The 180,723-nt window shown below is 71.6% G+C and carries 177 protein-coding genes, 2 pseudogenes and 1 riboswitch; of the genes and pseudogenes, 96 read left to right on the top strand and 83 right to left on the bottom strand.

The features are described 5' to 3' along the window. Positions 1–162: 162 nt before the first annotated feature. The 5 genes from ACGF3C_RS32220 to ACGF3C_RS32200 form a co-directional block, all read right to left on the bottom strand. Entirely contained in the window at positions 163–825 is a 663-nt protein-coding gene (locus tag ACGF3C_RS32220; protein WP_393227489.1) for a hypothetical protein, read from the bottom strand. Continuing rightward, positions 822–3,497, bottom strand: coding sequence for an FtsK/SpoIIIE domain-containing protein (locus tag ACGF3C_RS32215; RefSeq protein WP_393227487.1), 2,676 nt, complete (start codon positions 3,495–3,497; stop codon positions 822–824). Before ACGF3C_RS32215 ends, ACGF3C_RS32220 begins: the two co-directional genes overlap by 4 nt. Continuing rightward, positions 3,490–4,587 (bottom strand): hypothetical protein, encoded by a 1,098-nt coding sequence (locus ACGF3C_RS32210; RefSeq protein WP_393227486.1) that lies wholly within the window; start codon positions 4,585–4,587, stop codon positions 3,490–3,492. Before ACGF3C_RS32210 ends, ACGF3C_RS32215 begins: the two co-directional genes overlap by 8 nt. 6 nt (positions 4,588–4,593) lie before the next feature. Next, positions 4,594–4,854 (bottom strand): hypothetical protein, encoded by a 261-nt coding sequence (locus ACGF3C_RS32205; RefSeq protein WP_030332749.1) that lies wholly within the window; start codon positions 4,852–4,854, stop codon positions 4,594–4,596. Positions 4,855–5,006: 152 nt separating this feature from the next. Next, positions 5,007–5,399 carry a hypothetical protein gene (locus tag ACGF3C_RS32200; RefSeq protein WP_355007896.1) on the bottom strand — a complete coding sequence of 131 codons (393 nt, stop codon included), beginning with the start codon at positions 5,397–5,399 and terminating at the stop codon, positions 5,007–5,009. A 140-nt stretch (positions 5,400–5,539) separates the two neighbouring features. Here ACGF3C_RS32200 and ACGF3C_RS32195 point away from each other — a divergent pair, with 140 nt between their 5' ends. Together ACGF3C_RS32195 and ACGF3C_RS32190 are read left to right on the top strand one after the other, a co-directional pair. Then, on the top strand, positions 5,540–8,098 hold the full coding sequence (locus ACGF3C_RS32195) for an ATP-dependent Clp protease ATP-binding subunit (RefSeq protein ID WP_355007897.1): 2,559 nt from the start codon (positions 5,540–5,542) through the stop codon (positions 8,096–8,098). A gap of 209 nt (positions 8,099–8,307) precedes the next feature. Then, a complete protein-coding gene (locus ACGF3C_RS32190; RefSeq protein WP_141909299.1) occupies positions 8,308–8,658 on the top strand; it encodes a DUF3140 domain-containing protein in 351 nt (116 codons plus the stop codon). 57 nt (positions 8,659–8,715) lie between these two features. Here the strand turns inward: ACGF3C_RS32190 and ACGF3C_RS32185 are convergent, their stop codons facing one another. The 3 genes from ACGF3C_RS32185 to ACGF3C_RS32175 form a co-directional block, all read right to left on the bottom strand. Next, positions 8,716–8,961, bottom strand: a complete 246-nt coding sequence (locus ACGF3C_RS32185) for a hypothetical protein (RefSeq protein ID WP_393227483.1) — start codon at positions 8,959–8,961, stop codon at positions 8,716–8,718. 60 nt (positions 8,962–9,021) lie between these two features. Continuing rightward, a complete protein-coding gene (locus tag ACGF3C_RS32180) occupies positions 9,022–10,002 on the bottom strand; it encodes a LysR family transcriptional regulator (protein ID WP_357208156.1) in 981 nt (326 codons plus the stop codon). Between the two features lie 83 nt (positions 10,003–10,085). Beyond that, on the bottom strand, positions 10,086–10,697 hold the full coding sequence (locus tag ACGF3C_RS32175) for a hemerythrin domain-containing protein (protein ID WP_393227481.1): 612 nt from the start codon (positions 10,695–10,697) through the stop codon (positions 10,086–10,088). A 148-nt stretch (positions 10,698–10,845) separates the two neighbouring features. Here ACGF3C_RS32175 and ACGF3C_RS32170 point away from each other — a divergent pair, with 148 nt between their 5' ends. Then, positions 10,846–12,174, top strand: coding sequence for a M20/M25/M40 family metallo-hydrolase (locus ACGF3C_RS32170; protein ID WP_393227479.1), 1,329 nt, complete (start codon positions 10,846–10,848; stop codon positions 12,172–12,174). 58 nt (positions 12,175–12,232) lie between these two features. Continuing rightward, positions 12,233–12,895 carry a hypothetical protein gene (locus tag ACGF3C_RS32165; protein ID WP_091408864.1) on the top strand — a complete coding sequence of 221 codons (663 nt, stop codon included), beginning with the start codon at positions 12,233–12,235 and terminating at the stop codon, positions 12,893–12,895. A 52-nt stretch (positions 12,896–12,947) separates the two neighbouring features. Here the strand turns inward: ACGF3C_RS32165 and ACGF3C_RS32160 are convergent, their stop codons facing one another. Then, positions 12,948–13,139 carry a DUF5703 family protein gene (locus ACGF3C_RS32160; protein ID WP_013734349.1) on the bottom strand — a complete coding sequence of 64 codons (192 nt, stop codon included), beginning with the start codon at positions 13,137–13,139 and terminating at the stop codon, positions 12,948–12,950. Positions 13,140–13,486: 347 nt separating this feature from the next. Here ACGF3C_RS32160 and ACGF3C_RS32155 point away from each other — a divergent pair, with 347 nt between their 5' ends. Beyond that, entirely contained in the window at positions 13,487–14,395 is a 909-nt protein-coding gene (locus tag ACGF3C_RS32155; protein ID WP_393227477.1) for a hypothetical protein, read from the top strand. 43 nt (positions 14,396–14,438) lie between these two features. Here the strand turns inward: ACGF3C_RS32155 and ACGF3C_RS32150 are convergent, their stop codons facing one another. Next, positions 14,439–15,347, bottom strand: coding sequence for an oxidoreductase (locus ACGF3C_RS32150; protein ID WP_393227475.1), 909 nt, complete (start codon positions 15,345–15,347; stop codon positions 14,439–14,441). A gap of 81 nt (positions 15,348–15,428) precedes the next feature. Between ACGF3C_RS32150 and ACGF3C_RS32145 the strand changes: the two genes are divergently transcribed. Further along, the gene (locus ACGF3C_RS32145; RefSeq protein WP_393227473.1) at positions 15,429–15,929 is read left to right on the top strand and encodes a TetR/AcrR family transcriptional regulator; all 501 of its coding nucleotides are present in this window, start codon (positions 15,429–15,431) and stop codon (positions 15,927–15,929) included. Between the two features lie 129 nt (positions 15,930–16,058). On the opposite strand, the gene ACGF3C_RS32140 is transcribed toward ACGF3C_RS32145, so the two are convergent. Next, complete coding sequence (locus tag ACGF3C_RS32140; RefSeq protein ID WP_112587412.1) at positions 16,059–17,030, bottom strand: aldo/keto reductase; 972 nt, start codon at positions 17,028–17,030, stop codon at positions 16,059–16,061. Positions 17,031–17,217: 187 nt separating this feature from the next. On the opposite strand from ACGF3C_RS32140, the gene ACGF3C_RS32135 reads away from it, so the two are divergent. From ACGF3C_RS32135 to mshC, 6 genes are all read left to right on the top strand, one after another. Continuing rightward, positions 17,218–18,270, top strand: coding sequence for an LLM class F420-dependent oxidoreductase (locus tag ACGF3C_RS32135; RefSeq protein ID WP_030332780.1), 1,053 nt, complete (start codon positions 17,218–17,220; stop codon positions 18,268–18,270). Beyond that, positions 18,267–19,103: an undecaprenyl-diphosphate phosphatase gene (locus tag ACGF3C_RS32130; protein ID WP_387353539.1), complete on the top strand. Its 837-nt coding sequence runs from the start codon at positions 18,267–18,269 to the stop codon at positions 19,101–19,103. Before ACGF3C_RS32135 ends, ACGF3C_RS32130 begins: the two co-directional genes overlap by 4 nt. A gap of 110 nt (positions 19,104–19,213) precedes the next feature. Next, positions 19,214–19,918, top strand: a complete 705-nt coding sequence (locus ACGF3C_RS32125; protein ID WP_357232894.1) for an MSMEG_4193 family putative phosphomutase — start codon at positions 19,214–19,216, stop codon at positions 19,916–19,918. A 157-nt stretch (positions 19,919–20,075) separates the two neighbouring features. Further along, positions 20,076–20,657, top strand: coding sequence for a DUF3090 domain-containing protein (locus ACGF3C_RS32120; protein ID WP_357232892.1), 582 nt, complete (start codon positions 20,076–20,078; stop codon positions 20,655–20,657). Then, positions 20,654–21,472 (top strand): SCO1664 family protein, encoded by an 819-nt coding sequence (locus ACGF3C_RS32115; protein WP_393227471.1) that lies wholly within the window; start codon positions 20,654–20,656, stop codon positions 21,470–21,472. Before ACGF3C_RS32120 ends, ACGF3C_RS32115 begins: the two co-directional genes overlap by 4 nt. 66 nt (positions 21,473–21,538) lie before the next feature. After that, positions 21,539–22,777: a cysteine--1-D-myo-inosityl 2-amino-2-deoxy-alpha-D-glucopyranoside ligase gene (gene mshC, locus ACGF3C_RS32110; protein WP_357234611.1), complete on the top strand. Its 1,239-nt coding sequence runs from the start codon at positions 21,539–21,541 to the stop codon at positions 22,775–22,777. A gap of 171 nt (positions 22,778–22,948) precedes the next feature. Here the strand turns inward: mshC and ACGF3C_RS32105 are convergent, their stop codons facing one another. The 3 genes from ACGF3C_RS32105 to ACGF3C_RS32095 form a co-directional block, all read right to left on the bottom strand. Then, positions 22,949–24,154: an alpha/beta hydrolase family protein gene (locus ACGF3C_RS32105; protein WP_393227469.1), complete on the bottom strand. Its 1,206-nt coding sequence runs from the start codon at positions 24,152–24,154 to the stop codon at positions 22,949–22,951. Between the two features lie 317 nt (positions 24,155–24,471). After that, positions 24,472–25,263 (bottom strand): GntR family transcriptional regulator, encoded by a 792-nt coding sequence (locus ACGF3C_RS32100; RefSeq protein WP_238685847.1) that lies wholly within the window; start codon positions 25,261–25,263, stop codon positions 24,472–24,474. 124 nt (positions 25,264–25,387) lie between these two features. Continuing rightward, the gene (locus ACGF3C_RS32095; protein WP_030332815.1) at positions 25,388–26,257 is read right to left on the bottom strand and encodes a PAC2 family protein; all 870 of its coding nucleotides are present in this window, start codon (positions 26,255–26,257) and stop codon (positions 25,388–25,390) included. Positions 26,258–26,533: 276 nt separating this feature from the next. Here ACGF3C_RS32095 and metH point away from each other — a divergent pair, with 276 nt between their 5' ends. Further along, entirely contained in the window at positions 26,534–30,034 is a 3,501-nt protein-coding gene (metH, locus tag ACGF3C_RS32090; protein ID WP_393227501.1) for a methionine synthase, read from the top strand. A gap of 119 nt (positions 30,035–30,153) precedes the next feature. Here the strand turns inward: metH and ACGF3C_RS32085 are convergent, their stop codons facing one another. The 3 genes from ACGF3C_RS32085 to ACGF3C_RS32075 form a co-directional block, all read right to left on the bottom strand. Next, positions 30,154–30,546: a VOC family protein gene (locus tag ACGF3C_RS32085; RefSeq protein WP_393227467.1), complete on the bottom strand. Its 393-nt coding sequence runs from the start codon at positions 30,544–30,546 to the stop codon at positions 30,154–30,156. A 255-nt stretch (positions 30,547–30,801) separates the two neighbouring features. After that, positions 30,802–31,317, bottom strand: a complete 516-nt coding sequence (locus tag ACGF3C_RS32080) for a hypothetical protein (RefSeq protein WP_393227465.1) — start codon at positions 31,315–31,317, stop codon at positions 30,802–30,804. Between the two features lie 73 nt (positions 31,318–31,390). Then, entirely contained in the window at positions 31,391–31,780 is a 390-nt protein-coding gene (locus ACGF3C_RS32075) for a hypothetical protein (protein ID WP_393227464.1), read from the bottom strand. Positions 31,781–32,092: 312 nt separating this feature from the next. On the opposite strand from ACGF3C_RS32075, the gene ACGF3C_RS32070 reads away from it, so the two are divergent. Next, positions 32,093–32,227: a hypothetical protein gene (locus ACGF3C_RS32070; RefSeq protein WP_393227462.1), complete on the top strand. Its 135-nt coding sequence runs from the start codon at positions 32,093–32,095 to the stop codon at positions 32,225–32,227. A 158-nt stretch (positions 32,228–32,385) separates the two neighbouring features. Then, positions 32,386–33,138 (top strand): MBL fold metallo-hydrolase, encoded by a 753-nt coding sequence (locus ACGF3C_RS32065; protein ID WP_393227461.1) that lies wholly within the window; start codon positions 32,386–32,388, stop codon positions 33,136–33,138. Between the two features lie 5 nt (positions 33,139–33,143). Here the strand turns inward: ACGF3C_RS32065 and ACGF3C_RS32060 are convergent, their stop codons facing one another. Continuing rightward, positions 33,144–34,040: an aminoglycoside phosphotransferase family protein gene (locus ACGF3C_RS32060; RefSeq protein WP_393227459.1), complete on the bottom strand. Its 897-nt coding sequence runs from the start codon at positions 34,038–34,040 to the stop codon at positions 33,144–33,146. Between the two features lie 130 nt (positions 34,041–34,170). Here ACGF3C_RS32060 and ACGF3C_RS32055 point away from each other — a divergent pair, with 130 nt between their 5' ends. Next, on the top strand, positions 34,171–34,611 hold the full coding sequence (locus tag ACGF3C_RS32055) for a VOC family protein (RefSeq protein ID WP_393227457.1): 441 nt from the start codon (positions 34,171–34,173) through the stop codon (positions 34,609–34,611). A 14-nt stretch (positions 34,612–34,625) separates the two neighbouring features. Here the strand turns inward: ACGF3C_RS32055 and ACGF3C_RS32050 are convergent, their stop codons facing one another. Beyond that, on the bottom strand, positions 34,626–35,345 hold the full coding sequence (locus ACGF3C_RS32050) for an SDR family oxidoreductase (RefSeq protein ID WP_357228626.1): 720 nt from the start codon (positions 35,343–35,345) through the stop codon (positions 34,626–34,628). Between the two features lie 168 nt (positions 35,346–35,513). On the opposite strand from ACGF3C_RS32050, the gene ACGF3C_RS32045 reads away from it, so the two are divergent. Next, positions 35,514–36,428, top strand: coding sequence for a LysR family transcriptional regulator (locus tag ACGF3C_RS32045; protein WP_393227455.1), 915 nt, complete (start codon positions 35,514–35,516; stop codon positions 36,426–36,428). On the opposite strand, the gene ACGF3C_RS32040 is transcribed toward ACGF3C_RS32045, so the two are convergent. After that, the gene (locus ACGF3C_RS32040) at positions 36,396–36,719 is read right to left on the bottom strand and encodes a hypothetical protein (RefSeq protein WP_393227453.1); all 324 of its coding nucleotides are present in this window, start codon (positions 36,717–36,719) and stop codon (positions 36,396–36,398) included. The two genes, ACGF3C_RS32045 and ACGF3C_RS32040, sit on opposite strands and share 33 nt — an antisense overlap. A 228-nt stretch (positions 36,720–36,947) precedes the next feature. Then, positions 36,948–37,313 carry an NAD-dependent epimerase/dehydratase family protein gene (locus ACGF3C_RS32035; protein ID WP_393227451.1) on the bottom strand — a complete coding sequence of 122 codons (366 nt, stop codon included), beginning with the start codon at positions 37,311–37,313 and terminating at the stop codon, positions 36,948–36,950. A gap of 233 nt (positions 37,314–37,546) precedes the next feature. On the opposite strand from ACGF3C_RS32035, the gene ACGF3C_RS32030 reads away from it, so the two are divergent. Both ACGF3C_RS32030 and ACGF3C_RS32025 read left to right on the top strand, forming a co-directional pair. Then, positions 37,547–38,131 carry a hypothetical protein gene (locus ACGF3C_RS32030; RefSeq protein ID WP_357200438.1) on the top strand — a complete coding sequence of 195 codons (585 nt, stop codon included), beginning with the start codon at positions 37,547–37,549 and terminating at the stop codon, positions 38,129–38,131. 29 nt (positions 38,132–38,160) lie between these two features. After that, positions 38,161–39,105: an acyltransferase domain-containing protein gene (locus ACGF3C_RS32025; RefSeq protein ID WP_393227449.1), complete on the top strand. Its 945-nt coding sequence runs from the start codon at positions 38,161–38,163 to the stop codon at positions 39,103–39,105. On the opposite strand, the gene ACGF3C_RS32020 is transcribed toward ACGF3C_RS32025, so the two are convergent. Next, on the bottom strand, positions 39,102–39,488 hold the full coding sequence (locus ACGF3C_RS32020) for a nuclear transport factor 2 family protein (RefSeq protein ID WP_357232496.1): 387 nt from the start codon (positions 39,486–39,488) through the stop codon (positions 39,102–39,104). The two genes, ACGF3C_RS32025 and ACGF3C_RS32020, sit on opposite strands and share 4 nt — an antisense overlap. An 80-nt stretch (positions 39,489–39,568) precedes the next feature. Between ACGF3C_RS32020 and ACGF3C_RS32015 the strand changes: the two genes are divergently transcribed. Continuing rightward, the gene (locus ACGF3C_RS32015; RefSeq protein WP_393227447.1) at positions 39,569–40,336 is read left to right on the top strand and encodes a helix-turn-helix domain-containing protein; all 768 of its coding nucleotides are present in this window, start codon (positions 39,569–39,571) and stop codon (positions 40,334–40,336) included. Positions 40,337–40,383: 47 nt separating this feature from the next. Here the strand turns inward: ACGF3C_RS32015 and ACGF3C_RS32010 are convergent, their stop codons facing one another. Continuing rightward, a complete protein-coding gene (locus tag ACGF3C_RS32010) occupies positions 40,384–43,218 on the bottom strand; it encodes a PQQ-dependent sugar dehydrogenase (RefSeq protein WP_393227445.1) in 2,835 nt (944 codons plus the stop codon). Between the two features lie 89 nt (positions 43,219–43,307). Then, entirely contained in the window at positions 43,308–44,447 is a 1,140-nt protein-coding gene (locus tag ACGF3C_RS32005) for a ThuA domain-containing protein (RefSeq protein WP_393227499.1), read from the bottom strand. A gap of 364 nt (positions 44,448–44,811) precedes the next feature. Here ACGF3C_RS32005 and ACGF3C_RS32000 point away from each other — a divergent pair, with 364 nt between their 5' ends. After that, the gene (locus ACGF3C_RS32000; protein WP_393227443.1) at positions 44,812–45,159 is read left to right on the top strand and encodes a hypothetical protein; all 348 of its coding nucleotides are present in this window, start codon (positions 44,812–44,814) and stop codon (positions 45,157–45,159) included. A gap of 47 nt (positions 45,160–45,206) precedes the next feature. On the opposite strand, the gene ACGF3C_RS31995 is transcribed toward ACGF3C_RS32000, so the two are convergent. The 3 genes from ACGF3C_RS31995 to ACGF3C_RS31985 all read right to left on the bottom strand — a co-directional run bounded on the left by ACGF3C_RS31995 (position 45,207) and on the right by ACGF3C_RS31985 (position 47,626). Then, positions 45,207–45,920, bottom strand: coding sequence for an alpha/beta fold hydrolase (locus ACGF3C_RS31995; RefSeq protein WP_393227442.1), 714 nt, complete (start codon positions 45,918–45,920; stop codon positions 45,207–45,209). A gap of 106 nt (positions 45,921–46,026) precedes the next feature. Beyond that, the gene (locus tag ACGF3C_RS31990) at positions 46,027–46,845 is read right to left on the bottom strand and encodes a CPBP family intramembrane glutamic endopeptidase (RefSeq protein ID WP_393227440.1); all 819 of its coding nucleotides are present in this window, start codon (positions 46,843–46,845) and stop codon (positions 46,027–46,029) included. A gap of 37 nt (positions 46,846–46,882) precedes the next feature. Further along, entirely contained in the window at positions 46,883–47,626 is a 744-nt protein-coding gene (locus ACGF3C_RS31985) for a methyltransferase domain-containing protein (RefSeq protein ID WP_357223839.1), read from the bottom strand. 62 nt (positions 47,627–47,688) lie between these two features. On the opposite strand from ACGF3C_RS31985, the gene mug reads away from it, so the two are divergent. Next, on the top strand, positions 47,689–48,258 hold the full coding sequence (mug, locus tag ACGF3C_RS31980; RefSeq protein WP_357223835.1) for a G/U mismatch-specific DNA glycosylase: 570 nt from the start codon (positions 47,689–47,691) through the stop codon (positions 48,256–48,258). Here mug and ACGF3C_RS31975 read toward each other — a convergent pair. Further along, complete coding sequence (locus ACGF3C_RS31975) at positions 48,255–48,758, bottom strand: SRPBCC family protein (RefSeq protein ID WP_393227438.1); 504 nt, start codon at positions 48,756–48,758, stop codon at positions 48,255–48,257. The genes mug and ACGF3C_RS31975 overlap by 4 nt on opposite strands. Then, positions 48,755–49,117, bottom strand: coding sequence for a metalloregulator ArsR/SmtB family transcription factor (locus ACGF3C_RS31970; protein ID WP_357223829.1), 363 nt, complete (start codon positions 49,115–49,117; stop codon positions 48,755–48,757). Before ACGF3C_RS31970 ends, ACGF3C_RS31975 begins: the two co-directional genes overlap by 4 nt. Positions 49,118–49,229: 112 nt before the next feature. Here ACGF3C_RS31970 and ACGF3C_RS31965 point away from each other — a divergent pair, with 112 nt between their 5' ends. Then, entirely contained in the window at positions 49,230–50,330 is a 1,101-nt protein-coding gene (locus ACGF3C_RS31965; protein WP_145782033.1) for a calcium:proton antiporter, read from the top strand. Between the two features lie 106 nt (positions 50,331–50,436). Here ACGF3C_RS31965 and ACGF3C_RS31960 read toward each other — a convergent pair whose 3' ends face one another. From ACGF3C_RS31960 to ACGF3C_RS31950, 3 genes are all read right to left on the bottom strand, one after another. After that, positions 50,437–51,693, bottom strand: a complete 1,257-nt coding sequence (locus ACGF3C_RS31960) for an RNA polymerase sigma factor (protein ID WP_393227498.1) — start codon at positions 51,691–51,693, stop codon at positions 50,437–50,439. 4 nt (positions 51,694–51,697) lie between these two features. Continuing rightward, a complete protein-coding gene (locus tag ACGF3C_RS31955) occupies positions 51,698–52,090 on the bottom strand; it encodes a YciI family protein (RefSeq protein WP_357223856.1) in 393 nt (130 codons plus the stop codon). A 413-nt stretch (positions 52,091–52,503) separates the two neighbouring features. Continuing rightward, a complete protein-coding gene (locus ACGF3C_RS31950) occupies positions 52,504–52,869 on the bottom strand; it encodes a hypothetical protein (RefSeq protein WP_357223819.1) in 366 nt (121 codons plus the stop codon). Positions 52,870–53,115: 246 nt separating this feature from the next. Between ACGF3C_RS31950 and ACGF3C_RS31945 the strand changes: the two genes are divergently transcribed. Continuing rightward, the gene (locus tag ACGF3C_RS31945) at positions 53,116–53,859 is read left to right on the top strand and encodes a neutral zinc metallopeptidase (protein WP_355007936.1); all 744 of its coding nucleotides are present in this window, start codon (positions 53,116–53,118) and stop codon (positions 53,857–53,859) included. Positions 53,860–53,980: 121 nt separating this feature from the next. Further along, positions 53,981–54,631: an HAD family phosphatase gene (locus ACGF3C_RS31940; protein WP_357223853.1), complete on the top strand. Its 651-nt coding sequence runs from the start codon at positions 53,981–53,983 to the stop codon at positions 54,629–54,631. 60 nt (positions 54,632–54,691) lie between these two features. Here ACGF3C_RS31940 and ACGF3C_RS31935 read toward each other — a convergent pair whose 3' ends face one another. From ACGF3C_RS31935 to ACGF3C_RS31920, 4 genes are all read right to left on the bottom strand, one after another. Then, on the bottom strand, positions 54,692–57,247 hold the full coding sequence (locus ACGF3C_RS31935; RefSeq protein WP_393227435.1) for an ABC transporter permease: 2,556 nt from the start codon (positions 57,245–57,247) through the stop codon (positions 54,692–54,694). After that, positions 57,247–58,014 carry an ABC transporter ATP-binding protein gene (locus tag ACGF3C_RS31930; RefSeq protein ID WP_357223813.1) on the bottom strand — a complete coding sequence of 256 codons (768 nt, stop codon included), beginning with the start codon at positions 58,012–58,014 and terminating at the stop codon, positions 57,247–57,249. The genes ACGF3C_RS31935 and ACGF3C_RS31930 overlap by 1 nt, the downstream gene beginning before the upstream one ends. 351 nt (positions 58,015–58,365) lie before the next feature. Then, positions 58,366–59,052: a response regulator transcription factor gene (locus ACGF3C_RS31925; RefSeq protein WP_355007938.1), complete on the bottom strand. Its 687-nt coding sequence runs from the start codon at positions 59,050–59,052 to the stop codon at positions 58,366–58,368. Between the two features lie 202 nt (positions 59,053–59,254). Further along, the gene (locus ACGF3C_RS31920; protein ID WP_357223810.1) at positions 59,255–60,172 is read right to left on the bottom strand and encodes a PD-(D/E)XK nuclease family protein; all 918 of its coding nucleotides are present in this window, start codon (positions 60,170–60,172) and stop codon (positions 59,255–59,257) included. 140 nt (positions 60,173–60,312) lie between these two features. Here ACGF3C_RS31920 and ACGF3C_RS31915 point away from each other — a divergent pair, with 140 nt between their 5' ends. From ACGF3C_RS31915 to ACGF3C_RS31905, 3 genes are read left to right on the top strand one after another with little or no spacing between them, the layout of a single operon-like run. Continuing rightward, complete coding sequence (locus tag ACGF3C_RS31915; protein WP_393227496.1) at positions 60,313–61,404, top strand: site-2 protease family protein; 1,092 nt, start codon at positions 60,313–60,315, stop codon at positions 61,402–61,404. Then, positions 61,401–62,402, top strand: a complete 1,002-nt coding sequence (locus ACGF3C_RS31910; protein ID WP_393227433.1) for a tRNA (adenine-N1)-methyltransferase — start codon at positions 61,401–61,403, stop codon at positions 62,400–62,402. The genes ACGF3C_RS31915 and ACGF3C_RS31910 overlap by 4 nt, the downstream gene beginning before the upstream one ends. Positions 62,403–62,448: 46 nt before the next feature. Then, positions 62,449–63,021, top strand: a complete 573-nt coding sequence (locus tag ACGF3C_RS31905; RefSeq protein WP_357223804.1) for a hypothetical protein — start codon at positions 62,449–62,451, stop codon at positions 63,019–63,021. Positions 63,022–63,068: 47 nt separating this feature from the next. Here the strand turns inward: ACGF3C_RS31905 and ACGF3C_RS31900 are convergent, their stop codons facing one another. Beyond that, positions 63,069–63,362: a ferredoxin gene (locus tag ACGF3C_RS31900; protein ID WP_266242041.1), complete on the bottom strand. Its 294-nt coding sequence runs from the start codon at positions 63,360–63,362 to the stop codon at positions 63,069–63,071. A 178-nt stretch (positions 63,363–63,540) separates the two neighbouring features. Here ACGF3C_RS31900 and arc point away from each other — a divergent pair, with 178 nt between their 5' ends. Then, positions 63,541–65,325, top strand: coding sequence for a proteasome ATPase (gene arc / locus ACGF3C_RS31895; RefSeq protein ID WP_030332887.1), 1,785 nt, complete (start codon positions 63,541–63,543; stop codon positions 65,323–65,325). Positions 65,326–65,389: 64 nt separating this feature from the next. On the opposite strand, the gene ACGF3C_RS31890 is transcribed toward arc, so the two are convergent. Continuing rightward, positions 65,390–65,743, bottom strand: coding sequence for a GtrA family protein (locus tag ACGF3C_RS31890; RefSeq protein WP_266305161.1), 354 nt, complete (start codon positions 65,741–65,743; stop codon positions 65,390–65,392). A 153-nt stretch (positions 65,744–65,896) separates the two neighbouring features. On the opposite strand from ACGF3C_RS31890, the gene ACGF3C_RS31885 reads away from it, so the two are divergent. From ACGF3C_RS31885 to prcA, 7 genes are all read left to right on the top strand, one after another. Continuing rightward, positions 65,897–67,522 carry a DUF2142 domain-containing protein gene (locus tag ACGF3C_RS31885; RefSeq protein ID WP_393227430.1) on the top strand — a complete coding sequence of 542 codons (1,626 nt, stop codon included), beginning with the start codon at positions 65,897–65,899 and terminating at the stop codon, positions 67,520–67,522. A 37-nt stretch (positions 67,523–67,559) separates the two neighbouring features. Beyond that, positions 67,560–69,077, top strand: coding sequence for a depupylase/deamidase Dop (gene dop, locus ACGF3C_RS31880; protein ID WP_393227428.1), 1,518 nt, complete (start codon positions 67,560–67,562; stop codon positions 69,075–69,077). Positions 69,078–69,190: 113 nt separating this feature from the next. After that, positions 69,191–70,417, top strand: coding sequence for an acyltransferase family protein (locus ACGF3C_RS31875; RefSeq protein ID WP_393227427.1), 1,227 nt, complete (start codon positions 69,191–69,193; stop codon positions 70,415–70,417). Positions 70,418–70,525: 108 nt separating this feature from the next. Beyond that, on the top strand, positions 70,526–70,741 hold the full coding sequence (locus ACGF3C_RS31870; protein WP_088948111.1) for a ubiquitin-like protein Pup: 216 nt from the start codon (positions 70,526–70,528) through the stop codon (positions 70,739–70,741). 22 nt (positions 70,742–70,763) lie between these two features. Then, entirely contained in the window at positions 70,764–71,450 is a 687-nt protein-coding gene (locus ACGF3C_RS31865; protein WP_393227425.1) for an endonuclease VII domain-containing protein, read from the top strand. Next, positions 71,369–72,208, top strand: coding sequence for a proteasome subunit beta (prcB, locus tag ACGF3C_RS31860; RefSeq protein ID WP_181518379.1), 840 nt, complete (start codon positions 71,369–71,371; stop codon positions 72,206–72,208). The genes ACGF3C_RS31865 and prcB overlap by 82 nt, the downstream gene beginning before the upstream one ends. Before the next feature lie 58 nt (positions 72,209–72,266). Then, positions 72,267–73,106, top strand: a complete 840-nt coding sequence (gene prcA, locus ACGF3C_RS31855; RefSeq protein WP_112587322.1) for a proteasome subunit alpha — start codon at positions 72,267–72,269, stop codon at positions 73,104–73,106. Positions 73,107–73,154: 48 nt separating this feature from the next. Here prcA and ACGF3C_RS31850 read toward each other — a convergent pair whose 3' ends face one another. From ACGF3C_RS31850 to rfbB, 6 genes are read right to left on the bottom strand one after another with little or no spacing between them, the layout of a single operon-like run. After that, positions 73,155–74,183, bottom strand: a complete 1,029-nt coding sequence (locus tag ACGF3C_RS31850; RefSeq protein WP_393227423.1) for a glycosyltransferase family 2 protein — start codon at positions 74,181–74,183, stop codon at positions 73,155–73,157. Then, complete coding sequence (locus ACGF3C_RS31845; protein ID WP_393227421.1) at positions 74,180–75,490, bottom strand: lipopolysaccharide biosynthesis protein; 1,311 nt, start codon at positions 75,488–75,490, stop codon at positions 74,180–74,182. The genes ACGF3C_RS31850 and ACGF3C_RS31845 overlap by 4 nt, the downstream gene beginning before the upstream one ends. Next, positions 75,487–76,188 (bottom strand): glycosyltransferase family 2 protein, encoded by a 702-nt coding sequence (locus ACGF3C_RS31840; protein WP_357230864.1) that lies wholly within the window; start codon positions 76,186–76,188, stop codon positions 75,487–75,489. Before ACGF3C_RS31840 ends, ACGF3C_RS31845 begins: the two co-directional genes overlap by 4 nt. Continuing rightward, complete coding sequence (locus ACGF3C_RS31835; protein ID WP_112587313.1) at positions 76,181–76,552, bottom strand: DUF2304 domain-containing protein; 372 nt, start codon at positions 76,550–76,552, stop codon at positions 76,181–76,183. Before ACGF3C_RS31835 ends, ACGF3C_RS31840 begins: the two co-directional genes overlap by 8 nt. After that, positions 76,549–77,436 (bottom strand): dTDP-4-dehydrorhamnose reductase, encoded by an 888-nt coding sequence (rfbD, locus tag ACGF3C_RS31830; protein ID WP_393227418.1) that lies wholly within the window; start codon positions 77,434–77,436, stop codon positions 76,549–76,551. The genes ACGF3C_RS31835 and rfbD overlap by 4 nt, the downstream gene beginning before the upstream one ends. Further along, positions 77,433–78,434, bottom strand: a complete 1,002-nt coding sequence (gene rfbB / locus ACGF3C_RS31825) for a dTDP-glucose 4,6-dehydratase (protein WP_357230858.1) — start codon at positions 78,432–78,434, stop codon at positions 77,433–77,435. The genes rfbD and rfbB overlap by 4 nt, the downstream gene beginning before the upstream one ends. An 85-nt stretch (positions 78,435–78,519) precedes the next feature. Between rfbB and rfbA the strand changes: the two genes are divergently transcribed. From rfbA to ACGF3C_RS31805, 4 genes are all read left to right on the top strand, one after another. Further along, positions 78,520–79,410 carry a glucose-1-phosphate thymidylyltransferase RfbA gene (gene rfbA, locus ACGF3C_RS31820; RefSeq protein WP_355007955.1) on the top strand — a complete coding sequence of 297 codons (891 nt, stop codon included), beginning with the start codon at positions 78,520–78,522 and terminating at the stop codon, positions 79,408–79,410. Then, complete coding sequence (gene rfbC / locus ACGF3C_RS31815) at positions 79,407–80,030, top strand: dTDP-4-dehydrorhamnose 3,5-epimerase (protein ID WP_357230855.1); 624 nt, start codon at positions 79,407–79,409, stop codon at positions 80,028–80,030. The genes rfbA and rfbC overlap by 4 nt, the downstream gene beginning before the upstream one ends. Before the next feature lie 68 nt (positions 80,031–80,098). After that, positions 80,099–81,457 carry a Pup--protein ligase gene (gene pafA / locus ACGF3C_RS31810; protein ID WP_393227415.1) on the top strand — a complete coding sequence of 453 codons (1,359 nt, stop codon included), beginning with the start codon at positions 80,099–80,101 and terminating at the stop codon, positions 81,455–81,457. A 79-nt stretch (positions 81,458–81,536) separates the two neighbouring features. Next, a complete protein-coding gene (locus ACGF3C_RS31805) occupies positions 81,537–81,731 on the top strand; it encodes a hypothetical protein (RefSeq protein ID WP_357235662.1) in 195 nt (64 codons plus the stop codon). 89 nt (positions 81,732–81,820) lie between these two features. Here the strand turns inward: ACGF3C_RS31805 and ACGF3C_RS31800 are convergent, their stop codons facing one another. Next, positions 81,821–82,906 carry a DUF3866 family protein gene (locus ACGF3C_RS31800; protein ID WP_357235665.1) on the bottom strand — a complete coding sequence of 362 codons (1,086 nt, stop codon included), beginning with the start codon at positions 82,904–82,906 and terminating at the stop codon, positions 81,821–81,823. 49 nt (positions 82,907–82,955) lie between these two features. Beyond that, complete coding sequence (locus tag ACGF3C_RS31795; protein ID WP_357235459.1) at positions 82,956–83,960, bottom strand: cation diffusion facilitator family transporter; 1,005 nt, start codon at positions 83,958–83,960, stop codon at positions 82,956–82,958. Positions 83,961–84,077: 117 nt separating this feature from the next. On the opposite strand from ACGF3C_RS31795, the gene ACGF3C_RS31790 reads away from it, so the two are divergent. The 6 genes from ACGF3C_RS31790 (at position 84,078) to ACGF3C_RS31765 (ending at position 88,927) form a co-directional block, all read left to right on the top strand. Then, positions 84,078–85,076, top strand: a complete 999-nt coding sequence (locus ACGF3C_RS31790) for a helix-turn-helix transcriptional regulator (protein WP_393227412.1) — start codon at positions 84,078–84,080, stop codon at positions 85,074–85,076. Next, entirely contained in the window at positions 85,073–86,122 is a 1,050-nt protein-coding gene (locus ACGF3C_RS31785; RefSeq protein ID WP_393227411.1) for a helix-turn-helix transcriptional regulator, read from the top strand. Before ACGF3C_RS31790 ends, ACGF3C_RS31785 begins: the two co-directional genes overlap by 4 nt. 10 nt (positions 86,123–86,132) lie before the next feature. Then, on the top strand, positions 86,133–86,378 hold the full coding sequence (locus ACGF3C_RS31780) for a hypothetical protein (RefSeq protein WP_357223225.1): 246 nt from the start codon (positions 86,133–86,135) through the stop codon (positions 86,376–86,378). A 159-nt stretch (positions 86,379–86,537) separates the two neighbouring features. Then, the gene (tatA, locus tag ACGF3C_RS31775) at positions 86,538–86,852 is read left to right on the top strand and encodes a Sec-independent protein translocase subunit TatA (protein WP_124855346.1); all 315 of its coding nucleotides are present in this window, start codon (positions 86,538–86,540) and stop codon (positions 86,850–86,852) included. A gap of 18 nt (positions 86,853–86,870) precedes the next feature. Then, positions 86,871–87,821: a twin-arginine translocase subunit TatC gene (gene tatC, locus ACGF3C_RS31770; RefSeq protein ID WP_357223228.1), complete on the top strand. Its 951-nt coding sequence runs from the start codon at positions 86,871–86,873 to the stop codon at positions 87,819–87,821. A 233-nt stretch (positions 87,822–88,054) separates the two neighbouring features. Further along, complete coding sequence (locus tag ACGF3C_RS31765; protein ID WP_357223266.1) at positions 88,055–88,927, top strand: diacylglycerol kinase family protein; 873 nt, start codon at positions 88,055–88,057, stop codon at positions 88,925–88,927. On the opposite strand, the gene ACGF3C_RS31760 is transcribed toward ACGF3C_RS31765, so the two are convergent. Beyond that, positions 88,890–89,807, bottom strand: a complete 918-nt coding sequence (locus tag ACGF3C_RS31760; RefSeq protein WP_393227409.1) for a DMT family transporter — start codon at positions 89,805–89,807, stop codon at positions 88,890–88,892. The genes ACGF3C_RS31765 and ACGF3C_RS31760 overlap by 38 nt on opposite strands. A 134-nt stretch (positions 89,808–89,941) precedes the next feature. Between ACGF3C_RS31760 and ACGF3C_RS31755 the strand changes: the two genes are divergently transcribed. Continuing rightward, positions 89,942–90,238, top strand: a complete 297-nt coding sequence (locus tag ACGF3C_RS31755; protein ID WP_393227407.1) for a hypothetical protein — start codon at positions 89,942–89,944, stop codon at positions 90,236–90,238. Positions 90,239–90,333: 95 nt separating this feature from the next. On the opposite strand, the gene ACGF3C_RS31750 is transcribed toward ACGF3C_RS31755, so the two are convergent. After that, positions 90,334–91,092 carry an HAD family hydrolase gene (locus ACGF3C_RS31750; RefSeq protein WP_393227405.1) on the bottom strand — a complete coding sequence of 253 codons (759 nt, stop codon included), beginning with the start codon at positions 91,090–91,092 and terminating at the stop codon, positions 90,334–90,336. An 86-nt stretch (positions 91,093–91,178) separates the two neighbouring features. Between ACGF3C_RS31750 and ACGF3C_RS31745 the strand changes: the two genes are divergently transcribed. Next, complete coding sequence (locus ACGF3C_RS31745) at positions 91,179–93,980, top strand: DEAD/DEAH box helicase (RefSeq protein WP_393227404.1); 2,802 nt, start codon at positions 91,179–91,181, stop codon at positions 93,978–93,980. A gap of 100 nt (positions 93,981–94,080) precedes the next feature. Here ACGF3C_RS31745 and ACGF3C_RS31740 read toward each other — a convergent pair whose 3' ends face one another. From ACGF3C_RS31740 to ACGF3C_RS31730, 3 genes are read right to left on the bottom strand one after another with little or no spacing between them, the layout of a single operon-like run. Continuing rightward, entirely contained in the window at positions 94,081–94,740 is a 660-nt protein-coding gene (locus ACGF3C_RS31740; protein ID WP_357223244.1) for a response regulator transcription factor, read from the bottom strand. Further along, positions 94,737–95,891 carry a sensor histidine kinase gene (locus ACGF3C_RS31735; RefSeq protein ID WP_393227402.1) on the bottom strand — a complete coding sequence of 385 codons (1,155 nt, stop codon included), beginning with the start codon at positions 95,889–95,891 and terminating at the stop codon, positions 94,737–94,739. The genes ACGF3C_RS31740 and ACGF3C_RS31735 overlap by 4 nt, the downstream gene beginning before the upstream one ends. Next, positions 95,888–96,724 (bottom strand): CPBP family intramembrane glutamic endopeptidase, encoded by an 837-nt coding sequence (locus ACGF3C_RS31730; protein WP_393227400.1) that lies wholly within the window; start codon positions 96,722–96,724, stop codon positions 95,888–95,890. Before ACGF3C_RS31730 ends, ACGF3C_RS31735 begins: the two co-directional genes overlap by 4 nt. A gap of 184 nt (positions 96,725–96,908) precedes the next feature. Between ACGF3C_RS31730 and ACGF3C_RS31725 the strand changes: the two are divergent. Then, positions 96,909–97,109 (top strand): annotated as a pseudogene (locus ACGF3C_RS31725) (hypothetical protein); the annotation flags it as partial. Between the two features lie 135 nt (positions 97,110–97,244). Continuing rightward, entirely contained in the window at positions 97,245–98,129 is an 885-nt protein-coding gene (locus ACGF3C_RS31720) for an MHYT domain-containing protein (protein WP_355007968.1), read from the top strand. A 76-nt stretch (positions 98,130–98,205) separates the two neighbouring features. Here the strand turns inward: ACGF3C_RS31720 and ACGF3C_RS31715 are convergent, their stop codons facing one another. The 3 genes from ACGF3C_RS31715 to ACGF3C_RS31705 all read right to left on the bottom strand — a co-directional run bounded on the left by ACGF3C_RS31715 (position 98,206) and on the right by ACGF3C_RS31705 (position 102,661). Then, complete coding sequence (locus ACGF3C_RS31715; protein WP_393227398.1) at positions 98,206–99,093, bottom strand: endonuclease/exonuclease/phosphatase family protein; 888 nt, start codon at positions 99,091–99,093, stop codon at positions 98,206–98,208. Positions 99,094–99,228: 135 nt separating this feature from the next. Next, complete coding sequence (locus ACGF3C_RS31710; RefSeq protein WP_393227397.1) at positions 99,229–100,167, bottom strand: superoxide dismutase; 939 nt, start codon at positions 100,165–100,167, stop codon at positions 99,229–99,231. A gap of 160 nt (positions 100,168–100,327) precedes the next feature. Next, positions 100,328–102,661, bottom strand: coding sequence for a beta-L-arabinofuranosidase domain-containing protein (locus ACGF3C_RS31705; RefSeq protein WP_357223260.1), 2,334 nt, complete (start codon positions 102,659–102,661; stop codon positions 100,328–100,330). A 688-nt stretch (positions 102,662–103,349) separates the two neighbouring features. Between ACGF3C_RS31705 and ACGF3C_RS31700 the strand changes: the two genes are divergently transcribed. Together ACGF3C_RS31700 and ACGF3C_RS31695 are read left to right on the top strand one after the other, a co-directional pair. Continuing rightward, on the top strand, positions 103,350–105,125 hold the full coding sequence (locus ACGF3C_RS31700; RefSeq protein WP_357223272.1) for a family 43 glycosylhydrolase: 1,776 nt from the start codon (positions 103,350–103,352) through the stop codon (positions 105,123–105,125). A gap of 339 nt (positions 105,126–105,464) precedes the next feature. After that, positions 105,465–106,850 carry an endo-1,4-beta-xylanase gene (locus ACGF3C_RS31695; RefSeq protein ID WP_393227395.1) on the top strand — a complete coding sequence of 462 codons (1,386 nt, stop codon included), beginning with the start codon at positions 105,465–105,467 and terminating at the stop codon, positions 106,848–106,850. A 91-nt stretch (positions 106,851–106,941) separates the two neighbouring features. Here the strand turns inward: ACGF3C_RS31695 and ACGF3C_RS31690 are convergent, their stop codons facing one another. The 3 genes from ACGF3C_RS31690 to ACGF3C_RS31680 form a co-directional block, all read right to left on the bottom strand. Continuing rightward, on the bottom strand, positions 106,942–109,824 hold the full coding sequence (locus ACGF3C_RS31690; RefSeq protein ID WP_357233516.1) for a glycosyl hydrolase: 2,883 nt from the start codon (positions 109,822–109,824) through the stop codon (positions 106,942–106,944). A 157-nt stretch (positions 109,825–109,981) separates the two neighbouring features. Beyond that, positions 109,982–110,356: an MmcQ/YjbR family DNA-binding protein gene (locus ACGF3C_RS31685; RefSeq protein ID WP_357206128.1), complete on the bottom strand. Its 375-nt coding sequence runs from the start codon at positions 110,354–110,356 to the stop codon at positions 109,982–109,984. A 40-nt stretch (positions 110,357–110,396) separates the two neighbouring features. After that, a complete protein-coding gene (locus ACGF3C_RS31680) occupies positions 110,397–111,092 on the bottom strand; it encodes a DUF1223 domain-containing protein (RefSeq protein ID WP_355007975.1) in 696 nt (231 codons plus the stop codon). A 157-nt stretch (positions 111,093–111,249) separates the two neighbouring features. Here ACGF3C_RS31680 and ACGF3C_RS31675 point away from each other — a divergent pair, with 157 nt between their 5' ends. After that, entirely contained in the window at positions 111,250–111,552 is a 303-nt protein-coding gene (locus ACGF3C_RS31675; RefSeq protein WP_357233519.1) for a GNAT family N-acetyltransferase, read from the top strand. 9 nt (positions 111,553–111,561) lie between these two features. On the opposite strand, the gene ACGF3C_RS31670 is transcribed toward ACGF3C_RS31675, so the two are convergent. Further along, a complete protein-coding gene (locus ACGF3C_RS31670) occupies positions 111,562–112,152 on the bottom strand; it encodes a TetR/AcrR family transcriptional regulator (RefSeq protein WP_393227392.1) in 591 nt (196 codons plus the stop codon). 122 nt (positions 112,153–112,274) lie between these two features. Between ACGF3C_RS31670 and ACGF3C_RS31665 the strand changes: the two genes are divergently transcribed. Then, positions 112,275–112,991: an isocitrate lyase/phosphoenolpyruvate mutase family protein gene (locus tag ACGF3C_RS31665; RefSeq protein ID WP_357235704.1), complete on the top strand. Its 717-nt coding sequence runs from the start codon at positions 112,275–112,277 to the stop codon at positions 112,989–112,991. A 136-nt stretch (positions 112,992–113,127) separates the two neighbouring features. Here ACGF3C_RS31665 and ACGF3C_RS31660 read toward each other — a convergent pair whose 3' ends face one another. The 5 genes from ACGF3C_RS31660 to ACGF3C_RS31640 form a co-directional block, all read right to left on the bottom strand. Beyond that, complete coding sequence (locus ACGF3C_RS31660) at positions 113,128–113,907, bottom strand: SDR family oxidoreductase (protein WP_393227390.1); 780 nt, start codon at positions 113,905–113,907, stop codon at positions 113,128–113,130. A gap of 189 nt (positions 113,908–114,096) precedes the next feature. Then, on the bottom strand, positions 114,097–115,125 hold the full coding sequence (locus ACGF3C_RS31655; RefSeq protein WP_393227389.1) for a hypothetical protein: 1,029 nt from the start codon (positions 115,123–115,125) through the stop codon (positions 114,097–114,099). 295 nt (positions 115,126–115,420) lie between these two features. After that, complete coding sequence (locus ACGF3C_RS31650; RefSeq protein ID WP_393227387.1) at positions 115,421–116,770, bottom strand: FAD-dependent oxidoreductase; 1,350 nt, start codon at positions 116,768–116,770, stop codon at positions 115,421–115,423. 1 nt (position 116,771) lies between these two features. Then, positions 116,772–117,182 (bottom strand): TcmI family type II polyketide cyclase, encoded by a 411-nt coding sequence (locus tag ACGF3C_RS31645; RefSeq protein WP_393227385.1) that lies wholly within the window; start codon positions 117,180–117,182, stop codon positions 116,772–116,774. A gap of 130 nt (positions 117,183–117,312) precedes the next feature. Then, positions 117,313–118,110 carry a BTAD domain-containing putative transcriptional regulator gene (locus ACGF3C_RS31640; protein WP_393227383.1) on the bottom strand — a complete coding sequence of 266 codons (798 nt, stop codon included), beginning with the start codon at positions 118,108–118,110 and terminating at the stop codon, positions 117,313–117,315. A gap of 425 nt (positions 118,111–118,535) precedes the next feature. Between ACGF3C_RS31640 and ACGF3C_RS31635 the strand changes: the two genes are divergently transcribed. From ACGF3C_RS31635 to ACGF3C_RS31585, 11 genes are all read left to right on the top strand, one after another. After that, entirely contained in the window at positions 118,536–118,874 is a 339-nt protein-coding gene (locus tag ACGF3C_RS31635; RefSeq protein WP_393227381.1) for a TcmI family type II polyketide cyclase, read from the top strand. Next, positions 118,871–120,619 carry an acetyl-CoA carboxylase carboxyltransferase subunit alpha gene (locus ACGF3C_RS31630; RefSeq protein ID WP_393227379.1) on the top strand — a complete coding sequence of 583 codons (1,749 nt, stop codon included), beginning with the start codon at positions 118,871–118,873 and terminating at the stop codon, positions 120,617–120,619. Before ACGF3C_RS31635 ends, ACGF3C_RS31630 begins: the two co-directional genes overlap by 4 nt. Continuing rightward, positions 120,616–121,146 carry an acetyl-CoA carboxylase biotin carboxyl carrier protein gene (locus ACGF3C_RS31625; RefSeq protein WP_393227377.1) on the top strand — a complete coding sequence of 177 codons (531 nt, stop codon included), beginning with the start codon at positions 120,616–120,618 and terminating at the stop codon, positions 121,144–121,146. Before ACGF3C_RS31630 ends, ACGF3C_RS31625 begins: the two co-directional genes overlap by 4 nt. Before the next feature lie 19 nt (positions 121,147–121,165). Beyond that, on the top strand, positions 121,166–122,596 hold the full coding sequence (locus ACGF3C_RS31620) for an acetyl/propionyl/methylcrotonyl-CoA carboxylase subunit alpha (RefSeq protein ID WP_393227376.1): 1,431 nt from the start codon (positions 121,166–121,168) through the stop codon (positions 122,594–122,596). Then, on the top strand, positions 122,593–123,348 hold the full coding sequence (locus ACGF3C_RS31615) for an SRPBCC family protein (protein ID WP_393227374.1): 756 nt from the start codon (positions 122,593–122,595) through the stop codon (positions 123,346–123,348). Before ACGF3C_RS31620 ends, ACGF3C_RS31615 begins: the two co-directional genes overlap by 4 nt. Continuing rightward, positions 123,341–123,736, top strand: coding sequence for a cupin domain-containing protein (locus tag ACGF3C_RS31610; RefSeq protein WP_355007988.1), 396 nt, complete (start codon positions 123,341–123,343; stop codon positions 123,734–123,736). Before ACGF3C_RS31615 ends, ACGF3C_RS31610 begins: the two co-directional genes overlap by 8 nt. Further along, entirely contained in the window at positions 123,733–125,007 is a 1,275-nt protein-coding gene (locus ACGF3C_RS31605; RefSeq protein ID WP_357197538.1) for a beta-ketoacyl-[acyl-carrier-protein] synthase family protein, read from the top strand. The genes ACGF3C_RS31610 and ACGF3C_RS31605 overlap by 4 nt, the downstream gene beginning before the upstream one ends. A gap of 76 nt (positions 125,008–125,083) precedes the next feature. Next, a complete protein-coding gene (locus ACGF3C_RS31600) occupies positions 125,084–126,358 on the top strand; it encodes a beta-ketoacyl synthase N-terminal-like domain-containing protein (RefSeq protein WP_357230277.1) in 1,275 nt (424 codons plus the stop codon). Further along, positions 126,355–126,672 carry an antibiotic biosynthesis monooxygenase family protein gene (locus ACGF3C_RS31595; RefSeq protein WP_357197532.1) on the top strand — a complete coding sequence of 106 codons (318 nt, stop codon included), beginning with the start codon at positions 126,355–126,357 and terminating at the stop codon, positions 126,670–126,672. The genes ACGF3C_RS31600 and ACGF3C_RS31595 overlap by 4 nt, the downstream gene beginning before the upstream one ends. A 141-nt stretch (positions 126,673–126,813) precedes the next feature. Continuing rightward, entirely contained in the window at positions 126,814–127,641 is an 828-nt protein-coding gene (locus ACGF3C_RS31590; RefSeq protein ID WP_393227371.1) for a M55 family metallopeptidase, read from the top strand. Between the two features lie 402 nt (positions 127,642–128,043). After that, positions 128,044–129,393: a class I adenylate-forming enzyme family protein gene (locus tag ACGF3C_RS31585; protein WP_393227369.1), complete on the top strand. Its 1,350-nt coding sequence runs from the start codon at positions 128,044–128,046 to the stop codon at positions 129,391–129,393. Here the strand turns inward: ACGF3C_RS31585 and ACGF3C_RS31580 are convergent. After that, positions 129,321–130,007 (bottom strand): 4'-phosphopantetheinyl transferase family protein, encoded by a 687-nt coding sequence (locus ACGF3C_RS31580; RefSeq protein WP_393227367.1) that lies wholly within the window; start codon positions 130,005–130,007, stop codon positions 129,321–129,323. The genes ACGF3C_RS31585 and ACGF3C_RS31580 overlap by 73 nt on opposite strands. 15 nt (positions 130,008–130,022) lie before the next feature. On the opposite strand from ACGF3C_RS31580, the gene ACGF3C_RS31575 reads away from it, so the two are divergent. From ACGF3C_RS31575 to ACGF3C_RS31520, 12 genes are all read left to right on the top strand, one after another. Next, positions 130,023–130,289, top strand: coding sequence for an acyl carrier protein (locus tag ACGF3C_RS31575; RefSeq protein WP_355007995.1), 267 nt, complete (start codon positions 130,023–130,025; stop codon positions 130,287–130,289). Beyond that, positions 130,289–130,534: an acyl carrier protein gene (locus tag ACGF3C_RS31570; protein WP_357230269.1), complete on the top strand. Its 246-nt coding sequence runs from the start codon at positions 130,289–130,291 to the stop codon at positions 130,532–130,534. The genes ACGF3C_RS31575 and ACGF3C_RS31570 overlap by 1 nt, the downstream gene beginning before the upstream one ends. Continuing rightward, positions 130,527–131,630, top strand: a complete 1,104-nt coding sequence (locus tag ACGF3C_RS31565) for a beta-ketoacyl synthase N-terminal-like domain-containing protein (RefSeq protein WP_393227365.1) — start codon at positions 130,527–130,529, stop codon at positions 131,628–131,630. The genes ACGF3C_RS31570 and ACGF3C_RS31565 overlap by 8 nt, the downstream gene beginning before the upstream one ends. Positions 131,631–131,767: 137 nt before the next feature. Further along, a complete protein-coding gene (locus ACGF3C_RS31560; RefSeq protein ID WP_357230265.1) occupies positions 131,768–132,214 on the top strand; it encodes a beta-ketoacyl synthase chain length factor in 447 nt (148 codons plus the stop codon). Beyond that, a complete protein-coding gene (locus ACGF3C_RS31555) occupies positions 132,211–133,827 on the top strand; it encodes a class I adenylate-forming enzyme family protein (RefSeq protein ID WP_393227364.1) in 1,617 nt (538 codons plus the stop codon). Before ACGF3C_RS31560 ends, ACGF3C_RS31555 begins: the two co-directional genes overlap by 4 nt. Continuing rightward, positions 133,824–135,062, top strand: coding sequence for a beta-ketoacyl-[acyl-carrier-protein] synthase family protein (locus tag ACGF3C_RS31550; protein ID WP_393227362.1), 1,239 nt, complete (start codon positions 133,824–133,826; stop codon positions 135,060–135,062). The genes ACGF3C_RS31555 and ACGF3C_RS31550 overlap by 4 nt, the downstream gene beginning before the upstream one ends. 75 nt (positions 135,063–135,137) lie before the next feature. Continuing rightward, entirely contained in the window at positions 135,138–136,229 is a 1,092-nt protein-coding gene (hppD, locus tag ACGF3C_RS31545; protein ID WP_393227360.1) for a 4-hydroxyphenylpyruvate dioxygenase, read from the top strand. Next, complete coding sequence (locus ACGF3C_RS31540; RefSeq protein WP_357235173.1) at positions 136,226–137,155, top strand: phytanoyl-CoA dioxygenase family protein; 930 nt, start codon at positions 136,226–136,228, stop codon at positions 137,153–137,155. Before hppD ends, ACGF3C_RS31540 begins: the two co-directional genes overlap by 4 nt. Position 137,156: 1 nt before the next feature. After that, positions 137,157–137,948: a DUF3050 domain-containing protein gene (locus tag ACGF3C_RS31535; protein WP_355008003.1), complete on the top strand. Its 792-nt coding sequence runs from the start codon at positions 137,157–137,159 to the stop codon at positions 137,946–137,948. Continuing rightward, positions 137,945–138,916, top strand: coding sequence for a thiamine pyrophosphate-dependent dehydrogenase E1 component subunit alpha (locus ACGF3C_RS31530; protein ID WP_357197497.1), 972 nt, complete (start codon positions 137,945–137,947; stop codon positions 138,914–138,916). The genes ACGF3C_RS31535 and ACGF3C_RS31530 overlap by 4 nt, the downstream gene beginning before the upstream one ends. A 1-nt stretch (position 138,917) precedes the next feature. Next, a complete protein-coding gene (locus ACGF3C_RS31525; protein ID WP_357197494.1) occupies positions 138,918–139,886 on the top strand; it encodes a transketolase C-terminal domain-containing protein in 969 nt (322 codons plus the stop codon). Further along, on the top strand, positions 139,883–141,241 hold the full coding sequence (locus tag ACGF3C_RS31520) for a hypothetical protein (protein WP_357233211.1): 1,359 nt from the start codon (positions 139,883–139,885) through the stop codon (positions 141,239–141,241). Before ACGF3C_RS31525 ends, ACGF3C_RS31520 begins: the two co-directional genes overlap by 4 nt. A gap of 77 nt (positions 141,242–141,318) precedes the next feature. Here ACGF3C_RS31520 and ACGF3C_RS31515 read toward each other — a convergent pair whose 3' ends face one another. After that, a complete protein-coding gene (locus tag ACGF3C_RS31515) occupies positions 141,319–141,999 on the bottom strand; it encodes an SGNH/GDSL hydrolase family protein (RefSeq protein WP_393227357.1) in 681 nt (226 codons plus the stop codon). A gap of 39 nt (positions 142,000–142,038) precedes the next feature. After that, positions 142,039–142,977 (bottom strand): sialidase family protein, encoded by a 939-nt coding sequence (locus tag ACGF3C_RS31510; RefSeq protein WP_357233207.1) that lies wholly within the window; start codon positions 142,975–142,977, stop codon positions 142,039–142,041. A 309-nt stretch (positions 142,978–143,286) separates the two neighbouring features. Here ACGF3C_RS31510 and ACGF3C_RS31505 point away from each other — a divergent pair, with 309 nt between their 5' ends. Then, positions 143,287–143,862 carry a hypothetical protein gene (locus ACGF3C_RS31505; protein ID WP_357233205.1) on the top strand — a complete coding sequence of 192 codons (576 nt, stop codon included), beginning with the start codon at positions 143,287–143,289 and terminating at the stop codon, positions 143,860–143,862. A 66-nt stretch (positions 143,863–143,928) separates the two neighbouring features. On the opposite strand, the gene ACGF3C_RS31500 is transcribed toward ACGF3C_RS31505, so the two are convergent. Next, positions 143,929–145,152 (bottom strand): MFS transporter, encoded by a 1,224-nt coding sequence (locus ACGF3C_RS31500; RefSeq protein WP_393227355.1) that lies wholly within the window; start codon positions 145,150–145,152, stop codon positions 143,929–143,931. Continuing rightward, on the bottom strand, positions 145,149–146,714 hold the full coding sequence (locus ACGF3C_RS31495) for an AMP-binding protein (RefSeq protein ID WP_393227353.1): 1,566 nt from the start codon (positions 146,712–146,714) through the stop codon (positions 145,149–145,151). The genes ACGF3C_RS31500 and ACGF3C_RS31495 overlap by 4 nt, the downstream gene beginning before the upstream one ends. A 314-nt stretch (positions 146,715–147,028) precedes the next feature. Here ACGF3C_RS31495 and ACGF3C_RS31490 point away from each other — a divergent pair, with 314 nt between their 5' ends. From ACGF3C_RS31490 to ACGF3C_RS31465, 6 genes and pseudogenes are all read left to right on the top strand, one after another. Further along, positions 147,029–148,309 carry an SGNH/GDSL hydrolase family protein gene (locus ACGF3C_RS31490; protein ID WP_393227493.1) on the top strand — a complete coding sequence of 427 codons (1,281 nt, stop codon included), beginning with the start codon at positions 147,029–147,031 and terminating at the stop codon, positions 148,307–148,309. A gap of 68 nt (positions 148,310–148,377) precedes the next feature. Next, positions 148,378–149,589, top strand: coding sequence for a cytochrome P450 (locus tag ACGF3C_RS31485; RefSeq protein WP_393227352.1), 1,212 nt, complete (start codon positions 148,378–148,380; stop codon positions 149,587–149,589). Between the two features lie 7 nt (positions 149,590–149,596). Further along, positions 149,597–150,526 (top strand): annotated as a pseudogene (locus ACGF3C_RS31480) (alpha/beta hydrolase); the annotation flags it as partial. Positions 150,527–150,602: 76 nt separating this feature from the next. After that, positions 150,603–151,706: an alpha-hydroxy acid oxidase gene (locus ACGF3C_RS31475; RefSeq protein WP_393227350.1), complete on the top strand. Its 1,104-nt coding sequence runs from the start codon at positions 150,603–150,605 to the stop codon at positions 151,704–151,706. Positions 151,707–151,709: 3 nt separating this feature from the next. Next, complete coding sequence (locus ACGF3C_RS31470) at positions 151,710–153,044, top strand: PLP-dependent aminotransferase family protein (RefSeq protein WP_393227348.1); 1,335 nt, start codon at positions 151,710–151,712, stop codon at positions 153,042–153,044. Between the two features lie 67 nt (positions 153,045–153,111). Further along, complete coding sequence (locus ACGF3C_RS31465; RefSeq protein WP_357205073.1) at positions 153,112–153,372, top strand: hypothetical protein; 261 nt, start codon at positions 153,112–153,114, stop codon at positions 153,370–153,372. A gap of 113 nt (positions 153,373–153,485) precedes the next feature. Here the strand turns inward: ACGF3C_RS31465 and ACGF3C_RS31460 are convergent, their stop codons facing one another. The 4 genes from ACGF3C_RS31460 to ACGF3C_RS31445 all read right to left on the bottom strand — a co-directional run bounded on the left by ACGF3C_RS31460 (position 153,486) and on the right by ACGF3C_RS31445 (position 157,694). Next, on the bottom strand, positions 153,486–154,922 hold the full coding sequence (locus ACGF3C_RS31460; RefSeq protein ID WP_357205050.1) for a glycine hydroxymethyltransferase: 1,437 nt from the start codon (positions 154,920–154,922) through the stop codon (positions 153,486–153,488). A gap of 19 nt (positions 154,923–154,941) precedes the next feature. After that, positions 154,942–155,031, bottom strand: a riboswitch (ZMP/ZTP riboswitch). A 498-nt stretch (positions 155,032–155,529) separates the two neighbouring features. Beyond that, positions 155,530–156,030, bottom strand: coding sequence for a hemerythrin domain-containing protein (locus ACGF3C_RS31455; RefSeq protein WP_357235274.1), 501 nt, complete (start codon positions 156,028–156,030; stop codon positions 155,530–155,532). Positions 156,031–156,109: 79 nt separating this feature from the next. Next, the gene (locus ACGF3C_RS31450; RefSeq protein ID WP_357235271.1) at positions 156,110–156,979 is read right to left on the bottom strand and encodes an NAD(P)H-hydrate dehydratase; all 870 of its coding nucleotides are present in this window, start codon (positions 156,977–156,979) and stop codon (positions 156,110–156,112) included. Next, positions 156,963–157,694, bottom strand: a complete 732-nt coding sequence (locus ACGF3C_RS31445; RefSeq protein ID WP_393227346.1) for a histidine phosphatase family protein — start codon at positions 157,692–157,694, stop codon at positions 156,963–156,965. The genes ACGF3C_RS31450 and ACGF3C_RS31445 overlap by 17 nt, the downstream gene beginning before the upstream one ends. 124 nt (positions 157,695–157,818) lie before the next feature. Between ACGF3C_RS31445 and ACGF3C_RS31440 the strand changes: the two genes are divergently transcribed. Further along, on the top strand, positions 157,819–158,145 hold the full coding sequence (locus ACGF3C_RS31440; RefSeq protein WP_357233783.1) for a hypothetical protein: 327 nt from the start codon (positions 157,819–157,821) through the stop codon (positions 158,143–158,145). A 101-nt stretch (positions 158,146–158,246) separates the two neighbouring features. Further along, on the top strand, positions 158,247–159,218 hold the full coding sequence (locus ACGF3C_RS31435; protein ID WP_357233781.1) for a DNA primase small subunit domain-containing protein: 972 nt from the start codon (positions 158,247–158,249) through the stop codon (positions 159,216–159,218). A gap of 9 nt (positions 159,219–159,227) precedes the next feature. On the opposite strand, the gene ACGF3C_RS31430 is transcribed toward ACGF3C_RS31435, so the two are convergent. Next, entirely contained in the window at positions 159,228–159,734 is a 507-nt protein-coding gene (locus ACGF3C_RS31430) for an Lrp/AsnC family transcriptional regulator (protein ID WP_387354722.1), read from the bottom strand. A 105-nt stretch (positions 159,735–159,839) separates the two neighbouring features. On the opposite strand from ACGF3C_RS31430, the gene pdhA reads away from it, so the two are divergent. The 4 genes from pdhA (at position 159,840) to ACGF3C_RS31410 (ending at position 165,215) form a co-directional block, all read left to right on the top strand. Then, complete coding sequence (gene pdhA, locus ACGF3C_RS31425; protein ID WP_393227343.1) at positions 159,840–161,006, top strand: pyruvate dehydrogenase (acetyl-transferring) E1 component subunit alpha; 1,167 nt, start codon at positions 159,840–159,842, stop codon at positions 161,004–161,006. Further along, the gene (locus ACGF3C_RS31420) at positions 161,003–162,007 is read left to right on the top strand and encodes an alpha-ketoacid dehydrogenase subunit beta (protein ID WP_393227491.1); all 1,005 of its coding nucleotides are present in this window, start codon (positions 161,003–161,005) and stop codon (positions 162,005–162,007) included. Before pdhA ends, ACGF3C_RS31420 begins: the two co-directional genes overlap by 4 nt. Continuing rightward, positions 162,004–163,356: a dihydrolipoamide acetyltransferase family protein gene (locus ACGF3C_RS31415; RefSeq protein WP_393227341.1), complete on the top strand. Its 1,353-nt coding sequence runs from the start codon at positions 162,004–162,006 to the stop codon at positions 163,354–163,356. Before ACGF3C_RS31420 ends, ACGF3C_RS31415 begins: the two co-directional genes overlap by 4 nt. Before the next feature lie 179 nt (positions 163,357–163,535). Continuing rightward, positions 163,536–165,215, top strand: coding sequence for a right-handed parallel beta-helix repeat-containing protein (locus tag ACGF3C_RS31410; protein WP_357235461.1), 1,680 nt, complete (start codon positions 163,536–163,538; stop codon positions 165,213–165,215). A gap of 117 nt (positions 165,216–165,332) precedes the next feature. Here ACGF3C_RS31410 and ACGF3C_RS31405 read toward each other — a convergent pair whose 3' ends face one another. After that, the gene (locus ACGF3C_RS31405; RefSeq protein ID WP_357233307.1) at positions 165,333–167,432 is read right to left on the bottom strand and encodes a PQQ-dependent sugar dehydrogenase; all 2,100 of its coding nucleotides are present in this window, start codon (positions 167,430–167,432) and stop codon (positions 165,333–165,335) included. A 23-nt stretch (positions 167,433–167,455) separates the two neighbouring features. Next, the gene (locus ACGF3C_RS31400) at positions 167,456–168,421 is read right to left on the bottom strand and encodes a sugar phosphate isomerase/epimerase family protein (protein ID WP_393227339.1); all 966 of its coding nucleotides are present in this window, start codon (positions 168,419–168,421) and stop codon (positions 167,456–167,458) included. A 710-nt stretch (positions 168,422–169,131) separates the two neighbouring features. Between ACGF3C_RS31400 and ACGF3C_RS31395 the strand changes: the two genes are divergently transcribed. Continuing rightward, on the top strand, positions 169,132–170,397 hold the full coding sequence (locus tag ACGF3C_RS31395; protein WP_393227337.1) for an Ig-like domain-containing protein: 1,266 nt from the start codon (positions 169,132–169,134) through the stop codon (positions 170,395–170,397). A 203-nt stretch (positions 170,398–170,600) separates the two neighbouring features. Here the strand turns inward: ACGF3C_RS31395 and ACGF3C_RS31390 are convergent, their stop codons facing one another. After that, positions 170,601–171,617 carry an SMP-30/gluconolactonase/LRE family protein gene (locus ACGF3C_RS31390; protein WP_357232635.1) on the bottom strand — a complete coding sequence of 339 codons (1,017 nt, stop codon included), beginning with the start codon at positions 171,615–171,617 and terminating at the stop codon, positions 170,601–170,603. Between the two features lie 183 nt (positions 171,618–171,800). Between ACGF3C_RS31390 and ACGF3C_RS31385 the strand changes: the two genes are divergently transcribed. Next, the gene (locus ACGF3C_RS31385; protein WP_357206061.1) at positions 171,801–172,187 is read left to right on the top strand and encodes an STAS domain-containing protein; all 387 of its coding nucleotides are present in this window, start codon (positions 171,801–171,803) and stop codon (positions 172,185–172,187) included. 79 nt (positions 172,188–172,266) lie between these two features. On the opposite strand, the gene ACGF3C_RS31380 is transcribed toward ACGF3C_RS31385, so the two are convergent. Both ACGF3C_RS31380 and ACGF3C_RS31375 read right to left on the bottom strand, forming a co-directional pair. After that, entirely contained in the window at positions 172,267–172,659 is a 393-nt protein-coding gene (locus ACGF3C_RS31380) for an FKBP-type peptidyl-prolyl cis-trans isomerase (RefSeq protein ID WP_238685740.1), read from the bottom strand. 217 nt (positions 172,660–172,876) lie between these two features. Further along, the gene (locus tag ACGF3C_RS31375) at positions 172,877–173,434 is read right to left on the bottom strand and encodes a hypothetical protein (RefSeq protein ID WP_393227334.1); all 558 of its coding nucleotides are present in this window, start codon (positions 173,432–173,434) and stop codon (positions 172,877–172,879) included. A 189-nt stretch (positions 173,435–173,623) separates the two neighbouring features. Here ACGF3C_RS31375 and ACGF3C_RS31370 point away from each other — a divergent pair, with 189 nt between their 5' ends. Then, the gene (locus ACGF3C_RS31370) at positions 173,624–174,313 is read left to right on the top strand and encodes a CBS domain-containing protein (protein ID WP_393227332.1); all 690 of its coding nucleotides are present in this window, start codon (positions 173,624–173,626) and stop codon (positions 174,311–174,313) included. Positions 174,314–174,484: 171 nt separating this feature from the next. Further along, entirely contained in the window at positions 174,485–175,426 is a 942-nt protein-coding gene (locus tag ACGF3C_RS31365; RefSeq protein ID WP_393227330.1) for a TerC/Alx family metal homeostasis membrane protein, read from the top strand. 121 nt (positions 175,427–175,547) lie between these two features. Here ACGF3C_RS31365 and ACGF3C_RS31360 read toward each other — a convergent pair whose 3' ends face one another. Genes ACGF3C_RS31360 through ACGF3C_RS31340 form a run of 5 tightly spaced genes read right to left on the bottom strand, consistent with a single transcriptional unit; the run spans position 175,548 to position 177,977 of the window. Beyond that, the gene (locus ACGF3C_RS31360; protein ID WP_393227328.1) at positions 175,548–176,273 is read right to left on the bottom strand and encodes a helical backbone metal receptor; all 726 of its coding nucleotides are present in this window, start codon (positions 176,271–176,273) and stop codon (positions 175,548–175,550) included. A 55-nt stretch (positions 176,274–176,328) separates the two neighbouring features. Next, a complete protein-coding gene (locus ACGF3C_RS31355) occupies positions 176,329–176,889 on the bottom strand; it encodes a hypothetical protein (RefSeq protein WP_355009824.1) in 561 nt (186 codons plus the stop codon). Then, the gene (locus ACGF3C_RS31350) at positions 176,886–177,407 is read right to left on the bottom strand and encodes a DUF6286 domain-containing protein (protein WP_393227326.1); all 522 of its coding nucleotides are present in this window, start codon (positions 177,405–177,407) and stop codon (positions 176,886–176,888) included. The genes ACGF3C_RS31355 and ACGF3C_RS31350 overlap by 4 nt, the downstream gene beginning before the upstream one ends. Before the next feature lies 1 nt (position 177,408). Beyond that, on the bottom strand, positions 177,409–177,789 hold the full coding sequence (locus ACGF3C_RS31345) for an Asp23/Gls24 family envelope stress response protein (RefSeq protein ID WP_357233805.1): 381 nt from the start codon (positions 177,787–177,789) through the stop codon (positions 177,409–177,411). Next, a complete protein-coding gene (locus ACGF3C_RS31340) occupies positions 177,786–177,977 on the bottom strand; it encodes a hypothetical protein (protein WP_357233807.1) in 192 nt (63 codons plus the stop codon). Before ACGF3C_RS31340 ends, ACGF3C_RS31345 begins: the two co-directional genes overlap by 4 nt. A 164-nt stretch (positions 177,978–178,141) precedes the next feature. On the opposite strand from ACGF3C_RS31340, the gene ACGF3C_RS31335 reads away from it, so the two are divergent. Together ACGF3C_RS31335 and ACGF3C_RS31330 are read left to right on the top strand one after the other, a co-directional pair. Then, entirely contained in the window at positions 178,142–179,017 is an 876-nt protein-coding gene (locus tag ACGF3C_RS31335) for a hypothetical protein (RefSeq protein ID WP_393227324.1), read from the top strand. Between the two features lie 295 nt (positions 179,018–179,312). Next, positions 179,313–180,587: a hypothetical protein gene (locus ACGF3C_RS31330; RefSeq protein ID WP_357233811.1), complete on the top strand. Its 1,275-nt coding sequence runs from the start codon at positions 179,313–179,315 to the stop codon at positions 180,585–180,587. Positions 180,588–180,723: the final 136 nt, after the last annotated feature.

The following is a 180,723-nucleotide window of genomic DNA, read 5'->3' as shown; positions in this document are numbered from 1 at the left end:
TCCACTCCGGGCGCGCTGCGGTGATCACCTGCACCCGGGCATCCTCGATGATCATCCTCAGCAGACAGACACCGGGGTTACGAGACGTCCCTTAGTGTTGTCTCGCGCCCCGAGTGCCACGTCCGGTCGTTGACCGCGGTCACCCGGGGGCCGTTCGTCGGATCAGCGGCCGAGGGCCAGCAGCAGCCCGGTGGCGACCACCCCCGCACCGAGGACCACTGTGATCGGTCGGGGGCCGAGCACCGCGTGCCGGCGGTCGGCCAGCACCCGCGCCGGCACCAGACCGACCAGCGGCCCGAGCAGGGTCACCACCAGCGCCAGCACCGGCAACCCGACCGCCAGGTCTCCGCCGTACCCGATGCCGAGTGCGCGGGCGCCGGCCCCCAGCGCGTACGCCAGCACGGCACCGGCCACCCCGCAGAGCGCCAGCAGCGGGTTGACCGAGCCCGGCAGCTCGCCCGGCTGACCGGCCCGGTCGAGCAGGTCACGGGCCTTGGCGAGCAGCACCACCGGGTCGGTGGCCCCGACGCCGTTCGCCGGGGCGGGCGGGCCACCGAGACGGCGGGCACCGAGGCGCGAACGGACCTGCTGCCACAGGTGGGCCGCCTCGGCGTCGACCCGTTCCTGCTGCTCACGGGCAGCGACCAGTTCCTCCTCGGCGCTCTGGAGCTGGTCGGCAGCCTCGGCGACGGCCCGCTCGGCGGCAACGCACTGCCGCTCGTGCCAGGTGTGCGCCTCGGCGCGCTGCTCGCGTACCCGCGCGCTGAGCTCGGCCAGCCGCCGTAGCTGCGCCGCGTACGTCTCGCTGGTCACCGGTTCGTTCATCGCGTCGGTCCATACGGGATGATCACCTGTCCGGTGCGGTGCACCGCCCGGTCGAAGAAGAGCCCCCGCCAGGGGCGGGGATACCAGTCCGGGCCGCCGGTGCCCGGATAGAGCGACGAGCCCAGCTCGCCGCCGTGCGCGTCCAGGGCCACCCAGGCACCGATCTGGTCGGTACGGGAGGCCGGCCCACCGAGATCGGCGCGCATCCGGGCCACACCCCGCCACCAGGCCAGCACGTGCGTGCGTCGTTCCGGCCCGTCGTGCATGATCCGGCGCAGCTGCTCCAGGCCGGTCCGCCGACCCGCGCGAGCGGCCAACGCGCCCGCTGCCGCGTCGACGGCGAACAGCAGCAGGTAGTGCGGACTTCCCGGGCCGCTGAGCCCGTCGGCCGTCTCGGCCATCAGCTCCCCGACGGTCTCCTCGTCGTACCAGGCGGCGTCGTCGGCCAGGTCGTCGTAGAGGGCGCGGGCGATCGGGTCGGCGTCCGGGTCGAGGCAGGCGATGGAGAACCGGGCGGTGCCCGGCGGGTGCTGACGGGCCAGCGACCGGGCCGCCGCGTCGAGCACCGCGCACGCCTCGTCGACGCGGGTGCCGAGCACCGCGAGGTTGCGGCCCGGGGCGCGCGGCAGCCGCAGCGACGCCGAGCGGGACTGCACGTCGATGATCTCGCCGAGCAGAGCCACCGGGTTGCGCGGCGCGGTTCCGTCCGGCGGAACGGCGAGCGCCCGGAAGTCCGGGGCGTCCGCCAGCCGGGGGATCGCGTCGCCGTCGAAGAGCCGGGCCGGCGCCGCGTCGGGGGCGCGCATCCGCCACAGCCGGTGTTGCAACCCGCTCCAGGTCTCCCAGTCGCTGGCCGCCGGGATGCGGGCCACCTCGTTGCCCTCCACCATGCCCGACTCGGCGTTGACCACCGCGTGCCAGCGCGGCAGCGACTGGGCCGCGTCGTTGCGCTCGGCGAGGATGCGCAGCGCCTTGGGCAACGCGATGCGCAGGGCGAACTGCGCGACCAGCGCGGGGCGGCCCCACAGCGCCTCGATGCCCCGCACGTCCTGCGAGGCCAGGACCAGGTGGATGCCCTGGGACCGGCCGCGGCGGGCCAGGTCCTCCAACAGGTCGGCCGCCTCCCGGGCGACCACGTCCCGGCCGGCCAGCAACATCTGGAACTCGTCCACCACGGCGACGATGCGTGGCCAGTGCCCGGTCGGGTCGACCGCCCGCAGCTCCGCCAGCTTCGTCACCTCGTGTTTCTTGGCCGCGTCCGCGCGTCGGCGCAATTCCTCGGCGAGGAAGCGCAGCAGCGCCAGCCCGAACTCCCGGTCGGTGTTGACGTTGATACCGACCAGCCGCATGTGCGGCAGCCAACTCGGGTCACGCCGGCCCTGCGCGAACCGTGCGAAGGAGACCCCCTCCTTGAAGTCCAGCAGGTAGAACTCCAGCTCGGCGGGGGAGTAGCGGGCCGCCAACGCGCCGATCCACGCGAAGATCAGGTTGGTCTTGCCGGTGCCGGACGGCCCGCCGATCAGCGCGTGCGGTGGGTAGTCGCCGAGCGTCAGCCGCACCGGCCGACCCTGTGGGCCCTCACCGATCGGCGCGGTCAGCCCGTCGGCGGAGTCCTCCCGCCACATCAGCTCGGCCGGGGGCAGCAGGTCGGTGAAAGGAGTCGGCGGCGGGCCCGCGTTCACCCGGGCGGCGACGTCCCGGCAGGTCTCGGTGACCAGCGCCGCCGGCGGCGGTGGGTCCAGCCGGACCGGCAGCCCGGCCGAGCCGCCGATCCGCGCGCCGGACACGCCGGCCACCACCCGGGTCACCGTCGGATCCTCCGGCAACGGCACACCGTGCACCACCAGGTGTACGCCGCAGGCGGCGCCGGCCCGCACCACCCGGTCCAGTTGCCCGCGCTCGTGCCGGTTCAGCTCCTCCCCGCCGAGCAGCACCGCCACCCGCCACGGCTCGGGCCGTCGGCCGGTCGCCGCCGCCAGTTCGCGCAGCGACGCGTACTCACCGGCGAGGACCGTCTCGTTGATTCGGCGGATCTGCTCCACCAGGTCGTCGAGCAGCGGGCCCAGCCCGCCCGGGCCGACGAAGGTGAGCAGCCCCGCCGTGCCCAACGGGGCGAACCCGGCCAGGCCGCCGCCGAGCTGGTCCGGGTCGTACCCGACCAGTCGTACCACCCCGGGGTCGGCACGGCCGACGGCCCGCAGCAGCAACGCGGACACCACCGCGTCGCAGCCGGCGCGGTCGTCCCCGGAGAGGTGCACGTGCCCGGCGTCGAGCAACGGCACCAGCGCGGGCACCGGGTCGACGCCGTCGATCCGGACCGTGCCGACCCGCAACGCGCCGGGCGGCTCGGCCCGGCGGGCGGGCGTCGGCGTCCACCCGGCCCAGTCGGCCCCCGCGCAGCCCGGCGCCTCCTGCCGGGCCGCGTCGGCGGCCCGCCGGGCCAGCTCCGCGATCCGGGTGGAGTAGCGGGCGTCGATCTCGGCGATGCGGCGGTCCCGTTGGGCGCCCACCCGCTCCGGTACGGCAGCCGCGGCCCGCTCGACCCGGGCCAGTCGTTCCCGCCCGGCGGTCAGGTCGGCCTGGGCGGCGGACAGTCGGGTGCGGGTGGCGCCCAACGCCTCGGCGAGGGTGTCCCGGACCCGGCCGGCCAGCTGACCGCGCCGGTCAGCCATCGGAGCCCCGACGCGTCGGCGCGTCCCGCCAGGGGCTGCCCGAGCGTGGGGGCGGCCCACCGGGGCGTGGCGGCGGCGCATCCGAGCGCTGCGGCAGACCACCGGAGCGCTGCCTCGCACCGCCGACGCGGGGAACTCCGCCCGCCGACCGCCCGGTCCCGCCCGGCTGCTGCGTACCCGCCGGCTGCTCCGAGCGCGCCGGCTGCCCGACGTCGTCTCGCTGCCCCGCACCCGCCGGTTCTTTCGCGCCGCCGGCCGGCAGGTCCCGGCCCAGGCGGGCGAGCAGCAGCCCGGTCGCCACCCCGGCGGTCACCGCGGAGTCGGCGGCGTGCGGTGGTTCCCCCGAGGCGCGCGGCGGCGGCATCCGGCACACCCGGGTCAGCAACGTCTCCAGCACCGGCGGCGGCAACCCGGGCAGCAGGTCGCGCACGCGTCCGTCCAACTCGCCGCGCAGCCGCCCGAGATCGGTGGCGCGAGGCGGGTGCCCGAGCAACTCGCCGGCCAGCTCACGCAGCAGCGGCGGCGCCAGCGCCGCCATGCCCAGCCCCACGTCGGCCGGGGCTCGGCGCAGCTCCTTGCGGAGCCGGTCCCGGTCGCCGGAGCGGACACCACCCACCACTCGGCGCAGCAGCTCCTGGGAGTCGACCACCCGCTCGTCGGGCTCGTCGTCGGTGCCCTCGCGCCCGCCGGTCAGCTCGGCCACCCGCACCGACCACCAGCGGCGCATTCGCACCTGCTCGGCCGGCTCCGGCGCGACCGCGGCGGGCCCGGACACCGGTGGCGTGTCGTGTCGGGGAGCGCGTTGCTGCTCAGGGCGGGGCGCCGGGGTGCCGTCGGCGCCGAGCCCGATCGCCGTCAGGTACGCCGACAGCTGTTCCTGGGCCACCCGCAGCGCGTAGCCGGCGCTCTCGGCGTGCTCGGTGGCGGCGGAGAGCTCGGGCACCCCCATCGGGTTGGCCGACTCCTGTCGTACCCAGCGCAGCCGCTCCGCGGCCAGGCCGAACTTCTCCAGGGCCTGCCCGAGCAGCGCGACTGGGAACTCCTCGGTGGCGGCACGGACCTGCCCGCCGACATCCTCGATGATGGACATGACGGCCTACAGGGTGGAGACGTAGAGCTGCGCCTGCTCCACCGCGACAAGTGTCGCGGCGAGACACTCCTCCAGCTCCTGGCTGGCCTGGGTCAGCGACGCCTGGGCCGCCTCCACCGTCTCGTGCCCGCTGCCCTCCAGCGCCCCGGCCAGGGTCTGCTGTGCCTCGGAGAGTTTCTCGCCGGCCGCCTGCACGGCTGTCTGCCCGTCTCCGATCTGTTGGAGGGCGACATCGATGGCAGCCTTCAGCTCGGCGACGCTCGCCACGGCGGAACCTCCTGGGGGCGGGGAGATCTCCATTAGAGCCTATCGCCGGTTCCGAAAGAACATCCGCCCTGTCGGTGTTCCTGCCCGCCTGTCCGGAAGGCCCTCGGAAGCGCCGGGAGTCCGATCTGTGGGAGTCCCAGTGCGAGAATTTCTCAGTTGCTGGTCGGGTTCTCGCGGAGCCAACGCGGGCCGTACACCTCCGCGCCCAGCGCCGTCACCCGGCCGCGCAACTCCCGGTCGGCGGTGACCACCAGCCGCCGACGCCGCGGCGCGCCCTCCACCAGCTCGACCACCGTGTCGTCGCCGGAACCGGCGGCGGAGACCACCCGCACACCCTCGGTGCCCGGCACGCCCCGCGCGGCCCCCTCGACCACCAGAACCACCTCCACCGGAGCGGTCAGCCGGGCCGGCAACCCGATGGTCGCCACCGGGGCGAGCGAGTCGCGCAACCGGGCAGCGGCCCCGGCACGGTCACGCCACCACCCGTTCGGGCGCGAGCCCACCACGTTGGCGCCATCCACGATCAGCAGCGGGGTCTCATCCATCCGGTCAGCCTGCCACCACCGCCCGGCCCTGGCCCGACGCCACTCCCGGAATGCCGGTCCTTCGCCACCTGCGGCGTTTGTCGGGGCGCGCGCCGGGTAGCCCCTGCCGACCGTGCCGAGCCCTACTGCGGAGGACAGACATGATGGGACCCGGTGACATCGGCTCCGACCCGTGGGACGAATTCCTGGCCAGGTACTTCGGCCGGGGCGAGGGAGGGCGCCGACCGCCGCACCGGGTCGACATCACCCGACTGATGACGGCCGACGCCCGGGAGATGCTGGCCGACGCGGCCCGACGGGCCGCGCAACGCCAGAGCAGCGACCTGGACACCGACCACCTGCTCTGGGCGGCGCTGCAACGCGAACCGCTGCGTGACCTGGTACGCCGGGCCGGCGCCGACCCGGACACCCTGCTCAACGCCCTCGGCGGAAAGGGCGACGGCGCGCCACGCGGGGAGGTGCCACCCAACCTCTCGTTGACCCCCGCCGCCAAGCGGGCGCTGCTCGACGCCCATCAGCTGTCCCGCGCGATGGGCGCCAACTACATCGGCCCCGAGCACATCCTGATGGCGCTGCCGCTCAACCCGGAGTCGCCGGCCGGGCGGATGCTGGCCGCCGGCCGGATCCAACCCGAGTCGTTGCAGGCCGCCAACGCCGAGCGCGGGCCGATGACCGGGCCGAAGCCGGACCGTGGCACCCCCACCCTGGACCAGTACGGGCAGGACCTCACCGACCTGGCCCGCAACGACCAGATCGACCCGGTGATCGGGCGGGCCGACGAGATCGAGCAGGCCGTGGAGATCCTGTCCCGGCGGACCAAGAACAACCCGGTGCTGATCGGCGAGGCGGGCGTCGGCAAGACCGCCATCGTCGAAGGGCTGGCCGAACGGATCTGCGACGGCGACGTACCGCAGACCCTGCTCGGCAAGCGGGTCGTCCAGCTCGACCTGGCCGGTCTGGTCGCCGGCACCCGTTACCGGGGCGACTTCGAGGAACGGCTGAAGAAGGTGATCGACGAGATCCGGGCGCACCGGGACGAGCTGATCATCTTCATGGACGAGATCCACACCCTGGTCGGGGCCGGTGGCGCCGGCAGCGAGGGCGGAATGGACGCGTCGAACATGCTCAAACCCGCCCTCGCCCGCGGCGAGCTGCGGGTGATCGGCGCGACGACGCTGGACGAGTACCGCAAGAGCATCGAGAAGGACGCCGCCCTGGCCCGGCGCTTCCAGCCGGTGCTGGTGCCCGAGCCCAGCGTCGACGACACCATCGCCATCCTGCGCGGGCTGCGCGACCGGTACGAGGCCCACCACCAGGTGCGCTTCACCGACGAGGCGTTGGTCTCGGCCGCCGAGCTGTCCGACCGGTACGTCACCGACCGGTTCCTGCCGGACAAGGCGATCGACCTCATCGACCAGGCCGGCGCCCGGGTGCGGCTGCGGACCCGCACCCCCGCGTCCGACGTGCGCGAGTTGGAGCAGGAACTCGACGAGGTACGCCGGGACAAGGAACAGGCCGTCACCGACGAGCAGTACGAGCGGGCCTCCGCGCTGCGCGACCGGATCTCCGAGCTGGAGGAGGACATCCGACGCGCCAACGGCGAGGACGGCTCGTCCGGATCCCAGGTGCCCGAGGTGGGCCCCAAGGAGATCGCCGAGGTGGTCTCCCGGGCCACCGGCATCCCGGTCAGCCAGCTCACCGAGGAGGAACGCGACCGGCTGCTGCGCCTGGAGGGTCACCTGCACCAGAAGGTGGTCGGTCAGGACGACGCGGTCACCGCGGTCGCCGAGGCGGTGCGCCGCTCCCGGGCCGGGCTGGCCGACCCGGAGCGACCGATGGGCAGCTTCCTGTTCCTCGGCCCGACCGGTGTCGGCAAGACCGAGTTGGCGCGGGCCCTGGCCGAGGCGTTGTTCGGCGAGGCGGACCGGATGGTCCGGGTGGACATGAGCGAGTTCCAGGAGCGGCACACGGTCAGTCGGCTGGTCGGCGCGCCGCCCGGATACGTCGGCTACGAGGAGGCCGGCCAGCTCACCGAGGCGGTGCGTCGCCGCCCGTACGCGGTGGTGCTGCTCGACGAGATCGAGAAGGCCCACCCGGACGTCTTCAACATCCTGCTCCAGGTGCTCGACGACGGGCGGCTCACCGACAGTCAGGGTCGCACGGTGAACTTCAAGAACACCGTCCTGATCATGACGAGCAACCTCGGCTCCGAACTGATCACCGGCGCCCAGCGCTCGGTCGGCTTCGGCACCGGGGACGTGGGCAGCGAGCAGGAGAGCAACGAGCTGCGTGAGCGCCTCATGCGCCGCCTTCAGGAGAACTTCCGCCCGGAGTTCCTCAACCGCATCGACGAGGTCATCATCTTCCGCCGGCTCGAGGCCGAGCAGCTGCGCGACATCACCGCGCTGCTGTTGGAGGAGACCCGCCGCCGGATGCACGCCCAGGACCTCCAGGTGGAGTTCACCACCGCCGGCATCGACTGGCTCGCCGAGCACGGCTACCAGCCGGAGTTCGGCGCCCGCCCGCTGCGCCGGGTGATCCAGCGGGAGGTGGACAACCACCTGTCCCGGATGCTGCTGGAGTCGGCGATCTCGCCGGGGCAGAAGGTCACTGTGGACGTCCGCGACGGGGCGCTCACCTTCGACGTAACAGCGGGCGAGCGGGGGTACACCGCCGCCACGACCACACACCCGCGATGAGCGGGCCGGCGCGAAGGGACGAACAGGAGGACCCGCACCAGCCCGCGGAGTCCGCGAAACCCCGGGACGAGGACGACCATCCCGACCCGATCCTGGCGTCGCCCACCGCGAACCCCCGCCGCACGCGGGTGCCCGCGGAGGGCCTGCATCCGAAGACCGACCAGGACGACCCGGAGACGTCCGGGCCGCCGCCGGCGAGAGGAGACCTGATGGTACGCGAAGCGCGGCTCGACCCCGAGGTGGAAGTGCTCTGGGAGGACTTCCACGCCGAGGTCAACGTCCCGTCGGAGCAGCTGCGGACCTGGCTGCTGACCCGGGGTTCGGGGGAGGAGTCGTTCAGCCCGAACCCGAACCTCGACCTGCCCCAGCCCGGCCGGGAGATCCTCAAGGTGCTCAACAAGCGCAAGGTGGACCTCACCCCGGAGGACATCGAGGTGATGCGGGAGGCGGTCGAGCGGATCCGCGAGCTGATGGACGCCAAACCGTCGCGCGGCAACGCCGACGACAACTGGCGGCACTCCCTGCTGGACCTGGGTCACGACCCGCTCGTCGAACGCTGAGCGAGGTTCACCCGCGACGGTGCCGTCCCGAACCCGGGACGGCACCGTCGCGGCGCGCTACTGGCCCTGGTCGGGCTCCAGACTGGCGATGGTCAGACCCGCCGCGTCGGCGGCGGCGTCCCGGTCGCCCCGGGTCTGGTCCTCCCGGGTGAGCAGATTCGCGTACTCGGTCACGTCGGCCGGGTCGGGCACCGCCGGCAGGCGGCGCAGGAACGCCTCCACCGCACGGGTGGCGGCGGTGTGCGCGGCAGCCGCCTGGCGCAGCAGTTCGCGGTCGTCGGCGGGCGGGTAGAGGTCGGTCATGTCCGCCAGATACCCGGCCCACGGCGGTTCGCACCGCCAGCGGCCCGGAATACCGGCAGCTCAGCCCGGCCGTACCCCGGTGGGGTGCCGGACGCCGAACCCCGGGTTGCGGGGCAGCCAGGCCAGGTACGCCGGGTGCGGCGCCAACGAGTCGACGTACGCCGCCTTCGCCGTTTCCAGCACGAGCTCCGCGCCCTGGGCGGCGGGGGAGTCCGGATGCCAGCCGAGCAGCAGCCGCCAGCGCAGCGGCGTCCCGGCGAGTTGACGGGTGACCAGACCACTCACCGGACGGAACGTCGCCTGGCACAGGGCCACCGCCACGCCGGCTTCCACCAGGTCGACGCAGCCGCGGATGTCGGTCTCGTACACCTTGCGGGGGGTGAAGCCGGCGCGGGCGCAGGCGGCGGCGAAGCAGTCGGCGAAGCAGCCGTCACCCGGCGCGGCGACCCACTGTTCGTGGCGCAGGTCGGCCAGGCGGACCTCCTCCTGCGCCGCGAGGGGATGGGTCTCCGGCAGCAGCACCAGCACCGGGTCGACGGCCACCTCCTGCCAGCTCAACCCGAACCCGGCCGACGGACTGGCGTCGCCGCACACGCCGGCCAATGCGAAGTCCAGCCGACCGCCGGCCACCAACTGCGCCAACTCGTCCACCGACCAGGACGCGTACGTGGTGATCTGGGCGGGCGGCTGCTCGGCCGCCAAGCGGTGCACCAGCCGACCCAGGATCGGGCTGTTGACCCCGCCGAACCGGTAGCACGGCGGCGTGTCGCCTGCCCCGGCCAGCCGAGCGGCCTCGTCCTGCAACCCCTTCATCGCCGGCAGCAGCACCCGGGCGCGGGCCAGCACCAGCTCACCGAGCGCGGTGGGTCGAGCCCCGCGCCGATCCCGGTCGAACAGCGGGCCGCCCAGCGTCCGTTCGATGCGTTGAAGCTGGGCGGTGAGCGCCGGCTGGGCCAGGCCGAGCGCCGAGGCCGCCTTCGTCACACTTCCCGTCTCCGCGATCGCGCAGACCACCCGCAGGTGACGCAGCTCCAGGTTCATAGGGTGACGGTAGGACCAGGCGTCTGCTGGCGGAATAGCCTGAGCGGATCGGTGATAATGAATGCACTGTCGGTGGTCGTCGGTCAGCGGTCGCGCGGCGGCTCCGGCAGGTCCGCCAGGTACGTCGGCCGCCGGGTCACCGCGTCGAGGACCTTGTCCACGACCCCGACCGCCGGCTCCACGATCCGGTTCCACGGAGGGGTGGCCGGCGTGCCCGGGTGCGGTCGGGTCGGCGCGGCCTCTTCGGCGATCTCCAACCGGTTGCCCAGCCGGATCAGCTCCTCCTCGGTCGCGACGGCGCGCAGCTCGGTGACCAGCGCGCCCACGCCCTCGACATGCCGGCGGACCCGCTCGGCGACCTCGGTCAGCGCCTCGTCCGTCAGCCCTTTCAGGGCGCTCAGCAGGGCCGCGTCGGCGCTGATCTCCGCATCGACCCGCTCGGTGGCCGCCGGCAGCGCCGCGCGGACCGCCGGCAGCAGGTACTGCTCCTCGGCGGACACGTGCCGCGACAGCGCGGCGGTGAGCACCGCCAACCCCTCCTGCGGCGTGGTGTCCGGGCCGGAGAGCTGGTCCAGCAGCGCCAGCAGTTGCCGGTGCTCCCGGTCGACGATGTCGGCGATGCTACGACCGGCGGGTCGGTAGCCCTCCTCGGGTGCGGGCGCGGGCGGCAGCGGCGGCAGGGGAACAGCGGACATGGTGCCCTCCTCGACTGGCGGGCGGAAGCTCCGGCAGGGACGTTCGGTCGTGGGCGGCGGTACCCGAACGCGGCCGACGCGAAACCGACCCGTCGATGCCTCCACCCGCGCCGGCCTGTCGAGCGGCCCGGGCTGGTATGAAGAGGCGATGACGAGCGACGCCGCCTCCGCCCTGCCCGACCCCACCGCAGAGGTCGTGGACCTCTGCCGCGACCTGCTGCGCATCGACACCACGAACACCGGTGACAACGACACCAGCGCCGGTGAGCGCCGCGCGGCCGAGTACGTGGCGGAGAAGCTCGCCGAGGTGGGTGTGGAGTCCGTCCTGCACGAGTCCGTGCCGGGCCGGGCGAACGTGGTGGCCCGCATCCCGGGCACCGACCCGAGCCGGGGCGCGCTGCTGGTGCACGGCCACCTGGACGTGGTGCCCGCCGACGCCGACGAGTGGTCGGTGGGCCCGTTCTCCGGTGAGCTGCGCGACGGCTACCTCTGGGGCCGGGGCGCGATCGACATGAAGGACTTCGACGCGATGGTGCTCGCCGTGGTGCGGCACTGGCAGCGCACCGGCGTACGCCCGCCGCGCGACATCGTGCTGGCCTACACCGCCGACGAGGAGGCCGGCGGCGAGTACGGCGCGCACTTCCTGGTGGACAACCACCGGGGCCTCTTCGACGGCTGCACCGAGGCGATCGGCGAGGTCGGCGGCTTCTCCTACTCGGTCAACGACAGCCAGCGGCTCTACCTCATCGAGACCGCCGAGAAGGGCATCGACTGGCTGCGGCTGCACGCCAAGGGCCGCCCCGGGCACGGCTCGATGATGCACGACGACAACGCGGTCACCGCGCTCGCCGAGGCGGTCGCCCGGATCGGCCGGCACCGCTTCCCGGTGGTCGTCACCGACACCGTGCGAGCCTTCCTCACCGAGGTCTCCGACCTGCTCGGCATCGAGCTGGACCCGGACGACCCGGAGACGGCCATCGCGAAGCTCGGCCCCATCGCCAACATCATCGGCGCGACCATCCGCAACACCGCCAACCCGACCCGGTTGAGCGCCGGATACAAGGACAACGTCATCCCCGGCCGGGCCACCGCCACCATCGACTGCCGCAGTCTGCCCGGCCAGTCCGAGCTGCTGGAGCGGCAACTGCGCGAGCTGGTCGGCCCGGACATCGCGATCGAGTACATCCAGCGGCAGCCGGCGCTGGAGACCACCTTCGACGGTGACCTGGTCGAGGCCATGTCGGCGGCCCTGCGCGCGGAGGACCCGGGGGCGCGGCCCGTCCCGTACATGCTCTCCGGGGGCACCGACGCCAAGGCGTTCTCGCAGCTCGGCATCCGCTGCTTCGGGTTCGCGCCGCTCCAACTGCCCGCCGACCTGAACTTCTCCGCGTTGTTCCACGGCATCGACGAGCGCGTTCCGGTCGACGGACTACAGTTCGGCGTGCGGGTTCTCGACCGGTTCCTCCGCACCTGCTAGTCGTGTCCGGCGGTGTCTGCCGGCGCGCAACCTCCCCATCGTGAAGGGACTGCCCCACATGACCGACCAGCATGGTGAGCTGGACGCCGCTCTCGAGCGGGTGATCGAAGCGGCCCGCCACCACCTGGCCGCCGTACGCGCCGCCCAGGGCCGCGTCGACGACGACGACGTCTGGCAGGCGTACGTGGCGTTGAACAACGCCTCCTTCGCGTACGACGAGCGGCTGCTCGACGCCTTCGGCGAGGTGACGCCGTGGGATGTCGACTCGATCGACCCGGACGAGGCGGACGAGCGTTTCGGCGGCGGCGAGGGTGCCGAGGCCAGCGACCCGCACCCTCGGGTGATCTCGGTGCGTCAGCGTCGCGACTACCGGGTGCCGAGCGTCGCCGCGCTGCTGCGGGTGGCCGAGGCGGCCCGCCGCGAGGGCACCCCGGAGGACGACGAGCCGGCGCCGGTGGAGGGCGTCGGCGAGGCCGTGCTGGAGCTGCTGCAGAGTGGTGACGGCTCGCTCGGCGCGTTGGACGTCCCCGAGTTGGAGCCACTCGACGGGGTGGTCATGGTCAGCGAGGTGGGCACCCCGGTCGACCTGGAGTCGTTCGACGACGACGACGCGGTCGGCCCGTTCCAGCCGGCTGCCGACGACCGGCTGGTCGGTCGGCTCGACGAGCACCCGTTCCTGGAGCTCGACGACGACCACGACCACGCCGGGCACCAGCACTAGGCCGGGTGCCGCCCGGGGCCGGACTCCGGCCTCGGGCGGCACCGCCCGGTCGTCAGTACGACAGACCCGGCTGCGGCTGGTTGACCCGCCGCCGACGTAGCACCACCTGCCGCGTGCCGTCCCGGTACAGCCGCACCCGGGCCAACTCCCATCCGGAGAACTCCGCCTGGATCGCCAACTGCGCCGCTGCGGTCAACCGGTCGACGTTCGGCGGCAGCCGCAGTGGCGCGTATTCGTAGTCCATGCCCTCCATGCTGCCCAGCCCAGCGACCGTTTGCCACCCCCTCCAGGGTGACCAACAACGCCGCCCCCACCGGTTCGCGCCGCGCCGCGCCCGCCCGACCCCCTCGCCGCGCCGATCTTGCACTTCCTGTCGCGACAAAACAGTCACGTCGCACCATAACGGCAACAGGAACTGCAAGATCGACGCGCTGGACCGGTTTCGCTCGGGGACGGTCGCGGGGGGCCAGGTCGACCAGACGGGGCGGGGCGGGGTGGGGCGGGGTGGGGCGGGGTGGGGCGGGGTGGGGCGACCAGAATGTCTTCGGGCAGCCGCCGGCGGGTCAGCCGGCGGGCCGCTAGGAGGAACGCGTGACGTCAGGGGAGCGTGGCCGGCTCGGTCGGTTCACCGATGCGGTGCTCGGCGGCGCGCGGGCCGCCCGGGACAAGGCCCGTGAGCTGCGCGACGAGTTCCGCACCAGCGACGAACCCGAACGCGCTCTCGTCGCGCCACTGCTGCCCGGGCAGGAGCTGCGCTATGTGGGGCTCGGCCCGGTTCGCGCCCCGCAGACCCACAGGGCCGGTCGGCAGCTCGCCGATGTGATGGCCGATGAGTTCGTCGACTCGCTCGATCCGAAGGTGCTGTTCGGGCTACTCAACATCGTCAACCCGGTGGTCTGGGTGGACGCGGTGCTGACGCCGGTCCGGCTGGCCGCGGGCGTGCTGCTGCTGCCGGGCAGGGCCGGCGCCATCGCCGCCGGTGTGCCGGAGGCAGCCGAACCGGAGCCGGCCCCTCCACAGCAGCGGGTGCAGCGGGATCCCATCGCGCTCACCGAGGAGCAGGAGGCGTTCCGGGCGTTGTTCCGGCTGAGCCAGTACCGGCCGCTGGCCGAGCAGCTCGCCGAGATCGCCCATCGCCGCCGGTACGTCTTCAGCGGCGACCTCGCCACCCTCGCCGGCAGCCTGCTGCTGTTCCTGGAGCGCTACAGCGGCACCCCGCTGGCGGTGACCGACACCCACCTGCACCTGCTGCGGATGGGCCCCCGCCCGGACGCCGACCGGCCCGACCGACGGCAACCGCGGGTGCTGTGGAGTATGCGACGCGACCGGGTGGCGCGGGTCGACTCGGAGCGCGGCGCGACCGGGCTCGTGCAGCTGACGTCCACGATCCTCTTCGACGACGGCTCCTGGATCCGGCTCACCCAGCCCGCGCTCCGCGACGACCAGTCGCGCTTCCTGACCGCGATCCACGATCTCCCCGGGCAGCGCCCTCAGCCGTGACCCGGCCGGCGTGACCAGCAGTACGCTGGGTCGCAGGAATAGATCAGTGCGCAGCTTCGGCAGGCAAGGGGTAGGCGACGCCTGTCGCCACTTCGGACATCGCCCACAATCGGCGTCGTGTGGCCGGGTCGCAGGCACGGTCCGGGGCCCGGTGCGGTTTCGGGTTGCCCTTGAACTGCCCCGGACCGCCCGGTCCGTAGTACTCGCCGCCGACGGCTCGTGGATCGGTGGCCGCCCGGAGTACGGACAGTGCACCGGCCCGAGCAGGCTGGGTAAACAGCCACCCAAGCGTCGCGTTGGCCACGCGGAAGCCTGAGGATGCGTCACGAAAGAGGCTGGTGCGCGCTCCGCCCGGATGAGCCGCGAGGCTGATCGTCGATGAGTCGGCCGCGGCGAGTCGATGCTGCAGTTCGAACGCGAACAGCAAGTTCGCGAGTTTCGAGGCGTTGTAGGCCGTGGTTGGCCGGTACCCGTCGAGGCTCCTGGGGTCGAGGGCCGTGACGGAGCCTGTGGCGGCCGCCTTGCTGCTGACCGTGACTATCCGTCCGGCCGGTGATCGCTCAAGCATGTCGAGGAGCAGGCCGGTCAGCGCGAAGTGGCCGAGGTGGTTGACTCCCATCTGAGACTCGAAGCCGTCCTTCGTACGCTGTGCCGGCTGCCACCACAGACCGGCGTTGTTGATCAGAATGTCGAGCCGCTCGAAGCGCTTGTGGAGGTCGCTTGCCGCTTGCCGCACGGCGTGGAGGCTGGCGAGTTCGAGTGCGAGGACGCTGCCTCTGCCGGGCAATGCACGCACGGCCTCCGCACCGCGTGCCGCATCGCGAGCGCCGATCACCACGTGAGCTCCTTGTGCGCTCAGAGCTCTTGCCATTTCCAGGCCGATGCCGGCGGTGGCTCCGGTCACCAGCGCGGTGGTGCCGTCGAGCCGGGGTATGTCACGCGCACTCCACATGGCGTCTCCTACAATCGGAACGGTCGCCCCGTTTAACTATACGGAACGATCGCCCCGTTTGTCGACAGGCCGGAGAACCCCATGCGTGCCGATGCTCGCCGCAATCGCCAGAGCGTGTTGAATGCCGCCTACGAGATCCTGGCCACCGAGGGCCTGGGCGTGCCGATCGACGAGATCGCCCGCCGCGCAGGCGTCGGCGCCGGCACCGTGTATCGGCACTTCCCGACCAAGGAATCGCTCATCCAGGCCGTGGTGCTCGACCGCCTCCACGCCCTGACCGAGAAGGCCCGTTCTGGCATCGACTTCGCCGAGTTCTTCACCGTCATGGTGGACGCCGGCCTCACCAATCGCGCCATCGCGGATGCTCTGGCCGGCGGCGGCTACCACATACCCGCCGACGCTGACGCCGCCCTCACCGCAGCCTTCGCCGAACTCCTGCACGAGGCGCAGCAACGCGGAACCATCCGTCCGGACGTCACGGCCGACGACATCAACGCTCTCGTGACCGGCTGCGTCGCGACCGCGCGTCACCGCGGCTCCACAATTCTCGTTCAGATCGTCATCGCCGGCCTACGCGCCTGACGCACGAAGTCTCCGTCCCCAGAGTGCCAAGATCGAGAGCGGCACCTGATGATGTGGTCGAGGCAGGTGGCGCGACGACCGCTGAGAGCTGACCCGGCGCGCGGGGCCAGCCCTGGCGCGGCCGCCCGGTCAGCCGTCGCGTTCGGGGTAGCCGACCGGCACCGCGGAGACGTCGTCCAGCGCGGTGGTGATCTCCTCGGGCAGGGTGATCCGCTCCACCGCGAGCGCGCCGAGCAACTGCCCGACAGTGCGCGCGCCGAGGATCGGCGCGGTCACGCCCGGCCGGTCCCGGATCCAGGCCAACGCCACCTCCAGCGGCGACACCCCCAGCCCACCGGCCGCGGTCGCCACCGCCTCCACGATGCTGGAGCAGCGCGGCTCCAGGTAGGTCGAGACGAACCGCTCGAAGTGCGGCGACGCGGCCCGGGAGTCGGCCGGACGGCCGTGCCGGTACTTGCCCGTGAGCACGCCCCGGCCCAGCGGCGACCAGGGCAGCACGCCGAGGCCGAGCGCGTCGCACGCGGGCAGCACCTCCCGCTCCACGCCCCGCTCCAGCAGCGAATACTCCACCTGGGACGCGACCACCGGCGCCCGCCCCGGCCAGGCGGTCTGCCAGGCGGCGGCCCGCGCGGTCTGCCAGCCGGAGAAGTTCGACACCCCGACGTAGCGGACCTTGCCGCTGGCCACCGCGTGATCCAGGGCGGCCAGGGTCTCTTCGAGGGGGGTGTCCGGGTCGTACCCGTGCACCTGGAACAGGTCGACGTGGTCGGTGCCGAGCCGGCGCAGCGACGCGTCCAACGTGCGCAGCAGGTGCCCCCGGGAGCCGTCCCGGCGTCGGCCACTGCCGGGGCGCAACCCGGCCTTGGTGGCGATCAGCAGCTCCTCGCGGGGGACGAGGGAGCCCAGCAGCGAGCCGATCACCGACTCGGCGTCGCCGTCGCCGTACACGTCGGCGGTGTCGATCAGGTTGCCGCCCGCGTCGAGGTAACTCTTCAGCTGAGCGGCCGCATCGTCGGCGTCGGTGTCCCGGCCCCAGGTCATGGTGCCGAGCGCGAGCCGCGAAACCGCCAGCCCGCTTCGGCCGAGCGGTCGCTGTTGCATGGGTGAACCTTATTTCGAACCTGCCGCCACCGATATCCTCGCTCCCGTATCTCTGCCGGTTCTGCCGGTTCCGCCGCCCCGGGCTGCCCCGATGGAGGGGGGATCATAAGGTGTCGAGCCGGTGATCGAGTCCGTTATCGGCATTGCGTAACCTGGGGCGACCTGTGCCACGGATGGGGGAGGACCAGTGCGACTCGGGCTCAGTCTCGGATACCAGACGGCGTGGAGCACACCGGCCGACCACCTGGCGCTGGCCCAGGAGGCGGACCGGCTGGGCTACTCGGTGGTGTGGGCGGCGGAGGCGTACGGCTCCGACTCGCCCAGCATGCTCGCCTGGATGGCCGGCCAGACCGAACGGATCGACGTCGGCGCAGCGGTGATGCAGATCCCCGCCCGTACGCCGGCGGCCACCGCCATGACCGCCGCCACCATCGACGCGCTCTCCGGCGGCCGGTTCCGCCTCGGCCTGGGCGTCTCCGGCCCGCAGGTCTCCGAGGGGTGGCACGGTGTGCGCTTCGCCAAGCCGCTTGCCCGGACCCGCGAGTTCGTCGACATCGTCAAGCTGGCCATCGCCCGCAAGGAGGTGGCGTACGACGGCGAGCACTACACGCTGCCGCTGCCGGACGGCCCGGGCAAGGCGCTGCGACTGGGCTTCCACCCACCGCGCGAGCACATACCGATCTACCTGGCCGCCGTCGGCCCGAAGAACCTGGAGCTGGCCGGTGAGATCGCCGACGGCTGGCTGGCGGTGTTCTACGCTCCGGAGTTCGCCGAGGAGCAGCTCGCCTCGGTGCGCGCTGGGCGGGCCAAGGTCGGCAAGGAGCTGGCCGGGTTCGACGTGGTGCCGTCGGTGCCCGTGGTGATCGGCGACGACGTGGCCTCCTGCGCCGAACTCGTCCGCTGGTACGCCGCGCTCTACGTGGGCGGTATGGGCAGCCGGCAGCAGAACTTCTACAACCAGCTCGCCACCCGGATGGGCTACGGCGACGCCGCCCGCGAGGTGCAGGACCTGTACCTGGCCAAGCGGCAGCGTGACGCCGCCGCCGCAGTGCCCATGGAGTTCATCGACCGCACCTCGCTGCTCGGTCCGAAGGAGCGCATCGCCGAACGGATGCGGGAGTACGCGGCAGCCGGGGTCACCACGCTGTCGGTGACCCTCTTCGTGGCCGACCGGGACAGCGGTGTGCAGACTCTGCGTACCGTCGCCGAGGCTCTCGACCTCTCGGGAGTCGGCGAGTGACCTGGGTCGAGGCCATCGTCCTGGGCATCGTCCAGGGACTGACCGAGTTCCTTCCGGTCAGCTCGTCGGGGCATCTGCGGATCACCTCGGCGATCTTCTTCGACCGTGACGCCGGCGCGTCGTTCACCGCGGTCACCCAGCTCGGCACCGAAGCGGCAGTGCTGATCTACTTCGCCAAGGACATCTGGCGGATCACCCGGACCTGGCTGGTGGGCATCCGGGACAAGTCGGTCCGCTCCAGCCTCGACTACCGGATGGGCTGGTACGTCATCGTCGGCTCGATCCCGATCGGGCTGTTCGGTTTCCTGTTCAAGGACCAGATCAAGACCGCCGGGCGCAACCTGTGGGTGGTGGCGACCACGCTGATCGTTTTCGCGTTCGTGCTGGCGTTCGCCGAGTACTGGGGGCGGCAGACCCGCACCCTGGAAAACTTCCGGATGAAGGACGGCATCGTGATGGGCTTCGCCCAGGCGATGGCGCTGGTCCCCGGTGTGTCCCGCTCCGGCGGCACGCTCACCGCCGGCCTCCTGCTCAACCTGACCCGGGAGGCGGCGGCACGGTACTCGTTCCTGCTGGCCATCCCGGCGGTGGTGATGTCCGGGGTGTTCAGCCTCGGGGACGTCTTCGAACCGTCCGCCCCGGGCACGTCAGTGCCGACCGTGGCCCAGACGATCGTGGCCACCCTGATCGCGTTCGGCATCGGCTACGCGGCCATCGCCTGGCTGCTGCGCTACGTCGCCCACCACACCCTGTACGTCTTCGTGCTGTACCGGGTCGCGCTGGGCACCCTGGTCCTGGCCCTGCTGCTGACCGGCACGATCGACGCCACCTGACCGATCTGCCGACGGCCCTCGTCTCCGCCCGCGGGTGGAGACGAGGGCCGCAGTCGTCAGGTCGCCGCCCGCGACGGCCCGCCCCGGAGGCCAGGTCATAGGGTGGTCCCGTGGCGACCCTTCTGCTTCTGCGACACGGCCGTACCACGGCGAACGCCGATGGCGGCCTCGCCGGTCGGCAACCGGTCGAGTTGGACGACACCGGGCGCGCGCAGGCCACCGCGGTCGGCGAGCGCTTGCGGGCGGTGCCGTTGGCCGCCGTGGTGACCAGCCCGCTCATCCGCTGCCGGCAGACCCTGGAGTTGGCGCTCCCGCAGGCCGCCCCGGTCGTCGAGGACGGGCTGATCGAGTGCGACTACGGCAGTTGGGAGGGGCAGCCGCTGAAGAAACTCGCCAAGGAGCCGCTCTGGCCGGTGGTCCAGCAGCACCCCAGCGCGGCGGTCTTCCCGGGTGGCGAGGCGATGGCGGCGATGGCGGCCCGTGCCGTGTCTGCGGTGCGTTCCTGGGACGCGCGGGTCAACGCCGAGCACGGGCCCGAGGCGGTCTGGTTGGCGTGCAGCCACGGCGATGTGATCAAGGCCATCGTGGCGGACGCGCTCGGCGTACACCTGGATGCCTTCCAGCGGATCGTGGCCGACCCGGCGTCGGTGACGGCGATCCGGTTCACGCCGCTGCGTCCGTTTCTGGTGCGACTCAACGACACCGGTGGCGACCTGGCGGCGCTGGTGCCGCCGCCGGCCAAGCGGCGACGGCGCGCGAGCCGCGTGGCCGACTCGGACGCGGCCGTCGGCGGCGGAGCGGGTGCGTCGCGGTGAGGCCCGTCACGACACCGCCCTCGGCCGGGGCGTCCGCGCAGGCCGAGAAGGCCGCCACGCCCGGGTGTAACCCCTGCTACACCGGGCGCGCCGTCGCTGTGGCGATTCGCGTCGGTGGGGTGCGCGACGCCAGGGCGGGCCGGATAGGGTCGTGGGTATGACCCACCAGGTGCACGCCTTCGAACCGCCGGAGCGGTTCGTCGCCGGGACTGTCGGGCCGCCGGGGGAGCGCACGTTCTTCCTGCAGGCCCGCGGCGGCGGCAGGCTGGTCAGCGTCGCGCTGGAGAAGGTCCAGGTGTCCCTGCTCGCCGAGAAGCTTGAGGAGTTGCTCACCGAGGCGCAGCGTCGCTTCGGGGTGGACCTGCCCGAGCTGGCGCCGGTGATCGGCGACAACGAGCCGCTGGACACTCCGGTCGACGAGGAGTTCCGGGTCGGGACGCTCGGGCTGGCCTTCGACGTGGACACCGCGACCGTGGTGATCGAGGCGATCGCGGCGGGCGAGGTGGAGCCCGAGGTCGAACTCGGCGACGAGGACGACGACGAGGACGACGACGAGGACGAAGAGCCGGACGAGGACCTGGATCGGCTCCGGGTCCGGCTCACTCCCCAGGCGACCCGCCAGTTCATCGAGCGGGCCCGGCGAGTGGTCAACGCGGGCCGGCCACCGTGCCCGCTCTGCGGCCAACCGTTGGACCCCGCCGGGCACCTCTGCCCGCGGCACAACGGTTATCACCGGTGACCTCGTCCGGCCTCCAGCCTCGCCAGGACGGCGACGCCGCGCTGCGGCTGCTGCGTGACGGCGTCCTCGACCTGGAAGGTCGGCTGGTCGACGCGTCGAACACCACGCTGCGCGGCATCCTGACCCTGGACGCGTTGACCGCCCGGTGCGTCTACAAGCCGGTCCGTGGCGAGCGCCCCCTCTGGGACTTCCCCGACGGCACCCTGGCCGGCCGGGAGGTCTCGGCGTACCTGGTCTCCCGAGCCACCGGATGGGACCTGGTGCCGCCCACGGTGCTGCGGGACGGCCCGTTCGGCCCCGGCTCCTGCCAGCTGTGGATCGACGAGCCGGAGGACGCCGAACCACTTGTCGGTTTCCTGCCCGCCGGGGAGTTGCCGCCACGCTGGATCCCGATCGCCGCGGCCCGGGACGACGACGGCGCCGCGTATGCCCTCGCCCACGCCGACGACCCACGGCTGGCCCGGCTCGCGGTGCTCGACGCGGTGCTCAACAACGCCGACCGTAAGGGCGGCCACGTGCTCGTCGGTGCCGACGACCGGATCTACGGCGTGGACCACGGGGTGAGCTTCCACGTGGAGGACAAGCTGCGCACGGTGCTCTGGGGTTGGGCCGGTAAGCGTCTGCCCGCGGACGCCGTGGAGATGCTCGACGCGCTGGCCGGTCAGGTCGCCGGTGCGCTCGGCGCGGAGTTGGCCGACCATCTGACGATCAGCGAGGTGGCCGAGGTGGCCGCCCGGGTCGACCGGCTGCGCGAGACCGGCTGCTTCCCGCAGCCTCCGGAGGACTGGCCGGCGATGCCCTGGCCGCCCATGTGACCCGCTGTCATCTTGATCACCCGTGGGGCGCTCCGGCGTTGCCGGCGGGCTGGCTAGGCTGATCCCATGGAGTCTTGGGCGGGACACGAGGTGCCACGGCTGCCGGGCAGGGGCGAGCCACTGGCGTTGTACGACTCGGCGCGGCAGGGTGTCCACCCGAGTGAGCCGGCCGATGCGGGCAGCATGTACGTCTGCGGCATCACCCCGTACGACGCCACCCACCTCGGCCACGCCGCCACCATGATCACGTTTGACCTGGTGCAGCGGATGTGGCGTGACGCCGGCCGCCCGGTGCGCTACGTGCAGAACGTCACCGACATCGACGACCCGCTGCTGGAGCGGGCCGCCCGCGACGGCGAGGACTGGGTGGTCCTGGCGATGCGCGAGACGGCGCTGTTCCGGGAGGACATGGAGGCGCTGCGGATCATCCCGCCGGCGCACTACGTGGGTGCCGTCGAGTCGATCCCGGACATTGCCGACAAGGTCGAGGTGCTGCTCAAGGACGGTGCCGCGTACCGGCTCGACGACGGCACCGGCGACGTCTACTTCGACATCTCCGCCACGCCCCGCTTCGGCTACGAGTCGAACCTGACCCGCGAGCAGATGCTGGAGATCTTCCCCGAGCGCGGTGGCGACCCCGACCGGGCCGGCAAGCGGGACCCACTGGACCCGCTGCTGTGGCGCGGCGCCCGCGAGGGCGAGCCGTCCTGGCCGGGCGGGGAGCTGGGCCCGGGCCGCCCCGGCTGGCACATCGAGTGCGCGGTCATCGCGCTCAACCTGCTCGGTGACCGGATCGACGTGCAGGGCGGCGGCAACGACCTGCTGTTCCCACACCACGAGGCCTCCGCCGCGCACGCCGAGCGGCTCACCGGCCAGGCGCCGTTCGCCGAGCACTACGTCCACGCCGGCATGATCGGCCTGGACGGCGAGAAGATGTCCAAGTCCCGCGGCAACCTGGTCTTCGTGTCCCGGCTGCGCGCCGACAAGGTCGACCCGATGGCGATCCGGCTGGCGTTGATCTCCGGTCACTACCGCAGCGACCGCACCTGGACCGACGACCTGCTCACCGCCGCGCACGAGCGCCTGGACCGTTGGCGGCGGGCCGCCGCCGCGCCCGCCGGGCCGTCCGGGGCCGAGCTGCTGGCCGAGGTACGCGCACGCCTGGCCGACGACCTGGACACCCCCGGAGCCCTCGCCGCAGCCGACCGCTGGGCCGAGGCGACCCTCGCCGGTGCCACCGACGACCCTGAGGCGCCCGCTCTCTTCGCGACCACTGTCGACGCCCTCCTGGGCATCCGCCTCTAGCCCATGCGCGTCGTGTCGCGCGCCCGTTGATCGACTCGGTTTCCGGGAAGTGGCGGTGTCCAGGGCGGTGCGACGCCCCGACTTCCAGGAAGCCGAGTCGATCAAACGGCTCAGCTCAGGACCAGGTCGGGGTCGGATTCGGGGCACGCCCGCACGGCGTGGACGATCGGGTCACGGAATGAACGCCACCTCGGGGAAGGACCGGCTGGGGCCGTTCAGGAGGTGGCCGCCCCGGTGCCGCAGGTGCAGGTCGAAGAACGCCAGCGGGTAAGCCTGCCCGATGCGGACCGCGCGGGCGGGGTCGAGCGTGCCGACCCAACTCACGAGTTCCTCGTCGCTCATGCCGATGAGCTTCGCCAGTTGCGGCACGAGCCACTGGTTGTCGCCGTAGGACGAGTGGACCGCTTCGGCGGCCTGGACGTTGAGTCGCCATCCCCGTAGGTGCGTGAAGAACTCGGCGACGGCGGGCTCCGCGGCCCGGGTGTTCTGCGCAGTCATCAGCATGAACGGCCGGTACAGGTCGGTGGTGGGCATCGGCTGCGACACCATCGGGGCGTCCAGGCTCAGCCCCGCCCGGACCCGTCGGTCGGTGCCCATGGTCAGGGCCGTCGCGGTGCCGCCCTTCGACCAGCCGAACATGCCGATCCGACTCAGGTCGAGGGCGGCACCCAGCCCGGTCGGCAGTGGCGCGTCGTCGACGTCGGGGTTGCCCCCGGCGGCGAGGTCGCAGATCTGATCGAGGACGAATCGGACGTCCCTGGTGTAGGTCCACGCGGTGGAATCGAAGTCTTCCTCCTGGACGGTGACTCGGCCGTCGGGGAATTCGCTGAATCCGTCGTAGGTGTGGTCCACAGTGACGACCACGTGCCCGTGGCTGGCGAGTTCCTGCACCACGATGGTGGTGTCCGAACGGTGGCTGCCGGCGCCGTGCGAGTACAGCACCACCGGCAACCGCCGGCCCGGGTGCCGCACCGGGGCGCCCTTGTGCCCGGCCGTCAGCGGCGCCAGCGCGGCGTGGGGGTCGAAGCCCGCGGATTCCAGCAGCACGCGCATCGAGGCGGCAGTCATCCACGGGGAACGCGGGTAGCGCCGCTCGTTCCGGGCGGGGTACCAGACACTGACCATCAGTTCCCGATACCGCCCCGGCCCCGCCAGCGGTTCCGGCCGCGACCGGTCGACCAGATGCAGCGGCACCACACCCACGCGGTACGGCCCGGTCGGCCGGGGGAGAGTGAGCCGGGCCGGGCCCGCATCGGCGGTTGCCGCCGTGGCGCGGCCAGCGATGCCCAACGGTACGCCGGCCCCGACCGCCAGCGTGGCTCCGACAAGGCCACGGCGCGTGATCCCCCGTGCACCAACAGGTTTCACGGTTGGCATTGATCCTCCCCTGGTTGCTCGACGCCGGAACCAGGCCGCCGGCCATCGATATACCCGCAGTATATATACCGAGTGTATAGATGCAACGACGGCGACGAGTTTCGACAACGGGTGAGCTCTCAGAGGCCGCTCTGGCGCGCGCCGATCGCCCCGATCTTGCAGTTTCTGTCCCAGCGAAAGGTGTAGAACAGGCAAAAGTGCGACCGTAAGCGCAAGATCGCTGGGCCGGGCCGGGCCGGGCTGGGCCGGGCCGGGCTCGGGCAGGGCCGGGCTCGGGCAGGGCGGGGCTCGGGCAGGGCGGGGCGGGGCGGTGCTGGCTAGCCCAGGACCAGGCCGGGGTCGGGTTCCGGGTCGGGGGTCGGGCCGGGGATCTTGTACTCCTCGGTGAGGGTGGTCATCGGGCCGGGCCAGGTCGCCTGGGAGACCTCGATCGGCTTGCGGTGCGCGTCGTACGCGACGTGCAGCAGGTGCAGCACCGGGGTGTCCGGCCGGATCTGGAGGGTTTCGGCCTCCTCCCGGCTCGGCTGCCGGGCGCTGATCGTGTCGGTTGCCGAGACGTACCGTCGTCCGGTGGCTTCCTCGGCCTCCTGGTAGAGCGGCCGGCCGAACGCCTCGGTGCGCTCGAGTGAGGTGCCGGCGGCGTCGCGGGGCAGGAACCAGGAGGCGCCCACCTCGACGGGGGAGTCGTCGGTGCGGACGAGGTGCCGACGGCAGAGCAGGTTGGTGCCGTCGGAAACGCCGAACGCGTCTGCCACCTCGGCGGGGGCGGGGGCGTGCCCCACGGAGACGAGCTGTTGACGGTATCGGGCGGCCAGGTCGGTGTGGTAGCCGCGGAAGCCGCCGTACCGGCCTCGGGAGAGGCGGTTGAGGCGGCGTCGGGTGCCCCGGACGTACGTACCGGAGCCGGGTTTGGTGATCAGGATGCCCTCGACCCGCAGTTGGTCGACGGCGCGTTGCACGGTCTGCTTGGCGACGCCGAACATCTCGGCGATGGCCGGGATGGACGGCAGCCGCTCGCCCGGCCCCCAGTCCCCGCGCCGGACCTGGGCCTTGAGCTGCGCGGCGATCTGTCGGTGCGGGAACTCGGCGGCCCCGGGATTGATCTGCACACCCGCCTCCTTGATCACATCTAGGTTCCTAGGATGCCCTAGGGGGTGTAACGGCGCTACCCCGGACACGCGAAAACGGGCCTTCGGACCACAAAAGGTCCGAAGGCCCGCAGCGAAAACAGTGCTACCAGGAGCCGGCGGTGGGGCCGGCCGAACCGCCCCGGCGGCGCAGGTACTTCTCGAACTCCTGGGCGATCTCGTCACCGGTCAACGGGGTGATCCCCTCGTCGCCGACCCGCTCTTCCAGCTCGCGGACGTACTCGCCCAGCTCGGCGTCCTGCTCGGCGGCGCTGCGTACCCGCTGCTCCCACTCGGCGGACTCCTCGGCCAGGTCGGCCATCGGCACCGGCAGGTCGACGACCTCCTCGACCCGGTGCAGCAGGGCGAGGGTGGCCTTCGGGCAGGGCGGGTTGTTGGCGTAGTGCGGCACGTGCACCCAGAACGAGACGGCGTCCACCTCGGCGCGGGTGCAGGCGTCGTGCAGCACGCCGACGATGCCGGTCGGCCCGTCGTACCGGGTGGGGGTGAGCTGGTAACGCTCGGCGGCCTGCGCGTCGGAGGCGCTGCCACTGATCGGCAGCGGCCGGGTGTACGGCACGTCGGCCAGCAACGCGCCGAGCAGCACCACCCGTTCCACCTCCAGGCTGTGGCAGATCTCCAGCACCTGCTCGCAGAACGTCCGCCAGCGCATGCTCGGCTCGATGCCGCGGATCAGCACCACGTCACGGTCGGTGCCCTCCGGGCTGGCCACCATGAACCGGGTCGTCGGCCACTCCACCCGCCGGGTCTCCCCGTCGGCCATGGTGATGGTGGGCCGGCTGACCTGGAAGTCGTAGAAGTCCTCCGGATCCAGCTCGGCGATCTGCCGGGCGTTCCAGACCTGCTCCAGGTGCTCGACCGCGGCGGTGGACGCGTCGGCGGCGTCATTCCAGCCCTCGAACGCGGCGATCGCCACCGGGGACCGCAGCACCGGCAGTCCGTCGAACTCGGTCACGCCGTCACCTCACCCTGCTCGTCGCGGCTGGCGCCGGGACCGCGCCCGGTCGTCGAACCGTGTGGCACGGTGGCGTCCCTGTTGTCCTTCACGTCCGCCAGCCTACGTGCAGGGCGAGGGTGCGGCCCGTCGGCCGCGCCGGTCAGCCGCTCCGGCAGCAGGTCATACCCGAACGAACCAGACAGCGTGATCCCGGTGACACAATAGGGGATCGCACGATGATGGTCGTGGAGTCCGGCCGAATCGCACTAACCTGAACGGGTGCGGACTTCATTGATGGATGTGTTGGCTGATCGCGTTCTCATCGCCGACGGCGCGATGGGCACGATGCTTCAGGCCGCGGACCTCACGCTCGACGACTTCGACGGGCTCGAGGGGTGCAACGAGATCCTCAACGTCACACGCCCGGACGTGGTGCGCGGGGTGCACGACGCCTACCTGGCCGTCGGCGCCGACTGCGTGGAGACCAACACCTTCGGGGCCAACCTCGCCAACCTCGCCGAGTACGACATCCCGCACCGCATCCGCGAGCTGTCCGAGGCGGGCGCCCGGATCGCCCGGGAGGCCGCCGACGCGGCCAGCACCCCGGAGCGGCCCCGTTTCGTGCTCGGCTCGATCGGGCCGGGCACCAAGCTGCCCACCCTCGGGCACGCGGCCTACTCGACCCTGCGCGACGCCTACCAGGAGAACGCCGCGGGTCTGATCGTCGGCGGCGCCGACGCATTGATCATCGAGACCTGTCAGGACCTGCTCCAGGTCAAGGCGGCGGTGGTCGGGTCGAAGCGGGCGATGGCCGAGCTGGGCCAGACGGTGCCGATCATCTGTCACGTGGCGGTGGAGACCACCGGCACCATGCTGGTAGGCAGCGAGATCGGGGCGGCCCTCGCCGCGATCGAGCCGCTCGGCGTGGACCTGATCGGGCTCAACTGCTCGACCGGCCCGGCCGAGATGAGCGAGCACCTGCGCTACCTGTCACAGCACTCCCGCATCCCGCTGTCGGTGATGCCGAACGCCGGCCTGCCGGTGCTGACCGCCGACGGGGCGTACTTCCCGCTGACTCCCGTGGAGCTGGCCGAGGCCCTGGAGCGGTTCATCACCGAGTACGGCGTGGGGCTGGTCGGTGGCTGCTGCGGCACCACCCCGGAGCACATCCGGGTGCTGGCCGAGCGGCTGCACGGCGTCACCGCCCCGGCCCGTGAGCCGCGGCACGAGGCGGGCATCTCCTCGGTCTACCACCCGGTGCCGTTCGCCCAGGACGCGTCGGTGCTGATGGTGGGGGAGCGGACCAACGCCAACGGCTCGAAGGCGTTCCGGGAGGCGATGCTCGCCGGCGACTGGCGGGCCTGTGTGGAGATCGCCCGCAGTCAGGCGCGGGACGGCTCGCACCTGCTCGACCTGTGTGTGGACTACGTCGGCCGCGACGGCACGCAGGACATGCGGGAGCTGGCCGGTCGGTTCGCCACCGCGTCCACCCTGCCGATCATGTTGGACTCCACCGAGCCGAACGTGGTGGAGGCCGGCTTGGAGATGCTCGGCGGCCGCTGCGTGGTCAACTCGGTGAACTTCGAGGACGGCGACGGCCCCGAGTCCCGGTACGCGCGGGTGATGCCGATCGTCCGGGAGCACGGCGCTTCGGTGGTGGCGCTGCTCATCGACGAGGAGGGTCAGGCCCGTACCCGGGAGTGGAAGGTCCGGGTCGCGGCGCGGTTGATCGACGACCTGACCGACCGGTGGGGCATGGACCGCGCCGACATCCTGATCGACGCGTTGACCTTCCCGATCGCCACCGGGCAGGAGGAGACTCGCCGCGACGGCATCGAGACGATCGAGGCGATCCGGGAGATCTCCCGCCGCTACCCCGGTGTCAACTTCACCCTCGGCATCTCGAACATCTCGTTCGGGCTCAACCCGGCGGCCCGGCAGGTGCTCAACTCGGTGTTCCTGCACGAGTGCGTGCAGGCCGGCCTGACCTCCGCGATCGTGCACGCCAGCAAGATCCTGCCGATGTCGAAGATCCCCGACGAGCAGCGCGAGGTCGCCCTGGACCTGGTGTACGACCGGCGACGCGAGGGATACGACCCGGTGCAGCGTTTCCTCGAACTCTTCGAGGGCGTCGACGTGATTAGTGCCCGGGCCAGCCGGGCCCAGGAGTTGGCGGCGCTGCCGTTGGACGAGCGGCTCAAGCGGCGGATCATCGACGGTGAGCGCAACGGCCTGGAGGCCGACCTGGACCAGGCGATGGCCGGCGGCCGGTCCCCGTTGTCGATCATCAACGACATCCTGCTGGACGGCATGAAGGTGGTCGGCGAGCTGTTCGGCTCCGGCCAGATGCAGCTGCCGTTCGTGCTCCAGTCCGCCGAGGTGATGAAGACCGCGGTGGCCTACCTGGAACCGCACATGGAGACCATCGAGGACGGCGGCAAGGGCCGTATCGTGCTCGCGACAGTGCGCGGCGACGTGCACGACATCGGCAAGAACCTGGTCGACATCATCCTGTCCAACAACGGCTACGAGGTGGTGAACATCGGCATCAAGCAGCCGATCAGCGCCATCCTGGACGCCGCCGAGCAGCACCGCGCCGACGCGATCGGCATGTCCGGGCTGCTGGTCAAGAGCACTGTCATCATGAAGGAGAACCTGGCCGAGATGGCCACGCGCGGGGTCGCGGAACGCTGGCCGGTCCTGCTGGGTGGGGCGGCGCTGACCCGCGCGTACGTCGAGGACGACCTGCGGTCGACGTTCCCCGGGCAGGTGCACTACGCGCGGGACGCGTTCGAGGGTCTGTCCCTGATGGACCGGGTGATGACGGCCAAGCGCGGCGGTGCCCCGGTGATCGACCCGGAGCGGGAGGCGGCTCTCGCGGCCCGACGGGCGCGCCGGGAACGGCAGCGCTCGATGGTCACCACGTCGCTGCCGGAGCTGCACGACTCCTCGGTCCGCTCCGACGTGGCCGCCGACGTGTCGGTGCCCACCCCGCCGTTCTTCGGCACCCGCGTCGTCAAGGGCGTGCCGATGGCCGACTACGCGGCGCTGCTCGACGAGCGGGCCACCTTCTCCGGGCAGTGGGGGCTGCGCGGCGCCCGGGGTGGCAGCGGACCTTCCTACGAGGAGCTGGTCGAGACCGAGGGCCGGCCGCGGCTGCGGTACTGGCTGGACCGGCTGATCGCCGACCAGGTCCTTGAGGCAGCCGTGGTGTACGGCTACTTCCCCGCGTACTCCGAAGGCAATGACCTGGTGGTGCTCGACGAGAACGGGCACGCGGAGCGCGCCCGGTTCTCCTTCCCGCGGCAGCGGCAGGAACGGCGGCTCTGCCTGGCGGACTTCTTCAGGCCCCAGGGCGACCAGCTCGATGTGGTCGCGTTGCAACTGGTCACCGTCGGCCAGCCGGTCAGCGAGTACGCGGCGAAGCTGTTCGCCCGCAACGAGTACCGCGACTACCTGGAGGTGCACGGCCTCTCCGTGCAGCTCACCGAGGCCCTCGCCGAATACTGGCACCAGCGCATCCGCGCCGAGATGACCCTGCCCGACGGCCGTCCGCTGGGGCACGACGACCCGGCGGACCTGGCCGGCATCCTGCACAACGACTACCGGGGCTGCCGGTACGCGTTCGGCTACCCGGCCTGCCCCGACCTGGAAGACCGGGCGAAGATCATGGATCTGCTGGGCGCGGACCGGATCGGGGTCGAGCTGTCCGAGGAGTTCCAGCTCATGCCGGAGCAGGCCACCGACGCGATCGTGGTCCACCACCCGGAGGCCAACTACTTCAACGCCAAGTAACGCGAGCAGGGGTCGCTGACCTGCACCTGGCATCGTCCGGAAAGCCGCTGAACCATGACCATGCCAGTCAGCGGCGTCCGGGCCGTCCTCGGTGGCCAGGGCCTCACCGAGCCGGTCGGTCAGCCGAGCTGAGTCGGTGTAGCCGTGGCCTCCCAGGTGGTCAGGCAGAACGGGTGGCCCGCCGGGTCGGCGTAGACGTAACACTGTTCGCTGTTGGGCTGGAACTCGTACTTTGTTGCTCCGGCAGCGACCACGCGGGCCTCGGCGGCGTCTCGGTCCACGACCATGAAGTCGAGATGCATCATGATCGACGAGGTGGGGTCGGGCCAGGTGGGTGGCGTGTATCCGGGCACAGTCTGGAAGTTGATCCGCCCGGCCGGGCTCAGCACGCATGCCCAGCCGTCCCCGGCGTGTGTCAGGGTTCCGCCGGTGATGCTGGCGTAGAACCCCGCCAAGGCGACGGCGTCCGGGCAGTCCAGGGTGACCGCGCTGAGCCTGATCTCGTCGGACATGTCTCCTCCTGTGGCCTGTGCCGGCCGTTGCTAGGCGCGCCCGCACCGATAGGACGACCAGCACGACGGCGCGCTCGACAAACTGAACGACGTAACCTAACGCACACGGTGGTCGAGCACGCTGATCTAGCCGCGACCCGGGCTCTCGGCTGTCGCAGATCACCTGGGTGACATTTCCGGCTAGGCGATCGTCGGTCTCGACGATAGTTCGTCGGCGTTCGCCGTAGGTGCGGCTCTACCGCGCGGTGGGGTTGGTCATTGGTCGATGCGGTAACGCAGGTAGTGCTGTCCTGGTTTCTGGTGTTCGAACCCGTTCTCGTCCAGGGCGTTGAAGACGGTTAGCCATGCTGGATCGAGGTCGAAGCCGACCGCAAGACTGCCGTCTGCCAGGTCCCGGTCGCCTCCGATCCATTCCAGCAGTTCAACGTGGCGCAGCGTGTGGCCAGGCAGGTTGACGAGTTCCGGCGTCGGGTCCGGGCGCCAGGCGAGGTGGAAGTAGGGATCCTCGATTGCCCGGGACGGGTTGATGGTGTTCCAGGTGATGGAGAGATCGTCAAACTTCTGATGATCGATCTCGACCTGCTCGGCACCGAAGTCGAGCAGGACGGGCGCGTCGGTGAACCACTCGTCATCATCGAGGTCCCATACCAACCAGACATGCTGCAGGGTGAGGCCGACCAGTCCGGCGAGGCGTCGGGCGTGTGCGGCTGCGATGGTGTTACGGCCGTCAAGCCATTGCGGCTGGTAGTCCTGGATGCCGTAGCGGATCATGGGCAGAGGCTGCCTCTCGTGTCTGGGTGGCGGCTCCGGCCTGCTTGTTGCATCGGATTCAAGGACTGCGGGCTCAGCGAAAAAGCTCGAGGCCCGCCAGCGCGTCAATTGCTATCACCAGGTCGGCCATGCTGAACGCCCCAATCCCAAGCAGCCACAGTCGAAATGACGAAAGCCGAACCCACCAGGGTTGGTTGTCTCCGAGACGTGCGCGTGCAGCCGAGTGAGGCGGCAGTCCAAGAATCTGATCCACGCCCAACTGTTGCTCGATCCGCTCCAACAGCCGGTTGTCGGACAGCTCCAGGCGCCGGTACTTGACCATGAGTTGGGCAGACAGGCCGGTCAAGGCAGCAGCCAGGGTCGCCGCCACCGCTTGGGCCGGACGTGACGTCTCCGGACCAAGCGCGAGCGTCAGAAGGAACGCCTGAGCTGCGGTGGCCAGGGCGGGCACCTGCCAGGTCATTGTGTCGAAGGATGTCCGGCGAGCTGCGACTACCGCATAGGTTGCCGTGAGCACCTGTTCGGAGATCTGGGTCTCATCCGGCCTGGCGTCTGGGCTTGGCACCATGACGTCATCGTGTCAGCGCGTTGCAACGCGGACGAGAGGCACGACAGGCCCAGGCTGCGAGCAGCCACCGAAGCCGACCTGCCTTGTGCCATCCTCCGTACCAAGGGCAGGATCGAATACGTGGGAGCGGTCGGTAGCCCGTGGTGGCAGACAGCCAAGACGCCCAGGCAGGGGTTCATCCTTGGGGGCGTCTGGTCTTTCCTTGCTGTGGCGTACTGGGTGTTCGCCATCGGGGAGCCGATCAGTTGGTCCGTGATCATCGCCGTGCTGGCAGCACTGCTTGGCGTTGGCTACCTGGTGACAGCCGTGCTGCTGCGCCGGCGTCAGCGCTCAGATCACTAGTTTCCAAGAGCTACGCCGTAGCGGGCCGACAGCAGGTCACGGCGATGCCGGTCCGGGGCCAGAGTCGCCGTTCAGCCGGTGCGCCTTCCGGAAGCTCAAGGCGGACGGCATCCCACCAGCGGTGTCCATCACACCTCAGGCGATGACAAGCTGTGCGGATGCGACAGGTCACAGTGCTCGGCAGTTCCGGTGCCTTTCCCGAGCCAGGCCGTGCCTGTAGCGGCTTCGCTGTGGACTGGGACGGCTACCGCGTGGTGCTCGACCTGGGCTACGCCACACTGCCGCGGTTGCTCAGGCACTGGCCCGATGGTGCGGTGGACGCCGTCGTCATCACCCACGAGCACCCGGATCACTGCGTCGACCTGCACGGTCTGTTCAGGATGCGGTTCTACGGTCAGCCCAGCGGCCCACGGCTGCCGTTGTACTGCCCGCCCGGAGTGCTTGACCGGCTCAGCGGCCTGGAGCCCGAAGTCGACCTGCGCACGGTGTTCGACCTGCACCCACTACCCGGCAGCTACCGGGTCGGGCCGTTCGACCTGACCGGTCTGTCTCTGCCGCACTTCGTGCCCAACGCTGGCATCCGGCTTGTGGCCGACGGAATCGTGGTGGCCTACTCCGGGGATACGGGGCCGACTCCCGCGCTTGCCGAACTGGGCCTCGACGCCGACCTGTTCATTGTCGAGGCGACGGACCACGACGGCGAGAGCGGTCGTTCCCGCCGGAACCTCATGACCTCCACCGAGGCCGGAGCGTGGGCACGCCGGGCGGGCGCCCGTCGCCTGATGCTCACCCACTTCTGGCCAGGCAATGACCGGGCAGCCGCAGTGGCGGCGGCGCGGGCGGAGTTCGAGGGCGCCGTACTGGCGGCTCAGGAAGGGCTCACAGTGATGCTTGGGACCCCAGCCAACTGACCGCCTCAGACCTTTGTGTTCGCCACGACCCGGTCAAGGACGAGGCGGCCCATCTGGTACATGACGGGGTTGGTCTCGACGTAGTACCAGATGGCCCCGAGAGCCTGTTCGAAGCTCCATGCCTTGCTGCGCTCCCACTCCAGGTCGTCGCAACCCAGCTTGTCACGGAACACCGCTCGGGACGCATCGTCGAAGAAGTACCAGCCACACATGGCATCAAGGGCGGGATCGGCCGGCGCGAAGTCGCCGGTGTCGAGCACACCCACCAGCCGGCCGTCGGCCACCAGGACGTTCAGCGGCTGCAGGTCGCCATGGGACATGACGTCGGCCGACGTGCGCGGCAGTTCCCGGAAGTGACTCCACAGACGCCGAAGCGTCGGGACGTCGAGCAGACCCTCGCTCTTTCCGAAACATTCCTCGACCCACTCGTCGTGGTCGGGTAGGTCGCCACCGCGGTTGTCGCCCTGGAACCGGCGGCCCTGCGTGTCGGTGGCCCGAAGCGCGCTGATGAGGTAGGCCAGGTCACGGGCGAGTTCCACGGACCCGTCGATGTCGACGGGGGCGATGCTTCCCGGTACCCACGACTGCACCGACCACGGCAGGGGGTAGTCCTTTCCGGCGTTGCCGATCGCGATGGGCCGGGGAGCCGGGAATGGGCTGTGTTCGGCGAAGCGTCGGGAGGCCTCGGCCTCCCGCTGGAGGAGCTCGGCGGCCACGGCGACGTCGCGTGGCCGCAGCAGGAACCGGGCCGCCACGTCGTCGCCGATGCGGAAGATGGCGTTCACGGTGCCGTTCGACGCGACGCGCCGGACCGGTGCCGTCTCCCACTGAGGGAACTGATCGGCTATCAGCTCGCGGACGACGTCATCGGTGAGGGCTAACTCATCGTGATGCATGGCCATGCAAAAGATCTCCGGTTCTGGTCGGCGGTACGGCACACAGTTGGTCAGCCCGGATGTCGAGGACGCTGACGTGGCTCCGTCTCAGGGAGGATGCGGCAACGGCGACCGCACCAGACCAGGGAGATTCAGCATGGCGATCCAGCGGATGGACAACGTCCTCATCGTTGTCGAGGACCTTGACGCCGTCATCGGGTTTTTCGTCGAGCTCGGCATGGAGATGGAGGGTCGGGGGCCGGTCGAGGGGCGCTGGGTGGAGCGTGTGATCGGGATCGACGACGTCCGGCAGGAGGTGGCGATGCTGCGGACCCCGGACGGCCACGGCAAGGTCGAGCTGGCGATGTTCCACCGACCGGCGGCGATCAGCGCGGAACCGAGGAACGCGCCGGCGAACACGCTCGGCATTCGACGCATCATGTTCGCCGTCGACGACATCGACGACGTGATCGCCCGGCTGCGGGGCCACGGCGCGGAACTCGTCGGGGAGGTGGAGCGGTACGAGGACATCTTCCGGCTCTGCTACGTCCGGGGCCCCGAAGGCATCATCGTCGGTCTGGCCGAACAGCTCCGCTGACGGGTGCGGCGGGCTCAGGCGATGAGGGTGCCGCCGTCCACGGTGACCACCGTGCCGGTGGCGTAGGTCGCCCGCAGGAGGTAGACGAATGCCTCGGCGACCTCCTCGGGTTCGCCCACCCGGCCGAGCGGAAGCGATTCGCTGAGCTGCGCGTACATCTGCTCCCGGGTTTCGGTGGGCAGGGAGTCCCAGAGCGGTGAGCGGATCACGCCGGCGGAGACGGCGTTGACCCGGATCGGGGCGAGTTCGACGGCGAGCGCGCGGACCAACGCGTCGATCGCCCCGGTGATGCTGGCCGCGACGGACCAGCCGGCGCTGGGCCGGTGGTTGGCGGTGCCGGTGGTGAGGGTGATCGACCCGCCGGGGCGCAGGTACGGCAGTGCCGCGTTGACTGCCGACAGGGAGCCGAAGTAGCGCAGGTCGAAGGCGGCCCGGGCGGCGGTGAGGTCGAGGGCGTCGACTGACATCAGCGCGAGGGGTTCGCCGGCGGTGTAGACGAGGTGGTCGAACGAGCCGAGATCGTGGAACAGCCGGGACACGGCGTCCGGGTCGGTGAGGTTGGCGACGTACCCCTGGGTGGTGGTCGGCAGGGTTGTCAGGGCGCGGTCCACGCTGCGCTGGTTGCTGGAGGCGACCACGACCTGGGCGCCCTCGCGGGCGGCACTGGCGGCGGTGGCGAGGCCGATTCCCGAGGTTCCGCCAAGTACGACGACGCGCTGGTCGATGAGGGTCATGATCGTGTCCTTCCGGATCGTGTGGTGGAGACGGTTACCACCGTGCGCCGCCGGGCACGCTCGCGTCCAAGACCTCTTTCACCTCCTGTAATGCCCGTTGGGTATGACTCCATTCATACCCGGCGGGTATCATGGAGCCGCCCGTAGCGGCGACCGGACGGGGGCAGGATGGACGTCGATCTGCGCAAGCTCCGCTACTTCGTGGCGGTCGCTGAGGAGCTGCACTTCGGTCGGGCCGCCGAACGGCTGCACATCGCTCAGCCGGTCCTGTCGCGTCAGATCCGGGCCTTCGAGCACGAACTGCGCGCCACGCTCTTCGTTCGGGACCGCCGCTCCACGGTGCTGACCGAGGCCGGCCGCCAGTTGCTGACCGACGCCCGTCCGCTGCTCGCCTCGGCCGACGCCCTGCGGCGGCGGGTGCAGCGGGCCGCGCACGGCCGGCCGACGTTCACCATCGCGTTCATGCCCGGCCTCCTCGTCACCGCCGAGGCCCGCGCGATCGGCCAGCGGCACCCCGACCTGGCCGTCAACGTCGTCCGTACGTCCTGGGACGACCAGGCCGACATCGTCCGTGAGGGGCGCGCGGACGTCAGTTACGTTCGGCTTCCGGTCGACCGGAGCGGGCTGTGCCTGCGGCCACTGTTCACCGAACCCCGGGTCGTCGTCCTACCCACCGATCACCGGCTGGCCGGCAAGGAGTCGGTCGACCTCGCCGAGCTGATCGAGGAACGGCTGTTGCAGGACCCGGACGCGGTGCCGGAGTGGCGGGACCTGCCGAACCGTCCCACCGACCCCGATCCCCGACCTCGGCCCGAGCTGAACTCCGTCGAGGAGAAGCTGGAACATGTCGCCGCGTACGCCGGGATGGTGATCCTGCCGCTGTCGACGGCGACGTTCTACACGAGACCGGACGTCAGCCACGTGCCCGTCGCCGACCTCGGCCCCAACCAGGTGTGTCTGGCCTGGGCCGAGGACAACCGGTCACCGCTGGTGCAGGAGTTCGTCGAGATTGCGGCCCAGCAGGCCGGTCACTGTCGACCCCGAGAGGGGTCAGGTGGCGCGGACCGGGAAGGTCTCACGTAGGGCCGGATCGAGCGGCCGGCCGGTGGTCGGTTCGATGAACAGGTCGGCGAGCAGCAGGTCGGGGAGGTGGCTGGGGTTGATGCCCGACTCCCTGCGGCCGAGGGCCTGCGCCGCGCCGCCGAGTCGCAGCGCGGCCCGCGCCGCGCCGGCCGGCAGGCGACCGACCCGGCGGGGCCGGCCCACCGCCGCGGCGATGCGGGCGATCATGTCGTGCCAGGTGAGGTTCTCGTCGGCGACCGGGAGGTCCGCGCCGCTGGCCTGCTCCAGGGCGTCGACCGCGACGTCGGCCACGCTGCGCGCGGAGGCCGCGGCGCTGCCGCCGGTCGGGGCGACCAGCGGGGTACGCGAGCGGGCCCACCGGTCCAGCGGACCGGCCCAGTTGGGCAGTCGGTCGCCGGCCCGACCGAAGACGAAGGGCAGTTCGAGTACGGCGACCGGCAGGCCCTCGCCGGCCGCCGCCCGCCCCTCCCGGGCCTGCTCCAGGCGGCAGCGGATGTACGTGTGCCGTTCGGCGAGGCGTCACTGGGGGTGCAGCCGGTCGAAGTAGGTGTAGTAGGAGCCCATCACGACGCCCCGGGTGAGACCTTCGAGGCGGGCGGCGGTGAACAGGCGTACCACCGGGTCGACGTTGTCTCGACGGAACTCGGGATAGATCGGCTTGGGTAGCGGCCGTTGCTCGTCGGTGCGGGTGGCGTAGACGACGCCGTCGTGACCGGCGAGCAACTGCCGCACTTCGTCGACCTGGGCGGACCCGACGTCGAGCAGGTGGTCGATGCCCGGCTGGGCGGTACGCGCCACTGTGGTAGCGGCGTGCCCACGCTCCCGCAGGACGTCCACGACGTGCGCGCCGATCAGGCCGCTGCCACCCACCACAAGAATTCGCACGGTGCATCGTCCACTCTGGAACCGGTGTCTTGTCAACCCACGAACCCGAGCGTGCTTCGCACAGAACCTCCTGGGGTGGGTGGTGGGGCCGATGCGTTCCGGCGTCCTGGAACAGGCGCTAGGCTCGGATGGAGGGTCCACAGTAGGGCATGTCGCATACGGTCAGTGACGGTTGCCTGACTGCGGGATGCGCAACCGTGTGTCCGAGCACTTCTCACAAACGGGGGTTGGGGATGCCGGATCCGCGCGCCTTCTGGCTGGACGAGCAGTTCGACCGTGAGCACGGCACCGACGGGCGTGGCCGGTACGAGGCCGAGGTGTTCCGCCGGATCGACGAGTTCGCCGACACCTGGGGTGACTTCGCGCCCGTGGCGTTCGCGGTGACCGCCTGGCGGCTGGCCACCGAGCTGTCGCCGGGTTTCGTGCGCTGGCACCGCCGGATCATCTCGGCGACCTGCGCGCGTAGCCCGTGGGACGGCAGCCTGGTGTGCGCGGTGACGGTGGCCTCCCGCTGGCCCGCCGAGCTGACCTGGACCAAGCAGTGGCAGCGCGACCGTGGTTGGCAGGACTGGCCCCGGCTGTTCGGCCAGTTCACCACACCCACCGAGCAGGACCAGACACGCCGCCCGCATCTGCGCGCGCTGCTCCAGGTGGAGGCGCCGGTCCCGCTCGACGACCTGCCGCCGACGCCCGACGGCCCGGACGACGAGGTTGCCGCGGCGGCGCGCCGGGCCGTGGCGGTGCTGGCCCGGGAACTCAACGACCTCCTCGCACCGATGATCGGGCAGCTCGACGCCGGAGTTCCGGCGGACTCCTGAAACGCTCGCCCGCCGGTAGGGTCGTCGGCGTGAATTCCGACGACATCGCCGGCCGGCTCGGAGTGCCCGTCGAGGACGTCGACCGCGTGCACCGGCTCGCCGGTGACGGTCCGTCAGCTCCGTTGCCGGCCAAGGCCGACGCACCCGCGATCCTCGACCGGCTCACCGTGCCGCCGGACGACGCCGCCGAGATCCTGGCGGGCTGGCCCGACCCCGGCTCCGCCCTGTGGACTCCGGAACTGCGCTGGCTGCTCGACCGCTCGATCGCCCTGGTCCGCGCCGACCTCGCGGGCTACGACTGGCTTCCGCCCGGTCCGGAGCTGCCCCGGGAGCGCGGGCCTGCCTGGCGGCACCTCTACGTGTACGCGTACCTGGCCCTTGTCGACGTGGTGCGCGGGTACCACAGCGACCACGGCATCCCCGACGCCGTGACCTGGGTTACCCTGGCTGACCTGGGCCGCAACCTCGCCATCGACCGACGGATGCGTGGCGAGGGCTGGCCGATCATGCAGAGCTGGCTGACGCTGCACTCGCGCGGCAGCGTCTACGAGCTGGGCCGGCTACAGCACCAGCGCGGTGACGGGGCGATCGGGCTGCACGTCCCCGATTCGGGGCCGTTGACCCCGGAGGCGGTGGCGTCGTCCCTCGACGAGGCCCGAGCGTTCTTTCCCCGGCACTTTCCCGACGAGCGCTACACCGCGTTCTCCTGCGCGTCGTGGCTGCTCGACCCACAGCTGCGGGAGTACCTCCCCGAGGACTCCAACATCGTGCGGTTCCAGCGCCGGTTCGAGTTGGAGCCCTACGACGAGTCCGCGGGGCCGGACGCCGACATCGAGGTCCTGCGGTTCGGGTTCCGGACCCTGACCACGCCGCTCGACGAGCTGCCGCGCCGCACTGCGCTCCAACGCGCGATCATCGACCACCTGCGGGCCGGCGGCCACTGGCACTGGCGTCACGGCCGCTTTCCGATCTAGGCATCCGCGTTCCACCACGCGTCGTTGGCGGCGGCCTGGGCCGCCGGTTCGATGACCTCCCACACCTGCGCGATCAATCCGTCGGCGATCCGCAGGACGTCGACCACCACGATCTCCGGCCCTGCGTCGGGGAGTCGGCGTCGCGAGTGCACCACGACGTGGTCACCGTCGGCCAGCAGGTGCAGGATGTCGACCCGCATGCCGGTGGTCGGGCCGAGCGCTGCGCGGACCGCAGCGAGCCACTGCGCCCTGGTCGAGGTCGTCGAATCCGACCGGTGATGGGTGAAGTCCTCGCTCAGGTACGAGGCGAGCGTGTCGACGTCGCCGGTGTCGACAAGCCCCGCCAACGCACGTCCGACGATGCTCTTGTTCTCGGTGGTCATGGGCGCAAGTGTTTCCCCGGCCCGGATGGTTGTCGATGACATCGCACTTCATGGCGTCCCGAGCGAGGATGAGTAGGGTCATGATCGTGTATGCGGTCGGGGAACTGCTGCGGCAGTGGCGCAAGCGCCGAGGGCTCAGCCAACTCGACCTGGCGATCGCCGCCGACGTCTCGGCTCGGCACGTCAGCCTGGTCGAGACCGGCAAGTCCACGCCGAGCGCCGACATGATCCTCCGGCTGGCCGAGCAGCTCCACGTGCCGCTGCGTGACCGCAACCACCTGTTGCTCGCCGCCGGCTTCGCGCCCCGGTACACGCAGCGCCCGCTCGACGACGCCGCCCTGTCGGGTGCCCTCAGCGCGGTCCGCAGGGTGCTCCGGGCTCACGAACCGTATCCGGCGCTCGTCTTCGACCGTCGGTGGAACATCCTGCTGACCAACCGCGCGGTCGACCCGTTCTTCGCGTACGTGGCCCCCGACCTGTTGCGGCCACCGGTGAACCTGGTCCGGCTCGGCCTGGACCCGCGCGGGCTCGCCTCGCTGGTCGTCAACCTGGCGGACGTGCGGGCGGTGTTCCGCAGCCGGATCTCACGTCAGCTCGCCGCAGCTCCGGACGCGGCGCTCGCCGCGCTCTACGAGGAACTGCTCAGCCCCCAGCCCGAGGAGCCGACGAACGACCGTCTCGACGCCGACGTGGTGCTCCCGATGATCCTCCGCGTCGGTGACCGAGAGCTGCGGCTCTTCTCGACCATCACCACGTTCGGCACCCCGACGGACATCACGATCGAGGAGATCGCCGTCGAGTCCTACTACCCCGCGGACGCGGAGAGCGCCGCCTACTTCACACGGTAGGGCCCGGCCTGGTCGGTTACCAGGCCGGGCCCCGTGCACATTCCCGGTCAGCCGGTGGTCAGGATGAACCTTTCCCAGGCCCCAACGGACGTGCGGTTGGCGATCAGGGATCCGGCCCCGGCGTTCTCGGCGCACACGATCTGGTTGTTGACCGTGGCGCGCAGGCTCACCGTCCCATCCGAGTTGCTGATGAGCTGGAACGTCTCCCACGACCCGATCGCCGTGGCGCTGGCGACCAACGGGTTGGCACCCGCGTTCGCGGCCGAGACGTAGAGCCCGTTGGCGCGCGACCGCAGCGCGATGTTGCCGTTGCCGGCGTCCACCCGGTCGAACTGTTCGGTCGTGCCACCGACGCTGGCCTTGTTGGCGATCAACGCGGTGGTGCCGACCGCCGACACGTACTGGTTGTTGACCTGCGCCCGCAGCGTGCTCACCGGCGTGGTGCTACCGGTGCCGGTCGTGAAGGTGAACGCGTCGACGTCGAACAGGTAGCCGGACCCACCCTTGAACACCAGGTACAGCGTCGTCGACGCGGTGGGCGGGTTGCTGATCGTGGCGGACGCGTCGACGAACGTCTCCCAGTTGCCGGTCACCGGCACCGTGACGGTGCCCAGCAGGGAGCCGGTGGCCGACCCGGCCCGGACCTCGATGGTGCCGCCCGCGCCGGCCGACGACGCCCGCACGGTGATGCGGTTGGCGTTGGCCAGGTTGTACGGCTGGTACGAGATCCAGTCGTTGTTCTCGATGAACCCGGCGGTGCGGCCACCCTCGGCGCTGGTGTGGTCCGTGGCCTGGACGCCGGACTGAGCGCCGAAGTGCTCACCCTGGCGGTGCTTGGGTTGCAGCGTCTTGATGCTGTGCGTGGTCAGCCCGCCGTTGTCGGTGTAGGCGGCGTCGAAGACCCCGTAGATGTTCGCCGCCGAGTCGTGCTCGCCGTCGGTCGGCACTGTGATCGAGCCACTGCACCCGTTCTTCGAGGTGATCTGGTGGGCGTGGCTGTCGTGGCCCAGCGCGTACGTCAGGCTCACCTTGGAACAGTCGATCGTGCCGTCCTGCGGGTCGCTCACCGAGATCTGGTACGACACCGTGTCACCGAAGTTGAACAGCTGCCCGTCGGCGGGCGAGGTGAGCGTCACCGTCGGGGCCGTGTTGCCCACGGTGATGACCAGGCTCGCCGTGCCGGTCAAGCCATTCGGGTCGGTGACCCTCAACGTGGGGGAGTACGTGCCGTTCGTGGTGTACGTCTTGGTCGGGTTCGCCGCCGTCGACGTGGTGCCGTCACCGAACGTCCACAGGTAGCTCAGCGCCCCACCCTCGGGGTCCGAGCTGCCGGCCGACGAGAAGTTGACCGTCAACGGGTTGGCCCCGGACGTCGGGTTCGCCGAGGCGACCGCGATCGGATTGCGGTTGCCGCCGCCGATGTACTCGATCCGGAACAGCGCCTGGTTGTTCGACCCGGTGCCGTAGTCCAGCACGTACAACGCGCCGTCCGGGCCGAAGGCCATGTCCATGACCTGCGTGCCGGACCACGGGAAGTTGGAGATCTCCCCACGGGAGCCGTCGGAGTTGACAGCGATGGCCTTGATCCAACGGCGACCGTACTCGCCGGCGAAGAACTGACCGTTGAGCGACTGCGGGAACTTGATGCTGGAGTTCAGCGACGCGTCGTACCGGTAGACCGGCCCGCCCATCGGCGACTCCGAGCCGCTGCCGAACTCCGACGGTGAACCGGAGTCGCCCGCGTACTTGATCCACGCTGCCCTCGCCGCGGGCAGCGTGCCGAGCCCGGTGTTGCGGAACGAGTTGTTGGTCGGCCCGCCGGAGCAGTTGTACTTGGACTGCGACGGCCCGGACGGGAAGGTGTATTCGTTGTACGTTTCCGAGCTCGTGTTGGCGCCGGTGCAGTACGGCCAACCGTAGTTGCCGGCCGACGCGATGCGGTTGAACTCGACCTGACCCTGCGGGCCCCGGCTGGAGTTCGTGCTGCCCGCGTCCGGGCCGTAGTCGCCGAGGTAGACGACGCCGGTGGCCTTGTCGACGCTCATCCGGAACGGGTTGCGCAGACCCATCGCGTAGATCTCCGGCCGGGTGTTGGCCGTGCCGGGGGCGAACAGGTTGCCCGACGGGATGGTGTACGTGCCGTCGGACTGCGGCTTGATCCGCAGCAGCTTGCCCCGCAGGTCGTTGGTGTTGCCCGCCGTGCGCTGGGCGTCGAACTGCGGGTTGCGGTTGGTCCGCTCGTCAAGCGGTGCGTAGCCGGACGACTCGAACGGGTTGGTGTCGTCGCCGGTGGTCAGGTACAGGTTGCCGGCGGCGTCGAAGTCCAGGTCGCCGCCGACGTGGCAGCACTGCCCACGGTCGTTGGCGACCTGGAGCACGATCTTCTCGCTGCCCAGGTTGAGCGTGTCGTCGCTGTTGAGGGTGAACCGGGACAGCCGCAGGTGCCCCTTCCACCGGTCCCAGTCCGACTGGGAGCCGGTGGTCGGCGCGTCCCCGGACGGGGTGCTCAGCGTGGGGGAGTAGTACAGGTAGATCCACCGGTTGGTGGCGAAGCCGGGGTCGACGGCGACGCCCTGCAACCCCTCCTCGTCGTGGGTGTAGACCGACAGGGTGCCGGAGGTCTTGGTGTTGCCGGCCACGTCGGTCACCCGCAGCACGCCGTTGCGGGCGGTGTGCAGCACCGAGCGGTTGGGCAGGACGGCCAGGGACATGGCCTCACCCAGCTCGGCCGAGCCGGTGGCGAGTTTGACCTGTTGATAGTCGGAGGCGGGGATCACCGCGGCCTGCGCGGTGGACGGTGCAGCCACAGCGAGGGCCGCGCTTGTGACGGTGAGAACCGCCGCGAAGAGCGCCCGGGGCCAGCGCCGGGGATACGAGAGCATGATCGTCCTTTCTCGACGACCGGGGGTGCGGGTGCGCGGGGGCGCACCACGACCAGGTGGGGGTGGTGAAGAGCGGGCGGGGGAGCAGGTCAGCTGGTGGTGACCAGGTCGAACTTCTCCCACTGGCCGATCGAAGTCCGGTTGGCGATCAACGGGGAGGCGCCCGCGTTGTCGGCGGAGACGTACCGGCTGTTCACAGTGGCCCGCAGGCTCACCGTGCCGTCGGAGTTGCGGACCAGCTGGAACGTCTCCCAGGCGCCGGCGCTACCCCGGTTGGCGATCAGCGCTGCGGCCCCGGCGTTCTCGGCCGCGACGTACTGCCCGTTGCTCTTGGCCCGCAGCGCCACGTTGCCGTTGGCGAGGTTGACCAGGTCGAACCGCTCGCTCGTGTTCACCGAGGTCTTGTTGGCGATCAGAGCGGTGGTCGAGTTGGGCGCGCTGACGTACTGGTTGTTGGCGCGGGCCCGCAGGGTGGAACCGCTGACGGTGGGCGGCGGGGTGGTCGTGCGCGGCGAGCAGTCGGCGGTCACGGAGCCCGCGGCGACCTGGAGGCCACCGAGAAGCATCCGGGTGAAGTTCGGGTCGGTGTACGACGCCTCGGTGTGCCCGAGGCCGGTGTACCAGGCCCGTCCGCCGCCGTACGCCTTGCACCAGGTGATCGGGTGGTCGCCGCTCATGTTGCCGCCGCTGTAGGACGACTCGTCGAGGTTGGCGAGGACCCGAGCGGTGGACCGGGGGTTGGTGCGGTAGTTGTACCACTCGTCGGAGCGGACCCAGGTGGCCCCGAGGTGCGCCGTCGACGGGTTGGTGTTGTCCTCGATCCGCACCGTCGCGTTCTGGATCGCCGGGTGCGAGTCGAAGTACGCGCCGACCAGTTGGCCGTACCACGGCCAGCTGTACTCGGTGTCGGCCGCGGCGTGCACGCCGACGTAGCCGCCACCAGCGGCGATGTACGACTCGAAGGCCGTCTGCTGGCTGGCGTTGAGGACGTCGCCGGTCGTCGACATGAACACCACCGCCTGGTACTGGGCCAGGTTGGAGGTGGTGAACTGGGCAGCGTCCTCGGTCGACGTCACGGTGAAGCCGTTGGCCGAGCCGAGCTGCTGGATCGCGGCGATGCCGTTGGGGATCGACGAGTGCCGGAAGCCGGCGGTCTTGCTGAACACCAGGACCTTGGTCAGTGGTGCCGCCGAGGCGGGTGTCGGCAGGGCGACCAGACTGGCCAGCATGACTGCCAGGCCGGTGACGAGTGCCAACAGGCGGGGACGGGAACGCATGGTGTTGCTCCTCTGCTGAGCGTCGACCTCAGGCCGGTGCGCATGGGCAGGCCAGGGGCCATGGTGGCGGTGGTGCGGAAGCCGGGCCGCCGATGCTCGGCTGAGGTGCTGCGGGGTGGTGGGGTGATGGAGGAGTGGTGGGGTGGAAACAGTCGATGACCTCGCCGAAACACAGTGGACGGTCAGAATTCATCGATTGGTATCGCTGACGCAGTAAACCTCCGATGTATGCGCCCCGTCAACCCCACCGGTTGCGGCCCGGGTGCGCCCGCGCACGGCCCACGTCACGGTGGAGGTGGGACGTATGGTCGGTGGCATGAGCACCGAGGAAGATCGAGAACGCCTCGCAGGGCAACTCATGGCGCTGCCGGTCCGCGAGCTCGTCGACGTCCTCCGCCGTGCCCTACCGCACTTCACCGAGGAGGCGTACGGCATGCGAACGGCGCTGAACCTGGCCAGCGTCACCTACTTCGCCGACGACGTCGAGCCGGGCCTCAACGTCGAACTGGTCGCCTGGCCTGATCGCGACCACTACGACGGAGGGCTCGGGATCGACCAGGGCCTGTGGGAGAACGGCCGCTGCCTGACGTGCGACATCGAGGTCACCTCGAACGCCAAGCGCGCGTTCTGCCCGTACTGCGGATCCGCGTGCGCCCTGACCTGACCTGACCTGCCCAGACGACCGGGCGTGGCACGGCTGGTCCCGGTCACCTATGCGGGCCCGCGGGTGCCAGCGGTCGCCATGAGGATGAGGTCGGCGATCGCCTCCGGGTGGGTGACCATGGCGAGATGCGACGACTCGACCTCGATGGTCGTGGCGTTCATCCGGTCGGCCAGAAACCTCTCCAGCTCCGGCGCGGTCGTGCGGTCCTGCGTGGAGATCGAGTAGTAGCAGGGCCTGTCCCGCCAGGCGGCCGTCGTCGTGCGGCCCGTGAAGAGGTCGTCGGCGATCGGCCCCTGCACCGCGTACAGAGCGCGGGCGCGGGCCTCGTCGACACCGCCGGCGAAGTCGCTCAGGAAGGCGTTCTCGCTCAACTGTGCGTACCCGTCGTGGTGCACGAGGCCGGCGTTCGCCGGCGGCGTGGGGAACTTCGCGGCGAGCGCGGCATAGTCCTCCCCGGCGTCCGGCGCGCGGGCCGCGACGTACACCAGAGCGGTAACCGTCGGATGATTGCCGGCCTCGCTGATGATCGTGCCGGCCCAGGAATGGCCCGCCAGCACGGTTGGCCCGTCCTGCCGGTTGAGGGCGCGGTTGGTGGCCGCGACGTCGTCGGCCAGCGAGGTCAGCGGGTTCTGCACGGCGGTGACCGTGAGCCCGGCCCGCTGCAGGATCGGGATGACGTCGGACCAGGAGGAGCCGTCGGCGTACGCGCCGTGGACCAGGACGACGTTGCGGGCCCTCTTGACCGAAGACGTGTCGCTCATCCGAAAACCTCCGCACGACGCCGTGCCGTCGCTCGCTCGCTCGTCGACAGCTCTCGTCCGCCACTCTTCCGCACGCCGGTCGGACCGGTGGCCGAATGCCCAGGCTTCAGCCGCTCTGACGCGCCGGCTCCGGTGCGAGGGCGTTCCAGTTCAGGTGGTCGCGGTAGCGGTGTCGCAGAACGATCCAGCTGACCGAGAACGGAACGGCCCCCATGGCCACCACGCCCAGGACGTTCGCGCCGACCACGTCGAAGACCGCCCCGACGTCGCCGAACAGCTGAGCGACCGTCTGGAACGCGACGTGCAGGCCGATGCCGGCCCAGATGTCGCCGGTGGCGGCACGGAAGGCGCCCAGCAGCAACGCGAAGACGAAGAACAGCGCCAGCCGGTCGACGGATCTGGCCGCCCCGGTGAGGAACCCGAAGACTGTGAACAGCACCGCCTGCCCGATGACCGCCTGCCAGGCGGGCAACCGGGTGGCGAGGTGGTGTTGCAGGTACCCACGGAAGACCAGCTCCTCCGGCAGCGCCTCCTTGAGCAAGACCAGCACGACCAGCAGCGCCGCCACCCGCAGCGCGTCTGCGACGGACGTCCGGACACCGATCTCGACCCAGCCGAGACCGAGGCAGAGCGCGAACCCCGCCGCGGCGGGGACGAGCCAGCAGGCCATCCCGAACAGCAGACGCCGCCAGCCGGCGCGCAGCGACGGCAGCCCGAGGCCGGCCCAGGGCCGACGGTCCAGGACACGACGGGCGACGAGCACCAGGGGTACGACGACAGCGGTGGTGAGGACCGCCCCGATCGCATGGCTCAGTCGGTCGTAGTCCGGGCCGAGCAGAGCGCCCAGGACCAGCCACACCAGCACGGCGGCGCCGGCCACGACGAGGATCCGCCACGGCAGGGCGGGGCGAGATCCGGCGCTCACCACGCGCAGCGTAGCCAGCGGCGTCAACTGTTGACGGTCAGCGGCCGAGGACGAGGTAGCCGAGGCCGAGGACACCCCGGTAACCGCCGACGTACTCGCGCAACCGGTCGTCGAGCTCCGCGCGGACCTCGGCCGCACGGGGATCCTCCGGGTACGCCAGCAGCCACTCCTGCCGCCCGGCGAGCCAGGTGGACTCGAAGTCGTCCCACTCCCGCTGATCGGCGGTGCTCAGGTGCAGCAACCGCCAGCCCCGCTGGTGGGCAGCCTCGACCAGCCCGGGCAGGGTCGGAACCTCCGGGCCGAAGACCTCGGCGATCTCCGCCGTGGGGGACCGCTCCCAGTACGCGTCGCCGAACAGCAGCCGCCCGCCGGGCCGGACCACGGCGGTGAGGGCGTCGAGGGCGGCCTCGGTGCCGCCGAAGGCGTGTGCCGAGCCGATGCAGAGGACCCGGTCGGCCGGCTCCTGCCAGGTCGCCGCTTCCCCCATCACGAAGGCGACGTGCCGGTTCAGCGACCGCCCGGCGGCCAGCCGCCGCCCTCGGTCGAGCGCGGCCTCATCGGTGTCGACGCCGACGCCGCGCGTCGGAACCGGGCCGGAGACACCACCGGCGGCGACCGCCCGCAGCAGCAGCTCACCCCAGCCGCAGCCGAGGTCGAGCACACGCGCGCCGGGCCGGACGTCGAGCCGTTCCAGCAGCAACGCGGCGTGCTCCGGCGAGAGTGGAGTGTTCCAGCGCATCCGCGCGTAACGGCTGGCGGCGAGGTGGTCGGTTGACTGCATCCGTTGAGGGTGTCAAAGCGTGCGTCGGGTCCGGCACCGGGGCGTACGGCAGGATCGGTGGGGTGGACGCGCAGAGACCGGGGCCGGCGCGGCGGCCGACCCCGCAGGAGGTGGTGGCGGCGGCCGGCCGGGGTCTGCCGGACATCATCGGCCCCGGGCTGCGCGTGCTGTTCTGCGGCTTCAACCCGGGCCTCTACTCGGCCGCCGTGGGGGAGCCGTTCGCCCGCCGGGGCAGCCGATTCTGGCCGGCTCTGCACGGGGCGGGCTTCACCGACCGCCAGCTGCACTCGTGGGAACGCGACGAGCTGCTGCAGCAGGGTCTGGGCATCACCAGCCTGAGCAACCGGGCCACCGCCCGCGCCGCCGAGCTGACCTCGGAGGAGCTGGTGGCCGGGGTGACCGGGCTGGCGGTGAAGGCCGAACGCTACCGGCCGCGCTGGGTGGCGATCCTCGGGGTGAGCGCGTACCGCATCGCCTTCGCCCGACCGAAGGCCGGGCTGGGCCCGCGACCGGACCGGCTGGGGCCGGCCCAGGTCTGGGTGCTGCCGAACCCCAGCGGCCTGAACGCGCACTTCCCGCTGCCGGCGTTGACCGCCGAGTTCGCCAGGCTGCGGCGGGCCCTCGACCCCTAGCCAGCCGCAGCGACCAGCCCCTGGTAGTACTGCTGCACCGCCGGGTGGTAGTCGTCGAACTCGGGGCGGGGCGAACCGTCCCGGGAGGCGACCAGCATGTCGAGGTAGTACTCCCAACCGGCGCCCACCTCGGCGATCCCCTCCACGCTGCTGAGGTGCTGCACGAAACGCAGCTCGGTGGTGCCGTCGGTCTCGGTCAGTGACAGCTCCAGCAGCCAGCTGCCGTGGTCGTCGACCATCGACACGGCGACGCGCTGCCGCGGTTCGCACGCGTCGATGCGCATCTCGCACCACGGCTGCTGCTCCTCGTACGCCATCTGGACCCGGATGGTCCGGCCGGGGCCGGCGTCGCCCTCCCACGGGCCGAACCAGCGGGCCGTACGCTCGGGCTCGGTCAGGCTGGCCCAGACGTCCGCTGCCGGAGCGCGGAAGGTTCGGGTGAGGACGAGATCGTGGCCGGTGTCGGTGTGAAACAGGCGTCCGGCGGGTGTGCGGGTCATGCCGTGTGCTCCCTTCGGTGCTCCGCCGGGCCGCGGCGGCGGCGCTCTCGGCGGGTGCGATAGACCTCGGTCTCCAGCGCGTCGAGGTGCCGCTCCCACCGGTCGGTGGCCGCGAGCGCGGCGAGCCAGTCGACCAGCGGGGCGAGCGGGCGCGGATCGAGGCGGTAGATCCTCTGTCGGCCGACCATCTCGTCGTGCACCAGACCGCTCTCACGCAGCAACCGCAGGTGGCGGCTGATCGCGGGTCGGCTGATCACGAATCGCTGGGCGATGTCACCAGCGGACAACGGCTCGTCGCGCAGCAGGGTCAGGATGTGCCGTCGTACCGGGTCCGCGATCGCGGTGGCCACCTCGTCCACCCGGAAAGCGTAACCTATGGGTTACGGGTTGGCGTGGTGAAGGCCACTGGCCGCCGCATGGCGCCGCGTCGATGGTGGGCACATGATCACTTGACCTGGCACTCTTTATGGCATGGCCGCCCTCCTTCGCTCCCGCCTGACCGACTGGACGTTCGTCGTACCTGTGCTCGCCGTCCTGATATTGATGGTCACCTGGGGGCGGAGCCTGCCTGGGCCCGTCATCGTGGTTGTCGCGGTGCTGCTGGGCGGCGCGGTGCTCGCGGCGGTGCACCACGCCGAGGTGGTCGCCCACCGGGTGGGAGAGCCGTACGGGTCCCTCGTGCTCGCCGTCGCGGTCACCGTGATCGAGGTGGCCCTGATCGTCACGCTCATGATCAGCGGGCCGGAGAAGACCCAGTCACTCGCCCGGGACACCGTCTTCGCCGCCGTCATGATCACGTGTAACGGAATACTGGGTCTGTCCCTGCTGCTCGGGGCGCTGCGCCGCCGCGTCGCGGTGTTCAACCCGGAGGGCACCGGCGGAGCCCTGGCCACCGTGATCACCCTGGCCACCCTGAGCCTGGTCATCCCCAGCTTCACCACGGCCCGCCCCGGCCCGGAGTTCAGCCCGGCTCAACTCGTCTTCGCCGCCGTCGCGTCGCTGGCCCTGTACGGGCTGTTCGTGCTCGTGCAGACCGGCCGGCACCGCGACTACTTCCTGCCGGTCGACAGCCGGGGCAAGGTCATCGAGACGGAGGAGCACGCCAAGCCGCCCACGACCCGCGCGGCGATGGTCAGCCTGGTCCTGCTGCTGGTGGCGCTTGTCGCGGTGGTCGGCGACGCCAAAACGGTCTCGCCGACCATCGAGGCCGGGGTCGCGGCGGCGAACCTGCCACACGCGTTCGTCGGCGTGATCATCGCCCTGCTGGTGCTGCTGCCGGAGACCCTGGCCGCCGCCCGCGCCGCCCGCCGAGACCGGGTCCAGACCAGCCTGAACCTCGCGCTCGGCTCCGCGATGGCCAGCATCGGCCTGACCATCCCGGCCATAGCGATCGCCTCGATCTGGCTGGACGGCCCGCTGCTGCTCGGCCTCGGCGGCACCCAGCTCACGCTGCTCGCGCTCACCGCCGTGACCGCCGTCCTCACTGTGGTGCCCGGCCGGGCCAACGTGTTGCAGGGCGGCGTACACCTGGTGCTGATGGCCGCCTTCGTCTTCCTGGCCGCCAGCCCGTGACCCGCACGGCCGGCCGGCTCAGCCCGTGACCCGCATGGCCCGCCGGCTCAGCCCGTGACCCGCATGGCCCGCCGGCTCGTTTCGTGGCCCGCACGGCCCGTGCGGGTCAGCCGGCGGGCGGCGGGTCGCCCGCGAGGCGCTCCGCGCGGGCGTTCAGGTAGCGCTGCTGCGCCAGGTTCGTCGAGCGCGCCGCCGCCATCCGGTACGCCTCCCGCGCGGCGACCCGCTCACCCTCCAGCTCCCACAGGTGGGCGCGAGCGGCCGGCAGTCGAGGGTCGTCGGCGAGGCGCGGGTCGTCGGCCAGGTCGGCGAGCAGCGCCAACCCGGCCGGCGCGCCCCGGCTCATGGCCACCGCCACCGCGTGGTTGAGCGCCACCACCGGGTTGTCGGACATCCCGAGAAGCACCTCGTACAGCGCGGTGATCTGTGCCCAGTCGGTGGCCGCCGCGCTGGGCGCCTCGTCGTGCACGGCCGCGATGGCCGCCTGGAGCTGGTACGCCCCGACCACCCCGCGCGGCAACGCCCCGGTGATCAGCTCGACGCCTTCGGCGATCTGGTCGGCCCGCCACCGGGAGCGGTCCTGCTCGGCCATCGGCACCAGCTCACCGTGCGGGCCGATCCGCGCCGGCGCGCGGGCATCGGTGAGCAGCATCAACGCGAGCAGCCCGGTGACCTCGGGGTCCTCGGGCACCAGCCGGCGCACCAGTCGGGTCAGCCGGATCGCCTCGGCGGTCAGGTCGGCGCGCAGCAGACCGGGCCCGGCGGTGCGGGCGTACCCCTCCGTGAAGATCAGGTAGAGCACGTGCAACACGGCGGCGAGCCGGTCGGCACGCTCCGGGCCGGTGGGCGGCGCGAACCGCAGCCCACTGTCACGGATCCGCTGCTTACCCCGACTGATCCGCCGGGTCATCGTCGCCTCCGGAACCAGGAACGCGCGCGCCACCTCGGCGGTGCTGAGCCCGCCCACCGCCCGCAGGGTGAGCGCGATCTGCGACGCCGCCGACAGCGCCGGGTGGCAGCACAGGAACAACAGGATGAGCGTGTCGTCGGCGTCCGCCTGCGGACGGTCGGCGGCGGGGGCGCGCCACTGCTCCGGCAGCACCCACCGGGCCACCGTGTCCTCCCGTCGCATCCGGGCCTGTTCGCGCCGCAGCAGGTCGGTCAGCCGACGGGACGCCACGGTGATCAGCCAGCCACGCGGATTCTCCGGTACGCCGTCGCGCGGCCAACCGTGCGCGGCGGCGATCAGCGCCTCCTGCACCGCGTCCTCGGCCGTGTCGAAGTGCCCGTAGCGGCGGACCAGCGCGCCGAGGACCTGCGGCGCCAGTTCGCGCAGCAGGCCCTCGGCGGGAGTCTCCGGCACCGGGTCAGCCGGCCAGGTCCTCGACACCGTCGAGCACCGGGCGCACGTCCACGTACCCACCGGGGGCGTCCGGGTCGACCAGGCCGGCGGCGATCTCGGTGGCCCGGTCGAAGCTGGCGCACTCCACGATGGTGTAACCGGCGAGGACCTCCTGCGTCTCCGGGTACGGGCCGTCGGTGACCACTGGCGCCCCGTCGCGCACCTGCACCCGGCGGGCGTGCACCGGCTCGCTCAGGCCTCGGGCGTCGACCAACTCCCCGGACTCGGCGAGCGCCTGGTGGAAGGTCTCCATGTGCTGGTGCATCGCCGCGATCTGCTCGGCCGACATCGCCGGCCGGTCCGAAGCCCGCCCCGACAGCACGTCGTAGTCCTGCTGCGACCCGTAGAGCAAAATCATGTACTTCACAATGTCTCCCCCTCCTCCGCGAGGCACCACTGCGGCACCCACCGAAACGTCGAACCCAACCCCCGCCCTCCGGACACACCACCCCAACCCGAATCGGTGATCATGAAGTTAGCGTCACGACACGCCGAGCGGGATGACGCTAACTTCATGATCACCGGGGCGAGCGGGTGGTGGGTGGGGCTTAGGTTGGCGGCATGACTGTGGTGTGGGTGGTGGTGGGGGGTTTCGTCGTCGCGGCGGGGGTGGCGTACGGCGTTGTGGCTCGGCGAGGGCGAGCGGACGTCGGGAACGATCCGGCGGCTGGGCGGGAGGCTCGGAGTCGCCAGCACAGGTACGAGGCCGAGCGGCACGGTGACCAGGGTGACACCTGGCATCGCGGTCGGGAATCGAGCGGTTGAGCGACGCTACTGGCCGTACGAGCGGCGGAGCCGGTCGTTGATCAGGTAGTTGAGGCGGTGGCGTAGGTGCCCGAGGGTGCTCTCGCTTGGTAGGTCGCCGTCGGTGGTGAGCGTCCAGCGCAGCGCGCAGTCCCCGCCGGGCTGCCCGGCCGTCAGGTCGAAGCGGATCCGGTCCAACGGTCGGTGCGGCCACAGCGACGACCACACGAGCAGCACGGGCGCGTAGCCGGCCACCACCCGGGGCGGCACCTCGTCGTCGCGCAACTCCAGCCAGGGCCGGCTGCCGGCCTCGTACGGGTCGCGCAGCGACCTCCACAGGACGTGCGCCGGCGCCGGTTGACGTCGGCTGCGACTGCCCAACTCGTGCACCACGACCGGCCCCTCCCTCCCCGGACGGAGACAACCCACAGCTGGCATTCTGCCGGCCGGCATCGCCCCCTGAGGAGGACCCCGCGGCCCCTGCGCCGAGCAAACCCGCCGCCCCCGGCGCCGCCATAACAGCACCGAGCTGATCGGCGTGAACCGTCCGTCCCCACCCTGCGTAGAACCGGTGATGGGCGTGGCGGTCGTATCGTCGGGGTACATCGCAGCGCGAGCACCGATGTCTGGGGAGGCACAGTGGGGGCACGGTTCGGACGCGACGCGCGGGGCCCGGTGGCGGGTCTGCTGATCGCCGCACTGGTCTCCCTCGCCTGCGCAGGCGGTGGGCTGGCCGAGCCGGAGGCCGAGCGCCCCGGGGCGAACCCGCCGGCAGCGTCACCGGGACCGGGCACCACCCGGGCCGACAGCACCACCAGCGTCGCCGAGTTCGAGCAGGACGTCGCCGACGCGCAGGCGATCGCCGAGCGGTACTGGGCGGCCCAGTTCAAGGAGTCCGGGCAGCGGTTCCGACCGATCCGGCGGATCATCCCGTACCAGCGTGACGGCGAGGTGTCCTGCGGCGGACAGGCGTTGCCCCGCAACAACGCCGTCTACTGCTCGCAGGGCGACTTCATCGCCTACGACGTCGCCTGGTCGGTGGCGGCGTTCCGCGAGGTCGGCGACGCGTTCGTGTTCTACCTGCTCGGGCACGAGTACGCGCACGCCATCCAGGTGCGGCTGGGCATCAACTACAGCTTCACCATCCAGCAGGAGTTGCAGGCCGACTGCATGGCCGGGGCGTACCTCGGCGACTCGGTGCGCTCGGGGACCCTGACCCTCGCCGAGGGCGACCTGGACGAGTTCCGGGAGGGGGTGGCGGCGGTCGGCGACGACCCGGACCAGCCGTGGTTCGCGGAAGGGGCGCACGGCACCGCCGAGCAGCGCACCGACAGGTTCTTCCGGGGTTACGAGGGTTCCCTGAAGGAGTGCGACCTGGGCTGAACAGGGTTGCCCGGATCACCCTGACGCCCGTTGCCGCCACCGGCCCCCGCGGCTGCTGGCAGGATCGCCGGTGTCGGTCACGACCCTGGAGGTTCCGCTGAGCAGCCATCACCCCGCCGCTGTGCTCTTCGACATGGACGGCACGTTGGTCGACAGCGAGAAGCTGTGGGACGTCGCGTTGCAGGAACTCGCGAAGGAGTACGGCGGGGAACTCTCCGTCGACGCCCGCCAGTCGATCATCGGCACCGCCATGGCCGAGTCGATGCGCATCCTGCACGACGACCTGGGGCAGCCCGAACGGGATCCGGAGATCAGCGCGGCGTGGATCAACGCCCGGATCCTGGAGCTGTTCCGCACCGGTCTGCGCTGGCAGCCGGGCGCGTTCGACCTGTTGGGAGCGGTCCGCGCGGCGGGCATCCCCACCGCGCTGGTCACCTCCAGCCCCCGGGCGCTCGTCGAGATCGCCCTGGACACTCTCGGTCGGGACAACTTCGACACGGTGGTCGCCGGCGACGAGGTGGTGGCGGCCAAGCCGCACCCCGAGCCGTACCTGACCGCCGCCCGGCTGCTGGGTGTGCCGATCGAGCGGTGCGTGGCGATCGAGGACTCACCGACCGGGGTGGCCAGCGCGGTCGCCTCGGGCGCGGCGGTCCTGGCCGTACCGGCGGAGGTGGCGTTGCCGAGCACTGTCGGCGTACACCAGGTGGAGAGCCTGACCGGCGTGGACCTGGCGCTGCTCGCGGCGCTGCTGACCGATCGGGCCGCTGCCTGAAGCAATGAGGGAGGCCCTGCTGACGCGAGCGCGTCAGCAGGGCCTCCCTCTTTTGTCCGATCAGTCGTGGGCGATGGCGCCCAGGACGTTGATCCGGGCCGCCCGGACGGCCGGGAGCACCGCGGCCACCACGCCGATGATGGCGGCCAGACCGAGGAAGACACCCATCTGCCCCCAGGGCAGGATCAGGTCGGTGATGCCCTCGTCCTTGAGGGCCTCGACCACGGCGGCGCCGAGGCCGGTGCCCACCACCACGCCGAGCAGCGCGCCGAACACCGAGATCACCACCGCCTCCACGGTGATCATGCCCATGGTCTGGGACCGGCGGAGGCCGATCGCCCGCAGCAGACCCAGCTCGCGGGTCCGCTCCAGCACCGACAGGGCCAAGGTGTTGATGATGCCCAGCACGGCGATCACGATGGCCAGCGCGAGCAGGATCTGGATCATCGTGAGCAGCCCGTCGAGCGAGCTGGTCTGCTGCTTGATGAACGCGTCCCGGTCGGCCACCGACACCTCGGGGCTGTCCGCGAGCAACGCCTCCACCTGCGGCTGGACGTCGGACACCCGGGTGCCCGGGTCCAGTTGGATGAAGCCCTGGATGGGCTGCGGGATGGCGAAGTCCTTCGCCGCGGTCGCCGGCAGCGTCACCGGGTTGGTCAGCTGCGACGACTCGTAGATGCCGCTGATCGTGTAGGTGCGTGCCTCGCCCCGGGTCAGTTGCACGTTGACCGTCGAGCCGACCGACCAGCCACGGGACGTGGCCGTGTCCGAGCTGGCGAGCATCTGGGTCGGCCCGAGCCGGTCGATGTCACCGGCGGTCGGCTTCGCGCCGAAGATCTGCCGCAGCGACGCGATGTCGCTGCTCGCCGCGACCCAGGTGCTCTCGCCGTCGATCCGCCCCATGTCGCCGTACTCGCCGTCGACCAACCGCACACCGGGCAGGGCCTTGGCCTGGTCCAGCACACCCGGGTCGAAGGTCGGCGGACGCGGGCCGCCCTGCTGACCGGCGATCACCAGCTCGGCCTTGATGGTGTCCTGGGCGAGCGCGCTGATGCTGCCCTTGGCCGAGTCGAGGATCACCGTGACGCCGGTGACCAGCGCGATGCCGACCATCAGCGCGGCGGCGGTGATCGCCGTACGACGTGGGTTGCGCCCGGAGTTGAGCCGGCCCAGCTTGCCCGGCACCGACCAGGAGAAGATCACACCCAGCAGGCTCACCACCGGCCGGCTGATCAACGGGGTCAGCAGGGCCACCCCGATGAAGGCGAACAGCACGCCACCGAGGATGGTCGACAGCGTCTGACCGCCGGCGTTGCCGCTGAGCCCGAGGAACAGCAGCACCGCGCCGACGCCGGTGACCAGCGACCCGGCCACCGTGACCTTGGTCAACGGCCGGTCCGGAGTGGCCACGTCCTGCATCGCCGCGATCGGCGGGATCCGGGACGCCCGCAGCGCCGGCAGCAACGCCGCCACCACGGTGATCACCAGACCGACGGCGAACGAACCGATCACCGCGGCCGCCGGCACGCCGATCCCGGCCAGGGTGAGCCCACCGGCGAGCTTGCCGAACAGGAACGCCAGCAGCGCGCCCACCCCGATGCCGGCGGCGAGGCCGAGCACCGACGCGATCAACCCCACCGCGACGGCCTCCAGCACCACCGAACCGATGATCTGCCGGCCGCTGGCCCCGATGGCGCGCATGAGCGCCAACTCCCGGGTCCGCTGCGCCACGATGATCGAGAAAGTGTTGAGGATCAGGAAGGTGCCCACCAGCAGCGCCACCGCGGCGAAGCCGAGCAGGATCTTGTTGAAGAAGGACAGCCCCTCCTTCAGACTGGCCGAGGCGTCCGCTGCCACCTGCTCGCCGGTCTTCACCTCGAAGTCCGCGCCCAGGGTGCGGGCCACGTCGTCGCGAAGCTTCTCGTCAGAGACCCCAGCGGCGGCCTGCACGGTGATGCTGCTGAACACGTCCGGCTCGCCCAGCATCAGCCGCTGCGCCACCGGCGTGGTGAAGAAGACCTCGTTGACGCCGCCGATCGAGTCCCGGTCACCGCTGTAACCGAAGACGCCGACCAGGGTGAAATCCCGCTTCTTCGACTCGAACGCGGTCAGCACACCGACCCTCTGGCCGACCTGCACCTTCGCTGCCGTGGCCAACGCCTTGTTGATGACGATCTCGTCCTCGGCCTGCGGCGCACGCCCCTCACGCAGCTTCAGCAGATCGCTCTCGCCGGTCCAGTTCTCGCCCAACTGCGGCGGGCCGAACGAGGTGACGACCTTGCCGTTGCTGCCGATCACCCGGGCGCCGTCGGCGTTGACCACACCGGTCGCGGACGCCGCCCCCGGCACCTGCTTCACCCGGTCCACCAGGGCGGCCGGCAGCGGGGCGGCGGTCTGCTCGCCCTCCAGCTCGTTGACCTGCACCTTCGGCTTCGCCGCGACGTTCACGTCGATCTCGGAGAAACCGTCGGCGAAGACCGAGTCGAAGGAGCGACCCAGCGTGTCGGTGAGCACGAACGCGCCGGAGACGAACATCACCCCGAGCACCACCGCCAGGCCGGACAGGATCAGCCGGACCTTACGGGCCAGCAGACTCTTCAGCGTCGCGCGGAACATCAGTTGCCCACCTCGGCCGGAGTGTCCAGCTTCTTCATGGTGTCCAGCACCGTCTCGGCGGTCGGCTCGATCAGCTCCGAGACGATCTCACCGTCGGCGAGGAAGACCACCCGGTCGGCGTACGCGGCGGCCGTCGGGTCGTGGGTGACCATCACGATGGTCTGGCCGTGCTCCCGGACCGAGTTCCGCAGGAAGTTGAGCACCTCCGCGCCGGAGCGGGAGTCCAGGTTGCCGGTCGGCTCGTCCGCGAAGATCACCTCGGGGCGGGAGACCAGCGCCCGCGCGCACGCAACCCGCTGCTGCTGTCCACCGGAGAGCTGCGCCGGGCGGTGGTCCAGCCGGTCCTTCAGCCCCACCGTCTCAATCACCGTGTCGTACCAGGCCGGGTCCGGCTTGCGTCCGGCGATCGACAGCGGCAGCAGGATGTTCTCCTTGGCGGTCAGCGTCGGCAGCAGGTTGAACTGCTGGAAGATGAAGCCCACCTTGTCGCGCCGCAGCTTCGTCAGCCCCGCGTCGCCCAGCCCGGTGACGGTCGTCTCACCGATCGACACCGTCCCCCGGGTCACCGAGTCCAGACCGGCCAGGCAGTGCATCAGCGTCGACTTACCGGAACCCGACGGGCCCATGATCGCGGTGAAGCGGCTACGTTCGAACTCCGCGCTGACCCCCCGTAGCGCGATGACCTGAGCCTCGCCGCTGCCGTACACCTTCCACACGTCGTTCGCCCGGGCCGCGGCCTGCGCCTGCTGGCCTACCGTCGCGGTCACGTCATCTACCTCTTCCGTCTGTCCGAAAATGCACGCCGCCCCCCGATGGTCCGGCGCGACTGTTCAATCATCGGTGCCGAATACGCCCGCCCCGTCCGACCCTGGGGGGACCCGGAGCGGATTTCCCGCTGCGGGTGCACCCCCATATCGCATCAGGGTTGCCCCTGAGTCGACGGCCGGTCGACCGTTTTTCCACACAGCGGCGGCAGCACCGACACTTGCACCTGACGCCACAGGAGGGTCAACCGAACCGAGCCGTCTCCGGTCACGGTAGGTGACGACCGCAACGCTGGCCGTCCCCCTACGGAGGGATCTTCGAGTACGCCGGGTGAGGTACCTCAGCCGGCGCAACTACGCCCGGGGGCGGACCAGCCCCGACTCGTACGCCAGCACCACAGCCTGCACCCGGTCGCGCAGCCGCAGCTTGGTCAGCACATGCCCGACGTGCGTCTTGATGGTGGTCTCGCTCACCGACAGGACCGTCGCGATCTCGGCGTTGGACAACCCTCGGGCGACCTGCACGAGCACCTCGCGCTCCCGGTCGGTGAGCGCGTTGAGCGCCGCCGCCGGCGTCGCCGCCGGGTCGGGCAGCAGTTCGGCGAAGCGGTCCAGCAGGCGCCGCAGGATCCGAGGTGACACCACCGCGTCCCCGCCGGCGACAGTGCGGATCGCCGCGATCAGATCCTCGGCCGGCACGTCCTTGGCCAGGAACCCGCTGGCACCGGCCCGCAACGCGCCCACCACGTACTCGTCCAGGTCGAAGGTGGTGAGGACCAGCACCCGTACCGGCAGCCGGGCGTCGACGATCGCCCGGGTCGCCGCCACCCCGTCCATCCGGGGCATCCGGATGTCCATCAGTACGACGTCGGGCAGCAGCCGGCGGGACAACTCCACCGCCTCCACGCCGTCACCGGCCTCCGCCACCACGTCCAGGTCGCTCTCGGCGCCCAGCACCATCCGGAACCCGGTCCGCAGCAGCGGCTGGTCGTCGGCGAGCAGGATCCGCACCGGCCGCGCCGAGGGCGCCTGATCGCTCATCTGGTCTCCCGTCCCGCCGACGTCGTGGCGCGCACCGGTCATCCTCGCGCACCGGAGCCGGTGCGTCGCGGATCACCGTAGAGGCCAGCCGGTCGTCCTGTCCCGACCGCGGCGGCACCGCTGCTGTCGGGTCGTGGGCGTGCGGCAGGCGATCCCGCGGCCTGAATCGTCGGGCCGGGCGCACGCGTCGCTCAGGAGGCCGTCACTCGTCGGCACCCGGCGCGACCGGAGTGGCCGCTCGGGAGTCGCGCAGCGGGTCGGCGCCCGCCGCCGCGACCGGGAACGGCGGCGGAGTGCCGCCGAAGCTCGGGCAGAGCGCCTGGTGGCTGCACCAGTCGCAGAGCCGGCTCGGCCGGGGCCGGAAATCCTGCCGGGCGGTGGCCTGCTCGATCGCCCGCCACAGCGCCACCACGGTGCGCTCGAAGCGGACCAGCTCGTCGGCGTCCGGGGTGTAATCCAACACCTCGGCGTCGCGCAGGTAGAGCAGGCGCAGCACCCGGGGCACCACCCCCCGGGTGCGCCACAGCACCAGGGCGTAGAACTTCAGCTGGAACAGCGCCCGCGCCTCGAACGCCTCCCGCGGCGCACCCCCGGTCTTGTAGTCGACCACCCGCAACGCGCCGTCCGGAGCGACGTCGAGCCGGTCGAGGTAACCCCGGATCAGCAGCTCCTCGTCGACGACCGCGGAGATCAGACTCTCGCGCTCGGCCGGCTCCAGCCGGGTCGGGTCCTCCACCGCGAAGTAACCCTGCAACAGCCCGGCGGCGGAGCGGAGGAACTCCACCGGGCCGGCCGGCTCCGCGCCGTCGAAGATCCCGGCCAGCTCGGGCTGCTCGGTGACCAGCCGGTCCCACTGGGGAGCCACCAGGTCGCCGGCCGCCTCCGGTGTGCGGCCGGTGGCCGGCAGGTCGAACAGGCGCTCCAGCACCGCGTGCACCAAGGTGCCCCGGGCCTGCTCGATGGTGGTGCGCTCGGGCAGCCGGTCGATGCTGCGGAACCGGTAGAGCAGCGGGCAGGTCTTGAAATCCGCCGCCCGCGACGGGGACAGCGAGGCCCGCACCGTCGGCGGCGCCTGCGCCGCGGGGGAGGGTTGGGGGGTGGTGACCGATTCCGCCGTCATGTCGGCAAAGGTTAGGGCACCGGTGTGACACCGACCGCCGCCCGCCCCGCCCAGCGACGGTCCGTAGCATCGTGGCGATGGAGCAGACAACCAGGCCGCCGCGCCGACCGGACCGACGTCTCGGCCTGAACGTCGGCAAGGTGTTCGGGGTGCCGCTGTACCTCAACGGCTCCATGGTCCTGCTCGCGGTGCTCATCGCTGTGCTCTACGGCGAGTTCGCCCGCCGACAACTGGACCTGCCGCAGCTCAGCGGCTACCTGATCGGCTTCGGGTTCGTCGTGTCGCTGCTCGGCTCGGTGCTGCTGCACGAGCTGGGCCACGCCCTCACCGCCCGGCGGTACGGCATCGGTGTGCGCGGGATCACCCTGGAGCTGCTCGGCGGTTACACCGAGATGGACCGCGACGCCCCGTCGCCCCGCGTCGACCTGCTGGTCTCGTTGGCCGGCCCGGCGGTCTCCGCTGTGCTCGGCGTCCTGGCGGTCGCCACCACGCTCGCCCTGCCCGAGGGAACGGTGGCGCACCAGCTCGCCTTCCAGCTCGCGGTCAGCAACGTCATCGTGGCCCTGTTCAACAGCCTGCCCGGGCTTCCGCTCGACGGCGGCCGGGCGCTGCGCGCCGCGGTGTGGGGGCTGACCCGCGACCGGCACCTCGGCACCGAGGTCGCCGGGTGGGCCGGCCGGATCGTCGCCGTCGGCACTGCGGCCCTGGTGGTGCTGCTCACCGTCGAGCGGCGGCTGGCGCCGCTGGCGCTGCCGCTGATGCTCCTGGTCGCCGTCACCCTCTGGCGTGGCGCCGGGCAGTCGATCCGGGCCGCCCGGGTCAGCCGCCGGTTCCCGCTGATCGACCTCGCCCGGCTGGCCCGTCCGGTCTGGCCGGTGTCCACCGGTACGCCACTGGCCGAGGCCCAGCGCCGCCGCGCCGAGAGCGGGCCGCCCGACGCCGCGCTGGTGGTCACCGACTCCACCGGTCGACCGGTGGCGCTGGTCGACCCGGCCGCCGCCGACGCGGTGCCGGTCGAGCGCCGACCGTGGTTGGCGGTTGACGCCGTCGCCCGGTCGCTGGGCACTCTTCCCACGTTGTCGCTCGGATGGGACGGCGAGCGGGTGATGGAGGCCGTACAGACCTACCCGGGCGCACAGTACGTGGTGACGTCAGGCGAAGATGTCGTCGGCATTCTGCACATCGCGGACCTGGCACAGCTCCTTGAACCCAACCGGAAGATGACACCGTGACCGCAACTCCCTCCACCGTCGCCGCCGACCCCGCCAGCCCGGCGCTGACACCCGTGCACCGTGGGCCGTTCCGGCCCGGCGACCGGGTCCAGCTGACCGACCCCAAGGGGCGGATGCACACCGTGACGCTGGAGCCCGGCAAGGAGTTCCACACCCACCGCGGCATCCTGGCCCACGACGCGCTGATCGGGCTCCCCGACGGCAGCGTGGTGACCACCTCCGGTGGGGGCACCGCCTTCCTGGCCCTGCGGCCGCTGCTGTCGGACTACGTGCTGTCCATGCCGCGCGGCGCCCAGGTGATCTACCCGAAGGACTCGGCGCAGATCGTGGCGATGGGCGACATCTTCCCCGGCGCGAAGGTCCTCGAGGCCGGCGCCGGCTCCGGCGCGCTGAGCTGCTCACTGCTGCGAGCCGTCGGCACGGAGGGCGAGCTGCACTCGTTCGAACTGCGCGACGACTTCGCCCAGATCGCCAAGCGCAACGTCGAGGCGTTCTTCAACGGGCCGCACCCCTCGTGGAACCTGCACGTCGGCGACGTCGCGCAGTGCCGGGAGACCGGCTTCGACCGGATCATCCTGGACATGTTGACCCCCTGGGAGACCCTCGACATGGTCGAGCGGGCGCTGGTGCCCGGTGGGGTGTTCATCGGCTACGTCGCCACCACACCGCAGCTGTCCGAGCTGGTGGAGGCGCTGCGCGAGCGCGGCGGCTGGACCGAGCCCCGGGCCTGGGAGTCCCTGGTGCGAGACTGGCACGCGGAGGGCCTCGCCGTCCGTCCGGACCACCGGATGATCGCGCACACCGCCTTCCTGGTGTCCGCTCGCAAGCTGGCCCCGGGGGTCACCGCGCCGCCGCGCCGCCGCAAGCCCAGCAAGGGCACCGAGGCGTACGCGCAGCGCCGTCAGGACCTGCGTGAGGCGGAGGCGGCCCGACAGGCCGCCGCCGCGCAGGCGGCGGGCGCGCAACCCAACGGTGCGGGGGAGATGGACAGGCCGTGACCATCGAGCTGGGTGTCGGCAGCGCCGAGCAGGGGGAGACGCTGGCATGAGCCGACCGGGCTACGGCGGTGGAGACCTCCCCGCGGTCTTTCCCGACTGGTCGCCCTACCAGGACCTGGAGTCGGCGGCGCGGGCCTACCTGCGCGACCCGGACGTCGCCCTGGAGGCGCTCGGCGGCGTGCTGCGCGGCGCGTCGGTGCTCGGCTTCACCCTGGAACGCTTCGTCAACGAGGTCAACGGGGTGTGGCAGGAGGTCGTGGTCTGCGACGGCAGCCGGCTCATCCTCTGGCACGGCGAGGACGTACCGCCGGAGGAGGGCCCTCCGGGCTCGATGACCTCGTCGCTGCGGGTGGTGCCGGTCTCCACCGTCACCGAGGTGGGCTGCCGGCGGCGACTCAACCGTGCCGAGAGCGGCGAGATCCGGGTCGACAGCATCGACGTCTACCTGCTGCTCACCTCGTTGGACGAGGCGCCGCCGAGTGAGGAGATTCCCGGTACGCCCCGGCACGACGCGTTGCGCTTCGGCAAGACCCTCGACGACGGCGGCGCCGGGCAGATCGCCCGGTTGGAGGAGTTCGCGCGGTTGGTCGCCTCGGTGGTCGGCCGTCCGATGCTCTGAGGCGTACCCCGTTCTTACCGGCCGGGCCGCGCGGCCCGGCCGGTGGGTCAGTCGTCCTCGGCGTCCGGGCCGGCGACCTCGACACCGTCGCCGCGCACCACGTGGATGCAGTCGCCCGGGCACTCCTTCGCGGAGTCGATCACCTCGAGTCGCAGGTGCGCGGGGACGTCGACCCGGCTGCCCGGTGCCATCCGCAGCTCACCGTCGACGCCCTTGACGTAGGCCAGGCCGTCGATGTCGAACTCGAACACCTCCGGCGCGTACTGCACGCAGAGCCCGTCGCCCGTGCAGAGGTCCTGGTCGACCCAGACCTGCAATTCGTCGGTCGCGACCTCGGCCACCTGTGCACCCCCCATGTTCTCCCGTGCCACGCCCCGACGGTACCCGAACGCCGGTAACGGCCCGTCAGGCCACCCTTGGCGATCAAGGTTCGGTGACGAGGGTGTTGCGTGGGACCGAATCGGCCTCATAGCGGCTAGTGTTAGGGCAGAACGTTCAAGCCCCCCGGGGAGGTGGGACGTGGCAGCACGTAGCGACGACGCGGACTCGCGCGCCGCACGGTGGGAGAAGGAAGCCCACGATCTCTCCACGCAGGTCGCGTTCCTGCAAGAGGAACTCGCCCTGGTGCGGCGCAAGTTGACCGAAAGCCCCCGACACGTCCGGCAGCTCGAAGAGCGGCTGGCGGCCACCCAGGCACAGTTGGCGCGGCTGACCGAGAACAACGACCGGCTGGTGAGCACCCTCAAGGAAGCTCGCACGCAGATCGTGACGCTCAAGGAGGAGATCGACCGGCTCGCGCAACCGCCGAGCGGTTACGGAGTCTTCCTGGCCAAGCACGAGGACGGCACGGTGGACGTCTTCACCGGTGGCCGCAAACTACGGGTCGCGGTCTCGCCCTCGCTCGATGTGGGTGACCTGCGGCGCGGCCAGGAGGTCCTGCTCAACGACGCGCTCAACATCGTCGACGCGTTCGGTTACGAGCGGGTTGGCGAAGTGGTGATGCTCAAGGAGATCCTGGAGGGGCCGAACGGCGGGCCGGGCGACCGGGCGCTGGTGGTCTCCCACTCCGACGAGGAGCGCATCGTGCACCTCGCCGAGACGCTCATCGGCTCGGCGATCCGGGCCGGCGACTCGCTCATGATCGAGCCCCGTTCGGCGTACGCGTACGAGCGGATCCCGAAGAGCGAGGTCGAGGAGCTGGTCCTGGAGGAGGTGCCCGACGTCGACTACGGCGACATCGGTGGCCTCCAGTCGCAGATCGAGCAGATCCGCGACGCGGTGGAGTTGCCGTTCCTGCACGCGGACCTGTTCCGTGAGCACCAGCTCCGCCCGCCCAAGGGCATCCTGCTCTACGGCCCACCCGGCTGTGGCAAGACGCTCATCGCCAAGGCGGTGGCCAACTCGCTGGCCAAGAAGATCGCCGAGCGGCAGGGCAAGGAGAAGCACACCAGCTTCTTCCTCAACATCAAGGGCCCGGAGCTGCTCAACAAGTACGTCGGTGAGACCGAGCGGCACATCCGGCTGATCTTCCAGCGCGCCCGGGAGAAGGCCGGCGAGGGCACGCCGGTGATCGTGTTCTTCGACGAGATGGACTCGATCTTCCGAACCCGTGGCTCCGGTGTCTCCTCCGACGTGGAGAACACCATCGTTCCGCAGCTGCTCAGCGAGATCGACGGCGTGGAGGGGCTGGAGAACGTCATCGTCATCGGCGCCTCCAACCGGGAAGACATGATCGACCCGGCGATCCTGCGCCCCGGTCGCCTCGACGTGAAGATCAAGATCGAGCGACCGGACGCCGAGGCGGCCAAGGACATCTTCTCCAAGTACATCCTCTCCGGGCTGCCCCTGCACCCGGACGACCTGGCCGAACACGGCACCGACCCCCAGGCCACCGTCGCGGCGATGATCGACGCCGTGGTGCTGCGGATGTACTCAGAAACCGAGGAGAACCGATTCCTCGAGGTCACCTACGCCAACGGTGACAAGGAAGTTCTCTACTTCAAGGACTTCAACTCCGGCGCGATGATCCAGAACATCGTCGACCGGAGCAAGAAGATGGCCATCAAGGAGTTCCTCACCTCGGGTCGCAAGGGGCTGCGCCTTCAGCACCTGCTCGACGCCTGCGTCGACGAGTTCCGCGAGAACGAAGACCTCCCCAACACCACCAACCCCGACGACTGGGCGCGCATCTCCGGCAAGAAGGGCGAGCGGATCGTCTACATCCGCACGCTCGTCTCCGGCGGCAAGGGCGCCGAGGCCGGCCGGTCCATCGAGACCGCCAGCAACACCGGCCAGTACCTCTGACCCCAGCAGCGAGGGTGCCCACCATCAGGTGGGCACCCTCGCTGCGGGTATTCCAGGGCGTCGGTCAGGCAGCGAAGATCCACCGCTTCGACACCACGTAGTTCGCCGCCGACAGCGACGCCGTCACCAAGAGCTTCGCCAGCAGGTACGGCGTGCCCGCCCAGGTCAACGCGGACACCAGCACCACGTTGGCGGTCAGGTTCGCGAGGACCAGCGCGAAGTAGCGCCCCACCTGCGGCACCATCTGGGCGGACGAGCCGAACGACCACGCCCGGTTCAGCCCGAAGTTGACCCAGAACGAGGTCAGGAACGACATCCCGGCCGCAACCGGCAGGACGATCCGGAGAACTCCGTGGTACACGAAGAGTGATCCCGTGTCCACGGCAACGCTCAGACCCCCGACGACCAGAAACCGCACAGCGCTGTGTCGGGACAGGTGGCGGACGGACTCGGCAACAGGTGACAGCAAAGAGTTCTCCAAGGGGGGACCCGGAGCGGTGAGGACGACGAGGGAGTCTATCGTCTGTCCATCTACCCAGCGGGGCCTGCCCGCGCGAGCCGCGAGGTTGACGTGCCTGATCCCGGAAGAGTGACGTTGCCGGCCACCAGCGGAAGCCCGGCGGCCACCATCAGCACAGGCCGACGACACTGGGCCCTCGCCTTCGCCGCATTCTTTCTGATCATCTTCGCCTGGTCGATGGCCGCCCCCTACGACGGCACCCCGGACGAGCGGGAGCACATCGTCCGAGCGGCCGGCGTCGCCGCCGGGCAGATCGCGCCCCCGCCCGCCGACGCGAAGAAGGGCACCGGCGCCTTCCAGACCGTTCCCGGTGGTCTCGTCCGCGAGCAGTGCTGGCAGTTCAAGAAGGAAGTCTCGGCGGCCTGCGCCCAGCCCCCCGGCAGCGACGACACACCGACCCGCGCCGGCACCGGGGCCGGTCGTTACTTCCCCGCCTACTACGCCCTCGTCGGCGCACCGACGGTGCTCTGGCCCGGCTGGTCCGGCGTCCTGCTCGCCCGCATGATCAGCGCCCTGTGCTCCGCCGCGCTGCTCGCCTGCGCGTACGTCGTGATCCGCAACCGGTCCCGCCGCGGCCTCATGATGGGCGCCCTGCTCGTCGTCACCACCCCGATGGCCGTGCACATGGCCAGCGCGGTCAACCCGAACGGCCTGGAGATCGCCGCCGGCATCGCCTTCTTCAGCGCGGTCATCCCCCTGCTCCTCGGCCCACCCGGCCCACGGCGCGGCCTCATCGTCCTCGTCGGGATCAGCGCGCTGCTCCTCGCGGTGCTGCGCCAGACCGGTCCGCTGTGGCTGGCGACCGCGTTCATCGCGTTCGCCTTCCCGCTGCGCCGCGGCAACCTCCTCGGCCTGCTGCGGGACCGGGCCGCGCAGCTCTGGGCAGGTGGCATCGTCCTGTCCACCCTCGCCGTGCTCGCCTGGTCCGTCCGCCAGCAGACCTCCGACCTCGGCAACTACTCCGCCGACCGGCTCACCTACGGGCAGGCGGCCCTGCGCGAGGCCGACCGGTGGCGGGGATACCTCGACCAGATCGTCGGGGTCACCTCCTGGCTGGACACCCGGATGCCCGCCCCGCCCTACCTGATCTGGCAGCTCGTCGCCGGAGCGCTGCTGCTCATCGGGGTCGTCTGGGGCAGCACGCTCGACCGGTGGCGCCTGCTCGTGCTGCTCGGCGGCGGCGTGGCCGTCCCCTCCCTCATGCAGATCGCCCTGGTCAACGAGAGCGGCTTCGTCACCCAGGGCCGCTACATGCTGCCCATGCTGGTCGGCGTTCTGCTCTACGCCGCGTGGATCGCCGAACAACGCGGCTTCGAGGTCGCCCGGGCCCGCTCGTTCACCCGACTCGCCGTCCTGCTCCTCCTGCCGATCCAGCTGTTCTGCCTGGCGTACACGATGGTCCGCTGGCAGAACGGCCTGCCCGCCAACATCGGGCTGAGCAGCCTCAACCCCCTTGGCGGCGACTGGCACCCGGTGGTCGGCTCGGTGATCCCGCTGCTGAGCGCAATCGTCGGCCTGGTGCTGTTCGGGTGGCTCGTCTGGACCACCGGCTCCGCCGCGACCGACGACCTGACGCCGCCCGCTGAGCATTCCGACACCGAATCCAGCGAACTGTTGCGGCCCGCCGGCACTCACCTACAGAGTGCAGGTGCTCAGGGCGGACTACGCTCGACCTGACGGTGGACCGGGTCGGGCGAGCGAAGCGGGTAGGTCGATGAGCGTAAGACGGATCATGGGCACCGAGGTCGAGTACGGCATCTCCGTGCCCGGGCAGGCCGGAGCCAACCCGATGGTCACCTCATCGCAGGTGGTCAACGCCTACGGGGCACGCCCGGAACTCAACCGGGGCGGCCGGGCCCGGTGGGACTACGAGGAAGAGTCGCCGCTGCGCGACGCCCGCGGCTTCACCTACTCCGGTGCCGCGTACGACCCCGCCGAGGCCCTCGCGGACGAGGACCTGGGCCTGGCCAACGTGATACTCACCAACGGCGCACGGCTCTACGTGGACCACGCTCACCCCGAATACTCCACCCCCGAGGTCACCACTCCCAGGGACATCGTGCGCTGGGACAAGGCCGGCGAGCGGGTGATGGCCGAGGCGTCCCGCCGGGCCGCCACCATCCCGGGCACCCAGCCGATCCACCTCTACAAGAACAACACCGACAACAAGGGCGCCAGCTACGGTGCCCACGAGAACTACCTGATGCGCCGGCAGACGCCGTTCGCCGACATCGTGGCGTACCTGACGCCGTTCTTCGTCACCCGGCAGATCGTCTGCGGCGCCGGTCGGGTCGGCATCGGCCAGGACGGCGGCCAGAGCGGCTTCCAGATCTCCCAGCGTGCCGACTTCTTCGAGGTCGAGGTCGGCCTGGAGACCACCCTCAAACGGCCGATCATCAACACCCGGGACGAGCCGCACGCCGACGCCGACAAGTACCGCCGGCTGCACGTCATCATCGGCGACGCCAACCTCTCCGAGATCTCCACCTACCTCAAGGTCGGCACCACCGCGCTGATCCTCAGCATGATCGAGGAGAAGGCCCTCGGCGCCGACCTCGGCATCGCCGACCCGGTCAGCGAACTGCGCGCCGTCAGCCACGACCCCGCCCTGACGCACCGCATGCGACTGCGCGACGGCCGCCGGCTCACCGCCCTCGACCTGCAATGGGCGTACCTGGAGCGGGTCCGGTCCTTTGTCGACGACCGGTACGGCACCGACGCCGACGAGCAGACCATCGACGTGCTCGACCGCTGGGAGAGCGTCCTGGACCGGCTCGGCCGGGATCCGATGCTCTGCGCCGACGAGTTGGACTGGGTGGCCAAGCTGCGACTGCTGGAGGGCTACCGGGAGCGGGAGAAGCTCGGTTGGGGCTCGCACAAGCTCCAGCTCGTCGACCTCCAATATTCCGACGTCCGGCCGGAGAAGGGTCTCTACCACCGCCTGGTCAGCCGGGGGGCGATGAAGACGCTGCTCACCGACGACGAGACGCGCAGCGCGATGACCGAGCCACCGGAGGACACCCGGGCTTACTTCCGCGGTCGCTGCCTCGCCCAGTACGCCTCCGAGGTGGTCGCCGCGAGCTGGGACTCGGTGATCTTCGACGTGGGCCGGGAGTCGTTGGTCCGGGTGCCGATGATGGAACCCGAGCGGGGCACCCGCGCCCACGTTGGGGCGTTGTTCGATCGGTGCGCCAGCGCCAAGGACCTGTTGGAGACGTTGACCGGGGGCTGAGATCCGGTGCCTCCGCCGGGAATCGCTCTGTGGCATGCTAGGCCGTCCCCCGATCCGTCGACCCACACGGTGATGCGATGCTCCCCTCAGCCCGGCAGGTTGGCCTGCGTGCGATGACCGTTGTACCGCTGTCGAACGCGTACGCCGGGCGTGCCAACAGCTTCGGCTTCCTGCGGCTCTGCTTCGCCGTCGCGGTCGTCCTCGCGCACACCGCGGTGATCGGGTACGCCCGACCGTTGACCGAGGTCGTCGACGTGGCCGGTCTGGGGGTGGCCGGCTTCTTCGGCATCTCCGGCTTCCTCATCACCCGCAGCGCCCGGAGGGCCAGCCTGCCCCGCTACCTGTGGCACCGTGCCCTGCGGATCTGGCCGGGCCTCTGGGTGTGTCTGCTGTTCATCGGCTTCGTGGTGGCCCCGATCGTCTGGTACGCCGATCGCGGCAATCTGGACGGCCTGTGGCGACACCCGGCCGGCGTGGTCAACTTCCTGCAGGCGAACTGGTGGGGTGGCTACCGCCAACAGGGGATCATGGACGTCTTCCGGGACACGCCGTACGGCGACCTGGTGCGTAAGAGCGTTCTCGACGGCTCACTCTGGACGCTCAGCTACGAGATCTTCTGCTACCTGATCGTGGCTTCGCTGGCTGTGGTGGCGGTGCTGCGTCGGGCCCGGTGGCTGGTGCTCGCGGCCGCCGTTCTCGTCTTCGGTCTGCTGCTGTGGAACCAGTACGAGGCGCTGCGCTTCGGCGGATCGACATACTTCACCAGCGGCTCCGTCGGCACGTTGCCGCTGCTCGGCACACTCAGCAAGATCTGGTTCCTGCGGTTCGGCTTCATGTTCCTGGTGGGTGCCGTAGCGGACCTCTACAGCGACAAGCTGCCCATCAGCGACGTCCTGGGCGTGCTCGCCATCGTGGTGACCGGCTGGCAGACCCTGGAGGGCCACCTGTTCGGCCCGGCGTTGCTCGCCTACGAGTACGCCATCCTCTACCTCGCGGTCCGGTTGCCACGGCTGCTGCACCGCGTGGGCCAGAAGAACGACTACTCGTACGGCATCTACATCTACTCCTTCGTCGTGCAGCAGATGCTGGCCTGGCTGGGGGCGGCTGCCTGGGGGTTCGTCGGCTACTTCGCGGTGGTCATGGCCTTCACCGTCGTCCTGGCGTTTCTGTCCTGGCATCTGGTGGAGAAGCAGGCGTTGCGGTTCAAGGACTGGACACCCCGCCTGCGGCGCGGGGCACCTCCGGCGGAGGCGTCGGGGGAGGAGCAGCGTGAGCCGGAGCGGGTCCCGGTGCCGGTGCCGGGCCCGGCACCGGCAGACGCCTCGTCTCCTCGGAGCTGACCGCTCCACAGCAATTGAAGGCCCCCGACCCGAACACGGCGGACGTGAGGGCTTTCTGTCGTCTGCACGGGGTAGATTTCTTCTCAGACGATCGTGGAGGAGACAGCCATGGCCACTCATGACAGCGGCGGCCAGTCGCAGTCCGGCAAGTCCCGTCAGGGCGAGGAAATCGAGGACGTCACCACCGAGGCGAACCCCGAGGTGGCCGAGCGGCACGCCGAAATCACCGAGGACGTCGACGACCTCCTCGACGAGATCGACTCCGTCCTCGAAGAGAATGCAGAGGAATTTGTGAGGGGCTATGTGCAAAAAGGGGGTGAGTAGGGCATAAGGACGCTAAACGGACATGCCTCGTCCTCTGGATGACCGGGATGGCCACCGCCGCTGCCGCGACTGCGGCGAGTGGCTGCCCCTTGATCAATTTTGTGCCAATAGCAGACGACCCGACGGTCGCGGCAGCTATTGCAAGCCCTGCTTCAACATGCGATCGAAGGCGGGCTACGCCAAGCGCCTGAAGGAACAGCAGGGTAGGGGCGTGCGTCAACTACCGTTGGTGCCAGCGGGCCACCGGCGATGCCCCGACTGCGGTGCCACAAAGCCCCTCGATGACTTTCCGCGGAACCGCTCCGGCCGTGGAGGTTACGGCCGATACTGCAAGCCTTGCCACAACGCGAAGGGCAAGGAGAGCATGCTTCGCCTGCACGGCGGGACTCGCGAGTACCACCTGCGGCGGCGGTACGGCGTGGGTGAGAAGGAGTTTCAGGAGCTCCTGGCCGAGCAGGGCGAGGTCTGCGCGATCTGTGGCGGTGCCGACCCGCAACATCTGGACCACGATCATCGCACCGGATGGGTGCGCGGGATACTCTGCTTCAACTGCAACGGTGGTCTTGGCCAGTTCCGTGACAGTCCCATGAGGCTGGCCAGGGCGATCACGTACCTGAGAGGAACCACGTGGCAGCGGGCTTTGATCCATCCGGGCGTCTTCCAGATGTGTTCACCAACGCGGGGACGTCCTCCTTCACGACGTTTCTGAGTCGGGTGGCCCCCGAGATGTTGCCCGGTCGGCGACCGCTGCCGCCGGGCATGGCCGCCGACCTGGCGCCGCACGCGACCACCATCGTGGCCATCGCGGCCGCCGAGGGTGTGGTGATGGCGGGCGACCGACGGGCCACCATGGGCAACCTGATCGCTCAGCGCGACATCGAGAAGGTGCACCCCGCCGACGCGTATTCGCTGGTCGGCATCGCGGGCACCGCCGGTATCGGCATCGAGCTGATGCGACTGTTCCAGGTGGAGCTGGAGCACTACGAGAAGATCGAGGGCGCGATGCTCTCGTTGGACGGTAAGGCCAACCGGTTGGCCTCGATGATCCGGGGCAATCTGGGTGCGGCCATGCAGGGGTTGGCAGTGGTGCCGCTCTTCGCCGGGTTCGACCTGGCCGCCGCCGACCCGGCGCGCGCCGGTCGGATCTTCAGCTTCGACGTGACCGGTGGGCCGTACGAGGAGACCGGCTACGACGCGATCGGGTCCGGGTCGCTGTTCGCGAAGTCCGCCTTGAAGAAGCGGTTCCGGGCCGGGTTGTCCGTCGAGGACGCGACGCGGCTGGCGGTCGAGGCGCTCTACGACGCCGCCGACGACGACACCGCGACCGGTGGGCCGGATCTGACCCGCCGGATCTACCCCGTGGTGATGACCGCGACCGCCGAGGGCACCCGCCGGTTGACCGACACCGAGACGGCGGCGATCGCCGAGGGTGTGGTTGCCGGCCGGATGGAGAACCCGGGCGGTTGAGTCCCGCACCTCACCAGTCAGCAGTCGTCAGCACAGCGCCGTAAGGAGAACCGCCGACGTGGCCATGCAGTTCTACGCCTCTCCCGAACAGATCATGCGCGACCGCTCCGAGTTGGCCCGCAAGGGCATCGCTCGGGGCCGCAGCGCTGTGGTCCTCAGCTACTCCGGCGGGGTCCTCTTCGTCGCGGAGAACCTTTCCAGCGCCCTGCACAAGGTCAGCGAGATCTACGACCGGATCGGGTTCGCCGCGGTCGGTCGGTACAACGAGTTCGAGAACCTGCGCCGCGCCGGTGTCCGGATGGCCGACCTGAACGGGCTCAGCTACGACCGGCGTGACGTCACTGGTCGGGCCCTGGCCAACGCGTTCGCGCAGACCCTGGGTGCCATCTTCACCGAGCAGTCGAAGCCGTTCGAGGTGGAGATCTGCGTGGCGGAGGTCGGTGCCACCCCGGAGGCGGACGAGCTGTACCGGCTGACCTATGACGGTTCGGTGAACGACGAGCCGGGGCGGATGGCCATGGGTGGTCAGGCCGAGGCGATCACCGGTGTGTTGAAGTCGCAGCATCGGGCGGACATGTCCCTGGGCGAGGCGGTCAGGGTGGCGGTGCAGGCGTTGAGCACGGTCGGTGGTGAGGGCGGTGCGGCCAGGACGATCGCCGCGAACCAGCTCGAGGTGGCGGTCCTGGACCGTCAGCGGATCGGACGGACGTTCCGGCGGATCACCGGTGCCGCGCTGACGGCTCTGTTGGACGGGGATGCGGCGGCCGAGGGGCAGGCGGCGGATGCGGCGGGCGGTCCCGCCGAGCCGGTCGTGCCGACCACGGAGGGGCACAAGCCGACGTCGTCGGCCGGCTCCGCGGACCTGGAGGACCGGCCCGCGGAGGGCGGCGAGCGCTAGGGTTTCGCCCGCTGGTGCCGGGCCCGTGTTCGGGACCGGCACCAGCGGTCATCCTCGGCGCAGCAGGGGCCGGGCCAGGGCCCAGTAACCGCCGGCGACGGCGTTGAACGCTCCCAGGCCAGGTGTGGTCGGCACACCGGAGGGCGTGACCCGACCGGTCATCAGCTTCGCGATGACCCCGTCCGGCACCCGGCGTTCAGCCTGTAGCTGCCGTCGACGGCCGCGAACCCAGTCGCGGTTGCGCCACAACCAGCCCCAACCCCGCAGCTTCTGCCGGGACCAGCCGCCGGCGACCGCGGCGGTGAGCATGGCGGCCTCGGTGAGCAGCAGCGCCGGGGCGAGCACCACGAGTGTCCGCGCCTCGTAGGCGGTGAGCAGGGTGACCAGTCGGTTCCGCTCGACCAGGTAGAGCTTCAGGGCGTTGCGGGAGAACTCGTAGTGGTGGCGCACGACGGCGTCCGGCACGTACTCCAGTCGTAGTCCGCGCTGCCACAGTCGCAGGCTGAGTTCGGTGTCCTCGTGGTAGGCGAAGTATTCGGCGGCGAAGCCGTCGAGTTCGCGCCAGAGCTGCCGGCTGATCACGAAGCAGCAGCCGCTGAGGGAGGGAACGACCCGCCGCTCGGCGTGGTTGCTGGCCGGTTCGCCGTTGCCGCCGGCCCAGGAGAGGCCGGTGAAGTGCAGTGGGTTACCGCTGGTGTTGATCAGCTCGGGGGTGTCGGCCAACCGGATGGACGCCATGGCCGCGCCTACGCCCGCTTCGGCGGCCACGGCGGTGGTCTTGGCCAGGGCGTCGGGTGCGACGACGGCATCGGAGTTGACGAACGCGAGCCAGTCACCGGTGGCTTCGGCGGCGCCGACCCGGCAGCCGCCGGAGTAGCCGGTGTTCTCCTCCGGTCGGATCACCCGTACCCCGGGCAGGCCCTTGACGATGTCGATGCCGTCGCCGGTGCAGCCGTTGTCGACGACGATGAGGTCGACCTCGACGTCGGTGCTGGCCAGCACCGCCTGGGCGGCGTCGACGAGGTAGGGCTCCGGGCCGTAGGCGAGCATGACGGCGCTCACCCGGGGTCGGGTCATCGGATGCCTCCGGATGCGGCAGGGGCAACGGCCTCGGCGAGCGGCCGGGCGGGGGTGGTGGGTCGGCTGAAGCCGCCGCGCAGCAGCATCGCCATGGTGGCGGCCACGATGACGGAGCCGATGGTGTACGCCAGTTCGACTCGCAGGGTGACCGGAGCCGGGATCAGCGTCACGGCGATCAGGGCGGCGACGCCGGCGGTCCAGGCGAGGGCCTGGGCGCGGTGCCGGTCGAGGGCGAGCAGGGCCTGACCGAGCACCATCGCCCACAGGTAGGCGAGCGTGGCGGCCGCCAGCCAGGCGAAGTCGCCGTGGCCGAGAACGCCGGGTGCGTCGAAGAGGGTGCCGACCAACCATGGGCCGAGCAGCACGGCGCCGAGGGCGCCGGTGAGACCGAGCGCGGTGACGATGCCGAGCGCCCGGCGCAGCAGGCTGTGGAAGCCGGCCTGGTCGCCGGTGGTGGCGGTGGTGGCCAGGCCGGGCAGCAGTGACGCCTGTAGGGAGCCGAAGACGAACAGGGGGATGCGGACCAGCACGAGGGCGGAGAGCAGTGCGCCGGCGGCTGCCGCGTCGGAGGGGGAGAGCAGCTGTACGTTGATCACCCCGATGTTCACCACGACCTGGGAGAGCAGGCTGGAGGCGGTGAGCAGGCCGAGGCCGCGTAGCAGCGTGGCCCAGCCGACCGGCGGGCCTCCGCCGATGGCGCGCAGCACCGGCGGCAGGGTGAGTAGGACGCTGACCAGGGGGGCGGCGACGAGCACGAGCCCGTACCAGACGGGCGACGTCACTCCGGCGAGCCCGAGCAGGGCCACCATGATGATCCGCAGGCCGCCGTCGATCCCGAGTTGAGCGCCGTACCAGGGGAACAGCTGCAGGCCGGAGAGGACGCCACGGGTGGCGTAGGCGACGGCCATCGCGGCGAGTGCGCCGATCAGCACGGTGACCAGGTTGCCGTCACCGGCGAAGAGCTTGTCGGCGAGCGGCTGACGGCCGATGGTGACGGCCAACACCAGTACCGCGAGCATCACGGCGGCGACGGTGACGCCGCGGGCCAGCACCGGGCCGGGCGGCAGCCCCTGGCTGTGTCGGGCGGCGACGACCCGGGCGACCTCCTGCTCGATCGGCATGAACACGCCGATGCCGAGGGTGAACACGATCGACCAGAGCACCGACAGGGACGAATAGTCGGCCTGGCTGAGGCTGTGGCCGGCGACGGCGAGGTGAACGTAGGAGGCGAGCCCGAGAAGGGCCAGCCCGGCACCGACAGCGACGGTGCCGGGCGGGACCAGGCTCAGTAGCCGTCGGATCACCGGCGGATGAGCGCCAGCGTGAGAACGGCGAACGCGCGGCCGAGGTAGACCATCGCCTTGGCGGGGGAGTGGCTGGGCGTGCCCGCCATCCGCTTGCGCATGGCGACCGGCACCTGGCGGATGCGGAAGCCGCGGCGAGCGGTGTGCACCAGGGTCTCCACCGTGTCGCCGAGGTATTCGGCCGGGTACCAGCCGGCGAACATCTCGATGACCCGCCGGTTGGCGGCCCGGAAACCGGAGGTGGTGTCGGTGAGCTTGGTGCGGGCGACCCGGGACAGCACGGCGGAGAGCATGACCATCGCCCAGCGGCGGGGGCCGCGGACGTTGTAGTCGCCCTCACCGGCGAAGCGGGCGCCGATGACGAGGTCGTTGTCTTCGAGCAGGTCGACGAGCTTCGGCACGTACCGGGGGTCGTGCTGGCCGTCGGCGTCGATCTGGATGGCGACGTCGTAGTCGTGGTCACGGGCGTAGCGGTAGCCGAGGCGCATGGCCCCACCGACGCCGAGGTTGTACGGCAGTTTGGCGACCAGGGCACCGGCGGCGGCGGCGACGGCGGCGGTGCGATCGGTGGAGCCGTCGTCGACGACGAGCACGTCGACGCCGGGCAGTTCGCCGCGGACCTCGCCGACGACGTCGGCGATCGAGCCCGACTCGTTGAGAGCCGGGATGATGATCAATGTGCGCTTGCCGTTAACCATCGGTCGACACCAGTTCGTCTCGGGCTGCCCGGTCCGCGTCGATCTCGGCGCGGAGCAGGGCGAAGTCTTCGGCCAGGGTGCGGGTCTCTTCTTCCAGGGCGCTGACCTCCCAGCTCAGGTGCACGCACACCAACAGCAGGAAGACGATGCCGAGGAAGAGCACCAGACTGACACCGGAGGCGACGCCGAGGAGTTCGGCGACGTTGTCGAGCAGCCGGGGGAAAAGGGACAGCGGAATCACAATGATCAGTACGGCGAGCCAGAGCATGCCGTACTTCTCGCGCAGCTGACGGCGGCGCAACAGCTCGACGATGGTGCCGAGGAGCAGCAGGCCGGTCAGGCCGGTGACGAGGGTGAGCTTCATGCGACCTTCCACGGGGCGGGTGGAGCGGGGGAGTGGAACGCGTCAACCAGGGCGCTGTGCCAGTCTGGAAGCGGGGGTAGACCCACGGCTGCCCAGCGGTTGTGCCCTAGCACACTGTACGCAGGCCGTGGTGCGGGACGTGGATACCGGTCGCTGGTGGTGGGTCGGATCCGGTCCGGGTCCAGTCCGGCCAGCGTGAACGCGGCGCGCGCCAACCCGTACCAGGTCGTCTGCCCGGCGCAGGTGCCGTGGTAGACGCCGGGCGGCGCCTGACCGGCCAGCGCCGCGTCGGCGAGCGCGACGAGCCGTTCGGCGAGCGCGTACGACCAGGTGGGTTGGCCGTGTTGGTCGTCGACCACGTCGAGGTGTTCGTGCTGGGTGGCGAGTCGGAGCATGGTGGCCACGAAGTTCGGGCCGTGCGCGCCGTAGAGCCAGGCGGTGCGTACGACGTACCCGGTGTCGGGCAGCAGCCGCGCGACGGCCTGTTCGCCGACCAGTTTGCTGCGGCCGTAGGCGTTGACCGGCGCGATGGGCGCGTCCTCCGGGTACGGGGTGTCCGCGTTGCCGGCGAGGACGTAGTCGGTGGAGATCTGGATCAGCCGTGTCCCGTCGGTGGCGCATGCCGCGGCCAGGTTGGCCACGGCGTGGCCGTTGACGGCCGTCGCCGCGGCCTCGTCGGCCTCGGCGGCGTCGACGTTGGTCCACGCGCCGGTGTTGATCACCAGGTCGTGCCCGGCGACGGCGGTGCGGACCGCAGCGGGGTCGGTGATGTCGAGGTCGGCGCGGGTGGCGGCGGTCACCTTGAGGTCGGGTCGTGCACCCAGCACGGCGACCAGGTCCCGGCCGAGCATCCCGCCCGCGCCGGTGACGAGGAGTCGGGTCATGCGGTCGGCGCGGACTTGAGGGGTTCCCACCAGTTGCGGTTGTCCCGGTACCAGCGGACGGTGTCGGCGAGGCCCTGGTCGAGCGTGATGCTGGGGTGGTAGCCGAGCTCTTCGCTGATCTTGGTGATGTCGAGGGAGTACCGGCGGTCGTGGCCCTTGCGGTCGGTGACCGGGACGACCCGGTCCCACCCGGCGCCGCAGGCGTCCAGGAGCAGGCCGGTGAGTTCCTTGTTGGTCAACTCGGTGCCGCCGCCGATGTTGTAGACCTCACCGGCACGGCCCTTCTGCTGGACGAGGGCGATGCCCCGGCAGTGGTCGTGCACGTGCAGCCAGTCACGGATGTTGCCGCCGTCGCCGTAGAGGGGGACGGTGCCACCGTCGAGCAGGTTGGTGACGAACAGCGGGATGACCTTCTCGGGGAACTGGTACGGGCCGTAGTTGTTGGAGCAGCGGGTGACGACCACGTCCATGCCGTGGGTGCGGTGGTACGACAGCGCGAGCAGGTCGGAGCCGGCCTTGGACGCCGAGTACGGCGAGTTGGGGGCGAGTGGCCAGGTCTCGGTCCAGGAGCCCTCGTCGATCGAGCCGTAGACCTCGTCGGTGGAGACGTGCACGAATCGTCTGGTGCCGTGGCGCAGCGCCGCGTCGAGCAGCGTCTGGGTGCCCAGCACGTTGGTGGTGACGAACGGCGCGGCGCCCGCGATGGAACGGTCGACGTGTGACTCGGCGGCGAAGTGCACGATCACGTCGTGCTCGGCCACCGCCTCGTCGACAACCACCGGGTCGCAGATGTCGCCCTGCACGAAACGCAGTCGCGGGTCGTCGCGGACGGGCTCGAGGTTGGCCAGGTTGCCCGAGTAGGTCAGTTTGTCCAGCACGGTCACGACGGCCGGCTCGAGCGTCGGCACGCTCTCCGCGCTGCCGAGGGGCTTGCCCAGCAGCAGGCGAACGTACTCCGACCCGATGAATCCGGCTCCGCCGGTGACGAGGATCCTCACGGGTCCGGAAGTATACGCGACGGGCGGGGCGGCGCCCGGTGTGTGACCCCCGCACGACGTGCCCGGGTGCGGCTAGGCTTCCCCGATGCGCGGAATCCTACTTGCCGGCGGCACCGGGTCCCGGCTCTGGCCGATCACCCGGGCGGTCTCGAAGCAGCTGATGCCGGTCTTCGACAAGCCGATGATCTATTACCCGCTCTCCACCCTGGTGATGGCCGGGGTCCGGGAGATCCTGGTGATCACGACTCCGGACGATCAGGACCAGTTCCGTCGGCTGCTCGGCGACGGCAGCCAGTTCGGGCTGCGGCTGGAGTACGTCAGTCAGGAGCGCCCGGAGGGCATCGCGCAGGCGTTCATCCTCGGCGCGGACTTCATCGGCGCCGAGTCGGTGGCGTTGGTCCTCGGCGACAACATCTTTCACGGCGTGGGTCTGGGCGGGCAGCTCGCGGACCACAGTGACCTGGTCGGCGGGCGGGTCTTCGCCTATCAGGTGGCAAACCCGCAGGAGTACGGCGTGGTCGACTTCGACGCCGATGGTCGGGTGCTCTCGATCGAGGAGAAGCCGGCCCGGCCGAAGTCCCGCTACGCGGTTCCCGGCCTCTACTTCTACGACAACCGGGTGGTGGACATCGCCCGCAAGCTCACCCCGAGCGCCCGCGGCGAACTGGAGATCACGGCGGTCAACGAGGTGTACCGGGAGACCGGGGAGCTGGCGGTGACGGTGCTGGATCGGGGCACCGCCTGGCTGGACACCGGCACGTTCAGCTCGATGATGCAGGCCGCCGAGTTCGTCCGGGTGGTCGAGGAGCGGCAGGGTCTCAAGATCGGTTGCATCGAGGAGGTCGCCTGGCGGGCCGGCCTGATCGACGACGCGCAGCTGCGCGCGCTGGCCGAGCCGCTGACCAAGAGCGGCTACGGCACCTACCTGCTCGGTCTGCTCAGCGATCAGGCCGGCAACGACGGGGGTTCCTGGTGAAGATCCGGGAGCTGAGCATCGAGGGCGCCTGGGAGATCATCCCCCAGCAGCACGGTGACCCGCGCGGCATGTTCATGGAGTGGTACCGCTTCGACAGGCTCGCCGAGGTGGTGGGGCATCCGCTCCGGCTGGCCCAGGCCAACCTGTCGGTCTCCGCGCGCGGCGTGGTGCGCGGCGTCCACTTCGCCGACGTCCCGCCCGGGCAGGCCAAGTACGTGACGTGCGTGCGGGGCGCTGTCCTCGACGTGGTCGTGGACCTGCGGGTCGGCTCGCCGACCTTCGGTCGTTGGGAGGGCGTCCGGCTGGACGACACCGACCGTCGGGCGGTCTACCTCAGCGAAGGTCTGGGGCACGGGTTCTGCGCGTTGACCGACGACGCGACGTTGAGCTACCTCTGCTCGACCACCTACAACCCGACCGGCGAGCACGCCGTGCACCCGCTGGACGAGGAGTTGGGCATCGAGTGGCCCGCCGATGTCCCGTTGCTGTCCGCGCGCGACGACGCGGCGCCGACTCTGGCGCAGGTCCGCGAGCGGGGTCTGCTTCCGGAGTACGACAGCTGCCGGCGGTTCGTGGCGAGCCTCGGTCCGGACGGAATGTCGCACTCAACCGGTATGTGACCGCGCTCGGGGCACGACCTGTGGTCTGACAGTGACGAACCGGGCCTCCGGGCGGCTAATGTCACACCATGGAGCGGCGAATCTTCGGCCTCGAGACCGAGTACGGCGTCACCTGTACCTATCGCGGGCAGCGGCGGCTGTCCCCGGACGAGGTCGCGCGGTATCTGTTCCGTCGCGTGGTGTCCTGGGGCCGGTCGAGCAATGTCTTCCTACGCAATGGGGCCCGGCTCTACCTGGACGTCGGGTCGCATCCGGAGTACGCGACACCGGAGTGCGACTCGGTGACCGATCTCGTCGCCCACGACCGGGCCGGCGAGCGGATCCTGGAGGGCCTGCTCGTCGACGCGGAGAAGCGGCTGCACGACGAGGGCATCGCGGGTGAGATCTACCTGTTCAAGAACAACACCGATTCGGCCGGCAACTCGTACGGCTGCCACGAGAACTACCTGGTCTCCCGACACGGCGAGTTCGGCCGGCTCGCCGACGTGCTCATCCCGTTCCTGGTCACCCGGCAGTTGATCTGCGGGGCCGGCAAGGTGCTGCAAACCCCACGCGGTGCGGTCTACTGCCTCTCGCAGCGGGCCGAGCACATCTGGGAGGGCGTCTCCTCGGCGACCACCCGCAGCCGTCCGATCATCAACACCCGCGACGAGCCGCACGCTGACGCCGAGCGCTACCGGCGGCTGCACGTGATCGTCGGCGACTCCAACATGAACGAGGTCACCACGCTGCTCAAGGTCGGCACCGCCGACATCGTGCTGCGGATGATCGAGGCCGGGGTGGTGATGCGCGACCTGTCCCTGGAGAACCCGATCCGGGCCATCCGGGAGGTGTCGCACGACATCACCGGCCGGCGCAAGGTGCGGTTGGCCAACGGCAAGGAGGTCAGCGCCCTGGACGTCCAGCAGGAATACCTCGCCAAGGCCACCGAGTTCGTCGAGCGACGCGGCGGCGACCAGGCCGCCAAGCGGGTCGTCGAGCTGTGGGGCCGGGTGCTCAACGCGGTGGAGACCGGCGACCTGGAGCCGGTCTCCCGGGAGATCGACTGGGTCAGCAAGTTGCGGCTGATCGAGCGCTACCAGCGCAAGCACGACCTGCCGCTGTCGCACCCCCGGGTGGCGCAGATGGATCTGGCCTACCACGACGTGCGCCGCGGCCGGGGCCTCTACGGGCTCCTGGAGCGCCGCGGCGACGTCGACCGGGTGGCCACCGACCCGGAGATCTTCGAGGCCAAGGAGACCCCGCCGCAGACCACCCGGGCCCGGCTGCGGGGCGAGTTCATCCGGCACGCCCAGGAGAAGCGCCGGGACTTCACCGTCGACTGGGTGCATCTGAAGCTCAACGACCAGGCGCAGCGCACAGTGCTCTGCAAGGACCCGTTCCGGGCGTACGACGAGCGGGTGGAGCGGCTGATCGCCAGCATGTGACCGGTTGCCGGCCCCGTCGACGCGCTGCGTCGACGGGGCCGGTCAGCCCGGCGCACCGAGCGGTTAAGCTGAGCGCGCCATGACGACTTCTGGACCTTCCGACCGCTCCGAGCGCGGCACCGAGCGGCAGAACTGGATCGAACGCCGGCGGGAGAAGATCCGCGCCGAGGTCGACCGTAACCGGCGCGGTGACTACACAGTGCCGACGTGGGTGCTGGCCCTGGCGCTGGCGCTCATCGTGGGCGGCTGGCTAGCCCTGATCTTCCTGGCCTGACCCGGACGCACCCTCAAGTCTGATCAAGAGGTTTGCGTCAAGCCGAGCCCGGTTTCTGACGTAAATCTCTTGACCAACTCGGGGTTGGGTCAGGGGAGCAGGGTTGCTGCGTGGCGGCCGGCGGCGGCTGCTGCCAGGAAGTAGGCGTGGTCGGCGTCGAGGCCCCGCCCCATCGTCGACAGCGGCACCGCGCTGGCCCGCAGCGCGGCGTCCAGACCGTCGGTGAGCACCCGGACGATCCGGTGCCGGGTCGCCAGGGGCGCCAGCGCCGCGTCCACCTCGGCGGCAAGGGCCGGGTCCAGGTCGTCGGGCACCACCAGCTCCGCCGCGGCGAGCGCCACCCGGCCGTACGCGGTGAGGCTGTGGTGTGACACGCCCCGGTGTCGGGGGCGGAGGTCGGCGTCGGAGATGCGCAACGAGCCGACCGGCTTCCCGCCCAGCGTGGCGATCGCGTTGACCGCCTCGCCGACGGCGACGCCGGAGAAGCCCCACCGGGTGCCGGTGCCCAGGTTGCCGGGCCCCTGGGCCACGATCGCCACGTCCGCGTCGAGCACGTGGCGGGCGGCGAGCAGACCACCGTGCAGGGTGGTGGCCTCCAGGTCGCCACCGAACGCCTGCCCGACGGTGATCGTGCCAACCAACTCGCCCCGCAGCCCGGCGAGGGTACGGGAGAACCAGGCGGGCAGCGCCCCACCGTCGGTGAGCAGGTACGCCACCCGCGCCTGCGGGGCGTCGGCCCGGATGCCGGCCAGGATCGCCGGGAGCGCCGAGTGCAGGTCGGCGGTGACCACGGGCAGCCCGCCCAGGTCGTCCGCGTCGGCCAGCACGTCGCGGTGCGGGGAGGCCTCCTCGTCGACGCCGAGGAGGATCGGCTGCAACGGCGTGTAGCGGGCCTTGACCAGATGCCCGGCGTCGCGGGTGTCGGCGACCTCCGGCGGGTCCGGCGGCAGTCGGTCGGGCAGGGCGACCACCAGGGCGTACCCGCCGGTGCCCAGCCCCATCAGCAGCGCGCCCGCGTTGAGCAGCACCCGGTCGCCGGGCTGGGGCGTGCCGACCAGCTCCGGGTAGGCCAGCGCGCGCATCCGCGTGCCGTCGGGCAGGTCGACGTCCAGCTCCACCGCCCCGGTCCACTGCCGTCGCAGCGTCGCCACCGTCCCCGTACGCCATCGCACCATGACGGGCACGCTAGCCGCGCGGGCGTGGCGGCCCGCGCCCGGGTGCGGGTCAGATCGGCTCGGGGCCGCCGGCGTCCGGGCTCGGCCCGGCCTGGGTGTGCCGGGCGGTGCCGGTGGCGCCCGGCATCGAACGGGTCGGGTCGAGGAAGACGAAGCGGATCTCCGGGTACCGGTTGGTGAGCCGCCGCTCGGCCTCGTCGGCGCTGGCCTCGATCTGCGCGCCGGTGGCCTCGTCGCGGAAGTCGACCTTCGCGGCGACCAGGATGTCCTGCGGGCCGAGCTGCATGGTCAACAGGGTGTCGATGCGTTCCACCTCGGGCAGCCCGGCCAGATCCTGCTCGATCTCGTGACGCAGCCGCTCCGGGACGGCCCGGCCGACCAGCAGCGACAGGTTGTTGCTGGCGAGGATCCCGGCGACGGTCAGCAGCAGGAGCCCGATCAGGATCGACGCGACGCCGTCCCACACCTCGTCGCCGGTGGCGTGCGACAGACCGACGCCGAGCCCGGCCAGCATCAGACCGATCAGGGCCGCGCTGTCCTCCAGGAAGACCGCCTTGACTGTGGTGTCGGCGGTCAACCGCAGGAACCGCCGAGGCGTGGTCCGCCAGCGCCGCGATTCGCGGCGGACCTGCCGCACGGCCCGGGCCAGGGAGATCGACTCGATGACGAACGACACCCCGAGCACGATGTACGAGATCAGGTAGTCGCCGCTGTGCTTGTGCACCAGGATCGTGGTGACGCCGTGGGTGACGGCGAAACCGGCACCGGCGACGAACGTGAACATGGCGGCGAAGAACGCCCAGACGTAGCTTTCCTTGCCGTACCCGAAGGGGTGTCGCTGGTCGGCCGGGCGGGCGCCGCGGCGCAGCGCCTGGAAGAGCAGCACCTCGGTGGTGGTGTCGGCGATCGAGTGCGCCGCCTCGGAGAGCATCGCGGCTGATCCGGAGATCAGCCCGGCGATCAGCTTGGCGACCGCGATGGCGAGGTTGGCCGCACCGGCGACGACGACGGTGCCGACGCTCTCGCTCTCGGGTCTGGCCTCCGCTTGCGACATGAGGATCACCCTATGACCGCTGACGGCGACGCGCCGGGGGAGGCCCGATCCGAACAAGTGTGCGGCACGCCCGCGCGGGTGCGCGGTGTGGGCGGGTCGGCTGCTAGCGTCTACCGCGTGTCGCGGACCCGCACCGAACGCCTGGTCAACCTGGTGATCTGCCTGCTGTCCACGCGACGGTTCCTGACCGCCGCGCAGATCGCCGCGACCGTGCCCGGTTACGAGCACGATCCGGACGACGCGCGCGACCACGAGGCGTTCCAACGCAAGTTCGAGCGGGACAAGGCCGAGCTGCGCGAGCTGGGCGTCCCACTGGAGACCGGCACGGCGAGCGCCTTCGACGCCGAGCCCGGCTACCGGATCGCCCACCGCGAATACGCGCTGCCCGACATCCTCCTCGAACCGGACGAGGCCGCCGCCGTCGGCATCGCCGCCCGGCTGTGGCAGCACGCCGGGTTGGCCGCCGCCGCGTCGTCGGGGCTGGCCAAGCTGCGCGCCGCCGGGGTGGACGTGGACCCGCAGGCGACCCTCGGCCTGGAGCCGATGGTCACTGTCGACCCGGCGTTCGCGCCGCTGACCGCCGCCGCCCGGGACCGCCGCGAGGTGGGGTTCGACTACCGGGTGCCCGATCGCGACGCTCCCACGCGGCGACGGTTGCAACCGTGGGGCGTGGTCTGCTGGCGCGGCCGGTGGTATGTGGTCGGCCACGACCAGGACCGGGAGGCGACCCGCTGCTTTCGGCTGTCCCGGGTCGTCGGCGCGGTCCGGGTGACCGGCGCGCCCGGCGCGTACGAGCCGCGGGCCAACGTCGACCTGATCAGCCACGTGGCCCGCTGGTCGGGTCCGGCGGAGCGCACCGGTCGGGCCACCGTGCTGGCCGCGCCCGGGCGGGCCGCCGGGCTGCGCCGTTGGGCGGTGGAGGTGACCGCCGGGCCGGACGGCGACTGGCTGGTCCTGCCGTACGCCGAACCCGACGGGCTGGCCGGTCATCTCGTCGGCTACGGCCCGGACGTGCGGGTCATCGACCCACCGGAGGTCCGCGAGGCGGTCATCCAACGACTCAAGGAGATCGCCGTGCGCCACGACGAGCTGGCCGTCGGCGGAGGTGCCCGGTGACCCGCCCGGCCGCCCGCAACGGCTCCCGCGCGTCCGCCGACCGCCTGGCCCGACTGCTCAACCTGGTGCCCTACCTGCTGGCCCGGCCCGGCATCGAGATCGCCGAGGCGGCCGGTGACCTGGGCGTCACCGAGCGTCAGCTCCGGGAGGATCTGGAGCTGCTCTGGGTGTGCGGGCTCCCCGGGTACGGCCCCGGTGACCTGATCGACATGGCGTTCGACGGTGACCGGGTGACCATCACCTACGACGCCGGCATCGACCGGCCGTTACGACTGACCCCCGACGAGGCCCTGGCCCTCGTGGTGGCGCTGCGCATGCTGGCCGAGACGCCCGGGGTGGCCAACCGGGAGGCCGTCGAACGGGCCCTCGCCAAGATCGAGGCCGCGGGCGACCTGGTGGGCGCGCCGGTGGCGGTCCGGTTGCCCGGGGACGCCCCGCGGGTCGAGGCGCTGCGCGCCGCCGTGGAGAGCGGCAGGGCCCTGCGGATCACCTACTACACGGCCGCCCGGGACGAGACCACCGAGCGGGTCATCGACCCGCTGCGGATGCTGATGGTCGGCGGGCGGGCGTACGTGGAGGCGTGGTGTCGGCGCGCGGAGGCCGTCCGGCTGTTCCGCGCGGACCGGATCGACGCGGTCACCGAGCTGGACGAGCCGGCCACGGTGCCGCCGCAGGCCGTCCCGCACGACCTCACCGAGGGCGTGTTCCGCCCCTCGGCCGACCTACCGTTGATCACCCTGCGCATCGGTCGGGGCGAACGGTGGATCACCGAGTACTACCCGTGCGAGCGGGTGGAGGCCGGCGACGGCGACCAGTGGCTCGTCTCCCTGCGGGTCACCGACCTGGGGTGGGCCCGCCGTTTCGTGCTGGGCCTCGGCCCGGAGGCGACAGTGGTCGCCCCGGTGGAGTTGGCCGAGCAGGTGCGGGCGACGGCGGCCGCCGCGCTGGACGCGTACGCCGTGCCCGCGGCCGTGCCCCGGCTGCCCGAGGTCGACCCGGAGCGCGCGCCGTCGGGTGACCCGGCGGTGGCCGGCCGCACCCAGTAGGCTGACCGCCGTGCTGATCTGGATCGTGCTCGCGGTGGTGCTGCTACCCCTCGTGGTGCTCGCGTTGGCCGTGCGCCCGGTGCTGTCCCGGTTGCCCCGGCTGCGCCGCGCCGCCGTGGCGTTGCAGCGGCGCGCCGCCGAGGCCGAGGCGCTGCGGGACACCGCCGAGTCGCTGCAACAGCGTGCCGAGGACGTCCAACGCCGGCTCGACACCACGTCCCAGCGACTCGCCGTGATCAAGGCCAAGCGCGGCTGATCGGGTACGCGCCCGGCGATGGTTGACGGATCATCGCGGGTTGGTCAAGACTTCACCCTCCCGCCCAGACCACCACCACCCAGCGGGTGGCGGGCAGCCGATCCGCACGTACGATGGGCTGCGTACCACCCCCCGGACACAGAGCGACTGGAGCTTCTCATGGGTGCCCTCAAGCCGTGGCACATCGCTGTTCTCGTGGTTGTGCTGATCCTGCTCTTCGGTGCGAAGCGGCTCCCCGACGCGGCCCGTTCGCTGGGTCGGTCGCTGCGGATCATCAAGGCCGAGACCAAGAGCCTGCAGGATGACGACCGCGACCTCGCCGAGAAGGCCGACGCGCAGGCCGGCTACCAGCCGCTGCCGCCGCACGCCGGGCAGCAGGCGCCGTACGCTGGCCAGCCGCAGCAGGCCCCGTACCAGCAGGCCCCGCCGCAGCAGCCGGTCGTCGACCCGGTGCACCGCGTCCGCGACAACTGACCGAAGGGCCCCACTCCCGTGGCCTTCGCACTGCGTAAACGCGGCCCGAGCCCGTTCGAACGGGCCGCCGACGGCTCGATGACGCTCATCGAGCACGTTCGTGAGCTGCGCAACCGTCTGTTCCGCGCGTCCGTGGCGATCCTCATCGGGTTCGGCTTCGGTTTCTGGTTGGCCAAGCCGGTGCTGCACCTGCTCCAGCAGCCCTACTGTGACCTGCCGCAGGCCCGATATGTCGACGGCAAGTGCGAGTTCGTGCAGCTCGGCCCGGCCGACCTGTTCCTGCTCAACCTGAAGGTCGCGCTCTGGGTCGGGTTGATCGTGGCCGCGCCGATCTGGCTGTACCAGCTCTGGGCGTTCATCGCGCCGGGCCTGCACCGGCACGAGCGGCGCTACGCGTACTTCTTCACCGCCCTCGCCGCGCCGCTGTTCGCGGCCGGTGCGGTGCTGGCGTACTTCGTCACGGCCAAGGGCCTGGAGTTCCTGCTCAGCATCTCGGACAGCGAGATCAGCACGACCTTGGAGATCACCAAGTACATCTCCTTCGTCACCAACCTGATCCTGTTGTTCGGCGTGGCCTTCGAGTTCCCGCTCGTCGTGCTGATGCTCAACTTCGTGGGCATCGCCAGCGCGAAGCGGTTGCTCAGCTGGTGGCGCGTGGCGATCTTCGTGTTCTTCGCGTTCTCCGCCGTGGTCACCCCGACGCCGGACCCGTTCGGGATGACGGCCCTGGCGATCTGCCTCTCCGCTCTCTACTTCGGTGCGGTGGGCGTCGCCTTCCTCAACGACAAGCGGCGTGGGCGCGGCAAGGAGATCTACGCCGGCATCGACGACGACGAGGTGTCGCCGTTGGAGTTCGACGCGGACCCGGTCGTGGCCGGGCAGCGGGTCGACTCGGCAGCGCCGATCGGCGAACCTGAGCCGATCGCCAAACCGGCGCCGATCGAACGCCGCTACGACGACATGACCTGACGGCTTCGCGCCGACCGGTCCACCGACGCCGTCCCCGTGTCTCGGGGGCGGCGTCGTCGCGTCACCTCCCGCGCCCGCGGCGGAACTGTTGGTGACGGCACCTGCCCCTGGTGAACGGCGGGTGTCCGACCGGTACGGTGCTGCCCGTGACCGCAGACGACCACCTGCCCGGCCCGGTCGCCGGCGAACCCGTCGACCGCGCCCCGCTCGCCGGTGGGCCGGTGGCCGTGCTCATGAACCCGTCCGCCGGTCGGGGACGGTACAGCGCACTGCTACCCCGGTTGTTGGACGGGCTGGCCGACGCGGGTCGGCCGCTTCGCTTGTTGTCGGCGTCCAGCCCGGGCGAGGCGGAGGCGGCATGCCGTCAGGCGGTCGGGGACGGCGCGGGTGCGCTGGTGGCGGTCGGTGGCGACGGCACCGTGCACCGGGCGTTGCAGGCGGTCGCCGGGACCGACGTGCCGTTCGGCCCGATCCCGGCCGGCACCGGCAACGACTTCGCCCTGGACACCGGCTTTCCGGCCGACCCTCTCGCTGCGGCGGCGGTGATCGCCGAGGCGGTACGCGACGGCCGCAGTCAACCGTTCGACCTGGCCCGGATGGTGGGAGTCGACGGCGTCGAGCGCTGGTACGGGGCGGTCCTCGCGGCCGGGTTCGACGCGATCGTCAACGAGCGGGCCAACCGGATGCGCTGGCCCCGCGGCCCGCGCCGATACGACCTGGCGATCCTGGTCGAGCTGGCCCGGCTGCGCCCACGCCGCTACACGCTGCGCCTCGACGGGGTGCCGCACGACCTGGACGCGGTGCTCGTGGCGGTGGGCAACTGCCCCACGTACGGCGGTGGCATGCGGATCTGCCCCGACGCGGACCCGACCGACGGGCTGCTCGACGTGGTGGTGGCGGGTCGGGTCAACCGGCGCACCCTGATCCGGGTGAAGCCGCGCATCTACCAGGGCACCCACATCAGTCATCCGCTGGTGCGCAGCTTCCGGGCCCGCACCGTGGAGTTGGCGGCCGAGGGCATCACGTCGTACGCCGACGGGGAACGCTCCCTGGAGTTGCCGGTGACGATCAGCGCGGTTCCGGGCGCCGTGCGGCTGCTGCGTTGACCCGTACCGCGCCGATGCTGGCGGCGATCACCAGCACGATGGCGGTGCACTCCAGCACTGTCAACTCCTGCCGCAGCACCAGCCAGCCGGCGAGGGTGGCGACGGCCGGGCCGAGGCTCATCAGCACGGCGAAGGTGGCGGTGGGCATCCGCCGCAGCGCCATCAGCTCCAGGGTGTAGGGCAGCCCGGAGGCGAGCACGGCGAGGGCGGCGCCGAGGGCCAGCACCCGCGGGTCGAGCAGCGCCGCGCCGCCGTCGACGATGCCCAGCGGCAGGGTGACCAGCGCGGCGACGGTCAGCGCCAGGGCCAGCCCGTCCGCGCCGGGAAAGCGGCCGCCGACCCGGGCGCTCAGTACGATGTACGCGGCCCACATGGCGCCCGCGCCGAACGCGAAGGCCACCCCGACCGGGTTCAGCCTGTCGAAGCCGCCCTGCCCGAGCAGCGCCACCCCGGCCAGCGCGAGCCCCGCCCAGCCCCAGCTGGCCAGTCGGCGGGCGGAGAACACCGACAGCGCGAGGGGGCCGAGCACCTCGAGCGTCACCGCCGGGCCGAGCGGGATGCGTTCGATGGCCTGGTAGAACAGCGAGTTCATGCCGGCCAGCGCCAGCCCGAACGCGCCGGCCGCCAGCCAGGCCGACCGGTCGTGTCCGCGCAGGCGGGGCCGGCACACGACGAGCAGCAGCACCGCCGCGATGGTCAGCCGCAGGGTCACCGCACCGGCCACCCCGGTACGCGGGAAGAGCAACGCGGCCACGGCGGCGCCGAACTGCACCGACAGGGCCCCACCGAGCACCAGCCCCACCGCGACGACGCCACCGCCGCGGGCTGGTGGCGTTTCTGCCGGTGCCGGCGTGGGCAGCAGGATCTCGGTCACGGGCACGACGGTAGGCCGTCCGCCCTGGCCAACCTGCGGCGGCATCCACCCGCCGACACGGCGGCATCCACCCGCCGACACGGCGGTGGTGTTCGCCGACACGGTGCTACCGGCGTACGGTCCCTGGTATGACGGGTGCGATGCGGAAACTATCGATCTCTGTGCCGCCGGACGTGGCTGAGCGCCTGGAGCGGGAGTCCAACGCCAGCGCCTACATCACCCAGGCTGTCCGCGACCGCATGCGGCTGGACGCCCTGGACGCGGAGCTGGCCCACCAGGGCATCCCGATCACCGAGCAGGGTGTGGCCGAGGCTCGCGCCCGCCGGGCGGCCGTGGAGGCCGACTGGTCGCCGGAGCGCCGCAGCGCCCTTCGTGAGCGGGCCCGCCAGCACGCGCTGGATACCGCCGCCGCGACGATCGAGCAGCCGGCCGCGTGAGCCCCGACGCTTCGATCCTCACCGGGGAGGCCCGGTACGGCGATGGCCAGCTACCGGTGATTCACATTCCCGACTGACGGCACACACACCGTCGGTCAGCCGGGCAGTGCGAGGTCGAGCACCGCGCCCAGCCCGTTCTCCCGGCCCGGCTCGGCTGCCGGGAGCACCAGCGCCGAGCAGCCGGCGGCCACCGCGCCCGCGTCCGCCGGGGTGTCACCGACCATCAGGGTCTGCTCCGGGTCGACGCCCAGCATGCCGCAGGCACGCCAGAAGATCGCCGGGTCGGGTTTGCAGCGCCCCACCTCGTACGAGAGCACGAACGCGCCGACCAGGTCGGTCAGCCCCCAGGCGTCGAAGTGTGGCCGCAGGTCGAAGCCGATGTTGCTGACCACCGCCACCGGCACCCCGGCGTCGCGTAACGCGGTCAGCGTGGGGGCGGTGTCGGCGTACGGCAGCCAGCCCTCGGTGGTCAGCAGCCGCTCGTAGAGCGCGTCGGCGAAGCCGTCGATGCCGGCGTCGACGGTCTCGGCCAGGCCGGTGTACGCGCCCCGGTGGGCGTGTTGGTAGAGGTCCCGGTCGGCCCACAGTTCGGCGAGTCGGGGCGGCACCCGTACCGGCAGTGGCCCGCCGGCGCGACCGGCGGTGAGCAGTCGGTCGGCCAGCGAGGTGGCGCGGACGCGGTCCAGTGTGACGCCGCACGCCGCCGCGGCCTCCGACACCCACCGCTGGGGGTCCTCCACCTGGGCCAGGGTGCCGTGGAAGTCGAAGAGCACCGCCTTGACAGGGCGTCGGGACGCCCGGCGCTCGGTGGTGCCCGGCGGACTGGTCTGGGGCGGTTCGGCATGGTCCGGCACGCCGTGCACCCTACCGACCGCCCCCGACCGCGCCTCCGGACGGCCTTGTGGGGTGACATGACGCGGCACGCACTAATCTTGGTGCCATGTCGAGCCCCGCCGAGCGGTACGCAGCGGCGCGCCGCAAGGCCGCACAAGCCGCACAGTTTCCGGCGCTGGACGAGTTCGCCCTCGAGTTGGGGTTCGACCTCGACGACTTCCAGCGGGAGGCGTGCCAGTCGCTGGAGCGGGGCAGCGGTGTGCTGGTCTGCGCTCCCACCGGCGCCGGTAAGACGGTGGTCGGGGAGTTCGCCGTCCACCTGGCGTTGCGGGGTCGGCCCGATGACCCGGCGCCCGCCGTCGACGCGACGACCCCACCGCCGCGACGCAAGTGTTTCTACACCACCCCGATCAAGGCGTTGTCCAACCAGAAGTACCACGACATGGTCGCCCGGTACGGCGCCGAGCAGGTCGGCCTGCTGACCGGCGACAACGCGATCAACGGCGACGCGCCGGTGGTGGTGATGACCACCGAGGTGCTGCGCAACATGCTCTACGCGGGCTCCAGCACCCTCCAGGGCCTCGCGTACGTGGTGATGGACGAGGTGCACTACCTGGCTGACCGGTTCCGCGGTGGGGTCTGGGAAGAGGTGATCATTCACCTGCCCGCTTCGGTCACCCTGGTCTCGTTGTCGGCGACGGTCTCCAACGCCGAGGAGTTCGCCGACTGGCTGGTCACCGTGCGCGGCGAGACCGCCGTGGTGGTCAGTGAGCACCGGCCGGTGCCGTTGTGGCAGCACATGCTGGTCGGCAAGCGGATGTTCGACCTGTTCCACGACGCCGACGCCGCCCGCAAGCACGACGTGCACCCGGAGCTGCTGCGCTACACCCGGGAGACCGCGCGGCGGCTGGAGCTGGGTGAGGGGCGCAGCGCCGGGCCCGGTGCCGGCCGGCGTGGCCCGCGTTGGCGTGGCCCGTTGCGCCCGGACATCGTCGACCGGCTGGACCGGGAGGGCCTGCTACCGGCGATCCTGTTCATCTTCAGCCGGGCCGGTTGCGCCGCCGCCGTGCAGCAGTGCCTCGCCGCCGGGCTGCGGCTCACCTCGGCGGAGGAACGGGCCGAGATCCGCCGGGTCGTCGAGTCCCGCGTCACTGCCATTCCCGGCGAGGACCTGTCGGTCCTGGGCTACTGGGAGTGGCTCGACGGCCTGGAACGCGGCCTGGCCGCCCACCACGCCGGCATGCTGCCGGTGTTCAAGGAGGTCGTCGAGGAGCTGTTCGTCCGCGGCCTGGTCAAGGCGGTCTTCGCCACCGAGACGCTGGCGTTGGGCATCAACATGCCGGCCCGCTGCGTGGTGCTGGAACGGCTGGTCAAGTACAACGGCGAGGCGCACGTCGACCTGACCCCGGGGGAGTACACCCAGCTCACCGGGCGTGCCGGCCGCCGAGGCATCGATGTGGAGGGGCACGCCGTCGTGGTGTGGTCCCCGGAGACCGACCCACGGCACGTGGCCGGGCTCGCGTCCACCCGCACCTATCCGCTGCGCTCCAGCTTCCGGCCGTCGTACAACATGGCGGTGAACCTGGTCGGCACGGTCGGCGCGGAGCCGGCCCGGGCGCTGCTGGAGTCCTCGTTCGCCCAGTTCCAGGCGGACCGGTCGGTGGTCGGCCTGGCCCGGCAGGTGCAGCGCAACACCGAGACCATCGAGGCGTACGGCGCGGAGGCCGCCTGCCACCACGGCGACTTCGACGAGTACTTCGCGCTGCGGGTGGCGATCGCCGATCGGGAGAAGGCGATCGCCCGGCAGGGGCAGACCCAGCGCAAGGCCGCCGCGGTGGCCTCGCTGGAGCGGCTGCGGATCGGCGACGTGATCCGGGTGCCGTCGGGCCGGCGGGCTGGGCTGGCCGTGGTGTTGGACCCGGCGACCGGTGGGTTCGGTGAGCCCCGTCCGTTGGTGCTCACCCAGGACCGTTGGGCCGGGCGGGTCAGCCCCGGCGACTTCACCACCCCGGCCGAGGTGTTGGCCCGGATCCGGGTGCCCAAACACTTCAACCACCGGTCCCCGGGCGCCCGGCGGGATCTCGCCGCCGAGGTCAGCGGCACCGGCCTGGATCGGCACGCGGGCCGGCGCGGGGGCCGTTCCCGGCAGGCGACCGGCGAGGACCACCAGATCACCCAGCTCCGCAGCGAGCTGCGTCACCACCCCTGCCACGCCTGCCCGGAGCGTGAGGACCACGCCCGCTGGGCGGAGCGGCGTCGTCGGCTGGAGCGCGACACCGAGGAGCTGCGCGAGCGCGTCAGTGGTCGTACCGGGTCCCTCGCGCGGACGTTCGACCGGATCGTGGCGCTGCTGACCGAGCGTGGCTACCTCGCCCGCGACGGCGCGGTCACCGACGCCGGTCGGATGCTGAGCCGGATCTGGACCGAGGCGGACCTGCTGGTCGCCGAGTGCCTGCGCCGGGGGGTGTGGAACGGGCTGTCCCCGGCCGAGCTGGCCGCCGCGGTGTCAGTGGTGGTGTTCGAGGCGCGCCGCGATGTCGACGAGAGGGCGTCGCTGCCGCGTGGGCCGGTGGCCGACGCGGTGGACGAGACGCTGAAGCTGTGGGGGGAGATCGAGGCCGACGAGGCGGCGCGGGGGCTGACGGCGACCCGGGAGCCGGATCTCGGTTTCGCCTGGCCCGTCTACCGGTGGGCCCGGGGGGAGGCGCTGGCGAAGGTGCTCGGCAGCGGTCACGAGATCGATGGTGAGATGCCCGCCGGTGACTTCGTCCGGTGGGCCCGCCAGGTCGTCGATCTGCTCGGTCAGCTTGCCGACTCCGGCGGCGCTTCGCCGGAGCTGCGGTCCACCGCCCGGCAGGCGATCGCAGCGGTCAACCGGGGTGTTCTGGCCTACCACACCTCGGTCTGATTATTACTCCCAGTGAAGACCGTCGGCTGATCGACGCAGCGGATCGACGCCCTGCTCGCCGCGCCCACGCCGGGACAACCCGCCCCGCTGACGTCGACAGTCAGCTCACCAGGCCCGTCCGGTAGGCGTAGACGACCGCCTGCACCCGGTCGCGCAGGTCGAGCTTGGTGAGGATCCGTGACACGTGGGTCTTCACGGTCTCCTGGCTGATCACCAGCCGGGCGGCGATCTCGCCGTTGGACAGGCCGGTGGCGACGAGGCGCAACACCTCCAGCTCACGCGGAGTCAGGCCGACGTCGTCCACTGTGCCCCCGGCCGGGCGGATCCGCTCGGCGTACCTGCCCACGAGCTGCCGGGTCACCTCGGGCGCCAGCAGCGCGGCACCGGACGCGACAGTGCGGATGCCATGCAGCAGTTGGGCCGGTGGGGCGTCCTTGAGCAGGAAACCGCTCGCCCCGGCGCGCAGCGCCTCGTACACGTACTCGTCGAGGTTGAACGTCGTCACCACGAGCACCTTGACGGGCTCGGTGACCCCGGGGCCGGCCAGCAGCCGGGTCGCCCCGATGCCGTCGAGGATCGGCATCCGTACGTCCATGACGACCACGTCCGGGCGCAGCCGGCGGGCGAGGTCGACAGCGTCGCGCCCGTTGCCGCACTCGCCCACCACGTCGATGTCGGGCTGGGCGTCGATGATCGTGGCGAAGCCGGTGCGGATCAGCTCCTGGTCGTCGCAGACAAGGACCCGGATAGACGCGGTCACGACGGGCTCCCGGTGGGGATGCGGGCCTGCACGACGAAACCGCCGCCCGCCTGCCGTTCCGCGCTGAACTCGCCACCGAGCACGTGGACCCGTTCGCGTAGCCCCGCGAGGCCGCGCCCGCTCCCACCGGGCGTCGCGGCGGGCGAGCCCGATCCGTCGGTGCTGACGTTCACCGAGGTGTCCCTTTCGCCGTGCCGTACGTGGACGATGGTGCGGCTGGCGTGGGCGTGCTTGAGGGCGTTCGTCAGCGCCTCCTGCACGACCCGGTAGGCGACGACCTCGCCGCCGCCGGTCACCCCCGCGGGGCTGCCCTCCTCGGTGAACTCCACAGGCTGCCCGGCCCGGCGGGTCTGCTCGACGAGGGCGCGCAGGTCGCCGACGGCCGGCGTACGAGGATCGGTGGCGTGGTCGGGGTTGAGCAGGTCGAGCAGATGCCGCAGGTCGGTGATGGCCCGTCGGCCGGTGTCGGTGATGGCGGTCAGGGTCGTGTCGAGGCGCTCGGGGGCGGCGGTCAGGTAACGCGCCGCCTCCGCCTGCACGACCATCGCCGTCACGTGGTGGGTCACCACGTCGTGGAGTTCGCTGGCGATGCGGGTGCGTTCGGCGTTGCGGGCGGCCAGGGCGACGTGTCGACGGCGTTCCGCCTCGGCTGCCCGGGACTGCCGTAGCCACACCCCGATGCCCCACGCGAAGGCCAGCATCAGATAGAACGTGCCGAACCCGAGCAAGCCCTCGGTCGAGCCTTGCCGATGCAGGGCGACAGCCAGCGACACGTACGCGGCGGAGGCCAGGACCACCGCGGTACGCCGGTGCTGGTCGAGGTGTGCCGCCGCGCTCACCAGCGCGATGGCAAGCCCGGCACCCGCCACCGTGTGGTAGGCCCGGAGCTGGTCGAGCGCGAAGCCGAGGGACACCAGGGTGAGGCAGAGCGCCGGCCAGCGTCGACGGACGGCCAGTGGCAGGCACTGGAGGAGGATCGCCACGGTGGCCAGCGCGTCGAAGGGACGCGCCGGCAGGTCGCCGAGCTGCGTCCCGCGGTCCTGCAACGCCGGTACCACCGACGCGGCGGCGAGCAGCAGTGCCACCGGGAGATCCCGGACCGTGACGGCGTGCTGCCGCCACCGGTCCAGGAACGTCCGACGGTCGATCACGCGGTGACTGTAACCGTCGCCGGGGCGGCGGCCGCGCGGCGGCGACGCGGGACGATGGTGCCGCGCCGGTGAGCCATCCACATGAATCCCGCGGTCGTCAGCACGCCCGCCGTGACCGCGAACACGCTCGCCTCGGGGCCGAAGTTACCCCCGGTGAGCAGCGCCGGGCCCGACATGGCAGTCTCCAGCAGGCCCTTCGACTGCTCGTTGCCCGAAACCACGGAGCTGAAGATGCCACCCGCGGCGATGTTCCAGCCGAAGTGCAGGCCGATCGGCAGCCACAGGTTGCGGGTTGCGGCGTAGGCGGCGGCGAGCATGAACCCGGCCTCGATCGTGATCGCGGTCGCGCCCCACAGGCTGGCATCCGGGTTGGTCAGGTGCATCATGCCGAACGCCACGCCGGTGAGGAGCAGGGCGATCCAGGTGCCGGCGCGTTCCTCGATGATGCGGAACAGGACGCCGCGGAAGAGCACCTCCTCGGTCACGGCGGCGGCGGCCATGAACCCGACCAGCCCCATCGCGCCCGTCGCCGAACCGAAGCCGTTGATGTGGTACTCGGCGAAGAGCGCGATGTTGACGAGTACGGCCACGAACATCCCGACCCCGAGCACCGTTCCCAGGCCGGTCTGCGAGACGGCTCTGGCCCTCGCGAGTTCGGTGACCACGCGACGTTCGGTACGCCGTACGACCCAGATGTAGACGAGGATGGCGAGCACCGACGTCAGCACGCCGAGTGGCAGTGTGAGCCAGTCGTTGCCCTGCACGGCGACGATGGCCTGGCCGCCGGCGAAAGCGACCGCCGCGACGGCCACGAGTTGCTTTACGAAACGCATCGGAGTCCTTCCCAAGGCCGTTGCACGGGCGCAGCGGCCTGGGTCGAACACTATTTTTTCGCCTGCCGGAAATCGTCACCGCTCGGAGCGCACCTGCGGTAGCTCGCACGGGGGACAAGCGGGCCGTCGAGGTACGTGCCCGCACTGCGCCACACCCGGGAGGCCGCGCGGCGGCTGGAGTTGGGTGAGGGGCGCGGCGCCGGGCCCGGTGCCGGCCGGCGCGGCCCGCCAGGTCGTCGACCTGCTCGGTCAGATTGCCGACTCCGGCGGTGCCGCAACGGAGCTGCGGTCGACAGCTCGACAGGCTATAGCGGCCGCCAATCGAGGCGTTCTCGCGTACCACACGTCATCGTGGCAGTTACGTCCAGTAACTTTCGCCGGGTAAATCGACGCAGCGGACGGTTACCTAAACGGCACCCCTCGAATGGCCCGGGGGGCCTATTGCGCCTGATCACAGCACCCCCGATCATTGCCGGGGCGTCTTGTTGACGCGTCGGTAACGAATGGGGAGAAAGCCGCCGTGGCGGAAATCAATCACTTTGAGTACGGTTGGATCACGCCCGCGTTGAGTTACGCGCTGTCCGTGCTCGGCTCGATCCTCGGTCTGGTCTGCGCCGGGCGCATCCGTACGGCCCGGACGAACGGCCAGCGGGCGTGGTGGGGTCTGCTGTCGGCCTGGGCGCTGGGCGGCACCGCCATCTGGGCGATGCACTTCATGGCCATGCTCGGCTTCGCCGTCGAGAACACCCGGATTCGTTACGACGTGCCGCTGACCGCGGCCAGCACGGTCATCGCCGTGGTGGCGGTCGGTATCGGCCTGGCCATCGTGGGCACCGGCCGGCTGAATCCGGTACGACTGATCGCCGGCGGTGTCTTCACCGGCGTCGGCGTGGCCTCCATGCACTACACCGGCATGGCCGCCATGCGCCTCAACGGCACCCTCGGCTACGACACGGTCCGGGTCGTGCTCTCGGTGGTCATCGCCGTGGTGGCGTCCACCGTCGCGCTGTGGCTCGCGATGACCGTCCGGCGGGGCTTGGCGATCTTCGCCTCCGCGCTGGTCATGGGGATCGCTGTCAACGGGATGCACTTCACCGGCATGAGCGCCCTGTCGGTGCACCGCCACGAGCGGGCGGGTGAGGTGACCGGCGCCGGGGTGAGCACCCTGCTGGTGCCGATCGTGCTGGCGGTGATCTTCGGGGTGGTCGGTCTGCTCTACGCGCTGCTCGCCGCTCCGACCGATGACGACCGGGCCGCCACCGCGTACCTGAACGGGCTGCGGCTCTCGGAGCCGCCGGCCCCGGCGCCCACCCCTGCTCCCGACCCGGTCGGGTTGCGCGCCCGCTCCACCCTCGGCCAGCCCGGTACTCCGTTCCCGTCCCGCCGGGACACGCCGCCGCGCTGACGCCGTGCGGCCGGCCCGCGCCGTGTTGCTGGCGACCTCGTGGATCCGGCCGTCTCGGTGCCCGAACGGAGGCGGATCAGGCCGGCCGCCGGCCGGGACGGCTGCTGTCGATCGTGAGGGTGACCAGCAGCCCGGGGTGGTCGGTCGTCCCGTTCATGGGCACCTGGCTGCGACAGCAGAGGGTGATGTCGGCGGTCGCCGTGACGTGTTGCAGTCGGCCATCGTCGACCCGCTGATGGCCAGGTGGGATGCAGGACCGCACGTCGGGGTCGGTGCCGGCGCGCAGGTTGAGGTCACCGCCGAGCACTGTCGGTTCGTACCCGGCGTCGCGGCTGATCGTCGGCAGGATGGTGCCGAGCAGGTGGTCGCACTGGGCGAGCGCGACGCGGTAGCCGCCGCTGGCCGACAGGTGCGTGGTGCAGGCGAGCAGGGCCCTGTCGACGTCGACGCAGAGCCAGGCGCGTTCCTCGGGGTCCGCGAGGTCCTGCGTGGGGTGGGTTCCGGCGTACACGGTGCTCGGTGTGCCCGGCGTCCGCAGGTGGGCCAGTAACCCGATGCCGAACCGTTGGCCGTTGCGGCAGCGGGTGTCGTCGCCGCTCGGGCGGTCGCCGGCGGCCTGGAACGCGGCCACAACGCTCTGGCCAGGGTGGACGGTTTGGAACACCCGGCGCAGGGCCGGCAGGTCGCCCGCGCAGATCTCGTTGAGGGTGACCAGGTCGGGCGCCTCGGCGGTGATCACCTCTGCGGCCCTGGCCATCGCGCGGCCGGTGTAGCAGCCGGCGAGGCCACTGTTGCAGAGGTTCATCTGCAACATCCGCAGGACCGTGGGCTGCGCGACGCCGGTGGGCGCGGCCGGCGGTGCGGCCGGTGGCGCTGCCTGCGGGTTGGCGGGCAGCGCGGCGGCGGCGAGGATGCAGCCCACGGCCAGGGTTCGGCGCAGGAACCGGTACGGACGGGCGGCCACACGGACTCCGGGGTGCGCGAGGCGACAGTCGTCGCCGAGGTGCCAGTGATCCTACTGGCGGCCGAAACGACGATCGAGATCCCAGGAGCGGTGGGGCGAGGGGGCACCCGCGCGGCGGGTGCCCCCTCGGGTCGCTCAGTGGGCGCGGACCGCGACCGCCGTGTAGGGCGTGGTGGCGGTCGGCGGTGTGGTGAACCGGGCGTTGGGCAGGTAGAGCCGACCCAGCGCCTTGGCCACGGTGGTGGGTACGTCGAAGTGCGGATCGGTGATGGTTCCGGTGAGCGCTCCGGCGGTGCCGGCGTGGTTCAGCCGGACCACCGCGATCTGGTTGAGGCGGTTCTGCACGACGTGGAGGGTGCGGCCGAGCAGGAGAAGCCCGTCGCCGTTGGTGAAGGTGTGGCCCGGCACGTCCACGACGGTGCTCGCCCCGGTCGCCGGGTCGACCCGGTACAACGTTCCGGTGGAGGACTGGACGACGATCAGCGCCCGGCCGTCGGGTGTGGTGGCGATGCCGTTGAGGTTCACCCCCGTGCCGACCTGCTCGTACGCGGCGGTCAGCGTGATCGTGGTGAAGGCGTCGGCGGGCGGCAGCGCGCCACCGCGACCGAGCGGCAGCCGGTAGAGCACCGGCCGGTTCGAGTCGGTGAAGTATGCCGCGTCGCGGGTCAGCACGACGTCGTTGACGAATGTCGGGGCGGTGGCGAACTGGTAGCGGGCCAGCACCTCGCCGGTGCGGGTGTCGAGCACACGAGCGTCGCCAGCCGTGCCACCGGAGACGAAGAGCCGGCCACGTGTGTCGACCTTGAGGCCGAGCGACGGCGTGCCGGTGGCCGCGCCGATCGTCGTGCCCCGGCCGGTGACCAGGTCGACGCGCTGGATGGCACCGGTGGCGCGGGAGCCGAAGTAGGCGTACCGGCCGGCGGTGGCGATGCCCTCGGGCTGGAACCCGTCGGGGAGGGCGAGAACGGCCGGCGGGCGCCCTGCGGGGTGCGCCTGCGCCGGGGCGACGGCGACGGTGACCAGCATGACGGCGGCCAACGCGCCGCCAAGCGTGGTGCGGAGGGGGCGGTTCACTGTGCTCCTTCCGGGCGGAAGCGGCACGAGCCGACACGTCCGCCACGTTCACTGGGGCCAGGACCCTCCCCACTGTACGACCGCTGGCGGGCGCCCGCCCGGCGTCACCGGCGCGGCCTTCGGGTGACCGCGCCGGTGAGCCCGTCGAGCGGGGCGGAGGTCAGGCGTTGCGGACCAGCCTCCACCGGTTGTCCGCGCTCCCGTTGTCCGGATCCTGCACGGCCTGCGCTCCCCAGGCGGTCGACCCGTTCAGGATTCCGAGCAGCTTGTTGCTGTTGACGTTGCGGATCTTGTAGGTGCCGTCGCCGTTGTCCACCAGGATCCACCGGTGATCGGCGGTGCCGTTGTCGGCCCACTGGAGAACCCGGGCGTTGTCGGCGGTGGACATGTTCTCCACGCCCAGGACCTTGCCGCTGTTGACGTTGCGGAACCGGACGGCGTTGCCGTCGGTGATGACCACCCAGTTGTGGTCCGCGGTGCCGCTGTCGCTCCACTGCACCGCCAGACCACCGTCGGCGGTGGACATGTTCTGGATACCGAGGACCAGCCCGGTGCCGACGTTGACCAGTCGGTAGCTGCCGCCGGTGCCGCCGCTTCCGCTGGTGTTCCAGTAGACCGTGTAGTTGAAGCCGTGGGCGTCGTGGAAGGGGCCGAGGTTCACTGTGGACCCGTTGGCGCTCGCGGTGAACGCGAGTGAGCTGGTGCTGGTCCGGGTGATCGAGGACACGGTGATGGTCGGCGGGGCGCTCAGCGCCGTGTTGCCGTAGTTGCCGGCCAGCACCGCCGGGCCGTACGAGATCGCGCCGATGGTGGCGTTGTCGTTGGCGGCCCGGACGGCGACCTGCATCGGCAGTCGAACGGTGATGGTGTCGCCGGCGGCCCAGGTGCGCGTGACGGTGGCGTAGCTGCCCGGGGTGGTGGCCACGTTCTCCACGGTGCCGTTGACGGCGATCGTCGCGCCGCTGGTCCAGGACGGGATCCGCACCCGGATGCTCCACGAGCCGCTCATCGAGCCGCTCAGGGTGAGGGTGCTGGTGTCACTGACCGGGAAGTTGGTGCTCTGGGTGACAGTGATGCCGCGTTGCGTCCAGTCCAGCACCGACGGCGCGAACAGGTTCACGCTCAGCGTGGTCCCGTTGTAGAAGTAGATGGAGTCCATCAACCTCGTGTTGATTTCCAGGCCGGTGCCCTGGCAACACCAGAACGAGTTGTAGTCGGTGCTCCAGGTGCCGCCACCCCACGCCGGGCCCACGCCCCGACGACCACCCGGCCGCAGCGGGGTGAAGTAGGTGATGTGGCCGTGGCTGTCGGCCGGGTTCTGTCCGCCGATCAGGTGGTTGATCAGCGCGCGCTCGTAGAAGTCGAAGTAGTCCGCCCGGCTCGGGTCGAGCAGCCACAGTTCCCGGGTCAGTTTGAGCATGTTGTGCGTGTTGCACTGCTCGCAGGTGTCGTTGCTGAGGTAGCCGGCGATGGCGTTCGGGGCCCGGAAGTGCTCCGCCTGGCTGTTGCCGCCGATGGCGTAGGTGTGCGCGCCCACGGTGATGCGCCACGCGTTGCTGGCGATGTCCCGGTAGCGGGTGGTCCCGGTGGCCTTGTACTCCCGGGCGGCGCCGATCCACTTGGGCACCTGCGTGTTGGCGTGCAGCCCGTTGAGCTGGTCCTGGTTGGCGGCCAGGGGATTGAACACGGCGGCGTGGTCGAACCGCTGGGCGGTGGTGAGCCACCGGGAGTCGCCGGTCTGCTGGTAGATGTCGGCGAGCACGTCGTTCATGCCACCGAACTCGGTGCCCAGCATCGATTGCATCTGGCTGGAGCTCAGCCGGGCCGTCCGGGTGTCGACCCAGCCGGCGAGGGACAGCAGCACCGTACGGGCCTGCGTGTTGCCGATGTAGCGCCAGACGTCGAGGAGACCGGCGAGGGTCTTGTGGATGCAGTAGTAGGGCACGTTGCCGTTGGACAGCGTCCGTGCCTCCAGCGCGGTGAAGTCGGACTCCGGGAAGCCGGAGAGGTAACCCGCGCCGAACCCGGCGGCACCGTTGTTCGCCTGGCACTTGGCCAGCTCGGCGACCATGTAGTTCGCCTTGTCGCGGCAGGTGGTGTCGCCCAGCACCGCGTACGCGTACGCCCAGGCGCTCAGGAAGTGACCCTGCATGTGGGTCCGGAACGGGAAGTTCGGCGCGTCCCAGCCCCCGTTGGTGGCGGCGCCGTTCGTGGACAGCCGGTGGTTGGCGCGGAAGTTGTAGAGCATCCGGTCGACGTCGACGAACCGCAGGTAGTTCAGCGTCCGGGTCTGGTTGTCCATCCAACGGCCGGCGCTGAGTCGTACCTGGCCCGGGTCGAATCCGTACGCCGAGACGCCGATGTCGGACCGGGCCGGGGGCACGATGGCGGCGGACGCGCCTGCGGGGGAGACGGCGACGCCGGTCGCGGAGACCACCACGGTGGCTCCGGCGGCCTGAAGCAGGTGGCGGCGGCTGAGGGGCAGGGGTGGCATGGGGAACCTCCAGGTGGCCGGGTACGTCGGGGCCGCCATCGATGGCGGTGGGTCGTCGGCGGCGAGAGGGGGCCGACGCCGGGTGCGGTGTGGTGGGTTGGGACGTGGGTCGCCGTGGACGCCGGGTGCCCACCCCTGCGCTTATCGCGGCACATCGATGTGATCGCTAACATAGTTCGTCGTTAACACGCCCGCAACCCCCGGAGCACCTCGTCGACCCATTCCCGCGACGACCTTGCCCGGGGTCGCCCGGTCCGGTGGCGGTTGTGGTCCGAAACGGGCATCCACCGGGCTCGCGATCATCGGAGCGTCACCGTGAGTGATCGTTGTCGATGGCTGCCGCTCCGTTGACGCCCGCCTGGTCGCTCAGTACCGTGCATCGTAAATCTTCGATGTCAACGTTGATACCTCAATGCTGCGATGGGGTTACGACGGTCATCCCGCGCCACACGAAAATCCAGGCCAAATAGGGGGAAGGAGGCATTGGCGAATAGCTGTTAGCGCTAACACGGCCGCCGGTCGTGCTGCCCAGCGCGCGAACCACAAGCCCGTTCGAGCGGCCGCCACAGCGGTGGCTCCCCCCGTCAAGCACCGCGCACTCTCTGTGGGAGTAATCGTGAACGTGAAGGATCGAACCGCAACCCGGGCCGCTCGCCGGACCAGGCGCGCCGTCGCCTGGCTGGCCAGCATGGCCTGCCTCCTCGCACTGATCCCGGGTACGGCCAGGGCCGACAACCCCATCGTCCAGAACATCTACACAGCCGACCCCGCGCCGATGGTGCACAACGGTCGGGTCTACCTCTACACCGGACACGACGAGGACGGATCCACCTACTTCACCATGCGCGAATGGCGGGTCTACTCGTCCGCCGACATGGTGAACTGGACCGATCACGGCTCGCCGATGAATCTGGCGACGTTCGCGTGGGCGGACGCCAACGCGTGGGCCGGGCAGGTCGTTCCGCGTAACGGAAAGTTCTACTGGTACGTGCCGGTGCGCCAGCGCTCCAACGGGCAGATGGTCATCGGCGTCGGCGTGGCCGACAGCCCGACCGGACCGTTCCGCGACGCGCTCGGTCGACCACTGGTCGGCAACAACGAAATCGACCCACACGCGTTCATCGACGATGACGGGCAGGCGTATCTGTACTGGGGTAACCCGGGTCTGTGGTACGTGAAGTTGAACCCGGACATGATTTCGTTCTCCGGCAGTGCGACACGCATTCCACTCACGACCGCGGGCTTCGGTACCCGTAACGGTAATGCGAGTCGGCCGACGCTGTACGAGGAGGGGCCGTGGGTGTTCAAACGCAACGGGTTGTACTACAACGTGTTCGCGGCGGAATGCTGCTCCGAATTCATCGCGTACTCCACGGCGACGGGACCGACGGGGCCGTGGACATATCGGGGAACGATCATGCCGCGGCAGGGAGCCAGTTTCACCAATCACGCGGGTGTGATCGACTTCCAGGGCGGATCGTATTTCTTCTATCACAACGGGGCGTTGCCAGGTGGTAGCGGTTACACCCGTTCGGTAGCGGTGGAGAAGTTCACCTACACCAGCAGCGGCATGTTCCCGACGATCAACATGACCACCACGGGGGCGCCGCAGGTGGGCACCCTGAACCCGTACGTGCGGCAGGAGGCCGAGACGATCGCCTGGGGCTCGGGGATCGAGACCGAGGTGTCCAGCGAGGGCGGGATGAACGTCGGCTGGATCGAGAACGGCGACCACATCAAGGTCAAGGGTGTCGCGTTCGGCGCGGGTGCGACCTCGTTCAGCGCCCGGGTCGCGTCGGCCACCAGCGGCGGGCGGATCGAGGTACGCCTCGACAGCGCCAACGGCCCGACAGTGGGCACCTGCACCGTGGGCGGCACCGGCGGCTGGCAGACCTGGAGCACCACCACCTGCGCGATCAGCGGAGCGACCGGCACCCATGATCTCTACCTGCGCTTCGCCGGCGGCAGCGGCAACCTGTTCAACATCAACTGGTGGCAGTTCGGCGGTACCGGCGGCACCGTCACCAACCTGCTCACCAACGGCGACGTGGAGAACGGCACGACGGGCTGGGGAGTGCACGGCAGCGGCACGCTCTCCCGCAACACGAGCGTGACGCACGGTGGCGGCGGGTCGCTGTCGATCACCGGCCGGACCGGTGCCTGGAACGGCCCCGGCCAGGACGTGACCGCCAAGCTCACCAACGGCAGGAGCTACACCACGAACGTCTGGGTACGCGCACAGGGCGGCACCCCGTCGGCGAAGGCGACACTGTCGCTGACCGCGAACGGCACGACGAACTACCTCCAGCTGACGCCGGCGGTGGGAGTGAACGTCAACGGCTGGACCCTGCTCACCGGCACCACGACAGTGTCGTGGAGCGGCACGCTGACCAGCGCCACCTTCTACGTCGAGACGGCCGAGGGCACCGACAGCCTCCTGGTCGACGACGCCTCGTTCCAGTGACTGTCGCTGCCGGGGCCGTGCTCGGCGCGGCTCCGGCAGCACGGCGACAGGCCCACCACGGTGACGGAGCGACAGGTTTCCCGGTGCGGTTGGTTACGACTTGACGAACGGCATGTTATCGCTCACAGTCGATGGTTGAGGGCAGCCGCACCTGTGGTTCACCGGGCGAACCTGCTGTGGCACCTCGACCCGCGACGTCCGCCCAGGGCATGCCGGACGTCGGGTCAGGACTCCCCGCGCCGCTGCCGCGACGGCGATCGTTGCTGACATCCCCCATGTCGCAGGAGCGGATCCGGGCGTGCGTCTCCATCGCTGCACCACCACAGAGAAGGAATCCGCATGAATCACAGAAGAGCCCTGCGAGCGGCGGTGACCATCGCCGTTACCGGCGCCCTCGCCGCCGGCATGGCGATGACGCTGACCTCCACGGCCAGCGCCGGCACGACCCTCCGGGCCTCGGCGGCCGAGAAGGGCCGTTACTTCGGCGCGGCCGTCGCGACGAACAAGCTCTCCACCAGCGTCTACACGACCGTCCTGAACCGTGAGTTCAACAGTGTCGTGGCCGAGAACGAGATGAAGTGGGACGCCACCGAGCCGCAGCAGGGTCGGTTCAGCTACACCGGTGGTGATCGTCTGGTCAGTCACGCGCAGGCCAACGGCATGAGCGTGCGCGGTCACGCGCTCTTGTGGCACCAGCAGGAGCCGGGTTGGGCGCAGGGCATGTCGGGCAGCGCGTTGCGCAGCGCGATGATCAACCACGTCACGCAGGTGGCGACGCACTTCCGCGGGAAGATCTACGCCTGGGACGTGGTGAACGAGGCGTTCGCCGACGGCGGCAGCGGCGGGCGGCGTGACTCGAACCTGCAGCGCACCGGCAACGACTGGATCGAGGCGGCGTTCCGGGCGGCGCGGGCGGCGGATCCGGGTGCGAAGTTGTGTTACAACGACTACAACACCGACGGGGTCAACGCGAAGTCGACGGGCATCTACAACATGGTGCGGGACTTCAAGTCCCGTGGCGTGCCGATCGACTGTGTGGGTTTCCAGTCGCACCTGGGCACCTCGCTGGCCGGTGACTACCAGGCCAACCTGCAGCGCTTCGCCGACCTCGGCGTGGACGTCCAGATCACCGAGCTGGACGTGATGACCGGCGGCAACCAGGCCACCATCTTCGGTGCCGTCACCCGCGCCTGCATGAACGTCTCGCGCTGCACCGGCATCACGGTGTGGGGTGTGCGGGACTGTGACTCGTGGCGTGGCTCGGACAACGCGCTGCTGTTCGACTGCAACGGCAACAAGAAGGCCGCGTACACCAATGTTCTGAACGCTCTCAACGCCGGCCCGGCCATCCCCACCACGCCGCCGCCGACCGACCCGCCGCCGACGACGCCCCCGCCCACCGACCCGCCGCCCACGACCCCGCCGCCGACCACCGGTGGTTGCTCGGCGTCGGTGTCACTGAACTCGTGGAACGGCGGGTTCGTGGCCACCGTGAAGGTGACCGCCGGCTCCGCCGGCACGAGCGGGTGGAACGTCGGTGTCACCCTCGCGAGTGGTGCCAGTGTCACGAACACCTGGAGCGCGACGGCCAGTGGCTCGACCGGCACCGTCCGGTTCGCCAACGTGGACTACAACGGCCGTCTCGGCGCGGGTCAGGTCACCGAGTTCGGCTTCCAGGGCACGGGCAGTGGGGCCGGCATCACGCCCACCTGCACCGCCTCCTGACGACTGACTGACCGCACAGCGTCGGCCGGTGTGCGGGACCGATCCTGGTCCCGCGCACCGGCCGACGTCGTGCGGCGTTCGATCTAGCCGATCAGGAGTACGGAAGCCGCAGCACCGACTGGTTGCCGATGCCCAGCGTGGTCGGGTTGTTGCCGATCGCCGACCAGACCTCCACCCGGACCGTGCCGTTGCTCAGCGCGCCCAACGTGCCGGTGGCCGAGGACAGGCCGGCGTTCTGGGTGTAGTGCTCGTAGCCGGTGACCGGGTCGGTGGCGAAGTAGCGCAGCGTCTCCACCCGTTCCCAACTACCGTTGCCGGTGAGGTCGTAGGAAATCCGCACCTGCACGCCGTTGCCGACCGCTGTCCCGGCGTCGACGAACAGGTCGAACGCCGTCTGCCCGCCGGCGTAGGCGAGGTTGAGGCCGGTCGCCGTGAAGACCTGGGCGTTGGTCGGCGTACCGTCGTGGTTGCCGTTCGCCGCCGCGACCGTCGTCGTGGCCGCGCTGCCGGCGCCGCCCAACCCACCTCCGGGCAGCAGGTAGCGGGTCGGCCCGCCGGTGGACGGCGGCGGGGTGGTCGTCGGTGGGGTGGTCGTCGGCGGGGGATCCGTCGGCGTCGTCGGGGGAACGCCGCCGGCCGCGTTGCCACCACTCCAGGTGTACGCCCCGGTGGTGGCCGTCTTGCCGGCACCCACGGCGAGCGTGGTGCCGTTGGAGAACGTCACGGTGATCGGCGTCGCCGTCGGGTTCGACGCCACGTAGGTCCGGGCCCCGTTGCGGGAGAAGACCGCGGACAGCGGATGGTTGCCGGTCACCGTCGTGTCGACATTGCCGAGGGCGGCGAGGTTACGGATCCAGTGGAACGTGTGCGCCCGGCTCTCTCCCTCCTCCGGCGTGTAGCCGGGGTTCGCGCGCAGGTTCGCCAGCGCGGCGTCGGCGTCCCCGAGGGCCTGGAACTGCCAGAGGATGTCCTGCCACACCGTCGGTTGTCCGCCGTTGTTGCGGACGAGTTCGGCGTAGTTGGTTCGCACGTACGCCGGGTTGTTGCCGAGGTAGAGGTGACCGCCGGTGACCGGCAGCAGGTTGATGCCCTGGATCATCTCCGGCTCGGCGCTGAACCAGGTGGCGTACGCGCCGCCGTCACCCCAGACCATGCCGACCGTCGAGTGCCCGAAGGCGGCGGGGAAGTTCTGGTCGCTGACGTCGAACCAGTACTCCTGGATCGCCGCGGCCTGCGTGGTGTAGAGGAAGACACCCGCGTCGCGGACGGCGGTGTCGCCGGTCGTCTGCCCCCACTGGATCAGGGCGCTCGCGAAGTTCATCCCCTCGGACGAGGACTCCTGGTTGTTGCCGGAGCCGAACGAGCCGTGCCCGGACGCCCAGTCGTGCCCGGCGTAGATGTCGAAGTCCCGCAGGTACGGGAAGCGGGTGTCGTCGCGACGGTAGTTGTTGGCGTCGCGGATCAGCAGGTCGACCATCCCGCCGTAGCGGCTGGTGGCCGCCCAGGCCGGGTCGAACTTCGCCAGGGTCGCGGCGGCGGCGATGTAGTAGCCGTAGTGGAAGTGGTGGTCGTTGAGCTCCTGGTCGGACCCGTACGACGCCGGGTAGCCGATCAGCGTGCCCCAGTTGTTGTCGTAGTAGAAGACCCGGCTGGTCTTGCCGCTGGACGCGGTGAACCAGTCGGTGAGCGTGCTGCGGATCGCGTTCAGCGCGCTGTCGCGCGTCGTGGTGTCGTTGACCTGGTCGGCGATCTCGGCGATCCGCGCGGCCCGGCCGAGCCCCTTGCCGGTCCAGTAGGTGTCGTTGCCGCGTTGGTCCATCGGGTTGGCGCGGGTGGCGGCCAGGTGCCCGGTGAGCGTCGACAGGTCACCACCGCTGCCGTCGCCGACGGCCGGCAACTCCGGCAGGATGCCCTGGAACTTCATGGCGGTGCGGAACTGGTTGACGCCGGTGAGCACCTTCATCCGGCCACGTGCCGACGGGTAGGTCGGCGTGATCGCTGTGGAACCGCTCAGCGACTTCCACTGGTGCGGGTAGAGGCTGACCACCGTCTGCGTGGCGGTGCCCTCCCGGGCGGTGGTGGTGAACGCGTACGTGGTGGTCAGGCCGCTGGTCGCGGGGTTGTAGGCGTACGAGACCTGGGTGCCGGTGACGTGGGCGTGCGCGTACTGACCGTAGGTCGCGGCCAGCGCGGCGCGCTCCGTCGCGCTGGACGTCGGCGGCAGCAGGGCGACGGAGAAGTAGCCGCGGCCGGCCAGGGTGGACGAGATCCGGCCGGACGCCACGGTCCAGGCGGCGCCGCTGGGCGCGAACCCGACGTAGTCGTGGCCGTTGACCCGGAAGCCGATGGTGGCACCGCTGTTGGACCAGACGTCGGGGGTGCCGGCGGTGCTGATCTGCGCGTTCCCGCCGGTGGTCTGGAAGTACGCGAAGGGCAGACCGTGGCCGATGGTCGCGCGCATGGTGCGCGTGCCGTCGCTCCAGTGTGGGCTGACCGTCCAGTCTGTCCAGCCGTCGACCTTCACCAGGGGTGCGGCGAGCCCGGCCACACCGACCCGGATGTCCTGCACGTACGGGTAGTGGAACTCACCGACGCCGGTGGCGGTGCCGCTGATGGCGGGCGTGGAGTTGGCGGAGAAGCCGAGGCCGTCGCCGAAGGTGTCGTACGAGATCGGGTGGGCGTGCAGCGGCTCACTGAACGAGCAGTCGGTGCGCTTCCACAGGAGCGAGGACCACCAGTCGTTGGTGGGGATCGGCCCGGCGGGCGCGTTGGCGGTGGCGAACTGCCGGGGGTTGCTGGACATCGCGCCGCAGCCGCTGGGCAGCGGGCCGACCGGGGTGGTGGTGTAGCTGCCGGCGCCGACGGGTGCGGCCTCGGCCGCGCGGGTGACGGGGATGGTGAGGCCGCCGACGACCAGGGCCAGCGCGGTGGCGGCGGCCAGGGCCCATCGGCGGTGGGGGACGGGAGGTTTCATCGTGCCTCCATCGCGCGCGCCGGGTGCGGCCCTTGCCGGGTCCAGCGCTTTGCGTCTGAATTGGGGGGAAGGTCGGGTGAGAGAGCGCTCTCTCGGCCACGGTAATGGAGCACCGAGATCCCCGTCAATGTGTCCAACGCGTTGCGTGCTGATATCGCTATTTGCCGGCGCCCGCACTGTCGCTCAACAGCGACTCCGGCACGCGCATCCGCCACGCGTCGGTCACCAGCTCGGTCAACCGGTCCAGGTCGACCGCCGCCAGGCGCAGCAGCACCAGGGGCAGGCCCTCGTAGCCGGGCGTGGTGAAGAAGATCTCGGGCTCCCCGAGCAGGAGAGCCTGCTTCTCGGCCTCGTCGCCGACGAACAGCACCGCGATGTCGAGCCGGATCACCCGGGGCTTGCCCGGTGTCCGCTCCGGGTAGGACCAGACGAAGCCCTTGTCGGCCACCCGGAAGTCGAAGCCGTCACTGGCGATCTCGACCGTGTGCGGCAGGGCCAGCGCCACCCGGCGTACGTCGTCCGCGTCAGCCACCGAATCCCCTCCCACCGGGCACCATCCGCATGGGCTGAGATTACGCGGTGGACAGCTCGATGGCCGTGGCGCCGACGATCGCCCGTTCGCCGTTCTCCTGGACGTAGCCGACCACGCTGGCGCGTCGCGGATCGAGACCAGGTGGCGTCGCCAGCTCCAGCTGCCCCCGCTCGGCGTCCAGGCCCACCGACCTGAAGGCGCGTACGACGTTGTCCTGCCGCAGCGTCCGCCCGGCGTTCTCCCCCCGGGCGATGTCGCTGGTCAGCTCCCGTTCAACGACCGCCACGTGCACCACCGCGCGCTCCGGCGGCTGTTCGGTCCGGTAGTCCACCATCACCCGGTCATTGCCCAGGTTGGCGATGGAGAGCGCCAGTGGTGTGGCGGCGGTCGAGGCCATGGCGGACATGATCGCGGCGGCTGCCCGCCGGCGATCGGAACCGACGAACTCGACGGTGCCGTTGACGACCATCTGCGGGGTGTAGAGACCCCGGGTGCCGAACGCGCGGGCGTACGCCTCCTGGCGCGCGGTGTACGAGGCGTCCGCGAACTGGTCGGGCCAGCCCAGGTCGTCCCAGTAGTCGACGTGGAACCCGAGGGCGAAGACGTTCTGGCCCCGGTCCCGGGCGTCGCGCTCGATCTCGCTCAGCAACTCCTCCGCGGGAGGGCAACTGTTGCAGCCCTGGGACGTGAACATCTCGACGACGGCGAAGCCGCCGTCCGTCGATGGATTCGTCATGGTGGCGTGTCTCCTCCCAGGGTCTGCCCGGCGTCGTCGCGTACCCCCGGTGCCCGGCGTCGTTGCGTTTCCCGTTCCGGCCGAGACAATGCGCGTGGGGTCGCGTCCCTGCCGGCCTCGCGGCGAGCGCCGTCGGGCCGGGTGGTTGGATGGTCGGGTGCAGTTCACCGTGACAGACGCGCCGGCGCGGGAGCGTTTCGAGGCGCGCGACGAGGCGGGCACGGTCGTCGGGTTCGTCACCTACCAGCTGACCGGCTCGATCATCGCCTACACCCACACCGAGGTCGATCCGGCGTACGAGGGCAAGGGCGTCGGGTCGGCGCTGGCGCGGGCCGTGCTGGACGACGCGCGGGGCAAGGGCCGGACCGTCGTGCCGATCTGCCCGTTCATCGCCGACTGGCTGGTCAAGCACCCCGAGTACGAGAGCATCGTGGTGCGGTCCACCCGCAAGATCAAATAGCCGCTGGTGTCAGGCGTCCGGTAGGAGCTTGGCGGCGAGGGTGCGGGCCGTGGCGGTCAGGGTGTCGATGTCCAACCCTGTCCGCCCCATGAACACCAGGCCCTGCTGCGCGGCGAGCAGCGCGCGCGCCGTCTCGACCGGGTCGACGTCGCGCGGCAGGTCGCCCTCGTCCTGGGCCCGCCCGACGCTCTCGGCGACCAGGGCGGTCGTCGCCTCGTAGGTGCGCCGCGCCTCGGCGAGGACGTCGAGATCGCTGGTGGCGAGTTCGTACGTGCTGTTGGCCATGAGGCAGCCGCGCCGGGCGGCAGCACCACCGGAGTCGTTCACCGGTGCCATGACGAACGCGCGCAGCGCGTCCAGGGCGCGGGGAGCGGAGGCGAGCATCTCGCGCAGGTAGCCGCCGCTGGTGTCGGTGTATTCCCGCAGCGCCCGCAGCAACAGCCGGTGTTTGTCGCCGAAGGCGCCGTAGAGGCTGCCCTTGCCCAGCCCGCTGACGCGTACCAGATCCTCCAGGGAGGTCGCCGCGTAGCCGGCGTCCCAGAACTGGTCCCGGACGGCGCGGATCACCTGCTCCTCGTCGAACTGTCGTGGCCTCGCCATATGACCAGCGTAACGATTGTTGACCGCGCGGTCCACCAAACGTAGGGTGGTCCGATGCGCGTCGCGGCGAAGATGCCGCCCGACAACGGCCGGATCGTCACCAACGGCGGGAGACCACAACGATGACAGCCTCCACCTTCCGCGCCCTGCACCACGACCGTGCCGTCGGTGACCCGCTCGTCCTGCCGGGCCCCTGGGATGCGGCCAGCGCCCGGGTGCTGGCTGACGCCGGTTACCCGGCCCTCGCGACCCCGAGCGCGGGTGTGGCGGCCTCGCTCGGGTACGAGGACGGCGCGACACCGCCGGACGAGATGTTCGCGGCGGTCGCGCGCATCGTCCGCGCCGTGTCCGTTCCGGTGTCCGCCGACGTTGAGGGCGGATACGGCCTCGCCCCCCGCGAGCTGGTCGGACGGCTGTTGGAGGCTGGCGCCGTCGGCTGCAACCTGGAGGACTCGGAGGGGGACGCCACCCTCAAGGACCCCCGGCGGCACGCTGACTGGCTGGCCGAGGTGCGCGCGGAAGCGGGCGACGCTCTCTTCGTCAACGCCCGCGTCGACACGTTCCTGTTCGGAACGGGTGACCCGGCCGACGCGGTGGAACGCGCCCGCCTCTACGTGGCCGCCGGCGCCGACTGCGTCTACCCGATCCTGGCGCCGCCGCAGGTGCTCCCGCAGCTGCGGGAGGGCATCTCCGGGCCGATCAACATGGCTGCCGGACCCACCCGGGAGTCTGTGGCCGAACTGGGCCGGCAGGGCGCCACACGCATCACCTTCGGGCCAGCGATGCAGCGGTACGCGATGGCGTCGATCGGCGACCTCGCGGCCGAGCTGCGCGCCTGAGTCTGCCCGTCACCCCCGCGCCCCACCGCAGCTTCGGCGCGGCGGCCCGGAGGGCCGGGCGCAGCTCCTTCCGGCCTGCGCCGCAAGATCGCGCAACATCGACGGTGACCGTTCACACGGCTGACCGAACGTGGAGCTAGATGACGGGGAGTTCACCACCGTCGACTGTCAGGCTCACTCCGGTGACCCACTGGGCCCGGTCCGATACGAGGTAGGCGACTGCCTCGGCGATGTCGCGCGGGTCTCCGGGACGACCCAGAGGGATGCCCGCTGTGGTGGCGGCAAGCGAGACCTCCATCGCGTCGGCGAAGTTCTGGCGGATCGCGTCGGCGCCGGGGGTGAGCACGTTGCCGGGAATGATCGTGGTCAGGCGGATTCCGGCAGGCGCGAGCTCGGAGGCGAGCGCTTTGCCGTAGGCGTTGAGGGCGGCCTTGGCGGCACCGTAGTGCGCCAACGGCGGTGCCGGCGTGAGGGACGCTCCCGACGAGATGTTGACGATCACACTGCCCGACCCGGCCTCGCGCAGCGCCGGTAGCAGCTCGTTGTTGACTCTCACAGCGGACAGGTAGTTGAGGTCGAGCGCGTCGATCCACTCCTCATCGGGGATGGATGAGATACCACCGATGTGGGCGCGTGCCGCCGCCGCGTTGTTGACCACGATGTCGACGCCGCCGAGTTCGTCGAGCGCTGCCGCAGTGAATGCCCGCACGCCCGCGAGCGTGCCGATGTCGCCCTGAATGAAGGTCGCGGCCCTCGGCGTCTCGTCGGAGGCGTTACGCGCCGTGGTGACGACCGTCGCGCCGCCGTCGAGCAACCGCCGCACGATGGCGGCGCCGATCCCGCGAGAACCTCCCGTGACGACCGCGCGCCTGCCGGCGAACTCGGTGGGATCCGGCGGGGCAGGAGCTTTGAACATGAGCTCACAGTAGCGAGTGCCAAGGTGCTCGGCGGGCTGATCGTCAGCACGCGTCGCGGGCTTGGCGCGACCTCGCCGACCTTGCCGTCGGACTGGGCAAGCGCGGCGCGGCAATTGCTGATTCAGCGACGGCCGAGCCCCCGGCGCGCCGTCGTGATGGACGGCTGCCGGGGGCTCGAACGCAGTCGGTCAGGCCTGGTTGCCGTTCGGCAGCACCGCTGCCATCTCGTCGCCGGCGCCGGCGAGCACGCGTGCCTGCTGGGGCCAACTGCCCAGCCCAGGTGCGGCGCGCAGGCCGGCGGCCCGGATCAGGTCGCGCAGCGCCGGCTCGTCCAACCCGCCGAGCTGGTCGTAGGTGCGCACGCCAGCGTCCTGCAACGCGGCCGCCATCTTCGGCCCGATCCCCTGGATCCGGCGGAAGTCGTCGGCAGGGCCCGTCGGGTCGGCGTCGACGCCGCTGATCGTCGTGTCGGCGGCCGAACGGACCGGAGGGGTCACGGCGGGGGTCGGGCGGACCGGAGGCGCGGCCACCGCCGACCGCTCGGCCTCCGCGGAGGCAACCGCAGGCTCGGCGTCCACGGAATCGGCGTGCACCGGCTCAGCATCGGACGGGCCCGGGGTCCCCAACGCCTCTGCCGGCGTGGCGTCGACCGCCGTGGCCTTGGTCTCCACGTCGTCGGCCGGCGTCGTGTCGAGCGGTGCGCTGTCGGCGGACGGGAGGTCGTCCGCCGGCTGGCGGGGGGCGACCACGGCCGCCGGGGCGGGCTGCTCGTCGACCGTGACCGGCTCGGTGGCCGAGTCCACGCCCGGCTCCTGCCGCAGCTCGGCGGCGTCGGGCTTCTCGGTGACCGGCACGGGCGGCGGGTCCTCGGTCAGCGCCATGTCCGCCGGGTCGACGGTGCTCGGGGCGTCCGCCGGCACGGGCACCGGGGTGGGACCGTCCGGTCCGGTCACTGCGGCCGGCGCGCTGACCGTGTCGACCGGTACCGGCTCGTCGGCTACCGCGGTGGGTGCCGAGTCGACGGCGGCGGCGGGCTGGGCCTCGTCGGTGGTGGCGGCCGGCGTGGGCGTGGAGATCACGGCCAGACCGGCGACGGGGTCACCATCCACAATCGAATTGCCCTGTACGCCCCGCCGGCCGCGCAGCAGCCACCCGGCGGCCAGGCCCAGCAACAGTGCCAGTACCACTATCAGCGAGTGTCCGAAAGACCACGCCACGGCGAACCTCCCTCTCAGCTCGTTGGAAAAGTCACGAGAAAAACTCGCCGCAGCTTCGCACACGCGTATTGCCGACGACAGGCAGGATCGGCCGTCAGCGTCGCGGGTGGGACAGCCACCTCAGCCGGTGCCTGCCGGGTGACACAGCGTCGCCCGATCACGCCAGTACCCGGCCCGATGAGACCCGGGTCGGGCACGGAGCGGGTGAGGTGTGGCTCGGTCGGATGGAGCGCTCCGGACGCGATGAGACCCGGGCCCGGCGAGGACGCCGAGCCCGGGTCGGGTGGTGCCGGGTTCAGTCCCGGTCGCCCTCGTAGGTGTGGAATTCGTCGACGAACCGGCGACGGAGCGGTGGTACCCGGCTGGTCACTCCGAAGTAGCCGCGCGCGCCGAGCAACGCGAGTCGACCCACCACCGGCCGGTACATCCGGTCGTCGCCGCTGGTGCCGCTGCGGTTCAACGATTCGGCGACCCGGGCGAAGCCGTACGGCGCCATCACGGCCTCGTAGTCGGCGACCGCCTGGAGCAGCGTCTTGTCGCCGGCGGTGGCGCGGCTGAGTTGTGCGCAGAGCAGGCGGGCGTCGCGCAGCGCGGTGTTCGCCCCCACGCCCCGACCCGGGGTCATGGTGTGGATGGCGTCGCCGAGCATGGTGACGGTGCTGCTCTTCCAGGGCGGCACCGGCTCGGATGTGGACACTTTGATCGGTAGGGCGCTGGCCGGGTCAGCGTGGGCGAGCAGTTCCCGCAGGTGCGGGTGCCAGTTCGCGGTGAGGTCCAGGGCGACCTGCACCAGGTCCTCACCGCGGCGTTCCATGATGTCGGTCGGGAACCGGTTGGCCGCACTCCAGATGATCAGGTTGATGTTGTCGGTGGTGGTGTCGTGGGCCAGGCCGGGCCAGTCTCGGAGCAGGGCGGCGTCGGGCTCGCTGACGCCGGGCTTCATCGCGCGTTCGGCGTCCCACTTGAACTCCATGACGTGCAGCACGCCCATCATCCCGCCGACGCCGAAGATCAGTGAGATGCCCTGCTGGACCCGCTCCGGAATGAGACCGCGGGTGTGCGGGGTCAGCGGGATGCGGGTGGCGATGTTGATCGTCCCGGCGTCGCGGGTGACGGCGTGTGGCAGGTACTGGCGGCGTACGGCGGAATGGGTGCCGTCGGCCGCCACCAGCAGGTTGCCGGTGGCGCTGGTGCCGTCGGCGAAGTGCGCGGTGACAGTGCCGTCGTCGCGCTGCTCGTACCGGGTGAAGGTCTTGTCGAAGTGCACCACGTCCTCCAGGCCGGTCAGTAGCACCTGGCGCAGCACCATGCGGGCCACCGAGTGTTCGGTGCGGACCGGGTCGGCGCTCGGCCGCAGCGCGAACGACGCGGTCTGGCGCAGCCCCTGGGTGACGACGTTGAAGTAGTGCGGCGGCCGGGCGCAGGTGGCCAGGAAGGTGGCGAACAGCTCCGGGGGCAGGCATTCCTTCAGCGCTCGGCTACCGGTGGGGCCGATGCCGACCCGGTAGCCGAGCAGCCCCTCGGCGCGGTCGCGGTGCCGTTCGTAGACGGCGACGCTGATCCCGGCGCGGCGCAGGCCGTGCGCCAGGCACAGCCCGCCCGTGCCCGCGCCGATGATCAGGACGTGCGGCGGCGCGGCGGACATGTCAGCCGGCCGGGTGCGCGGCGGGCGCCTCGGTGACGGCCGGGCGCGGAGCGGGTGCCTCGGTGCTGGCCGGCCGCGCCGCGGGCGCCTCGGCCGCGTCCCACCGGTAGAAGCAGCCGGCGATCGCGTCCCGGGGGGAACGCCAGGTCGGCAGGTACGGCGACGTGTGCGCGGAGAGCCGCTCGTTGACCTGTCGGAAGAGCGGGTGGTTGCGGGCCGCCGCGAGCGCGTCCGGGTCGACGTCGTCCGAGGTCTCCAGCAGGTGTACGTACAGGTCGTGCAGGCAGTACAGGGATCGGTGCGTGACACCGGTCAGGCCGGGCAGTTCGGTGGCGTCGGACTCGGCGAAGATCTGCGCGACCCGCCCCTCCGCTCCCGGGATGATCCGGCTGACGATCAGTAGACGACTCATGGGACCCCTTCCGCCGGTGGCCTGCCCGACCCCTCGGGGACCGGTGCCACGTGCTCTGTGCGCCCACCGTGCCGTAGCGCCTGTCACATCACCGTCACGTAGGCCGAACGGGCGGTGACGGCCACCGTTGTCACGGACGCCGGACGGCGGGTGACGGGCGGTCGGCGACGGCCTCGCGGCTGGCCTGGCGGATCGGAGCGAGGGTGTCGTCGAGCAGGGCGCTCATGGCGGGGCTCGGCTCCAGCCGCAGCTCCCGGCGCAGCAGGTCCCGGTAGACGTAGAAGGCGTGCACGGCTTCGAAGGCGTTGCCCTCGGCCAGGTGGATGCGGACCACCAGCCGGTGTGGCGTCTCCCGTAACGGCTCGGCCGCCATCGCCTCCAACGCGGCTTCGAGGGCCTCGCCGTGCCGCCCCGCGGCCAGGTGGTGCCCGGCCACCTGTTCCAGCATGTGCAGGCGGAGTTGGCGCAGGCGTTCCCGGTCCAGCAGCACCCAGTCGTCGTACCAGCCGGGCAGGAGGTCGTGCCGCCCGGCGGCGAGCGCGCCGGCCGCGGTGCGCGGGTCGTCGCCGTCCCGGACCCGGGCCGCGGTGCCGACCAGGTCGTCCACGTCGAGCCGGACGGCCGGGCCGAGGCGTACGGTGTCGCTGGCCACCGTCATCGGGCAGCACGGGTCCTGTCGCAGCCGCCACAGGGCGGTACGGAGGGAGGACAGCGCCCGTTCCTCCGACGCGTCGGGCCAGAGCAGCCCGGCGAGCTGACTGCGGGTGGCGCCGGGGCGGAGCCCGATCAGCGCGATCACCCGTTGCAGCCCGCGCGGCACCACGACCGGCACCGCCTCGCGGAGGAGCCGGAAACCTCCGAGCAGGTGCAGTGAGACGCCCTCCTCGGGCGGGTCTCCGGCGGTCGGCACGGACGAATCAGCGGCCACGGCGGCACCCCCTGCGGAACGCTCGTCCCGACTGTCTGCTGTGTCCCGGATCGGTTGCCCTCGACGCCACTGTCGACCCCGCCGATCGTGGCGTGGCCGGGCGCGGCCCCGCCCGCCGAGGCCGCCGGGCTGACCACGCTGAAGATTATCAATAACGGTCACGTTGCGTCAACGCCAACGTGGACCTTGTATTGGCGACAGCCAACCCGAAATCGGTTCTGAACTGCATAAACATTGGCGCGTCGAATTCACCCGGCACATAGCTGATACACAGGTTGCGTCAACGCAGCGTCACCATCATCCGTCGCTGGCCGACCTGGCACTGTGACGCCGCCGTGACGAGGATCGGCGCATCGTGTCGGCAGTCGTCCAGCGCGTCCGGGGGCCACCCGTCGCCGGCCGGACGCCGTGGGGGGAGGCCCAACATGGACCGATCGCTGATCATCGCGAAGGTCGATCCGACCGCCGAGGATCGGGTCGCCGAGATCTTCGCCGAGTCGGACGCGACGGAGCTGCCGCGCCTGGTCGGTGTCCGGCACCGCTCGCTGTACCGACTGCACGACCTCTATGTGCACCTGCTCGAGACCGCCCAGCCGGCGGAGGGCGCGGTGGAGGCCGCGCGTGACCACCCCGAGTTCATCCGGGTCAGTGACCGCCTACGCCCGTACGTGTCGCCGTACCTGTCGACCTGGCGCTCGCCGCGCGACGCCATGGCGCGGTGCTTCTACCGGTTCGATTCCCCGGACACCGGGCGGCGGTCGTGACGGCCACCGCGCCGCGCGAAGAGCAGCTCTGGTCCCGCTGCGCGGGCTGCGCGACCCTGCTCTACCGCAAACGGCTGCGCCGCAACCTCGACGTCTGCCCGGAGTGCGGGGAGCATGCCCGACTCGGCGCGCCGGAACGCCTGCGCCAACTGGTCGACCCGGGTTCGCTGCGCCTGCTGCCCGACCGGCTGCCGGGGGCGGACCCGCTCGACTTCGTCGACGTGCTGCCGTACCCGCACCGGCTCACCGGCGCGCGGGCCAGCACGGGTCTTGCCGAGGGGGTCGTCTGCGCCACGGCCACCATCGGCGGGAACCCGGTGACCCTGGCGGTGATGGACTTCCGCTTCCTCGGTGGCAGCCTGGGCTGTGCGGTCGGCGAGCTGATCACCCGGGCCGCCGAACGGGCGCTCGACGACCGCACGCCGCTCGTCCTGATCACCGCGTCCGGCGGTGCGCGGATGCAGGAAGGCGCGCTGTCGTTGATGCAGATGGCGACCGTCAGTCAGGCCATCGCCGCGTTGCGCGAGGCGGGACTGCTCACCGTGAGCGTCCTCACCGACCCGACCTACGGCGGAGTGGCCGCCTCGTTCGCCACCAACACCGATCTGGTGCTCGCCGAGAGTGGCGCGCGGATGGGCTTCGCCGGCCCCCGGGTGATCCGTCAGATCACGGGGCGGGCCCTGCCGGAGGGCTTCCAGACCGCCGACTTCCTGCTCCGACACGGGCAGGTCGACATGGTGGTGCAGCGCCGGTCGCTGCGCGGACGGCTGACGGCGCTGCTCGCCGCGACCCGCGCCGGCCGTCCGGCGCATCCGCCCGTACCCCGTCAGGAGCCGGCGTCGCACCGCGAGCGCCTTGCCGACGACGGCGCCGTCGTGACGCGTCCGACGGACCCGGCGGCCGAGGGAGACGCCGGCATCCCGGTGGTACGCGACGCGTGGGACACCGTCCGGATGGCGCGGCACCCGGGGCGGCCCACCACACTGGACTACCTGGACTCGGTCTTCGACGGGTTCGTGGAGCTGCACGGCGATCGGCTCGGCGCGGACTGCCCGGCCATCGTTGGTGGGTTGGCGCGGTTGGCCGGCCGGCACGTGATGGTCATCGGTCACCAGAAGGGGCACACCACCGCCGATCTGGTCGCCCGCAACTTCGGCATGGCCAGCCCGGCCGGGCACCGTAAGGCGCTGCGGCTCATGCGCCTCGCGGCCCGCCTCGGCCTGCCCGTGGTCACCCTGGTGGACACCCCCGGCGCCGACCCGGGAGTGAGCGCCGAGGAGCACGGCCAGGCGGCGGCCATCGCCGAGAACATCCTCACCCTCACCGTGCTGCCCACCCCCGTGCTCGCGGTGATCACCGGCGAGGGCGGTAGCGGCGGCGCGTTGGCGCTGGCGGTGGCCGACCGCGTGCTGATGCTGGAGAACGCCGTCTACTCGGTGATCAGCCCTGAGGGGTGTGCGGCGATCCTCTGGCCGGACCGGTCGGCGGCCCCGCAGGCCGCCCGCGCCCTGCGACTGACCGCGCCCGACCTGCGCCGGCTCGGGGTGGTCGACGAGGTCGTGTCGGAGCCGTCGAGCGCCGCGCACGACGACCCGGCGGAGACCGCCCACCGGTTGCGTGCCGCCCTGCTGGCCAACCTCCTGCCGCTGCTGGACGTGCCGCCGGCCATGCTGGTCCGGCTGCGCCGGCAACGCTTCCGACGGTTCGGCGCGAACCGCGTCGGCACTCGGGCGGGCCTGCGATGACGGCCGGCGACGGGGCGCTGTCGACGGTCGACGCGTCCGACGACGTCGCTGTGGACGGCGAGGAGGCCCTCGCCGGGCTGCGCCGGCAGGCGCAGCACCTGATCGCCGAGCTGGCCGGGCCGGTGCGCCGGATCCGGCTGCGCAGCGGGCCGGCGGTGCTGGAGGTCGAGTGGCACCCCGAGGAGGCGACCCGACCGGACGTACCCCTGCCCCGGGCCGAGTCGGCACCGGCGGTTGGTCCGACGCCCAACGCCGCCCCTGCGGTGCTCCGGCCGCCGGTGCCCGGCCGTGCCTCGGTGCGGGCACCGATCGTCGGCACCTTCTACCGGGCGCCGGAGCCGGGCGCGCGACCGTTCGTCGCGGTGGGCGACCTGGTCCGCCCCGGCCAGCCGGTGGCCATCGTCGAGGCGATGAAGCTGATGAACGAGGTGACCGCCGACCGGGCCGGCCGGGTGGCCGCGATCCTCGTCGAGGACGGCCAGCCGGTCGAGTACGACCAGCCGCTCGTCGAACTGGATCCGGCATGACGGCGCGGGGTGGTTGACAATGTTCGAGACCGTGCTGATCGCCAACCGGGGCGAGATCGCGCTGCGGGTGCTGCGCGCCTGCAAGGAGCTCGGCGTCCGGACGGCGGTGGTCTACTCCGCCGCCGACGCCGACTCGGCGGCGGTACGCCTCGCCGACCAGGCCGTCCGGATCGGACCGGCGTCGAGTCGGCGCAGCTACCTCAACGCGGCCGCCATCGTGGAGGCGGCACGGCAGGTGGGGGCGCAGGCCGTGCACCCCGGCTACGGCTTCCTCTCCGAGGACGCCGACTTCGCCGAGATCTGCGCCGACAACGGGCTGACGTTCATCGGCCCGCCACCGGCGGTGATGGCCGCGCTGGCCGACAAGTCCTCGGCCCGCGCACTGATGAGCCGCGCCGGCCTGCCGCTGTCGCCGGGCAGTGTCGCGCCGGTACCGACCGCCGCCGCGGCGGCCGAGGTGGCCGACACCGTCGGCTACCCGGTGATCGTGAAAGCCGCCGCCGGGGGCGGGGGCCGGGGGATGACAGTGGTGCGCACCCCGGGCGAGCTGCGCCGGGCGTACACCCGGACCCGGGCCGCCGCGCAGGCAGCCTTCGGCGACGACCGGGTGTACGTCGAGCGTTACCTCACCGAGGCGCGGCACGTCGAGGTGCAGGTGCTCTGCGACGCCCACGGCAACGGGGTGCACCTGGGCACCCGGGACTGCTCGGTGCAGCGCCGGCACCAGAAACTGGTCGAGGAGGCGCCCGCGCCGGCGCTGCCCGCCGCCGTTCTCGACACCATCGCCGAGACCGCCCTGCGGGGTGCCCTCGAGGTCGGTTTCGTTGGCGCCGGCACGCTGGAGTTCCTTGTCGACGCCGAGGAGAAGTTCCACTTCCTGGAGATCAACTGCCGGATCCAGGTGGAGCATCCCGTCACCGAGATGGTCACCGGGATCGACCTGGTGCACGAGCAACTCCACATCGCCGCCGGCGTACCGCTGCGGTGGCGGCAGAAGGAGATCCGCCTGCACGGCGTTGCGGTGGAGTGTCGGGTCAACACCGAGGACCCCGAGCGCGGCTTCGCCCCCACCCCCGGCCGGTTGGAGCGGTTCACCCCACCCGGTGGCCCGTTCACCCGGGTGGACACCCACGCCAGCGCCGGTTACCTGGTCGGTCCCTGGTACGACTCGCTGCTCGCCAAGGTGATCGTCTGGGCACCCGACCGGGAGCTGGCCCTCAACCGGCTGGAACGTGCCCTGGACGAGTTCGATGTGGCCGGTCCGGGCGTGCACACCACCATCCCGTTCGTCCGGCGGGTGCTCGACGACGCCGCATTCCGCAAGGGCCGCTACACCACCGGCCTGGTCGACCGTCTGCTCTCCGCGCCCGCTCCCGGGCCGACGGCCACCCCCGCACCGCGCACCGCGCCCGCCGCAGATCCCGACGCAACCCACAGGAGGACCCGATGACCGTCACCCATGGTCGCCCGATGACCGCCGAGATCACCGACATCCTGGTGGCGCACTGCGGGCTGGACGCCGACGCCGCGGCCCGCGCGCCCGCCGCGTCGCTGGAGGAGCTGGGCATGGACTCGCTCGCCCTGCTGGAACTGTCGGCGGTCGTCGCCGACCGCTGGCAGGTGGCCATCCCCGAGCAGGCCGGACAGCTGAGCATCCCGGCGGTGGCCGACCTGGTCGCCCGCCGCGCCGACCCGCCCGGGCACACCGAGAACAGCGTGGTCATCGACGCGCCGCTGGGGCTGGTCTGGGAGGTCACCAACGACGTGGCGAACTGGACCGAGCTGTTCACCGAGTACGCCGTGGTGGAGATCCTGCACCGCGAGGCGCACACGGTGCGGTTCCGCCTCACCATGTACCCCGACGAGAACGGGGTGTCCTGGAGCTGGGTCAGCGAGCGCACCGACGACCCGGTGAGCAGGCAGGTCCGGGCGCACCGGGTGGAGACCGGGCCGTTCGAGTACATGCGCATCCACTGGCGCTACACCGAGGAGGCCGGTGGCACCCGGATGACCTGGACGCAGGACTTCGCGATGAAGCCGACCGCGCCGGTCGACAACGCCGCGATGACCGAGCGGATCAACACCAACAGCGTGATCCAACTCGCGGTGATCAAGGACCGGGTGGAGCGGATCGCCTGGCAGCGCGCCGACCAGGGCACGCCGACCGCCAGCGACGCACCGACGGGAGCCGACGATGAGTGACCTGAGCACCCGCCCGATCGCCGCCCGGGACGTACCCGCCGACCGCCGTCGCGGCGGTGAGCTGCGGGTGCTGCTCGGCCCCCGCACCGTCGGCAGCACCTCAGGTTTCCTCGGTGTGGCCACACTCGAGCCGGGGGAGCGGATCGCCGAGCACTACCACCCGTACAGCGAGGAGTTCCTGTACCTGGTGCGGGGCGCGATCACCGTCGACCTTGACGATCAGCCGACGCTGCTGGCCGCCGGTGAAGGGCTGTTCGTACCGGTGAACGTGCGGCACCGGCTGCGCAACACCGGCGTCGAACCGGCCGAGGTGGTCTTCCACCTGGGCCCGCTCGCCCCCCGGCCCGAACTGGGTCACGTCGACACCGAACTGGTGGAGGCACCATGACCGGGCGCCGCACGGTGGTGACCGGGATCGGGGTGGTGGCCCCGGGCGGCGCCAGCCGGGACCGCTTCTGGAAGACCATCACCGAGGGGCGCACCGCCACCCGGCGGATCAGTTTCTTCGACCCGTCGGCGTTCCGGTCGCAGATCGCGGCGGAGTGCGACTTCGACCCGGTCGCGGCGGGTCTGAGCGAGGCCGAGCGACGCCGGGCCGACCGGTACGTGCAGTTCGCGCTGGCCTGCTCCGCCGAGGCGGTGGCCGACGCCCAGTTGGAGCTCACCGACGCGCAACGGGACCGGGCCGGGGTGGTGCTGGGCACGGCGGTGGGCGGCACGATGGCGTTGGAACAGGAGTACGTCACAGTGAGCGAGCACGGCCGACGGTGGTTGGTGGACGGCACGCGCGGCGGCCCGTACCTCTATCAGGCGCTGGTGCCCAGCAGCCTCGCCGCGGACGTGGCCTGCCGGCACGGGCTGCACGGCCCGGCGCAGGTCGTGTCCACCGGCTGCACCTCCGGCATCGACGCCATCGGGTACGCCCACCAGATGATCGTGGACGGTGAGGCGGACGTGATGCTGGCCGGCGCGTCCGACTCGCCGATCTCGCCGGTCACTGTCGCCTCGTTCGACGCGATCAAGGCGACCAGCCCGGACAACGACGACCCGGCACACGCCTCCCGCCCGTTCGACGCCGATCGGCACGGGTTCGTGCTGGCCGAGGGCGGGGCGGTGCTGGTGCTGGAGGAGGCCGGCCACGCCCGGCGTCGGGGAGCGCACATCTACTGCGAGGTGGCCGGCTACGCCAGCCGCAGCAACGGCTTCCACATGACCGGGCTGCGACCGGACGGGCTGGAGATGGGCCTCGCCGTCACCGACGCGCTCCGGCAGGGCCGGATCCTGCCCGAGCAGGTCTCCTACATCAGCGCCCACGGCTCGGGCACCCGGCAGAACGACCGACACGAGACGGCCGCGTTCAAGCGGGCGCTGGGCCAGGCCGCGTACCGGATCCCGATCAGCTCGATCAAGTCGATGGTCGGGCACTCGCTCGGCGCGATCGGGTCGATCGAGATGGCCGCGTGCGCCCTCGCCATCGAGTTCGGTGTGGTGCCGCCGACGGCGAACTGGAGCACCCGGGACCCGGAGTGCGACCTGGACTACGTACCCAATGAGGCACGGGAGGTGCCGGTGGACGTGGCCCTCTCGGTGGGCAGCGGTTTCGGCGGTTTCCAGTCGGCGATGGTCTTCCGTCGGATGCTCGGCGCGGTGGCGGCGTGAGCGAGCGTAGCGAGCGAACCATCAGGCACAGCAGCGCGGCGTCTCACGCCGGCGCGGAGCGAAGCGGAGTGCTGGCGTGAGCGCCGCTTCGCACAGTGGCGGCGCGACGGCCCGGGCGGTGGTGACCGGCATCGGGGTGGTCGCACCGAGCGGCATCGGCGCGGACGCGCACTGGCGTACGGTCCTTGCCGGCACCCGCCGGACCGGGCCGATCACGTTGTTCGACCCGGCCGGCTATCCGACCCGCTTCGGCGGGGAGGTGCCCGGCTTCACCGCCGACTCCTACGCCGACAGTCGACAGTTGGTGCAGACCGACAGGTGGACGCACCTCGGCTTCGCCGCCACCCGGCTGGCGCTGGCCGACGCCGGCCTGCCCGACCGGGCCCCCGACCCGTACGGCTACGCGGTGACCCTGGCCAGCTCGTCCGGGGGCAACCTGTTCGGTCAGCGGGAACTGCAACGGCTGTGGGGTGGCACCTCGCGGACGGTCGGGGCGTACCAGTCGATCGCCTGGTTCTACGCCGCCAGCGTCGGGCAGCTCTCCATCCACCACCAGTTCAAGGGCCCGAGCGGGGTGCTGGTCGCGGAGTCGGCCGGCGGCCTGGACAGCCTGGCCCACGCCGCCCGCGCGGTGCGCCGGGGCACCCCGGTCGTGATCGCCGGGGCCACCGAGTGCCCGTTGAGCCCGTACGCGCTCGCCTGTCAGCTGCGCTCGGGGCTGCTCAGTGACGTCGCCGACCCGGAGCGCGCGTACCGGCCGTTCGACGCCACCGCCAGCGGCTACCTGCCGGCCGAGGGAGGAGCGGTGTTCGTGGTGGAGGAGCTGGGGCACGCCCTGGCCCGGGGCGCCCGGGTCTACGGCGAGGTGAGCGGGTGGGGCTCCACCCACGACGCCGCGCACACCACGGCGCAGAGCAGCGGCGACCCGGCCCAGTACGCGCGGGCGATGCGGCTGGCTCTGGACCGGGCGGGCGTCGCCGCCGCCGGAATCGACGTGGTGCTGCCCGACGCTCTCGGCGTGCCCCGCTACGACCGCAGCGAGGCCGAGGCGCTGCGGGCAGTGTTCGCCGACCGGCCGCCCCCGGTGACCACGCAGAAACCGCTGACCGGTCGGGCGTACCAGGGCGGCTCGGCGTTGGACGTGGCCACCGCGCTGCTCGCCTTCGCCCACGACACGTTGCCCGCGTCGGCGGGACCGGACGAGGTGGCCGAGGGCTGCGAGCTGGACTTCCTGCGCGAGCACCGCCGACCGCGCAGCCGACTCGCCCTGATCTGCGCGCGGGGTTTCGACGGGTTCAACAGTGCGCTGGTCCTGCGCGGGGCCGCGCCGATGAGAGAAGAGGCGTCATGAGCGACAAACGGGCCCGGGTGGTCTTTCTGGTACGGGTGCCGGTGCCGCGCACCGAGGCGTTCCTCGCCGCGTACGAACAGGTGCGACACCTGGTCGCCGGCGGTGTGCCGGGGCACCTGGTCGACCAGGTGTGCCGGTCGTCGACCGACCCGGAGCAGTGGCTGATCACCAGCGAGTGGGCGAGCCTGGCCGACTTCGAGGAGTGGGAACGCAGCCCCGAGCACCGGGACCTCGTACGCCCGATGCGGGAGTGCTTCACCGACGCCCGTTCGCTGCGCTTCCACATCCACGCCCAAACCCCAGCCCTGGCCTGAAGCTCCCCGCGCCCCCGGCGCCCTCTTCCCGCGATCTTGCACTTGGTGTCGCGACATAGGGGGCATGTCACGCGTCTCGACGACCGAAACCGCAAGATCGGCGCGGTGGGGACGGGTTGCGGCGCGTAGGGTCTTGCAGTTGTGAAGGTACTGATCTCGGTGGACATGGAGGGCATCTCGGGGATCGTTCATCCCACCGAGACGAATCCGGATCGGTACGACTACGAGCGCGGCCGGGCGTTGATGACGGCCGAGGCGAACGCGGTGATCGCCGGGGTCCTCGATGCCGAACCCGAGGCGGTCGTGTGGGTCGCCGACGCGCACGGGACGTTCCGGAACATCCTGCCCGAGGACCTCGACCAGCGTGCTCACCTGGTGCGGGGCAAACCCCGGCCGCTGGGCATGCTCGCCGGGCTGGACGAGCACACCGATGCCGTCCTGCTCATCGGCTATCACGCTCGGGCGGGTGCCGGGCCCGCCGTGCTGGCCCACACGATGAGCGACGCCATCCTCGACGTACGGGTGGCCGGGCGGTCGCTGGGCGAGATCGGCCTCAACGTCGCCATGGCAGGGCACCTCGATGCGCCCGTCGTCCTGCTCAGCGGGGACGACACCGCCTGCGCCGAGTTCAGCGCGGTGGTGCCCTCGGCGGTCACCGTCGCCGTCAAGCAGACCCTGGGTCAGGCCGCCGCGGTGGCCCTGCATCCGCAGGAGGCACGGGAGCGGCTGCGCCATGCCGCCGCCGACGCGGTTGCCCGGCTCGCCTCGATACCGCCGGCGAAGATGGCCGGGCCGGTTGACGTCGAGGTCGACCTGTACGGGCCGTACATGGTCGACCTCGCAGTTCTGGTGCCGGGTGTTACCCGCGTCGGTGGTGGCCGGACGGTCGCCTTCCACGCCGCCGACGTCGCCGAGGCGTACCGCCTGGTTCAGCTGCTCGTCCAACTCGCCAGCATCAAACCGAGCTAAGGCCCGTTTGATAAGAACTGGCCGGCCGTCGCCAGGGCACCGCCTCGGCTCGACCGCCCTTGTGAAACAGGCCTTGGCGCCCGAGAGCCGTCTCGCTCGGCCGGCGACCTCGCCGCCATCGGCCGTCCGGCTGAGGACGCGCGACGGTTGTACGAGGGGTCATGCCTCGGTGACGTTCTGCCGAATCACCCGCCCGATCCTGCCCGCCGAACGGGCTGTCGGCAATCCGGCTGGCCGCTGCTTTTGATCCATCCATTCGCATCTAGCAATGGCCACGTGGGAGTCGTATGGTTCCCCGCAGCACCCCGACAAGCGTACGTGATGGGCGGATTCGCCCTCTTTCATGCTGGGCGGTGAACGGCAGTGACGGCAGAAGATCCTACGGCGACAGACCCCGGCTGGGTGGACGAAGTCCTCTTCGCCGGCCACCCGACCGACGTTTGTCTTCGTCTGCCCGAGCCCGTCGACCGGGCGACCCTGCACCGGCTGGTCACCGCCGCGCAGGAGCGGCTGACCACCGCCGGACTGCGCCCCGGTGGCGCCGTGGCGCTGCGGTTGCCGCCGTCGCTGGCGTACGTGGTGAACCTGCTCGCCACCTGGCGCGCCGGGGGGCAGGCGATCCTGCTGGACCACCGGCTCACCGACCACGAGGTGGACCGGGCGCTGACCCGGTTGACCCCGCAGGTGGTGGTCGCTCCGGTGCGGACCGGTGGCGGCGCCCTGAAGATCTTCGTCGACGTCACCGAGGGCGTGACCCGGTACGCCGACCGCCCGGCGGTCAGCGGCCACGCCGTGATCCAGCTCAGCTCCGGCTCCACCGGCCCGTCCAAGGTGATCGGCCGCACCGCCGCCGACCTGGTCGCCGAGGTGCACCGCTACACCCGGATCGACGGGGTGGCGCTGCCCGGCGAGCGGATCATCCTGCTGCCCTCGATGGTGCACGTGCTCGGCCTGGTCGGTGGCCTGCTCTACGGGCTGCACGCCGGGGTCGAGCTGGTGCCGCCGGAGCGGCTCAGCGGCGACGCCGTGCTGGCCGCGATCGGCGCCGGCCCCACGCCGGCCACAGTGCTCGGCGTGCCGTTCCACATCGGACTGCTCGCCTCCACCCGCCCGACCGGTCCACTGCCACAGCTGCGGCGGATGACCACCGGGGGTGAGCTGGTCCCGGCCGCCGTCGCCCGGGCGTTCACCGACCGGTACGGCGTACCCCTGGGCAACATGTACGGGATGACCGAGGTCGGGGTGATCGGCACCGACCTGCACGGGTCGCACCGACCGTCGATCGCCCCCGCGCCCGGGATCGAGGTCCGCGAGTCCGGCGGTGAGCTGTGGGTGTCCTGCCCGGCGTCGCCGTACGTCGGGCTGAGCGACCCGACCCGCTGGTCCGACGGCTGGCTGCACACCCGCGACGCCGGGACCGTCGACGACGACACCGGCCTGGTCACGGTGCGCGGTCGACTCGACTCGCAGGTCTCCGTCGGCGGGATGAAGGTCGACCTGACCGAGGTGGAGGCCACCGTCGCCGAGCTGACCGGCGTCGCCGCCGCCGTGGTGGTCTGGGACGACGGCATCACCGCGTACGTCCAACCGGACGGCCCGTTGTCGGAGGAGACGCTGGACAAGCTCCTCGCCGAGCGGTTGGCCGGCTACAAACGGCCCAGAGCGTTGCACCTGCTCGATCAGTTGCCCCGTACCACCACCGGCAAGCTGGTCCGCTCGACCGACGCGCTGCGCTCGGCGGTCGCCCCGTGACCGGGCCGCTGCACCACCTCGACGTCGACCTGCTCGCCCGCGTGTGCGGCGACCGCCAGGACGAGGCCCCCGCCCAGCGGCGGGTGGCCGACCCGCAGCGGCCCGGTGCCGGGCACCGGCCGCAACGGGAGCCCCGGCGGCGGCATCAGCCGACGCAGCCCGCCGCCGCGCAATCCCTGCCCGAGCGCCTTGCCGACCGCCTCCTTGGCGGTCCACAGCCGCAGGAAGTCCACCGTCCGGCTGGCCTCGGGCCGATCGCCCAACCAGGCCAGCTCGGCGGGCGGGAACCAGCGGCGGGCCAGCGCGAGCGCCGGCAGCGGGCGGATCCGCTCCACGTCCACCCCGACCGCGCCGGCCCGACGGGCGGCGACCACCACCAGCCCGGCGGTGCGGCTGACGCTGACCGCCAGCTCGACCGACCCGGTCACCTCGTCTACCCGGACGACCGGCCGTCCGTCGCGGTCGTGCGTCAGCACCAGCTCGGCGTCCGGGCGACCGAGCAGCAGAGCACCCGCCCGCCGCAGCAGCACAGCGGCCGGATCCGGCTGACCGCCGGTGTCCCGGCCGACCCACACGTAGGCGGTGTCCCGACCGGACACCGTCAGCTGAGCCACGCAGAAAGGGTATCCATGAGAGCCGAGGTCCGCGCCTTCGTCGTCGAGCAGCTCGCTGACATGAACTACGACGTCGAGGGGCTCGACGACGACACCACGCTCGGCCCTTCCGGCGTCGACCTGGAGTCACTCGCCCTGGCCGACCTGTCCGTCCGGGTCGAGGACCGGTACGGCCTGACGTTCGCCGACGACGAGTCGGAGCAGCTCGCCCTGATGACGGTCGGCGAGTTCACCACAATGGTCGCCGATCGCGTCACCGAGGCGACGAGCGACAAGAGCTGATGGGCGGTCAGCCCGATCTGGGGCGAGCTGACCTGATGACCATGCTCGCCGAACTCACCGCGAAACCGGCTGCCGACGTGTCCGACCGGATCGGCTCGATGGAGCTTGCCTGGCTGGTGCACCTCGTCGAGCAGCGCTACGAACGCCGGCTCGACCTCACCGACGACGAACTGGCCGGCATCCGCACAGTCGACGACGCCCTGGTGGTGTTCCGGGCGTCGCTGACCGCCTCCGCAGATGGTTGAGGCGCGCGTCGCCCAGCTCACCGGTGTGTACGCGGTCAGCGCCCTGGGACGGGGCGCCGATGCGCAGCTCGCCGGGGTGTTGGCCGGCGTGCCGGCGTTCGGACCGGTGGACCGGTTCGACACCGCCGCCCGCCGGGTCACAGTGGCGGCCACCCTGCCCGAGGTCGCTACCCTCCCCGACGAGTTGGCCACCGCGATCGACGCGGCCTGCCGCGCGGCCGGTCTGAACCGCGCGCAGCGCGCCGGGTGCACCCTGCTCCTCGCCGTGCACGGCGGCCCGGCCGTGGGCCCGACGCCGGCCGCGCTCGCCGGTCAGCTCGCCGCACGATGTGGGCTGTCCGATCACATCCGGGTCTACACCAGCGCCTGCGTGTCGGCCAGCACGGCGGTGGCCGACGCCGCCGCCCGGATCACCCGGGATGATGTCGAGCGGGTCGTGGTCGCTGCCGGCTACCTGGTGGAGTCGGACCAGTACGCGCTCTTCGACGCCGGTCGCGCCCTCGCTGTCGACGGGGCGGTCCGCCCGTTCAGCGCCGGCCGTCGAGGGTTGCTGCTGGGTGACGGCGTGGCCGCCGTGGTGCTGGAGTCGCGCGCCGTCCGGCGACGCGGTGTCGAGCCGGTGGCCACAGTGGTCGGTTGGGGGCGGGCCGGCGACGCGTTCCATCCCTGCCAGCCGGAGCCCGGCGGCACCGGGCTGGCCCGCGCGGTCGACGGCGCGCTGCGCCGGGCCGGGCTGCCACCGCAGTCCGTCGGCTACGTCAACGCCAACGCCACCGGTACCGCGCAGAGCGACGCCGCCGAGGCCGCCGCCCTGCGTCGGGCTCTCGGCGGTCATGCCGCCCGGGTCCCGGTCAGCTCGACGAAGTCGGTGCACGGGCACGCGCTGGAGGCGTCCGGGCTGCTCGAACTGGTGGTCACCGCGCTCGCGCTGCGCCACGGCGACCTGCCGGTCAACGCCGGATGGCTGGGCCCCGACGAATCCTGCCCTCTGAACATCGTCAGAGACCGTCCGCAAAGGACGGAAGCCACCCACGCCCTGACCCTCAACGCCGCCTTCGGTGGCGCCAACACCGCTCTCCTGGTCGGCGTCGGATGACCGCCCCCCACTCCCCGCCGCGCACGTTCTGCCCCGACGAATCTGAGCAGGCGCCCGAATCGACGACCGGAACCGCACGATCGCCGGGGGAGAGAGCTCGGGCTCTCTGGCCCGAGGGCGGGGACGTCGGGGGCACCGTGGCGGGGGTGCCGGGGTTTGTGCACTCGGACTTCGCGCCGGTGGTGGTGGCCGTCGCGGAACGGTGTCTGCGGCGGGGGTACGGGTCGGCGGGAGTGCCCGCCGGGGTGCGGACGGGAATCGTGCTGGTCAGCGCCAGCGGTGATCTCGCCAGCGCCCAGCACGTACGGGCCACCGTCGAGGCCGGCGGGCGGATCGGCCCGCTGTTCTTCTTCCAGTCCGTGCCCAACAGCGTCGCCGGGCACCTCGCGGCCCGCTGGAACCTGCGAGGACCGGTGGTCTGCCTCAGCCCGACCGGCGACCCGTACACCGACGGTGTCGCCGAGGCCGACCTGCTGCGCGACGACGGCGACGCCGACGAGGTGTTGCTGATCCTGATCGAACAGGCACCCGACGGGCCGACCGAGGCGGTCGCGGTGCTGCTGGGGGGAGGAGCACGACCATGAGGACACGGGGACTGCGCGGCGCACTGGCCGCCGACACCGAACTGGGCGCGGGCAACGTTCTGGCCCGGGTGCTGGCGCACGGCGCCGACCCGGACGGGCCCGGCCTCACCTTCGACACCGCCGTCGACGGGCACCCCGCCGAGACGCCGCTGACGCTGGGGCTGCTCGACGAGCGGGTCACCGCCCGCGCCGCCTGGCTGCACGAACAAGGAGTACGCCCCCGCGACCCGGTCGCCGTCTGGGCCACCGCCGCCGCCGACATGGTGCTCAGCTTCCTGGCGCTGGCCCGGCTCGGGGCGATCCCGGCGCTGATGAACGGCAAACTCCGCCCGGAGATAGCCGCCGAGTACATCCGCCGCCTGCGGGGCGTCGGCGTGCTGGCCGACGACGCGCACACCGCGCTGCTGGCCGGGCACGACCTCGGCGTACCCCTGCTCGGCACTCCCGCGCAGGCCGGCACGGGTGACTCGGCCGCGGCCCCGGCGCACTACCGGCACCACCCGGACGACCCGATCGTGATCACCCACACCTCCGGGACGACCGGGGTGCCCAAGGCGGTGCTGCACTCGCACGCCAGCCTCTTCGCGGCCACCCGACACCTGCTCACCATGCCGCAGGCGCAGGGCACCACCCGGATCCTCAACGCGCTGCCCGCACCGCACACCGCGACGGTGCTGATGGTCAACCAGGCGCTGGGCAACCGCGCGCAGATGTTCCTGCTCTCCGAGCAGGGCGGCGAGCAGGTGCTGGACGCCATCCAACGCTGGCGCCCCGACGGAGTGTTCGGTTTCTCGGTCACCTGGGCGGAGTTGGCCCGCTTCGACCTGTCCGGGTACGACCTGGACTCGGTGCGGCTGTGGTTCAACACCGGCGACGCCTCGCACGAGCCGCACATCCGCCGGCTGGTCGCGGTCGGTTGGCGCGACACCATCACCCGCGACGGGGTGGCGAAGGTGCCCGGCTCGGTCTTCATCGACGGGTTGGGCTCCAGCGAGATGGGGCACTCGATGTTCCACATCACCCACCGCGCCGACACCGACCGGTACGGCCGCTGCATCGGCCGCCCGTACCGGTTCGCGAAGGTGGCGGTGCTCGGCGCCGACGGTGAGCCGGTGCCGGTCGGCGAGGTGGGTTTCCTGGGCATCGACTCACCGTCGCTGTTCCGGGGCTACTGGAACGACTCGGTCACCACCTACCGCTTCCGCCAGCGCGGCTGGTACCTCACCGGTGACCTGGTGCGCGCCGACAGCGACGGCCGCTACTACCACCTGGACCGGGCGGTGGACTCGGTCGACGCCGGTGACGGTCGGCGGTTCTTCACCGCGCTGTCCGAGGAGCGCATCCTCGCGTCCTGCCCGGACGTCACCGACTGCACCGTGGTGATCGTCGCCGAGGCCGGAGCGGTCGTCACCGACGTGCTGCTGGAGTTGGCCGCCGGCGCCGACGAGGCCGAGGACCGCACCGAGCGGGTCCGCGCCGCCCTCGGCCCGGACGTCGGCGCCACACTGCGCCGGGTCGTGCCGGTGCGCTCCGCCGACATCCCGGTCACCGTGACCGGCAAGGTCCGCAAGGTGGTCCTGCGCGAGCGCTACCTCACCGAGGCACGCTCATGACCGCGTTGATCACGGGGATGGGTCTGTTCACACCGGTCGGTCGGGGCGTCGAGGAAACCTTCGACGCGCTGACCACCGGCCGGTCCGGGCTGACCCGCCCGCCGGAGGGGCACCCGGCGAGCGCGTCGCTGGACGTCGCCGGCCTGCTGCCCGACATCGACCCACGTACCGTCGCGTCCGGGCCGGAGACCCGGGTGCTGGACCGGATCGTCGTCCTCGCCCTGCTCGCCGCCGCCGACGCTCTCACCGACGCCGGCATCGAGGTGGGCCGCGACGTCGACCCCGACCGGATCGGTGTGATCGTCGGTGGGGTCGGCGGGATGGCCACCCTGGAGTCGCAGGTGCTGGCCCGGGCGGCCCGGGGTCGGGCGGCGGTCAGCCCGTACCTGCTCACCGGGATCCTGCCGAACATGCCGGCGGCGCGGATCGCCATCGCGCACGGCATCCGCGGCTACAGCTCGTCGGTCGGCACGGCCTGCGCCTCCGGCGCCCAGGCGGTCGCCGACGGGGTGCGGCTCATCGCGACCGGCGAGGTCGACGTGGTGCTCTGCGGGGCCAGCGAGGCACCGCTCTTCCCGACCTTCGCCGACACCTTCGGCAACGCGCGGGCGTTGGCGCGCGCCGGCACCGACCCGGGCCGGGCGAGTCGGCCGTTCGACACCTCCCGCAGTGGGTTCGTCCTGTCCGAGGGTGCCGCGCTGCTGGTGCTCGAACGCGCCGAGCACGCCGCGGCCCGCGGCGTCGCCGGGTACGCGGAGGTGGCCGGTCACGGCGCGACGACTGACGCGTACCACCCGACCGCCCCCCGCCCGGACGGCGGCGGCGCGGCGGCGTGCATCCGCCGGGCGCTGCGCAGCGCCGGTGTGCCGGCGGCGGCGGTCGGATACGTCAACGCGCACGGCACCGGCACGAAGCTCGGTGACATCGCGGAGACCACGGCGCTGGCCGACGTCTTCGGCGTCGGCGGTGTGCCGGTCAGCTCCACCAAGGCGCTCACCGGTCACCTGCTCGGTGCCTCCGGGGCGTTGGAGGCGGCGGCCACCGCGTTGGCGCTCGGTCGGGGCCTGCTGCCGCCGACGTACCACCTCGACGATCCGGATCCGGCCTGCCCGGCGGACCACATCCGTGGCACGGCCCGCAAGACAGACCTGGAGTACGCCATCACCAACTCGTTCGGGTTCGGCGGCCAGAACGTGAGCCTGCTGCTGGCGCGCGTCGCCGAGCCGAGGGGGTGATCGAGGCGGCATCCCGGGCGGGGTGTACCCGGACGGCAACACAGGGGGAATCGGGTGGGAAGGGTTTGAGGCGACATGGACATCCGTGGTATCGACCACATCGAACTCTACGTGGGGGACGCCCGACAGGCGGCCTTCTACTTCAGCACCGCCGTCGGCTTCGAGATCTGTGGCCAGGGTGGTCCGGAGACCGGGCTGGCGGGGCAGCGCTCACTGCTGCTCTGCCACGGCGACATCCGGTTGCTGCTCACCTCCGGGCTGAGCGCCGAGCATCCGGCGTCGCGGTACGTGCAACGCCACGGTGACGGCATCGGGGTCGTCGCCGTCGAGGTCGACGACGTGCCGGCCGCGTACGCCGAGCTGGTGGGTCGGGGCGCGACCGGGGTGACGCCGCCGACCACCCGCACCGGCGCGGACGCCGAAGTGGTGACCGCCGAGGTGGACGGCTTCGCCGACGTGCGGCACCGGCTGGTGCAGCGCCGGGGCGAGGGGAGCGAGTTCCTGCCCGGCGCCATCACCGCGGCGGCGTCCACGACGGACGGCCACCCGCCGGTGCTCGCCGAGATCGACCACCTGGCGGTCTGCGTGCCGCCCGGTCAGCTCGACGAGACGGTCCGGCACTTCGAGGCGCTGTTCGACTTCGCGCAGATCTTCGAGGAGCACATCGAGGTCGACGGACAGGGCATGAACTCCAAGGTGGTGCAGAGCCCGTCCGGGCGGGTCACTGTGGTGCTGCTCGAACCGGACCGCAACCGGCGACCCGGGCAGATCGACGCGTTCCTCGACCAGCACGCCGGTGGGGGAGTGCAGCACCTGGGGCTGCGCACCGACGACATCGTCGGCGCGGTCGAGGCGCTGGGCCGGCGCGGGGTGCGCTTCGCCGGCACCCCCGCCAGCTACTACGACGCCCTGGAGGCGCGGGTCGGTCGGGTCGACGCCCCACTGCACCGGCTGCGCGAGCTGGGTGTGCTCGTCGACTCCGACCACGACGGCCAGCTGCTGCAGATCTTCGCCGAGTCGATGCACGTGCGTCGCACGCTCTTCCTGGAGTTGATCGAGCGACGCGGCGCGCGCGGCTTCGGCAGCGGCAACATCAAGGCCCTCTACGAGGCCAAGGAGCGGGAACTGGCCACCGCGGTGGCCACACCACAGGGGGTGGGGGCATGACCGCGACGGAGTACGAGCCGACGTTGACCGCCGAGGAGCAGGCGCTGCTGCCGTCCGACGACGACGTGCGGCACTACGCCGAGCACGGCTGGTACCTGTCGAAGAAGGTGTTCACCGACGACGAGGTGGACGCCCTCGCCGCCGCCACGCAGCGCTACTACGACGGGGAGCGGGACCGGCGGCTGCCGGTACGCCCACCGAAGCTGGCCTACTGGGAGCCATCCAAGGGGCCGGTGCAGCGGCACAACGACTACGTCCACCACGAGCACGACGGGCTCGGCGCGATTCTGCGCAAACCGCTGCTCGGCGCGGTCGCCGCCCGGCTCGCCCGAGCCGACGAGATCCGGGTCTTCCAGTCCACGCTGATCTACAAGCCGCCGATCTCCGGCGAGCCGAGCAACATCGTGCCCTGGCACTTCGACAAGCACTACTGGGCGTCCTCGTCGTCGGAGAAGATGCTGACCGCGTTCATCCCCTTCCACGACTGCGGGGAGGAGATGGGCACCATCACGATGGTCGACGGTTCGCACCGGTGGAAGGAGATCGGCGCGGACGACACGGTGGTGCGGCACTTCGCCGACCGGGACCGCAGCCAGCTGGAGGAGATGCTGGCCGAGAACGCCGCGTACAACGGCGCGGAGATCCGCAAGATCCCGATGGTGATCCCCAAGGGACACGTGAGTTTCCACCACTGCCGCACCTACCACGGCAGTGGCCCCAACGTCAGCGGTCGCCCCCGACAGGCGATCTCGCTGCACCTGCAGGACGGCGACAACGCCTGGCGGGAGTATCCGCTCTCCGACGGCACCCTCGCCTCGTACAACCACGACGTGCTGGTCCGCCGCACCCACGACGGGCGGCCGGACTACGCGGACCCCGACTACTGCCCGGTCATCTGGCGCCACCGCGCCCAGCAGGGAGGCTGACATGTCACGCTACGACTGGGGTAAGACGCACCCGGGCATCGAGCGGTTGGAGCGGGCGGTGACCGACCGGCGCGACGCCGTGGTCAAGCACCCGCTCTACGCCAACCTCGACACCCACGACGCGCTGGTCACCTTCATGCAGCACCACGTCTTCGCGGTGTGGGACTTCATGTCCCTGCTGAAGTCGCTGCAACGGCAACTGACCTGTGTCACGGTGCCGTGGATCCCGACCGGCCCGACCGGCAGCCGCCGCCTCATCAACGACATCGTCATGGTCGAGGAGAGCGACGAGCTGGGCGGCGGCTACATCAGCCACTTCGAGCTGTACGTGCGGGGCATGGCCGAGGCCGGCGCGGACACCACGGCGGTGAACGCGCTCATCGACCTGCTGCGCGCCGGCCGACCGGTCACCGAGGCGCTCGCCGAGGCCGGGGTGCCGGCCGCGTCGGCGAGGTTCGCCGCGACCACCTGGCAGATCATCGAGTCCACCCCGGTGCACTGCCAGGCGGCGGCGTTCGCGTTCGGCCGGGAGGACCTGATCCCGGACATGTTCACCCAGGTCGTCTCGGTCAACGAGGTCAGCAACCGGCTGCACACCTTCGTCGACTACCTGGAGCGGCACATCGAGGTCGACGGCGAACAGCACACCCCGATGGCCATGCAGATGCTCGCCGACCTGTGCGGCGACGACGACACCAAGTGGCAGGAGTGCGCCGACACCGTCAACACCGCTCTCGCCGCCCGGGCAAGGCTCTGGGACGACATCCTGGCCGCCATCAAGGGGCCCGTGTGACCGACGCCGACCCGGTCCGGCTCTACCGCACGGTCCGGCTGATCCGCCGGTTCGAGGAACGGGCGGTGGAGATGGTCCACGGCGGGCAGATCGTCGGCGGCATCCACCCGTACCTCGGTCAGGAGGGGATCGCCGCCGGCGTCTGCGCCGCGCTGGGCGCCGACGACGTGCTCGCCGGCACCCACCGCGGGCACGGGCACGTCCTGGCCCGCGGGGCCGACCCGGCCCGGATGCTCGCCGAGCTGTGCGGCCGGGTCACCGGCCTCAACGCCGGCCGGGGCGGTTCGATGCACGCCGCCGACCTGAGCATCGGCGTGCTCGGGGCCAACGCGATCGTCGGCGCCTCGGGGGCGATCATCACGGGTGCGGTCTGGGCCCACCGCCGCCGGGGCCGCGACACCGTCGGGGTGAGCTTCTTCGGCGACGGCGCGGTCAACGAGGGGATGCTGCTGGAGGCGTTGAACCTGGCCGCGCTCTGGCGGGTGCCGGTGCTGTTCGTCTGCGAGAACAACGGTTACGCGACCACCATGCCGGTGGCCGGCGCGGTGGCCGGCAGCATCGCCGGCCGGGCCGCCGCGTTCGACATCCCGGCCGTCCAGGTCGACGGCCAGGACCCCGAGACGGTACGCGTCGCCGCGTGCGCCGCCGTCGACCGGATGCGCGCCGGCGGCGGCCCCGAGCTGATCGAGGCCCGGACCTACCGCTTCGACGTGCACCACACCTTCGAACACGCGGTACGCCTCGACTACCGGCCCCCCGACGAGGTGACCCGTGGTCGGGCCCGGGACCCGGTGCGCATCCAGGGTGAACGCCTCACCGACACCGACCGCGCCGCCGTGGACGCCGAGGTCGAGGCGACCCTCGACGCGGCGGTGCGGTTCGCCCTGAACAGCCCGCAACCCGACCCGGCCGACGCGTTGACCTACCTGTACGCCAGCGGCCTGACCGCCCGCACCGGAGGTGGCTGAGGTGCCCCGACTGTCGTACCGCCGGGCGCTGACGAGGGCCCTCGGCGACGAGTTGGCCCGCGACGAGGCGGTGTTCCTGCTCGGCGAGGACGTCCAGGTCGGGGCGTCGCTGGTGACCACCGGGCTGGCCAAGCGGTTCGGCACCGAACGGGTCCGCGACACCCCCCTGTCGGAGCAGGCGTTCACCAGCTTCGCCACCGGTGCGGCGCTGGCCGGGCTGCGCCCGGTGATCGAGTTCCAGATCCCGTCGCTGCTGTTCCTGGTCTTCGAACAGATCGTCAACCACGCGCACAAGTTCCCGTTGATGACCGGCGGGCAGTGCCGCGTCCCCGTCACCTACCTGGTGCCCGGGTCCGGCTCGCGTACCGGGTGGGCCGGGCAGCACTCCGACCACCCGTACAGCCTCTTCGCCCACGTCGGCGTGGTCACCGTCGTGCCGGCCACCCCGGCCGACGCGTACGGGCTGCTGGTGACCGCGATCCGCCACGACGACCCGGTGGTGGTGTTCGCCCCGGCCGGCGCGATGGACGTGCGTGACGACGTCGACGACCTGACGCCGGTGCCGCTGGGCCGGGGTCGGATCCACCGTTTCGGCGACGACGTGACAGTGGTCGCGATCGGGCACCTGGTGCACGACGCGCTGGCCGTCGCCGAGGAGCTGGCCGACCAGGTCTCGGTGGAGGTGTTCGACCCGCGCACCCTGTACCCGTTCGACATCGACGGTCTCACCGAGTCGGTGGCCCGCACCGGACGCCTCGTGGTGCTCGACGACGGCAACCGTTCCTGCGGCATGGCCGCCGAGATCATCACCTCGGTGGTGGAGCGGGTCCGGCTGCTCGCCCCGCCGCGCCGGGTCACCCGCCCGGACGGGGCGGTGCTGCCGTTCGCCCCGGCACTGGACCGGGCCGTCCAGCCCGGCCGCGACCAGCTCGCCACCGCGATCCACCTCACGATGAAGGACGGCTCATGACTGATCCGAACTACCCGTGGCCGGCGGCCGACCGGGCCTGGAACGACCTGCCGGAGCCGGCCCGTCGAGCCATGGTGGCAAGCGGGGCGGCGGCCTGGGAGCAGGTCTTCCACGGTCGGGCGACGTACAACAAGCAGTGGCGGTTGGCCCGGCCCCCGGTGCTCAGCGCCGCCGCCTGGCGGCAGCTCAACGAGGTCTGCGACCGGCTGGCCCAGCTCATCCTCGACGCCTGCCGCCGGCGGGCCGACACCGCCGGTGAGCTGCGCCGGCTGCTCGGCGTCCCGGCGGGGGAGACCCGGCTGCTGGACGAGGCCGAGCCGCTGACCGAGGCGCTGCTGGCCGCGTACCGTCCGGACGTCATCTTCTCCGCCGGCGTGCCGAAGTTCGTCGAGTACAACATCGACAGCAGCCTCGGTGGCGGGTTCGACGCCGACACCGTCATCCAGCGGTACGAGGGCGTCTACCGGGAGCACGGCATCCTCGACGACCTGCCGGTGCGGGCCGCGCCGTCGCTGCTGGACCAGCGGTTCGTGGCGATCCGCGAGGAGCTGCGGCTGCCCGAGGGCGCCCGGGTGGCGCTGTTGATGGACTTCGACGGCGACTACCCGGGCCTCGACGACCCGCAGACGTTCATCCGGATTCTCGACCCCCTCGCCGTACGGGCCCGGGACTTCGGCATCGACCTGGTCATCGCCCCGGTGGCCACCGCCACACTGGACGCCGACAACCGCCTGGTCGTCGACGGCGCACCTGTCGACGCGCTGTTCCGGCTGTTCGTGCCCAACCGGGTCACGCCGACCGCCGGTCTGGACGCGGTGGCAGTGGCCCTCGCCGCCGGCACCCTACCGATGTTCGTGTCGGCGGCGGCCTGGCTGCTCGGCAACAAGACCACGTTCGGTTGGCTGTGGGAGGACGTGGACGGGCTGCCCGCCGACGACCAGGCACTGATTCGCCGACACGTGCCGTACACGGTGCCGTTGACCGCCGCGGTGCTCGACCGGGCCATCGCCGAGCAGGCCACGCTGGTGGCGAAGCCGGCCGACGGTTCGGCCGGGCACGGTGTCCTGCTCGGCCCGGAGCTGAGCGCTGCGGACTGGGCCGACGGTGTGCGGGCCGCCGTCGAGCAGGGCGGTGCCATCCTCCAGGAGTACCTGCCGACCGACCGGGTGTCGATGGACTTCGTCCAGATCGAGACCGGTGAGACGGTGACGGCGGATGTCCCGTACTCCCTGGCCCCGTACCTGTTCGGCCGCCGAGCCTCCGGCGGCCTGGCGAGGGTCGGCTACCCCGGCTGCGACGGCATCCTCAACCTGGCCCACGGCGTCCTCCTGACCGGAGTCCTCCTGCACGACTGACCGCGCCCCCGGGCTGGCCACGGCGATCATGAAGTTATTGCCCTCCGCGGCGGGGTGTCGTGGCAATAACTTCATGATCAACGGGGTCGACCGTGGGGGGAGAGGGTGCGCAGGGTTTGGGCTGTGGCTATGGCGTCGCTGCGGGCGCTGCCGTGGCGGCCGTCGCTGCTGTAGAGGGTGGGGTCGGCCGTCAGGGGATGGTCGGTCAGGTGTACGTGGATCGTTCTCAGGCGTTCGGCGAGGGTGGCCGTGTGGGCCGACAGGCGGCGCATCCTCTCGCCCAGGCCGGGCCGGAGGTGCGCGGGCACCGCCGGGCTGTGTGAGACGTCGAACATGCCCAGGGTGATCACGTCGGCGCCCACCTCGCGCAGCGCGACGATCATCGCGGCCAGCTCGGCGTCCACCGCCTCCGCGTCGTACGCCGGATGGAAGGCGTCGTTGCCGCCGCAGACGACAAGCGCCAGGTCCGGTGCGAAGGCCAGCGCCGGGCTGAGCTGGGTGGCCCGCACCTGGTGCGCGCGCAGCCCGCGTCGACCCAGATTCCGGTACGCCAGTTCGGGGCGCACGGAGGTCAGCTCGGCGGCGACCCGGTCGACCCACTGCACGTCCGGGTAGCCCGGTGTCGGCTCACACATGCCCTCCACGACGCTGTCGCCGAGCGCCACGAACCGCCGCCACCGGTGCCCGTTCAGCAACTCGGTGGCCTCCCCGGGGCGCAGACAGTACGGGTCCGTCGATTCGCTGAGCGTCGATGGCATGCCGGCACGCTAGCCGACCGCCGGGCTGCCGGGCCAGGCTCAGCCGGTCAGGCTGACCTCGGCCAGGTAGACACAGGTCTTCCCCTCGTGCGACGAGTAGTAGCTCACCCACAGCAGGTCGTCGTGCCAGACCAGCCCGGGGTAGCTGGTGTCGCCACCGGACGGCAGCGCGACCAGTTCGGTCAGCTCGCCGCGGTCCGCATCGACGACGCAGATCGCGGTGCGGACCTCGCCGTCGTGCAGGCGCACCCCGGCCAGCAGCAGCCCGTCGGGCAGTCGGAGCAGCGCCGGCCCGCCCACCTGGACACCCAGATCCGTCCAGGTCCAGTCCCGGTACGGCGGCACGGCCCGGCCGAGCTGCGCGCTCGCGGTGGCCGCGTCCCGCCGCAGCAGGCAGAGGGCGGTACCGTCCGGCGCGAAGACCAGGCCGGACTCGTTGGGGTACCCGTCAGCGAACAGCGTCGGCACCCACTGCCGCAGGTCCACCCCGTCCGTGCTGCGGTAGAGCCGGGCGAACCTCGGCTCCCGGGTGGCGTAGCCGACGCCGTACATCGCGTCGTCGTGCCAGGCCGCCCGCCACACCCAGACGCCCGGCTCGCCCACCGGGGTCGGATCACCCCAGGTGTGCCCGTCGGTGCTGAGCCAGGTCACCGTCTGGAACGTCTTGCTGGCCGCGCCGGTGGCGGCCGCCGCGAGCAGTTGCAGCCGCCCGTCGGGGCGCGCCACGAAGCGGGGGTCGCGCAGGTCGGCACCGGGCTGCGCGATGATCGTCGCGGAGGTCCAGGACCGGCCGTCGGTCGACGTCAGTACCCGGATCACGCCGTCGTCGCTGAGGTGGGTGCGGGCCTCCCGGAAGGCGCAGAACCAGCTTCCGGCGTACCGGACGAGGTCGGTGAACGCGCTGTGCGGCGCGCTGTCGCCGATCCGGCGCACGGCGACGACCTCCGTGGTGCGGCGGCGGGTGGGTGACGACGTCATACGCGGCGGCCCTCCAGGTGCGGTGACGACGGTAGACGCTAGTCAGCCGTCGCCGACGCCCGCGCGACCAGCAACCGAACGTCCGACGAACAACGCGCGGGCGCTGTCGGATCGGCGTCTTGGGCGCGACGAGATCGGCGCGCTGGGACGGGCTGTTGGCACCCACCGCCCACCATGGGCGGTGGGTCGACCGTCATGAACTCTCCGACCGTTGTCATGGTGCTCCCCTCTCGGTGTCGGCACGGCCCGTCTACCCGCCGGGTGGGAGGGGGTAACGCCGCGGGATCCGTGGGCGAGGGAGGTGACCGGATGCTCGGTTCGTTGCTTCAGGCTCTCGCGACGAAACTGGTCGAGGAGATCCTCAAGCTCCTGGTGCAGTGGTTGGCGCCGAAGGCGCTGCGATCGGTGCCGCACCGCGCCTCGCCGAACTGCCCGCGCTGCGGCGGGTACGGGGTCCGCCGCTGGGCGCCGGGCGGCATGTGGATGTTCCTGCCGTCCCTGCTGACCTTCGCCTGGGGTTTCGGGTTCACAGTGCTCGGTGTGCCGGTGGTCGTGCTCGCGGTGGTCGCCGAGTTGGTCTCCGACGGCCTCGGCGGAGTGCCGACCGCGTTGCTCGTGCCGCTCGGTCTGCTGGTCCCCGTCGCGCTGATGATCGCGGGCGCGTTCGGCCTCGCCCACTACCACAGCTACCCGCCGAAATGGTGCGCCCGCTGCCACGGCCGGTGGCCGCGCCGGGACCGGGACGAATACCTCCGCGCGTCGGCGCCGGTGCTGACCTGCGGCTGCGGTCAGCGGCTCCGGGTGCCCCGGGCGGCAGCCGGAACGCGGCTGCGCTGCCCGCGCTGCCGTACCGAGCACGCCACCCCGGCTGCCGCCGGGCGCTGACGGGCCTCAACCGGTACGCGCCCACCCGTCCGGCCTGCGGCAGTCGGGCCGGGACCCGCAACGGGTTTACCGGGTGGTGGCGGGAGTGGGCCGCAGCGGTGTCTCCGGGCCGGAGGCCCTGCTCAGCAGCGGGTACGCGGTGACCACCAGGCACGCCGCCGCCATGGTCAGCAGGGCCGGGGTGAATCCCAGCGCGTCCACCGACCAGCCGCCGAGCAGCGCGCCGACCGGCAGACCGACGAACGCCAACGAACCGGCGATGCCGATCACCCGGGTCTGCAGCTCCGGCGGCACCCGCTCGTAGAGCGCCACCCCGAGCAGCGGGTTGACCGCCGCGATGCCGATTCCGGACAGGAACGTCACCACGAGCACCACCGGCAGCTCGTCGCTGATCGCCAGCGCCACCAACCGGGGCGTGCCGGCGACCAGCGCGCCGACCAGGAACGTCAGCCGCCGGGGCAGCCGGGGCCCGAGCGCGGTGAACACCAGGTTGCCCAGCAGCGCGCCCGCCGAGAACGCCGCCAACACCAGGCCGAGGCCGCTCGGGCCGGGAAGCTCCCGGGCGACCCAGACCGGGATGTAGACGGCCACGCTGGCGTTGGCCACCATGTTCAGCGCCGAGATGACGGCGAGCATGCCGAGCAGCGGCCGGTCCCGGCCCAGGTAACTGAAGCCACCCCGCAGGGCGCGCAGGTAGCTTTCCGGCTTGGTGGGTTGCGTCGGGGCGGCCGGCGGGCGGACCAGGACGCCGATGAGCAGCGCGCAGACCCCGAAGCTGGCCGCGTCGATGAGGATCGCCTCGGTCACCCCGAAGACGGCGATCAGCAGGCCGCCCACCGCGGCGCCGAACAGTGTCACCACCCGGCTGAGCCCGTCGTACGCGGAGGTCAGGCGGATCAGCGGCACTCCGGCGGCCTCCGCGACCGGCCGGAACATCACGTGCTTCACCCGGTCCCCGATGCCCCGCAGCGCGCCGGCCACCGCGACGAGCGCCACCAGCGGGACGAAGCCCAACCACGGGGTCAGCGCCACGACGACCATCACCACCGCGCTGCCCGCGTCGCAGAGGATCGAGGTACGGCGCAGGCCGATCCGGTCCGCCCAGGGTGTGCCCAACGCGCTGGACAGCAGGTACGGCAGGGTCTCCGCGAACGCGACCAGACCCATCTTGGTGGGGCTGCCGGTGGTGACCAGCACCAGCCACGGAATGGTCACCACCGAGATGCGGGTGCCCAGGTTGGAGATCAGGTCCGCGCTGACCAGGACGACCAGTTGCCGGCGGGGGGTCACGCCCCGACCGCCGCCGCCCGACGGGCCGCGTACCGCGCGCGCAGCGCCCGCTTGTCCACCTTCATCGACCGGTTCACCGGCAGCCGGTCGAGGACCTCCACAGCGGCCGGCGCCCACATCTCGTTGAGTTCGACGGTCACGAGGTCGATCAGCTCCGCCCCGGTGACCGTCGCGCCCGGCCCGAGCACCACGTACGCGTGCGGCACCTCGCCGACCGTCTCGTCCGGCACGCCGATGACGGCGGCGGCCCGTACCTGGGGGTGCCCGACCAGCACGTCCTCGATGGGACGGCAGAAGATCGCCCAGTTCCGGCGATGCGTGACGATCATGTCGTGTGCCCGGTCGACGAGGTAGAGGTAACCGTCGTCGTCGAGGTGGCCGATGTCGCGGGTTCGCACCCACCCGTCGACGAGCGTCTGCGCGGTCAGCTCCGGCTGACCGTGGTAGCCGGCGAAGCTCAGTCGGGTCCGTACCCACACCTCGCCGTCGCGGCCCGTCGGCAGCACCGCGCCGTCGTCATCGCGGATCTCGACGCGGACGTCGCCGTAGGGCCGCCCGCACGAGCGCAACCGCTCCGGGTGCTCCGGATCGTCGGTCAGCCCGGGCAGCGCGGTGATCACGACCGCCTCGCTGAGGCCGTACACGATGCGCAGCACCGGGCCGAACCGGGCGATGGCCTGGCGCAGCCGGGCGGGCGCGGCGGGCCCGGCGCCCACGTTGAACATGAACATGGCGGAGAAGTCCGCGCCGACCAGCGCCGGGTGGTCCAGCACCTCGTAGAGCATCGGCGGCGTGACGAAGGTCGAGTTGATCCGCTCCCGTTGCACGGTGTCCACGAAGGCCACCGGGTCCCAGTCGTCGCGCAGGAACAGCACCCCGCCGGTGAACAGGTTGAACAGCGTGGTGATCTGCCCGCTGGCCAGCCACATCGGCGAGTGCGACAGGTGCCGCAACAACGGGAACCCGGCGGCGCGGAAGTCGGCGGCCAGGGCGAGGATCTGGGCGTAGAAGCTCTCCCTATGGTGCACCAGCTTCGGGCTGCCGGTCGTGCCGCTGGTCTGCAGGAACGACTCGGGTGCCGGCACCGACGCCGGCAGGCCGGTCACGTCGGCGTCGGCGTCGGCCGTGAGATCGGGCCCGGTGCCGCCCGAGCCCAGACAGCACACCGGTGTGCCGGGCAGCGCGGCGGCCAGCTCAGGGCCCAGACTGTCCCGGTCCCGCGCGTCGTAGACCAGGGCGTCCGGGCGGGCCAACCGGATGAACTCGTCGACCTCCCGGCGCGCGGTCACCGGAGCGACCCACATCGTCCGGCAGCCGAGCAGATGCAGGGCGAGCTGTAGCAGCGGACCCTCCACCGCGTTCGCGACTGTCACCAGCACCGCCGACCCGGGCCGTACGCCGTGCCGGGTCACCGTCGCGGCCATCGCCCGGACCAGCGCGGCGGCCTCGGTGTAGGTGAGTCGGCGACCGGCGCCGACAAGCGCCTCCCGGTCGCCGAACTCGGCGAAGAGATCCAACACCCTGTCCACGTAGGTAGTGGTGTGCCCGGGTCCGTCAGTCATCCGGCAGCCCCCATCTGAGAAAAGCGGCGGTCCCCGGGCAGTTTCCCGGTGACGACGCGACGGTGGCGCGCTTGGCGACCGCACCGCCGCCGCCTGGAAGCCTAGGCGCGAAACGGCTGGTCGGAACCGTGCCGACGGGCGATCCGAACGGCCCGCCGGACATTTGATCGCGTCGATCAGGTTGATTGACGCCCGTCAACGGCGGCGGCTAGGTTTCTGGACCATCGTCCAGGCGGGCGCCGTCAGCAGACGGCCCTGGGCTGCCACACGATGGAGGCTCCATGGCAACGGCAACCCCGAAGAGATGGCCTGTCATCGCCGCTGCGGCCGTGCTGTTGGTCGTCGGCGCACCCGCCGTCGTCGCCAGCGCCGGTCCGTCCGGCACCGCCGCCGGCCGACCCGACTCCCGCGCCGAATGGGCGGGCAGTTGGGCCACCGCGGTCACCCGGGGCAACTCGGTCGGGCTGACGAACACCGGCCTCAACAACCAGAGCGTCCGGATGATCGTGCACGTCTCCGTGGGCGGCCCGGCGCTGCGGGTCCGCCTGAGCAACCTCTACGGCGAGCAGGCGGTCACCGTCGGTCGCGCCACCGTCGCCCGGCCGAACACCGCGACACCGGACGACCTCTCCGACATCGACGCGGCCTCGGTACGTCCGTTGAGTTTCACCGGTGCGCCCACGGCGACCATGAACCGGGGCGCCGAACTGCTCAGCGACCCGCTGGCCTTCCCGGTCGCTGACGACAGCGACCTGGTGGTCACCCTGCACTTCCCGACGCCGACCGGTCCGACCACGTTCCACGGGCAGTCCCAGCAGGCCAACTTCATCGGCGCCGGGGATCTGACCGGGGCGGCCGAGGGCACCGGCTTCACCACCCGCCCCACCTGCTGCTGGTTCTTCCTCTCCGGCGTCGACGTGCAACGCAAGGGCAGCCCCGGCGCGCTGGTCGTGCTCAGCGACTCCATCGGTGACGGCAACGGCAGCACCGTCAACGCCAACCGGCGTTGGCCCGACCTGCTCTCCGACCGGTTGCTCGCCGACCGGCCGGACAGGCGCACCCCGGGCGTGCTCAACCTGAGCCTGGCCGGCAACCGGCTCAACCACGAGGGCACCGAGCCGGGCGACGGCAACTACCCGGGCTACTACCAGCTCGGCCCGAACGCGGCGGCCCGGCTCAACGAGGACGTGTTCCCGCAGACCGGTGTGCGTACCGTCGTCACCCACCTGGGCATCAACGACATCTGGATGTCGAACGACTCACCCGAGGCGATCATCGGCACGCTGCGGCAGATCAACCAGCAGCTCCAGCAGCGCGGGCTGACCAGTCTGGTGGCCACGCTGACCCCGTACGAGGGGCACGGCGCGCCGGGTGTGTGGACGCCGCAGAAGGAGGCCACCCGCCAGGCGGTGAACGCGTACCTGCGCGGCAGCAGGGAGTTCGACGGGCTGCTCGACTTCGACCGGGTGCTGCGTGACCCGGCCCGGCCCAGCCAGTTGCTGCCCGCATACGACTCGGGGGACCACATCCACCCGAACGACGCCGGCAACCAGGCGTTGGCGGACGCCGTGCCGCTGCGGCTGCTCGACCTGTGATCCGGACCGGGGGCGGCGGGTGATCCCCGCCGCCCCCGGTCACCGACATCCTGGGGAGGAGTTTGATCATGGAGGTAGGGGAGTTACTCACCGGCCTGTACAGCGAGCAGGGCAGACAGGACCCGTACCCGTGGTACGCGGAACTGCACCGGCTCGGCCCGATCAGCGCGGTGCCGGCGCGCGCCGAGCACCGTACGGTGGCCGCGGTCGCGGTCGGCTACGACCTCGTCGACGGGTTGCTGCGCGATCCGGAGTGGACGAAACAGCCGCCGCCGGGCTGGGAGGAGCACGAGATCCTGCGGACCTTCCAGACCTCGATGATGTTCGTCAACCCGCCCGATCACACCCGGATGCGGCACGTCTTCTCCCGCACCTTCACGCCGCGCCGGCTCGGCGCGCTGGAACCGGTGATCCTGCGCGTGGTCGACGAGCTGCTGGACCGGATGGCGGACGCCGGGGATGGCGTGGTCGACTTCGTGGCCGACTTCGCGTACCCGATTCCGGCCCTGGTGATGGCCGAGTTCATCGGCATCCCGGCCGCCGATCTGCCGTGGTACCGCGAGCGGGTGGAGTGGATCGACGAATTCCTGGACGTGGCGGGGAAGACCCCGCAGCGGCTGGCCGCGGCCAACACCGCCGCTGAGGAGTTGCGGGCCTTCTACCGGGAGTTGATCGGGCACCGCCGCCGGCTGCCCGGGGATGACCTGCTCAGCGCATTGGTCGAGGCGCTCGACTCCGGGGAGGTGGAGCTGACCGAGGAGGAGTTGGTCAGCAACCTGATCGTGCTGTTCAACGCCAGCTTCGTCACCACCGTCTACATGTTCAGCAACGGGCTGCCGCTACTTTTGGCCCACCCGCGGACGGTCGCGGCGCTGCCCACCGACGCCACGCTGGCGCAGGGCTGCGTCGACGAGGTGCTGCGGTTGGCGAGCCCTGTGCATTTCCTGGCCCGCGCCGCGCCGGCCGACACCGTGCTGCACGGCGTGCCGGTCGCCGCCAACGACAACGTGCTGATCATGATCGGGGCGGCCAACCGCGATCCGGCCCGTTTCCCGGCCCCGGACACCTTCGACCCGACCCGTCCCGGCCCGCCGTCGCTGGCCTTCGGGGTGGGTCTGCACTTCTGCCTCGGCGCGGCGGTGTCGCGGTTGGAGGGTCGCCTCGCGCTGCCCCGGCTGTTCGCCAGGTTCCCCGCGCTGACGGGCACCGAGACACCGACGTTCAGCGGCAGCCTGTTCCTGCGTGGCATCGACAAGCTGCTGGTCAGCACCGGCGGATAGGAGCGACATGGCAGCACACCCGGAGGTGGCCGCGTACCGGGCGGCCCGCGCCGCGGCCGGCACCCCACCGCTGTACGCACAGACGCTCTCCGAGGCGCGCGCCGCGGACCTGGCCGCGATCCGCGCCGGCAGCGGCGCGGTCGAGCCGGTGACCGAGGTACGCGACGAGCGGATCCCCGGCCCCGCCGGGGAGCTGCCGCTGCGGGTGTACCGACCGGCCGGTTCGGGTCCGCTGCCCACCCTGCTGTACTTCTTCGGCGGCGGGTGGACGCTCGGCAGCATCGACACCGCCGACGGCATCTGCCGGCGGCTGGCCAACGCCGTGCCCTGTCAGGTGATCACCGTCGGCTACCGCCTCGCCCCGGAGCACCCCTTCCCGGCGGCCGTGCACGACTGCCACGCCGCCACCTCGTGGATCGCCCGGCACGCCGACGAGCTGGGCGCCGACCCGACCCGACTGGCGGTCGGTGGGGACAGCGCCGGTGGGAACCTGGCCGCCGCGGTCACCCTGCTCAGCCGAACGGACGGGCCGCCGCTCGCCGCGCAACTGCTGGTCTACCCGAACACCGACCAGAGCGGCGAACCGGCCGGGGACGAGGACCCCGCGCTGTTCAACCGCCGTTCGGTCGTCTGGTACCGGAGGAACTACCTGGTCGACCCGGCCCACGCGAGGGACCCGCTGGCCTCGCCGCTGCTCGCCGAGGACCTCTCCGGGTTGCCGCCGGCGCTGGTGATCACCGCCGAACTGGATCCCCTGTGCGCCGAGGGGCAGCGGTACGCCGATCGGCTGCGCGACGCCGGCGTGCCCACCCGGCTGGCGCACTACCCCGGCATGATCCACGGGTTCTTCGCCATGCCGGGCACCTTCACCGACGGGCGGCTCGCGCAGGAGAGCGCGGCGGCCTTCCTCCGCGAGCGCTTCGGACTGCCGGCCGCAGCGGGCTCGGGCGGGGCGGGCTCGGCCTCGGCGGGCTCGGGCGAGGCGGCCGGCGTGGCGGCGGCGGGGCCCGGCGATGGGTGAGCGGGGGTTGGCCGACCGGCCGGCCGTGTCGCTCGCCGACTACGCCGAGCGCGCCCGGGCCGTGCTGCCGCCGGACGTGTGGGACTACCTGGCCGGCGGCAGCGCGTCGGAGGTGACCCTCGCCGCGAACCGTCGCGCGCTGGACCGGGTCGCGGTGCTGCCCCGGGTGCTGCGCGGCGTGGACACCGTCGACCTCGGCGCCCACCTGCTCGGCCGTCGGTACGCCATGCCGGTCGGGGTGGCGCCGATGGCGTACCAGCGGCTCGTACACCCGGACGGAGAGCTCGCTCTGGCCGCGGCGGCCGGCGCGGCCAAGATCCCGTACCTGGCCAGCACGCTGGGCAGCACCCCCATCGAACAGGTCACAGGGGCGGGGGCGGACGTCTGGTTCCAGCTCTACTGGCTGCGCGACCGGGCGCTCGTCCGCGACCTGCTGGACCGGGTCGTCGCGGCCGGCTGCCGGGCGCTGGTGGTCACAGTGGACGTCCCGGTGCTCGGCCGACGCCCCCGGGACCTCCGCAACGCGTTCCGGCTGCCGACCGAGGTGGTCGCCGCGAACCTCCCCGACGGTCGCGACGCCTTGGCGCACTCCGGCGCCCCCGGGGTGTCCGCGATCGCCGCGCACACCGCCGCGTCGTTCGCCCCGGCGCTGCGCTGGGCGGACCTGGCGTGGCTGCGCGAGCAGGTCGACCTGCCGCTGGTGGTCAAGGGGCTGCTGGACCCGCGCGACGCGACCGAGGCGGTACGGGTCGGCGCCGACGCGGTGGTCGTCTCCAACCACGGCGGGCGGCAACTGGACGGCTCACCGGCGAGCGTCACCATGCTGCCGGAGGTCGTCGACGCGGTCGGGGACGGCTGCCAGGTGCTGCTGGACAGCGGCATCCGTTGCGGCACCGACGTGCTGCGGGCGTTGGCGTTGGGTGCGGCCGGGGTGCTTGTCGGCCGACCGCTGCTCTGGGCCCTCGCCGTCGGTGGCGAACCGGCCGCCCGGGACGCGTTGGGGCTGCTCGCCGCCGAGCTGACCGACGCGCTCACCCTGGCCGGCTGCGCCGACGTGGTGGCGGCCGGCCAGCTGCGCACCCTCGGGGTGGGTTGAGGGATGAGCGCTGCCGAACCGGTCGACCTGACCGTCGCCGACCTGCACCCCGCGCTGGGCGATCCGGCGCTGACCTCGATGAACTTCCTCAACGAGGTGTCCGAGCGTCACCCGACGGCGGTGTCCCTCGCGGCCGGCCGGCCGTACGAGGAGTTCTTCGACGTCGCGGCGGTGCACCGGCACCTGGACACCTTCCACCGGCACCTCGTCGACGACCTGGGGCACCGACCCGAGCAGGCCCGGCGGCTGCTGCTGCAGTACGGCCGGACCAAGGGCATCGTGCACCACCTGATCGCCCGCAACCTCGCCGTCGACGAGGGGATCACCGTCGACCCGGAGGACGTGGTGGTGACCGTCGGCTGCCAGGAGGCCATGTTCCTGGTGCTGCGGGCGTTGCGGGCCGGGCCGGCGGATGTGCTGCTCGCGGTCGCCCCGACCTACGTCGGCCTGACCGGGGCGGCCCGGCTGGTGGACCTGCCGGTGTGGCCGGTCGCCGGTGGGCCGACCGGGGTCGACCTGGCCGACCTGGCCGCCCAGGCACGCCGAGCCCGGGCTGCGGGGCTGCGGCCGCGCGCCTGCTACCTGATGCCGGACTTCGCCAACCCCTCCGGCGTCAGTATCGACACCGCACACCGGCAACGGTTGCTGGACCTGGCGACGCAGGAGGATCTGCTGCTGCTGGAGGACAACCCGTACGGACTGTTCCACAGCGACGACGGGCCGCGCCCGCCCACCCTGAAGGCGTTGGACACCGGCCGGCGGGTCGTCTACCTCGGCTCGTTCGCCAAGACCGTGCTCCCCGGGGCGCGTGTCGGCTACGTCGTCGCCGACCAGCGGGTCGGCGGCCCGGGCGGGCCGGTCGGCACGCTCGCCGACCAGCTCGCCATGATCAAGAGCATGGTCACCGTGAACACGTCGCCCATCGCGCAGGCGGTGATCGGCGGCCGGCTGCTGGAGCACGGTTGCAGCCTGGTGGCCGCCAACACCCGGGAGCGGTCCGCGTACACCAGGAATCTGCGCCACCTGGTGGCCGGCCTCACCCGGCGCTTTCCGGATCAGCCGGAGCACCCGGACCAGGCCGGGGTGCGGTGGACGGTGCCGGCCGGCGGGTTCTTCGTGGTGGTGACCGTGCCGTTCCCGGTCGACGACGCGTTGCTGGACCGCTCGGCGCGCGACCACGGGGTGCTGTGGACGCCGATGGCGCACTTCTACGACGACTCCGCGCCGGTGCGCGCGTTGCGGTTGTCGGTGAGCGCTGTCACACCGGAGCAGATCGACGTCGGGCTGGATCGCCTCGCGGCGCTGATCACCGACGAGTTGACTCGCCGGGCGGGTTGACACACCGCGTTCATCGGATGGCAATGCGCGACGACCCGCGTGCCGCCGTCCTCGTTGGACGGTCATAATAAGCCGCATGGTTGCCTGGGAGTACGCCCTGCTCGTCCGTCGCTATCAGGGACAGGGCCGCAATTTTCACGTCTCGTTCGTCTGGTACGCGCCGGACGGGTCACGCAAGGACATCACCGCCTTCGGCGACACCGCCATCGCGCACCTCAACCGCGCCGGCCGGGAGGGGTGGGAGCTGGTCTCCGCCGCCGAGGACGTCAACAACGTCCAAGGCAGCACCGAAGTTCACCGCTACCACCTCAAGCGCCCCATGGCCTGACCCCGGCTCTCCGCCCCCGTCCGCGTCGATCATGGAGTTGTGGTGGTGGGCGACATTCGCTACCCGCCCTCATTCGGGCACCACAACTCCATGATCGACGCGAGTCGGTCGGGTCAGCTCAGGTCGATGCCGGGGTAGAGCGGGTACGTGGCCAGCAGGTCGGTGGCCTGGCGGGCGATCTTGTCGGCCAGGCCGGCGTCCAGGGTGTACTTCGCCTTCGACGGGGTGCCGTCGGCGTTGGCGCCAGCGGTGGTCTGGGTCAGCACGGTGTGGATCAGCTCGGCGGTCTGGTCCATCTCGGCGGTGCCCAGGCCCCGCGTGGTCAGCGCCGGGGTGCCGATCCGAATGCCGGAGGTGTACCAGGCGCCGTTCGGGTCCTGCGGGACCGAGTTGCGGTTGGTGACGATGCCCGAATCGAGGAGGGCCTGCTCGGCCTGCCGGCCGGTGAGCCCGTAGCCGGACACGTCGATCAGCACCAGGTGGTTGTCGGTGCCACCGGTGACGAGCTTCGCGCCCCGACGCAACAGCCCTTCGGCGAGGGCCTGCGAGTTGTCCACGATCCGCTGGGCGTAGTCGGCGAAGTCGGGCCGGCGGGCCTCGGCGAGCGCGACCGCCTTGGCGGCCATCACGTGCGGCAGCGGCCCGCCGAGCACCATCGGGCAGCCCCGGTCCACCTGGTCGGCCAGCTCCGGCTGGCAGAGCACCATGCCGCCGCGCGGGCCGCGCAGCGACTTGTGGGTGGTGGTCGTGACGATGTGCGCGTGCGGCACCGGGTCGAAGTCGCCGGTGAACACCTTGCCGGCCACCAGGCCCGCGAAGTGCGCCATGTCGACCATGAAGGTCGCGCCGACCGAGTCGGCGATCTCGCGCAGGATCCGGAAGTTCACCTTCCGTGGGTACGCGGAGTAGCCGCCCACCAGGATCAGCGGCTTGAACTCGCGGGCCGCCTCGGCCACCCGGTCGTAGTCGATCAGACCGGTCGCCGGGTCGGTGCCGTAACTGCGCTGGTCGAACATCTTGCCGGAGATGTTCGGCCGGAAACCGTGGGTGAGGTGGCCGCCGGCGTCCAGCGACATGCCGAGCATCCGCTGGTTGCCCAGCTCGCGGCGCAGCGCGAACCAGTCGGCCTCGGTGAGGTCGTTGACCTGGCGGACCTGGGCCTTCTTCAGGGCGGGGGACTCCACCCGGTCGGCGAGCACCGCCCAGAAGGCGACCAGGTTGGCGTCGATGCCCGAGTGCGGCTGCACGTACGCGTGCGCGGCGCCGAACAGCTCCCGGGCGTGCTCGGCGGCGAGCGCCTCGACGGTGTCGACGTTCTGGCAGCCGGCGTAGAAGCGGCGGCCGACGGTGCCCTCGGCGTACTTGTCGCTGAACCAGTTGCCCATGGCCAGCAGGGTCGCCGGGGAGGCGTAATTTTCGCTGGCGATCAGCTTGAGTGACTCCCGCTGGTCGGTCAGCTCGGCGCCGATGGCGTCGGCGACCCGCGGCTCGACAGCCCGGATCACCTCAAGGGCACTCCGGAATGCGGTGGACTCTGCGTTGCGGGACATGCGACCTCCAACAGACGTGCGGGAAGGCCCAGGCGCTCGGCAAACGTCCACGTGACGAGGCCGCTCCCCGATGGTTCTCCATCCCCACGCGCCAGTAACGGCCCGGGAGGATCCTACCGGGCCGGAACCAGCCGTTCGGGCCGCCCTCCGGGAGGCGACCCCGCCAACGTGATTGGGCGATGCGACGCGGGGCGCACGGTAGGTGACCACCGCGCCGTCACGGGTGCGGCCAGGTTTCGCACGGAAGGAGTCGACAACATGACCACGCAAGGTGCAGCCCGCCGCCGGCAAGATCATTCCGGACAGGCTCAAGTCCGAGCAGCACCGCCGGATGGCCGAACCAGGCCCAGCCAGCTGACCCCCTACCCGCCCCCCGCCCCCGCCCCGCCCCCGCCCCTCCTCCCGCGATCTTGCACTTCCTGTCGCGACAAAACGGCACGACACATCGCCAATCGGCAACAGAAAGTGCAAGATCGCGGGCCGGGCCGGGCCGGGCCGGGCCGGGGCGGGGCGGGGCGGGCCGGGCGGGGCGGGGCGGGCCGGGCGGGGCGGGCGGCACGACGAAGGGCCCGGCGTTGTGCCGGGCCCTTCGGTGTGAGCGGGTGCCTCAGGCCGTCACCGCGTCGAGCGCCTTCTTGATCGCCTTCGGGGCGGTGGGGGTACGCGGCGCGTCCGCGCGCAGCGCGATCATCTTCTCGCCGATCTCCTGGAGCTGCTTGCGGCCCAGCGCGTCGCGAACCTTGGGGAACCACTCCTGCTCTTCCTCCTCGACGTGGTGCGTGACGTTCTCGATGAGCACCGTCGTCTTGGCGTTGAACCGCTCGTCGTCGGCGTCCATGCTGGCCAGCTCGGCGCAGAGCACATCGGCGACGTGGTGTTCCTCGTACGACTCGAGGATGTCGTCCTCCAGGTCGGGCAGCAGTCGGCGGACCTCCGGATACATCACCTCGTTCTCCAGGTAGGTGTGCACGGTCAGCGCCTCCAGGATCTGGTCCACCAACTTCTGCCGCTGGTTCGCCGGCCCCTCCTCGGCGTCCTGGAAGGCCTTGAACAGGCGGCGCATTTCCTTGTGGTCCTCTTTGAGCAGGACGATGGCATCGGTCGACACCGGTATGACCTCCCTGACGAGTCTCGGCTGGTGGGGTTCCGGTACCCCCACGCCGAATGCGGAAACAGGTGAAACCGCCTCAGACCATCGCCAGGGTGCGGGGGATCTCTTCGAGCAGCTCCCGAGCCAGAAAGCCGATCCGGCCGTAGCGGGGAATCAGCCGCTGGCCGCTCACCGAGTGCGCGAACGAGCCCCAGCAGGCCGCCTGCGCCGGGTCGGCACCCCGGGACAACAGCCCCGCCAGCAACCCGGCGAGCACGTCCCCGCTGCCGGAGGTGCCCAGCCCGGCGTCGCCGCTCTCCTCCCGCCAACCCCGTCCGTCCGGCGCGGCCACATGCCCGTACAGCGACACCACCGCCTCGTACCGGGCGGCCAACTCGGCCGCCTCGGAGTCCAGGTCGTCGCCCGGCTCCCGCCCGAGCAGGTGCTCGGCCTCGGTGACGTTGGGGGTGAGCACCACGGGTCGACCCGAGCCGACCAGCAGGTCCGGTGAGTGGCTGAGCGCACCGAGGGCGTACGCGTCGAGGACCAGTGACGTGTCCGGGCGGGCCGCCTCCAGGACCAGGCTCAGCAGTCGGTTGGTTTCGTCGATCGCCTTCAGGCCGGGGCCGATCGCCACCACGTCGGCCTGCGCGACCAGGTCGCCGAGCTGACCGTCCCGGTCGGCGGCGACCGCACCGTCGGTGGTTTCCGGCAGGCCGACCACGAGCGCCTCGGGCACCTGGATGCTCAGCGCCGCCGCGGTGGACTCGGCGGCGGCGAGCTGGAGCACCCCGGCACCGGCGCGCAAGGCGGCCACTCCGGCGAGCAGCACCGCGCCCGGCGTGAAGCGGGAACCGCCGACCACCAGCACGGTGCCCCGGCTCTCCTTCCCGCCGACCGGCACGGGCAGTGCCCAGTCCCGCAGCAACGCCGGGGTGATCACCTTCACCTCAGACCGGCTCGGCATGGATTTCGTCCTCCCTGGTCGGCTGGGCGCCCTGCTGACGCAGGTGCGCGACATCGTTGAAGGCGGTGACGGCAAGGCGGCCGTCGTCGTCCGCCGACCACTCCGTGATCGAACAGTTGGCGATGACGTCCTGCCGGGTGAGCGCCATCAGCTCGTCCTCGGTCAACCCCTCCAGCAGATAGCGAAGCAGGAAGACCAGCGCGTCGTGGCCGAAGAGCAGCACCCGGCAACCGTCGTGGTCACGGCGCAGGTCGCCCAGCAGCGTCCGTAGCCGCAACGCCACATCCGTCCAGGACTCTCCGCCCGGCGGCCGGTAGTAGAACTTGCCCAACCGCTCCCGACGTTCGGCCTCGTCCGGGTACCGCCGGCGCACCCCGTGCCCGGTCAGCCCGTCGAGGATGCCCAGCTCCCGGTCGCGCAGCCGTTCGTCGCGGTGGACGGGAATGTCGGTGCCGGCCAGCGCCAGCCGGGAGGTCTGCACCGCGCGCAGGTACGGCGACACGACCGCCACATCCGGGCGCCTCGCGGCCGGCAGCTCCGCCAGCCAACGGCCGGTCGCCCGGGCCTGCTCCTCGCCGGTCGCGGAGAGCGGCACGTCGGCGTCGCGATGGGTGAGGTCGATCAGCTCCGCGCCCGACGCCTCGGCGTGTGTCGCCGCGACGTTCGCGGTGCTCTCGCCGTGCCGGACGATCCAGAGGGTTGCCAGTTCCGCCATGCGGCCCCCCTACCCGGGCGCCGCCGACGGTAACCGTGTCCGGTGGTCGCTGTCGGTTTCGGGGCAGCGCCGCGACCTGGTGATGCGAAACAATGTGCGCCGGACAGGTGACGGGGGTCGATAGATGACTGTCTTGCGAGGTCTGCGGGAAGCGGTCCTGTTGTTCGTGGTGGTCGGGGCGCTGGTCGCGGTCGCGGCGATGATCTGGGTGGCGGTCGCCGGCGGTGACTACGTCGCCCGGCTGGGCATCGGGTTGGTTGTGGTGGGCGGGCTCATCGGCATGACGGGCGACCTGACGCTGAGTCGGATCGGCATGCTCGGCCCCCGCGCCACCTTCGGTGTCGCGCCGGAGCGGGAGACGGCCGGCGGTGGGCGCGTGCTCACCGGGGTCGGCATCTTCCTCTTCGTCGGGCTGCCACTGGTCGTGGTCGGCGTGCTGCTGCTCACCTGAGCGGGCGCGTCATCGCTGCCGTCGAAGCCCAGCTCCGCCGGCGCCGCGCCAGTGTCCGCTCGGTGGCTGTACGGGGCGCTTGTGCGTCGTACCCTCAGGGCGTGGCCACGGCGGCGGAGGAGATCCAGGTGGGGGAGCGGGTGGTCCGCGTCTCCAGCCCCGACAAGCCGTACTTCCCGGAGCGTGGGCTGACCAAGCTGGACGTGGTCCGCTACTTCCTGGCGGTGGGCGACGGCATCCTGCGCGCGTTGCGGGACCGGCCGACCATGCTGGAACGCTGGCCCCGTGGTGTCTTCGAGGGCGCGACGATCGCCACCCGGCAGACCAACCGGGGCGACGCGTTCTACCAGAAGCGGCTGCCGGCCGGCGCGCCCGAGTGGGTGCGTACGGCGCACATCACGTTCCCCAGTGGCCGGACCGCCGACGAGGTCGCGCCGAGCGAGTTGGCAGTGGTCATCTGGGCGGCCAACCTGGGCACCCTGCGGTTCCACCCGTGGCCGGTCACCGCCGCCGACGTGGAACGCCCCGACCAGTTGCGCATCGACCTGGACCCGATGCCCGGCGTCGGCTTCGAGCAGGTGGTGCCGGTGGCGCACGAGGTGCGGGCGTTCCTCGCCGAGCTGGGCATGACCGGTTACCCGAAGACCACCGGCGGTCGGGGGCTGCACGTCTACCTGTCGATCGAGCCGCGGTGGAGCTTCGGTGACTGCCGTCGGGCGGTGCTCGCGCTGGGCCGGGAGATGCAGCGCCGGCTGCCGGACCTGGTCACCACCACCTGGTGGCGCGAACAACGGGACCGGCCGGTCTTCGTGGACTACAACCAGATGGCCCGGGACCACACGGTGACCTCGGCGTACTCGATCCGGCCGACGCCGGCCGCGCTGGTCTCCGCGCCGCTGGACTGGTCGGAGCTGGACCAGGTCCGCCCGGAGGACTTCGACGTGCTCAGCATGCCGGCCCGGTTCGCCGAGCGCGGCGACCCGCACGCCGGCCTCGACGGTGACCGGCACTCTTTGGAACCGTTGCTGGAGTTGGCCGACCGCGACGGGCTGGAGGCCCCGCCGGAGCGCTGAGGCCGGCGGTCACGCCCAGGGGCTGCCAACCCCGTCGAACTCCTCGAAGACCAGCCAGGTGCGGGTGGACAGCACCCCCGGAATGCTCTGCACCCGACCCAGCACCACGTCGCGCAGCGCGGCGTTGTCCGGCGCGCGCACCAGCGCGAGCACGTCGTGGTCACCGCCGAGCAACGCGGCGTGCTCGATGTAGCGCACCTGGGCCAGCTCGGCCGACACCTCCCGCCAGGTGTTCTGCTCGATGGTCAGGGCGATGTACGCCGACGTGCCCAGCCCGGCCGCCTCGGGTGCCACCTGGGCCCGGAACCCGGTGATCACCCCGTCGCGCAGCAACCGCTCCACCCGCGCGTACGCGTTGGTTCGGGAGATGTGGATCCGCTCGGCGAGGGTACGCACCGACGTCCGACCGTCGCGGACCAGCTCGTCGAGGATCCGCCGGTCGACCTCGTCCAACGCTCGGGCCGATCGTCCCGATCCCGCGCCCCGGCCTGCTTCGTCGGCGGTCTCCTGGCTCACTGGTACGCCCTCCGCATGCCAACCGTCCCGCCTTCTGTGTCGATCTTGAGTCAATCATCCACAAGCGGAAGCATAGGCTCACCACACGTCCCAGGAGGTTCCGCCGTGACGACCACTCCCCAGGCGGTCCGCAGGGCATCCCCGCGCACCCGTCGAACGGTCACCCCGCCCGACCCGGCGCGCTCGTTGCTACCGGACGCCGAGCCGGTCCGCCTGCTCGCCGAGAACGGCACGCCGCTGCCCGCCCGCGCCGACTACCCCGAACCACCCGCCGAGGTGCTGCGCGAGCTGTACCGCCGGATGGTGCTCGGCCGCCGCTTCGACACCCAGGCGACCGCCCTGACCAAGCAGGGCCGGCTGGCCGTCTACCCGTCCTCGCGGGGCCAGGAGGCGTGCCAGGTCGGCGCGGTCCTCGCGGTCCGCGACACCGACTGGGTCTTCCCCACGTACCGCGAGTCGATGGCGCTGGTTGCCCGAGGCATCGACCCCGTCGAGGTGCTCACCCTGCTGCGCGGCGACTGGCACTGCGGCTACGACCCGACCGAGGTGCACACCGCGCCGCAGTGCACCCCCCTCGCCACCCAGTGCGTGCACGCCGCCGGGCTGGCGCACGGCGAGGCGTACCAGGGCCGCGACACCGTGGCGCTGGCCTTCATCGGTGACGGCGCCACCAGCGAGGGCGACTTCCACGAGGGGATCAACTTCGCCGCCGTGTTCAAGGCGCCGGTGGTCTTCTTCGTGCAGAACAACAGGTACGCGATCAGCGTCCCGCTGTCCCGGCAGACCGCCGCGCCGTCGCTGGCCTACAAGGGCGTCGGCTACGGCGTACCCAGTGAGCAGGTCGACGGCAACGACCCGGTGGCGGTGCTCGCCGTGCTCACCCGCGCGGTCGCCCACGCCCGTGCCGGCAAGGGACCGTTCCTGGTCGAGGCGCACACCTACCGGATGGAGCCGCACACCAACGCCGACGACGCCAGTCGCTACCGCGACGGCGCCGAGGTCGACGCCTGGCGGGACCGGGACCCGGTCGCCCGCCTGGAGACCTACCTGCGCGCCCGCGGTGTGCTCGACGACGCGGCCGTCGCCGAGATCGCCGAGCAGGCCGAGGCGTACGCGGCGGACCTGCGGACCCGGATGAACGAGCAGCCCACCGTCGATCCGCTGAGCCTCTTCGACCACGTCTACGCCGAGCCCACCCCGCAGCTTGTCGAACAGCGTGAGCAGGTCCGCGCCGAGCTGGCCGCCGCGCACGCCGAGGAGGGCGACGCCTGATGGCCACCACCATGGCGAAGGCGCTCAACACCGCGCTCGCCGACGCGCTCGCCGCCGACGAGCGGGTCGTCGTCTTCGGCGAGGACGTCGGCGCGCTCGGCGGCGTCTTCCGGATCACCGACGGCCTCCAGGCCCGCTTCGGCGAGAACCGCTGCTTCGACACCCCCCTCGCCGAGGCCGGCATCGTCGGCTTCGCCGTCGGCATGGCCATGTCCGGCCTGCGCCCGGTGGTCGAGATGCAGTTCGACGCGTTCGCGTACCCGGCGTTCGAGCAGATCGCCTCCCACGTGGCGAAGCTGCGCAACCGCACCAGGGGCGCGCTGAGCGTGCCGATCGTCATCCGCGTGCCGTACGCGGGCGGGATCGGCGGGGTCGAGCACCACTGCGACTCGTCCGAGGCGTACTACGCGCACACCCCCGGACTGAAGGTGGTCACCCCGGCGACCGTCGACGACGCGTACTCGCTGCTGCGCGAGGCCATCGAGGACCCCGACCCGGTGGTCTTCATGGAGCCAAAGAAGCTCTACTTCACCAGCGCCGAGGCGTCCCTGCCGACCCGCAACGAGCCGTTCGGCCGGGCCGTCGTGCGCCGGCCCGGACGCGACGCCACGCTGGTGGCGTACGGGCCGGCGGTGCCGGTCGCGTTGGAGGCCGCCGAGGCCGCCCGGGAGGAGGGATGGGACCTGGAGGTCGTCGACGTACGCACCATCGTGCCGTTCGACGACGAGACCATCACCGCCTCGGTCCGGCGCACCGGCCGGTGCGTGGTGATCCAGGAGGCGCCCGGCTTCGCGGGCGTCGGCGCGGAGATCGCCGCCCGGGTGCAGGAGCGCTGCTTCCACGCGCTGCACGCCCCGGTGCTGCGGGTCGCCGGGCTGGACATCCCCTACCCGGCGCCGATGCTGGAGCACACCCACCTGCCCGGCGTGGACCGGGTGCTCGACGCGGTCGCCCGCCTTCAGTGGGACGACCAGCCGGACGCGCGTTGGGCGGCGGCATGACCATCGTCGAACGGACGCAGGTCTTCCTCCTGCCCGACCTGGGCGAAGGGCTGAGCGAGGCCGAGATCGTCGAGTGGCGGGTCGCCGTGGGTGACGTGGTCACCGTCGACCAGAGCGTGGTCGAGGTGGAGACCGCCAAGGCCGTTGTCGACGTGCCCTGCCCGTACGCCGGCCGGGTGGTCACCCTGCACGGCGCGGCCGGTGAGGTACGCCCGGTCGGCCAGCCGTTGATCACCATCGCGCCGCTGGACGGGGGCGACGAGCCCGCCGGGCACGCCACCTACCGCGAGGAGGAACGGGCCGGCTCGGGCAACGTGCTCATCGGGTACGGCACCGGCCACGGCACCGCCACCCGCCGTCGGCGTCGGCCCCGCCTGGCGGTGGCCCCCGAACCGGCTGACGCCGGCCCGACCGGCGGCACCGGCGCGGCTGCCGGTGCCGTGTCGCGCGACCCGGCAGCGCGCTCCGCCGCCCTGGTCATCTCCCCGATAGTGCGGCGGTTGGCCCGTGAGCACGGCGTGGACCTCGACATGGTGCGGGGCACCGGACCGGGGGGTGTGATCCGCCGCGCCGACGTGGAGGCCGCGCTGACCGCGCCCGCCGCCCGGCTCGCCGCCGTGCCGGAACCGCAGGTCGGGTCGGCCCCGGCCGGGGACGGCGACGTCATCGTCGCGCTGACCGGCGTCCGCAAGGTGATCGCCGACAAGCTCTCCCGCAGCCGGCGGGAGATCCCGGAGGTGACCATCTGGGTCGACGTGGACGCCACCGGGCTGTTGGAGACCCGCGCCGCGATCAACGCCGCGACGCCCGACGCGCCGGTGAGCATCCTGGCCCTGCTGGCCCGGATCTGCCTCAGCGGACTACGCCGGTTCCCGCAGCTCAACGCCCGGGTCGACACCGAGGCGCAGCGCATCGTCCAGTCCGCCGGGGTGCACCTCGGCATCGCCGCGCAGACCGACCGGGGGCTCCTGGTGCCGGTGTTGCGCGACGCCCAGCGGCTCACCACCGCCGAGCTGGCCGCCGAACTGGCGGCCACCACGGCCGCCGCGCGGGCCGGCAGCCTGCCCCCGGCCCGGCTGACCGGTGGCACCTTCACCCTGAACAACTACGGGGTGTTCGGCGTCGACGGCTCCACGCCGATCATCAACCACCCCGAGGCGGCCCTGCTCGGGATCGGGCGGATCGTGGACAAGCCGTGGGTGGTCGACGGGCAGCTCGCCGTCCGCAAGGTGACCCAGCTCAGCCTCACCTTCGACCATCGGGTCTGCGACGGCGGGGTGGCCGGCGGCTTCCTGCGGCACGTCGCCGACTGCGTGGAGCGACCGGCGCTGCTGATCGCCGCCGTCTGACGCGTACCCCCCTCGGCCCCGGCGCCGCCCGTGCGGCGTCGGGGCCGGCGCACGTCCAGGGCTCCCCGGCGGCGTCATCGGGCCGGCGGCGTCATCGGGTCGGGGTTTCCCGGCGGCCTCACCGGGAAGTCGGCCCCGCCGGAACGCACCGAACGCGTCGAAGGGAGCCCGCCGTGGCCGTGGCGAACGAGCTGCTACTGAACTCGGTCCGGGTACGACGGCCCGCCTCGGCCGGCGCGCCGCTGTACTGCGACGCGCTGGAGTACGGGCTCACCGGTGACGGTGCGACCAACGACCAGCCGGCGCTGGCCGCCCTCGTGGACCGCCTCGGTGCCGGGTACGCCTCGGACGGACGGGCCCGGGTCATCTACTGCCCGCCGGGCATCTACTCGATCCGGGACGCGGGCACCGTGTGGCGCAGCGGTGTGTCGTTGATCGGGGCCGGCCCGGCGGCGACCCGGTTCATGCTCAGCAACGAGGGCAACCGGGCCGACCCCACCCCGTTGGCCTTCTGGACCACTGTGCAGCACGGCGCCGACCGGGACCGGCACATCGCCGACTGCACCTTCTCCGACTTCCAGATCGACGGCTCCGGCGTCGCCATGGCCGAGTACAACTACCTGGCCAAGGGCCTCGGCCTCCAGTACGTGGTGCGGGGCGTCTTCCGCAACCTCTACATCCACCACACCGCCGCCACCGGGCTGGGCTGCGACTTCCTCCAGGACTCCCTGATCGACGGCGTGGTGGTGGTCGGCTGTGGCCGACTGGACAACGGCGAGCAGATGGGTGGCGCCGGCATCGGGATCGGCATCGGCGGCTGGGGAGCGGTGGAGCGGCTGACCATCGCCAACTGCACCGCCCTGGCCAACGGCACCAACGGAATCTTCCTGGAGCTGCAGAAGGACTACTGGGTGCCGCCGCGCGGCTACCGCATCGTCGGCTGCCACAGTCAGGGCAACCGCTTCGGCATCTCCGACTGGGGCGCCGACGGCCTGATCGTCTCCGCCTGCACCATGACCGGAAACCTGGAAACCGGGTTCGACGTGTCGGCGCAGGGCACCTCGTCGGTGGCCGGCCGGGGTGGGCTGCTCACCGACTGCGTCATCGACGGCAACATGTGCGACGGGGTCAGCATCGGTAACAGCCCTGGCCCGTACACCGTCCGAGGCAACCGGATCAGCGGCAACGGCCGGCACGGTTATCACTCGCACGACCTCGGGCGCGGCTACCGGGGCTCGATCCGGGACGTGGTGATCGAGAGCAACGAGTTCTGGGGCAACGGCCTCGACGCGATCCGGATCGACCACCAGATGACCGACGCGGTGCTGCTCAACAACCGCATCCGCAACAACGGGCGGCAGTACGGCGAGGGCACCGGCGGTACCGGTGACGCCGTCCGCTACAGCGAGCGGTGCCTGGTGGACCGGTCGGCCAACTGGCCGCACGACGGGCACCGGGGCAAGGTCCTGCGGGTCGGGAAGTCAGTGGCCATGGTGGCCTCCAACACCGGCGACGAACTCACCCTCGCCCCGGTCCGCCCGGACGCGTTCAGCGCGTGGAGCGGGGACGTGCCACCGCCGGGATGCGGATACGAGCTGGCGGCCGCACCGAAGCTGCGGGCCGGTATCACCGTCGACGCGCCGTTCGACTCGGCGACCATCCGGGGCAACCGGGTGTGGGACAACCACGACAACCCGACCCAGACGCACGGGCTGTGGATCACCGAGCGGGGCAGTTGCGTGGACTGCCGGGTCGAGGACAACGACCTGGCCGGCAACGCCGACGAGGGCATGCGACTGGACACCCCGCCGGTGGGCGGACGGTGGCGGGACAACCACGTGGACAGCGACTGGAGCTGACCCGACGTCGGTCGCCGTCGGGACGCCAGGGCGATGGCGACGGCGGGATCCGGACGCTAACGACGTGCGGCGGCGGCCGGAAGGATCCGGCCGCCGCCACTGTCGTGGTGAAACCGATCAGCCGGCCAGACCGGCAACCGGGGTCGGGTCCAGCACCACGGTCGCCGAAGCGGACTGCGGGGGTACGCCCGGGTCGGTCGGGGCGTCGGTGTACTCCGCGACGAACACCGCGGTCAGGTTGTCCGCGCCGCTGTGCCCACCGTCGAGGAAGGTGGGGATGCTTCCGGAGCAACCCGTCGAGGTGGACAGCGGGTGCCCGTGCTCATCGTGCCCGAGCACGTAGGTGACCTTCACCCGGGAGCAGTCCACCGGCAGGTCGTCGGTGACCTTCACCTCGTACGCGACGGTCTGCCCGAACTGGAACGGCTGCCCGGCCTCCGGGGCGACGAACTCGATGACCGGCGCGGTCGGCCCCACCACCAGCGGCAGGGACGCCGAGGCGGACCGTCCGGTGCGGTCGGTGACCTTCAACGTCGGCGTGTACGAGCCGTTCTCCGGGAACGTCCAGCTCGCGTTCGGAGCGGTGCTGTCCACCGAGCCGTCCGCGTTGAAGTCCCACGCGTAGCTGAGCTTGTCACCGTCCGGGTCGGTCGTGCCGGCGCTGGAGAACGCGACGGTCAGCGGGGCCTGCCCGACGGTCGGGGTGCCACTGATCTTCGGGATCGGTGTCCGGTTGCCCCGCACGAAGTCGATCCGGGACAGCTGCGCGTCCGGGTTCTCAGCGAAGTAACCGTCGCCGTACTCCAGGACGTAGAGCGCGCCGTCCGGGCCGAACTCCATGTCCATCGGGTTGTCCACCACCAGCGACGGTGCCACCGGGCGGATGTCGGCGACGTCCCCGTCCTCGTCGAGGCGGAACTCCTTGATGTAGTCACGGGTCCACTCGTAGAACAGCGGCACCCCGTCGTAGTAGGCGGGCCAGCGGGTACGCGACGTGCTGGTCCCGTCGTACTCGTAGGCCGGGCCGCCCATCGGTGCGATGCCGCCGGTGCCCAACTGCGGGAACTCGGCCGAGGGTGCGGCCGCGTACCAGACCTCCGGCTGCTCGACCGGCGGCAGTACGCGCTTGCCGGTGTTGTGCGGTGAGTCGTTGACCGGGCGCTTGCAGTTGAACTTGGCGCCGGACTCACCGGTGGCGAAGTCGTAGTCGCGGTAGGCGATCGTCGGCGTCACGCAGTACGGCCAGCCGTAGTTCGCCGGCTTGTCGACGCGCATCCACCGACCGTGCCCGGCCGGCCCGCGCTCCGGGTCCGGGTTGGACGCGTCCGGGGAGTAGTCGCCCACGTACACGTCGTCGGTCCGCTTGTCGACGGCGAACCGGAACGCGTTGCGCAGCCCCATCGCGTAGATCTCGGGGCGGGTCTGCGCCGTGCCGGGCTTGAACAGGTTGCCGGCCGGCACCGTGTAGCCGCCACCGGCCTTGACCTTGATCCGCAGCAGCTTGCCGCGCAGGTCGTTGGTGTTGGCCGCGGTGCGCTGGGCGTCGTACGCCGGGTTGCGGTCGGCCCGCTCGTCGATCGGGATGTAGCCGTCGGAGGCGAACGGGTTGGTGTCGTCACCCGTCGACAGGTACAGGTTGCCCTTGCTGTCGAAGTCGATCTGACCGCCGACGTGGCAGCAGATGCCCCGGTCGGTGGGCACGTCGATGATCTGCTGCTCGCTGGCGAGGTTCAGCTTCTGCCCGTCCAGCTTGAACCGGGACAGCCGCAGCGCGCCCTTGAAGCGCTGCCAGTCCGCCTCGGTGCCGGTCTCCGGCGCGTCGCCCTCGTTGACGCCGGGAGTCGCCGGGTCGTCCACCGGCGTGTCCATCGGCGGTGAGTAGTAGAGGTACACCCACTTGTTCTGGGCGAAGTTCGGGTCGATGGCGACGCCCTGCAACCCCTCCTCGTCGTGCTCGTACACCGGAATGTCGGCGGCGATGGTGTTCAGCCCGGTGCGCGGGTCGTGGATGCGGACCTCACCGGTACGGGAGGTGTGCAGCACCCGCAGGTCGGGCAGGACGGCGAGGCTCATCGGCTCGCCCGGGAAGTCGTTCAATGTCACTTTCTGGAAGCTGCTGTCCGGCGGCGCGGCTGGCGCCGCGGACGCTGCCGACGGTGGTACGGCCAGACCGGCCGTCACCAACAGCAGGGCGGACGCGAATGCGGTCCTGTTCATCAGGTGAGTCCCCCGGGGTGGTTTCAGTACCGAAGTGAAGCGAGGTAGTCGAAGCCGACGCGAGCGGTGTCCAGGGCGTCGGCGGGGGAGCGCGGCGCGGTGCCCGCGTCGTCGCGCTCCACGATGTACTCCTCGATGCCGGCTTCCCGCTCGTGGGCGAAGATGCGGCCGAAATCGATGAGGCCGTCGCCGAGGTCGGCGAAACCACCCTCGACGTCGAGGTCCTTGACGTGCACCTGGCGGATCCGGCCGCGGTTGGCACGGATCACGTCGACCGGGTCGTGGGCGCCCCGCCAGGTCCAGTAGAGGTCGAGCTCGAAGTGCACCAGCCGGGAATCGGTCTGCGAGCTGAGGATGTCGAACCCGGTCGAGCCGCCGGTCAGCGGCACGAACTCGAGCTGGTGGTTGTGGTAGCCGAAATCCAGCCCCGCGCGTTCGGCGAGCCGACCGGCGCGGTTCAGGTCCCGAGCCAGGGCCCGGTAGACGGCGGGGTCGCGGATCGGCTGACCGCTCGCGTCCCGACCGAAGTACGGGTGGACGATCTTCTTGCAGCCCACCACGTTGGCGTCGGCGAGAGCCTGCTCCCAGGTGGCGGCGTCGAACGGCTGCGGGATGCCGACGTGACCGGAGGTGGAACGCAGCCCGGCCTCGTCGAGCGCGGCCCGGAACTGTGCGGCGGTGCGTCCGACGAAACCGGCGTGCTCCACTCGCCGATAGCCGATCCGACGCAGCGCGTCCAGGGTGCCGGGCAGGTCGGCGGCGAGCTGGTCACGCAGCGTGTAGAGCTGAATGCTGATCCGGTCCACCGGCACCCGGCGGCGGCCCTGGGCCTGCCCGGTGGGTGCGGCGGGTGCGGCGACGGCCGGGCCGCCGAGCAGACCGGCGGCGCCGACAGCGGCTGCGGAGACGGTCGCGGCGCGCAGAACTCCCCGCCGGCTGACCGGCTCGGGCACCGGTGTCGGCCCCGGTCGGTTGAGTTGTTGATCCATGGTGGTGGTCCCTTCCTGACGGCTGGTACGCCGTCGGCGGCGGTCGACCTGACTGCCGTCCGCCGGGCGCGCCGAACCGGCCGGAGGCGGGCTCCGGCTGGACGGTGAGGGACGGCGCGGGTGCGGCCCGGACCCATCGGGAGCGGAACGCGGCGACCCGGCAGAGGTGGCGGCAAGTTGATCGACGAATGGGCAACCCTCTATCTAGATCCAGACCTTACCCTTGCCTCCGGACGAAGGCAAAGCTTTGTCGCGTTCGCCGGAAGTTTCGCTTCAACTGACAAAAGTCCGCCCACGAGGTGCGCCACCGGGCCTGAGCTTCTACTTCCCGTGCCCACCGCGCCGCGCGTTCCACCTCTCGCCCGGCCGCCCGCCCCGCCCCGGCCGCCCGGCGCTTGATCCACTCGGGTTCCTGGAAGTCGCGGTGTCAGGACGGCCGGGATGCCCCAAGTTCCTTGAAGCCGCGTCGATCATGCGCTGGGTCGACGGTGCCGCCGCCTCCGCTCGCCATTCGGACAGTCGACGTTGCGTCGCTCAAGCGGAGCAAAGCGCATGACACGGGTCGGTTGAACCCTTGTTCCGGCCAAGCGGAGCATTGTTGGAAAATGGGTCGATAAATGCGCGGCCAATTATTTCTGAATGCCGCAAATGGTCCCGCCAAGCGGGCAAGAATGTGGCGGAGGGAAGTCGAAAAACGGGGGGACTGAAACATGACGTCTAGGCGGCGATTGACGCTGTTGGCGGTAACCATCGCAGCGGCACCACTCGTCCTGGGTGCGTGCACCGCCGACCGGGGTTCGGCGACCGGCTCGGCCAAGAAGCACGCCGCGCCGGAACTCGCTCTGACGCCGGGGGACAAGGCCCGGGACGTCCCGGTCAGCGCCGAGGTGGGCACCGTGGTCAAGGGTGGACGGGTCACCGGCGTACGGCTCACCGACGACAAGGGCAAGCAGGTCAACGCCGAACCGCGCGAGGACGGCTCCGGCTGGGTGCCGAGCGCCCCGCTGCAACCACGACGGACCTACACCGCGGAGGTGACCGCGACCGGTGACTCCGGTGCCACCACCACCCGCACCACCACGTTCACGACGATGGCCAAGTCGACCAGGCCGCAGATCACCAGCACCCTCTATTTCAACGGCAATCGGACGTACGGCACGGCGATGCCGGTAACGGTGGCCTTCGACCCAGGAATTCCGAAAGAGGCCAGGGCGGATGTCCAGCGGCGGTTGTTCGTAAAGACGAATCCGCCGCAACCGGGTGCCTGGTCGTGGCTTGAGGATGGAAGTCAGGTCTATTACCGGGCCCCCGATTTCTGGAAGCCGGGGACCACCATCAGTGTCCGGGCCGGTCTGGAGGGTCTGCCGATCGGGAAGAATCTGGTCGGCGACGCCGAGCGGACCGCGACCTCCAAGATCGGACGGCAGGTCTCGCTGGAGATCGACAACGCCACCAAGCAGATGACCGTCCTGCGCGACGGCAAGCAGGTGCGCCGCATCCCGGTGAGCCTGGGTAAGCCGAGCACGCCGAGTTCCAGCGGCAAGATGGTGATCATGGAAAAGCACGAGCGGGTCACCTTCGACACCCGGGGTGAGCCGAACGGTGGCTACGTGGTCGACGTCGACGACGCCCAGCGCTACACCTGGGGCGGCGAGTTCATCCACTCCGCACCCTGGTCGGAGGGGGACCAGGGCAACACCAACGTCTCGCACGGTTGCGCGAACGTCTCCGCCACCGCGGCCGACTGGTTGATGGGGGTGACGCAGGTCGGTGACCTGGTCACCGTCAAGGGCACCGAGGTGGAGCTCCAGCCGGGCAACGGCTGGACCGCGTGGAACGTGAGCTGGGACGAGTTCGCCAAGGGCAGCGCCCTGCCGGTGCCGCCCGGGCTCAAGCCCGCGCCGGTCGCCCCGGCGCATCCGGGCGCGGTGGCCGGTGGATCGCCCGCACCGGCGCCCTCCGTCAGCGGCCGCTGAGCGGAAGAACGGGGCCGGCCCGCACGACGGCGGGTGTCCCGTCGCCCGTAAGCCGGGCGACGGGACACCCACCGCGCCGATCTTGCACTTACTGCGCCGACACAGTGGGACATTTCACGCATCCCGGCGACAGGAAACGCAAGATCGGCGCGGTGGTGCGTGGGGGCGTGGGGGCGTGGGTCAGGGGGGCAGGGGGTCAGGGGTCAGGTCAGGGGTACGCGGGCTACTCCGGGACCGGTCAGGCTGCCCAGCCAGAGGTGGTCGCCGTGCTGGCGTACCCCGGTGATCATTGAGTAGTGCCCGTTCGGACCGTGCAGCGTCCGGCGGACCGTTCCCGCGTCGTCGACCAGCGCGACCAGCCCGTAGCGGCGTGGCTGCGGCTGCATCGCGTCGGGCAGCAGGGCGGCGATCTGGCGCAGACGCGGATGGGGCAGCAGCCGTTCGGCGATCGGCACCCGGGGGCTGGGCAGTGCGATCCAGTACGTCCCATCACCCACCGAGGCGAGATTGTCCGGGTACGCGGGCAGGTCGGCGAGGACCCGCACACCGCCGCCGAGCTCGACCCGCAGCAGGCGGTGGGTGCTGGTCTCCACCAGCATCAGCGCCGACTCGTCCGGGGTCAGCGCGATCCCGTTGGGAAAGTACAGCCCGTCGGTCACCACCTCGGTCCGGCCGCTGCCCGGATGGTGGGCCAGCACCCGCCCGTTGGGACGGTGCTCCAGCAGGTCCCGCTTCCAGTGCGAGACCGGAAACCGGTCGGAGCTGTCGGTGAAGTAGATGGTGCCGTCACGGCCCACCGTCGCGTTGTTGGCCAGGTGCACCGAGGGTGCCGTTCCGGTCAGTTCGCGTACCCCGCCGTCCGGGGTGACCCGCAGCAACCCGCGGTACGCGTCGCAGACCACCAGGGCCTCACCGGACGGGTCCAGCTCGATGCCGAGCGGACGGCCCCCGGTCTCGGCCAGCAGGTGGGGTGTGGTGCCGGCCCGCGCGTCGACCGGCCACCACCAGAGCCGACCGTCCTCGTCGCCACTGATCACCCGCCCGGCGCCGTCGACCAGCACGTCCTCGGGGCCGACGGCGCCCGCGGGGAGGGGGAGCAAGTCGGCCTCGTCCAGCCGGCGGTCGATGGGGGCCCATGCCCCGGCCAGCGCCGGAGGGCTGGTCGCCGGCTCGCGGACGGGGCGGATCAGCCGGGGCGGCCGGGGCCGGGGGATCAGCATCGACCTATTCTCCACCCGGATGCCGGCCGGCCCCCGGGTTCCGAGCCCGCGCGGCGCGCCGCGAGAGGCCCCTGACTCCACCCCGAGGAGGAGGTGGGGTACCTCGGGGTATGCCCCTGGGCGTACCCGGAATCACTCCGTGGAGGGGCGAAAGTGTCGGTGGTGGGGGCTAGATTTCTGGGCATGGAAGAGCACAGCGACCGGCTGGACGTGCAGGTCAGCGTGGGTGACCAGATGGTCCTCGTGCGGGTGGCCGGCGAGATCGACATCGCCACCGTGGCCGCGTTCCGGTCCGCGCTGTGGTCCGCGCCGCCCCGCCCGGTCCTTCAACTGGACCTGTCCGGGCTGCGGCTGCTCTCCGCCACCGGCGTTCGCACGCTGCTCGCGGCGCATCTGCGCGTGCGGGCCTGCGGTGGCGAGCTGGTCCTGGTCGACCCGAGCCCGGTGGTGGCGCGGGTGCTGCGCGTCAGCGGGCTGCACCGCGTGATGCCGATTCTGGAGCTGACCTCGCCGATCGAGGCCGCGCGTCGCCCGGTGATCGCCACCACGGACCTGCAACTGGCCGCCTGATCTCGATCGACGAAGTTGGCCGTCACCGTCTCAGCCGGGCCGGGGGCCGCCGGCGCGTGCCGGCGACCCCGACAATGGGTCAGCTCACGCCGAGCAGGTCGACGACGAAGACCAGCGTCTCGCCCGGCTTGATGACGCCGCCGGCACCCCGGTCGCCGTACCCCAGGTGCGGCGGAATGGTCAGGCGGCGGCGACCGCCCACGCGCATGCCGGCGACGCCCTGGTCCCAGCCGGCAATGACCTGACCGCCGCCGAGCGGAAAGTCGAACGCCTCGCCCCGGTTCCAGGACGAGTCGAACTCGCCGCCCGTGGAGTGCGACACGCCGACGTAGTGCACGCTGACCAGTTGGCCCGGCTCGGCCTGCGGGCCGTCGCCAACGGTGATGTCCTCGATCACGAGGTCGGCCGGCGGTGCACCCTCGATCGGACCAACCTCGGGCTTGCCCGACTGGGCGCCTGCTGCCTGGGTCATGCGGGGATCTCCTGCCGTGTTGGGTGATGTGTCCGGTCACCGTCGATCCTGCCGGATCACCCCTCACCGATGTGCGGCGGACCCGCAACCTGCTCCGCAGCCCCGTCCGTCGGTCGAGCACCGGAGTCCCGGTGGCGCTGCGGGCCCGGCCGGTGGAACGACGCCGTGGCGGGCGTCACCGATGCTGGTGACGCCCGCCCAGGGGGGTGTGCGGAGTTCATCGCAGCCAAGGTGTCCGCTGGACGATCGGCAGGGTCGCCCACACCCGGCCCAGGCCCCAGGTGTCGCCGGCGTTGACCAGCGCCAGGACCGCCAGCACCGCCGCGTAGATCAGGTGGTCGTCCATGAAGGGGTTGTTCTCCGGGGGCAGGACGGCGGTCCACATCATGACGAGCAGCAGCCCACCGGCCACGGCGGCGACCCGCATGCCGATGCCGAGCAGCAGCGCGACACCGATCCCGGCCAGGCCGATCATGAAGAGCCAGTCCGCCCAGGCGGCGCCGGCGATCCCGGTGTAGAGATCCTTGAACGGGCCGGTCACGCCGAAGGTCAGGAATCCCTTGGTGGGGCTACCCCCGTTGATCCAGGCGTTCTTCGACTCGGTGGCCATCCCGAGGCCGAACACCTTGTCGATGAAGGCCCAGAGGAAGATCCAGCCCAGTGCCAGCCGGGTGCCGGCCAGGATGTACCGGACGGCCCGCTCGTGAGCGGTACCGGTCTTCGCAGCGGTGTTCTCGGCGGTGACCCGCTCGGTCGTCGCGATCATGGTCTCCACGTCCCTTCTCAGCTTCGCACCGCGCTTCCCGGTGGCATCTCCAGTGGACGCTCACGGCGTCCCCGGCGGCAGGGCCGACAGACCGCAACCGCTCGGGACGTTCGACCCCTCCGGGTCCGGTCCGGCAGCCCTGACGACAGTCGACTCTCGGTCGTAGCGTCCGAGGTGGACCACGAGAGGGAGGCCGTGATGAGGACCTGGCAGGTGGGTGACGTGATGACCCGGGAGGTCGAGACCGTGGTGGCCGAGACCCCGTACCGGGAAATCGTCGATGTGCTGTTGCGCCGCGGGGTCAGCGCGGTGCCGGTGATCGACGATTTCCGCCGAGTGCTGGGGGTGGTGTCCGAGGCCGATCTGCTGCACCGGATCGAACGCGCCGGTGAGCCGGCGCTGCGACGGGTCTTCGAGAGCCGCCGTCGGCGTGGCGCGCGGAGCAAGGGTGCGGCCCTGCTGGCCGGCGACCTGATGACCGCGCCGGCGGTCACCACCGATCCGGAGGCGCCGCTGTCCGCCGCTGCCCGCGTGATGGACCGCGAGCAGGTCAAGCGGTTGCCCGTGGTGGACGACCTTGGCCGGTTGATCGGCATCGTCGGTCGTGCCGACCTGCTGCGGGTGCACCTGCGGTCGGACGCCGAGATTGGTGAGGACGTGGTGCAGGAGGTGCTTCGCCGGGTGCTCGCCGTGCGGGACGGACTGGTCACGGTCGAGGTCCGCCACGGTGACGTGACGCTTGCCGGTCGGCTGGACCGCCGCTCCGCCGTCGACCTCGCCGGTCGGCTCGCGGCGCAGGTCAGTGGCGTGGTGCGGGTGACAAACGCGATCGCCTACGACGCCGACGACACGGTCACCGACCCCGGCCAGGTGATGCCGGTCGCCTGAGGGCGGCTCCCCGACCGCCCGGAGCCTCAGCCGCCGCCCGCACTGCGTCGTATGGGCCCGACCCGACTTCGTTCGACCGTCCGATGCCGGGTCGGGCGTTCACCTAGGCTCGAAAAGGGCCGGCCGGCCTGGTTGACGGGCGGTGCGCGGTGGTCGGTGCGGAGGGCGTCGGTGGCTGAGGCGACGGTCGCGGTCCCGCTGTGGGCCTGGGCGGCGGTCGGCACGGTGATCGCGGCGCTGCTCGCCGTGGATGTGCTCCTGCACCGGGACAACCACGTCATCGAGCTCCGCGAGGCGTTGCTGTGGAGCGCCGTCTGGATCGGCGCGGGTCTGCTGTTCGGGTTGGTCGTCTGGTGGGGCCTCGGGGGCGACCCGGCCATCGCGTACTTCTCCGGCTACCTGCTGGAGAAGGCGCTCTCGGTGGACAACGTGTTCGTCTTCGCGCTGCTCTTCGGCTACTTCCAGGTGCCGTCGGGCTACCAGCACAAGGTGCTGTTCTGGGGTGTCGTGGGGGCGCTCGTCTTCCGGCTGCTGTTCATCTTCGCCGGTGCCGAGTTGCTGGACCGGCTCACCTGGGCCGGGTTCGTGCTGGGCGCGTTCCTGATCTGGACCGGCTGGCGGCTGGCCGTACGCGGGAAGCCGGACGTCGACCCGGAACGCAACCTCGTGGTCCGGTTGTTCCGGCGGCTGGTGCCCACCGACGCCCGCTACCACGGCAACCGGTTCACCGCCCGGGTAGCCGGCCGACGGGTGGCGACGTTGCTGCTGGTCGCGCTCGTCGCCATCGAGGCCACCGACGTGGTCTTCGCCATCGACTCGGTGGCGGCGATCCTTGCCATCACCACGAACACCTTCCTGGTCTGGACGGCCACCGCGTTCGCCGTACTGGGGCTGCGCAGCCTCTACTTCTGCCTCGCCGGCCTGCTGCGACACTTCGGCTACCTGCGGTACGGGTTGGCGCTGCTACTGGCCTTCGCCGGGCTGAAGCTGATCCTCGCCGAGACGCCGGTGGGCAAGCTGCCGGTCTGGTTGACCCTCGCCGTGGTGCTGCTGACCCTGGCGGTTTCCATCGGCGCCAGCACCCTGGCCGCCCGCCGCCGAACCGACGCCTGAGCCGTCGGGCCGCTGGCTGAGCCGTCGGGCCGCTGGCTGAGCCGTCGGGCCGACGCCTGAGCCGTCGGGCCGCTGGCTGGGCCCCGGGCGCGGTGCCCGACCGCCCGGTTGGCGGCGGAGGTCAGCCGGCCAGCACCGGCCGGGACAGCTGGTCGGCGAGCAGCGCGGGCGCCTCGGCCAGGGACGGGCCGTACCAGGTGAGGTGCCGCCCGGAGAGCAGAGCGCACGGTACGCCGGGGAACGCCTCGGGCCCGTCGTCGGCGGTGAACCGGTACGGCTCGTCGGGCAGCACCACCAGGTCGGGCTCCCGCTCGCGTAGCTCGCTGAGGGTCGGGCGGGGATAGCGCTCGGGGTGCTCCTCGTAGGTGTTCGACACGCCGAGGCGACGCAGCACGTCACCGGCGAACGTGTCGCCGCCGAGCACCACCCACGGTCGACGCCAGACCGGCACCACAGCGCTGCGGGTCGCCGTCAGCGGGGGTGGAGTGGCCCACGCCCGCCGGGCGGCGCGCAGCCAGTCCGGCTCCGTCGGCGCACCCAGTTCGGTCAGCAGGTCGCCCAGCTCCGTCAACGCGCCGGGAACGGTCCGTGGATAGGTGACCCGCACCGGCACGCCGGCCGCCCGTAGCGCCTCCGCGTCGGCCCGGCGGTTCTCCTCGACGTTGAGCAGCACCACGTCCGGCCGCAGCGCGCGCACCCGGTCCAGATCGGGGTACTTGCTGCCACCGACCCGGGGCACGTCGAGCCCGGCCGGGTGGCTGCACCAGTCGGTGGCCCCGACCAGTGCTCCCGGCAGGGTAAGCGCCACCGCCTCGGTCAGGGACGGCACCAGCGACACCACCCGCACCCGCGTACCTCCGTTCGCCGCCGACACCGATCATGCCCCCTCGGGCGACGTCGGGTCAGGGGTGGCCGGGCTCGATGCGGGCGGTCACGTCGAGGTGCGCGGGCTGGCAGTCGGTCGTCGCCGCGAACCGGCGGACCGCCGCGCGAACGTGCTCGCGTACGCCGGCGGTCGGCGCGTCGGCGGTGAGGTCCACCCGGATCCACACGTCGGGGTGCGGTGGCGCGCCGGTGAGCACCACCCGGGCCCGGCGTACGCCGGGGTTGCCGGTCAGGTCGCGTACCAGCGCGTCGGCGAGGACGTCGGTGGCCAGCCGGGTCCGGCCCGGCCGGCGTCCAGGGTGGCTCAGGGTGCCGCGCAACGTGCCGTCCGGGCCCCGCAGCTCCCGGGTCAGCAGGCGCTGCCCGGCCAGTGCGAGCAGGGCTGCGGCGGCGGCCGCGGCCAGGCCGCTCCACGGCGCGGCCCTCCGCAACCGTTCGACCAGCTCGGCGCTGAGCAGCGCCGCCGCCGGGTCGGCGCCGGGCAACGTGCCGAGGCTGGCCGTCAGTGCCGCCGCGCCGCCCGCGACCAGCAGCAGCGCGATGATGGTCCACAGCAGCCGGTGCCCGGCGTTGGTCACGCCGGCCGTCGCCGAGGCAGCAGCCGGACGTCGATCCGGGCGGGGCGGGGTGCGGTGAGGTGACGCAACTCCTGGTACACAGCGAACTCGATCTCCGCCCGGGCCGCCGGGTCGCCGGTCGCCCGGACCCGGGGGCGCCACTGACCGCCGCGCCGTCGGACCCGGACGCGGACACGGCGGACGCCCGGCACCGCGCTGGCGGCGTCAGCGAGCCGCCGTTCCACGCAGCGCCGGTGCAGGTACCAGCCGTCGTGCTCGTCGGCGCGCAGGCGGGCCGGTGTCCAGCGGCGCAGTTGGGCGACGAGGATGGCCAGGCCCAGCAGGAGAGCCCCGCCGGCCACTGCCCGGACGGTGGGGTCGCGCCACCGGGTGCCGCTCAGCGCGTCGAGCCAGCCGCTGGTGTCGAGCGGTGTCGGTCTGTGCAGGGTGAGCAGCAACGCCTGGACGGTCGCCGCCGCGCCGCCAAGAAGCAGCACGGTGGCCAGCAGCAACGAGGCGACCCGGTTGGCGGTGCGCATCTCAGCCGTCCTCCGGTGTGGCGGTGCCGACGCCGGAGGAGTCGACGCCGGGGACGAGCAGGTCGTCAACGGTGACCGTCACCACCGCCACGCGGAGCCCGGTCTGGGCGGCCACCCGGTCGGTGACCACCGCCCGGACCGTCTCGGCGATCGTCGGCACGCTGTGCCCGTACCAGGTGATCAGGTGCAGGTCGAGTCCGACGGACCGGTCATCCAGACGGACCGCCGCCGGACGGACGACGGACACGCCCGGCACGAGGCTGGCCGCCTGCACCGCGATCCGCGCGACGTCCGCCGTGTCGCCAGGGCGGCGTTCCGGACCGGCCGTCCCGGCGGCCAGTCCGATGCTGGGGTTCGTCCCTGCGGATGGGCGGGTGGTCATCGCCGCCGCCGAGTGTCGGCGCGGCGGTCGCCGAGACCGGTCATCGCGAGGTCGCCGTCGAGCACCCGGACGACCAGCCAGCCGAGCAGACCGGCGAGCACGGCGAGGGCGGCCACGCCGATGCCGGCGAGCGCCCAGACCGCCACGGCGAGGAACCCGGCGAGGAAGCCGAACTGCTGTCGCGACATGCTCACCTCCGGGCCGGTCCGGTACCGGCGGTCGCTGGATACACCCGGCGGCCATCCCTGGAACGTCAACGCTGCTGTGATCCGCGTCACAGGAGAAGTCGGTGGCCCATGATCGACCACCTAGACTCGGCCCGGCTCGACCGACCGGCGGATGGATCAGGCAGATGACGAGCATCGGGAGCGACGACCGCGGTTGGCTGCGGGCGATGCCCGCCGAGGCGGGGCGCGACGCGCTGCTCAGCCGCGCCGGCCATCGGGTCCTGGCGGCACGCCGGCTCACTGACCTGCTCCAGGGCCGCCCGCCCGGCGTCACCGGCAGTCAGTGGACCTCGGCGAGCCGCGCCAGCTTCGACTTCGTGGTCTACGCCGCCGACAGCGGCCGCCCGGTCGTCGCCGTACAGATCGGCCCCGTTCCGTCTCCCGGCTCGGCGCAGCAGCGCGTGGAGCGCCTCACGGACGCGGTGGGCGCGGCCGCCGGCCTGCCCACCCTGCGGATCGGGTCGCCCACGTTGAGCGCCGCCGAGCATGGCCGCCGCCTGGTCGAGTACGTGATCGACGCGCGTGCCTACGCCGCGGGCGGGGCCACCGCCGCCGGGACCGAACCGGCGCCGGTGGGCTTCCGGGACATCCTGGGCCGGCTGCCGGACGGGCGTACCGGGCCGGTGAACGACCTCGGCGCGCTGACCCGTGTGGCGGCGGTCGAGGCGTACGTGGCCGGGCAGGTGGCCGACCCCATCGTGCGAGGACTGCACGTCCGCTGGCTAGAGGGGCCGGGGCAGGGGTGGAGTTGGGTGCAGGTACGCCCCGACGCGTGCCTCGTCGAGCAGGTCTCGGTGACCGAACACCGTTTCTCCTGCGGCATCGACGCGGCCCGGCTGGCCGAGGATCTCGCCGCCGTCGCCGTGGGGGAACGACTGCGGGAGAACGCCGTCGCCGACCTGCTGTCGCGCGCCGAGTGGACCGCGCAGATCGCCGCGCTGAGCCAGCGCCGCCACGAACTGGTCGGCGGGTTCGCCTTCGACCACCTCTGCGCCGACTGACCAGCGCCCGTTTCACCTGCTGATCCCTGCTCCGCACCGGCTCCGTGTCGGGGCGCGGCAATTTCCTGTGCGTCTGTTGAACCTTCCCGGCCGCCGCCCCGTACTCCTGCGCGAATGAACAGGATCTCCCCATCCGCGTCCACCGGGCGCGGGAGACGGTGCGGAAAGGGCATCGTCGGCCATCGACGCATTACCGGGTAGGTCACGGTGGGTCGCCACCGCGGCGTGCCACCTCACATCCGTCGGTCCGCCGAGGGCAGAAATCCACTACCGGATCGAGAAGGAGAGCAATTCGATGCGCAGGTCCACTCGGGCGCGCCGGCCTTCCGGCAACGCGCGGAGCAAGCGTCTGCTGGCAGTTGTCGGCACGCTCGCGGTCTTCGGCGGAGTTGTCGCCGTGACTCAGATTTCGTCGGCCCAGGACCGGCGGACAAATAAGCCGCGTCCGGCTTCCGGGCAGTGCGTGGAGCCGAGCCCGGGCGCGACCGCGCCGACCGGTGGCGGCTCGACCAGCCGAACCTGGCAGAACGGTCGGTGGGTGCGTAATCACTGGGGTGACGGACAGCAGTCGGTCCCCGAGTGCGAGGACGGCAAGGACGGCACCGTGGGCACCGGCACGGCCATCGCCTGTCCGGACGTGGCGAGCAAGCTGCCGCAGGTGCCAGACCGGGCTCGGGCCGAGGTGGACCGCAACCTCGCCCAGTTGCAGACCCAGATCGCCGAGGCGGACCGCCGGCTCGCCGCCGAGGGCAACAAGGGTGAGGCGTTCATCCGCAACGCGATCCTCCAGCCGTTGGCCGGCAAGCGCCGCGCCGTGCTGGACCGGATCACGACCGCCATCGACCGGGCCGGACCCCGGCCGCAGGGCCTCGCGCAGCTCGCCGAGTGCCAGGTGCAGCCCACCGGCGGAACGGGCGGCAACAACGGCGGCGGCACCACTCCCACCACCACCCCCGGCGGTGGCAACAACGGTGGCGGGAACAACGGCGGCGGGAACAACGGCGGTGGCACCGAGCCCGGCGCCGGGCTCGGCGTGCTCGCCAACGACTGCGACGAGAGCCGGCTCCAGCCGCACGACGGTTTCCAGAACGGCAACCGCTGCGTGAGCACCGAATTCGGTGAGGTCGGCGCGGCGGCCAACAACCCGTCGCTGCTGATCACCCAGTTCCCCGACCAGGTCGGCCAGAACCAGCCCTTCACCCTGCGGGTCAGCACCCGCAACCTGGTCCGGGACCGCTTCCTGGCCGCCGGTCAGGGTGGTTACTACGTGGAGAGCTCGCTCCTCAACGACCAGGGCCTGGTCCGCGGTCACTTCCACACCGCGTGCCGGATGCTGGACAGCCTGACCGCTCCGCCGGAGCCGCAGGAGGTGCCCGCGTTCTTCGTCGCGACCGAGGACGGCCGCGGCGGCGCCCAGCCCGACGAGGTGACGATCCAGATTCCGGGCCTGCCGGAGTCCGGTACCGCCCAGTGCTCCGTCTGGGCCGGTGACGGCTCGCACCGCCTGCCGATGATGGAGCGGGCCAACCAGACCCCCGCCTTCGACTCGGTGCGCATCGACGTCAACTGACCTGACGTACCGGCGGGGGGGGGGGCCCCCCCCCCCCCCCCCCCCCGCGGGGCGGGGGGCGGGGGGGGGGGCGCCCCCCCCCCGCGGCCCCCCCCCGCGCGCGGGGCGGCCCGCCCGGCGGGGGCGCGGGGGGGGT

Source organism: Micromonospora sp. NPDC047762 (assembly GCF_043204655.1).
Lineage (GTDB): Bacteria > Actinomycetota > Actinomycetes > Mycobacteriales > Micromonosporaceae > Micromonospora.
Note: the sequence above shows the minus strand (reverse complement) of the source record. Positions and strands in the feature narration are given on the sequence as shown.

Bases quoted from the DNA above. Each gene is read 5' to 3' on its own strand.
- ACGF3C_RS32220 (WP_393227489.1), bottom strand. From the start codon at position 825: ATGAACGAACCGGTGACCAGCGAGACGTACGCGGCGCAGCTACGGCGG.
- ACGF3C_RS32215 (WP_393227487.1), bottom strand. From the start codon at position 3,497: ATGGCTGACCGGCGCGGTCAGCTGGCCGGCCGGGTCCGGGACACCCTC.
- ACGF3C_RS32210 (WP_393227486.1), bottom strand. From the start codon at position 4,587: ATGTCCATCATCGAGGATGTCGGCGGGCAGGTCCGTGCCGCCACCGAG.
- ACGF3C_RS32200 (WP_355007896.1), bottom strand. From the start codon at position 5,399: ATGGATGAGACCCCGCTGCTGATCGTGGATGGCGCCAACGTGGTGGGC.
- ACGF3C_RS32195 (WP_355007897.1), top strand. From the start codon at position 5,540: ATGATGGGACCCGGTGACATCGGCTCCGACCCGTGGGACGAATTCCTG.
- ACGF3C_RS32190 (WP_141909299.1), top strand. From the start codon at position 8,308: ATGGTACGCGAAGCGCGGCTCGACCCCGAGGTGGAAGTGCTCTGGGAG.
- ACGF3C_RS32185 (WP_393227483.1), bottom strand. From the start codon at position 8,961: ATGACCGACCTCTACCCGCCCGCCGACGACCGCGAACTGCTGCGCCAG.
- ACGF3C_RS32180 (WP_357208156.1), bottom strand. From the start codon at position 10,002: ATGAACCTGGAGCTGCGTCACCTGCGGGTGGTCTGCGCGATCGCGGAG.
- ACGF3C_RS32175 (WP_393227481.1), bottom strand. From the start codon at position 10,697: ATGTCCGCTGTTCCCCTGCCGCCGCTGCCGCCCGCGCCCGCACCCGAG.
- ACGF3C_RS32170 (WP_393227479.1), top strand. From the start codon at position 10,846: ATGACGAGCGACGCCGCCTCCGCCCTGCCCGACCCCACCGCAGAGGTC.
- ACGF3C_RS32165 (WP_091408864.1), top strand. From the start codon at position 12,233: ATGACCGACCAGCATGGTGAGCTGGACGCCGCTCTCGAGCGGGTGATC.
- ACGF3C_RS32160 (WP_013734349.1), bottom strand. From the start codon at position 13,139: ATGGACTACGAATACGCGCCACTGCGGCTGCCGCCGAACGTCGACCGG.
- ACGF3C_RS32150 (WP_393227475.1), bottom strand. From the start codon at position 15,347: ATGTGGAGTGCGCGTGACATACCCCGGCTCGACGGCACCACCGCGCTG.
- ACGF3C_RS32145 (WP_393227473.1), top strand. From the start codon at position 15,429: ATGCGTGCCGATGCTCGCCGCAATCGCCAGAGCGTGTTGAATGCCGCC.
- ACGF3C_RS32140 (WP_112587412.1), bottom strand. From the start codon at position 17,030: ATGCAACAGCGACCGCTCGGCCGAAGCGGGCTGGCGGTTTCGCGGCTC.
- ACGF3C_RS32120 (WP_357232892.1), top strand. From the start codon at position 20,076: ATGACCCACCAGGTGCACGCCTTCGAACCGCCGGAGCGGTTCGTCGCC.
- mshC (WP_357234611.1), top strand. From the start codon at position 21,539: ATGGAGTCTTGGGCGGGACACGAGGTGCCACGGCTGCCGGGCAGGGGC.
- ACGF3C_RS32105 (WP_393227469.1), bottom strand. From the start codon at position 24,154: ATGCCAACCGTGAAACCTGTTGGTGCACGGGGGATCACGCGCCGTGGC.
- metH (WP_393227501.1), top strand. From the start codon at position 26,534: ATGGATGTGTTGGCTGATCGCGTTCTCATCGCCGACGGCGCGATGGGC.
- ACGF3C_RS32085 (WP_393227467.1), bottom strand. From the start codon at position 30,546: ATGTCCGACGAGATCAGGCTCAGCGCGGTCACCCTGGACTGCCCGGAC.
- ACGF3C_RS32080 (WP_393227465.1), bottom strand. From the start codon at position 31,317: ATGATCCGCTACGGCATCCAGGACTACCAGCCGCAATGGCTTGACGGC.
- ACGF3C_RS32075 (WP_393227464.1), bottom strand. From the start codon at position 31,780: ATGACCTGGCAGGTGCCCGCCCTGGCCACCGCAGCTCAGGCGTTCCTT.
- ACGF3C_RS32065 (WP_393227461.1), top strand. From the start codon at position 32,386: ATGCGACAGGTCACAGTGCTCGGCAGTTCCGGTGCCTTTCCCGAGCCA.
- ACGF3C_RS32060 (WP_393227459.1), bottom strand. From the start codon at position 34,040: ATGGCCATGCATCACGATGAGTTAGCCCTCACCGATGACGTCGTCCGC.
- ACGF3C_RS32055 (WP_393227457.1), top strand. From the start codon at position 34,171: ATGGCGATCCAGCGGATGGACAACGTCCTCATCGTTGTCGAGGACCTT.
- ACGF3C_RS32050 (WP_357228626.1), bottom strand. From the start codon at position 35,345: ATGACCCTCATCGACCAGCGCGTCGTCGTACTTGGCGGAACCTCGGGA.
- ACGF3C_RS32045 (WP_393227455.1), top strand. From the start codon at position 35,514: ATGGACGTCGATCTGCGCAAGCTCCGCTACTTCGTGGCGGTCGCTGAG.
- ACGF3C_RS32030 (WP_357200438.1), top strand. From the start codon at position 37,547: ATGCCGGATCCGCGCGCCTTCTGGCTGGACGAGCAGTTCGACCGTGAG.
- ACGF3C_RS32020 (WP_357232496.1), bottom strand. From the start codon at position 39,488: ATGACCACCGAGAACAAGAGCATCGTCGGACGTGCGTTGGCGGGGCTT.
- ACGF3C_RS32015 (WP_393227447.1), top strand. From the start codon at position 39,569: ATGATCGTGTATGCGGTCGGGGAACTGCTGCGGCAGTGGCGCAAGCGC.
- ACGF3C_RS32010 (WP_393227445.1), bottom strand. From the start codon at position 43,218: ATGCTCTCGTATCCCCGGCGCTGGCCCCGGGCGCTCTTCGCGGCGGTT.
- ACGF3C_RS32005 (WP_393227499.1), bottom strand. From the start codon at position 44,447: ATGCTGGCCAGTCTGGTCGCCCTGCCGACACCCGCCTCGGCGGCACCA.
- ACGF3C_RS32000 (WP_393227443.1), top strand. From the start codon at position 44,812: ATGAGCACCGAGGAAGATCGAGAACGCCTCGCAGGGCAACTCATGGCG.
- ACGF3C_RS31995 (WP_393227442.1), bottom strand. From the start codon at position 45,920: ATGAGCGACACGTCTTCGGTCAAGAGGGCCCGCAACGTCGTCCTGGTC.
- ACGF3C_RS31985 (WP_357223839.1), bottom strand. From the start codon at position 47,626: ATGCAGTCAACCGACCACCTCGCCGCCAGCCGTTACGCGCGGATGCGC.
- ACGF3C_RS31975 (WP_393227438.1), bottom strand. From the start codon at position 48,758: ATGACCCGCACACCCGCCGGACGCCTGTTTCACACCGACACCGGCCAC.
- ACGF3C_RS31965 (WP_145782033.1), top strand. From the start codon at position 49,230: ATGGCCGCCCTCCTTCGCTCCCGCCTGACCGACTGGACGTTCGTCGTA.
- ACGF3C_RS31955 (WP_357223856.1), bottom strand. From the start codon at position 52,090: ATGATTTTGCTCTACGGGTCGCAGCAGGACTACGACGTGCTGTCGGGG.
- ACGF3C_RS31935 (WP_393227435.1), bottom strand. From the start codon at position 57,247: ATGTTCCGCGCGACGCTGAAGAGTCTGCTGGCCCGTAAGGTCCGGCTG.
- ACGF3C_RS31925 (WP_355007938.1), bottom strand. From the start codon at position 59,052: ATGAGCGATCAGGCGCCCTCGGCGCGGCCGGTGCGGATCCTGCTCGCC.
- ACGF3C_RS31920 (WP_357223810.1), bottom strand. From the start codon at position 60,172: ATGACGGCGGAATCGGTCACCACCCCCCAACCCTCCCCCGCGGCGCAG.
- ACGF3C_RS31905 (WP_357223804.1), top strand. From the start codon at position 62,449: ATGAGCCGACCGGGCTACGGCGGTGGAGACCTCCCCGCGGTCTTTCCC.
- dop (WP_393227428.1), top strand. From the start codon at position 67,560: ATGAGCGTAAGACGGATCATGGGCACCGAGGTCGAGTACGGCATCTCC.
- ACGF3C_RS31875 (WP_393227427.1), top strand. From the start codon at position 69,191: ATGACCGTTGTACCGCTGTCGAACGCGTACGCCGGGCGTGCCAACAGC.
- ACGF3C_RS31870 (WP_088948111.1), top strand. From the start codon at position 70,526: ATGGCCACTCATGACAGCGGCGGCCAGTCGCAGTCCGGCAAGTCCCGT.
- ACGF3C_RS31865 (WP_393227425.1), top strand. From the start codon at position 70,764: ATGCCTCGTCCTCTGGATGACCGGGATGGCCACCGCCGCTGCCGCGAC.
- ACGF3C_RS31850 (WP_393227423.1), bottom strand. From the start codon at position 74,183: ATGACCCGACCCCGGGTGAGCGCCGTCATGCTCGCCTACGGCCCGGAG.
- ACGF3C_RS31840 (WP_357230864.1), bottom strand. From the start codon at position 76,188: ATGGTTAACGGCAAGCGCACATTGATCATCATCCCGGCTCTCAACGAG.
- ACGF3C_RS31835 (WP_112587313.1), bottom strand. From the start codon at position 76,552: ATGAAGCTCACCCTCGTCACCGGCCTGACCGGCCTGCTGCTCCTCGGC.
- rfbD (WP_393227418.1), bottom strand. From the start codon at position 77,436: ATGACCCGACTCCTCGTCACCGGCGCGGGCGGGATGCTCGGCCGGGAC.
- rfbA (WP_355007955.1), top strand. From the start codon at position 78,520: ATGCGCGGAATCCTACTTGCCGGCGGCACCGGGTCCCGGCTCTGGCCG.
- pafA (WP_393227415.1), top strand. From the start codon at position 80,099: ATGGAGCGGCGAATCTTCGGCCTCGAGACCGAGTACGGCGTCACCTGT.
- ACGF3C_RS31805 (WP_357235662.1), top strand. From the start codon at position 81,537: ATGACGACTTCTGGACCTTCCGACCGCTCCGAGCGCGGCACCGAGCGG.
- ACGF3C_RS31800 (WP_357235665.1), bottom strand. From the start codon at position 82,906: ATGGTGCGATGGCGTACGGGGACGGTGGCGACGCTGCGACGGCAGTGG.
- ACGF3C_RS31795 (WP_357235459.1), bottom strand. From the start codon at position 83,960: ATGTCGCAAGCGGAGGCCAGACCCGAGAGCGAGAGCGTCGGCACCGTC.
- tatA (WP_124855346.1), top strand. From the start codon at position 86,538: ATGGGTGCCCTCAAGCCGTGGCACATCGCTGTTCTCGTGGTTGTGCTG.
- ACGF3C_RS31765 (WP_357223266.1), top strand. From the start codon at position 88,055: ATGAACCCGTCCGCCGGTCGGGGACGGTACAGCGCACTGCTACCCCGG.
- ACGF3C_RS31755 (WP_393227407.1), top strand. From the start codon at position 89,942: ATGCGGAAACTATCGATCTCTGTGCCGCCGGACGTGGCTGAGCGCCTG.
- ACGF3C_RS31745 (WP_393227404.1), top strand. From the start codon at position 91,179: ATGTCGAGCCCCGCCGAGCGGTACGCAGCGGCGCGCCGCAAGGCCGCA.
- ACGF3C_RS31730 (WP_393227400.1), bottom strand. From the start codon at position 96,724: ATGCGTTTCGTAAAGCAACTCGTGGCCGTCGCGGCGGTCGCTTTCGCC.
- ACGF3C_RS31705 (WP_357223260.1), bottom strand. From the start codon at position 102,661: ATGCCACCCCTGCCCCTCAGCCGCCGCCACCTGCTTCAGGCCGCCGGA.
- ACGF3C_RS31700 (WP_357223272.1), top strand. From the start codon at position 103,350: ATGGCCTGCCTCCTCGCACTGATCCCGGGTACGGCCAGGGCCGACAAC.
- ACGF3C_RS31695 (WP_393227395.1), top strand. From the start codon at position 105,465: ATGAATCACAGAAGAGCCCTGCGAGCGGCGGTGACCATCGCCGTTACC.
- ACGF3C_RS31690 (WP_357233516.1), bottom strand. From the start codon at position 109,824: ATGAAACCTCCCGTCCCCCACCGCCGATGGGCCCTGGCCGCCGCCACC.
- ACGF3C_RS31680 (WP_355007975.1), bottom strand. From the start codon at position 111,092: ATGACGAATCCATCGACGGACGGCGGCTTCGCCGTCGTCGAGATGTTC.
- ACGF3C_RS31670 (WP_393227392.1), bottom strand. From the start codon at position 112,152: ATGGCGAGGCCACGACAGTTCGACGAGGAGCAGGTGATCCGCGCCGTC.
- ACGF3C_RS31665 (WP_357235704.1), top strand. From the start codon at position 112,275: ATGACAGCCTCCACCTTCCGCGCCCTGCACCACGACCGTGCCGTCGGT.
- ACGF3C_RS31660 (WP_393227390.1), bottom strand. From the start codon at position 113,907: ATGTTCAAAGCTCCTGCCCCGCCGGATCCCACCGAGTTCGCCGGCAGG.
- ACGF3C_RS31650 (WP_393227387.1), bottom strand. From the start codon at position 116,770: ATGTCCGCCGCGCCGCCGCACGTCCTGATCATCGGCGCGGGCACGGGC.
- ACGF3C_RS31645 (WP_393227385.1), bottom strand. From the start codon at position 117,182: ATGAGTCGTCTACTGATCGTCAGCCGGATCATCCCGGGAGCGGAGGGG.
- ACGF3C_RS31635 (WP_393227381.1), top strand. From the start codon at position 118,536: ATGGACCGATCGCTGATCATCGCGAAGGTCGATCCGACCGCCGAGGAT.
- ACGF3C_RS31625 (WP_393227377.1), top strand. From the start codon at position 120,616: ATGACGGCCGGCGACGGGGCGCTGTCGACGGTCGACGCGTCCGACGAC.
- ACGF3C_RS31620 (WP_393227376.1), top strand. From the start codon at position 121,166: ATGTTCGAGACCGTGCTGATCGCCAACCGGGGCGAGATCGCGCTGCGG.
- ACGF3C_RS31615 (WP_393227374.1), top strand. From the start codon at position 122,593: ATGACCGTCACCCATGGTCGCCCGATGACCGCCGAGATCACCGACATC.
- ACGF3C_RS31610 (WP_355007988.1), top strand. From the start codon at position 123,341: ATGAGTGACCTGAGCACCCGCCCGATCGCCGCCCGGGACGTACCCGCC.
- ACGF3C_RS31605 (WP_357197538.1), top strand. From the start codon at position 123,733: ATGACCGGGCGCCGCACGGTGGTGACCGGGATCGGGGTGGTGGCCCCG.
- ACGF3C_RS31595 (WP_357197532.1), top strand. From the start codon at position 126,355: ATGAGCGACAAACGGGCCCGGGTGGTCTTTCTGGTACGGGTGCCGGTG.
- ACGF3C_RS31575 (WP_355007995.1), top strand. From the start codon at position 130,023: ATGAGAGCCGAGGTCCGCGCCTTCGTCGTCGAGCAGCTCGCTGACATG.
- ACGF3C_RS31570 (WP_357230269.1), top strand. From the start codon at position 130,289: ATGGGCGGTCAGCCCGATCTGGGGCGAGCTGACCTGATGACCATGCTC.
- ACGF3C_RS31565 (WP_393227365.1), top strand. From the start codon at position 130,527: ATGGTTGAGGCGCGCGTCGCCCAGCTCACCGGTGTGTACGCGGTCAGC.
- ACGF3C_RS31555 (WP_393227364.1), top strand. From the start codon at position 132,211: ATGAGGACACGGGGACTGCGCGGCGCACTGGCCGCCGACACCGAACTG.
- ACGF3C_RS31550 (WP_393227362.1), top strand. From the start codon at position 133,824: ATGACCGCGTTGATCACGGGGATGGGTCTGTTCACACCGGTCGGTCGG.
- hppD (WP_393227360.1), top strand. From the start codon at position 135,138: ATGGACATCCGTGGTATCGACCACATCGAACTCTACGTGGGGGACGCC.
- ACGF3C_RS31540 (WP_357235173.1), top strand. From the start codon at position 136,226: ATGACCGCGACGGAGTACGAGCCGACGTTGACCGCCGAGGAGCAGGCG.
- ACGF3C_RS31535 (WP_355008003.1), top strand. From the start codon at position 137,157: ATGTCACGCTACGACTGGGGTAAGACGCACCCGGGCATCGAGCGGTTG.
- ACGF3C_RS31520 (WP_357233211.1), top strand. From the start codon at position 139,883: ATGACTGATCCGAACTACCCGTGGCCGGCGGCCGACCGGGCCTGGAAC.
- ACGF3C_RS31515 (WP_393227357.1), bottom strand. From the start codon at position 141,999: ATGCCATCGACGCTCAGCGAATCGACGGACCCGTACTGTCTGCGCCCC.
- ACGF3C_RS31510 (WP_357233207.1), bottom strand. From the start codon at position 142,977: ATGACGTCGTCACCCACCCGCCGCCGCACCACGGAGGTCGTCGCCGTG.
- ACGF3C_RS31505 (WP_357233205.1), top strand. From the start codon at position 143,287: ATGCTCGGTTCGTTGCTTCAGGCTCTCGCGACGAAACTGGTCGAGGAG.
- ACGF3C_RS31495 (WP_393227353.1), bottom strand. From the start codon at position 146,714: ATGACTGACGGACCCGGGCACACCACTACCTACGTGGACAGGGTGTTG.
- ACGF3C_RS31485 (WP_393227352.1), top strand. From the start codon at position 148,378: ATGGAGGTAGGGGAGTTACTCACCGGCCTGTACAGCGAGCAGGGCAGA.
- ACGF3C_RS31475 (WP_393227350.1), top strand. From the start codon at position 150,603: ATGGGTGAGCGGGGGTTGGCCGACCGGCCGGCCGTGTCGCTCGCCGAC.
- ACGF3C_RS31470 (WP_393227348.1), top strand. From the start codon at position 151,710: ATGAGCGCTGCCGAACCGGTCGACCTGACCGTCGCCGACCTGCACCCC.
- ACGF3C_RS31460 (WP_357205050.1), bottom strand. From the start codon at position 154,922: ATGTCCCGCAACGCAGAGTCCACCGCATTCCGGAGTGCCCTTGAGGTG.
- ACGF3C_RS31450 (WP_357235271.1), bottom strand. From the start codon at position 156,979: ATGCCGAGCCGGTCTGAGGTGAAGGTGATCACCCCGGCGTTGCTGCGG.
- ACGF3C_RS31445 (WP_393227346.1), bottom strand. From the start codon at position 157,694: ATGGCGGAACTGGCAACCCTCTGGATCGTCCGGCACGGCGAGAGCACC.
- ACGF3C_RS31440 (WP_357233783.1), top strand. From the start codon at position 157,819: ATGACTGTCTTGCGAGGTCTGCGGGAAGCGGTCCTGTTGTTCGTGGTG.
- ACGF3C_RS31415 (WP_393227341.1), top strand. From the start codon at position 162,004: ATGACCATCGTCGAACGGACGCAGGTCTTCCTCCTGCCCGACCTGGGC.
- ACGF3C_RS31405 (WP_357233307.1), bottom strand. From the start codon at position 167,432: ATGAACAGGACCGCATTCGCGTCCGCCCTGCTGTTGGTGACGGCCGGT.
- ACGF3C_RS31400 (WP_393227339.1), bottom strand. From the start codon at position 168,421: ATGGATCAACAACTCAACCGACCGGGGCCGACACCGGTGCCCGAGCCG.
- ACGF3C_RS31395 (WP_393227337.1), top strand. From the start codon at position 169,132: ATGACGTCTAGGCGGCGATTGACGCTGTTGGCGGTAACCATCGCAGCG.
- ACGF3C_RS31390 (WP_357232635.1), bottom strand. From the start codon at position 171,617: ATGCTGATCCCCCGGCCCCGGCCGCCCCGGCTGATCCGCCCCGTCCGC.
- ACGF3C_RS31385 (WP_357206061.1), top strand. From the start codon at position 171,801: ATGGAAGAGCACAGCGACCGGCTGGACGTGCAGGTCAGCGTGGGTGAC.
- ACGF3C_RS31380 (WP_238685740.1), bottom strand. From the start codon at position 172,659: ATGACCCAGGCAGCAGGCGCCCAGTCGGGCAAGCCCGAGGTTGGTCCG.
- ACGF3C_RS31370 (WP_393227332.1), top strand. From the start codon at position 173,624: ATGAGGACCTGGCAGGTGGGTGACGTGATGACCCGGGAGGTCGAGACC.
- ACGF3C_RS31350 (WP_393227326.1), bottom strand. From the start codon at position 177,407: ATGCGCACCGCCAACCGGGTCGCCTCGTTGCTGCTGGCCACCGTGCTG.
- ACGF3C_RS31345 (WP_357233805.1), bottom strand. From the start codon at position 177,789: ATGACCACCCGCCCATCCGCAGGGACGAACCCCAGCATCGGACTGGCC.
- ACGF3C_RS31340 (WP_357233807.1), bottom strand. From the start codon at position 177,977: ATGTCGCGACAGCAGTTCGGCTTCCTCGCCGGGTTCCTCGCCGTGGCG.
- ACGF3C_RS31335 (WP_393227324.1), top strand. From the start codon at position 178,142: ATGACGAGCATCGGGAGCGACGACCGCGGTTGGCTGCGGGCGATGCCC.
- ACGF3C_RS31330 (WP_357233811.1), top strand. From the start codon at position 179,313: ATGCGCAGGTCCACTCGGGCGCGCCGGCCTTCCGGCAACGCGCGGAGC.